Raw genomic sequence first — 229,565 nt, 5'->3', positions numbered from 1 at the left:
CGGAAAATACTGGTATTCCGACGTCACATAGGCAACTCCAAGCGTCCCCCTCGCGCCCGGCAGGGTGGGAGGCATAGCGTTGTGGTCATGGATGAAGCGCACCTCGGCCGTCGGGCGACGCGGGGCACACGGGCGAAGATCGCACTGGGAATCGGAACCGGACTCCTCCTCGCGGGCGCCATCGCCATCGGTGGGGCGACCGGCGCGGTCGGAGCACTCACGAGCCACCTGCCGACGACGGCGAGCACTGCTGCGCCGGTGGGGTCGGTGCTCTCCGCATCAGCAGGCCGCGAACCGGTTGTGGTGGCGATCGGCGACTCCATCATGGACGGCCACGGCACCAAGGCGGACCAGGCGTGGCCCGTCCTCATCGGACAGAAGAACGACTGGTCCCTCACGAACCTCTCGTCGGACGGGTCCGGATTCCTCCAGCTGGGCGATGCCGGCGACACCTTCGCAACGCAGGTCCAGAAGGCGGTCGCGCTCAACCCGTCGATCGTCATCATCTCGGCCAGCAGCAACGACCTCGGCCAGGACGACGCTGCACTCAGCACAACGACGATGCAGACCATGGTCGCGTTGCGGACGGCGCTCCCCTACGCCCAGATCATCGCCCTGAGCGCGTTCTGGGGCGATACGACCCCACCGGCGGAGCTGGACCCGATCGATGCGGACCTCCAGGCGGCCGCGCAGACCGTCGGGGCTCGGTACATCGACATCGGGCAGCCGCTCAGCGGTCGCCCGGACCTCATGCAGGGTGACGACGTCCACCCGACCGCCGAGGGCCTCAGCGTCCTGGCGAGCGCCATCGACGCCGACATCGAGGCTCCGCCGACGGGCTCCTGAGCGGGGCGTCCAGCGCTCCCTGAGCGCCCGCCTCAACGTTCACCCCTAGAAACGACGGAAGCCCCTCCCGAGGGAGGGGCTTCACGAAGCAGTGCGGAGACGAGGGGATTTGAACCCCTGGTCCCCTTACGAGGACTCCACCTTAGCAGGGTGGTGCACTAGGCCGAACTATGCGACGTCTCCAAGCGTCCGCGGACGGACGCACGTGGACCATCATAACCGGAGAATCCGTCGTGCACGAATCGTGGATCACACACCGACAGGAGTCGATCATTGGTCGTCGAGCGTGCGACCCTTCGAACACGTCCGCTGATCGGCGGTCTGCCCCTGCACCGAGGTCGGGAGCACAACGGCGCCCCCGGCGACGACACCGGCCGATGCGTCGGTGGACGCGGCCGCGTCGCCGGCGCCGTTCTCGGCGGTCGCACCGTCGGCTCCAGCAGGCGGCGCGGCCACCTCGCCTTCCACCGGGGTCTGAGCACCGCTCGACGCGGTCACGGAACCCGTCCCGGTGTTGCCGGTGAGCTTGATCGGCTGATCGGCCTTCAACGCATCGAAGAGCGCAGTGGCGGCGGAGGTGATCGGTTCGACCCCGCCCTCCACCGGCGCGTTCGGGTACTGCACGAACGCGATGTTCGCGAGGTCGACGTCCTTGAGGGTCAGCCCGATCGCCGCGATCGTGTCGATGCTCGTCAGACTCTCCGACAGCTGCATGCTCTTCGCCGCAGCCTTCGCGAGCGAGTACACCGTCCCAGGGTTCGTGAGCGTCTCGGCGCTCTTGACCTTCTGCATCATCGCCGACAGGAACACCTGCTGGTTGCTGATCCGGCTGAGGTCGCTGCCGTCACCGACACCGTGCCGCGTCCGCAGGAACTGCAGCGCCGCGAACCCTTCCAAGGAGTGCTCACCGGCCGACAGGAACGTCCCGGTGTGTTCATCCTCGATCGGATCGGCGACGCACACGGTGACACCGCCCAGCGCACTCGACATCGACATCACACCACTGAACTGGACCTCGGCCGCGAACGGGATCTCCAGACCCGTCAGCTCCGAAACGGTGAGCGCCGTGCAGGCGAGCCCGCCGTAGCCGAGCGAGGTGTTGATCTTCTGACGCGACATCGCGTTGAACGAACCGCCCTCAGGATCCGGGCAGGACGGGATGGCGACGAACATGTCCCGCGGGAAGCTCACGACCGTCGCATTGCTGTGGTCCTCGGAGATGTGCAGCAGCATCGTGACGTCGTTGAGGACGCCCGTCTCGTCCTCACCACCGAAGATCGGGTCCTGACCGGCACGGGAGTCGCTGCCGACGATGAGCAGGTTCACGCCGCCCGGATACGCGCCGATGGCCGGCAGCGGCTCCCCAGGAGTCGTATCGACGAGAGCGACGCCCGGCTTCACGCTCGCAGCGACGTCCCACACGGCGACACCGCCGACGATGGCACCGCTCACGAGGACGACGGCCAGAGCCGACGCCACGATCTTGGCCGCGTTGGCCCACGGGTTGGTCTTCTTCAACCGTCCGTGTCGGGCCACGGTCGTGATCTTCGTCTGCGGTTTCGAGCGTGGGGTCTCGCTCATACACACCTTTCGTTCTGCTCACCTCGGTGAACATGATGCGGAGGGCGTGGGATTCGAACCCACGAGACATTTCTGCCCACCAGTTTTCAAGACTGGCTCCATCGGCCGCTCGGACAGCCCTCCTGATGTTCACGGCACCGGATTCCGGGGATCGGTGCGCACGACAACGCTCGATTCTATCCGATCATGCACTCATTCCTCCCACAGCTTCCTTGACACTGTGGTCCTGCACGCAATTGGCCCCCGATCGACAATGATCGGGGGCCAATCGACTCAGTACGACACGCGCTCAACTCTTGCGACGAACGCCGCCACCACTATTCATCACGCCAGACGTTGAGAAGCAGATAGTTGAGATACCCCGCGACGCCCCTATATGTATCCGGCCCAGGGATCCCGTCTTGCGGGCCGTCATACCCACCACGCATTTTCGCGATGCACTGCAGCGCCCACCCCCCGCTCCCCACTGATCCGTCGTAAGGTCCTGAGAAGCATTGTGGAAACAACCGATTCGTGTTTCCCTGCACCCCACGCCAGCTGTTGTAGCCGAGATCGCCGTCGATGGCGCCTGCGTACGCGTACGGACCTTCGCTCGCAAAACACTGCAAGAGCTTCCAGAAGTTCGAACCAGGCACACCGTCGTATGCCGTCGAAGTGGTCGACAGCGATGAACACGCAGCGGACGCAAACGGTACCGAATCACTCGGCTCGGTCTCCGCCTTAGCGGCTGTCGGCAGGTTCCCCACAGCTGGCGACACTCCGACTGCCGCTTCACCGACAGGCACTGCGGTCGCACTCGCCGCCGACCCGACGCTCAACGACGCCGCAAACAACATCACGGCACCAGACTTGAAATAGGTTTTCATAGCTTTGCCCTTCCGATTGATTGAGCGAGCGATCTTCCATCATCCCGATCGATGAACTCGCCCATAAATTATGAAATATATTACACTGAAGGCACTGAATTTACCAGAAGTGCTGCTGATCCATGCGACAACTCTGCCCCGATGCGCCTCACATTGTGCCGTCAATCAGGACGCGTCAGAGGCACTAATACCTGACGACTAGCCGGCCACCGGGAGTCGTCATGCGCAATACGATTTCCGGATGATCGGATCGAGTCGACTCGGAGAGAGCGGCGAAGTTAAGACTCGACCAATGTTGGATGCAAGCAAGGCATGTCGCATCGACGAGGGGCGCGTCGGACCAATATCGCGAATCGATTACTGATTCTCGAGTGGGCGACCTGCCGTGCATGTCGCCTGCGCTGCACTCTGGCCCGTCACACTTGCTGGGAGGTCAACGACGCCGGGGGAAGTTGCTGACGGGTCTGCGGACGGATCCGCCGGGGTGGCGGGTTCGCTCGCCGCATCGGTCGACGTGGGCGGGGCGTTGGGGTCCGTGACGACGTACTTGCCCGTGGCCGTGAGGTTGATCGCCTGATCGTTCTGCAGCGCCTGCCAGATGAGCGACGCGTCGTCGGTCGCTACAACGCCATCACCGGACTGATCCGTGGGGATCTGCACGAACGACACCCGATCGAGCGGAATATCCTTGAGCGCCGACGCGATCGACACCATCGTGTCGATGTTCGCGAGGCTCTCGGAGAGCGTCACGTTCTTGAGCGCCGCCCGGGCGATGGAGTACAGCTTCACCGGGTTCGAGAGCGTCTCGCCGCTCTTCAGGGTGCGCACGAGCGAGGACAGGAAGATCTGCTGGTTGCTGATGCGGCTGAGGTCGCTGCCGTCGCCGACACCGTGGCGGGAGCGCAGGAACGCGAGCGCCGTGCTGCCGGAGAGTTCGTGGGTGCCGACATCGAGCTGGATGCCGCTCCACGCGTCATCGAGGGGCTCGGTGATGCACACCGGGACGCCGCCGACCGCGTTGGACATCGAGATGACGCCGTCGAAGCCGATCTGCGCTGCGAACGGGATCTTGAGCCCGGTGATGCCCTCGACCGTCGACACGGCGCAGGCGAGGCCGCCGTCCTTGCCGCCGTACGTGAGCGCCGTGTTCATCTTGTCGCGGCCGTCGCCGCCGTTCGCACACTCGGCGATGTGCACGTACATGTCACGGGGGAAGCTCACGACCGACGCGCTGGAGTGGTCCGCGGAGATGTGCATGAGGATCGTGACGTCGTTGAGGTTCTCGTCGCGTTCGCCATAGGCCGCGTTGCCGTCGCCGGAGTCGCTGCCGACGAGGAGCAGGTTGACGCCGCCCTCGATGGCGCCGATGTTGGGCGGCGGAGCACCAGGGGTCTCACCGGCGAGGTGCGCGGTCGGTTTGACGCTCTTCGCGAGATCGACGGCTGCGACACCGGCGACGGCCGTCGCACTCACGGCGACGACAGCGACCGCCGCGACCAGGAACTTCCCGATGGTGGCGAGGGGGCTCGACTTCCGCTGACGCCCGTGACGGACGGCGGCGCGTGCTTCTGACGCGTCGGCGCTGCGGGGCATCGGTCTCGCTTCCTGTTCGGGTGCCGAACCGTCGGGATCACGGGCTCGGAAGGGCGCGCCGAGGTGCAGACGCGGAGGTATTTGGTCGATCCTACGCAGAAATGCTCATGAGTAGCTGGGAGAGGCCGTCCTCGGTGACACTCCCGGTCACTTCGGAGGCGATCTCCCGCACTTCGTCCGGCGCCTGCCCCATCGCGACACCGCGTCCTTCGACGCCAGCCCACTGCAGCATGTCGATGTCGTTGCGGCCGTCGCCGACCGCGATCACCTGGGACCGGTCCACGTCGAGCCACTCCCGAACGTGTTCGAGCGCCGTCGCCTTGTTGACGCCCTTCGGCGCGATGTCGAGCCACGCCGTCCAGCCGATCGCGTAGCTGACCTGCTGGAGGCCCATCTGCTCGACGATGCGCAGGAAGTCGGCCTCATCGTGACTCGGCGACACCACGACGACGCGGGTGACGGGGCTCGTCACGAGGTCTTCGAACGGCACCTCCTCTGCACGGTCGAGGTTCCAGTCGGTCATGCCGGCCGTGTACCGGCGGAAACCGTCCGGGTACTCGACCATGTAGCTGCCCTCCGCGAGGTGGCTGCGGATGGTGAGGAGCACTTCGGTGGGGTCGAACGTCTCGGTGAAGAACCGCTCGTATCCGCCCTCCTCGGCCTCGTTGCGCTTGAGGACGAGGGCGCCGTTCGCGCACACGACGTACTCGGGGGTCAGCCCGAGGTCCTCGAGCACCGGGCGGGTGGTCTCCCAGCTGCGACCCGTCGCGAGGGTGACGATGTGGCCGAGCGCTGCCACCCGACGGATCTCGTCGACGACGGACAGGCTGAGGGTTCCGTCCTCGTGGAGGACCGTCCCGTCGACGTCGAGGGCGATGAACAGGCGCGTCGCACCCGTCCCCTGCCCTGCGGCGAATGCGGACGACGATGCGGCGTGCGTGTCACTCATCGGATCGGCTCAGCCACCTCGAGGCCGCCCAGGTACGGGCGGAGCACCTCTGGGATGACGACGCTGCCGTCCTCCCGCTGGTGGGTCTCGAGGATCGCGACGAGCCAACGCGTGGTGGCGAGCGTCCCGTTCAGCGTCGCGACCGGCGCCGTCTTGCCCGACTCGGTGCGGTAGCGCGTGTCGAGTCGACGGGCCTGGTACGTGGTGCAGTTCGACGTGCTCGTGAGCTCCCGGTACGCGCCCTGCGTCGGCACCCAGGCTTCGACGTCGTACTTGCGCGCCGCGCTCGATCCGAGATCGCCGGCGGCCGTGTCGATGACCCGGTAGCTGAGTCCGAGCGACTGCAGCATCGACTCCTGGTAGGACAGCAGGCGCAGGTGCTCGGCCTCGGCGTCCTCCGGCTTGATGTAGACGAACATCTCGAGCTTGTTGAACTGGTGCACCCGGATGATGCCGCGGGTGTCGCGGCCGTACGATCCGGCTTCCTTGCGGTAGCAGGTGGACCAGCCGGCGTAGCGGAGCGCGCCGCCCTCCAGGTCCAGGATCTCGTCGGAGTGGTACCCGGCGAGCGCGACCTCGCTCGTGCCGGTGAGGTACAGGTCCTCACCCTCGATGCGGTACACCTCGTCATCGTGCTGGCCCAGGAAGCCCGTGCCGGCCATGATCTCCGGGCGCACGAGCGTCGGGGTGATGAGCGGGATGAAACCCTCTGCGAGCGCCTTGTCGAGCGCGTAGTTCATCAGCGCGAGCTCGAGGCGGGCGCCGATGCCGCGCAGGAAGTAGAAGCGCGAACCGCTCACCTTGGTGCCGCGGGCCATGTCGATGCCGCCGTTGAGCTCACCGAGTTCGAGGTGGTCGCGCGGGGTGAAGTCGAAGGTGGGGCGCTCGCCGACCTCGCGGAGGGTGACGAAGTCGTCCTCCCCGCCCTCGGGCACACCGTCGATGACGGGGTTCTGGATGGCGCCGGCGATCTCCGCGAAGCGGGCTTCGGCCTCGGTCGACGCAGCCTGGGCCGCCTTGACACGCCCGGCGAGCTCCTGCACCTGGGCGACGAGTGCCGCCTTCTCGTCCTTCGGCGCCTTCGCGACCTGCTTGCCGAACGCGTTCTGCTCCGCGCGCAGCTCTTCGAAGGTCGTGATGGCTGCACGGCGGGCCGCATCGGCTTCGAGCGCCTGGTCGACGAGTTCGACGGAGGACCCCCTGGCCGCCTGCGAGCGTCGGATCACGTCTGGCTGTTCACGGAGGAGTACTGGATCGATCACCCGGCAAGTCTAGCCATCCGACACGGCAACCGGCCCCGGCTGCCGTACCGTGTACCCATGACCGACGCGAAGCACGCCGCCCTCGTCTACAACCCGGTGAAGGTGGATGCCACCAAGCTGCGCAGCGCAGTCGAGGCCGCCGCGCAAGAAGCAGGCTGGGCCGCACCGCGCTTCTACGAGACGAGTGTCGAGGATCCGGGTGTCGGGCAGGGGCAGCGCGCCGTGGAGGATGGCGCTGCCGTTGTGCTGGCCGCCGGTGGTGACGGAACCGTGCGTGCGGTCGCCCAGGGGCTCCGCGCATCGGGCGTCCCGATCGCCGTTGTGCCGTCCGGGACCGGCAACCTCCTCGCCCGCAACCTCAAGCTGCCGCTCAACGACGTCGCGGAGTCGATCCGCGTCGCCTACCACGGTGAGACGAAGCCGGTCGACATCGGCGTCGTCACGATCGTGCGCGAGGACGGGTCCGAAGAGGAGCAGTGCTTCGTCGTGATGGCGGGGATGGGCATCGACGCGATGATGATCTCCAGCACCAACCCGGACCTCAAGAAGACCGTCGGCTGGCTGGCGTACGTCGAGTCCGGCTTGCGCTCGATCATCAAGTCCGAGCCGTTCCGGCTGCACTACCAGCTGCAAGGACATCGGCAGCACTCGATCCGGGTCAGCTCGATCCTCGTCGGCAATTGCGGCACGCTGCAGGGCGGCATCGAATTGATGCCGGACGCGGTCATCGACGACGGGATCCTCGACATCGCGGTGCTGCAGCCGAAGGGGGCGCTCGGGTGGTTGCTCGTGTGGCGGAAGGTGAGCTGGGAGAACCGGGTGCTGCGGAAGTCGAGCGTCGGGCGTCGGCTCATCAAGGCGACGGGGTCGCGCGGCAAGGGCAACACGGTCACGTACCTGCGTTCGGAGCAGGTGACGTTGAAGGTCGACGAGCCGCATGACATCGAGCTCGATGGCGACGGGTTCGGTGTGGCGCTGGAGGCCCGGTTCGACGCGCACGAGGGCGGTCTGCACGTGAAGTTGCCCGCCTGACGCAGTGAGCGCGGGTGACGCCTATGCCGGCGCGACGTGCTCCGCGAGCAGCTCGCCGAGCACGGGACCGAACTTGAATCCGTGCCCGGAGAACCCGGTCGCGTAGACGATCGGTCCGTGGTGGGCGATGACGAACTCCTCGTCCGGGCTCGTGTCGTAGACGCAGCTGATGGGTGCTGGGGACGATGCGACGAGCCCTGGGATCCACTCGGCCACGTACTCGACGAGGTCCGCGAGACGTCCGGGTTCCGCCGCGAAATCGCGCGCATCCGGGTCGACGACGGGACCGGTCCCGTGGAGCCCGACCTTGACGCCCTCCCCCGGCGTGAGCAGCCCGTAGACGCCGGGGACGCCGCCGGAGCCGACCCCGCTGCCGCTGCGGTAGTGAACGAAGCTCGGCCACGCGGCATCGGCATCGGTCGCGGTCCGGTCACTGTCGCTGCCCGGACCGCCATCGACGATCGGGAAGTGCGCCGGCTGCTCCTGTGTGACGACGATCTCCGGGAGCGGCGTCCCCGCATCGGCGAGCAGTCGGCCGACGAGTTCCGGGACCCACGATCCGGCCGCGACGACGAGTGTGCGAGCGGTGATGTCGCCCTCGGGTGTGCTGATCACTGCCTGCCCGTCCTCGATGCGGACATCGGACACGCGCACACAGAAGCGGAGTTCTGCACCGGCTGCCGTCGCGAGGTCGAGGAGGGCCTCGATGGCGTCGGCCGACGCGATGCGGCCGGCGCTCGCGTGGTGGAGGACCTCGCGGTCGAAGCGGAATCCCGGCCAGCGGGCGGCCGCATCGTCCGGGGTCAGCCGTTCGTAGGCGATCCCGTTGCGGTCGAAGGCGGCGGCGATGTCCGCGATGACGGCGGGATCGCCGTGGTCGACGGCGCCGTTGAGCGTGAGCAAGGGCCGCCCCGATGCCGTCTCCAGCGTCCGCCATGCGGCGAGCGCCCTCGTCGTGAGCTGCACGTGGTGGTCATCGGTGTAGCCCTGGCGGAAGATGCGGGTCGCACCGTGTGAGGATCCGCGGTCATGTCCGCGTTCGAAGCGTTCGAGCAGCAGGACGTCCCGTCCGGCTTCGGCGAGCGTCCGCGCTGTCGCCGCCCCGACGATCCCGGCCCCGACGACAACGACGTCCCGCACACTCGCACCCATCCGACCATCCTCCCGCTTCAGCCCGCGAACTGTCACTCCTGGCTGGTCTGACGCTCCTGAACCAGCCACAACCGTCAGCTCGCGAGCTGGCAGTTCTGGCTGTCATAACGACGTCAGACCGACCACTACCGACAGCTCGCGAGCTGGCAGTCGTGGTCGGTCTGACGGGTGTCCATCCAGCCACGAGTGACAGCTCGCGAGCTGGACGGGAAGGGGCTGGACTAGATGACGCCCTGGGCGAGCATCGCGTCGGCGACCTTCACGAACGCCGCAGCGTTGGCGCCGACGACGTAGTCGCCGGGAGCGCCGTAGCGGTCAGCAGCCTCGTACGCCGCGTTGTGCACGCCGCTCATGATCGCGCGCAGACGCGACTCGCTGTCGTCGAAGGACCACCGCTGACGCGCAGCGTTCTGGCTCATCTCGAGCGCGGACGTCGCGACACCGCCGGCGTTCGCCGCCTTGCCTGGCCCGAACAGCACACCGGCGTCCTGGAAGACACGGACGGCCCCCGGGGTCGACGGCATGTTCGCGCCCTCAGCGACGGCTTCGACACCGTTCTTCACGAGGGTGATCGCATCCTGCTCGTTGAGCTCGTTCTGCGTCGCGCTCGGGATCGCGATCTGGCCGGGCACGTCCCACACGCGGCCGCCGGCCACAAAACGCGAACCGGGCTTGCGCTCGGCGTACACGGAGATGCGCCCGCGCTCGACCTCCTTGATCTGCTTGAGCAGGTCGAGGTCGATGCCGTCCTCGTCGACGATGTAGCCCGACGAGTCCGAAGCGGTGACGGCGGTTCCGCCGAGCTGGTGGATCTTCTCGATCGCGTACGTCGCGACGTTGCCGGAGCCGGAGACGATGGCGCGGCGGCCTTCGATCGCACGGCCGCTGACCGCGAGCATCTCGTCGACGAAGAAGACGGCGCCGTAGCCCGTCGCCTCGGTGCGGACCTCTGCGCCACCCCAGCCGACACCCTTGCCGGTGAACATGCCGGACTCGTGGCGGTTGGTGATCTTGCGGTACTGGCCGAACAGGAAGCCGACCTCGCGCGCACCGACGCCGATGTCGCCGGCCGGAACGTCGGTGTGCTCGCCCAGGTGGCGGTACAGCTCGCTCATGAAGCTCTGGCAGAAGCGCATGACCTCTGCGTCGGAGCGGCCGTGCGGGTCGAAGTCGCTGCCGCCTTTGCCGCCGCCGATGCCCTGCGCTGTGAGCGCGTTCTTGAAGATCTGCTCGAAGCCGAGGAACTTGATGATCGACAGGTTCACACTCGGGTGGAACCGCAGACCGCCCTTGTACGGGCCGAGGGCCGAGTTGAACTGGACGCGGAAGCCGCGGTTGACGTGCACACGGTTCTGGTCGTCGGTCCACGGCACCCGGAAGATGATCTGGCGCTCTGGCTCGACGATGCGGTCGAGGATGCCGGCTTCGACGTACTCGGGGTGTTCGCGCAGCACAGGCGAGATCGATTCGAGGACTTCGTGGAGCGCCTGGTGGAATTCGGGTTCACCAGCGTTGCGGCGGAGCGCAGCCTCGTAGATGGAGTGGATCGGGTCTTGGAGCGTGGTGGTGCCAGTCACGTGGAGCTTTCTCGTCGAACAGCGCGGATCCACGCCCCGCGACGACGGGTGGTCACGGACAGGGAGGTGTTCACCGGGCTGGTGGGAGGTTCATGGCCGTCGTGCGGCCATCCGCCAGACTGTCAGGCGAACCGTCGCGCCGTCAATACGACAGATGATGTACAACTCCGATGCACGGGCGCGCAGAGCGACCTCGGATGGCGGGCGGATCGCACCCGCGGCACCCGCCGATCGCACGCTGATCAGCCGTCGAGCAACCCGCGCAACCAGTCCCTGGCCTCGATGAAGACCTGATCGTTGTACCGCGAGTGGTACGCGACAGCCGTCCGATCGGCACGCGGATACGATCCGAGGAAGATCACGTTGGGGCTGAAACGCCGCAACCCGAGCAGCGCATCGGCGACCCGTTCGTCGTGGATGTGCCCCTCGGCATCGATCACGAACCGGTAGCGGCCGAGGGCGTCTCCGATGGGACGCGACTCGATGAGGCTCAGGTTCACACCACGCGTGGAGAACTGCTCGAGCAGGCCGAGGAGCGACCCGGCCTCATCGTTCGGCAGTTCGACGATCAGACTCGTCTTGTCCGCCCCGGTGCGCTCCGGCACGCCCGACGACCGGCTCACGAGCACGAACCTCGTCACCGCATTCGGGTTGTCGCCGATGTCCCGGGCGAGCACCTCGAGGTCGTAGTGGTCCACGATGCCTGGCGGCGCGATCGCCGCATCGGCCGTCGACGTCCCGTCGAGCAGGGTCGATGCCGCCGCGACGTTGCTCGACGCCGGAATGTGCCCGTGCGCCGGCAGCTGCGAGTCCATCCAGTTGTGGCACTGCGCGTACGCGACCGGATGCGCGTTCACGACGCGCACGTCCTCGAGCTTCGTCCCGGGACGCGCCACGAGGACGAAGTTCACCGGGACCAGGTATTCGCCGATGATCCGAACGCCCGGCATGGTCGCCAGGGCATCCTGCGCGACCGACACGCCGCCCTCGATGGAGTTCTCGATCGCGATCACCGCGGCCGTGCTCCGACCGTCGATGACGTCCGCGAGCGCCTCGCCGACGTTGTTCACCGGCCGCCAGATCTGCCCCTCGGCCTCCGCGACCTGCTTGAGCGCAGCCTCCGTAAACGTGCCGCTCGGACCCAGGTAGCTGTACGTGCGACGGGGTTCGGGTGCGGTTGGCGCTGACATGCTCCGAGCGTAGCGGGAACCGCGCGTCGACACCGGCGTGCCGCTCTCAGGGGTCATCAGGCTCCCATTCGGGTCACATTCGGCCCCTCGACAGGAGATTCTTACGGAAAACCTTGCTGAACAACCCGTCTGGAGCTATTCAAAACACCCCAATACCCGGCATCATTGCTATAAGGGTGTATTGAGCGCAGTCGCTCGTGTGGGGATGCGAGTCGGAACGCCGTATTCGCACCCGGTTCCCACACCACAGGCCACGACCGAACGTGGCCTGCGAACAGGTACCGCCTCAGCAACCGACCCGACGAGCTGCGACAGGATGGGAGTCACGTGACGAGTGTCCTCATCGACGCCCCATCACCGCTCTCAACGCGATCGACCGGAGGCGGTGTTCAGGGTGCCGATCGGCGCTCTCCCGTCGCTGGGTTCCTCTCTCGCGCAAAATCCGTGCGGTCGACCGTCTACGGGTTCTTCGGCGATGTCCGCGGGATGCGCGGGACGGGGGCCGATGTCGTCACCTCGGGCGCCGCATCGAGTGCGTTCGGGCCTGCGGCGGCTGTCGCATCGGCTGCCGGCGCCGCCCTCCGCCCCGGCCTCGCCGCAGCGCCCAGCAGGAGGCGGTCGATCACCGGCAGAGCAGGAGCCGTCAAGCTCCTGCTCGTCGCAACAGCATTGACGGCCGTGGTCTCCGGTCAGATCCTGGCCACCGCGAACCTCCCCCAACTGACCGCCTCGGCGCTCACGACCATCGTCCACGGCGCGACCGCCATCGAATCCGGCTCGGTGACCAGCGCGGCATCGGGTGCCGCGACCGGCGGCTCTTCCGCGACCGGCGCATCGCCATCGACCGTCACCGTCCCCGACATGACCGGTGCCGCATTCGCCGCGGCGTACGCCGGCAACATCGGCGCCGCGATCACCACGCTCAGCTCGATGACCGCCGTGCAGGTCGCGACGGTGTGGCACGGCCTGCCCGAGACCGAACGCCAGCAGCTGCTCATCGCTCACCCCGAGGTCATCGGAAACCTCGAGGGCGTCGACTACAGCGACCGCTCCGCGGCCAACACGTCCCGCCTGCCCGAACTGGTCCGAGGCGCAGAGGCGGGCCTCGCCGCGCTGACGGCGGACTCGTCGCACACGGTTTCGCAGGATGTGCAGGCCGCAGCGATCGCCGCAGCGACCCTGCGACTCGATGCGCTCAAGGTGCTCGAGGAGCGGTACGCGCGCGGCGGGGGCGCTGCTGGCACCGATGCCGGGAGCACCGGCGTGCGGAACGATCTCGACACGGCAAGCCTCGCGAGCGTCAGCGGTGCAGCGGCTGCCCAGGGCGCCATGGGTGCTGGGGGCGCAGTCCTGACCTCCGCCGCTGCCGGATCGACCCAGGGTGCAGCGGCGACCACCTCGATGGTCACCATCACCCCGCCGCAGCAGGAGCACCTCATCACGCTCGACGCCTCCCAGACCGGGCAGCCCCGCATCGCCGTCGCGGTCGGCGATGTCGACACCGCCGAATACGTGACCGTGTTCGTGCCGGGGATGAACAGCAGCGCGCTCGAACTCGGCGACTACCTCCGCGGTGTGAAGCGCATCCAGGCGGCATCGCCGTCGAGCGCCGTTGTGCTGTGGATCGGCAGCAAGAGCCCGAGTGCGCTCGAGGTCATGTCCAACGAGCGGGCCGAGCAGGGCGCGCCGCTGCTCGCCGCGATGCTCGGCGGGTACAACGCGTTCCGCGAGGCGGCAGGTGTCGCGTCGCACTTGACCGTCGTCGCGCACTCGTACGGGACGGCGACCGCCGCACTCGCGCTTGCGTCGGCGGATTTCAACGTGGAGTCGTTCGTGATGATCGGTTCAGCCGGCATCCCGACATCGGTGCGGATCGGCGACCTGCACGTTCCGACGAACAAGGTGTTCGCATCGCAGGCCAGTGCCGACGCCCTCGCGAACCTCGGGCAGATGCTGTCCGGCCGCGCCAACCCCGCCGCAGCAGGCTGGGGTGCGACGGTCTTCGGATCCGACGGCATCACCCTCGGCGACGGCGACTCGCTCGCGGCGGTCGAGGGGCACAACGCGGTCGGTTCCAGCACGACCGATGACCGCGGCAAGTACCTGGGTCCCGGTTCGGAGACGCTGTACTCCATCCAGAAGATCGTCGTCGGGCAGACGTCCGCGGTGCCCGACGACCACAGCTATGCCGCCGGCCCGTCCGGCCCGTCGTCGACGTCCACGGTCACCGCGTCCGCCAAGTAGGCGGCGTCCTCGCCGCGCCCTCGCCGTGCCCCGCGCCTCGCCGCGCCCCGCGCCTCGCCGCGCCCCACGTCCTCGCCGCGTCCCGCGCCTCGCGCCCTCACCGCGCCCCGCACAACGCCCCGCCTTCCCGACCAGTCCTGCCGGCAACTTCTGTTCAGAATTCCGGAACTTCAGCGCCGTTTGCGACCCCTCGCGGCGCAAACACGGCGTGTCGAGCCGTTTCGGCTCCGAAGTTCCGGAATTGCGAACAGTGCACAGGCGGCGAGAACCCCTCCCCACACGGCCAGAGTCCTGCCAGACTGAGAGCATGAACGATCGTGCGGGAACCCCAGCGACAGCAGCAGACCTCATCGATGTGCAGGAGCTCATCGACGCGTACTACACGCTCCACCCGGACGTCTCCATTCCGGAGCAGCGGGTCGTGTTCGGCACCTCCGGGCACCGCGGATCCTCGCTCAACACCGCGTTCAACCAGGACCACATCGCCGCCACCACGCAGGCGATCGTCGAGTACCGTGCCGCCCAGGGCATCACCGGGCCGCTCTTCATCGGCTCCGACACGCACGCACTGAGCGGCCCGGCGCAGACGACCGCGCTCGAAGTGCTCGTCGCCAACGGCGTGCGGGTCCTCGTCGACGAGTTCGACGACTTCGTCCCGACTCCCGCACTCAGCCACGCCATCCTGAAGTACAACTCGGAGGGCAACGGCGACGAGGCCGACGGCATCGTCGTCACCCCCAGCCACAACCCGCCGGCCGACGGCGGTTTCAAATACAACCCGCCTCACGGTGGCCCAGCCGACTCAGATGCCACGTCATGGATCGCGAACCGCGCCAACGAACTCATCGCGGGCGGCCTCACCGACGTGAAGATGGCAGAGCCCTCCGCGGTCGAGACCTACGACTTCCGCGGCAACTACGTCGAGGACCTGCGTCACATCATCAACCTCGACGCCATCAAGCGCAGTGGCATCCGCATCGGTGCCGACCCCCTCGGCGGCGCGAGCGTGCACTACTGGCAGGCCATCGCCGACCGGTACGAGATCGACCTCACGGTCGTCAACCCGCACGTCGACCCTGCGTGGGGCTTTATGACGCTCGACTGGGACGGCAAGATCCGGATGGATCCGTCGTCGCCCTCCGCGATGGCCGCGCTCGTCGCCCGCCGCGACGAGTTCGACCTGCTCACGGGCAACGACGCCGATGCCGACCGTCACGGCATCGTCACCCCGGATGCCGGCCTCATGAACCCGAACCACTACCTGGCCGTCGCCATCGACTACCTGTACGCCAACCGTCCTGGCTGGCGTGAGGACGCGGCCGTCGGTAAGACGCTCGTCTCCTCCTCGGTCATCGACCGTGTCGCCGACTCGCTCGGCCGCCGCCTCTGGGAGGTGCCGGTCGGCTTCAAGTGGTTCGTTCCTGGCCTCGTCGACGGTTCCGTCGGCTTCGGTGGTGAGGAGAGCGCCGGCGCGAGCTTCCTCCGCTTCGACGGCACGGTGTGGACGACCGACAAGGACGGCATCCTGCTGTGCCTGCTGGCGGCCGAGATCCTCGCGGTGACCGGCAAGACCCCATCGGTCCTCTACCGCGAGCTGACGGAACGCTTCGGTGACCCCGTCTATGAGCGCGTCGATGCGGCGGCGTCCAAGGAGCAGAAGGCTCGCCTCGGGAAGCTCGACGGCGATGCGATCACGGCGACCGAGCTCGCGGGTGAGCCGATCATCGCGAAGCTCAGCCACGCCCCGGGCAACGATGCGGCCATCGGCGGTGTGAAGGTCGTGACGGAGAACGCGTGGTTCGCCGCACGTCCGTCCGGCACGGAGGACGTCTACAAGATCTACGCCGAGTCGTTCGTCGGCGCGGACCACCTCGCGCAGGTGCAGGCGGAGGCAAAACTCATCGTCGACGCCGCCCTCGGCGCCTAGCCACCCCTGCCCTTCCGGAATTCAGGAACTTCTGCAGAATTCAGGACGATTCCGGCCGACGCGCCGAGCAATCGTCCTGAATTCCGTCAGGGTTCCTGAATTCTGCAAGGCCAACGGCATTCTGCTGGGCCAGCGATGGGGGTCAGTAGCCGGGGGCGGCCGGCAGACCGAAGAACTCCTCGAGGGTCGTGACGCCCGTGTTGTGCATCTCCGTCGAGAGCGAAACGCCGATGTAGCGGAAGTGCCACGGTTCGTACGTGAAACCGGTCACCTCGACCTTGTCGGCCGGATACCGCAACAGGAAACCGAACCGCCACGCGTTGTCGACGAGCCACTTGCCCTCCGGCGTCTCCCCGAAGCACGCGCTCAACGAGCAGTTGCCGCTCTCCGCACCGATGTCCATCGCCCAGCCGCTCTGATGTTCGCTGTATCCCGGGCGGGCGGTGTCGCCATCGGCGAAGGTCTGACCGTTGGCCGCGACATCGTCGTTGTACACCTGCACCTGCGACGAGTAGCTCCGGTACGCGCTGTTCGAGGCGAGCGACAGCCCGGCCTCCGATGACGCAGCGGCGAACATCTTCGTGACCGCGTCGGCGGCCTCCGCCCGCATCATCGGCGCCCAAGTGTGCGGAACGGGCACATCGACGAGGTCCGGCGGCGTGTAGTCGACGGGGTTCAGTGGACGCTGCTTGTTGAGCACGACCCACGGGCTCGTCGGGTCGTCGAGCGAGAACGCCGTCTTGTCGAACGCGGGCGGCGGAGGAGGCGTCGTCTCACTCGGCGTCGGCGTTGGCGTCGGGGTCGGCGTCTTCGTCGCCGTTGCGCTGGGCGTCTTCGTGGCGGCGACCGTGCTCCGGCCCGTCGCACCGACGACGTTCACGACCAGGATGACGAGCAGCACGGCGAGGACGCCGGCGATGACGGCGAGCGCGATGATGCGATTGCGACGGACACGCGGCGAGACGCGTCTGCGATGCGTTTGCGGATGGTTGTCGGTCACGGGAGAAGCCTACCCACCGTCCCTGGGCGTGACGGCGATGACCGGCCGCGCCCTACCCGCCACCGCACTGCTCTGCCACACTCGTTGCATGGGGGATGCCACCGACGACACGCACACCGATGACGCGAGCCGTCGCCCGGACAGTGGCATCAGCGACACCAGCAGCATCAGCGACAGCGACAACCGCCCCGAAGCCGCCCACCCCCACAAGCCACGTCCCCGCCCCCGCCCCCGCTTCATCATCGGCAGCATCTTCCTCGCCATCGGCGTCGCCGTCTCCGTCGTCACCTCGGTGACCCCGTGGCCGTCGGCGATGCTCATCCGCGCCGTGTTCGAGCAGGGCGGCAAGGCGACGGCCGCCGAAATGGACCGGCACGTCCCCGCGAGCGCTGCGACAGACCTCACCGAGCATCGCGACGTCGTCTACGGCGATGCCGGCAGCGACACCTCGCTCGACGTGTTCACGCCCAAGAGCGGCACGACACCCCTCGCGACGGTCGTGTGGATCCACGGCGGCGCCTGGATCTCCGGGCAGAAGGAGGATGTCGATCCGTACCTCCGCATCCTGGCCGGCAACGGGTACACGACGATCGGCGTGAACTACACGATCGCCCCGGAAGCGGAGTATCCGACGGCCGTCACCCAGCTGAACGACGCCCTCGGCTTCATCACGGAGCATGCTGCCGAGTGGAACGTGGACCCCGGCCGCATCGTGCTCGCCGGCGACTCGGCCGGCGCCCAACTCGCCAGCCAGCTCGCCGTCCTCACCACGAACCCTGACTACGCGCATCTCATCGGCATCGCCCCGAAGCTGCGCCCTGAACAGCTCGTCGGCACGATCCTGAACTGCGGCGTCTACGACCTCCAACGCATGGCGGACCTGAACGGGATCGCCGCATGGGGCTTCAAGATCGCGCTGTGGGGGTACACGGGCACGAAGGACTGGTCGTCCACCTACGCCGGCGCGACGATGTCGACCCGCGACTTCGTGACATCGGCCTTCCCTCCCACGTTCATCTCCGGCGGCAACGGCGACGACCTCACCTGGATCGAATCGGTGCCGATGAGCGCGAGTCTCAAGGCGGCAGGGGTGGAGGTGACGGAGCTGTTCTGGCCGGCGAATCACGAGCCGCAACTCCCGCACGAGTACCAGTTCCACCTGGACCTGCCCGATGCGCAGACCGCGCTCACGCGGACGCTCGCGTTCCTGAAGACGACCACGGGAAACTGACGGCAAAAAGCCAACGGATGTTGGTTGCAAACGACATTACGTCGGGTGTAAGTTTGCACACTACGCAAAAAACACATCGTTGTGGCGCCGACGAGTGTAGGCGCCCCGAGCCTGAACGAGACCACATGTCAAGCAGCTCCACCTCGCCGGCACCGGCGAACTCGCCGGTCCTCAGCCACCGGCAGATCCTCTTCATCATCTTCGGCCTCATGGCCGGGATGTTCCTCTCCGCACTCGACCAGACCATCGTCGGCACGTCCATGCGGACGATCGCCGACGACCTCGACGGCATGAGCCTCCAGGCCTGGGTGACCACGGCCTACCTCATCACCTCCACGGTCTCGACCCCGATCTACGGCAAGCTGTCCGACATCTTCGGCCGGCGCCCGTTGTTCCTCATCGCGATCACGATCTTCCTCATCGGTTCGCTCCTCGCCGGCATGTCCGGTTCGATGTACGAACTCGCGATCTTCCGCGCCATCCAGGGCCTCGGCGCCGGTGGCCTCATGGCACTGCCGCTCACGATCATGGGTGACATGCTCGCCCCGCGCGAGCGCGCCAAGTACCAGGGCTACTTCCTCGCCGTCTTCGGCGTCTCCAGCGTCATCGGCCCGCTCGTCGGCGGCCTGTTCGCCGGCAGCCCGGAGATCCTCTTCATCACCGGCTGGCGCTGGGTGTTCCTCATCAACCTGCCCATCGGCGTCATCGCGCTCGCGATCGTGCTCAAGTTCCTGCACATCCCGCACACGAAGCGCGCCGTCCGCATCGACTGGTGGGGTGCTGCGACCGTCATCCTCGCCGTCGTCCCGCTGCTCCTCGTGGCCGAACAGGGCCGCATCTGGGGCTGGGGTTCGATCGGTTCGCTCGTCTGCTACGCGATCGGCGCGGTCGGCATCGTCCTCTTCATCGTCGCCGAGAAGCTCATGGGCGATGACGCGCTCATCCCGCTCAAGCTCTTCAAGAACTCGACGTTCCGTGTGGCGACCATCCTCGGTGTCCTCGTCGGCTTCGGCATGTTCGGCGCCATGATGACGGTCCCGCTGTTCCTGCAGCTCGTCGAAGGCGCGACGCCGACCGAGTCCGGTCTGCTGATGCTCCCGATGATCCTCGGCCTCATGATCTCCTCGATCGTGAGCGGTCAGATCATCGCACGCACCGGTCGGTACAAGGCGTTCCCGATCATCGGCACGTTCCTCATGATGTGCGGCTTCTTCTACTTCACGTTCGCGTCGATCGACAAGCCCGTGTGGTGGATGATGTTCGGCATGCTGTTCGTGGGCCTCGGCCTCGGCCAGCTCATGCAGACGCTCACGATCGCGAGCCAGAACTCGGTCGAGGCGCGAGACATCGGCGTGGCAACGTCGGCGTCGACCTTCTTCCGTCAGATCGGTGGAACCCTGGGCACGGCCGTGATCTTCTCGGTCCTCTACACCCGGATCCCCGACACGATCGCGGCGGCGTTCAAGGACAACGTGCTGCTCGAGAACATGAAGAAGGCCCTCGCGGACCCGGCAGTGCTCGCCGACAAGGCGAACTCGGGCATCCTCGACCTCTTGAAGACGGTCCAGAGCGGCAGCGGTTCGGCCGGTGACGCCCTCGACGGCGACACCTCGTTCCTCGTCGGCGCGAACCACAACCTCACGGCGCCGTTCCTCACCGGGTTCTCGAACGCAACGGTCTCCGTGTTCTGGGTGAGCTTCGCGGTCGTCACGGTCGCGTTCATCCTGAGCTTCTTCCTCAAGGCGCCTCCGCTGCGTGCGAAGTCGGCGCTGCAGGAGCGCTCGGACCAGCTCGCGGACGAGTCGCGACTGGCGTCGATCGAGAACGATGCCGTCACGGACGGCTCGGACTTCGCGATCGCCGCGCAGCACGCCGCCGACCTCACGGGTTCGCCCGTCTCGCCGGACACGGCGAGCAACCAGGTGATCAGGCCGGACGACAAGTAGTCGGCCGGGTCACCGGTCACGATGCCGTCGTCACCTTCGGGTGGCGGCGGCATCGTGCGTTGCGGGCGCGCCTGGTATCGTCCGAGCTGACACGTGACGAAACCGAGCAGTGAGACAGGCCGATGACGATCCCTTCCCTCCCGAGCACCACGCAGAGCACCACGCAGAGCACCGCACCAGACGCGAGCGGCGGGCACCCCCGCATCGTGCTCCCGCCGTTCATCTGGGGGTCGGCGACCGCAGCAGCCCAGGTCGAAGGCGCGGCCCACGAGGACGGCAAGGAGGACTCGATCTGGGACGCGTTCGCCCGCGTGCCTGGCGCCGTCGCCAACGGTGACGATCTGGAGGTCGCCGTCGACCACTACCACCGCACGTCGGAGGACGTCGCGATCATGCGTGGACTCGGCATCGACGCGTACCGGTTCTCGACGAGCTGGGCGCGCATCAAGCCGGGCGACCGCGAGGTCAACCAGGCCGGTCTCGACTTCTACAGCCGTCTCGTCGACCAGCTCCTCGAGGCCGGCATCCTGCCCTGGCTGACCCTCTACCACTGGGATCTCCCGCAGGCGCTCGAGGAGCGCGGCGGCTGGGCGAACCGCGAGACCGCGCACCGCTTCGTCGACTACGCGGAGGCGACGTACGCGGCCCTCGGCGACCGGGTGACGCACTGGACGACGTTCAACGAGCCGTTCTGCTCCTCACTCCTCGGCTACCAGGTCGGTGTGCACGCACCGGGACGCCGCGACCCGCGCGCCGCCCTCGCCGCCATCCACCACCAGCACCTCGCCCACGGCCTCGCCACCACGCGGCTCCGTGAGCTGGGCGCCGAGCACATCGGCATCACCCTCAATCTCACCAACGCGGTCCCGGCGAACCCGGAGGACCCGATCGACCTCGATGCCGCACGCCGGCTCGACGGACTCGCCAACCGCATCTTCATCGAACCGATCATCCTCGGCTCGTACCCGGCCGATGTGCTCGACGACGTCGCCGGGTACGGACTCGACGACGTCGTGCAGCCGGGCGATCTCGAACGCATCGCCGCCCCCATCGACTTCCTCGGCGTCAACCACTACCACGACGACAGCGTGAGCGGACATCCGGACGACACCGGTTCCGACGGGCACTCCGGCGCGACAGACCGCGAACTCTCCTCCCCCTGGATCGGGTCCGAGCACCTCTCCTTCCCGAGCCGCGGCCTCCCCCGCACGGCGATGGACTGGGAGGTCCACCCGGCCGGTCTGCGCACGCTGCTCGTTCGCCTCGGGCGCGAGTACCCCCGGCTGCCGGCGCTGTACGTGACCGAGAACGGCGCCGCCTACGAGGACGTCGTCGAGGCGGACGGCTCCATCCACGACGTCGACCGCACGGCCTACATCCAGCAGCACATCGACCAGGTGGAACTCGCGATCGCCGACGGCGCCGACGTCCGCGGGTACTTCGTGTGGTCGCTGCTCGACAACTTCGAATGGTCCTGGGGGTACGACAAACGGTTCGGCATCGTGCGCGTCGACTACGACACGCTGGAGCGCACGGTCAAGGACAGCGGGCTGGCGTACGCGGAGCGGATCCGGGCGTCGCGGGTGTCGCAGGCTGGGATCGCAGCGGATGGGGTCGGGACGTCAGCAGACTGATCGCCCGGGCGGCTGACGTCAACCGAGGTCGGAACAGCCCACTGGCGCGGAGAATGGACACATGGACGTGAACGAGGGCGATGCGGGCGGCCCGACGGATGCTGACGGGTCGGTCGCAGGCCACGGACTTCCGCTCGGCGCACTCCCCGACGCGGCGATCCCCGACCTCGCCCCGCACGGCGTCGCACCGACGCTCGAAGTCGTCGCGGCCCGCGCCGGGGTCTCCCGTGCGACCGTCTCGCGTGTCGTCAACGGGTCGACGAAGGTCACGCCGGAGGTCGTCAAAGCCGTCAACGACGCGATCGCCGCCCTCGATTACGTGCCGAACCGGGCGGCGCGGTCCCTCGCGTCGCGTCGGACGCAGTCGATCGCTCTCGTTGTGCCCGAGTCCACGTCCCGGGTGTTCGCGGATCCGTTCTTCGCGGCGGTGACCCAGGGGGTCGCACTCGAACTCGCGGCGACCGACTACACGCTCAACCTCCTCATGGCGTCGGAGGCGTCACCGGAGAAGACGCGGCGTTATCTGCTGGGCGGCAACGTCGACGGTGCGCTCGTCGTCTCGCATCACCGTGGCGACCACTCCTACACGCAGCTCGGGCAGCATCTGCCGATCGTGTTCGCGGGCCGGCCCATCGGCCGCGATGTCGAGAGCATCTACGTCGACGTCGACAACGTCGCCGGCGGACGGATGGCCACTGCCCACCTCCTCGATTCCGGCCGTAGCCGCATCGCGACCATCGCCGGCAGGCAGGACATGCCGGCCGGCATCGATCGACTCCTCGGATGGCGGCAGGCGATGGAGGCCGCCGGGCTGGGCGGGAGCGATGGTGGGACCCGCGATCCTCGCGCCAGCACTGTGGACGGCTCGGGCGACCTCCGCGCGAACCGCGGCCCGGGCGGAGGCCCGGACGGCTCGGACGACCCGCTCGATCAGCTCGTCGAGTACGGCGACTTCTCGCCGTTCGAAGGCGCGGCGGCGATGCGGCGGCTGCTCGATCGGGGCGTGCCGATCGATGGCGTGTTCGCGGCGAACGACCAGATGGCGGCCGGCGCGATCTCAGTCCTGCGTGAAGCCGGCCTCCGTGTGCCGGAGGACGTCGGCGTGATCGGCTTCGATGACGATTCGTTCGGTGCGACGGCGTCGCCGCCGTTGACGACGATCGATCAGTCCCCGGTCGAGCTGGGCGCCACGATGGCGGCGCTGCTCGTGCGGCTCATCGCCGGTGAGACGGTCCCCCGCATCACGATCCTCCCCACCCGTCTGGTCCCCCGAGCCTCCGTCTGACCGCCCCGCCTCTGCCCGCGAACTGTCACTCGTGGCGGTTCTGGCCCGGCCAGACCAGCCACAACTGCCTGCTCGCGAGCTGTCACTTGTGGCCGGAATGGCGATGCTGAAAGCAGCCACAAGTGACAGTTCGCGGGCTGAAGGCGGGTCAGGAGGCGGGAGCGATGGGGATGGGCGCGACCGGGGCGGGCTCGGCCTCCGGCGGCATCAGCCGATCCGTCATGACCGCGATGGCCTGCGGGTTCTCGTCGACGAGCAGATACCGCCGGCCGAGCGCCCGGGCGACGGCACCGGTGGTCCCGCTCCCGGCGAAGAAGTCGAGCACCCAGTCCCCCTTGCGGGACGATGCCTGCACGATGCGACGCAGGATCCCCTCCGGCTTCTGCGTCGGGTACCCGGTCTTCTCCCGACCTGTCGGGGACACGATCGTGTGCCACCAGACATCGGTCGGCAGCTTGCCGCGTTCCGCTTTCTCCGGCGTCACGAGCCCCGGCGCCATGTACGGTTCCCGATCGACCGTCTCCGAGTCGAAGTAGTAGCTCGACGGATCCTTCACGTAGACGAGGATCGTGTCGTGCTTCGTCGGCCAGCGACGCTTCGCCTTGGCGCCGTAGTCGTAGGACCAGATGATCTCGTTGAGGAACGACTCCCGACCGAAGAGCGCGTCCAGGAGGACCTTCGCGTAGTGTGCCTCGCGGTAGTCGAGGTGCAGGTAGAGCGTGCCGTCGTTCTTGAGGACCCGCCAGGCCTCGACCAGCCGCGGCTCCAGGAACCCCCAGTAGTCGTCGAACGCGTCGTCGAAGCGCCGCAGATCACCACGGATCCGCTCGTACGGCTGCCCCTTGAAGCCCGTCACCCGGCCGGTGCCGGGGGTCGAGCGGACCGATGTCGACGCGTGGCGTCGCTGCGTCCGACCCGTATTGAAGGGTGGATCGATGTAGATGAGGGTGAAGGATTCGTCCGGGAGCCGTTCGAGCACTCGCAGATTGTCGTCCTCGAGGACGAGGTCGGGGCCGTCGGCCGACCACGGGGCAGCATCCGGCTGCTCGGCGCTGCTCGTCTGGGACATTCCCTCATTCTCTCAGAGGACGTACGCTGGGGAGATGTCGACCGAATTCGCGCACGAACCAGACGCGCAGCGGTACACCATGCGCATCGACGGAACGCTCGTCAGCGTCCTCGACTACCGCATCAACGGCGACGCGATCTCGTTCCACCACACCTTCACAACGCCGCCGTTCCGCGGTCACGGCTACGCCGGCGAGCTCGTGACGTGGGCGGTCGACGAGGTCGAGCGGACCACGTCGCTCAAGGTCGTGCCGATGTGCTGGTACGTCGGCCAGTGGTTCGACGAGCATCCCGAGCGCGCCAACCTCCTGAAGTAGCCCGCGAACTGGCAGTCGTGGCGGCTTTCAGCACGCCAGAAAAGCCACGGCTGACAGCTCGCGAGCCGAGGGCAGGCCGGAGGACCGGACCGTCAGGCCAGACGGCCGACGAGGACCTTGATCGACTGCTGGGCCGCACGACGGACCTCACGGTCAGGGTCGCGCAACAGCCCGTCGAGGACCGGACGCGCAGCCTCGTCGCCGACGGCGCCGAGCGCACGGGCGCCGGCGGCACGCACGCGCTCGTGTTCGTCGGTCGTCAGCGGGACGAGCGCAGCGACATCGCCGATCCCCCGCGCGACGCACACACGCGCAGCCATCTCGCGCACACGCCACGCCCGGTTCGAAAGTGCGGCGACGACCGATGGCGCCACCTTGTCGTCCCACACGTAGAGCAGCGCGCGGGTGCCCCACAGCTCGGGCCAGTAGAGCGCAGGGGCGCCCTCGAGGATGCCCTCCGCGTGCGGACCGCCGACGGTGCGCAGGAAGTCCTCACCCTCGTAGTTGCCTTCGAGGAGGGAGCGGGCGCGATCCGCGACGGCGGACTCGCTCGTGGCGGCGACCGCCTGCTGCAGTCGTTCCTCGATGGATGCTGCCGGGCCGGATTCAGGTGCGATGTTGTGTGCCATGAGTGACCCCAGCCTAGCCGTGCATCACCGATCGGTCATCGGCCGTCCACCCACCCGTCAATCCGCGCGGCTACCCTGTGGCAGCATGAGCCAGCTCGTGACCCACTACACACCGCCGCCGTCGCTCGAGGACGTCACCGGCTACTCGGTCGTCGACGAGGACGATGACGACCCCGTCCTGCTCACCAGCGACGGCACCTACATCGACACCTGGCGTGAGGGCTACCCGTATTCGGAGCGACTGTCGCGCGAGGAGTACGAGGGCGACAAGCGCCTCCTCCAGATCGAACTGCTGAAGCTGCAGAACTGGATCAAAGCGACCGACCGACGCCTCGTCATCGTCTTCGAGGGTCGCGATGCGGCTGGCAAGGGCGGCACGATCAAGCGGTTCACGGAGCACCTGAACCCGCGTGGCGCGCGGGTCGTCGCCCTGGAGAAGCCGAGCGCCCGTGAGGAGACGCAGTGGTACTTCCAGCGGTACGTGCAGCATCTGCCGTCCGCCGGTGAGATGGTCCTCTTCGATCGTTCCTGGTACAACCGAGCCGGTGTCGAGCGGGTCATGGGATTCTGCACGCCGGACCAGTACGACGAGTTCATCCGTCAGGCGCCCGCGTTCGAGCGGATGCTCGTGGGTGACGGCATCGACCTCGTGAAGTTCTGGTTCTCGGTGTCGGCCGACGAGCAGCGCACGCGTTTCGCGATCCGTCAGGTGGATCCGGTGCGGCAGTGGAAGCTGTCGCCGATGGACCTCGCATCGCTCGACAAGTGGGGCGATTACACACGGGCGAAGGAGGCGATGCTGGAGGCCACCGACACGGCCGATGCCCCGTGGACCGTCGTCAAGAGCAACGACAAGAAGCGCGCGAGGCTTGAGGCGATGCGGCACGTCCTGCACCACTTCGACTACGCCAACAAGGACCACTCGATCGTCGGCACGCCCGACGCCAACATCGTCGGCCCAGCCGCCTCCGTCTACGAGCGCGGCGAACGCTTCGTCTAGCCCTTCCCCTCATCCCGCGAGGGGTCGCATATGGCTAGTTCCGGACACGTCCAACTAGCCATATGCGACCCCTCGCGGGCTGAGATGGGGGTGGGTTAGGGGACTCGGGTGAGCCAGGCGTCGGTGGCGAATTTGGAGGCGACGAGGGACTCGGCGGCCTCGTACTCGGCTGGGGTGATCTCGCCGGGGGTTGCGCCGTAGAGGGAGACGAACGTCGCCTTCATCCGGTCGATGATCTCGGCCCGCGACAGCCCGGTCTGACTGCGCAGCGGATCGACGCGCTTCGCCGCCGACGTCGTGCCCTTGTCGCTCAACTTCTCACGGCCGATGCGGAGCACCTTCGCCATGAGTTCGCCGTCCATGTCGTAGCTCATCGTCACGTGGTGGAGGACCGCGCCATTGCCGAGGCGCTTCTGCGCCGCCCCGCCGATCTTGCCCGACGGGCTCGTGATGTCGTTGAGCGGCTGATACGTGGCCTCGATGCCGAGCGAACGCAACGCCTGCAGCACCCAGTCGTCGAGGAACGCGTACGAATCCGCGAACGTCATCCCGCTCACGAGCTCCGCCGGGACGTAGAGGGAATACGTGATGATGGCGCCCTTCGCCATGAGCATCGCGCCACCACCTGAGACACGGCGGACGACATCGAAACCGAACTTCTCGGCGTTCTCCAGGTCGACCTCGTTCTTGAGCGACTGGAAACTGCCGATGACGACGGCGGACTCGTCCCACTCCCAGATGCGGAGCGTCGGCCCGCGACGGCCCTCGCCGACCTCATTCGTGAGCACCTCATCGAGCGCGAGGTGCAGGCGAGGGGGCACTGCCTCCGAGTGGATGATGCTCCAGTCGTAGTCTCGCCAGGTGGTCGCCTTCGACAGCGAACGGCGGATCGCCGTAGCGACGGCCTCAGGCGAGAAGCCGAGCAGGACGGCGCCCTCCGGCAGCGACCCGCGGATGGCGGCGGCGATGGCGGCGGCATCGGTCGTGGCAGGCAGCCCGTTCACTGCAGCGTCGATGTCGGCGAGCGCGTCATCGGGTTCCAGGAAGAAGTCCCCGGCCAGACGGAAGTTCGCGATCCGATCCTCAACGATGTCCAGGTCGACGACGACGAGCTTGCCACCAGGAACCTTGTACTCACCATGCATGATCCCAGCCTAGGGTCCTGCGGCGTCGTGCGGTCCCTGAACGACGTCCCGCGGTCCCTGAAGCTTCATCCCGCGGTCCCTGAACGTGATTCCGCGGTCCCCGAGCTTCATCCCGCGGTCCCTGAACGTGATTCCGCGGTCCCCGAGCTTCATCCCGCGGTCCCTGAGCTTGTCGAAGGGTGGACGTTTGCGGCACGGGCCCTTCGACAAGCTCAGGGACCGGGCGGGCGGGGGTCAGACGCGGGCGTCGAGCCAGGCGACGACGTCGGCGAGCACCTCGTCACGATTGAGCTCGTTGAAGATCTCGTGCCTGGCCTCCGGGTAGATCTTCAACGTCACGTCGGACAGGTGCGAACGGTTCACGTACGCGTCCCGCAGCTTCGTCATGCCGCGGGTGCCGCCGAGGGAGTCGTCGGAGCCCCCGATGATGAGCACCGGCAGGTCGCGCGGCATCCGCTTGGGCGGGCGCCCGAGGAAGGCGAGCGCCTGCAACGGCGTCCACGCCGGCGTGACGCCGATGTCGAAGTTCCGCTCGTCAGCGGTGAAGGCCGCCCAGGCGGCGGGGTCGCGACTCAGCCATTCGAGGCCGGTCGCATCGGTCGACTTCCAGCGCTTGTTGAGGTCGCCCGTGTTGATGACCCCCGGCATCGCGAGGGACGAGCCGGAGAGGATCGCGAGGTCGTAGATGGTGTACCTGGCGATGACCTTCTGCCCCATGAGCGACCCCCAGCTGTGTGCGAGCAGCACCAGCGGGGTGTCGGGGAAGCGTGCGCGCAGCGTCTTGCCGACGGCGACGAGCGAGTCGATCGCACCCCACGTGGTCCGGGGCCCGAGCTTGCCGAGACCGAGATGCTCGGCGCCGGTTCGGCCATGACCCCGGTGGTCGTCAGCGACGACCGTGTAGCCGGCCGCATTCAGCGCAGCGGCGACGTGGCCGTACCGCAGCGCATGCTCACCGACACCGTGCGCGATGTGCACCACCGCCTTCGCGTCGGGCACCTCCCACACGTAGTAGTAGACGGTGACGCCGTCAGCGTCGACGATCGAGTGGGTCGTGTACACGGCTTCGTCGCCGGTGGGTGCTGCTGGCTGCTCGCTCACACGCCCAGACTAGCCATCCGGCAGCGTGCGAGCGACAGGGACGCCGCGCCGGACTCCCGCCCGATCCTCCGTCTCAGGAAGAGCCGACCGTCGGCCGCACTCGGCGGTCGACAGGCAGCTCTTCCTGAAAACGGTGGGTGAACGGAGCACTCGCAACACGCGTCGGCCCCGCTCGTCACGCGTCACGCGCTACGCAGCACGTCGGCGACGCAGCACCATCAGCCCCAACCCGGACGCGACCGCGAGAGCCGCGATCCCAACCGCACCCGCGATGTTCGCACCCGTGTTCGCGAGGCCGGGAGCCTTCGGATCGGGAACGACCGGCGCAGTGGTCGGATTCGGTGTCGGGCTCGGCGTCGGCTCGGGTGTGCCGGCGCTGACCGTCCAAGTAAACGTGGCCGAGCCGGACTCGCCCGAGAGCGCCGTCGCGGTCGCCGTCACCTCATGGACGCCTTCGGCAGTGAGCGATCCTGAGATCGCGCCACTCGCCGCATCGATCGACAGGCCGTCAGGCAGACCGGCAGCCGAGTAGCTCAACGCGGACCCGTCCGATGCGGACGCGACGACGGGCAGTTCGACGGTGTCGCCGACGAGATTCGACTGGTCGGGGATCGCATCGACCAGCACGATGATCCGCACGGGCAGGGCCGTCACCGTCCAGGTGAACGTCGTGGAGGCGGACTCCCCGGTGGGAGCGGTCGCCGTCGCGGTGACCGCGGACACGCCCGCCTCGGTGGGGGCGCCCGTGATCAGGCCGGTCGCGGCGTCGATCGCAAGGCCCGCCGGCAGTCCAGACACGGAATGCGTCAGCGCGGAACCGTCGGACGCCGACGCTTGGACCTGCACCTCGACGGTGTCGTCGACGACATGCGACTGGTCGTCGATGTCGTTCACCACGACCACAACAGGGCCACCGGGGAGATCGATCAGCGCCGGCGCCGTCGTCACCGAGCCGAGTCCGTTCGAGAACACGGCACGATAGGCATCGCCATCGGTGACATGGGCGGCTGCGACGACGAGCGTGCGCTCGGTCGCGCCGTCGACATCTGCCCAGTCCGACGATCCGGCGGCACGCTTCTGCCACAGCACCGTCGGCGTCTCATCGCCGGTCGCATCGGCGGTGAACGTCACGTCGACGCCCGGTTCGACCGTCTGCGACTACGGATCGACCGTCACAACAGGCGGCGTCCCGAAGGTGAATGCGTCCGCGTACGTGTTCCGATGGCTGTCGGACCAGGTGACCTCCACATCGACCACACCCGAAGCGTGCGGCGGCGTGACCGCGTCGAGGACACCATCCACCGGCTGTTCGAACGACGCCGCTGGAACACCGTCGAACGTCACACTCGCCACGTTCGCGACACCGTAGGAGTGCAACGGTACGGGGACCTTCGAGTCGAGTCCGATGCGCGATTCCAGACCCCACCCCAAAATGGTGTCCGGCGCGGTGAACGCGAGGAAGAAGGCGCCGCCGACGATGACGTGGTCCACAGCGTCGACGTCGATCCGGCCGGGGACGTTCGTGGAGGCTTCGCTCCCGTTGCCGAGTCGACCGTTCCGCCCGTAGCCCCAGGTGTAGACCGAACCGTCGGCGGTGATGGCGGCGGAGGTGCGGTAGTGATTTGTGATGTCGAGGAGGTCGACGCCGTCGGGCACGACCAGTTCGACCGGTTGCTCGTTCCGCCCGTTCAAGCCGTTCGGCCCGAGCAGCCCGTCCGTGTTGTTGCCCCAGCCGTACCAGGCGCCATCCGATCCCTTCGCGTAGGAGACGTCCCCTCCCGCGGCGACAGGCCCCGGGAACGTCACGCCGTCCGGGACGGTCATCGGGATCGGCAGCCGAGAGGGGTTCGGATTGCCGATCTCCCCGTAGTTGTTCTGACCCCACGCGTAGACCGCTCCCGATTCGAGGGAGGCGATGGCGTGGCTCGTGGAGATGCCGAATGAGGTGACGGCTTCAGGCAACAGCACACGCATCGGTGCCCAGACGACAATTGCGTCCTCCCCGACTCCGAGCTGCCCTTCGCCATTGACCCCCCACGCCCACAACTCCCCGGTGTCGGTGAGCGCGAAGGACAGCTGGGTCTGAGCCGCCACCGACACGAATCGAACGCCGTCCGGTGCGGCCACCGGTACCGGAGCGGGTCGCCTGGCACCGACTTCGTATCCGACTCCGAGCTGGCCCGACCAGCCCCGACCCCAGGACCACAGCTTCCCATCCTGGTCGATGGCGACGGTGTGGAAAGCCCCGCTCGCCATCGAGGTGAACCTCGTGCCCTCGGGAATCGAAACAGCGACAGGCACGTCCGAGTCCTCGAACTTCCCGTTCCCGAGGGAGCCGTCCGTTCCGTTCCCGAAGGCCGAGGCCGTGCCATCCTCGAACAGGATGACCGACGCCAGGCCGGCGGTGATCTGCTTGATCACCTTCTGCGGGTTGCTGGCATCGACCTGCACGGTCGTCCCGCCAGCGGTCGGTCCGGTGTCGGGGGCCACGGGTCCCGTAACAACGGCACCGACGGCACCGGCCGCAGATGAGGGTATGACGAGTGCCGCGAGGACGGCGGCGACGATGGACGCGGCGGTCCACCTGGATCGATGTGTACGCACGAGAAGGGCTCCTTGTGAGTTGGGGAGATGAGCGATTGGGCACTGGCCCGAGTCCGGTCCGGATCGATCGACGGACAGACGAACGCGCATGTTGGACGTGAGATATATTACCAGGTTTTATGGGCGTTGTGATGCTTCTCTGCCTCATCTGATTGATTAGCATCGCTAATGAGCTAAGCTAAGGATTTGTGGCGAAAGCGAACAAGACGATCGCGGAGCAGTCATCGGACCTCCGCATGGGCACCTTCCGATTGGCGAGGCGCCTGCGCGCCGAGAAATCGGTCGACGACCTGAGCGATCCCCAGTTCTCCGTCCTCGGCGGCCTGTACACCCACGGCCCCAACACGCTCGGCGCCCTCGCCGAACGCGATCGGGTCTCAGCCCCATCGATGAACCGCACCGTCAACTGCCTCGAAGAATCCGGCTACGTCACCCGCGAAACCGACGAGACCGACCGCCGCAAAGTCACCATCGCCCTCACCGAAGCCGGCCACGCAACCGTCACGGAAACCGTCCGCAAACGCGACGCGTGGATCACTCAACAACTCCGCGCCCTCACGCCAGATGAACGCGAAACCCTCGCAGCCGCCGCAATCATCATGCGGAGGCTCGCAACACAGTAGTCAGTCCCCACCCATCCGCCGTCCGACCGCCGACAGGCTCTCAGACCATCCCAGGAGGCACACCACCCAGTGAGTGCGATGTTCCGTTCCCTGTCCAGTACCAACTACCGCATCTGGTTCATCGGCGCGCTCGTCTCGAACGTCGGCGCGTGGATGCAGGCCACCACCCAGAACTGGGTCGTCCTCACCGATCTGACGCACAACGATGCCGTCGCGGTGGGCGCCACGATGGCCCTGCAGTTCGGCCCCCAGCTCGTCCTCGTGCCGATCACCGGCCTCATCGCGGACCGATTCGACAAGCGCAAGATCCTCATCGCCACCCAGTCGAGCCTCATGCTCCTGGCGTTGGCGCTCGGCGCGCTGCTCATCTTCGGCCACGCCCAGTTGTGGCACATGTACCTGTTCGCGCTCGCGCTCGGCATCGTGAACGCCGTCGACGGCCCGGCCCGCCAGACCTTCGTCTCCGAACTCGTCGACGAGCACAACATGTCGAACGCCGTCGCCCTCAACTCCGCCTCCTTCAACGCGGCGCGGATGATCGGGCCGGCCATCGCCGGTCTCCTGATCGTCGCCATCGGATCCGGTTGGGTCTTCATCGCGAACGGATTCACCTTCCTCGCCACGATCGGCGCCCTGCTCCTCCTGCGGACGAGCCAATTGCGGCGGGTGCCGCGCGCCGCGAGGACCAGGGGGCAGTTCGTGGAGGGCTTCAGGTACGTCCGCGGGCGTCCCGACCTCATGGTCGTCTTTGTGATCGTGTTCATCATGGGCGCGTTCGGGATGAACTTCCCGATCTTCGCGTCGACCATGGCCGTCGAGTTCGGGAAGGGCGCCGGCGAGTACGGGATCCTGTCCTCGGTCCTCGCGATCGGCTCACTCACAGGCGCATTGCTCGCGGCGCAGCGTGCGAAGGCGCGCATGCGCATGGTGGTCGGAGCATCCGGGCTGTTCGGGGTCGCTGCACTGACCGCGGCGTTTATGCCGACGTACTGGTCGTTCGCCTTCGTGCTGGTGTTCGTCGGCTTCTCCACGGTCACGATGCTCACGACCGCCAACGGACTCGTGCAGACGAGCACAGAACCGGCCGTGCGCGGACGGGTGATGGCGCTCTACATGGCGATCCTGATGGGCGGCACACCGATCGGGGCGCCCATCGTCGGCTGGGTCGCCGACACGTTCGGCCCCAGATGGGCGCTCGGCGTCGGCGCGCTCGCTGGCTTCACGGCGTGTGCGATCGGGTTGATCTACGGTGTCAGCCGGCACAGTCTGCGCCTGCAGGTAGCGCCGGAGTCGCGCTGGCGTCTGCAGTTCGTGCACGACGGCGTCGCCCGCCCGGTCGTGCCGGAGGACTTCTCCGAGCAGATCGCGCTGACCTCGCCCATCCCGTTGCCGAAGCGGCAGGTGCCGACGATTGCGGCGCGTGGGTCGAGGCGGCAACGTTCGAAGGATCAGAGCCCGAGTCCCGCCCCGGCCGAAGCCTCGAGGCGATAATCCGCCCGTCCTTATTATGGTCTAGCGGCCTAAACCATAATAAGGACGCGTCATCTCCGGGGATATGCGGAGCGCCCTCATCGCCGGGATTCGATACCGCCCAGGATGAAACCGACGACGGCATTTTGTAGGCCTATTTTCGTGGTACCTTTATCCATGGCGGTTCGGTGGGCAGACAGCGCAAGCAAGCACGGGATTATATATCGGCACCTCGTGAAAACAGGAGAAACAACATGACGGACTACAACGAACTCGCGCGGCGAGCAGAGCGCGGTGAACTTCCCACTCGAGGCAAGACGCTTCGCGGTCCCGATGCGGCAGCGTCCGCGCAACAGCTCCTGATGGAAGCCACGGGTGCGGGCTCCCTGGAATCGGCGGTCACCATAGCTCGCGGGCGCCCGCGTCTCGAATCGTCCGCCCCGTCAGCTGTGACCTGGAAGGTTCGCACAACTGCGACTCTGGACAGCGCAGCGCGCGAAGCGGCGAAAGCGCGCGGCGTCTCTGTGTCGCAGCTCGTACGAGATGCGGTCGCATCTTACGTCCACGCAGCCGGCTAACCAACGGACGCGAGCCGCGGCAATCGCCATCAGGAGGCGATGGAGAAACCCGGAACACTGCAGGGTTTCGAAGTGTAAGCGCGTCGCAATCAACCCGGCGGTCGTGTCACAGACACGTGTCAGACCGCGCGAGCGCGACGCCGCTCGACGAGCCACCACACGAGACGCCAGCCGAGGAAGAAGACCGCGAGGACGAGGGTCGTCACGATGACGAAGCTCAGCTGGACACCCTGACCCGACACCGTGCGCAGGAGCATCCCTCCGGCGACGGTCACGATCCAGACGATGAGACCCGTCCAACGGATCTGCGCCGGACGGTTCCGACCGAGCACCAGCGCGAGCACATGCCCGACGCCGAGCGCAGCCGCGAACGGCCACAGCGTGTTCAGCAGACCGAGGATACCCTCGCCGTGGCTGGCACGCCCGATGAGGACGAACACGATGACCGCGACCAGGTCGGCGACGATCGGCAGCACCAGCACGGTGACGGGCGCGCGCCCTGCCTGCTGCGGTGCCGCAGCACCCGTGTCGCTGGTCGATTCGGCTGCAGATCCGGTCATGCGCTCAGCCTACGCGTCGAGTCGCGCCCCGAGCTGATGACGCGACCACGCCTCATCGTCCAGCAATTGGAGGAGCGAGGGGAACCGCGATGCGAGGTCCTCCCGCCGCAGGACGACACCGCGACGGTTGCCGTAGTCGGTGTCGCTGATGAGGCCGGCCTCGCGCAGGACGCGGAAGTGGTGGGTGAGCGTCGACTTCGCCACCGGGAGGCAGAAGGACGCACAACTGCGCTCGCCCGAGACGTTCTCCCGGATGAGTTCCATGATCACCTTCAGCCGCATGGGCTCGGCGAGGGCCGCGAAGATGCGGCCGAGATCGAGATCGGCGACGTCCGGCTGGTCGCGTTCGCCCGTCATGGTCAACTCCTTCTGAGGTACGACTTGCATCGAACCTTGGTTTCTGGTCTACTTCTTCATACAGGTACAATATACACCGTACCTTCGATGCACATCGACCCTCGCGATGCCGCCACCGACGCCGCCATCCACAGCCTCGATTCGCTCACCCCACGAATCACCCTCCACCCGGAAGGCCACCATGCTCGACCTCGAAGCCCTCCTCCCACCGGCCCCCACCCGTCCCGACTGGTCCAACGGCCTGCTGAGCGCAACGCCGGACACCGTCACGAGCCACGCGCCCGCAACGAGCGAACTCCCAGCCGGAGTGCACCAGATCGGCCCGGCCGGCGCACGTTCGCACCTCCTCGTCGTCCCCGACGAGCTCCCGGACGGCCCCGTTCCACTCGTCGTCCTCCTGCACGGCGCAAGCTCGGACCCCGCCCACGTCCTGCCGATCCTGCAACAGGAAGCGGAGGACGCCGGCATCGTGATCCTCGCGCCGAAGTCCACCGGCCCCACCTGGGATGCCGTGCGCACCGGATTCGGTCCGGACATCGAACTCCTCGACACCCTGCTCGACGAGACGTTCGAGCACCTGCCGATCGACCCGCAGCGCATCGCGATCGCCGGCTTCTCGGACGGAGCGACCGCTGCGCTGTCGATCGGACTCGCCAACGGAGAGCTGTTCAGCTCGATCCTGGCGTTCTCGCCGGGTTTCGTCGTCGGCTCGCAGCGCTTCGGCGAACCGGCGGTCTTCGTCTCGCACGGCACCGCCGATTCCGTCCTCCCGATCGACCGCGCCAGCCGTCGCATCGTCCCCCAGCTGGAGCGCGTCGGATACGAGCCGGAATACGTCGAGTTCGACGGCTACCACGAGGTCCCGGCGGACGTCGCGGCTCGCGCGCTCGCCCGCGTCTGACCATCCCCGTCTGCCGAGGGGTCGCAAATGGTGGGTGTGACAGGGCTCACACCCACCATTTGCGACCCCTCGGCGGAAGTGAGTGAGGGAGGGAGGGAGGGAGGAGCATCACGCCTCGCGCGTGATCTCCACGGTCACGAACAGCTTCGACTTGTAGGAGCCGGCGTACACACCGCGCAGCGGCGAGACGTCGCCGTAGTCGCGGCCCCGACCGATGAGGACGTGCCGCTCGCCGATGTCGATCTGGTTGGTCGGGTCGAACCCGCGCCAAGCGCCGCAGAACCACTCCACCCACGCATGCGACTCCCCCACGACCGTCTCACCGATCGGCGCAGACGGCTTCGGGTGCAGATAGCCGGACACATACCTGGCCGGAATGCCGACCGAACGCAACGCCCCCAGCACGATGTGCGTGATGTCCTGGCAGACGCCCTTGCGGTTCGCCCACGCCTCAGCGGCCGTCGAGTACACACTCGTCACACCCTGGACGTAGGACATCTGCCTGCCGACCTCGCGCGCGATCTCGAGTGCGGCATCGCACGGGTTCTCGAACCGATCCGCGATCTCACGCGCGAGTACCAGTAGGTCCTCCGGCGGGGTCGTCCGACGCGTCTGCCCCAGGTGCTCGACGCGCGTGACCGACTCGCGTGCGGCATCGGCCAACTCACTCCAGCCCATGTCGTGCACCGCGTGCTCCCGCGGCTGCACCTCCACGAGACTCGTCGCGGTGAGTGACAACTGGTCATGCGGCGTGAGCACCTCGAAGGCGCTCACGTTCATCCCCCAGTAGTCGGTGTACGTGCTCTGCGACGCCCCCGGCTGGATGTCGATGTGCGAATACAGCACCCGCTGGTGCTCCGTCGTCACGGGCAGCATCCGCGCCTCGTTGTACGACGCGTTGACCTTGCCGGCGTACGAGAAGCCGGTGCGGTGTCTGATGTGGAGTCTGGTCACGAGTGCTCTCCGATCCAACTGGGGACGGCATGTGTTGGGAAGTAGCGTTCCCGGACGGCCTCCGAGACCTGGCTGGTGACCGTCTGGACCGCATCCATCCTGGCCGGCAGATCGATGAGGGTGTCCTGGATGGGCCGGTACTCCAGATCGCTGCGGATCTGACCGAGCAGGCGTTGGGCCGAATCGACGACGCCGACACGGCCGCGCCTCGGCTCCAGCTCGCGCATGCACTCCTCAGCACGACTGATCGAGAACATGACCGACCTCGGGAACAACTGATCGAGCAGGAGGAACTCGGCGGCGTTCTTCGCACTCGGCATGCCGCGGTACGTCCGCAGGTACGCCTCGTACGCGCCGCACGAGCGCAGGATCGTCGTCCAGGACGGACCGCTCGCCTCGGTGAGCGAACGCGTCGCGAGGAGCCTGGCCGTCATGTCGGCCCGCTCCAGGCTGCGCCCCAACATAAAGAACCGCCAGGCGTCGTCCCGGCTCGTCGCCGAATCCACGATGCCGACGGCGAGCGCCGCCCGCTCGCGCACCCAACCGAAGAACTCGTGCACCTTGTCGCTCGCGACCCGGCGCGGCATACGTGCCCTGGTCGTGTTCAGGCACTCCCACAGTTCCGTGGAAACGATCTCGCGCGCGCGACGCGCGTTCTCGCGGGCGGCACCCAAGGAGTAGGCGATCGACGCGGGATGCGTCCGGTCCACGGCGAGCTGCGCGAGGATGTCCTCACGGGTCAGCTCGACGCCCTCCGGAGCCTCGCTCCCCATCACCGAGAGCAGTGAGCGGCACGCGGTGTCCTCATCGATCCACGGGTCCTCCAGGAGGAGCTGCAGGTGGACGTCGAGGATGCGCGCGGTGCCGTCGCTCCGCTCGATGTAGCGGCCGATCCAGAAGAGGCTCTCGGCGATGCGACTCAGCATGGTCCTCCCTCCGGTTCGTGTGGTTCGATGACGGCCGCCTGGTGCTGGCGCGACTGCTGCTGTTGCTCCTGCTGTTCCTGCTGTTCGCGGTCCTGCTGCTGTTGCTCCTGTTGCTCCTGGGCCCCTGGCGGGCCGTCGTGCGGCGAATGGTCGGGAGCCGTCCCGAGGTCCACGGGCGCCGGCTGGCTCTCCCCGGCGGCCTGCTCGGCGACGAGGCCCTGGATGTCGTGCGGCGACACGGGAGGCGATGCCGGATCGAACGCGCGCCCGACGACCCAGGTGTCCTTCGACCCGCCGCCCTGGCTCGAATTCACCACGAGCTGCCCCTCGGGGAGCGCAACGCGGGTCAGACCGCCCGGCAGCACCCAGACGTCGTTGCCGTCGTTGACCGCGAACGGACGAAGGTCAGCGTGGCGGGGCCGCATACCGTCCTCGACGAGCGTCGGGATGGTCGACAGCATCACGACCGGCTGCGCGATCCACCCGCGCGGGTCCGCCTGCAACCGCACCTTGAGGTCGGCGAGTTCCTGCTTGGACGCATCCGGACCGACGACGAGGCCCTTGCCGCCCGAGCCGTCGACGGGCTTCACGACGAGCTCGTCGAGCCGGTCCAGCACCTCCTCCAGCGCGAGCGGATCCTCGAGTCGCCAGGTGTCGACGTTCGGCAGGATCGCGTCCTCACCCAGGTAGTACCGGATGAGGTCGGGCATGTAGGTGTAGACGAGTTTGTCGTCGGCGACGCCGTTGCCGACCGCGTTCGCGATCGTCACGTTCCCGAGGCGCGCCGCGAGCATGAGCCCCGGTGAGCCGAGCATCGAATCAGCACGGAACGCCAGCGGGTCGAGGAACTCGTCGTCGACCCGGCGGTAGATGACGTCCACACGGCTCGGACCGGACGTCGTCCGCATGTAGACCTTGCCGCCGGAGCAGAAGAGGTCTCGTCCCTCGACGAGTTCGACACCCATCAGACGCGCGAGCAGCGTGTGCTCGAAGTACGCGGAGTTGTACACGCCGGGCGTCAACACCACGACATTGGGGTCCTCGATGCCCGGAGGGGCACTCGCCCGCAGAGCCTGGAGCAACTTGTTGGGGTAGTCGCCAACCGGACGCACCCGCATCGACACGAACAGCTCTGGCAGGGTCTGCGCCATCACCCGACGGTTGGAGATGACGTAGCTCACGCCGGACGGCACGCGCACGTTGTCCTCAAGCACCCGCATCTGCCCGTGCTCGTCACGGATGAGGTCGATGCCGGACACCTGGATGCGCACGCCGTTGGCGCTCGGGATCCCGTACGCCTGGCGGTGGAAGTGGGAGGACGATGAGATGAGCTTGGCCGGGATCACCCCGTCACGGACCGCGAGCTGCGGCCCGTAGACATCTGCCAGGAACGCTTCGAGCGCCTTCACGCGCTGCTTGATCCCTGCCTCGATGTCGGTCCACTCGCGCTGCTCGATCACCCGTGGGACGGCATCGAGCGGGAAGGGTCGCTCTTCGCCGGCGAAGTCGAAGGTGACGCCCTGGGCGAGGTAGGAGCTGGCGAGGGATTCCGTGCGACCGCGGAGCTCGTCCTGGGTCATCGCGGCGAGCGCCGTATAGATCTCGCGGTACGCCCGACGGGCGCTCGACCCGCCGGCATGCTCGGTCGCTTCGCCGAACATCTCGTCCCAGGCGGGTACGCCGCCGGCCGTCTTGCGCGGCGCCAAGGTCCCGCCGTATCCATTGAACAGATCGCCCATGGCCGGAGCATACCCGGCACGTGTTGCGACCGTGTTTCGCGCCACGTCCCATCGCGTCATCCATCGTTCACCATTCGTCCATCTCCCCCGCTTTCTGCTGCCGAGGGGTCGCAAATGGCGGGTGCGACGGCGCTACACCCGCCATTTGCGACCCCTCGACAGCAGGCGAGGCGGGGCTAGAGGGCGATGGCTCGGAAGAGGACGGAGCGGTCGGGGTCGAGGGACGGGGCCTCGACGCCGAGGGCGGTGAGGACCCGGCCGGGGAGGGTGACGCCGGAGCTCAGCCAGGACGGCTGGCCGTCGTGCGAGATGGGCAGGCCGGGCTCGACGAGGGTGACCCGGTAGCTGCGATCGGGGTCGAGGCCCGGCAGCGTCACCCGCCCGGGAGGCCAGGTGGACGGACGCTCGGTCACGCTGAACGCGTAGAGCGCCTCGCTCCGATCCGCGGCGACGACACCCTCCAAGCGCAGGGCCGGCGTCGAGAGGTCTGCGTGCACCACGCGCCCGCTGTGCAGCAGCGCACGATGCTCCAGATGGAACGCGATCCACCGGCCGATGTGCGCCTTCGCCTCCTCAGGCTCCTCCAGCAGGTTGATCTCCAACCCGAAATGCCCCCACAGCGACTTCTCCGCCCGGTAGTCGAGCGGATGCACGCGGTGCGTCGTGTGCGACTCCTCGGCACCGAGGTGTGTGCCCTGCAGCTCCGGCGGCACCAGCAGCCCCGTCCACCGCTGGACCTCAAGCCGCTCGTGCGGGTCGTTGCAGTCGCTCGGCCACACCCGGTCCGTGTGTTCGAGGACGCCGAGGTCGATACGACCGCCGCCGCTCGCACACGACTCGATCTCGAGTCCTGGATGCTCCGCCTTGAGCGCGGCCATCAACCGGTAGGCGGCGAGCGTCTGCTCGCGGACCCCCGGCCGACCCGTCGGCGTGTGGCCAGCATCGATCAGGTACCGGTTGTGGTCCCACTTGATGTACGCGATGCCGAGCCGGCCGACGAGCTCCGTCATCTGGTCGTGCACGTGCGCCCATGCTTCCGGATGACCGAGGTCGAGGACGTGCTGATGCCGGGAGGGCAGGCCGATGCCGTGGCCGGCGTCGAAGATCCACTCCGGGTGGGCGCGGGCGAGCTCCGAGTCGACGTTGATCATCTCCGGCTCGAACCACAGTCCGAAGTCCATCCCCAGCTCCCGCACGCGATCCGCGAGCGGTTCGAGCCCGTCCGGCCACACGGCTCCGTCGACGCTCCAGTCGCCGAGCGAGGAGGTGTCGTCCCGCCGACCGGTGAACCAGCCGTCATCGATCACGAACCGCTCGATCCCGAGCGCCGCCGCCTCCACCGCCAACCGGCTGAGCGTGTCGAAGTCGTGGTCGAAGTACACGGCCTCCCAGGTGTTCATGATCGTGGGCCTGGGCGATGAGGGGTGCGACGGCCGCGAGCGCAGGTGATCGTGGAACCGTCCGGCGAGTTCGTCCAGTCCGTCGCCCCACGACCCGTACACCCAGGGCGTCGTGTAGTCGTCGCCTGCCGCGAGCACGACCTCGGCCGGCAGCAGGAGCTCGCCGGCGGCCAAGCGGCGGTCGCCGGTTGGCATCCGCTCCGCCGCGAGCACCTGGTTCCCGCTCCACGCGAGATGGACGGCCCAGACCAGGCCGGAGCGGAAGCCGAACCCGGCCTCACCGGCCGCGAGCAGCAGGGTGTGTTCGAGGCCCGGCTTGCCTCCACGCGAGGACCTGACCCACTCGCCGACGTGGAAGGGCCGACGCTGCGGGACGCGCTCGAGCGCCCATCGCCCGGTGAGGTCGAGGACCTCCGTGGCGGCCGAGGGGACGGGGAACGCGAGTTCGAGGCCGTCGAGCCGGTACTCGGCGCCGTCCGCCTCGGCGTTCGCGAGGGTCGCCCGCTGGCGGACGAGACCGGACGCCAGCACCTCGATGTCGATCGCGAGCGTCAACCCGTAGGCGGCGTCGACCGCCTCAGCGCGGAGCGTCGCGCTGCCGTCGGCGTGCTCGGACGGCAGGACGACCGTGTACCGCGCCTCGGCGAACAACGACGCCCACCGTGTGCCATCGCTGCTGCCCTGCAGACCGGGCCGGCCTATCCACCCCTCCGCCAGCTGCGGCACCACGGGGACCGGCTGCGGATACGTCACCGGGCTGTCGCCGATGTCTGGCAGGCCGGACCGGACCAGATCGGCGAGCACGGCATCGTCCAGGTCCCCGAGATCGAGACCCCAGTGGACGATGCGCGGCAACCGACCACCATCCGTCGCGACGACGACGCTCGTGCCGCCGGCTCGCAGGTGGACGACGGTCGGGGACGGCCGGGTGGCAGCGGCAGGGGTCGTGCTGCTGGAGTCGGTGGTCACGGGTGCTCTCCTCGGTGCGGGGTCGGTGGGGGGTGATTCGGTGAGGGTGGTGCGTGCGGGGTGATTCGGTGCGGTTGGTTCGGTTCGTTCGGTGCCGGATCGACGTCGGCGCAGACGCCCGCGGGTCGGCGGACGATGCGCTCACGCACGGCCCGCCGACCCGACCGGCGTTATCCGCCGAGGATCTGCTTGCTCGCGTCGTCCATCTCGGCGAACACCTTGTCGTCACGCTCACCGGCGAAGAACGCCTGGAACATCGGCGTGATCGTCGACCCGAGCTCCTGGCCGCTGCGGAACATCGGCGTGGTGAACAGGGTGCCCTGCTCGAACTGGTCCGTGTACGGCTTCACGTCGATGCCCTGTTCGAGCATGGACTTCGCGGTCACGTCCATCGACGCCTGAATCGACGGGAAGAAGGTGCCGTCGACGCCGGCAGCGCTCTGGCACGCCTCCGAGCCCATGTAGGAGACCCACTTCCACGCATTCTCCGTGCGGGGGCTGCCCTTCCAGATCGAGTTCGCGTTCGAGTTGGTGAGCGATGAGCGCTTGCCGTCCTCACCGAGGACCGACGGGGCGATGGCGACCTTCATGTCCTTGAGCGCGTTGAAGGACGGCGCGTACCAGGACCCGCCGACGACCATGGCGACCTTCCCGGAGCCGAGCTGCTCGACGGCGCCCTGCGTGAAGTCGCCCTCGTGCGGCGACAGGCCGCGGTCCGCGAGGCCTCGGAAGTAGTTCATCGCGGCGACGAACTCCGGTGCGGAGTAGTCGAACGTCTCCGGCCAGTTCTTCCCGGCGCCGAGCGTCCAGCCGGTCGTCGAGAGGAACGACGCCCAGCTGTCCTGACCGTTCAGACCGTTGGTGCCGATGGTGCCGGTGCCGTAGACGGCCACCTTCGTCTTGTCGAAGCCCGTCTCGTCGCCGCGCACGCCGTTCGCGTCGACCGTGAGGTGCGCGACGACCTTGTCGAAGGTTCCGCCGTCCTTCGGGTTCCACGTCATCGTGTCGACGTCGTTCGCGGTGAGGCCGGCAGCCGCCAGCTGGTCTGCGTTGTAGAAGAAGCCCATCGTGGCCCAGTCCATCGGGATGCCGTAGAGCTTGTCGTCGGAGTACGTCCAGGAGTCGATGCCGGTGCCGATCGCGTCGATGTCGAACTTGGTGCTCGTGATGAGGTCGTCGAGGGGCAGCAGCTGACCCTGGTCCACGTACTCGGGGTAGAAGCTCGTGTTGTTCTGGAACGCGTCCGGCGCCGTGCCCGCCACGAAGCCCGTGGTGATCTTCGTCCAGTAGTCGTCCCACGCATACTGCGAGATGTCGACCTTGATACCGGGGTTCTCCTTCTCGAACCCGTCGATGCACTTGCCGTACGACACGGCCTGCTTGTCGTCCCACGTCCACCACTGGACGGCGCCGGACGCGTCGGAGGACGATCCTGCGCCTCCTCCGGAACAGGCGGCGAGGGGGATGGCGACGGCTGCGCCGACGACGATCGCGAGGACTCTCTTGCGGTTCATTCGATCTCCTTTGATTGAACACGAGCAGGGTGGGATGGGGTGGTGCGGTGCTGATGATGGTGCGTGATGGGAGGTGAAGTGGGGCGAGGTGAAATGGGGTGGGATGAAGTGGGGTCAGGTCAGCGGATGCCCGTGAACCCGAGCGAGTTGACGATGCGTTTGCCGAACACCATGAACAGCAGCAGCATCGGCAGGGCGGCGAGGAGCGAGGCCGCCATGAGCCCCGCCCAGTCGGGTGCGACCTGCGGCGACGACTGCTTGAACACGGCGAGCGCGAGCGTCAACGGTTGGACGTTCCGGTCGCCGGCGATGAGCAGCGGCCAGAAGTAGTCGTTCCAGTAGTTGATGAACCCGAGGATCGTGAGCGTCACGATGGGTCCGGATGCGGTGGGCATGACCACCTGGAAGAGGATGCGGATCTTGCTCGCACCATCGATCACCGCCGCCTCCTCGATCTCCCGGTTGAGTCCGAGGAAGAACTGTCTGAGGAAGAAGATGTTGAACGCGCTGAAGAACGCGCCGGGGAGGATCAGCCCGGCGAAGCTGTTCATGAGCCCCAGGTCCTTGATGAGGACGAAGTTGGGCAGCAGGGTGAGGATCGCCGGCAGCATCAGCGCCGTGAAGAGGATACCGAACACGATGTCGCGGCCCTTCCACTGCAACCGCGAGAACGAGTAGGCGGCGAGGGCGGCGAAGAACACCTGGCAGAACGTCGCGATCCCCGCGTACAGGACGGAGTTGCGGAGGTAGATGCCGAGGTCGAGCGCCGCGCCGGAGCCGCCCTCCGCCCGCGCGTCCTCGACCGATGCCAACCCGAGCGCCCGCAGGAACGGCCCGAAGGTGAAGTCCACCGGCAGGAGCGACGTGGGGTGGGTCGTGAGGGCGTGGTTGTTGGAGAGCGCCGTGCGGAGCATCCAGTAGAACGGGAAGATCGTGATCACGAGGATGACGATGAGGTACAGCCACGCGAGCATCCGGCCGGGCGACGGGAGTCGTCTGGTGCGGCGGCGCGGGATGCGGGAGGTCGCCTGGGATCCGGTGTCGGCCTGCGCCGAGCGCCCGGCGGCGGAGCCCTGGGCTGCGGCGCCCTGCGCGGTGATCGTGTCGTTGGTCATGGCGCGCTCCTAGTTCGTGTCCGACTGCGATGCCCGCATCAGGCGCATCTGGGTGAACGAGATGATCATGAGCATCGCAAACAGGGCGAGCGACATCGTTGCCGCGTAGCCGAAGTCGAACTGTCCGAACGCCTTGTCGTAGATGTACATCTGCAGGACGTTCGACGCGTTGGCCGGACCGCCCTTCGTGGTGACCTGCACGATGTCGAAGACCTGGAACGCACTGATGAGCGTCAGGATCGTGACCATCGCCATGATCGGCCGCAGCAGCGGGAGGGTGATCCGGCGGAACATCTGCATCTCGTTCGCGCCGTCCATCCGCGCCGCCTCGTAGACGTGGTCCGGGATGGTCTGGAGGCCGGCGAAGATGAGGATCGTCGTGTACCCCATCGACTTCCACACCGTGATGACGGCGAGCGAGGGGATGACCCAGGCCCGGTCGCTCAGGAACTTGACCGTCTCCCCCGTGAGGCTGTTGAGCCACAGGTTGACGATGCCGAGCTGGGAGTCGAGCATCCAGGACCAGACGACACCGGCGACGACGCTGGAGATGAGGAACGGCAGGATGATGAGGCCGCGGATGACCGTCGACTTCGTCACCCGGTGCAGGATGACGGCGGTCGCGAGGGAGACGGCGAGACCGATCACCACCGCGAGGACCACGAAGTGCAGGGTGGTCAGGAGCGAGTTCCAGAACACCTTGTCCGCGAACATCTTCTCGTAGTTCGCGAAGCCGACCCAGGTGGGCGGGGTGAGTACACGGAAGTTCGTGAAGCTCAGGTAGATGCCGCGGAGCGTCGGGTAGAGCGCGAAGACGAGGAAACCGGCGATCGCCGGCACGACGAGGAGCCAGCCGAGCTTCCAGTCGTTGCGGTTCGCGGCCGAGAGGGGGCTCGACGCCCGCTCGCCGCGCTTGGCCTTGCCGCGCGGGGCCGGCGGGGTGCCGACCCCTGGGGTACCGGCCCCTGGCGGCGGTGCGGCGTCCGCACCACCTCTGCCTGGATGATCGGTCATCGTGCTCATGGCGCCTCCTTGCGCTTGCTGTCGATGTGCTGGTGAGGGTGCAGCTCAGTCCGCGGTGAGCGATTCGAGTTGCGTCCGCAACAGGGCGATGTGCGCGTCCTGGGTCTGCTGCAGGTCCTCGACGAAGAGGAGCATGGTCGGCAGCGAGGTCGCGAAGTAGTCGATCACGGGGACCGTGTCGTCGAGTTCGGCGACGTGGGCCGTGAGCCCGGCGATGAGCTCGGCTGCGAGGTCCTCCCGGCCGAGCCTGCGCCACGCGAGCACCGACCAGTACGTGCGCTCCGAATACGCCATCGGGGCCATGCGCTGGAAGTCGCCTCGCACCGTCGCGGCCTGCGTCCACGCCTCGATCGCCTCTGCGCCCTGCCCGGCGGCATCGTACGCATCGCCGAGAGTGAGCCACAGTTCGGCGGAGTTGGCGAGGTCGTGCCGCGCCTCCCCGAGGGAGATCGGTGCGTTGAACGCGCTGCGAACGGCCTCGACCGCGGCAGCCGGCTCCCCCGCTGCGAGGTGATCCCGCGCGATCGACAGCTGTGCGAGATCCCACGCCGCGAGCACAACCCCTTCGCCGCCCTCCCAGGGCTGGAATGCTCGGGAACTCAGCAGTTCGACGGCGGCCAGCCGGTCGGCCGGGGTGCCGGCGATGACGAGCAGCGTCGCGAACTCGGTGGTCAGGTCGTCGCGCCGGGCGACGAGCTCCGGCATCGATCGCAGCCGTTCCAGACGCTGCTGCGGGGCGGTGCCCGTGCGCTTCAACAGCTGGTCGTACTCGTACTGGAGCTTCGCGTCCCCCGCATCGGAATCGAGTGCGTTGCGGTAGCAGCGGACGGCCTCGTCGGCGTCTCCTGCCACATTGAACGCGGCGATGCCGAGGTTCCGCCAGACGAGCGCGTCACGCGGCGCGAGAGCCACTGCGCGCTGCCACACGTCAACGGCGTCCGCGTAGCGGCGCTGGGCGTACAGCCAGTGGCCGGAGAGCGCGAGGGCACGCGCATCGTCCGGTTCGAGGGCGATGACCGATGCGAGCAGGTCGATGTCGTCCAGACGGCCGGGCAGGGCGTTCGTCGCGTCGACGCGGCGTGCGCGGGACCGTGCCGCAGCGGCATCGTCCGGTCGGCCGAGGGACAGCAGGACGTCCGAGCGGTAGTACTCGATGAACGGGGCGGCGTTGTTGCCGCCGGCGCTCGCCGCCGTGCGCGGGATCGAGGCGGCGAGGTCGAGCACCCGGAGTGCCTCGGTGTGCTCGCCGATCGCACGGTACTCGAGCGCGAGGTCGACGAGCGCCTGCGGGTCGTCCGTGAGCGTCAGACCGGCGAGGTCTCGCGCCCAGGCGTCGAGCGGGTCGAGGGCGAGCGTGTCGGCGAGCTGCACCTCAGCGTCCTCCCGGCGGCCGGAACGGCGCAACAGGACCGTCCGGATGCCGCGGGCCTGGATGTGGTCGACGTCCAGACGGAGCACCTGCTCGATGAGGGTGAGCGCCCCGGTCGTGTCGCCGTCCGCGGCAGCGATCCGGGCGAGCGCGAGCTTCGCCGGGACACGCCAGGCGGAGTTCCACGCGGACTTCGCGAAGCGGTCCGTCGCCTCGCCGATGCGGCCGAGACGCTGCAGGACGAGTCCGAGGCGGTAGTGCGCCTCGCCGTCCGAGGGGTTCGGGTTCCGCGAGATGCTCCGTGCGACGGCGGCTTCGAGCAGCTCGAGGGCTTCGTCGTAGCGACCGGCCCGATACAGCCTGGCGCCGAGCGCCGTGTTGGAGCGCAGGTCGCCGGGGTCGCGGCGGAGGGCCTCACGCCAGTACGGCTCCGGGGAGCGCGTCGCGTGGCGGAACTGCTCCAGGTGCGCGCCCGTCAGGTAGAGCTCGTCGGACGATGCGATGTCGGCCGGTTCCGCCGGCTCGCTCGCCGGGTCCGGCAGGGCTGCGGTCGAACCGTCGTCCTCACGTCGCGGCTGCCAGCGGAGGAGCGTCTCGCCGTTGTGCTCGACGACGAGGGCGAGAGCGTGTTCGCTCTCCTGCTCATCGGCGAACCCGACAAGGCTGACGGTGTCCTGCAACGTCCGGCCGGGGCCGAGGTCGGCTGTAGCCTCCCACAGGATCGTGTCGTCCGCGGCGTTGCGGATGGTGATGCGTGCGCCGTCGCGGACCGACGTCGTCACAACGCCGACGGACATCGTGAGCGGTGCTGGGCGCTCGGGGTGGGCCGCCTGCGCGCCCGCCGGGACCCGCTCGAAGTGCACCGCGACATCGAGCGTCGACTGCTGCACCGTCCCGATGCCCTGGATCGGGAACCAGAACTGGCTGAACGTCTTCGTCTCCCCCGGGGTGAGGAAGGAGAAGTCCGGCTGGTTGTCCGTGTAGACGCCGGCCATGAGTTCGACATACGCGCCGTCGCCATCGGTCAGGTTGCGGTCCCACGCCCAGCCGAAGGGCGCGTTGCCCCACGTCCACTGCTTCTTCCCCGGGGAGATGTGGTGGTCGGCCCAGTGCACGAACCCGGCCTGACGGCCGTGGTCGTACCCGCCGAAGAAGTCGTCCTGCGTGCCCAAGCACATGTACGACGTCGGCACGGGGATGTTGCGGTACCAGTCGATGCGGTCTGCGTCCGGCCGCTCCGGGGTCACGCGGGAGGGGTAGTCGATGCCGTAGTACTCGCCGGTGGCGCGTGGGAAGGCGCTCATCGCCCGCTTGGCGTGGTCTGCGACGGCGTGAACGTCCGTGGGGAAGAACGACTGGTAGGTGTCGTCGACCCGGGCGGCGACGTTCGCCCACCAGAGGAACGTCTGCGTGTCATCGGTGCGGTTGAAGAGACGGACGCGGGCCTCGACGACGGCCTTGTCCGGGTGCAGGCGAATGCCGTGCATGCCCTTCATCCGGGTGAACGGGTCGAGGTCGGAGCACCACACGGTGACGGCGCCGTCGTCCTCGAACTCGATGTACGAGTCCGTCGGGAGCATCGTGGCCGGGCGGTGGTGCTGCGGCCAGTTGAACTCCACACCGCCGGAGATCCACGGTCCGAGGACGCCGACGAGCGCCGGCTTGATGACGTTGTTGCGGTAGAAGAAGTCGTAGCCGTTGGTCTTGTCGTACGCGATGTGGATGCGGCCACCGAGCTCCGGCAGGATGACGAGGCGGATCCACTCGTTCTCGATGTGGATCGCATCCCAGGTGTGCGGCTGTTTCGTCTGACTGATGCGCTCGAAGAACGGCATCGGGAAGACCTGGCCGGACGAGCCCTGGTAGACGCGCTTCTCCAGGAACGCCGGGAAGCGGTCGGGGGCCTCGGGCAGGTAGCTGTCGATGACGAGCGGTTCGCGCCAGGCGGCGACCTGGCGCGACTGCTGCGATGCCGGGATGGGCGGGAGCTGGATCTCGGAGGGTGCGGGAGTGGTCGCCTCGATGGGCTGAGCCGCTGGCGTGGGACGGGTGTCGGACGCCGTGCTGTTCGTGGACTCTTCGGTGAGCATGCGGCAACACTATGGTCGGCCGAGCGGGTCCGGGAATATCAGTTCTCACGACAAATATGGACAAAACACTGATTCCGTGGCTCACTGGACCCATGTACCTCAAAGAAGGCTTCCCCGGGCAACGTCTGCAGGTGATGCCGCAGCCGCTCGTCCGGGTCGTGTTGTCCCGCCCTGTCACGAGTCGACTCGTGGTGACCGACTGCGGCGTGTTCCCCCGCGCCATCGCGCACCGTCGCAGCCGACCACAGGGCAGCCGGCAGGCCATCGTGATCCTGTGCACGGAGGGATCTGGGTGGTGCCGTGTCGGGGGCGACGACACGATCCACCCCATCGGGGCCGGCCAGGTGCTCGTCATCGAACCCGGCGTGCCGCACGAGTATGGATCGAACCCCGATGCGCCATGGACCATCTGGTGGATGCACGTCGCCGGGTCGGATGTGCCGGAACTCCTCGACGCGATGCGGGTCTCGCCGACCAGGCCGGTGCTTCGTGTGCGTGACGTTTACCGGTCGACGGCGCTCATCGACGAGGCGCTGACGCGGATGGAGACCGACGAATCGGTGCCGACGCTGTTGGCAGCGGCGGGGGCGGCGTGGCATCTGCTCGCGATGCTCGCGGCCGACCAGGTCGACTCGCCGCAGCGGGAGGATCCCATCCGTCAGGCGCTCGCGTATCTGCAGGAGCGCATCGGCACCCGCACGAGCGTTGCGGAGTTGGCGTCGCTCGCCGGGCTCAGCCCCTCGCACTTCGCCGCACTGTTCACGCAGGCGACCGGCCACGGGGTGCTCGCGTACCAGAACAGCCTCAAGATGTCGCGGGCGCGCGACCTGCTCGATACGACGGGGCTCGCCGTTTCGGACGTGGCGCGCGCCATTGGCTACACCGACGCCCTCTACTTCTCCCGCCAGTTCCACAAGCACCACGGCGCCTCCCCGACCGCCTACCGCAAGCAGGCGAAGGGCTGACGTGCGCGCCGCCGCGACGGGTGTTGACTCGACCCGAACCGACACGCAGACTGGACGACATCGCGCCCGATCCTCGGGACGGAAAGGCCGGTCAGCGGTATGGACGATTTGACCTGGATCCTGATCGCGATCGTTTCACTCGCGGTCGCCGGGTACCTCGCGCTCATCGCGAGCGCCATTGTGAGCGTCATCCGAAGCGCTGAGCTGGCACTCGTGTCGCGCGCAGCCTGGCTAGCGGCGATCATCGCGTTCCCCGTCCTCGGCACGATCGCCTGGTACGGGATCGGCTACCGAACACACGAGGTCGAGCGAGCGCTCGGCATCCGTCCCGTCTGAGCTCCGTCGACCGTCTGCCGTCCTCCGGCTACCGCCCTCAGCACGAACCCTCCGTTGCCGTACGAGACGTCGCCGCGCGAGGGGTCGCCTCGCGAGCGCAACGGAGGGTTCGCGGCTCGGACTACGCGGTGGCGGGCTCCGTCGCAGACGCGTTGGAGAGCGCTGCGATCTCGTCTGCCGACAGGTCGAGCGTCGCGGAGGCGATGAGGTCGGCCAGCTGCGTGAGCGACGTCGCGCTCGCGATCGGGGCGACGACCGTCGGCTGCTCACGGAGCCACGCGAGCGACACCGATGCGAGCGATGCGCCGTGCGCTGCAGCGACCTCGTCGAGGACCGACAGGACACGGCGTCCGCGGTCGTCGAGGTACGCGCCGGCACCCTCCGCACGCGGGCTGTTGACGGTCACGCCATCGCGGTACTTGCCCGTCAGGAAGCCCTTCGCGAGCGAGAAGTACGGGACGACGGCGAGCGACTCCCGCTCCGCGATCGTCGCCAGCTCACCCTCGAAGTCGCGCTCGACGAGGTTGTAGTGCGGCTGCAGGGCGACCGCGCGGTGCAGGCCCTTCGCATCGGTGATCTCGAACCACTCCGCGATGCGTGCTGCCGAGTAGTTGGAGATCGCGATGTTGCGCACCTTGCCGGCGTCGACGAGCGCGGAGAGCGCCGTGACGGACTCTTCGAGCGAGACGGTCTCGTCGTCGAAGTGGGCGTAGTAGAGGTCGATGTGGTCGGTGCCGAGACGCTGCAGGGAAGCATCGGCCGCCGCTGCGATGTTGGCGGCGGAGAGTCCGGAGAAGGCCGGGTGAGTGCTCACCTTGGTGGCGATGACGACGTCGTCACGGTTGCCGCGTGCAGCGACCCACTCGCCGATGATCGTCTCGGACTCGCCGCCCGTGTGCCCCGGGACCCAGTGCGAGTAGCCGTCTGCCGTGTCGATGAAGTTGCCTCCGCCGGCCGTGAACGCATCGAGGATCTCGAACGATGCGTCGCGATCGGCCGTCCAACCGAAGTTGTTGCCGCCGAGGGCGAGCGGGAAGACGGACAGGTCCGAGGTGCCGAGGGCGGTGCGTGGTGCTGACATGGATGTTCCTCCAGAGCGTGCGTGCGAATCCTTGCACTGAAGCCAAGCACACGCGGTTGTGGGCTATTCCTGTGTGACGGTGAACGTCGCGAAACCTGTGTGCCGGCTGTCGAAATCCTCGCCGAGGGGAGGCAGAACGTCCTCCCCCGCGAGCCCGGAGGACAACTTGCCTCCCCTCGCGGGGTTCGCTGCTTATGCTGAACGCATGCCACGTACCCGGCTCTACCGCAACGGCGAACTCCAACGTGAGGGCTTCGACGTCAGCGAGGTCTCCGACCTCATCACCGACCACGCCAACACCGTATGGGTCGATTTCGACTCCCCGACCGCCGACGATTTGGCGACGATCGTCGAGGAGCTCTCACTGCATCCGCTGGCCGTCGAGGACGCGATCGCGGCGCACCAGCGCGCCAAGTTGGACCGGTACGAGTCGCACCTCTTCCTGAGCGCCTACGCCATCAGCCTGCCGGAGGATCCGACGGACCTCCGACCGCAGACGGAGGACGACCGTCATGAGGCGGGCAGACGCGGCAGCCAGAGCTCCGGGAGCGCCATCGGCAGCTCCGGCCACCGGTACGGAAGAGCCACCGGCACAGCCGACGACGACGCCGACACCGGCGCGATCCGCTCCCGCGGCCCAGGGCGTCTCATCAAGCACGAGATCAACGCGTTCATCACGAGGAACGCGCTCGTCACCGTCCGCAAGAACGGCGACTTCGACATGACGAAGGTCCTCGAACGCTGGGATGCACGCCCGGAGCTCACCGCATCCGGTGTCGGCGCGCTCGTCTGGGGCCTGCTCGACGCCATCGTCGACTCGCATTTCGACACGGTGCAGGAACTCGACGAACGGGTCGACGCACTGGAGGAGGCCGTGTTCGAGGACCGGCCCGACGTCATCGAGATCCAACGCGACGCGTACACGATGCACAAGCACCTCGTCACCCTGCGCCGCTTCGCCCTGCCGATGCGCGAGGTCACGACCGAGTTCATGCGGGTCACACTGCGCATCGGCCACGACGCGGAACTGCAGCCGTACCTGCAGGACGTGTACGACCACACCCTCCGCGTCTCGGACTGGACGGATTCGCTGCGCGACCTCGTGTCGACCATCATCGACACCAACCTCACCGCCCAGGGCAACCGCATGAACCTCGTGATGAAGAAGGTCACGAGTTGGGCGGCGATCATCGCGGTCCCGACCCTCGTCACGGGCTTCTACGGCATGAACGTCCGGTACCCGCTCATCAACACCGAGGCCGGCTTCTGGGTGTCGATCGCGTTGATGGTGGCCGCGTCGGGGATCCTCTACTGGCAGTTCAAGCGCAACGACTGGCTCTGAGGCGCGCGCCCGCCCCGGTCCCTGAGCTTGTCGAAGGGCGCCCTTCGACAAGCTCAGGGACCGGGCTCGGACGCTCAGGGACCGGGCCAACCCCCGGTGAACGACAGGCGTACGCCGTGTCTAGAAACGTGGGGGAGAATAGAGGTATGACAGACGCGAGCCCCGTGACGCCCGCCGAGCCTGGGGAGCCGGAGGAGACCGTCGCGACCCAGCAGGTCGGCATCCGCCGGTCGCCGCGTTACTGGCGGCTGATGGTCCTCGGCGCAGCCGCCGGTGTCCTCGCCGCGCTCATCCTCACGGTCTCGTTCCCCAAGAACCCCGACTTCTCCCAACTCCAGGTCTTCGGCTTCCTGCTGCTCGTCTGCGGAATCGTCGGCGTCGCCATCGCGTGCCTCATCGGACTCCTGATGGAGCGCATCGTCGGACGGAAGATCATCGTCGTGACAGCGGATAGAGTTGACGTGCGTCCAGCCCCTGCAGCCCCCACCGGTGCGGCAGCGGCCTCAGAATCTCCCGCGGCCGCCGTTCCCACCGGACACGACGCGGAGTCAGAATCCCCCTCACCGACCGCAGAACGCTAGGGCCGTCATGACTTCATCCACCAGCTACCGGGAAGCGGGCGTCGACACGGCCGCAGGCGACCTCGCCGTCGAACTGATGAAGTCGGCGATCACCGACACGCACGGTCCGGAGGTGTTCGGCGGGTTCGGCGGATTCGCCGGTCTGTTCGATGCGTCGGCGTTGAAGTCCTTCGACCGCCCGCTGCTCGCGACGTCGACCGACGGCGTCGGCACGAAGGTCGCGATCGCGCAGGCGATCGACAAGCACGACACCATCGGCCAGGACCTCGTCGGCATGGTCGTCGACGACATCGTCGTGGTCGGCGCGAAGCCGTTGTTCATGACGGACTACATCGCGTGCGGCAAGGTGCACCCCGAGCGCATCGCGGCCATCGTCGCCGGCATCGCCCGCGCCTGCTCCGAGACGGGCACGGCGCTCGTCGGCGGCGAGACCGCAGAGCACCCCGGCCTCCTCGGCCCGGACGACTACGACGTCGCCGGCGCGGCCACCGGCGCGGTGGAAGCCGATGCGATCCTCGGTGAGCACCGTGTTGAAGACGGCGATGTCGTCCTCGCGCTCGCGTCCTCCGGCCTCCACTCCAATGGCTTCTCGCTCGTGCGCCACATCCTCAGCACCAAGGGAATCGGCTTCACCGACCACAGCGACGACTTCGGCGGCCTCGTCGGCGAAGCGCTCCTCGAACCCACCCGCCTGTACACGGCCCCGCTGCTGCGTGTCATCAGCGACCCGGCCGTCGCGGGCGGCGTCCACTCGCTCAGCCACGTCACGGGCGGCGGCATCGCCGCGAACCTCGCCCGCGTCCTCCCGCAGGGCTCCTGGGTCGAGGTGGACCGCTCCACCTGGAGCCCGTCGCCCGTCTTCCGTGTGCTGAGCGACATCGCCGGGTCCACGCTCGAATCGAGCGAGGGCACCTGGAACCTCGGCATCGGCTTCTTCGCCGTGGTGTCGAAGGCATCAGCCGCAGCGGTCACCGCCGCGCTCGAAGCCGACGGCATCCCCACCTGGGAGGCCGGAACGGTGCACATCGGCGCGCGCGACCTCACCGGATTCGAGCAGGGTGCCAAGGGGGTCGACGGCGGCGCCGTCCGTCTCGTCGGCGACTACCGTGCGTGACCTGCTCCCCGCCACCGTTCCCGTGATGCCGACCACCGGCATCGCGTCCGTCACCCCCTAGCTCGACCCAGCTCGACCCACAAGGAGCCCCCACGCATGTGCGGCATCGTCGGCATCGTCTCGACTGAACCGGCCAACCAGCAGGTGTACGACAGCCTGCTCCTCCTCCAGCACCGCGGACAGGACTCCACGGGCATCGCGACGGTGGACGGCAACACGTTCCACATGGTGAAGGCCAAGGGCCAGGTGCGCGAGGCGTTCCGCACGCGCGACATGCGGTCGCTGCTCGGCAACATGGGCCTCGGACACGTCCGCTACGCCACGCACGGCGACGCGACGAACGAGAAGGAAGCCCAGCCGTTCTACGTGAACGCGCCTTACGGCATCATCCTCGTCCACAACGGCAATCTCACGAACACGCGTGAGCTGAGCGACGACCTGTTCCACGTCGACCGCCGCCACGTCAACTCCACGAGCGACACGGAGCTCCTGCTCAACGTCCTCGCAACGGAGCTGCAGAGCCAGGTCTCAGGGCTCGACCTCGACCCGGACCAGGTGTTCGCGGCCGTCGAGCAGGTCCACGAGCGCGTCGAAGGGTCCTACGCCGCCATCGCGCTCATCGCCGGTCACGGCCTGCTCGCGTTCCGCGACCCGTTCGGCATCCGTCCGCTCATCCTCGGCCGCCGTCGCGCCGGGATGGTCGGCGATGACTGGGTGGTCGCATCGGAGTCGCTCGTCCTCGAAGCGTCCGGCTACGACATCGTGCGCGAGATCGCTCCGGGAGAGGCCGTGTTCATCACGGCCAACGGCGAGCTGTACTCGCGTCAGTGCGCGAAGAACCCGCGTCTGGTGCCGTGCTCGTTCGAGTACGTCTACCTGGCCCGCCCGGACTCGGTCATGAACGGCATCTCGGTGTACGAGGCTCGTCTGCGTCTCGGCAACCGTCTGGCCGACACGATCGCCCAGTACACGCCGATGGGCGACATCGATGTGGTCATGCCCATCCCGGACTCCTCCCGGCCGGCAGCGATGCAGGTCGCGCAGAAGCTCGGCATCGAGTACCGCGAGGGCTTCTACAAGAACCGCTACGTCGGCCGCACGTTCATCATGCCGGGCCAGGCGCAGCGCAAGAAGAGCGTCCGCCAGAAGCTCAACGCGATGGGCTCGGAGTTCAAGGGCAAGAACATCCTCATCGTCGACGACTCGATCGTGCGCGGCACGACCTCGAAGGAGATCGTCGACATGGCGCGTCTCGCCGGGGCCAACAAGGTGACGTTCACGTCCGCCGCACCGCCCGTCCGGTACCCGCACGTGTACGGCATCAACATGCCGTCGCGGCAGGAGCTCGTTGCGCACGGGAAGAAGATCCCGGACATCGCGCGCGAGCTGGGTGCCGACAACCTCATCTACCAGGAGATCGCCGACATGAAGGCCGCGATCATCGAGGGCTCCAACGTCACCGACCTGGAGATGAGCTGCTTCACGGGCGAGTACGTGACCGGAACGGTCACCCCCGAGTACCTCGACTGGGTCGAGCGCTCCCAGTTCTCCTAGTCCCCACCCTGCTTCTTCTGCCGAGGGGTCGCAAACTGCGGGTTGGCGTCGCCAGCACCCACACGTTGTGACCCCTCGGCAGAAGCGGGGGAGGGTTAGTCGGAGGTTGGCTTGGGAGCCGGGGCCTTGGCGGCGGACTTCGTGGCCGCCGACCTCGTGGAGGTCGCCGGCTTCGCGGCTGCCGCGGACTTCGTCGCGGGAGCCTTGGCGGTGGTGGCGGGCTTTGCCGTCGACTTCGTCGCGGCGCCGGCCGACTTGGCCGTTGCCGACTTGGCCGTCGAAGGCGTCGCCGACTTGGCCGAGAGGGATGCCGATGCCGATGTCGATGCGGCGCCGGTCTTCGCAGCAGGCTTCCGTGGGGCGCGGGTGGGCTTTGCGGGCGGCTCGGCAGCATCCGCGACCGCAGCGGCGGCGGGTGCCGTGGACGACGCGGCGGTCGCCTCCGGCGTCTGACGATCGAGCTTCGCAGCCGTCTCGTCAGCGGCGGCGGCGATCGTGACCTCGTCGCGGTCCGCATCGCTCAGCGTCGCCGAGGCATCCGAGATGTCCGCGGCCTCCGGCGATGCCGACGCCCCAACAGGTGCGACCGAAGTCACGACCTCGGTCGGAGTGTCATCCGCGGCGGACGGGGTCACGACGGCCGGGTACTGCTGCGTCGGGTGGGATGCCGCGCCAGGCGCGTCGAATCCGAGCTGCTCGAACGAGCCCGTCTGGTTCTGCTCGCCGTAGCCCTGCGTGTACGCGGCGGGCGGCTGCGGGACGTCGCCGTATCCCTGCGCTGCCGCGTATCCCTGAGCGGCGTAACCCTGCGTCGTGTAGCCCTGACCGGCGTATCCCTGGCCTGCGTAGCCCTGCTGCTGGTACGCGGCGGGGTCGTAGCCTGGCTGGGGCTGACCGGGCTGAGGCTGGCCCGGCTGGGGCTGGCCGCCCTGTGCCGCATACCCGGCCTGCTGGGCGCGCTGGCCCGCAAGACGCGCGACCTCGGCATCGATGGCGTCCTCGGTGATGTGACGCGACGGACCGTACGCGTCGAGGCCGAGGAAGAGCGCGCCGATGCCCATGCCGAAGATGGGCCAGATCGGCCAGAAATACCCGTAGTAGCCCGAGAGTACCCAGATGACGACGAGGAGCAGTGAAACGGCTCCCCAGATGCCCAGGAACTGTTTGAAGTCGTGCTGTGCCTTCAGGCGCTTCTTCGCTGCGGCGCGGAGTTCTTCGTTGTCCATCCAACCAGGCTAGCCCCAGGGGACAGCGAACACCATGTGGATGCGGCAACGCCGGATACGACGGAAACCGAGAAGCTCACCACGCGGGGCTGGAACCGAGGCTATGCGCCTTTGGCTTCGCCGTCCGCGTACTTGTCCGAGTATTCCGCCCACTTGGCGATCTCGTCGTCGTATTGTTCGTCGCTGGAGTGCCCTGTCAGCTCGCGCTCAAGCGCGTTGTAGTTGACATCAGGGCTGAACGACTTGAGCTCACGTGCGATCTTCGTGTGCTTTGCCTTCTGACGGCCACGACCCATGCGAGACCCCCTCATGATTTTCTGACCGGGCGCGCTCGCGGGCGCCCGAGGCTTTCGCCTACCAGGGAACGATAAAGACTAACCTCGAGCTTACCACGGCGGCGGTCGCCCGAGCGCTGCCCCACCACTGTGCCGCCATTCCGCTCCTCGCGGGTGGGTGACCGGCATCGCGGCGGTCTGAGAAGTGCGTGAAATCCGCTTTCCAGAGGGGGCTGCACCTGTCAGGATGGAAGCCGGTGGAGGTGCATCATGTCGGACCGGACGTCTCAACAGGTGATCGTGGTCGGAGTCACGCCCGGCCAGCCGGATGCGGTCCTCACGGAGGCGGTCGGCTTCGCCGTCGCGTTCCGTGCACGACTCGTCCTCGCGAACGTCGACGCGAGCAGATTCGTCGTTGTGGAGAATGTGGACGGCACGGTGACCTCGTTGCCGTTCGACGCGGATCTGCACGACTTCCGGCCGGAACCGATCGATCCGGGGCTGCAGGCGAATGCCGCACGCATCCTCGATCCGACCGGGATCGAGTGGGAGTTCTCGCAGCTCGCCGGGGATCCTGCGCGGTCCATCGGCAAACTGGCGCAGTCGCTCGATGCGCGGGCCATCATCGTGGGAACGCGTGAGCGCGGCATCCGCAAGGGCATCCTCGAATTCTTCAACGGGTCGGTGGCTGCGTCGCTCGCGCATCGCCAGCCCAGGCCGGTGATCGTGATACCGCTCTCGCCCGCAGCCCCGGACGAGCCGCTGTGGCATCCGGACGACCTCCCCGGCGCTGATCGGTGACGCCCGGCGCGCATCGTCCGATGCATCTGCGGCCCGCCGCCATCGCCCTCGTCGCCGTCGGGGGAGTCCTCGGCACGGCCGCTCGTGAGGGGCTGTCGCTCGCGATCCCGCCGGTCGCGGGTGTGCCGGTCGCGATCTTCGGGATCAACATCGTGGGTGCGTTTGTGCTCGGTGTGCTGCTCGAATCGTTGCTGATACGAGGCCCTGACGAGGGAGCGCGACGCAATGTCCGTCTGTTCGTGGGGACGGGAGTCCTCGGCGGGTTCACGACGTACAGTGCGCTCGCGACGGACACCGACCTCCTGATCCGGGCCGGTGCCGTCTGGACGGCCATCGGATACGCGCTCGCGACCGTTGTGGTCGGCGGGCTGGCGAGCCTGTTGGGCATCTGGCTGGCCGGCAGGTTCGGGCGGCGTGCGGGCTCCGGGGGCGCTGAGGCGGCTCCTGCGGCCCCCACGGCCGGCTCAGGGGCCGGCGCAGGGGCCGGCTCGTGACGCCCCTGCTGTTCGTCGCCGTGGCGCTGGCCGGTGGCGTCGGGTCCGCGGCGTGCCTGCTCATCGACGGCCTGATCCGCACCAGATGGGCGAGCAGCTTCCCGTGGGGGACGACGGTCATCAACCTGACCGGGTCGTTCCTCCTGGGGCTCGTCACCGGGCTGGCGATGGCGCATGTGCTCGACGACGCGTGGAAGGTTGTCATCGGGACGGGGCTGCTCGGTGGATACACGACGTTCAGTACGGCGAGCGTCGAGACCGTTCGGCTGTTGCGCGCAGGGCGGCTGCGGGCCGGTCTCGCGAACGGCCTCGGGATGCTCGCCGGCGCGGTGCTGGCATCGGCGCTCGGGGTGTGGCTCGGGCTGCTGTTCTGAGGCGCACCCCTGAGCAGCAGCTGCGGGTGTGGTTCCTGAGGGTGCGGCCTAGCGGCTCCGGCCGGATTCCACACGACGGTTGTGCTGCACGTTGATGATGATCGGGACGCCGATCACCACGATCGGGAAGAAGATCGACGCCACGCCGAGGCCTGGCCAGACGAGCACGGTGCCGAACAGGGCGAGGCCGACCGACAGTGCTCGGAGGATGATGCCGCCGATGGGGATGACCTTGGGACGGCCGTACCAGAGCGGCACGACGGAGTCCGGGTTGGCCTGGACGGTGCGCGTCATCGCGAACGCGCCGATCACGAGTCCGACGAAGACGGCCATCAGTCCGTAGGTGAGCATGCTCCCAGTCTGCCGCCCTGTTCGCAATTCCGGAATTCCAGCGCCGGAACCGGCGGATTTCGCCTGTTTCGGGGCGAAACCGCCGTTCCGGGGCCGAGAGTTCCGGAATTGCGAACAGTGGTGAGGGGTGAGGGTGGGGGGGGTGCGCGATGCGGGGAGCTAGCCGACCGCGAGCGTCCAGTTGCCGTCGGCTCCGATGGACACGACGGACGGACCGGCGCTCAGCGGGACCGTACCGGAGTAGGCGCCGATCTCGTTGACGAGCAGACCGTAGCTGAACGCCTTGCTCGTCTCCTCCGAGACGAAGAAGTTCCGCGATCCGTCGTGCGTCGCCGTGAGCTTGGAGGCAGGGCCTGCATACAGGAACACGGCGTCGCCGGCACCAGCCTCGGCGAGCGAGGGGGCGGAGGAGATCGGCGCGATGGTGATGGACCAGTTGCCGTCGGCCGTCACCTGCAGGGTCGTGCCCTCGGAGAAGGAGTTGAAGCCGTACACGTTCGACCCGGCGTAGGCGCCGATCGTGTTGACGAGGAGCTCACCGGTCGACTCGTTGGAGGCGTCGAGCACGGAGATGGCGAAGTTGCGTTCGCCGTCGTGGCTCGCCGTCACGATGCCCGCCTTCACGCCGGCCGGGAGTGTAACGAGGTTGTCGCCGGTCCCGGTCTGCACGATCGGCTCGAAGGCGCCGAACGTCTTGTCGGCCCAGCCCTGCACGTCGACACCGTCGGCCGGCTTCTCAGCGGCGGGAGCCGCATCGTCGTCGGTGGTCACCTCGACGATCCCGGTCGAGGACCCTGCGCCGTCGATGGTCGAGCCGATGTTCGCCGCAGCGTTGATGCCCGAGATGATCGAGCTGAGGACGATGACGGCCGCCGTGACGATCCACGCGACCTTCTTGTTCGCGTCGTAGCCGTTGAGCTTGCGCCCCTGCTTGTCGCGTTGGGCGCCCGTGAGCACGAGGATGAGGTCGATGAGCCACCACACGCCGAAGCCGCCGAAGGTGATGAGCTTGACGATGCCCGTGCCGACCTTGCCGAGGTAGAACCGGTCGATGCCGAAGCCGCCGAGGAGCCAGGACAGCAGCCAGGTGGTGACGAACGACTTGTTCGAGATGTCACCGGTCGCCGCCTGCGGCGCGTACGGGTTCGGGTTGTAGCCGCCCGGTGCGCCGGGGGCGCCGTAGCCGGGAGCGGGCGGAACGGCGTAGCCCTGGGGCGGGTACGGCGGGTTGGGCTGGTACGCCGGCGCGGGCTGCTGCGGCTGGAACACCGGTGCAGGCGGCTGCAGGGGCTGCTGCGGGTACGCCTGCGTGGGCTGCTGCGGTGCGACAGGAGGCAGCGGGGGCGTCAGCTGCGGTTCGCCTGCCGGCGGCTGGATCGGGTTGTCGGGATTGTCGGTCATCTGGAGGCTCCTAGGGTGCTGTGAGGTCGTGCGACTGCTGCGCACGCGAGGCGCGCGTCGGCGAGCCATCGGTGATGGCGTGCTGACGGCATCGCGCACGGCAACGGAACGATGCGGCGGGCCAGGGCCGACCGACGGCGCGCTGCTGTGTGCGCATCGACGGGTGGCGTTCCTGGTCGCGCGTCGTCCGCCTCAAGCGTAGGGCAATACCCAGTTGAGCGCCCGATTGTTTCCGGGCGTGATCACGGCCTACCGGTGCGGCTTGCGCTCCACCGGGTTCACCTGGTGCGCACCGTGCGGGCCGTGGCCCTGCTTCGCCGGGCGCACGAATTCGCCACGACGCTCCTGACCCGGCAGCGGCCGCGACCGGCGGCCGTAGATCAGCTCCGAGGAATCGAGCAGCCACGGCACGAGCGCAACGGTCACACCGTGCACGAGCATGATCTGCTGGCGGATGCGGCTGGCGCGACGGTTGTGGAGCAGCGACTCCCACCAGTGGCCGACGATGTACTGCGGCATGTAGACCGTCACGACCTCTGCGCCGTGCTTGGCGCGGTGCGCCTTGATGTACTTCGCGAGCGGCGTCGCGAACTCCCGGTAGGGCGACTCCAGGATCGTGAGCGGAACGTGGATGTTCTGCTCGATCCACTGCTCTTCGAGGTGCTTGGTGGCTTCCGGGTCGACCGAGATGTGCACGGCTTCGAGGCTGTCGTGCTTCGCGGCGATGGCGTAGTCGAGTGCCTTGAGGATCGGCTTCTGCATCTTGCCCACCAGGACGATCGCGTGGTCGCCCTGGGCGCCGAACGTCGTGGTCGGGTCGACCTCGACCTCCTTCTCGACGTCGCGGTAGTACCGGTTGACGCCCAGCATCAGCAGGAAGAGGATCGGCATGAGCACGAACACGAGCCACGCGCCGTGGGTGAACTTCGTGATCGTGACGACGATGAGGACGCTCGCCGTGAGCAGCGCGCCGAAGCCGTTGATGAGTAGGCCCCGCCAGACCGCTCCTCGGTCGTCGCAGCCGCCCTGCAGCATCCGCCACCAGTGTTTGACCATGCCGGTCTGCCCGAGGGTGAAGGAGACGAACACGCCGATGATGTACAGCTGGATCAGCTGCGTCAGGTTGGCCTGGTAGACGATCAGGATGGCGCACGCCGCGAGGGCGAGCACGATCATGCCGTTGGAGAACACCAGACGGTCGCCGCGGGTGTTCATCGACTTCGGTGCGTAGGAGTCGCGGGCGAGGACCGCGCCGAGCAGCGGGAAGCCGTTGAACGCCGTGTTGGCCGCGAGGAGCAGCACACACGCCGTGCCCGCCTGGATGAGGAAGAACGGGATGCTGTTCGCGCCGAACACGGCTGTCGCGACCTGGGCCATGAGGCTCGGCTGCGGGGTCGATGCGCAGTTCTGGAACCCGATGAGATGGCAGGGGTCCTCCGCGTAGTGGACCTGCGAGATGAGCGCCAGGGCGGTGAGGCCGGCGAACAAGACGATCGCGGTGCCGCCCATCAGCACGAGCGTGCTCTGCGCGTTCTTGATCTTGGGGCGACGGAAGGCCGGGACGCCGTTGGACACGGCCTCGACGCCGGTCAGGGCAGAACACCCGCTCGAGAACGCGCGCAGCAGCAGGAGGATGAAGGCCGCCTGCGTGAGGCTCTCGCCGTGGACCTGGAACGCGGCACTCGATGCGACGGGCGCGTCACCGAGGAAGGTGCGGATGAGGCCGGCCACGATCATCACGAGGACGCTACCGATGAAGAAGTAGGTGGGGATCGCGAACGCCTTGCTCGACTCGCGGACGCCGCGGAGGTTCACGGCCATCAGCACCAGGACGAAGCCGACGGCGATCTCGACGCGCCACGGGTTGAGGCCGGGGATCGCGGAAATGATGTTGTCGACACCGGAGGCGACGGAGACGGCGACCGTGAGGACGTAGTCGACGAGGAGGGCCGATGCGACGATGAGGCCGGCGCGTTCGCCGAGGTTCTTGTGGGCGACCTCGTAGTCACCGCCACCAGATGGATAGGCCTTGATGAGCTGGCGGTAGCTGGCGACGACGACGATGAGCAGCACGATGACGCACGCGGCGACCCACGGTGCGAAGCTCAGGAACGCGAGCCCGCCGAGGGTGAGGATCATCAGCAGCTCTTGTGGGGCGTAGGCGACGCTGGAGAGCGCGTCACTCGCGAAGATCGGGAGCGCGAGACGCTTGGGCAGCAATTGCCCTTCCAGTTTTTCGGTCGGCAGAGGCTCTCCGATCAACCAGCGTTTGGCGGATCTGGGCTCTGTACCGGGTTCTCGACCCTCACTTGTCACGAGCGGCGATATTACTCCTTCGTGCACGGGAGTCAAGCGGGACACCGGTGGCGGACCACAAGCGTGATCTGGCGACATCCAGACATCGCTGATCCGATACCGATCCCACGCCCAGGTGGCGCTCGGGTGATGGAGCACAATACCCTGGTCCAGGCCCACCCGAGGGACCGCTGACGATCTGACCGATTCCACAGAAAAGGACCTTCCGTGAAGCACACCCTCCCGACCCTGTCCACGCTCGTCGCACGCTCGACCGGTTCGAGCAGGAGCACCCGCTCCGCCCGCCAGTCCGGCCCGCTGATGGCTGCGGCCCTCGCCGTCGGTGTGCTCTCGCTCACCGGTTGCAGCGCCATCGACCAGTTCGTGTCGGAGAACCTGCCCCGCCCGGCCGAGACCCGCGACGCCGGCTCCGGCGAGATCGTCGGCGGAGGCAAGACGGACGTCTTCACCCTGCGCGTCGGCGACTGCCTGAGTGACGCGAAACTGTCGGACACCGTGTCGGATGTGCCGACGGTGCCGTGCGCCGACGCCCACGACTCCGAGGTCTACGCCGACTTCACGCTGCCGGAGGGCGACTACCCGGCCGATGCGTCGGATCTCGCCGACCAGGGCTGCTACGACCGCTTCCCGGAGTTCGCCGGCATCGCATACGAGGACTCGACGCTCGACTTCAGCAACTACATCCCCACCGAGGACGGCTGGCGCGAACTCAACGACCGCACCGTGACGTGCGTCATCTACGACGTCGGACAGGTGCAGGGCACGCTCAAGGGCGCGGCGCGCTGAGCGTCACCGGTCCCTGAGGGCCCCTCCGGTCCCTGAGCTTGTCGAAGGGGAGTCAGCGTGACGTTGGCCCTTCGACAGGCTCAGGGACCGGGCGGACCGGACCGCGCCGACATCACCGCAGGACGTCTCGCAACGACTCCCGGACGGCCGCGAGCTCGGTGCGCAGCCGCGTCGCCGTCTCATCCGTCAGCGCCCCGCCCTTCGCGACGTAGCCCCGCAACTCCGTGCGGACGCCCTGTCGGAAGTCGTTCAGCACCACGTCGATCCCGTGCAGCGCGAGCCGGCTCGTGGTCCGCGGGTCGTCGCCCGTCGGCGTCGACGTCGTGGTCGCCGTGTACGGGGCCTTCGGCGCCTGCTTGGCATCGCGAGCTGCTGATGCGAGATCGGCCCGGAGGCTCTTCATCGCGGCCGTGACGCCGCTGCGGACCTCGTCGGCGAGCAGCCTGACGGAGTCCGTCAGCTGGTTCTCGATGCTGCCGAGCTCCGACTCGCGCGCCGCCAGTTCCGCCCGGCCGGCGTCGGTGATCTCGTAGACCGTCTTCCGCCCGTCGGTCGTCTTGGTGACGAGTCCTTCTTCTTCGAGCTTCGCGAGGCGCGGGTAGATGGTGCCGGCGCTCGGGCTGTAGGTGCCCCCGCTGCGGTCGGTGAGCGCCTGGATGAGTTCGTATCCGTGCTTGGGGGATTCTGCGAGGAGGCTCAGCAGGTACAGGCGCAGGCTGCCGTGCGCGAAGACGGGGGTCATGCGCCCGCCTCCTGCCCTGCGGAACCTGCATCGCTCGGGGAGCCTGCGTCGGTCGCGGAGGTCGTCCCGGTGCGACGCAGCACGGTGATCGCCCCGGAGACGGTGTTCGCCCGCACCTCTGCGAAGGCTCCGGAGAGCTCGCCGGTGTGAGAGGAGTAGCCCCTCCCGTGGATGCCCTTGATGGTGGAGCCGTCGATCGAGAGCGTGCCGGAGACGGTGTTGGCGGTGAATCGGGACGACAGGCCGTCGTCGAGTCTGACGGTGATGGAGCCGCTCACGGTGTTGAGTTCGAGCGAGTCGCACGCGCCGTGCACGTCGAGCAGGATGTCGGATGCGACGCCGTCGACCGATGCGCGGGTGATGCGCCCTGAGCCGGTGACGTCGCCGGAGACGGTGTGCGCGTTCAGTCGTCCGTTGTGGTTCTGCACGGTGATCTCGCCGTTGACGGAGTTCACGTCGAGGTCCCCTGTGACGTCGTCGATGACGAGGTCGCCCGAGACGGTGTTGGCCTTCGCGTCCGCCGTGATGCCGGAGATGAGGCCGGTCGCGGTGATGACGCCGACGTTCAGCAGGATGTCGCGCGGCACGAGCACGCTGACCTCGGCGGTGGCGCGGTTCGAACCGAAGTTCTTGAACACGTCGATGAAGTTGTCCCAGCGCAGCTGCGGGTGGTCGATCTCGACCTGGTCGCCGTCGGTGGAGATCTTGAGGTCCTTGCCGGTGACGCTGTTCACCTCGATGCGGATGCCCGGTTCGTCGTGGCCGATGATGTCGATCTGGCCGCCGATGAGGCCGACCTTGAGTCGGCGAATCAGGTCGAGGTCGATGACGCGGGTCTCGCCGGGGGCGATGATCCATTTCTCCTGTGCCATGGTGGCAGTCCTTTCGGGAACACGCGATATATCGCGTCGTGATGAATAACACGATATATCGCGTTTCTGGATCCCGCAACATCTTTGTGCGGAACTCGCTTGAGGTTGACGCAACGTCAAGGTTTAGCGTTGGACTCGACGGGCCGACTCGACGGGCCGACGCAGATGGGCCGAGACGGAAAGGGGAGCGCCATGGAATGGCCGATCCAGGAGGTCGCGAAACACGCGGGCACCACCAGTCGCACGCTGCGCCACTGCGGCGCGATCGGACTGCTGCCGGCGACCCGCGTCGGTCCGAACGGGTACCGCTACTACGACGAGGCGGCGCTCGTCCGGCTGCAACGCATCCTGCTCCTGCGGGATCTCGGACTCGGACTCCCCGCCATCGCCGAGGCACTCGCGGCGGACGACCGCGCCGAACGACGCACAACGGACTCCCTCCGCACCCACCTCGAGTGGTTGCGGCGGGAACAGGACCGACTCGAGCTCCAGATCGCGTCGGTCGAGGGCACCATCAACGCATTGGAAGGAGGGCGACCCCTCATGGCTGAGCACATGTTCGACGGGTTCGACCACACGAAGTATCAGGCCGAGGTCGAGACGCGATGGGGGAGCCGGGCGTATGCCGACGGCGACCGCTGGTGGCGCGGGATGGATGAGGAGGGGCGTCGGGCGTGGACGGAACGCCTGGCCCGCCTGAACGCGGACTGGGTCGATGCGGCCTCCCGAGGCATCGACCCGGCCGGGGACGAGGCCCAGCGGCTCGCGCGCAGGCACGTCGAGTGGCTGCGGAGTATCCCGGGGACGCCCGCAGAGGACGAGGGGTCGCTGGCCGCGTACGTCACGGGTCTCGGCGAGATGTACGTCGCGGATGAGCGGTTCGCTGCGAACTACGGCGGGGTGGACGGCGCGCGGTTCGTGCGCGATGCGCTGCTCGCCTCCGTGGGGAGCGCCGAGTAGCGCCTGAACCGCAGAACGACCGGCCGCCCAGAAGGTCGACCGGTCGTTCTGCGATGTCGGCGTCGCCTGAGACGACGTCGACGACCGCTCCTGGCTACTGGTTGCGGAACGTCGTGATGAAGTTCTGCCTCGTCGGCTCGTAGAGGGCGTGGATGAGGTCACCGGTGCGTGCGGCGTCTCCGGCCTGTGCCGCCTCGTTGATGCCCGTGATCTGCGACACCATGTCCTCGACGGCGGTGAGGCCCTCGCGCGGGGTCAGGAAGCGCAGCAGCTGCAGTGAGAGGGACTCGACGGTCTCGACGAGGACCCGGTTCGGCGTGGCGCGCTCGAAGGCGAGGAAGAAGTCGCGGATGGCCGGGCCGAGGGCGCCAAGGTCGTTGCGCTCGTGCGCGTCGACCGCGTTGTCGGCGAACGTCTGCAACGCCGTCCGATCCGCTTCGGTCAGCGAGCCGACGACCTGGCGTGCCGCGTACTCGTGCAGGACGCCGGAGACGAACAGCGCCTCGTTGATGGCACGGAAGTCGAGCGGTGCGACGCGTGTGTACTTGTGTGGGACGAGCTCGACGACGCCGTCCTCCGCGAGCTTGTTGAGCGCCTCGCGGACCGGTGTGCGCGAAGCGCCGAGCCAGGTGGTGAGCGCCTCGTCGTGCAGCTGTTCGCCCGGTTCGAGGGTGCCGTCGAGGACGGCGTTCAGGATCGTGTCGTAGATCTCATCGCGCAGCAGGCGGCGGGTGAGGTTCGTCGGCGTGTTGGTCGGCATCAGTTGTCCTCGCCTTTCGGTGCTGCGGTGTCTGCCGCGATGAGCTGTTCCGACAGTTCCCGCAGGCTCGTGCCGAAGTAGGCGGTCACGGCATCGGCCGCGCCGTCGGCGTCGCCGGACAGGGCGCGATCGATGAGGTCGCGCAGGTGTCCGAATCCGACCGGGACGTTGAGCAGCTCGCCCGAGGCGTTGATCGTGCGCTGCAGGTGCGGGGCGAACTTCTCCGGCAGGCGGAGGAGGAGCTTGTTGTCGTAGCGGTCGAGGAACACCTGGAAGATGTCGCTGATCGCCTGCGTGCGCTTCGGGGTGATCGGTGCGTCCTCGTCGGCGAGGACCGTGTCGCGGAAGCGCTTGAGGGTCGCGGCGTCCTCTGCGGTCAGGAGGGGCACGGTCTCGCGGACGGCTGCGGCGTCGAGTGCGCCGAGGACCTCGAGGATCTGACCGAAGTGGCGCGGGTCGATCGCGGAGACGCGCGTGAGCTTCTGGGGGAGGACGTCGACGAAGCCGGCGTTGGCGAGGCGGTTGAGCGACTCGCGGATGGGGGTCCGCGATGCGCCGAGCCACGCTTCCAGTTCTTTGTCGAGAAGTACCTTCCCCGGTTCGAGCTCGCCGGTGACGATGGCTTCGAGGATGCGGTCGTGGACTTGGTCGCGGAGGAGCTTGCGCGGTGCCTGCGCTGGCGTCGTCGGGATGGGCATACGGCGATCTTAACCGCCAAACGGTGTGAATATCTAATATTCGCTTCGGTGTGGCGAACGAAATGGTTAGATTCGATTCTGACGCGTGTGATCGGATGACGCCGGGCGTTGCCCGGTGTGTCCGGATCGGCCTAGAGTGGGCTGATCATCAAGAACTCCACGCGTGAGGCGGCCGGATGCCCATCCCGAATCAGAGGCCCATTCAGCCACGCCTGTCGTTGCGGGAGGTGGCGCAGTCCCAGATCCGTGACGCCATCCTGAACGGCACGTTCCAGCCGGGCGAACTCCTGAACGACAACGACCTCCAGCGGTGGCTCGGTGTCTCGCGCACGCCGATCCGCGAGGCGCTCAACGACCTGGCGCGGGTCGGGCTCGTGCAGATGGTGCCGCAGCGGTACACCCGGGTCGCCGTCCCCGTCCCGGAGGAGCGGCTTGCGATCCTGCAGACGCTCGGCGCGATCCTCGGCGGTGTCGCGCGGGTGTCGGTCGGCACCCTCGACGCCGCTCAGCGAGCCGGGATGTCCCAGGCGATCGACGTCGTCCTCGATGCGGTGTCCGCGCGGGATACCGAGGCGTTCGGGCGTGAGAACTGGGCGCTCATGATGTGGTTCGTCAAAGCCTGCCCGAACCCCGTGCTCGCGGCAGCCGCCCGGGACCTGGTCGACGGGCTCGGCTACCGACTCGCGATCTCACGTACGAGTGAGACCACGCGCTGGGAGCAGCTGGAGGTCGAATTCCCGAGACTGCGCGATGCGGTGCAGCGCGGCGACGCCGTGGCGGCGGAACTGGCCATTGAAGCGCTCTTCCGGCTGGCGGACGGTCAGCAGGGCGACGGTCGGTAGAGGAACAGCCGGCGAGTGGACGATCCAGTGCCGGTGCGGTCCTGAACCGCGAGCCGCGCTGTGCATGTGGTGAGGGGGCGAGCGCCCATTTCTCGCCCCCTCGGGTGTTGTCGATAACAACGTGACCATTCAAATGGATGACGCGTGAGCTGAGCGTTAAGAGTTCGCATTCGCGAACCTCCTCCGTGGGTGTGCGCGGCCGACGGGTACGCTGCGCGAGTGTGTGCGAGCGCCCTGTGAGGTCTCGAAACTTCCCCACCAACAACGACAGTCGCTGATATACTTCGTACGCAAAACATCAACGTCTGAAAAAGAGGCCGCATGCCCGTGCCAACGTCGATCGCCGATGTCCGCCGCCAATCCCTCCGTGAGATCGCCGAGTTCCGGATTCGGGAGGCGATCCTGGACGGCACCTTCGAGCCGGGCGAGACGCTGCACGATCAGGAGCTGCAGGACTGGCTCGGCGTCTCCCGGACGCCCATCAGGGACGCGCTCAACGATCTGTCGCGCGTCGGCCTCGTCGAGACGGCGCCCCAGCGCTACACGAGGGTCGCCCGTCCGACCCCTGATGCGCAGCCAGCCCTGTCGGAGGCCACCGGCGCGCTGCTGTGCGCGGTGCTCCGGTTGACGGTCGTCACCATCGACGGCGAGGCGCGCGAAGCGGTCCTCACAACACTCGACGATGCCGCGGCAGCGCTCGAGGCCGCAGATCCCGTCGCGTACGGGCGAGCCGTCCGCGGGTTCGTGGAGCGCATCGTCGACGCCTGCCCGAACGAAGTGCTCGTGGACGCCGTCCGCGACATCGCAGCCGGACTCGCGTTCCGATTGACGATCTCGCTCACCGTCCAGGCATCGTCGCTGGCCGTGATCGCCGGGGCCTACCCGCTGCTGCGGGCGGCGGTCGCTGCCGGCGATGCGGAGGCGGCCGCCCGGGCGGCGGCGATCGTCTTCACCGGCTGATCGGCTTCGGCTGACGCGAAACGCTGACGCGAAACGCTGACGCTGCTGTTACACGGCCCTTGCTTTGCTGGGGCCGATGCCCGTCGTCCGACGGTGCTCACACGGGGGCACAACACGGACGGAGGTGCCGGGCGCATGGAGCGGATCGGTTGGAATGCGGGCGGCGACGGCAGCGTCGGCAGCGGCGGCGGTGTCAGCGGGCATCGCCCCGTCCCGCGAGAGCGCCTCGTCATCCCCGGACTCGTGAACGCGCACACCCACGCCGCGATGGCGGTGCTCCGGGGTCTGGGGGACGGCCTGCCGCTCGACGACTGGCTCGGCGTTGTGCAGGCGGCCGAAGCCAGACTCACACACGACGACCTCTACTGGAGTCTGCAACTCGGCCTGTGCGAACTCATCCGCAACGGCACCAGCTGCTTCGCCGACATGTTCTTCTGGGACGAGCGGCTCATCGATTCGGTGATCGAAGCAGGCCTCCGCGTCTCCGCGGCACCGGCCGTGTTCGGACTCGACATGGTGGGCTGGCCGCTCGCGGGAGGCCGGACTGCCGGTGCGCAGATCGCGCACACGGAATCGCTCGCCTCGACCTATGCCGGCGAGCCGCTCGTGCAGATCATGTACGGGCCGCACGCGCCGTACACCTGCGGGGAGACGGTCCTCCGGCGCATCGGTGCGCGTGCGGCGGAGACGGGACTCGGCGTCCACACCCACCTGTCCGAAACCAAGCACGAGGTCACCGAGAGCCTCGCCAGATGCGGCCTTACCCCGGTGCAGGCTGCGGCGGAGGCCGGCCTCCTCAACGCTCGCACCCTCATCGCGCACGGGACCTGGCTCACGCCGGCGGACATCGAACTCGTGGCGGAGGCCGGAGCGAGCGTCGCTCACTGCCCGCAGAGCAATCTCAAGCTCGGCTCCGGCATCGCTCCAGTGGTCGAGATGGTCGACGCCGGCGTCCGGGTCGCCATCGGTACGGACGGTCCGGCCAGCAACGACGCGCTCGACATGCTGCGGGAGATGCGACTCGCCGCGTCGCTGCAACGCGGGGCGAGCTGCGACGCCGGTGCGCTCGCTGCGGACGAGGTGCTCGGGATGGCGACGGCGAACGGTTCGTCGGCGCTCGGATTCGACGTCACGGGGCCGGGCGGCGCCCCGGCCGACTATGCGGTGCTCGACGCTTCCGGTGCGCGCGCCGCGTCATGGTCGGGCGCAGGAGGTTTCATCGCGTGGTCCGCTGTCGGCCACGACGTGACGGATCTGGTGGTGGGCGGCCGTGCGCTGTTGCGGGATCGGGAACTGCTCACGATCGACGAGGAGCGGGTGCTCTTCGAGATCGACCGGATCAGGCGTCGTCTCGGGGTGGGGGAATCCGCCGCCTGAAGATCGGGATCAGGCACCCGGAATCCGTGTCGATCGCGTGCTGGGATGCGTCGAGTCAGTGCCTCAATCCCGGTCATAGCCTTTAAAGAATATTAAATTCCTCGTATATGTCTTGGCAAGTGGTCAGAAGTTCATCATCATGGGATTCCAGCGTTAAAGGAGCACCACGCCATGCCGATCCCCCTGACCCCCATCGCCTTCCGCCACGAGACCCTGTGCGACCGGGTCTACCGCATCATCGAGACGTCGATCTTGAGTGGCGAATTCCAGCCGGGTCAGCGATTGCATGAGTCCACGCTCGAAGCGATGGTGCGGGCCTCGCGGACGCCGGTGCGCGAAGCGCTGCGCAGGCTCGACCGGGTCGGTCTGGTCGAGGTCCGGCCGCAGTCCGAGACGAGGGTGCGTCCCCTCGACCTGCCCTACTTCCGCGAGCTCATGGCCGTCGCGCGGCACATCTACGCCGACCTCGTGCGGACCACAACACCGCGGCTCGACCAGACCGACCTCGCCAAGCTCGTCGAACTGCGCGAGGACATCCAGTCCGGGGCGGCCGGCGGGCGCATCAACCCGTTCCGCCACCTCCTCGACGTCTTCCTCGACCGCCGCGACAGTGACGTCCTCCGCCAGATCGTCTCCGAGATCCGGATCCACGTCCGCTGGCTGGTCGGCCTGAACTCGCGCCACGCAGAGGTGCTGGACTTCGACACCGAGCGGATGGACCGCCTCATCGTGGCGTGCGAGGACGGGTCGGGCCAGGACGCGGAAGCGATCATCCTCGACTACTTCGACGAGGTGGTCGAACTGTTCCTGCGGTCGATCGGGGCGGGCGCCGCACCGGCGCCCTCCGCATCGAGAGCGCCGGTGCCAGGCGCTGCAGGGCAGGAGTCCGACACCGACGCCGCCGAGGACGGCAGGCGGGTCCTGCTGCGGGACAACGTGTACGAGGTCATCCTCCAGGCGATCACCGACGGCACCTTCGTCCCGGGCGAACGGCTCGTGGACCGGGAGCTCATGGAGTGGCTCGGCGTCTCGAGGACGCCCCTGCGCGAGGCGCTCGCCGAGTTGCAGTCGATCGGGCTCGTCGAGATCCATCACGGGCGAGGCACCACGGTCGCAGAACTGGACGACGCCAGGACCTCAGAGGCCATCTCGGCCTGCGCGCTCTTCTTCGGGCTCGCCCTCGCCCTGCACGTGCAGTCCATCGACGCGGCCTCCGTCGCATCGGTGCGGACCAAGCTGCAGGCGATCGAATCGGCCGTCGCGGCCGAGGACGCGGCGGCCGCGGTGGTCGCGAGGGACGAATTCCTCTTCTCGTTCGCCGACGTCGCCGGCAACCGGCCGCTGCGCCGCATCCTCAGGATGCTCTCCCCGATGAGCCGCCGTCCGCACGGGATCGGCGTGGTGCCGGAGGGGGCCGACCTGCTGGCGCTGTGCGTCTCCATCGCCGAGGCCGGTGAGAACGGCGACGTCGTCGCAGCGGAGCAGCTCATCCATCGGCTCCTCGTCCCCACCCAGATTCCGCGCAGCTCGCTCGGTGTGGTGTCCGTGTCGTCCGCGGTCGATGCACCCCGGCTGGGGTCGGACTTCCAATACGACGACGACGGTCAACGGTTCTCCTTCGTCTATCAGGGGCACTGCGCCAGTTGGGCGCTCTGCAGCCCCATGGTCGTCGGCAGCCTCATCCCGGCGTTCTCCGCCGACCGTGTCGAATGGGGGTATGCGCTCGGCAAGGAGGAGTTCCGGTTGGCTGCTGAACCGTCCCAGTGGGAGTCCGCGGTCCGCGAACTCATCGCCGCGTATCTCGGTAGATCCTCCGGCCGCGCCCAGCAGCAGATCGTCCTGGGGCAGTCCGCGTGATGCGGTGCCGAAGGATGGCGGCGGGCTTCTCGCTCCTCGCGATGCTCGTGGGTTCGGTCGCCGTCGCGGCCGCGAATCCGGCGCCGGCTGTGGCCGCAGAGTATCCGAGCTGGGAGGACGTCCTCGCCGCGCGGTCGAACCAGGCCGCTGCGGATGCGAAGGCGGTCGAGCTCCGCGAGCACCTCGCCGGGCTCGAGACGAGGGCAGCTGCGACGGCGACCGCTGCGCAGGCGAAGGGCGCCGAACTGCAAGAGGCGCAGGACCTGTTCGACGAGGCGTTCCGACGCGGGGCGTCGCTGGACGACCAGGCCGGCGAGCGGCGGGAGGCCGCTGCGGCAGCGGTCAAGCGGGCGGGACTGCTCGCATCACAACTGGGAAGGAGCGGTGGCACGGACTTCGGAACACGACTGTTCCTCTCCGAACCGTCCGACGACCTGCTCGGCGCGCTCGGCTCCATCCAGAAACTCGCTGAACGCTACGCCGACGTCTCCGCCAAGGCCGACGCTGCCACAAGGACTGCCGATGCGGTGGCCGAGCAAGCGGACATCGCGAGCACCGAACGCGAACGGCTCCGCGGACTCGCGGCCGACGCGCTCGCCCAGGCGAGGGAAGCGGCCGCAGCCGATCAGGCCGCACTCGAATCCGTACGCGCGGAGGCCCTGGAGCTGAACGCGAAGCTGGCCGCGCTCACTGACGGCGCCGCGAAGACGGCGGCGGAGTATCAAGCGGGCCTGGCAGCGGAAGCCGCATCCGGCGGCGGATCAAGCGGCGGCGGTGGAGGTGGCGGAGGTGGCGGAGGCGGACTCCCCGGCGGCTCCGTCGGACCACAGGGCTGGGCCGTCCCGGCGAGCGGACCGATCACGGACCACTACGGCCCCCGCCAACCCATCTGCGGGCCGGACGGGTGCAGCGGGCCGTTCCACAGCGGCACCGACATCGGGACGGGCTGCGGCGCCCCCATCTATGCCGCTGCCGCCGGCCGCGTCGACTACGCGGGCTGGATGGGCACCTACGGCAACTTCGTCCTCCTCGCCCACAGCGGCGGCGTCGACACCGGGTACGCGCACATCCGCTCGGGCGGGATCGTCGTCGGGGACGGGCAGCAGGTGTCTGCCGGGCAGCTGATCGCCTGGTCCGGCACGACCGGGGCGTCGAACGGTTGCCACCTGCATTTCGAGGTCCGCCTGGGCGGCGGCAAGACCGATCCGGTGCCCTTTATGCGAGAACGGGAAGCGCCGCTCGGATAGTCGGCTCGTGCGACAAAGCGCCGCTCGGACAGTCGGCACTACCGCTCGGCTAGACCGCCTCGTGAGGCGTGTCGATGGCCGGAGCCCCGGCGTGCATCGCGCCGTAGACGCGCTCTGCGAAGTCGGTGAGGGCGTCGGCGCACGTCTGCAGCCTGGCCTCAGCAGCGACCGCCTCCGGCAGTTCGAGGATGTCGCGCTTCTTGAGATCGCGGAACCAGGTCCGGAGGCGGGTGAGGCTCTGCTCCTCCTCTTCGAGCTCGCCGAAGGTGAACTTCTCCTTCTCGATCTCTCGTGCGATCTCGGCCTCGAACTTGTCGCAGTCCGCCTGGAACTCGTTCCACTCGTCGACGCGGGCGCTGGTGAATGCGTCACTGATGAGGCGAGTCGACGCTGCATCCCGCGGTGAGGCGTCGATCACGGCGAAGACGCCACCGCCGGTGTGGCAGAGCTCTGCGGCCCGGTCCAGCGTCGGTTGGAACGCCGGTCCGGAGGGGATCGCCCAGGTGCCGGGTGAGACCGGAACGGCCCCGCCCTTACGGAGCTCGCGCCACACGCCGACGCGGTGCTTCGAAGGTTCCTTGGGGAGTTGGATGAGGATGAGGGTCCAGTTGATCTGCTTGGTCACAATTTCGAATGTAACAGCGGTTACATCCTGGGTCAAGTGACGGTGGCTCGGCGGGCGAACGTCATCACGTGCGGCGGACGTCTACGCGGGACGGGCGGGCGGGAAGGTCACCGTGACGGTGAGCCCGCCGCTGCGGTTGGGCCGGATGACGAGGGTGCCGCTGTGCACCTGCACGATGTTGCTCGCGAGGGCGAGGCCGAGTCCCATGCCGGCGGAGACCCGATCCCGCTGCGGCGTGCGCGCCCTGGTTCGGAAGAACGGCTCGGTCAGCCGGGCGGCATCGGCAGCCGACACGATCGGTCCCGTGTTGCTCACGCGCACGAGATTCCCACCCGGCGCGCTCACGACATCGACGTGGGCCCGCCCGCCCGCGTGATTGTGACGGATCGCGTTCTGCAGCAGATTGGTGACGAGTCGGTCGATGAGGACAGGATCGCCGTCGGATAGCACGCCGATCTCCGACTTCGTCGTGACCGAGACCCACGTCGTCCGGGCCTCCGATGCGAGCCGAGTGGTGGCCTGCGCCACCGCGGTCCGGAGATCGACGGGGGAGGCGTCGAGGCCCTGCTGCGTGCTCTCCGCGAGCTCCAGGAGTGCTTCGACGGTACGGATGCTGCGATCGTTCGCATCGGTCAGGCGATCGACGAGGCACTCGACGTCGACTCCCGCTGGATCGTCCCGCGCCACCCGGAGGAGCATCTTCGCGGTTGCGAGCGGTGTGCGCAGCTCATGAGAGGCGTGCGCCGCGAACCGCTCCCGCGCGATGGACGACGCCTCCAACGGTGCCACGAGTCGTCCGATCAGCAACCAGCCGAGGACCGCGCTCAGCGCGACGAGCGCGCTGAGTGCGGCGACACATCCCCAGCAGTCGGCCGCGGACGGCACGTCATCGTCGATCGCGAAGCAGAGGAGGAGCAATGCGCAACCGATGGTGGCGACGATCGCGGCGAACGCGGTAGTCCCGCGCGCACGGACGGAACGCGGCGCGCGCAGCGGCTGACGGACATGGAGCGACGTGTGTCCGGTCATCGGAGGTCCCCTTCCTCCGACATGGTCTCCGGTGCGATGCGGTAGCCGACGCCAGGGACCGTTTCGATCACCCAGGGCTCCCCGAGGCGTTTGCGGAGTGTGGAGACCGTGACCCGGGTCGTGTTGCTGAACGGATTGACGTTGCGATCCCAGGCCTTCTCCAGCAAGATCTCGGCGCTCACCACGCCGCCACCGGCCCTGAGGAGCACCTCCAGCACGGCGAACTCCTTGCGGGCCAGGCGGACGGGCTCTCCGTTGCGGCGCACCTCGTGCCGGAACGGGTCGAGTGTGATGCCGTGCATCTCGAGAACGGGCGGCAACGGTGCGCTCGTCCGCCGCGCGAGTGCGTGGAGTCGAGCGATCAGCTCGTCAAACTCGAACGGCTTCGCGAGGTAGTCGTCCGCGCCGAGGCCGAACCCCGAGACCTTCTGTTCCAGCCGGCCGGCCGCGGTCAGCATGAGTACCCGCGTGGCAGCGCCGGAGGCTGCGATCAGCCGGCAGACGTCGTCGCCGTGGGTGCCGGGGATGTCGCGGTCGAGGATGACCGCGTCGTAGTCGTTGACGCTGATCAGATCGAGTGCGTCGTCACCGTCGTGTGCGACGTCCGCCGCGATGGCCACCCGATCGAGGCCGTCCCTGATCGCCTCAGCGAGGTAGACCTCGTCGTCGACGATCAGGACGCGCATGGACGGGTGGCTCTCCTCTGCTGGCGCCGGGCGATGCTGCCCGGTGAGACTCAGCACGCAGGCTGACGCCATGACATATCGGAGACTCAAACATCTCCATTGAAGCAGAAGGGGCGCGAGAAGTCACCTGGGAACCGGGGGAGAAGTGGCCTCTTCGGCGGATTCGAGCGGCTCGGGCTTCGTCCGCTCCGGCACGCGGAACAGCGGGATCGTCCACCCGCAGATCGGGCCGATCAGGACGGCGAACAGCACGGTGCCCACGCCGACGTTGCCGCCGAGCAGCCAGCCGATCCCGAGGACGGTGACCTCCACCATCGTGCGCCCGACCCAGATGGGCCAACCGGTGCGCTTGTGGATGCCCGTCATCAGGCCGTCCCGTGGCCCGGCGCCGAAGCGGGCGCCGATGTAGAGGCCGGAGGCCGTGCCGAGGAGGAGCAGTCCGCCGGCGAAGAGGAGGAGCCGCCCCCAGAACGGCAGATCCGCCGGGATGAGCCACAGGCCGAGATCCGCAGCCGGCCCAACGAGGAGGACGTTGCACAGGGTGCCGATGCCCGGCTTCTGCCTGAGTGGGATCCACGCGAGCAGCACCACCGCGCCGATCACGACCGCCGCCAGACCGAAGCTGATCCCGGTCTTCATCGCAACGCCCTGACCGAACACATCCCAGGGCGCGATGCCGATCCCGGCGCGCACGATCATCGCGATGGCGATGCCGTACAGGAGCATGCCGGTGAAGAGCTGGATGATGCGACGGGTCATGGTCGTCAATCCAATTCCAGGATTGGCTTTTGCGCCAGAGTCCAATCTGGCTATCGTGGCTCCATGGCATCCATCACGCTCAGCGCCAGATCGCTCACCGCCCTCCTCGGAGAGTGGAAGAGTGCAGCCCCCGTGTACCGCGGACTCGCCGATCGCATCCGACTGCTCGTCCTCGACGGCCGCATCCCCGTCGGCACCCGCCTGCCGGCCGAACGCGAGCTCGCGGACCGCCTCGCGCTCAGCCGGACGACCGTGACCGCGGCCTACCGCGAGCTCCGCGACGCCGGATACCTCCGCAGCACCCGCGGCTCCGGCAGCGTCACCCTCCTGCCCGGATCGCCGACGGCGCTCGCCGCCGTGCCACAGGGTGGCTTCCTCGACTTCAGCAAGGCCGCCGTCCCGCCGTGCCCGGAGGTCATCGATGCCGCGGTCGCAGCAGCCGCAGAACTGCCCAGGTACATGCACGACTGGGACTACGACCTCGTCGGCATGCCCGGCCTCCGCCAGGCGATCGCAGACCGGTACACGGCGAGAGGGCTCCCGACGGACGCCGACGAGATCATGATCACGGTCGGTGCGCAACACGCGATCGCACTGATCGCCAGGACCATGCTGAGCCGCGGCGACCGGGTGCTCGTCGAGATGCCGAGCTACCCGCACGCCTACGAAGCGCTCCGCGGAGCCGGCGCCAGGCTCGGAGCGGCGACCGTGTCGTCCGAGACCGGCTGGGACCCGCGGGAGATCGAGCAGTGGTTCGCACGCACGAGCCCGGCACTCGCCTACCTCATGCCGGACTTCCACAACCCGACCGGCGCCTCGATGCCGCTCGACACCCGCGAACGCGTCGCCAGGGCTGCCGAACGCCACGGCACCGTGCTCGTGATCGACGAGACGACCGCGGAGCTCAACATCGACAGGCCGGAGTCGTACCCGCCGTTCGTCGCCACAGCGACGGCTGCGTGCGGGAGGTCCGCCGCTGCATCGATCATCACGATCGGCTCCGTGGGCAAGACCGTGTGGGGAGGTCTGCGCATCGGCTGGATCCGGGCCGATCGCGGCATCATCCGGAAGCTCGTCTCCACGAGGTCGATGGGCGACCTCGGCACACCCATCCTCGACCAGCTGACGGTCGCGGAACTCATGCCGGTGATGGACGGCATCGTCGAGCGCCGAGGACGACAGCTGGGCGCGACCAGGGATCGACTCGTCGACCTCCTGCACGACCGGCTGCCGGAGTGGAGCGTGCCGCGCGTGAACGGCGGCATCGCGACCTGGGTGAACCTGGGGGAGGCCGCATCGTCGCAGCTCGCGCTCGCCGCCCGGAGCCACGGACTCGTGATCGTGGCCGGTCCGAGGTTCGGGATCGACGGCGCGTTCGAGCGGTACCTCCGGATCCCGATCAGCTATCCGTGGGGCGACACGGAGCGCGCTGTCGACCTGCTGGCCGCGGCGTGGGGGTCTGCGTCGTTCGGTGCGGTGCCGACGTCGGCGTATCTCGACGACGTGGTGTGAGGCGTCGGGCCCTTCGACAGGCTCAGGGACCGGAGGCCCTTCGACGGGCTCAGGGACCGGGGGCGGAAGGCAAGCGTCGAAAACCCGGGTTGATCAGCTGGCTGATGTCATAATTGCACCGTCCGCAACTCCTCGTCACCACAGAAAGCGGTCCCGTGCACTTCCTCTCCGTCTTGAGCATGAAGAACCGTGCGCTGATCGCGCTCGTCACCATCGTCGTCGCGGTGTTCGGCGGACTCGCCGTGTCCGGCCTCAAGCAGGAGCTCGTGCCGTCGGTCCAGTTCCCGCAGCTCGCGATCGTGACGAGCTACCCTGGCGCCGCCCCCGAAGTCGTCAACGACGACGTGTCGACGCCCATGGAGACCGCAATCCAGGGCGTGCCGGGGCTCGAATCCACAAGCGCGACCTCGAGCACCAACTCGTCGCTCGTGAGCGCGACGTTCACCTACGGGACCGACCTCGCAACGGCCGAGCAGAAGATCAACCAGGCGATCAACCGCATCAAGTCGACCCTGCCGAGCGACCTCGACCCGCAGGTGGTCAGCGGCAGCATCGACGACCTGCCCGTCATCCAGATCGCCGTCACGGGCGGCGGCTCCTCCGATGCGCTCGCGACGCTGCTGAAGAACTCCGTCGTCCCGGACATCAAGGACGTCTCCGGCGTCCGCGATGCGGCGATCGTCGGCGACATCGGCAAGCGCATCAGCATCACGCCAGACCCGGAGAAGCTCGCGGCGATCGGCAAGACGAGCCAGGTCGTCTCCACAACGCTCCAGCAGAACGGTGTGCTCCTGCCGGCCGGCAGCATCACCGAGAACAACCAGACGCTGTCCGTGCAGACCGGCTCGAAGCTCGGCTCCGTCGACGACATCAAGGCCCTGCCCATCGCGGGTGCGGCCAATGCGTCGGGTGGAGTCGTGACACTCGGCGACGTCGCGGACATCGCGCTCACCGACGACCCGATCACCTCCATCTCCCGCGTCGACGGCAAGCCCGCCCTCACGGTCGCCGTGACGAAACTGCCGTCCGCGAACACGGTCGAGGTGTCGCAGGGCGTCCGCGCACTGCTGCCTGACCTCGAGAAGACCATCGGCTCCGACGCGAAGCTGACCGTCGTGTTCGACCAGGCCCCGTACATCGAGCAGTCGATCGAGTCGCTCACGACCGAGGGCCTGCTCGGCCTCGTGTTCGCGGTGCTCATCATCCTCGTGTTCCTGCTCGACGTGCGGGCCACGATCGTCACCGCGATCTCGATCCCGACCTCGGTGCTCATCACCTTCATCGGCCTGCAGGTCGCCGAGTACTCCCTCAACATCCTGACGCTCGGTGCGCTCACAATCGCCATCGGTCGTGTTGTGGACGACTCCATCGTCGTGATCGAGAACATCAAGAGACACCTGTCGTTCGGAGAGAATCGGACGGGCGCAGAACGCGCGGAGTCCATCTTGAGCGCCGTCCGCGAGGTCGCAGGCGCCATCACCGCGTCGACCGCCACGACCGTCGCCGTGTTCCTGCCCATCGCATTCGTCGGCGACATGACCGGCGAGCTGTTCCGACCGTTCGCGCTGACCGTGACGATCGCCCTGCTCGCCTCGCTGCTCGTGGCGCTCACGATCGTGCCGGTGCTCGCGTACTGGTTCCTCCGGGCACCGAAGAAGCGGGCTGAGACGGCTGCGGCTGCGGCCGACGCGACCGCCGCTGTGGAAGCTGAACCGGCCGAGGCGGGGACCAGCCGCCGCGCCCGCCGCAACAGCAGCGTGCAGGACGAGGACGACCTCGAGAAGCCCTCCCGCCTCCAGCGCGGCTACCTGCCGATCATCCACTGGACGCTGCGCCACTCCTTCGTGACGATCCTGCTCGCGCTGCTCGTCCTCGGCGGCACGCTCGCGCTCACGCCGTTTATGAAGACGAACTTCCTCGGCAGTTCCGGCCAGAACACGCTCTCCGTCACCCAGACGCTCAAGGTGGGTGCCAGCCTCGAAGCGCAGGACAACGCCGCATCGCAGGTCGAGGCGAAACTGCGCTCCATCTCCGGCATCGAGACCGTCCAGCTCTCCATCGGTTCGAGCGGCAGCTCCCTGCGGGACGCCTTCGTCGGCGGTGGCAGCGGATCCATCACCTACTCGATCACGACGGACGAGAACGTCGACCAGACGGCACTGCAGAAGCGGGTGCGGACGGATCTCGCCGGCATTCCGGACGCAGGTGAGATCGAGGTCACCGCATCGTCCGGCTTCGGCGGGTCGAGCGACATCGAGGTCGACATCACCTCGCCGCGACAGGCCGACCTGCAGACCGCATCCGACACCATCCAGAAGGCCGTCGAGAAGCTCAAGGGCATCGACCAGGTGTCGAGCAACCTGAGCGCCTCGCGTCCGTACATCCAGATCAAGGTCAACCGCGACGAAGCCGCGAAGGCCGGGTACACGGAGGTCGCCCTCGGCAGTTTCGTCTCGCAGCTGATGCAGCCGACGACCGCCGGGACCATCGCGATCGACGACACCACCCTCACGATCTACGTCGACACGCAGAACCCGCCGACGACCATCGCGGACCTCGCGGCGGCCACCGTGCCGACCGTGGCCGGCCCGCTGCGTCTCGACCAGCTGGCGACGGTGTCGCAGGTCGACGGTCCGGCGAGCATTACCACCGTCAAGGGGCTCCGCTCCGCGACGATCAGCGCGACGCCGGCGAGCGACAACCTGTCCGCCGCGAGCGGTGAGGTCCAGGCCGCGGTCGACCAGGCCAAGCTGCCGGCCGGAACGGTCGCGACCCTCGGCGGCGTGACCTCCGACCAGTCGAACGCGTTCAGCCAGCTCGGACTCGCGATGCTCGCGGCGATCCTGATCGTCTACATCATCATGGTGGCCACGTTCCGCTCGCTGCGACAGCCGATCCTGCTGCTCGTGTCCGTGCCGTTCGCGGCGACGGGCGCCATCGGTCTGCAGGTGCTGACCGGTGTGCCGCTCGGGGTGCCGTCGCTCATCGGTGTGCTGATGCTCATCGGCATCGTCGTGACGAACGCCATCGTGCTCGTCGATCTCGTCAACCAGTACCGACGTCGAGGGATGGACGTCATCACGGCCGTCGAGCACGGTGCGGCCAGACGACTCCGTCCGATCCTGATGACGGCGCTCGCAACGATCTTCGCGCTCACACCCATGGCCCTCGGGGTCACGGGGCACGGCGGGTTCATCTCGCAGCCGCTCGCGATCGTCGTGATCGGCGGGCTCGTGTCCTCCACGATCCTCACGCTCGTGGTGCTGCCGACGCTGTACAACCTCGTCGAGGGCGCCAAGGAGCGTCGGGCGGCGAAGCGCGCTGCGAAGGCTGCTGGGGCTGGGGCTGGGGCTGATGCTGATGTTGCGGTGGCCGAGGTCGAGGCTGCTCCCGCTGTGGCGGAGCTGGTCGGAGCCGGTGTCGGTGCTGGTGTCGGTGCCGCTGGTGTGAGTGCCCTTGGCGGTGCCGCGGCGGCTGCTGACGCTGATGCGGGTGCCGGTGCTGCCGATGGACCCGACAATGCCGTGGTGAACGATGCCGGGGTGATCGATGCCCCGGTGAACGAGGTCGCGGGAGACTTCGCCGACAGCGCCGAAGGCCCCGACGTCGAACTGCCGACTACCGCCCCTGACGGGTCCGTGCTCGCGCCGCCGACGGCTGCGACCGGGGCGATCGACGTGGTCGAGCCGGGCGAACCCGGCGAGCCCGCTGCGGTGTTGCCACCGACGACCGAGCTCGGGTCCGTCGAGGGCCCGGACGTCGAGCGTTCGCTCGACGACGCTCCGGCCGAGTTCACGGACACGGCGAGCATCGAGGTCGTCGAGGACGTGGCTGCTGGGACCGAGTCGCAGGACGAGATCGTGAGCGACGCCCACAGCTTCGAGGGCGGCGGAGACGAGCATCACGGGACGCACGTCGCTGCCGGTGAGTCGCAGCCGACGACTCAGGCGATCGACGTCGTCAACCTCACGGACGCGGAAGCGGACGAGCCTGAGCACCACGGCCTGCACGGGGCCGAGCCGGTCGACGGTGAAGCGGTTGCCGATGAGTCGCCCGTGAGTGAGGCAGCCACCGGTGAGGCCCCCACGGATGACGCCACCACGGGTGACGGTGCCACGGGCGACGCCACCACGGATCGCCCGGCGCCGAAGAAGCCCGGCTCCCGTCGAGCCCAGTGGCCCTAACCCGGTGATCCCGCCGGTCCGATCCACCTGATGCTGGATCGGACCGGTGGGACGGTCCTGCGTCGGCGAGTGGGGTCGAGCCGCTCAGCGCAGGGTGCCGACGGCCGCGACGGCTGCGGTGACGACCTCGCCCGACTGGACGAGCGCGGCGACCGCCTCGATCTCCGGGGACAGATGACGGTCCGGACCCGGGCCGTCGACGACCGTGCGGACGAGTGCGTGCACGGCCCCTGTCGCGGAACCAGGCACCAGCGGCGCGCGCAGATCGATCGCGCGGGTGGCGGTCATGACCTCGATCGCGAGGACACGACCGAGCCCGTCGACGGCGCGACGAAGTTTGCGGGCGGCGGCCCATCCCATCGACACGTGGTCCTCCTGCATGGCGGAGGATGGGATCGAATCGACCGATGCGGGGGACGCCAGCCGCTTCAGCTCGCTCACGATGCCGGCGGCGGTGTACTGCGCGATCATGAGGCCGGAATCCACCCCGACCTCATGGGCGAGGAACGGCGGTAGGCCCTGACTGCGCGCGGGATCGAGGAAGCGGTCCGTCCGCCGCTCCGACATGCTCGCGACGTCCGCCGCCACGATCGCGAGGAAGTCGAGCACATAGGCGAGCGGCGCACCATGGAAGTTGCCGTTCGATTCGACGCGGCCGTCGGGGGTGAGCACCGGGTTGTCGATGGCGCTCGCCAGTTCGCGGCCCGCGACCGTCTCGGCATGCGCGACCGTGTCCCGCGCCGCGCCGTGCACCTGCGGGGCGCACCGCATCGAGTAGGCGTCCTGGACGCGTGTGCACGAGTCGTCGCGGTGGCTCGCCATGATGGGCGACCCGGCGAGGACGGCGCGCAGGTTGGCCGCGCTCTCTGCTTGGCCCGCCTGTGGGCGCAGCGCCTGCAGATCGGCCGCGAACACGGCGTCGGTGCCGAGCAGCGACTCGATGCTGAGCCCGGCCGCGATGTCGGCCGTCGTGAGGAGCAGACGCAGGTCGTGGATCGCGATGGCGAGCATCCCGAGCATCCCGTCGGTGCCGTTGATGAGCGCCAGGCCCTCCTTCTCGGCCAGGACGATGGGGGTGATGCCGGCCGCTTCGAGGGCCTGCGCCGCCGGGACGAGCGAGCCCGCCGCATCGCGCACCTCGCCCTCTCCCATCGCCGCGAGGGCGCAGTGCGCGAGGGGCGCCAGGTCGCCGGAGCAGCCGAGCGACCCGTACTCGCGGACGACCGGCGTGATGCGGGCGTTGAGGATGGCGGCGTAGGTCTGGGCGATCTCGACCCGGACCCCCGTGCGCCCGGTGAGCAGCGTCGACAGGCGCAGCAGCATCAGGGCGCGGACGACCTCCCGCTCGACCTCGGCGCCCGACCCGGCGGCGTGCGATCGGACGAGACTCGCCTGCAGTTGCGCTCGGCGCTCCGGAGCGATGAAGGTGGTCGCGAGCGCGCCGAAGCCCGTGGAGATGCCGTAGTGCGGCTGCGGGTCTGCCGCCAGATCGTCGACGACCTGGCGTGACGCGGCAACGGCGTCGAGTGCAGCCTGGTCGAGGCGGATCGGCGCGAGACCGCGTGCGACGGCGACGACGTCCGCGATGCTCACGGGGCCGATGCCGACCGTGACGGTGGGTGGCGTGGCGGGGGTCGGCGGTGTGGCGGGGCCGGCTGGGCTGTCGGAACTGTCGGGGGTGCCGGTCGTGTCCGGCTGCGTCGAGGTCATGTTCTGATCCCACACCGTTCGCCGTCCGGATCCACCCGGCGTACACTCGTCTGCGTCTGGGATCCCAGACTGAGCGAGGTGTCCCGCACGGCTGTGTGCGGACGCGGACGCGCGTGCGGATGCGTGCGGGTGCGGATGCGGATGCGGGAACACGATGACGGGAGTGCGGCGATGAGTCAGGTGCCGGCCGCGGACGCCACACTCCGCATCCTCACGTTCCTCGCATCGCAGCGTGGTCCGGTGCCCGCCGCGGTCATCGCCGGCGCGCTCGACCTGCCCCGTTCGACCGTGTACCACCTGCTCGGCGTGCTGCAGGAGCGCGGGTTCGTCGTGCACCTGCCAGAGGCGAAGCGCTACGGCCTCGGCGTCGCGGCGTTCGAGCTGGCCGGCGGCTTCGCCAGGCAGGAGCCGTTGAGCCTCCTCGGGCGTCCGCTGCTCGCGGACCTCGTCGACCGGCTGGGCGAGAGCGCGCACCTCGCCGTCCTCCACGGACGTGACGTCCTCTACATCGTGGAGGAGCGCGCTCCGCGGCGTCCGCACCTCGTGACCGATGTCGGCGTCCGCTTGCCCGCGCACCTCACCGCGAGCGGATGTGCGATCCTCGCGGCGCTGCCCAAGGGGCAGTTGCGGGCGCTGTATCCCGATGCCGCATCGTTCGTCGATCGCACGGGGAGCGGCCCGAAACGGTACAGCGAGTTGCGTCGGATGCTCGACCGGACGGCTGCTGACGGCTTCTCGCGCGAGGACGGCGGGATCACGGCCGGCCTGTCGTCGGTCGGCGTCGCGGTGCGCGACCACCTCGGGTGGCCGGCTGCGGCCTTCGCGGTGACCTTCGCATCGTCCTCGCGCATCGACGAGGTGGCCGTCGCCGCCGAGGTCGCAAAAGCAGCCGCCGAGCTCTCGCGTCGCATCCGCGGCCGGTGAGGCGGGGCGGTGCGGCGGGGTGCGGCGCCAGAGACTCTCGCTTGTGGAGAACTCGCACGAGGACTAGCCTTTTCGTAATACGTTTCTCGAATGGACGTTCATGACTCGGCGCGGAAGCACGGTACTCATCCTGACGATGCGATCAGGGCGGCCACCAGCTGTTTGCTTCGTGTCGATCTGGACGACGACAGCCCCGCTCGGCAGCTGAGACTGGGGTTCGACAGATGCGGACGATTCCTGGAAGTCGTGGTGCTGACCTTCGACGACGGAACGGAACTCGTCATCCATGCCATGCCCGCCAGAAAGCGCTACCTTGCTCTTCTCCCATAACGAAAGGAATCACCGATGAATGACACCGGACGCACGATCGACGGAAATCCGATCGATGATGCTCAGATCGTGCAGTGGGCTGCGGAAGCCGAAGCCGGCTACGACGTTCAGGAGCTCGTCAAACGCGGGCGCCCTCGTATGGGCAGCGACATCGCGAAAGTGGTGCCGGTGCGGCTCGATCCGGAGCTGAATGCGGCGCTCGATCTCCGTGCGGTCCAGGACTCGACGTCGCGCAGCGCTGTCGTGCGTGAAGCGCTTCGTGCCTGGCTTCGTGGAGCGTGACCGCTATTCGGTCGAACGCAGGATGAGGGACAGCAGCGCCTCGGCGTAGGCGTCCTCCGAGGTCTTGGCTGAGTAACGGTGGGGGATACCGTCCGTGACGGTCACGACATCGAAGCGGGCGTCGCCGAACAGTGCGTCGCTCGCCGCCTCGAGGAGCAGATCCGCGTCGCCGACCGGGGCGCTGACCGTGTCGCCGGCCGAATGCATCGCCAGTTCCCGCGCATCGGTCCCGAAATCGAGCCGGGGCGGCGGCTCAGGAGACGGGGCGGCGATGATCGTCGGGTCGAGGTCCGAGCGGTCCGTCTGGCCGACGTCGACGCGTTCCAACGCGCGGAAGGACGAACCCAGCCGCTCGCGCAACTGCGCCTCCGACGGGAGCCACAGGGTGTCGACCTCGTCGACCGAATCGAGCGCCCACTCCGTCGTCCCGTTGAAGCCGAAACTGCGACCGCCAGGGTGCTCGTGCACCTCGATGGTCATCTCGCTCACCGTGAACACCTCGCCGCGGAACTCGCCGCGGTCGATCTGGAAGCGGTCGCCCGGGGCGGGCTGCCACCTGAGGCCGGCGGTGCGGAGTGCGCGGGCGAGCTCGGTCGAGATCATGCTCCCAGTATTGCGGCACCGACCGATCCTGACCAGGCATCCGGCCGGGTGTGCAGGGATGACGCAGGGTCGGGAGCAGGGTCGGGGGCGGGGGCAGGGGCAGGGGCAGGGGCAGGGGCAGGGCGCCGGGTCGCGGCGCAGGGTCAGGAAGCGGAGGACGAGCGACGCGGCGCCTGCAACCACGGCTGCAACACGCGCGTGACGAACGGGAGGAGCCAGTAGGTCATGATCGGCGTGAGGATGAGCGTCGACACGAGGACGTGCAGGAAGACGCCGAGCGGCTCCCAGCCGGGCACGACGTAGGTGACGAGCAGCGTGAAGACCAGGTTGAGCGGGAAGAAGCCCAGCCAGATCGTGATCGCCTGCTTCCACCGCGGCGGTGCGGACGGGATGGGCGGAGCGGCATCGGTCTCGTCGATCTGCGCCCCGCCGACGTGCAGGATGCCCTCCGGGGCATCGAACCAGCCCTCGATGCCGGTGCGCTTCTCCACCCGGGACTGCTCCATAAACGCCTCACCGCTCTGGAGCCACCATGCGCGCTCCGAGGAGTGCTCCCAGGCGGCGAGCGTCGCCTCATCGGTGAATCGGTAGAGCATGTACCAGAGGTCGCTGTGCTCGCCGGAGCGGATCCAGCCGGAGCCGAGGAATCCGGGGTATTTGTTGGCGAGGTTGATGCCGGCCTGCACCCAGATGGTGGCCTCGGAGATGCGCGCGGGGTTCACCCGGCGTTCGATCGAGACGGTGATGGGATCGTGTTCCATCCCTCAAGTACACCGCATCCCGCGGCGGTCGCCGCATCCGCTGGCGTATGCGGTACCCGTCGGCGTATGCCGCATCCATCGCCGTATGCCGCATCCATCGCCTCCCACCACCCGGGCATGTTCGCAATTCCGGAACTCTGAGGCGAATATCGCCGATTCTGCGCGATTCCAGTCACATGAGCCACTCCTGTCACACGTTCTCCGGAATTGTGCGCAGTAGGCTCTGGGCATGGCGACCCCTGACTTCGTCCTCGCGTTGCGCGAGCACATCGGCAACGCACCGCTCTGGCTCACCGGGACGACAGCTGTCGTGCTGCGCGGTCTCGACACGGGCCGGCCGGAGGTGCTCCTCGTGCGCCGCTCGGACAACGGCGCCTGGACGCCGGTGACCGGCATCATCGATCCGGGGGAGGAGCCGGCGGTTGCCGCCGAACGCGAGGTGCTCGAGGAGACGTCGATCACCGCGGTCGCTGAGCGGCTCGCCATCGTGCAGGTCCTCCCGCCGAACGTCTACGACAACGGCGACGTCACGCAGTACATCGACATCACGTTCCGCTGCCGCTACGTCTCGGGCGAGCCGTACCCTGCCGATGGCGAGAACACCGAGACCGGCTGGTACCCGCTGGACGCGCTCCCCGAGATGGCCGATGCGATGAGGCTGCGCATCGAGGCCGCCGCCTCCGACGAGCGCGAGGCGCGCTTCAACCGCTGAGCGGGCGTCGCGCTGCAACCGCTGAGCGGGCGGCTGCCGGTTCAGAATTCAGGAACTTCTGCGCAATTCAGGACGTTCTGGCTCCCCTCGGAGCCGGAACGCGAATTCCCGCACCAGAGTTCCTGAATTCTGAACAGAACCGGGAGCGACCGGGATCAGACGGATGCCGGAACGCCGGCCGACGGGACGCGAGCCGCAGCGATCGCATCCGCCGCCCGCACGAGCGCGAGGTGCGAGAGCGCCTGCGGAGTGTTGCCCACCTGGCGATCGTTCTGCACGTCGTACTCCTCCGACAGCAGTCCGAGGTCGTTGCTGAACGACACGAGCCGATCCATCAGCCCGCGCGCGTCATCGACCCGACCCGAACGCGCATACTGCTCGACCAGCCAGAACGAGCACGCGAGGAACGGATGCTCGTCACCGGGCAGTCCATCCACTCCGCTCGTCGTCCGGTAGCGCAGGAGCAGCCCGTCGCGCAGGAGATCCTCCTCAAGCGCTGCGACCGTGCCGATCATCCGCGGATCGTCGTGCGCGACGTACCCGATCTGCGCCAGCTGCAGGAGGGAAGCATCGACCTCCGTGGTGCCGTAGTGCTGCACGTAGGTGCCACGATCGTGGTCGTACCCCTGCTCCTCGATCTCCTCGCGGATGCGGTCGCGCAGTGCCGCCCAGCGATCGGCCGGACCTGCGAGACCGTGGTCCCGGACCGCCCGCACGCCGCAATCGAGCGCGGCCCACAGCATCGCCCTCGAGTGGGTGAAGTGCTGCAACTCCCCGCGCACCTCCCAGATCCCGTGGTCGAGGCGCTGCCACTGCTCCTCGACGACGCCGAGGAGCGCGCGCTGCAGGCTCCACGAGAACTCGTCCTCCCTGACGCCGATGTCACGGGCCTGCGCGAGCGCGAGCATCACCGCTCCGAAGATGTCGCCCTGGTACTGCGTGTACGCGCCGTTGCCGATGCGCACGGGGGCGGCTCCGTCGTATCCGGGCAGGCTCGTGAGCTCGACCTCCGCGAGATAGCGCTCGCCGGAGAGGCCGTACATGATCTGGACATCGTTGGGATCGCCGGCGATGGCGCGCAGCAACCAGTTGCGCCAGCCGTGCGCCTCGCCCTTGAACCCGTGGTTCATAAGCGCTTCCAGGGTGAGGGACGCATCGCGCAACCACACGTACCGGTAATCCCAGTTGCGCACGCCGCCGAACGACTCCGGCAGGCTCGTGGTCGCCGCTGCGACGATCCCGCCGGTGTCCTCGTGGGTGAGCGCGCGGAGGACGAGGAGCGAGCGGGTGACGGGTTCGGCGTACTCCGTCGGCGGTTCGCAGCTGTCGGCCCAGGAACGCCACCAGCGGACGGTCGAGTCGATGCGGGCGTCGACGTCGAACGGCTCAGGGGCGTCGCGGTGCGCCGGATACCAGGTGAGGGTGAGGTCGATCGTCTCACCGGCCGCGACGGTGAACTCGGCGCTGTGCGCATGATTCTGAGCGGTCAGGTGCGGTCCGCGGACGACGACTGCGTCCGGTCCTGCGACGGCGATGATCCCGTGTCCGTTCTTCGTCTGTCTGACCCAGGGCACCGCCGTCGCGTATCCGAATCGGAGACGGAGGTCCTCGGTCATTGTGACGGTGCCGCTGATGCCGCGCACCCGGCGGATGACATCGGCCCGACGATCGCCGTGCGGCATCAGATCGGTGACCTCGACCACCCCGTCCGTGGTCCTCCAGCGGGTGACGAGGACGAAGGTGTCCTCGAGGTACTCGCGAGTCGTTCGGGCGTCCGGATCCGTTGGACGGACCGACCAGCGGCCGTGATCCTCGGTGCCGAGCAGGGCGCCGAACATCGACGCCGAGTCGAATCTGGGCAGGCACAACCAGTCGATGCTGCCGGTGCGGGAGACCAGCGCCGCCGTGTGGCAGTCGCCGATCATGGCGTAGTCCTCGATGGGGCTTGGCATGTCCCCATGCTGCCACGCGGGCCTGAGGGCGGGCCAAGGACGTGCACAATTCCGGAACTTTTCCAGAATTCAGGACGATTCGGGGCGAAAAGCGGCGAAATCGTCCTGAATTGCGTGAGAGTTCCGGAATTGTGCACGGGGAGGAGGGGAGGAGGGGAGGAGGGGAGGAGGCGCGGGAGCGGCGGCGCAGCGGCGCAGCGGCGGGGCGACTCCGACGGCGATCGACAGGACGGCCGTGACTTCTGGGGCGACATCGGGTAACGTAGTCAGGTCGGCTCTAGACACCGCGTTGTGTACCGCGGAAAGGGTTTGTAAGTCTGGTGGGCCGGTTTCCCAACGAACACGTTGGTGAATTTCACACATTGTGAACGGTCCCGGCCATTGATCGCCCGGGTATGAGCATGCCGCAACATCATCCGTGTTGTGTCGTCATGCGTGTTGTTCATGCAAACGAGATAACCCGGAAAGCACCATGCCCAAGAACAAGAAACCAGCCGGCGGACGTCCGGCCAAGAACTTCGACCCGCGTTACGGCGAGAACAAGAAGCCGTACGCAGCTCGCACCGGCGGCCCGCAGGCCGGCAGCAAGAGCCCCGGCCACCGCGGCTACCGCCCGGAAGACGCCAACGCCCCCAAGAAGTCGCGCTGGAACGCCGACGAGCGCGCAGACCGCGCCGCCCGCACCGACGCGTCCGACGGCGGCTCGCGCTACGATCGCAACGACCGCCCGTCCTCGGGTGGCTACCAGGGTCGCAACGACCGCAACGATCGTCCGTCGACTGGCGGATACCAGGGTCGTTCGAACGATCGTCCCTCGTACAACCGTGGTGGCGATGACCGTCCGGCACGTTCCTACGACCGCCCCGCAACCGGTGGCTACCAGGGTCGCAACGACCGCAACGATCGTCCGTCGTCCGGTGGGTACCAGGGTCGTTCGAATGACCGTCCGTCGTACAACCGCGGTGGCGATGACCGTCCGGCTCGTTCGTACGATCGTCCGTCCTCTGGTGGCTACCAGGGTCGCAACGACCGCAACGATCGTCCGTCGACCGGTGGGTACCAGGGTCGTTCGAACGACCGTCCTGCGTACAACCGCGGTGGCGATGACCGTCCTGCACGTTCCTACGACCGCCCCGCAACTGGTGGGTACCAGGGCCGTTCGAACGATCGCGATGACCGTCCGGCACGTTCCTACGACCGTCCGGCGACCGGCGGTTACCAGGGCCGTAACGACCGTAACGACCGTCCTGCGTACAACCGTGGCGGCGACGACCGTCCCGCACGTTCCTACGACCGCCCGGCATCGGGTGGATACCAGGGCCGTTCCAACGACCGTGACGACCGTCCGGCACGCAGCAACGACCGTCCGTCCTACGGGCGCCCTTCGACAGGCTCAGGGACCGGTGCGGACCGTCCCGCTCGCTCCTACGGCGGCGACCCCCGTCAGGCGAACCGCACCGACCGCCCGGCCCGTTCGTACGATGACCGTCCGGCGCGTTCGTACGACGACCGTCCGGCCCGTTCGTACGATGACCGCCCCAAGCGCTCCTACGACGACCGTCCGGCACGCAGCTTCGACGGCGCCGGTGCAGGCAACGGCCGCAGCAGCGACTTCTACCCGAAGAAGGACGACGGCGCACGCTTCGTCCCGCAGGACGACGTGGTGCTCGAGCGCCTCGAGGCCGACGCGATCGAGGCGAAGGACGTCGAAGGCGTGACCTTCGAGGCCCTCGGCCTCGGCGGCAACATCGTCCGCGCCCTCGAAGAACTCGGCGCATCCAGCCCGTTCCCGATCCAGGCGGCGACGATCCCCGATGTCATCGCGGGTCGCGACGTCCTCGGCCGCGGCCGCACGGGCTCCGGCAAGACGATCGCCTTCGGCGCTCCGCTCGTCGAGAAGCTCATGGAGAACGGCGGCGGCAAGAACCGCAAGCCGGGCCGCAAGCCCCGTGCGCTCATCCTCGCTCCGACGCGTGAGCTGGCGCTGCAGATCGACCGCACCGTGCAGCCCATCGCACGCGCCGTCGGCCTCTTCACCACGCAGATCTACGGCGGCGTCCCGCAGGGCCGTCAGGTCGGTGCGCTGCAGCGCGGCGTCGACATCATCGTCGGCACGCCCGGCCGCATCGAGGACCTCATCGAGCAGGGGCGTCTCGACCTCTCGCAGGTCACTGTGACCGTCCTCGACGAGGCCGACCACATGTGCGACCTCGGCTTCCTCGAGCCCGTCCAGCGCATCCTGCGCCGCACGGCTCCCGACGGCCAGAAGCTGCTGTTCTCGGCAACGCTCGACAAGGGTGTCGCCACCCTCGTCAAGGAGTTCCTCCCGAACCCCTCGGTCCACGAAGTCGCCGGTGAAGACCAGGCGTCCTCGACGATCGACCACCGCGTCCTCGTGGTGGAGCACAAGGGCAAGGACCAGCTCATCGAGCAGCTCGTCGACCGCAGCGAGAAGACCCTCGTCTTCGCTCGCACCCGTGCGTACGCCGACCGACTGACCGAGCAGCTCGAGGACGCCGGCATCCCCGCCGTCTCCCTCCACGGCGACCTCAACCAGGCGCGCCGCACGCGCAACCTGGAGAAGCTCACCTCCGGCCGTGTCAACGTCCTCGTCGCAACCGATGTCGCGGCCCGCGGCATCCACGTCGACGACATCACCCTCGTGGTGCAGGCCGACGCCCCGGACGAGTACAAGACGTACCTGCACCGCGCCGGCCGTACGGGTCGTGCGGGCAAGGTCGGTCGTGTCGTCACGATCATCCCGCGCGCACGTCAGCGTCGGATGACCGAGCTGCTCGACCGTGCCGAGATCGAGGCGTCGTTCGTCAACGCCGCTCCCGGCGACGCCGTCGTCGGTGAGATCTCCGCGTCCGCCAACTAGGTTCCGCCTGAAAGCCCGTCCCGACACCGTCGGGGCGGGCTTTCGTGTCCCCGCCCGTCCCCCGCTCCCGACCCAGCCGCTTCTGCCGAGGGGTCGCAAACTGCGGGTGTCTCCGCGTCAGACCCGCACATTGCGACCCCTCGGCAGAGGCCGCGGAGGGCTAGGGGCGGAAGGACTGGCGCTCGTCCTCGCGCGGGGCGTGGACGAGCGGATCGGCGACGCCGTCGAAGACGCGGACGGGGCGCGTCGCGTCCCAGGACGGCCAGCCCGGCGCGCCGTCCCTGGCGAACGTGACCCAGGCGGAGTGCATCGATGTCGCGAGCGATTGCGGCGCATCGGCTCCAGCGAGCGAGACGGAATCCGGGACCGCGAGGCCGTCGAACACGAACCCCAACTCGACGGCGTGCGCGGCACCGAGGTCCTGCACCGGACTGCGCCAAGCGAACTCGTACATCCAGGTCCGTCCACCCGCGGCGGTGCGGGCATCGGCCAGACGGTTGGCGGGGACCCGCAGGAGCAGGTCGGTCGCCAGTGCGCCGAGGATCTCGCCGGACGATGCGCCGGGCCGGTTCCGCCGATACAGCCGTACGGCCCGGGCGGAGATCTTGAACTTCAGCCGAGCGACGAGCACGTGGAGTCTCGTGAAGGTGCTGAGGAGGCCGGTGGGCAAGAACCACAGCCGGTACTCTTCGGTCGTCGTCCCGATCAGGATCGGGATGCGGCCCGCGATGCCTGCGGTCACCGCATCGATGGGGTTCCTCGGGAACAGGTCGTCGTCGAACGCGATCGAGAACCCGGCCCCACCCGTGATCGGCGTCGATCCGGCGGTGACCCGCTGCATCGATGCGACGAGTTCTGCGGGCGCGACGGCGGCGAAGGCGTCGCGCGTCGCTTCGATCTGGAGATCCTTCGCCATCAGGCGGGTGATGCGGCCGGTCCGCTCGCGGGTGTCGCCGCTCAGCGGCCCGCTCATCACGATGGCCTGCTGCATCACGTCGCCCGCCTGGGGGTGCGAGGCGAGCGCCGCCGTGAGCGCACCTCCGGCCGACTGCCCGAACACGGTCACCCGTCGCGGATCGCCGCCGAAGCGCTCGATCTCAGCCTGCACCCAGCGCAACGCCGCCATCTGGTCCGCCAGCCCGAGGTTGAGCGGCGCGCCATCCAGCACCGAGAATCCCTCGGCGCCCAGGCGGTAGTTGGCAGCCACATACACGATGCCGTCCCTCGCGAACGGAGTCCCGTCGTAGGCGGCGAGGGCATTCGAACCGTGGGCGAGCGAGCCGCCATGGATCCACACCATGACCGGCAACAGCTCGCTCGTGCGATCGGCGGGGGTCCACACGTTGAGGTTGAGGATCTCGTCGCCAGGAACCTCGACCGTTGGGAGCAGATCCTCGAGGCCGCCGCCGTACGGGGCTTGTGGTGCGGTCGGGCCGTAGCTGGAGGCATCGCGAATCCCGAGCCACGGCTCGACGGGCTGCGGGGACCGGAACCGGTTCTCGCCGAACGGTGCGGCGGCGTACGGGATACCGAGGAAACGATCGATGCCGTCTGCCGAGGTCCCCTGCAGGGTCCCGCTCGCGATGGACACCGTCGGACGGACCTCAGTCTCGCTGCTCATGCCCCCACCCTATCGATCGGCCCCGTCGGCCTGCCCGCGAGCTGTCAGTTGTGGCTGGATAGCCGCACCGGATGCCCGCCACAACCGACAGCTCGCGAGCAGGCAGTTGTGGCGGTTTGGCAAGCCGGATAGCCGCCACGACTGACAGTTCGCGGGCAGGGTGGGGGAGGAAAGCTAGACGCGGGCGATACGCAGGGCCTCGATGACGAGGGCGTGATCGGTCGCCTGGGTGAGACCGCTCACCGCGACGACGCCGACGAGCTCATCGCCGACGTGGATGGGGAACGCCCCGCCGTGGGCCGCGTGCAGCTCCGGATCCAGGCCGGATTCGACGGCGAAGTCGCGCCCGTCGAGCCGGAACCGCGCTCCGACGTACCAGCTCGCGTGATCGAAGATCCGCACGGTGCGCGCCTTGCGCATGATCCAGTCGTCGTTCTCGGCGCTCGACCCAGGAAGCCCGGCCTGGAACGCACGCTGCTCACCGAGCAGGACGGCGATCGACACCGGATGCTGACGTTCCTGCGCGAGGGCGACGAGCACGTTTCCGAGCTTCCACGCATCCGTGTGGTCGAACGAGTCGAACCGGAGCTCAGCCTCCTGCTCGGTGATCGCGGCGATGATCGCTTCGTCGGTGTGGGGGATGGCTGGAGGCTGCGTCGCCTCGGCTCCCTGAGTTGCTGCATCGGACATCTGCACATCATGGCATGTGTGCGAGCTGCCCTGCGCGCATAACTCCTTCAATCTGTCGCGGCCGATCTGCAGACCTGCGAGATTCCGCGGCGCGATGAATGGCGGCCTTCAATTTGAAGTAGTTATGCGCGATGGATGGGGCGGTGGGGGAGGCGAGAGGAGAAGAGAGGAAGGAAGCGGAGAGCGGAGAGCGGAGAGCGGAGAGGAGGGAGGAGGGAGAGGAGAATGGTGGGATGCTGATTCGTCCGTTCGCCCTATCAGACCTGTCCACCGTTGTTGCTCTGTGGGCGGATGCCGGGTTGACGAGGCCCTGGAACGATCCGATCAAGGACATCGAACGGAAGTTGACGACGCAACCGGAACTGTTCCTTGTCGGGGAGCACGACGGGGCGGTGATCGCGACGGTCATGATCGGGTACGACGGGCACCGCGGTTGGGTGCACTACCTCGCCGTGGCCGAATCGCGGCGGGGTGAGCGACTGGGACAGGCGCTCATGGCTGAGGCCGAACGGCTGCTCACGGAGCGGGGATGCCCGAAGATCAACCTCATGGTGCGCTCCGGAAACGAACGGGTGATCGGGTTCTACGAGTCGATCGGCTACGGCACCGACGAGGTCGCCGTGCTCAGCAAGCGTCTGATCCCGGACGTCTGATTTCGGACGCCTGATCCCCGGACGATTCGTTACGGACAGCTGATCCCGGACGACAGATCCCGGACGTCTGATCTGTGGTTCGGTCAGAACAGCGTCGGTTGCACCTGCAAGCCGGTCATCGGCGCGCCGCTCCTCGCGAGGTCGGCGAAGCGGACACCGGCCGGGGCGCCGATCGGACCACCGGCGGGACCGCCCGTCCGAATGCTGACGCGCTCGCCTTCATCGTTGCGCATCATGCCGATGGCGCTCGACCGGACACCGCCGGTTGCCGGATCCTCTCGCCCGCGTTCCATCCCGTGCGCCCGGATGAGCGGACGGATGCGGGCCGCGAGCCACTTGCGGTACTCCTTCGGTGCGTAGGTGCCCGTCCGGTAGAGGTCCTCGTACTTCTCGACGAGTTCTGGATGGGCGCCGGCCAGCCAGTGCATGAACCAGGGCTTCACGCCGCCCTTGAGGTGCAGTGCGGAGAAGAGGACGGAGGTGGCTCCGGCTTTCGCGATGCGTTCGAGCGCGTGGTCGAGGTGGGCACTCGTGTCGGTGAGATACGGCAGGATCGGCATCATAAGGACGCTCACGTCGAACCCATGTTCGCGGGCCGCAGTGACGGTGGCGAGGCGCGCGGTGGCCGTGGGTGTGCCCGGTTCGACGGAGTGCTGCAGTTCGTCGTCGAAGATGGCGATCGACATCGCAAGATCCACGGGAACCTGCCCAGCCGCATCCGCGAGCAACGGGAGGTCTCGGCGGAGCAGCGTGCCCTTCGTCAGGATGGAGAACGGCGTCCCCGACTCCGCGAGCGCGGTGATGATGCCGGGCATCAAACGGTACTTCCCCTCCGCGCGCTGGTAGGGATCGGTGTTCGTCCCGAGGGCGACGGGATGCTTGCCCCAGCTCGGCTTCCGGAGCTCGCCTTCGAGCACCTCGGCGACATTGACCTTGACGACGACCTGCGTGTCGAAATCGCGACCGCCGTCCATGTCCAAGTAGGTGTGCGTCGGTCGGGCGAAGCAGTACGTGCAGGCGTGCGAGCAGCCCCGGTACGGATTGATGGTCCAGCCGAAGGGCATGACCGATTGGCCGGGAACCTTGTTGAGCGCGGACTTGGCGAGGACCTCATGGAACGTCACGCCGGCGAACTCCGGCGTCTGCACGCTCCGCACGAGGTTGTTGAGCTTGGCGAGTCCTGGCAGGGCCGACGGTTCCTCGACCCCAAGCTCTTGACCGCTCCATCTCATCCCCCTATTAGAACATACGTTCGAGTCTTTTGGGTGCTGCGTCTTCGTCGCGTTCCGGACGGCCCGACGCATGGGAGAAGGAAGACCGCGCGAGAGAAGGTGGATTCGCCGCGGAACCGCCTTCTCTCGTGCGGCCTTCCTTCTCCTGTGCGGGCCCGCCGAGTGGTGACTACTGGAGCACGATCGCGGCCTCCTCGTTGTTGAGGACGACGACCGGGGTGACGGCAGGGTGGCCGGCCGCGCGGATCTTCGTGAGGTCGAAGCGCAACAGCGGCGTCCCGGCCGTGACGACGTCGCCGGAGGCGACGAGGTTCTCGAAGCCGTCGCCGCGCATCTCGACGGTGTCGATGCCGACGTGGATGAGCAGTTCCGTTCCGTCAGCCAGCACGAGGGCCACGGCGTGCCCGGTCTCGAAGACATGGCCGACGGTTCCATCGGCCGGTGCGACGACCGTGTCGCCGGAGGGCTCGATCGCGATGCCCGGCCCCATGATCCCCGTGCCGAACGTCGCATCCGGCACCTCGGAGAGCGGGACGACCTCGCCGGCGAGCGGCTGCCGCAGGACGATGGTTGTGAGTGGTGGCGTGAGAGTCGACGTGCCTGACCCGGCCGCGGTGCCCGACCCGACCTCGGCACCTGCCTCGATGGCGGTCCCCGACCCGCCCTCGACCGGAACGCTCGCGGTCCCGGCGATGATGCGCTCCATCGCGTCCTTCACGAACTGGACGTTGAGTCCGTATACGACCTGCACGGAGGTGCCACCCGGCTTCATCGTTCCGGCTGCGCCAGCGCGCTTGAGTGCTGCGTCGTCCACGAGGGCGACGTCCGCCACCTCCATGCGCAGCCGTGTCGCGCAATTGTCGAGTTCGACGATGTTCGCTGGCCCGCCGAGCGCGTCCAGGAACCTGCCGGCGGTCGCGAGATACGCATCGTCGGTTCCGGCGGTCGAAGCGGTTCCGTCGGACCCGTCGACGAGGTCGTCGTCCTCCCGGCCCGGCGTCTTGAGTCGCCAGCGGAGGATGACGAAGCGGAACACTAAGAAGTAGATCAGGAACCAGCCGACGCCCATGATCGGGATGATCCACGGGTTTTCCGCAAGCGGATTGGCCCAGTTGAGCACGAGGTCGATGAATCCGCCGGAGAATCCAAAGCCCATCCGCACCGGGAGGATGGCGCTGATGGCGAGGGAGATCCCCATGAACACGGCATGGATGAGATAGAGCCAGGGTGCGAGGAACATGAACGCGAACTCGAGCGGTTCCGTCACACCGACGAAGAACGAGGACACCGCGGAGGACAACAGGATGCCGTAGACGATCTTCTTGCGCTTGGTCTTGGCGGTCACGTACATCGCCAATGCGGCGCCGGGCAGTCCGAACATCATGATCGGGAAGAAGCCCGTCATGTACTGTCCGGTGACGCCGTACACGCCCGTGTCGTTGAGGAAGTTGGTGAGGTCGTTGATGCCGGCCACGTCGAACCAGAACACCGAGTTCAGCGCGTGATGCAGGCCGAGTGGGATGAGCATCCGATTCATAAAGCCGTAGATGCCGGCACCGAGCGGCCCGAGCGTCACGATGAACTCGCCGAACCCGACGAGCCCGCCGTAGACGATGGGCCAGACGACGTAGAGCACAAGCGCGACGACGAGCGAGACGCCAGCGGTGACGATGGCCACAGACCGCTTCCCGGAGAAGAACGACAAAGCATCCGGCAGCTTCGTGTCCTTGAACCGGTTGTAGCAGAACGCCCCGATGAGGCCGCAGAGGATGCCGATGAAGGCGTTCTGGATGCTCGAGAACGCCGGATCCGCCGCCGAAGCCTCGACGCCGCGGAAGAGGGCGACCGTCTCCGGCTTCAACAGCGTCGTGACGGTGAGCCAGGAGACGAGACCCGCGAGTGCCGAGGTGCCGTCGGTCTTCCTGGCCATACCGATCGAGATGCCGATCGCGAAGAGCAGCGGCATGTTGTCGAGCAGCGCCCCACCTGCTGCGGCGAGGAACGTCGTGACGACGTTGTCGCCGCCTGCTGCCGACTTGATCCAATAGCTGACGCCGACCAGGATGGCGGCGACCGGCAGGACGGCGACGGGCAGCATGATCGATCTGCCGAGTCGTTGGAAGAATTTCACGGGGCCTCCTCAAGGCTCACAATGAAACAACCTTATGTTGTGGAATACCGGAATCGACAATTCAAGCCGATTGTGGAGAGAACGTCCGGATGATCGGGCGTGTGGAATGCTGTGGCGGGGACGACGAAGACGGGTGAAAGATCGATGCGGCAGCCGGACATACGAGGGTGTGGGCATCCCCGTGAATCCTGAGCAACCAGCAGACGACGACGCAGACGACAACTCGGCGGACGACTCCGTCTTCGACCGGATCGTCGCCGAGGTCCTCGAACCGCTCCGGCGGTTCCTCGCCAGACGCACCGACGCGCACACCGCGGACGAAGTCCTCAACGAGACGCTCGTTGTGCTCTGGCGGCGCAGCGCGGTCGTCCCCGTCGATGCGGCGATCCCGTGGGCCATCGGCATCGCGAGACGCCAGTTGCAGAATGCGGAGCGCGGCGCACGGCGTCGGGATCGGCTCGTCGCGCGCATCGCGATCGTGGATCCCCCGCAGGAGCGGGTCTCGGGTCCAGGGGAGGAATCGGCCGAGACGGACCGGACGGACATGGTCGGAGAGGCGCTGCGACGACTCCGACCCTCCGACGCCGAGATCCTGCGCCTCTGGGCGTGGGACGAGCTCACGATCGGTGAGATCGCGACCGTGCTCGGAGCCAGCGCCAACGCCGTCTCGATCCGGCTCCACCGTGCGAAGGCCCGCCTTCGCGAGCGGCTCGGAAAGCTCGAAAACGGTTCCGGACATGTATCGGCAGCGGCACACGAGCCGCGGACGACGCAGACGCGGACGACGCAGACGCAGACGACGCAGACGACGGAGACGACGGAGAAGGGAGCGCAGCGATGACGAACCGGGATGGGAACCAGCACCAGCACCAAGACGGCCACAACCGCCACAACCGCCACTCGGACGCGGACCAGGACGACCTGGCACAGCGGCTGCGAACCGCAGACCCGGCGGCGTCGCTCCACCCCTTGTCGCGCGAAGCGACCGACCGACTGAAGGAAACCATTGTGAAGAGCGCCACCAGCACCAGTTCGACCCCCGCCACTGCCGCACGGCGACCCCGCCCTCGCACCCGCACCCTCGTCGCAGCGGGCGCCGGGCTGCTCGTCGCAGCCGGCATCGTCGTCGCGGTCGTGGTGTCCTCGAGCCCAGGCGCCACCCACCTCACGGCCGGGACCTCCGGCATCGCGGCGAAATGCATCGCGCCCGACGCCGAACGCGTGGGGGCGGCGACGCTGGCCTTCCAAGCGACGGTCACGTCGATCGACGACGGCACCGTCACGATGCACGTGACGGAGCGCTTCGCGGGGGAGACATCGGACACGGTGACCGTCGCCCAGGCCGGCGACGAGCAGATCAGCGACGGCGGTCCGCTGCACTACGAGACAGGCGAGCGGTACCTCATCGCAGCGACCGACGGCCAGATCCTCAGCTGCGGGCTGAGCGGCATCGCATCGCCAGAACTGCACGACGTCTACACACAGGCGTTCGGGCAGCCGAAAGCCGGCTGACGCCGACTCAGTCCGGGAGCCCTGCGACCGACGCCCCGCCGGCCAGCGACCACCACAGCAGCCCGATCGTCACGAGCCAGAACAGCGCGAGGAACACCCAGTCGCGCGTGCGGAACGGGATGAGCGTGCGCTCCGTGCGCTCGGGATGGGCGCCGAACGCCCGCGAATCCATCGCGAGCGCGACCCGCTCAGCATGCCGGATCGCCCCGGCGAGCAACGGTACGATGTACCCCGCGTAGCGCCGCACCCCGGCGACGGGACCCCGGCCACCCGCCATGCCGCGGACCCGGTGCGCCGACCGGATGACCTCCAGTTCATGCCCGAACCGCGGCACAAAACGATACGCCGCAAGCGCCGTGTAGCCGATGCGATACGGCACGTGCAGCTGCTGGATCATCGACCGGATGAAGTCGGGCCCCGTTGTGGTGAACCCGCCGATGAACGCCAGCACGAGCAGACTCGCGAGCCGGAGCGCTGTCGCAAGACCCACGAGGAGCGCGCCGAGGTAGAACCGGTAGTCGCCGATCTGGAACAGGAGGACCGAACGGTCGACGTGCGCTGCATCGGTCCACAGGCCGAAACTGAATGACATCACGGCGACGACGACCGGCAGGCCGACGAACACGAGAAGCATCATCCGCCTCGTGAGACTCGCCCCGACGAGCAGGATCACCAGACCGAGCGCGATGAACAGCAACGGCGTGCGGATGTCACGCAGGAAGACGAGCGCGAGCATCGCGGGGAGGGGGGCTGCGAGTTTCGAGAGCGGGTTCAGCCGGTAGAGGAAGCGGATGGGCGGGTGCGGGAGCGGGCGGGCGTAGGGGTCCGTGAGGGTCTGGTTGGCGGTCATGCTGGACCAGGGGATGCGGGGTCGGGCCCTTCGACAGGCTCAGGGACCGAGGGCCCTTCGACAGGCTCAGGGACCGAGGGCCCTTCGACAGGCTCAGGGACCGGGGGTGCCGCGACAGGCTCAGGGACCGGGTGGGGCCCGACGGGAGCAGGGGCCGATGGGAGGTCCTGGAGGCGCGAGACGGCTCGCCACCGCGGGTCGGTGACGCCCCGCATCGCCCTGGCGAGCGGCGGCAGCCGGAGACCGGCGCGCGCGATCAGCTCGTCATCGGCGAGGATGTCGGCCGTGCGCCCGTAGGCGAGCAGCCTGCCGTCGTCGAGGACGGCGACGTGGGACGCATCGTCGGCGACGAGCTGCATGTCGTGCGTCACGACGATGACGGTCGTGCCCTGCCGGTTGAGCTCGGCGAGGAGGGCGAGCAGCTCCACCGCGCGCTCGCGGTCCTGCCCGAACGTCGGCTCGTCGAGCGCGAGCACCGGTGCACCGGCGATGAGCGCCGTGCCCACCGACAGCCGCCGCTTCTGCCCGCCGGAGAGGAGGAAGGGGTGCACATCCCGCAACGATTCGAGACCGAACCGGGTGAGCATCGCATCGACTCGCCGCTCGACCTCCGCCTCGTCGACGCCCCGGATCCGCAGGCCGTGCGCCAACTCGTGATGCACGGTGTGCGTGATGAACTGGTGCTCAGGATTCTGGAAGACGAATCCGATGGCGCCGGCCAGGGCCCGCACATCGCTCCGGCCGGGATCGAGGTCGCCGACCGAGATGCGTCCCCGCGGCGGCGCGACGACCCCGGCGATCGCCTGGACGAGTGTCGTCTTGCCCGCACCGTTCGTGCCGATGACCGCGACGAAATCGCCGCGGGCGATGTCGAGGGAGACGTCGTGCAGGATCTCGCGTCGTCCGCGGGTGACGGAGAGGTTGCGGACGGAGACGGCTGGGGTGGGGGTGGGCCCTTCGACAAGCTCAGGGACCGGGGTTTGGGTCGGGACTGGGGAGGGCCCTTCGACGGGCTCAGGGACCGGCGGCGGGGTTGTGGGGGTGGGCCCTTCGACGGGCTCAGGGACCGGGACCGGGACCGGGAGGGTGGGCTGTGGCAGGGACGGCTGCGCGTTCAGGGCGGCCGTGAGTTCTGCAGGGGTGAGCGGCAGCGGATCCAGCGCGATGCCGGCATCACGCAACCGCAGTCCGGCGAGCGTCGCGACCGGCACCCACACCCCCATCGCGAGGAGATCGTCGAGGTGCCCGAGCAGGACCTCCCTCGTCGGGCCGTCGAAGACGAGCCTGCCGGAGCGGTCGAGGACCACGACCCGGTCCACGAGATCGATGGCCGCATCGAGGTTGTGCTCGACGAGCAGGATGGCGTGCCGCCGCTCGCGCACGAGATCACCGAGCACGGCGTAGACCTCGTCGATCCCGGCCGGGTCGAGGTTCGCCGTCGGCTCGTCCAGCACGAACAGTCGACTGCCCATCGCAAGTGCACACGCGATCGCGAGTCGTTGCCGGCCGCCGCCCGACAACCGGTCCGGGTTCTCCGTCCGGCGCTCCCACAGCCCCACCTGCCGCAGGGCGCGTTCCGCTCGGGCGAGCACCTCGTCGACCGGCAGCAACTGGTTCTCCGGCCCGAAGCACACCTCGTCGAGGAGCGTGCCCGTCACGATCTGCGAATCCGGGTCCTGGAACACCATCGACACATGTTCGCTGAGCGTTGCGACAGGGGTGCCGGCGGTATCGAGTCCACCCGTCGTGACCGTGCCGGCGAGCTCGGCCGGGACGGCGTGCGGGATGAGGCCGTTGACCGCGAGTGCGAGCGTCGACTTCCCGGACCCGCTCGGCCCGAGCAGCAGCACGACCTCGCCGTCCGCGATCTCGAACGACACACCGTCCGGCGTCCACACGGTCCGTTCGTCGTGACGGATCCGCACGTCGACGATGGACGTCGCGATGGCGCGTGGCGGCTGGGGATCGGTCATCTGGGGTGGCGGACGCTGCTGGTGAGCAGAACGCTCCTGCTCAGCGGGCGCCGGCCGCCGGGCTGGCGTCGTCGGTCGAGCCCGCCTGCGGTGCGGAAGCGGCCGAGCCCGCGGCTGCGGCCGTCGGGGCCGTCGTGGCCCGTCGACGGTCGACCGGCAAGCTCAACGAGCGGCCGACCCCGGCCCGCCCGAGTGCCGCCGCGACGCCGCGGCCGATCGCCGTGAACGCGATCGGGCTCAACACGAACAGGGCGATGTAGACGATCTGCGCCGCCGGAGCGAAGTGGTTGATGCCGAGCACGATGAGCACGCTGCCACCGAAGACGAGACCCGCGATACCGGCGGCCAGGTAGAAGACCCACGGCTTCCAGTTGCGGAAGCGGGTGACGGCGAACGGGAGCTCCTGCAGGAGGCCGATGGCGAGGCCGGTGCCGAAGTACCGGAAGAACCACTGCGGGCTGAACGCCGCGGACACGAGCCCGGCGGTGACGCCGGTGATGAGTGCGACGCCCGCGCGGCGCAGGAGCGCCTGCGAGACGACGCCGGGCAGGAAGTACACGCCGATGATGATGCCGTAGAGCACGGGCGCCGTCGCGGAGATGGCGCCACCGACATAGCCGCTCACGACGAAGACGAGACCGCCGCCGACACCGATCGCGGCGCAGGTGAGCAGAAGCCTGGTGCTCAGTCGGTTCATGGTGCTCCGTTCGGACGGTTTTGGCGGTGAGGCCAGCCTATCCTTTGCGGCGCGAGACGTATCCTGCAAACGTCCTGTACGAGGCGGATGCGCAGGCGGTGCGCGCCCGCCGGAGTCGCCCGGCGCCGGTCAGAGCGCCCTGCGCCTCGGCGTCAACCGCACATTCGGCAGCGGGGGAGCCGGGATGCGGTCCGCCCCGTGCCCGGCAACGGTCCCGAATCGCTCCGCCCCTCGCTCCCAGTCCTCGCGCGCACTCGCGATCTCCTCGTGGCTTCTGGCGACGAAATTCCACCACATCACGAGCTCCTCGCCGAACGGCACCCCGCCGAGCAGGATGAATCGTGCCCCGGCGAGCGAGTCGAATTCGATGTGATCGCGCCCGGTCCCGAGGTAGAGGAGCGGTCCGGATTCGAGCTCGGTCCCGCCGACGGTGACGCTGCCGGAGAGGACGAGGACGCCGTGTTCGAAGTCGGGATCGACGGGGACCGAGACCCGTGCGTCGGGCCGGAGCGTCACATCGGCCCCGAGGAGCGGCGTGTGCACGAGCGCCGGGGAATCGACGTCACCGAGCGCGCCGACGAGGACGGTCGCCCGAAGCCCGCCGGCCTCGTAGACGGGGAGTTCCGTGTGCTGCTCGAACGCCGGATCCGTGTCCGCGACATCGCGGGGCAGCGCGACCCAGAGTTGGAGGCCGTGCATCGGCGCCGTCTGCTCGCCGAGCGAGAACTCCGAGTGGGAGACGCCGTATCCGCTCGTCATGATGTTGAGCTCGCCCGGCCGCACCGTGACATCGCTGCCGACGCTGTCCCGATGGCGGATGTCGCCTTCGAGCGGCCAGGTGACGGTTTGGAGGCCGGTGTGCGGGTGCGGGAGGACGCGCATCACGGCGTCGTCCTCGTCGAAGCGGTCGAGGAAACACCATGCGCCGATCATCGGCAGTTCTCGTTGGGGGAGCGTCCGGTGGACCTTCAGCCCGCGCACACCGCCGAGCGGGACCTCGCGGGACTGCAGGAGACGCGTCCCTGCGGTGTCGTCGCTCGCGTGGCAGAGCTCCGTCTCCGAGCCGGCGTCGAGGCGGGTCATCGCGCGGCCTCCGCCGGCCAGTCGACGTGGTCCTCGAAGCTCGGATGCTTCCGCAGATACGACTGCACGAACGGGCAGTAGGGGACGATCGTGAGGCCGCGGGACACGACGTCCTCAAGCGAAGCCTCCGCGAGAACACCGCCGAGACCGCGGCCGCCGAAGGCCGGATCGATCTCCGTGTGGGTGAAGAGCACCTGGCCCGGACGCAGCTTGTAGCCGCAGATCCCGGCCCTGACGTCGCCGATCCAGATCTCGTACTCGTTCGTCGTGTCGTTGCGGCTCACCCGAGGTTCCGGCTGGTCGTCGTCCTGGTCGCTCATCGGTGTCCCTCCCCTGCCTTCAGGGTAGTTCCGTCGGGGTGCGGATGCACCTCTTGTGTTGTCGATCGTGTCGTGATGCTGCACCGATCGTGCGCTGGTCGTGCGTCGATCGGATGTCGATACCCGGTTTGGCGGCGTGGAGGCGGGACTCGGACGCCCGAACCCGCTTGTCTGGAGGGCACCGGCGCCGAACCAGGCGACGCGAACGACGACAGGACGGACACCCGATGGGCCTCTTCGACTGGATCAAGCGCGGCAAGCGGACGACGCCGGCGGCCGATCGCGCCGAGCAGGCCGGCCGCGCTGAACAGACCGACCGAGCCGACGAGTCCGCCGCGTCGGCGTCCGCCGCGGCGCGCGAATCGGTCGAACGGGGCGCAGCAGCCGCTCGCGGCGCTTCCGCCGCACCGACCGGCCAACGCGCGCCGATGTGGGGCGACCGCGTCGGCGTCGTCGCCACACGGAGTGTGCAGATCCTCGCGATCGTCGCCGTCGCATCGATCATCGTGTTCGCGATGACGCAGCTCTCGCTCGTGATAATCCCGCTCGTCCTCGCGCTCATCCTCGCCTCGGCGATCCACCCGCTCGTGCGCTTCATGCGGGTCAAGGGCGTGCCGTCGATCCTCGCGACCTGGATCGCGCTGCTCGCGCTCATCGTCATCCTCGGCGGCGTCGGCTGGCTCATCGTGTGGGCCGTCCGGAGCCAGTGGAACGACCTCGTGTCCTCAGCGGCCGACGGCATCGATGCGCTGCAGGACTACGTGCAGCACCTCCCGTTCTCGATCAGCAGCGACCAGATCGACGACGCAAAGGACTGGGCGGTCGGGTTCCTGACGAGCAGTCAGTTCGGGAGCGGCGCGCTCGCCGGAGTGTCAGCGACCGCGAGCTTCATCACCGGTCTGTTCCTCATGGTCGTCGTCCTGTTCTTCTTCCTCAAGGACGGCCCGAAGATCTGGGAGTTCCTCCTGCGTCCCTTCACGGGTGCGAGCTACGAACGCGCTCGCCGCATCGGCGACAAGACCGTCGACGTCCTCGGCGGGTACGTGCGCGGCACGGCGACCGTCGCCGCGGTCGACGCCGTCGGCATCGGGATCGCGTTGGCGATCATCGGCGTTCCCCTGGCGCTGCCGCTCGCCGTGGTCGTGTTCCTGACGGCGTTCATCCCGCTCGTCGGTGCGACGGCCGCCGGGATCCTCGCCGCGCTCGTCGCCCTCGTCGCGAACGGGCCGGTCGCAGCACTGGTGGTCATCATCGTCGTTATCGCCGTGAACCAATTGGAGGGCAACTTCCTGCAGCCCGTCGTGATGGCGCGATCGCTCAAACTGCATGCGCTCGTTGTGCTGCTCGCGTTGACGGCCGGCACGATCCTCGGCGGAATCGTCGGCGCGGTCCTGTCCGTGCCGATCGCTGCCGTCGCCTGGGGCATCGTGTCCGTGTGGAACGGCCCGAACGATCCTGCGGAGCCCGCGAGGCAGAAGCGGCCGGAGACCGTCTGATCCGCGCCGGGTCACGCGACGAATCGATACACTCGACGCGATGAGCACACATCTCGAAGAGCGATTCGATTCTCTGGTGTCCGAGGTGGTCACGACGACGTTGAAGCCACTCGGATACCGCAAGAAACAACTCGTTTGGACACGAGCGACCGACGCGGCGGTGCACCGGATCGTGCTCCAGCGCAGTCAGGGCAACACGGCGAACCACCTGCGCTTCTACGTGGAGCTGTCGGCGTTCGTCCCCGCATTCGCCCGCGCGATCGGTCACACGGTGCCCGCAGATCCGACCAAGGCCACCCCGCCGTATACGCGTCGGTTCGAGTCCGTCGCGCACTGGCCGTCTCAGTGGGTCGACCTCGAGGAGTGGGAGGACGCCGACCTCAATCCGGCTCTTGAGACGGCACTGCGCCGAGTCGATGCGCATCTCGCCGAGATCGTCACCGCCGATGCGCTCGCTGACGCGTTGCGCACGCGAGGCCCGTTGAACGTCGACCTGTTCGCGTGGTCACTCGTCACCGGCGACACAGCGGCGGTCGACGGGCAGATCGCCGCTGCCCGCGCCCAGTTCGGGGCGGAGGACCGGTGGCCGCGACTGTTCGCGCAGTTCGAACGGACAGCGGCCCGCCACGGCGTGGTGCTGGACGCCATCGCCTGAGGGGCGCCGCGTCAGGAGCTTGGCGACGTCGAAGCATTCAGCCCGGCGCCGTGGCTAGCTAGTCGACGAAGGGTTTCGGGTCGCGGCCCGGCCATTCCCAGATCACGCCGACCTGGCTCTCGAGGGAGAAGAACCAGCGGCCGTCGTCCATGCCATCGTCGTTCGTTGGGAACGCTTGGCGGATGATGTCGACTTGTTCGTCGGGCGTGCCCGTGACGAGAGACGCGTCGGACCACCACAGCAGTCGCATCTGTCCATGTTCGAGGAAATGAGTCAGCGCCCATAGAAACCCCTCTCGCCGTTCGGAGAATGATTCGAGTTTGTGTGGAAGATATGAGTATCCAAATGGTTGTTTGAAGTACAGCCACACCGAGTCGAGCTCCTGCCACTCAGCTCCTTCCGCGATGTACAAGAGCTGCTCAGCTGAAAGCGGCGGATTCTGGAAGTTCATTCGAGTTTGATCTCCAACTCTTTGGGTCGACACTCGTCCGAGGGTGCGTTGTCGAGCGTCGGAGCCCGGTCGCTGAGCTTGTCGAAGCGTTCAGCCCGGCATCGTGGCTAGTCGACGAAGGGTTTGGGGTCTCGGCCCGGCCATTCCCAGAGGACTCCGACCTGGCTCGCGTCGGTCAAGAACCAGACCCCATCGTCCAGGTCCTCGTCGTTATAGGGGAACGCTCGCCGGATGATGTCGACTTGTTCTTCGGGTGTCCCCGTGACGAGTGACTTGTCGGACCACCGCAGCAAGCGGATGTGCCCGTTCTCAAGAAAACGGGTCAGCGCCCAGAGGAATCCTTCTCGACGTTCTTCGAATGAAACGAGGTCGTGGCTGATACTGCGATATTCGATGGGCACACCGAACTCTTGCCAAACGGAGTCAAGCTCCTGCCATTCACTTCCTCCGGCGATTTCCTCGAGCTGCTGACTTGTAAGCACTGATCCTGAATGCTTCATTCGAGCTTGATCTCCAGTCTGTTCTTCGGAAAACCTTGTGAGGTGAAGTCGTGGTTGATGATGTCGATGGTCCATCGTGACACTCCGGATGTCGATTTTGAGCGGAGGTTGACCTTGCTGCCGTCGTCGAGCTTGACGTTCCACACTTGTGGATCACTCGTTGGGGTGAGTTCTTTGCCTCCGGCGAATTCGGTGGCGATGCGTCGTGCTTCGGTGGCGAGTTCAGCGTCGGGGATGTCAGCGGTGTCGTAGAGCCGTGTCGAACCCGTCTTGTTGGGGGTCGAGAGCACTTCTTTCCCGCCGACGCTCAACGGCGCTGCCGCGTCGCCCTTCGCGAAGAGCCGCTCGATGCGATCGATGGGGAGGGTGCCGGTGACGGGGATCGGCGCGGGGATCTTCGGGATGTCGTCGAGGCCGCGGGCGGTAGCGCCGGCGATGGGGCCGAGCCTGCCGGCACCCGAGCCCGCGGTGCCGGCGAGTCCGCCGCCTCCAGCGAGCAGGCCTGCGCCCGAGAATGCGAAGCGTCCGACGACGCGGCCAGGATGTTCAGACCAGTCGTAGAGGCCGAAGAGTTCATCGACGATGGCCCCGGCTGTGCCGAACGGATCACTCGCGAGGGCTCCGGCCGTTGCAGCGAACCCGCTACCGACCTCCTGGAGGTGTTCCCACTCGGCGGCAGGGCCTTCGGCGACGAGCCGGATGAGATGACTGACGGGGGAGAACTCCCAGACCCCGGCGAGTGTGTCCCATCCGGAGAGCAGGAATCCCTCGACGAACTCCCCCGGGAAGACCGCGACCTTGCCGGCGACGTCCCAGAACCCCTCCCAGAACGGCTGCTCAGGCGCCGAGGCCGCCCAGGCGCGGATCGCTTCGGCGGCGTCGTCACCGGCAACGACGAGATATCGCCTCGCCGATTCGAGGTCGGCTTCCGCCTCCGCGCGGGCGCGGGCGCCTGGGTCGAACGGAAGCACGGGGATGATCGCGCCGATGAATGCCGCCGGGTTCGCATCGACGGCGCACTGATGCTGCGCCTGATGGTCCACCATCGCCTGCTCGGTCAGCCACTCGCCCTGCTTCCACCGGCCGATCGCCTCGTCCACTGTTGCCCGGCAACGGTTGAACGCGCTGCGGTAGTCGTCGAGGGTCGTGTGGGCGCGCGCCATTGCCGCGCTCGCATCGACCCAGGCCTGAGGCATGCCGGAGAACTCCGTCCGGAAGTCATCCGCAGCTGGACCGGTCCATTCGCCGACCGTGATCCTCCCGAGCGCCTCCGCGACCGCGGAACACTCCTGCATCGTCTGCTCGAATGCTTCGAGTCCGCGGTCGATCGCTCCAAGGTCCCCGGGGAGCAGCGCGTCAGGGGCGAGGGTGTCTGCGAGGCCGGGGGCGCCACCCCACCACCCGGTCACCGGCCACCACCGCGCGGCGCGGAACCGCCCGGCGCAGGACCGCCCAGTGGCGGCCCGACCCGCCACGGTGACGGCTCCCGCGGCGGCGCGGTGAGCATCGACCCGACCGCGTCATCCAACCGGTTGTACTCCGCAGCGGCACCGGCGAGTGATGCGCCGACGGTGCGGACGTCCTCGACGAGTTCCGATGCGCCCGTCTCCCACCTCGACCGGAACGTCGCGAGCGCATCGGCGAGACCTGCGTGTCCGAGCTGCTCTGACCCGGTGGGGAGATCGGAGAGACCGGTCGCGATCTTCCACGTTCCGAGTTCGGCGGCCACCGCGGCGGCGTCGGCGAGAACGGACGCGTCGACCGTGAACCGGCTCACGCGGCACCTTCGGCACGCTGAACGATCACTCCATGGAGCCCTCCGCCGGACCCCTGCTCGATTCCGATGAGTCGCGGCCCTGCCTGCCCCCTGGTCAGGATCGACGGGGCGGCCCCTTCTGCCCGGAGGTCCACCGCCAACTGATGCGCGCACCCCGGTTCGAGCATCAGCACCCGCGGCAACACCGGGAGCGCCAGCAGTTCCGCACCGGTCAGCTCGACCCAGCTCACATCCCGCCGGATGAACGCACCCAACCGTTCCGGACTGGACGCTGCGACGCCCATCCACCGGCCGTCGGAGGACCGCAGGAGCGCCATCCCCTGATACGGCGGCGCCGGCATCACAACACGGCACCCGGAGAACGCCTCCCAGAACTCCGGCACCGTGACCAGGCCGCCCAGCACAGCCAGACACAAGAGCTCGAGCGGAGCGACCGATGGCGGTGATGAGACGGGCGCTTCGATGGATGACACCGGGTCGATCCGGAACGGCGATCCCGCCCCAGTCCTCGACGCTTCAGACACACGACCCCCCGTTCCACTGTTGGCCATTAAACATATACACATATGGCATATTCATGAACCGACAGGTGTTGCCGTGGTCGGGTGTCGCGCGGGACGCCTGCTGGACGACGACGCCTGTCGCACGCCTCAGGGGGCGCCGCGCCAGTAGCATGGCGATGTGGACATCCACGACCTGATCGGGCTCATCCTCGAGGTCTTCACCTGGATCGGCTTCGGCTGCGCCGCCGTGGTGCTCGTTATCCTCCTCATCGTCCGTGCCGCCGACGGCACCTGGGTCGAGACGCACGCGGTCATCGTCGACGGGACGGTGGCGGAAGATGGCTCGGCCACGCGTGAGGTCAGATGGATGACCGAGGGCAGCGAACTCTTCTCGCGGCCCGTCACCGACGAGGAGTACGCGGCGCTCCGGAACCCGGACGAGGCCGTCGTCTTCTACTCGGACCGGAAACCCTCGAACGCGCGATTCCGACGCCGCGCCGACCGCACGCGGGCCCTCCGCCTGCTGTTCTCGATCACGGCCGGGGTCGGCGCAGTGTCCTTCATCGCCGGCATCGTGCTGCTGTTCATCCCCTCGTGAAGCGCTCGCCGCATCGCAAGAACCGCCCAACCGTCGGGTAGCCTGAGAGCACACGTCGAGTCAGGTCCGGAGGGCAGCATGAGCGAACGGTGGGCACGAGTCGCCCGCGGGTCCGCCGCTGCCGCATTCGCGACCTTCGCCGCCGCGCTCTCGCACACGATCGGCGGGGCCATCGCCCCGTCCGGGTTCGTCCTCGTGGTCGGCTTCACCTTCGCCGTGCTCGTCTGCATCGCCCTCGCCGGCCGTCGGGTGAACCGCGCCGGCATCGCCCTGTCCGTCCTGATCAGTCAGCTCGGCTACCACGGCCTGTTCAGCATCTCGCCCGGATCGACGTCCGCGTCGGTCGTGTCCTCCGGCATCGTCCAGGGCGCGCACCACCACGGCGGGGTCATCCAGATGCAGGTCGTCCACGGTGCCGGCGCATCTGCGGCCCACGTCCACGGGTCGACGGGCATGTGGTTCGCCCACATCGGCGCCGCCGTCGTGACGATCGCCGCGATCCTCTTCGCGGAGCGCTGGATGCGCGCGGCAGTCGCCGCCCTCCGCGTCCGCGTCCTGCCGGCGCTCGCGATGTCCGCTCCAGCACTCATCCCATCGCCCCGCTCCGTCCGCTGGGCGCGCACCAACTCGCGCCCCCGCCGGATGGGCGTCATCCTGCTCCACCTGCGACACCGGGGACCCCCGATGCTGTCCGCAGCCGTCTGACGGCCAGCGCACCAACAGCACCACATTCCCCTTTTCCCGTCCCTCGGGGCCGCACGATGCCGCCTCCCGACGGACCATGTCGACAGGAACGACCACAGATGAACACCAACACGTCCAACAACGCCGTCCCCGCTTCCGCTGCGCCCGCCGCCTCAGGCCGTTCTGCACGCGCCGGCAAGATCCGCAACGGCGCGATCGCCTTCGCCGCACTCGGGGGCGGAGCGCTGCTCGCCGTCGGCGCGCCGCTCGCCGCGAGCGCTCACGTGAGCGTCGACCCGTCCAGCGGCGCTGCCGGTTCCTACGCCGTCCTGACCTTCGCGGTTGGCCACGGCTGCGAGGGCTCGCCCACCACGAGCCTCACCTTCCAGATCCCGGAGGAGATCAACGCGGTCACCCCGACGGTGGACGCCAACTGGGACATCGCCAAGAACCTGGTCCCGCTCGCGAAGCCCGTGACCGATGCGCACGGCAACCAGCTCGCCGAGCGCGTCGGCACCGTCGTCTACACGGCGAAGACCCCGCTCGCCGACGGCTACCGCGACACCGTCTCGTTCCAGGTCCAGCTGCCGGCCGACGCCGCGAACACCTCGCTCGTGTTCCCGGTGACGCAGACGTGCGAGGTCGGACAGACGGTGTGGGACCAGGTCGCGAAGAAGGGGCAGGACCCGGAGTCGCTCGAATCGCCCGCACCGACGGTCGCCGTCGGACCGGCGGCAGCGGCCTCCGGACACGGACACGGCGATGACGACGGTGACGGCGATGGCGACTCCGCCACCCCCGCAGCGCACGACGACGCTGCGACGTCCACCGGAGCATCGGTCGACGTCCTCGGTCGGGTCCTCGGCATCGCTGGGCTCGCGCTCGGCGCCGTCGGCATCGTCGTCGCCGTATCCGCCCGCCGTGGACGCGGTGCGGCGGCTGGAGCCGGCGCTGGTGCATCGGGTGGCACCTCCGGCACGAGTACGACCTCTGGCACGACCGACTCCGACAACACGAACAAGGGCGGCGAATGACTGTGACGCAGCGATTCCGGACGGCGGTCGTCGCGATGGCGGCCGCCCTCATCGCCGTTCCCGTGGTCGCGGGGATCGTCGTCGGCGGGGTGGCCGCACCTGCCTCCGCGCACAACACGATCCTGTCGACCACCCCGGAGAAGGACAGCACGGTCACCGAGCAGCCCGGGCAGATCGTCATCACCACGAATGACAATCTGCTCGACCTCGGCGAAGCCGGCAACGCGAACCAGATCCAGGTGAGCGGGCCAGGGACGGAGAAGCTCTACTACGGAACTGCGTGCGCCGCCGTCAACGGTCCGGCGCTCGTGATGCCCGTGCAGTTCGGGCAGCCGGGCGTGTACACGGTGACGTGGCAGCTCGTGTCGACCGACGGGCACCCGCTGTCCGGCAGCTACACGTTCACGTGGGCGCCGGCCGTCGGGCAGGAGCTCGCGACGGGTGTTTCGACGCCGCCGTGTGCCAAGGCCGGAGCCGTTGTGGAGCCGGCGCCCGCTGCGAGCGATGAGCCGTCGTCCTCCGCCTCCGCGTCTTCGGCGCCGAGCGGTGACGTCTGGTGGATCGTCGGTGCGATCGCGATCGTGGTGCTGGCAGGCATCGCGCTCCTGTTCGTGACGCGTCGCAAGGCGTAGTCGTCCGTCGTCCGTTCGTCTTCCCCCAAGCTCGCGAACTGTCACTCGTGGCTGGAATAGGCCGCCCAGAACCGCCACTGCTGACAGCTCGCGAGCTGTCAGCAGTGGCTGCTCTGGCACTCCGAGAACAGCCACGAGTGACAGTTCGCGGGCAGGGTCGGGGATGGCGGGGGAGGCCGGCAGGACCGCAGGACAGAGCAGAACAGCAGAACGCCCGCCATCCAGAAGGATGACGGGCGTTCTGCGTGAAGCGGATGCGATTACTGAGGCATCAGGACCGAGTCGATGAGGTAGACGGTCGCGTTGGCGGTGTGGACGCCACCGCAGATGACCTTCGCACCGTTGACGGTGATGTCGTCTCCGCTGCCCTTGATGTCGAGCGTTCCACCCTCGACCGTGGTCTTGGTGCCGTCGATGGCATCAGGAGCGATCTGGCCGGGGACCACGTGGTACGTGAGGATCTTCGACAGAGTCGCCGCGCCCTCAGGCGTCTTCAGGGAGTCGATCGTCGCTGCATCGATCTTCTTGAAGGCGTCGTCCACCGGTGCGAAGACCGTGAACTCGGAGCCGTTGAGCGTGTCGACGAGGTTGACGTCGGGGTTCAGCTTGCCGGACACCGCAGCCACCAGCGTGGTGAGGAGCGGGTTGTTCGACGCTGCGACGGCGACCGGGTCGGTCGACATGCCGACGACGGAACCGGGGCCGGACGGCACCTGAGCTGCGTATGCGGCGCAACCGGGGCCGACGAGGTCGGCTGCCGGGTCGGCCGTCATGGCCGGGGCGGACGACTCAGAGGTCTTCGGGGCGCTGGTTGCGGCGCTGTCGGAGCTGGAGCCGCTCGAACATGCTGCGAGTCCGAACGTGGCGATCGCTGCAATCGCGAGTGCTGCAACGGTGTGCCGTTTGTTGATGCGCATGTGATTCTCCTTTGATGAATGAAGCTGTGGTGGTGCGGTGGTGAACTGTGAGGCGATGATTCGTTGCCTCCGTGGTGCTTCGGGATGTTTCCCGGGAGGCGACCCTCACAGACACCTTCGGAGCCCCACACCTGCCGGTTTGGAATTCGTCGGAATTCATTCCCGATTTGTGCAGAATCCCTGCGAACACGCGGAATCCCGGTTCGCAATTCAGGAGTGCCCGGGCGTGTCGACCCGCATTCGGGTGCTTGCAGGCGACACGCCGAGGGCGCTCCTGAATTGCGAACAGGGCGGGTACGCGAAACGCCGCGGCGGGCGAGGAGATCGCCGCCGCGGCGTTCGGTGTGGGTCCGGGCTGGTTGGGACGGGGCAGTGCAGGACCGTCGGAGTCGACGGGGAGCTGGTCGTGTCAGGCCGCCCCGGCGAAGTCCACGCCACAGCTCACCACTTGGAGAGCTTCACCACAGGGTCGCCCTTCTCGAACGTGATCGTTCCCGACACCCGGAACGGATCGGTGTCCGACTTGGGGCCGCCGCTGAATGAACTGAGCGAGTTGTAGGTCACCGTCGCCTGCCCGTCCGCTTCCGACCGCATCGTCCAGCTCGATGAATACGGTTCGTACTCGATCGTGATGGTGGGTTGTGCACCGATCGTCCACGAGACGTCGCTCACCTCGCTGAATGCGAACGACTGGAACGGGCAACCCGTCGGCCGCAACACCGCCTGAGCCGCGCATGCGGCGAGGAGCTCGCCGACCTGCTGATCGACCTCTGCGGACAGTTCCTTCGTCGGCGTCAGCTCGATCTTGCCGATCGCGAGGCCGCTCACGTCCGCGCGAACAGTGCCCGTTGTTCCGCTGAACCACTCGGAGTCCTTGGGGATGCGCACCTCATAGTCGCCGGGGAAGAGCGGGAGTTCCACGGTTCCGAATTCGTCGCGGGTCACATCATCGAGGTCGACAGCTGCGCCGTTGACCTCGATCTCGTCGATGCTCGTCGGTACCGTGAGCAGCATCTTCGGGAGTTGCGGGTTGTCGAGTCGCCATTGGTCGAAGACGAGCCAGCTCTTCCCGGTGGAGGACAGGTAGTAGACGGAGTCGTGCGTCTCGCCATCCTGGTCGATGTCCACGATGACCTGGGCGCTTCCGTTCGTGACCGTGGAGGACACGATCGTGTAGCCCGTGATCCCGGATTCAGTCGCCCGCAGGATCTCATCCGTCAGCAGGACCCGATCCGAGCGCCTGGCGTTGACATCGGCGCTGTCCAGGGCGGCGCTCGCCTCGCCGGCGATGACATCGTCGAGGTACGCACTGACGCGTTGCTGAGGACTGAAGACCTGCGCGTTGACGATGCTGAGAGTGACGGCTGCGATGGCGATGACCGCGAGCGACCCTCCGGCGATCACAACCGCCGTGATGAGCCGCTTCTTCTTCTCAGATGACATCGGCAGGATGACGGGCGCTGCGTCATCGGTCCGGGGGGGCAGGCTGGAGTGGCGGGACCTCGCCGGTCGATCGGAGCGGACCGGCGGCGTTAGCCGCCTCCGCGTGCGCGGTTGGGACGCTCGCGGCTGGATTCGACGGTGTTGCGTCTGGTGCAGAAGTCATGGCGGTGGGTGTCGTTTCGTTGAGGGGGAGCGCGTCGGCGACCGGCGCCGGGATGCTGTTGACCGGGACGGAGCGCCCGAAGGACGCGAGCATCGACGTCATCCGGGGAGGAAGCGCGCTCGCGATGGTCGGTGCGATGAACCTGGCCGACGCCTCGACGGCGACGCCGATCACGGCGAACACGAGGAACGTCCACGGTGCGGCACCGATGGTCGTCAGTGAGGTGGTCTGCGATCCGAACGATGAATCGAAGAGGCCCGCTACTCGTGACGGAGCGAGTTGACCGGTGATGCTCCCGAAGACGGACACGGCGACACCGAGCCCGGCGAAGACACCAACGGTGACGAACCAGCTCGGCACCGTCGTCGCCGAGATCGGTCGGCGGAGCATCAGCAGGAGGCTCGATGAGACGACCAGGACCACGAGCAGGATGAGGGCGAGAACGCTCACCCAGGGCGACGCGGACGTCGGCAACCAGGTGGTTGTGTTGCCGGTGAGGACCGAGGCGGGTGTGATGCCGACGGTGACGGCGGAGAAGTTCAGCAGTGCGAAGCCGGCGAAGGCGGCCGTTGGACCCCAGAGCACGGCCGAGATGAGTGCGTTCGGCGGCGTACCGCTGCTGAGCGCCGCGAGGCTGCCGACGACCGTGACGACGAAGATTCCGACGACCGCATAGACCGACGCCGCGGTGACGGTCGGCCAGAACGCGCGCATCATCGATCCACCCGCTGCAGAGAGCGGGCGCCCGGTCGCCCGGCCGGCGACGACCGTCCGTGCGAGGAACGGGACGAGTGTTCCGATGAGCAGCGAACCGATCACGAGGGTGAAGGAGGCGGTTGTCGCGCCGACGGTGAACCCGCCGGGTGACACGACCGCTCGCGCGACCGCGGTCGAGATGAGGAGCGCCATCGCGAGCACGAGACCGGTCAGCGCGCTTGAGATCCATCGCGCGCGGACAGTCGACGGCGCGCGTCGCTCGTCGACCACCGCTGCGCAGAACAGGGCGGCGGTGAGCGTCGCGGTGAGACCGGCAGGCATCCAGAATGCGGACAATCCGAAGACCGCATCGGTGCCCAGTCCGTCCATGACGGCCGCGACGGTGGCGATGCCGCCGACGGCAGCTCCGAGCAGCTGCACGGGGGCCGTGACGAGGAGCGAGAGATCGGGGATCGGCGTGTCCATGGTCAAGCAGGTGACCATCGTCGCGAGGAAGGCGATGGCGAAGGTCGTGCCGATGGCGATGGCCGCGATGATCGCGGCCGGGCCGCTGCGCGCGGCGAGGATCGCCACGAATGGTGAGCGCTGCCGTGGCGGAGTTTGCGGAGGGCCGGCGGGCGGGGGCTGGGCGGGCATGTCTTGGGGCGGCAGGTGCTGGGGCGGTGGCTGGTGCTGCATCGGCGCTGGCGGCTCGGGCCGCTGCATCGGATCGTCGTGACTCAAATCTCCCCCAAAGAACGGTGTGGTCGTGGCGTAGCCAACTGAGCGTACCAGGAGGTTTGATGAGCAGTGCGGTACCCGATACGCGTGCGTCCACATGCGGTGTTCACAACTCAGGAGGGCCCCGGCGTGTCGCCCGGAAAACCGCGTCGTACGGCCCGACGCGCCGCACGTCTCCTGAATTGCGAACAGAACACCGTCCAAACGGATCGGGCCTCCGCGCCGAACACCACATCAGCCGGAGCCAGCGAAACGCAGCCCCGGTGCACCCGCCGGGTCGGCGTCACGCCATCGGCATCGCGGCACCACAGACGGAGGACACAGTGCTCACCCTCGCCATCATCGGGTTCCTGGGGGGACTCATCACGGGCATCTCGCCGTGCATCCTCCCCGTGCTCCCAGTCATCTTCTTCTCCGGAGGCGCCCAGAGCGCCCGCGGGGACAAGACCAACCTGTCCAAGCGTGCGCAACGGAAGGCCGACCGGAACGGTGCAGCCGCTGCCGATGCGGCGGGAGTCGCAGCAGCAGGCGCCGCCGGATCGACAGCGGGCACGACCTCGGCAGCAGTCGGCGGAGGCACGGCGACCGCCGTCGCGACCGCGACCGATGCAGCAGGTTCGACCGGCTCGGCCGCGTCGAGCAGTTCGACCGCTGCCGCAGAACCCCAGCTGGCCTCGCGCTGGCGCCCCTACCTCGTGATCCTCGGCCTCGTGGTCAGCTTCAGCCTCTTCACACTCGTCGGGTCCCTCATCCTCGCGCTGCTCGGACTGCCGCAGGACGTGCTCCGTTACGCGGGCATCATCGTGCTCCTGCTCATCGGCGCCGGCCTCATCTTCCCTGCCTTCGAGCACATCCTGGAGAAGCCGTTCTCCTGGATCCCGCAGCGCAACGTCGGCACGGAAGGCAGCGGATTCCTGCTCGGCGTCGGCCTCGGCGCCGTGTACGTACCGTGCGCTGGTCCCGTGCTCGCGGCGATCACGGTCGCCGGCTCCACCGGCCGCATCGGTCCGGAGACGATCGTCCTGACCGTCACGTTCGCGCTCGGCGCCGCCATCCCGCTGCTCATCTTCGCGCTCGCCGGCCGACGTGTCGCAGAACGCGTCCGCACCTTCCGCAAGCACCAGCGCGGCATCCGCATGACGGGCGGCATCCTCATGGTGGCCCTCGCCATCGGCCTCGTCTTCAACCTCCCCGCGGCGCTCCAGCGCCTGCTGCCCGACTACACGGCCGGCATCCAGGAGCAGTTCAACTCCTCCGAGCAGGTCTCGAAGGCACTCGACCTCGGCGGGCTCGTGAACAACGAGAACAAGGACCTCAGCAAGTGCACGAACGGTTCGCCGACCCTGCAGAGCTGTGGAACGGCACCGAGCCTCACGGGCATCACGGAGTGGTTCAACACGCCCGGCAACGAGGTGATCGACCTCAAGTCCCTCAAGGGCAAGGTCGTCCTGATCGACTTCTGGGCGTACTCCTGCATCAACTGCCAGCGGTCGCTGCCCCACATCACCGCTTGGTACAACACGTACAAGAAGGACGGGCTGGAAGTCATCGGCGTGCACTCCCCGGAGTACGCGTTCGAGAAGGAACCCGCCAATGTGAAGGCCGGGGCCGAGGGATTCGGGATCAAGTACCCCGTCGCCATCGACAACTCCCTCTCCACCTGGACCAACTACCGCAACCGCTACTGGCCGGCGCACTACCTGATCGATGCATCGGGGACGGTCCGCCAGGTGCAGTTCGGTGAGGGCGGATACGCGACCACCGAGCAGCTCATCCGTCAGCTGCTGGACGATGCGAAGCCGGGCACGAACCTGCCGGCGGCGACCGAGATCGCCGACGACACCCCGACAGCCGGGACGACGACACCGGAGACGTACCTCGGAACCACGAAGGTCGTGAACTACTCCGGCGCTGAGAAGTACTCCGCCGCGACGAAGGACTTCACCCTCCCGAAGAGCCAGGCGAAGGACTCCTTCGCACTCGACGGGGCGTGGGATCTGCAGACGCAGTACGTCACACCGACCGATGACACGGCCAAGATCAGGCTCGAATACACCGGCAACGAGGTCCGGATGGTCCTCGCAGGGACGGGCACGGTGAACTACACGGTCAACGGCAAGGCGCAGAAGCCGATCGAGGTGTCGGGCACGCCGAACTCCTACGAGCTGTTGAAGACGAAGTCGAGCGGCTCCGGGACGATCGAGGTCACCCTGCCGAAGGGGCTGCAGGCCTACTCGTTCACCTTCGGGTAGAGCTGGACGCCTCCGTTCTGGGGCTGAGCAGTGGGCCGGTTGCAGAGTGCAGCCGGCCCACAGCTCGTTCTTCCGACTCAGAGAGCTCCGAACGCGGAGCATTTCGGGCGCGTGGGGCGTGGCAAGCTGGGGCGATGACCGATGTGACCCTTGCCGAACTCGTCGACCGGGTAGAACGGCTCGCAGCTGAGCGGCCGGGCGGACGGGTGATCGTCGGGATCGTCGGCGCCCCCGGTTCCGGGAAGTCGACGCTCGCGGAACTGCTCGTCGCTACCCTGCGGGACCGAACCGGCGTGGACGATGCCGTCGCCCTCGTGCCGATGGACGGATTCCACCTCGCGCAGGTGCAGCTGGATGCGCTCGGTCGCAGTGATCGGAAGGGGGCGCCGGACACCTTCGACGCCGCCGGGTTCACGGCGCTGCTGCGACGGATCCGCGACGGAGGGCTGCCTGGACGTCCCGACGTGTACGCGCCGCGCTTCGAACGGTCGATCGAGGAACCGATCGCGGGGAGCGTGCGGATCGGCGCAGACGCCCGCATCGTGATCGTGGAGGGGAACTACCTCCTGCTCGACCGGGACGGATGGAGCGATGCCGCGGCCCTGCTCGACGAGGCCTGGTTCCTCCGGGTGCCGCAGGAGGTGCGCATCGGACGGCTCGTCGCACGACACCGGCTGTTCGGGCGGTCAGAGGCCGATGCGCAGGCGTGGGCCGCCGAGGTCGACGAACCGAATGCGCGACTCATCGAGGCGAGCGCCGGTCGGGCCGATCTCGTGGTGGAGATCGCCGATCCGCTCGGGTGACGCAGAGCTGCACCGAACACGGTCTCGTGGGCGTACACATCCGGGCTTCCTCCACAGGCGCAGGACCCGCCGATGCCTTCCACAGCTTCTCCGGAACGGCCAGCCCTGTCAGCTCCGCCAGATACGATCGACGCATGAGTTGGAGCGCCGAACCGCAGTGGATCCCGAGTGACGAGGACGCCCCGTTCGACGACGCTCCACCCTTCGACGACATCCCGTACGATGACGTCCCGCCGGACTTCGCGGAGGCGCCGTTCCCAGATGGGGCATTCGCGCAGCGCGGCGGCCCGGGAATCGGCGCACCCGGTCGAAGTGGCTCCCCGACGCGGGTAGCGGCACCCGTTCGTGCGGCCGGTCAGAAATTCGCGACGGCGGCCGAGGCGCTCCACACCGTCTTCGGGTACGACTCGTTCCGAGGCGAGCAGCAGCAGATCATCGAGCAACTCGCCGGCGGTGGCGACGCGGTCGTGCTCATGCCCACCGGTGGCGGCAAGAGCCTCTGCTACCAGATCCCCGCGCTCCTGCGTGAGGGCACCGGCATCGTGGTGTCTCCGCTCATCGCACTCATGCAGGATCAGGTCGATGCGCTGCTCGCGGTCGGCGTCCGGGCTGCGTTCCTCAACTCCACCCAGGATCCGGCGGAACGGGACCGCGTCGAGCGGGCGTACCTGTCCGGGGAACTCGACCTCCTCTACGTCGCCCCGGAGCGGCTGAGTTCCGAGGCGACGCGCCGTTTCCTCGAACAGGGCACCATCGCCCTCTTCGCCATCGACGAAGCCCACTGCGTGTCGCAGTGGGGGCACGACTTCCGGCCCGACTACCTGCAGCTGGGCGAGCTCGCCGAACGCTGGCCGGACGTGCCGCGCATCGCCCTGACCGCCACGGCGACCGATGCGACGCACCGCGAGATCACCGAACGCCTCCACCTCGACACGGCGAAGCACTTCGTGTCGAGCTTCGACCGACCGAACATCCAGTACCGGATCGTGCCGAAGAACGAGGTGCGCAAGCAGCTCGTCGCCTTCATCAAGGAGCAGCCGGTCGGCACCGCCGGCATCGTCTACGCCCTCAGCCGCAAGACGGTCGAGGCTACGGCGCAACTGCTGCAGAGCAACGGGATCGACGCCGTTCCGTATCACGCGGGTCTCGACGCCAGGGTTCGCGCCGCGGCGCAGTCGAGATTCCTGCGTGAGGACGGTGTTGTGGTCGTCGCGACGATCGCGTTCGGCATGGGCATCGACAAGCCGGATGTGCGCTTCGTGGCGCACATCGACCTCCCCAAGAGCGTCGAGGGCTACTACCAGGAGACCGGGCGTGCCGGTCGAGACGGAGAACCGTCCGTCACGTGGCTCGCCTACGGGCTGCAGGACGTCGTGCAGCAACGGCGCATGATCGCGGAGTCCGCCGGCGACCTCGCGCACCAGCGCAACATGAGCGCGCACCTCGACGCCATGCTCGCGCTGTGCGAGACCGTCGACTGCCGTCGCGTCAACCTGCTCCGCTACTTCGGGCAGGCGTCGGAACGATGCGGCAACTGCGACACCTGCCTCGAACCGCCCGTCACCTGGGACGGCACCATCCCGGCGCAGAAGCTGCTCTCCACCGTCGTGCGGTTGAAGCGGGAGCGCAACCAGTCGTTCGGCGCCGGGCAGATCATCGACATCCTGCGTGGCAAGCGCACGGACCGGGTCGCTCAGCAGCGCCACGACGAACTGGCAACCTTCGGCATCGGCGAGGACCTGAGCGAGCAGGAGTGGCGAGGCGTCGTCCGTCAACTGTTGGCGCGCGACCTGCTGGCAACGCAGGGCGAGTACGGCACACTTGGGCTCACCGAGGCCAGCGCAGAGGTGCTGAGCGGTGCGAGACCGGTCGCGATGCGTCGTGAGCCGGAGCGTGCTGCGAGGTCCTCGTCGTCCCGTTCGTCGCGGTCGGGCGGTTCGTCAGCCAACGCGGCGCTCGAGCCGGCTGCCGCGGAACTGTTCGAGCGGCTGCGTGCGTGGCGTGCCGCGACGGCCAAGGAGCTGGGCGTGCCCGCGTACATCGTGTTCGGTGATGCGACGCTGCGCGAGGTCGCGACGACGAAGCCCGCGTCGCTCGCGGAGCTCGACGGCATCACGGGTATCGGTGCGAAGAAGCTGGAGTCGTACGGCGAGGCGCTTATCGAGGCAGTTGCGGCGCACGTCGGCGGTTGAGTCGTTCGGGGTGTGGCGTCGGCTGTGCCGGGGTGGACCCTTCGACAGGCTCAGGGACCGGGGCCCTTCGACAGGCTCAGGGACCGGTGGGGTGGTCACTGAGCTTGTCGAAGTGCCCGAAGCGAACGGCCTCCGGCTAGGGTTGCCGCATGACCGCTGATGATCGACGGCCCACCGTGACACTCGGATACGCGGAGTTCGCGCCAGCCGCCGCCGGTCATCCCGCAGGCGGCCCTGATCAGCCGTCCACGATCGTCTTCCTGCCCGGCGCCGGCGTCACCAGACGCATGTGGGACCGCCAGATCGCGGACCTCCCCGAGTACCACCGCATCGCCATCGACTCCCCGGGGTCCGGCCGGAGTTTCGCGCTGCCGTGGGAATCGCTCGACGCGACGGCGGCGCTCGTCGCCGAGCTGATCGAGCGGCTCGCGATCGGCGGTCGGGCGCACATCGTCGGCCTGTCGATGGGCGCCGACGTCGGGCTCCGCCTGCTCGCGACACGGCCGGAACTCGTCCGTTCCGCCGTGTTGACGGGCATGGTCGCGATTCCGGTGAACCGGACGATCAGATGGATGCAGTGGGCGTTCGCGCCGCTCGCAGGTACCGCGTTGTTCCACCGGTTGTCCGCCGGAGCGCTCAACCTGCGTGGCGGCGCCCGCGACGAGTACCTGGCGGAGAGCCCGCCCATGCGGACGGATGACTACCGTCGCATCGTCGAGGAGATCTTCTCGGGGGTGTCGTTGCGGGGACTGGAGAGCGTGGACGTGCCGACGCTCGTCCTCGCAGGGGCAAAGGAACCGCGCGTCGCGCGCCGCTCGACGACGGTGATCGCGTCGGTCATGCCCGGAGCAGTCGCGGCGGTGGCGCCAGGGGTCGGGCACATGTGGAACATCGACGATCCTGAGCTGTTCGGGCGGACGGTGCGTTTGTGGGTGCGGGATCGGGTGGTGGCGTCCGGGGTGATGGTGGGCTGAGGCTTGGGGTGGGCCCTTCGACAAGCTCAGGGACCGGGGGCCTTCGACGGGCTCAGGGACCGGGTGGCCGGTCCCTGAGCTTGTCGAAGGGCAAACGGATGTGGGGTAAGTCCAATCACGCAACCCGACGCCCGAGACGCTCTTGTGCGATACCCACAGACTCTTCGCGCGTTTCCTGTGACACACCTACCATGAGGGTGGATTTCATTGGCGAAAGGCAGGGATGCACAGATGGTCGACACGGCGGTCAGGACGAGCGCAGCGGTTTCGGGAGCAGTGGACGTCGCCCCCTCGGATGCGCGCATCGATGTGGACGCGCTCGCGAAGCAGCTCCTCGGCACATGGCCTGAGGCCCGCCTCGCTTCCCGTGCACTGTCCGCGAAGCCTGAGATGCAGCGCATCGAGGGGCAGACCCTCGACGAGCATCGCGCCAGGGTCTTCGATCAGTTGAAGCTGCTCGTCGAGAACGGCCAGGTGCACCGTGCCTTCCCGAAGCGTCTCGGTGGCGGCGACGACCACGGCGGCAACATCGCGGGGTTCGAGGAACTCGTCCTCGCCGACCCGTCCCTGCAGATCAAGTCCGGTGTGCAGTGGGGCCTCTTCGGCGCCGCGATCCTCCACCTCGGCACGGCTCCGCACCACGACGCGTTCCTGCCCGGCGCGATGAACCTCGACATCCCGGGCGCATTCGCGATGACGGAGACCGGGCACGGATCCGATGTCGCCTCCATCGCGACGACCGCGACGTACGACCCCGACACGCAGGAGTTCGTCATCAACACGCCGTTCCGTGCAGCGTGGAAGGACTACCTCGGCAATGCGGCCGTCCATGGCAAGGCTGCAACGCTGTTCGCGCAGCTCGTCACGAACGGCGTGAACCACGGCGTGCACTGCTTCTACGTGCCGATCCGCGGCGAGGACGGCGAGTTCCTGCCTGGCATCGGCGGTGAGGACGACGGTCTCAAGGGCGGCCTGAACGGCATCGACAACGGTCGTCTGCACTTCACCGACGTCCGGATCCCGCGCACCAATCTGCTGAACCGGTACGGCGACGTGGCCGAGGACGGCACGTACTCCTCGCCCATCGCGAGCCCCGGTCGGCGGTTCTTCACGATGCTCGGCACGCTCGTGCAGGGACGGGTGTCGCTCGACGGCGCATCGACGGCCGCTTCTGCGCTGGGATTGCAGATCGCGATCACCTACGGTTCGCAGCGTCGGCAGTTCAACGCGGCGAGCGACCTCGAGGAGGAGGTCATCCTCGACTACCAGCGCCACCAGCGACGGCTGCTGCCCCGCCTGGCGACGACGTACGCGCAGATCTTCGCGCACGATCGACTGCTGGTGAAGTTCGACGAGGTGTTCAGCGGCAAGGCCGACAGCGACGACGACCGCCAGGACCTCGAAACGCTCGCGGCCGCGCTCAAGCCGCTGTCGACCTGGCACGCGCTCGACACGCTGCAGGAGGCACGTGAAGCCTGTGGCGGCGCCGGCTTCCTGGCGGAGAACCGCCTCACCGGGCTGCGGGCGGACCTCGACGTCTACGCGACGTTCGAGGGCGACAACAACGTCCTGCTGCAGCTCGTCGCGAAGCGGCTGCTCACCGACTACAGCCGCAAGTTCGCGAAGGCGGACGCCGGTGCGATGGCGCGGTACGTCGTCGAGCAGGCGACCGATCGGGCGGTCAACAGCAGCGGACTGCGGAGCCTGGCACAGACGGTCAAGGACTTCGGGTCGACGGCGCGTTCCGTCAGCCAGTTGCGTGAGACGAACGTTCAGCGGGAACTGCTCACCGAGCGCGTCGAGACGATGATCGCCGATGTCGCAGCCAAGCTCCGCGGGGCGAACAAGCTCTCGAAGCAGGCGGCGGCGGACCTCTTCAACGCGCACCAGAACGAACTCATCGAGGCCGCCAGGGCGCACGCCGAACTGCTGCAGTGGGAGGCGTTCACCGATGGCCTGGAGCAGGTGCAGGACGCCGGCACGAAGCAGGTGCTCGTGTGGTTGCACGACCTGTTCGGGCTGTCGCTCATCGAGAAGCACCTCGCCTGGTACCTCATCAACGGCCGACTGTCGCCGCAGCGCGGGCAGGCCGTGAGCGCGTACGTCGATCGGCTCATCGCCCGGTTGCGGCCGCACGCGCTCGACCTGGTGGAGGCGTTCGGCTACTCGCAGGAGCACCTGCGGGCGCCCATCGCATCCGGTGCTGAGGCCGAGCGGCAGCAAGAGGCTGCAGACTACTTCGCAGCCCTGCGCGCCTCCGGGAACGCACCCGTCGACGAGAAGTCGCTGCCGAAGAAGTCGCGCTAGCCGCTCCATCCGCCGCCGACAAGCCCGCGAGCTGCCAGTCGTGGCTGGTTCGGCAGGCCGGTTACCAGCCACGAGTGACAGTTCGCGGGCTGAAAGGGAGGGGTGGGCTGGGGACGGGCGGAGCGATAGGGTGCGAGGGTGACGTTCAACGACGATGCCGACATCAGTGGCAACAAGGTCAAACGCCGCGGACGCACCACGGGTCTCGCGGTCGGTGGCGGCGCCGTCGGGCTCATCGCCATCGCGCTCATCTCCCAATTGCTCGGGGTCGACCTGACCGGGATCCTCGGCGGCGGGAACAGCACGCAGCAGATCGGCGAGGAGACGAACCTCTCCGCAGAGTGCAAGACCGGCGCAGACGCCAACGCGAACGTCGACTGCCGGATGGGCGGGGCATACGAATCCCTCGACGCGTACTGGGCGGCAGAACTCCCGACACTCGGCGCGAGCTACACCTCGCCGTCCGGATTCATCATCTTCGAGGGGCAGACGAACACGGCGTGCGGGGCGGCATCGAGCGCCACCGGCCCGTTCTACTGCCCGCCGGACGCGACGATCTACATCGACACGAGCTTCTACGACGAACTCCGCAACCGCTTCGGATCATCCGGCGGACCGCTCGCCGAGCTGTACGTCGTCGCCCACGAGTGGGGCCACCACATCCAACAGATCACCGGGATCATGGACCGGGCCAACCGTCAGGGCACGGGGCCCGCGTCCGACTCGGTGCGGATCGAGGTGCAGGCTGACTGCTTCGCGGGGGCATGGGTGGCCGCTGCGTCGGACACGAGCGACGAGCGGGGCGTCCGGTTCCTCAAACCGGTCACGCAGGCGCAGATCCGCGATGCGCTGAGTGCGGCGGCCGCCGTCGGTGACGACCGCATCCAGCAGGCGTCCGGCGGACAGGTGCATCCGGAATCGTGGACGCACGGGTCGAGCGAACAACGGCAGAAGTGGTTCATGGCCGGGTACAACGGCGGGCCGGGGGCGTGCGACACGTTCTCGGTTCCGGCGTCGCAGTTCTGAGGGGGCCTTCGACGGGCTTAGGGGGCGGGCCCTTCGACAGGCTCAGGGACCGGGGCGACCGCGGGTCGTTCCGCGCAATCGCGCGGGCGCACGCCAAGCTTGACGTGCACGTCGCCGACGCCCGACGTCGGTGCTGAAGAGGATGGGACCCGCAATGGCCGAGCTGTACCCCGAGATCGAACCGTACGAGACGGGCATGCTCGACGTCGGCGACGGCCAGGAGCTCTACTGGGAGACCTCGGGCAACCCGGACGGCAAGCCCGTCGTGTTCCTCCACGGCGGCCCCGGCGGCGCCACGAGCCCCGTGCACCGCCGCCTCTTCAACCCCAAGCGGTACCGCATCGTGCTCGTCGACCAGCGCGGCTGCGGCAAGAGCACCCCGCACGCGAGCGCGCCGGAAGCCGACCTCAGTACCAACACGACCTGGCACCTCGTCGCCGACCTCGAAACCCTGCGGAAGTCGCTCGGCATCAAGAAGTGGCAGGTGTTCGGCGGATCGTGGGGGAGCACCCTCGCACTCGCCTACGCGGAGAAGCACCCGAAGCGCGTCACCGAACTCGTCCTGCGCGGCATCTTCACCCTGCGCCCGGCCGAACTCGACTGGTTCTACGAGGGCGGGGCATCGGCACTGTTCCCCGACCTGTGGGAGGGCTTCCTCGCGCCGATCCCGGTGGCAGAGCGTCGCCGTCTCATCGAGGCGTACCATCGCAGGCTCTTCGACGCAGACCCGGCCGTGCACGAGCCGGCGGCTCTCGCCTGGTCGACCTGGGAGTCGTCGACCATCACGCTCCTGCCCCAGCCGGAGACCGTCGCGAAATTCACCGACCCGAAGTTCGCGGTCGCGTTCGCGCGCATCGAGAACCACTACTTCACGAACGGCGGCTGGTTCGAGCCCGAGCAGTTGATCCGCGATGCCGGCACGCTCGCCGACATCCCCGGCGTCATCGTCCAGGGCAGATACGACGCGTGCACGCCAGCATTCACCGCGTGGGATCTGCACAAGGCGTGGCCGGAAGCCGAGCTGACGATCGTGCCGGACGCCGGGCACGCGTTCGACGAGCCCGGCATCCTGTCCGCACTCATCGACGCGACGGATCGGTTCTCGAAGCGGTAGCACCGGACAGCGGGCGCAGCGGCCGGCGGCGGGGCGCGTCCGCCGGTGTCAGGCCTGGGCCGCGAGCTGGTACTCGGTCTGCTCTTCGAGCAGGACCAGTGCACGACGCAGCGCCGTGCTCGACGTGCTCATCGTGTACGGGAAGTACACGACCTCGACGCCGACCTTCGCGAACTCGGCTTCGAGCCGGTTGCCCTCGGTCGTCCCACGCCAGTCGTCACCCTTGAAGAAGATGTCGAAGCGGAGCGCTTCCCACGCCTGCAACTTGTCGTCCCAGGTCTCCTCGACGGCCTCGTCGACGAAACCGATGTTCCGGACGATCTCCAGGCGCTCGGAGAGCGGGATGACCGGGGTGATGCGCTTGCGGGTGCGCAGCAGCTCATCCGAGACGACGCCCGCGATGAGGTAGTCGCACGCGCTCTTGGCATGCTTCAGGATGTTGAGGTGCCCGACGTGGAAGAGGTCGAAGGCGCCAGCGGCGTACCCGACGCGGCCGGCTCCGTCTCGTCCGATCATGCGCGTCACCCCTCATCGACGATCGCGGCATCGACGATCCCGTCGAGCCGCTTTTGAGCCTATGGGGGTGGCATCGCGGTGCCGAGTCCACTTTCGAGTGGCACCCGGACGGGGGATGACGGTGAAATCGTGCTCGATGCGAGACGCTCAGCTCGAGAAGACGGCGCTCCGCACCACGCGGCCATCGGTGACGGCATCACCGAGTGAGCGGCCGACGAGCCCCTGCCTGGCGAACTCCTGGAGGAGCTGCGCCGTGAGCGCGCCACGGTCGAGCACAGGCTCCGGTCCGTCGTCGACGCCGTCTGCCGGGCCGGCGAACGCGTCGTGCGCGAGCAGGATGGAACCGTTCGAGCAATGTCGGACGGCGTGCGCGACGCGTTCGTGCTCACTCACGTCGCGGGCGTCCCACGTCGTCGCAGTCCAGAGGACGACGTCCAGCCCCGTCCGTCTGACCGCACGCCAGGTGCCGAATCGTTGGGCGCCGTACGGCGGCCGGAACCAGCGGACCGACCGCCCGGCGACGTCCTCCAACTCGTGCTTCGCATCGAGGGTGCGCTGCTGCACCTGCGCCGCGCTGTATCCGGTCAGCCGTTGGTGGTCGACACCGTGCAAGGCGACCTCGTGGCCGCCGGCGAGGATGTCCGCCAGCACCTCCGGGTGTCGCCGAACACGACTGAGCAGGACGAAGAACGTGGCGGTCGCATCAGCGGCGGCTAGCGATGCGAGCACACCGGCTGTGCCGACCGGTTCCGGGCCGTCGTCGTAGGTGAGCACAACGGTCGGGATGGTCGTCTCCACCTCGACGATCGAACCGATCATCGGGAGTGACCGCTTCAGCCGGTCCTTCATCCCCTGCGAGCCGGTCATCCGAGACCCCCGTCGCCCTGGTGCGTCGTGCGGGCCGGTTCTGCTTCCGGACGGACGTATTCCTGGAAGACGACCCCGAAGGCTCCGACGAACATCCCCCCACCGCGACTGACCGCCCGTGCGCCGCGCACACGGTGGTGCAGTGAACCGGTGACGATGCCGAACACCGCGCGCATCGCGCCGAGGACCGCCCGAGCGAGACCGCCGAAGGCAGCCGCCAGCCGCACCCTGGCGCGCTCCGCCGTGGTCGCGGCGAATGCACGCTCGATCGTGATGCGGGTGTTGCCGTGGCTCCACGCCCGCTGCATGGCCCAGCGTCGGGTCGCGCGGTCGCGGTCGACGAAATCGTGGGTCACGGATTCGTTGCACCAGACGATGCGGCCGCCGCGGTGGGTGACCTGCTTGCTGAAGAGTGTGTCCTCGCCTCCTCCCAGGCCGAGCTCGGTCGCGAACCGCACACCGAGCCGTTGCACCTGGCCGAGGTCGAGGAGAAGGTTTCCCGCTGCGGCCTCATCGATCTCGGTCCCGGTGGGCAGCTGTCGCCTCGTGAAGAATCCGCCGGCGACGACCCAGGGATCTGTGCCATCCGGCAGATGGGACTGGACCCGTCCCATCACGGCGGCCGGCGTCGTCGCCAGCCACGTCTCCACGAGCGGGATGAGCCAGTCGTCGCCCGGTTCCTCGTCGTCGTCGATGAAGACGAGGAGTTCCGCCGGTTGCGCCTCGTCCAACGCGCGGTTCCGTGCCGCGGCGATGCCGGGGGTCGACTCGACGACGTAGCGCACCGTTGCGAACCCTCCGACGACATCCGCAGCTGAGGCCGCCGGGTCGTTGTCGACGACGAGCACCTCCGTCCGGGTGACGCCGAGTCGGGCGTCCAGCAGCCGTGTCGTCTGTTCGAGCACCTTCGGCAGGCTCGCCGCCAGGTCCTCCGGCCTGCGGAACGTCAGAATCCCGACGACGAGGCTCAGCTCGCCGGAAGCTGCCTGTCGCCCGTCCGAATGGTCGAGGTTCATCGGCGCCGCCCGTCGATCGCCGCGCGGTAGGCGCTCACGTGCCGGGAGGCGCCGAGCCCCCAGTCGCGATCCACGAACCTCGGGCGGGCACGGTGCCCGTCGGCCGCCTGGACGGAGGCCATCGTCGCGGTGAGCGTCGGCGCATCGAGTTCCCCGGCGAAGCGGTGCACCCAGTCGTGACCGACCTCATCTGCGAGCGCCCGGTTCACGGCGTTGTCCGGGACGAGCACCGGTCGATCGAGCGACAGCGCGGCGAGCGCGCTCCCCGAATTGTGCATAAACCGATACGGCAGGACGACGAGCTCAGACGAGGTCGCGATGTCGACGAGCTCTGCATCGGGCAGGAAATGGAGGTCGAGGAGGATCCGCTCGTCGCCGTCGGAGAGCGCTTCGAGCGCGGACGCGAGGTCTGGCGACGACGGCTTGCCTCCCACTCGGAGCGACAGCGATGCGGACTCGGAGCGGGTCGAGGTGAAGGCCTCGATGAGGGTCTCGACGCCCTTGTACCTGCGGATGAGCCCGAAGTACCCGAACCGGCCCTCGGCCCGCTCGGCACGCGGATATGACGCGAACCAGTCCCGGTAGTCGCCGTGCGGGATCAGCGTGAACGGTTGGGACGGCGGCAGCTCCGTCGAGGAGTTGAGCGTGATCCGATGGGTGGTCAGCCGGTCGAACCGGCGCAGGAGCGCGCGCTCGATGCCGGAGATCCCACTCGGAAGCTCGACGTTGTGCACGGTCCGCACGACCGGCGTGCGCGTGACGAACAGCCGGAGCAGCAGGACGAGGGTGAGGCACTGCCGCACGAACTTCTTGAGCGGGCCGTTGCCGTTCACGAGGATCTCCGGCCAGTGGATGTGGAACACGTCGTACCGGCCGAGCAGCGCGGTCTTCCACGTGAAGTTGAGCACGGTCACACCCGGCACGGCGCGGAGGTGTTCCGCGAGCATCACGAGATACGGGTTCGTCGTCGGGCGCGGCACCGGGAACTGCTGCAGCACCGTGAGACGGGCGTCCATCGTGTCGTCCTCCTCCGTCGGGCCCGCGCATCCACTGCGGCCCGATCACGCGGACGGATTCGGGTCGCTCCGCGGTGTGAGCCATTCTGGCACGATGCCGCGCTCGCCGGATCTCGGAGACGGCAGTACACTCGGCAACACGCGCAGGCGACGCACCGATCCGACCCGAGATCATCGACGTGTGCGGGGGACAGCGAAGGACGACGACGTGAGCGAGCCACACAACCGGTCATCGGCACCGGACACCGCACCGGCAGGGTCTGCGGCATCCGCGGACAGCCGCCGTCCACCGGCATGGGTCATCATCGTCGGCGCCTTGGTCGCAGCGGTCCTCGCGGTCGGCATCATCGTCGGCGTCACCGGGACGGGTCTCGGCACCGGGGTGAAGAACCCGCCGCCCGTCATCGGCACCCCCGTCGCGAGCCCGCCGGTGACCGATCCGGCCGAGGCGTTGCCCGTGCGTGACCCGGTGAAACCGGACGCGCCCGTCGAGATCGTCCCAGGGGTGACGGTCTCACTCAGCCCGTTCGAAGCCGTCGAAGGTGAGGCGAAGGTCCCCGGGGAGATCGCAGGGCCCTCCATCCGGTTCACGGTCACGATCGACAACGGGTCGAAAGACGTCGCCGATCTCACCCAGACGGTCGTCAACGTCACCTACGGCGACGGCCAGACCCCGGCGCTGCCGCTCACGGAGCCCGGGTCCAAGGCGTTCCCCGCGAGCGTCGCCGCCGGCGAGCAGGCGAGCGGCACCTTCGTGTACACGGTCCCGAAGGACCAGCGCGGTGTGGTGACGGTGACCGTCGACTACCTCGCAGGAGTCCCGGCCGCGGTCTTCACGGGCTCGGCCGAGGGCTGACAAACAGCCCGGACATCGTGCTCTCGATGCACTGACGCGTCCCGCGAATCGGACCTGTTTTGGGGGTCTGTTGCCCCTTCCAGTGGGGACGACGGCCGCTCTATGCTTCGGATGCGGGGGCACGCCTGTACCTCTCCGGTCATCACGGATCCGAAGCGTGGCGACGGTATGGAACGGCTGCACGGCGGCTCTCGCAACCCGAAACCCGCCTCCCAGCGAAACCCGAGAACCCGTGTCCAGATTGTTGCGATCCCAGAAGCGGACGAGCGCCACGACGCCGTCACGCACCCTCCACGCACGTCAGCCGTTCGCGCTGGTCCTGATCGGGGCGCTCTTCGCCGCGTTCATCACCACGGTCGGCCTGGCTCAACCCGCGCTCGCCGATACCGTGCCCCAGGGGGCAGGCGAGCCGTCGACGGTGTCGGCCGACGCCCTCCCGACCGTGCAGATCGACGGTGTCGTCTGGTCGCAGGTCGTCTCGGGCAACACGGTCTACGTCGCAGGCAACTTCACCAACGCGCGCCCGGCCGGCAACGCGCCCGGCGTCGGCAACGTGGCCAGGACCTATCTCCTCGCGTACAACCTGACGACCGGCGTCCTCATCAACTCCTTCGCACCGACGATCAACGCGCAGGTCAAGAACCTCGCGGTATCGCCGGACGGGACGAAGCTCTACGCGGTCGGCAACTTCACCACGGTCAACGGGCAGAACCGGTACCGGATCGCCGCATTCGACACAGCGACGGGCAACCTCACGTCGTTCGCCCCCACGCTCAACTACATCGGCTTCAGTGTCGCCGCAACCAACACCACGGTGTACGTCGGCGGCGGATTCACCAACGCGAACGGCGCGGCCCGCATCGGCGCCGCAGCGTTCTCGGCATCCAACGGCGGGCTCCTGCCCTGGGCTCCGAACGCCCCAGGCGGTCCGATCCGCGGCCTCGTCATCTCGCCCGACCAATCGAAGATCGTCATCGGCGGCGCATTCACGAGCGTCAACGGCAGCTCGAACCCCGGGTACGGCTTGGCAGCGGTGGACGCCACCGCAGGCGCGCTCCTGCCGTGGAACGTCAACAACCTGATCCGCAACGGCGGCGATGAGGCAGCCATCTACTCGCTCGCCTCCGACGGCGACAGCGTCTACGGTTCCGGCTACGTCTACGGCAGCGGAGGCAACCTCGAAGGCGCCTTCCGCGCCGGCTGGGCCAACGGCGACATGAACTGGGTCGAGGACTGCCACGGCGACACGTACTCCGTCGCACCGCAGGGGGACTCCGTCTACGTGGCCGGGCACCCGCACTACTGCGGCAACATCGGTGGATTCCCGCAGACGAACCCGTGGACCTTCCACAACGCCATCGCGTTCTCCAAGCAGGCCACCGGCACGGCGACCACCGACCCGATGGGCTACTACAACTTCGCAGGCAACCCCACCCCCACGCTCCTCAACTGGTTCCCGGACTTCACGCCCGGATCGTTCACCGGAGCGAACCAGGGTCCGTGGAGCGTCGCCGCGAACAGCCAGTACGTCGTCTACGGCGGCGAGTTCACGCAGGTGAACAACAAGGCGCAGCAGGGCCTCGTCCGCTTCGCGGTCAAGCCCATCGCCCCCAACCTCGAAGGTCCGATGGTGAAGGGCGGCGACTACAAGATCAACGTCGTGTCGCTCGCGGCCGGGACGGTGCGCGTCGCCTGGAAGACGAATCACGACCGTGACAACGAACTGCTGAAGTACGAGCTCATCCGCAACAACCAGACGGGTTCGCCGATCTACACCAAGAGCGTGCGATCGACGTTCTGGAAGATCAGCAACCTCAGCTACACCGACTCAGGGCTCACCCCTGGCCAGACCTACAACTACCGGGTGAAGGTCACCGATCCGCTCGGGAACTCCACCATCAGCGACAACGTGCCGGTGACCGTGGCTGCGACCGGATCGACGTCGCCGTACTCGCAGGCCGTGCTGGCTTCCAACCCGACCTCCTACTGGCCGCTCGGCGAAGCGAGCGGGACCACCGCGTACGACTGGGCGACGGGCGACGACCTGACCCTGACCGCGAACACCACCCGCGGAACCGCTGGAGCCATCATCGGCTCTCCCGCAACGTCGACCACGTTCGCCGGCACCTCGAACAGCGGGGCATCGACGACGACACCGCAGGCTGGGCCGAACACGTTCACCGCAGAGACGTGGATCAAGACGACCACAACGAGCGGTGGCAAGATCCTCGGATTCGGCAACGCGACCACCGGCAACTCCGGCAGCTACGACCGCATGATCTACATGACGAACGACGGCCGGCTCGAGTTCGGCGTCTACCCGGGCGGCACCCGGACGGTGTCCTCGACGACGTCGTTCAACGACGGTTCGTGGCACCACGTCGTCGCGACGCTCGGCAGCAACGGCATGCAGCTGTTCGTCGACGGGAAGAAGATCTCCGCGAGAACGGACGTCACGAACGGCCAGGACTACACGGGCTACTGGCGGATCGGCGGCGACAACCTGAGTGGTTGGCCGGACAGCCCGTCGAGCTTCGCCTTCGCAGGGGCGATCGACGACACGGCGATCTACCCGACTGTCCTCAGCCGTGACGACATCATCGCCCACTACGTCGCGTCCGGTCGCGTCTCGCCGATCCCGGCAGCGCCTGCCGACGCATACGGCGCCTCCGTCTACAACCTCGACCCGACCGCATACTGGCGGCTCAACGAGACCAGCGGATCCGCTGCGGCCGACGCCGGGAAGAACGGCAACCCGGGCGTCTACACCTCCAATGTCGTCCAGGGCGGATCCGGTGCACTCGTCGGCGTCGTCGGCGACAAGGCTCCGACGTTCGGTCAGAACGGCGCAGGCGTCGCGAGCAGCACGACGTTCAACAACCCGACGTCGTACGCACTCGAAGCCTGGTTCAAGACCACGACCCACTCCGGCGGGAAGATCGTCGGGTTCGGCTCCAACCAGACAGGCACGTCGAGCAGCTACGACCGCCACATCTACATGGAGAACGACGGGCGACTGACGTTCGGCACGTACACGGGCCAGACGAACACGATCTCCTCGAGCGGCACGTTCAACGACGGCGCCTGGCACCAGGTCGTCGCGATGCAGTCCAGCGGCGGTATGAAGCTGTACGTCGACGGCGTGCTCCAGGGCACCAACCCGCAGACGAGCGCGCAGAACTACACCGGCTACTGGCGAGTGGGCGGCGACACCACCTGGGGCGGCACGGCGTCGACCTTCACCGGCAAGATCGACGAGGTCGCGATCTACAGCGCACCGTTGACCGACGCTCAGGTGCAGCAGCACTACTCGCTCGGCAAGGGCCAGGTGCCGAACGTCGCACCGACAGCAGGCTTCACGATCACGAACACCGATCTGACGGGTCACTTCGATGCGTCGAGTTCCGTCGACTCGGACGGCACCATCGCGTCCTACGCCTGGGACTTCGGCGACGGATCGACGGGCACCGGCATCACAGCGGACCACGCCTACGCAGCAGGCGGCACGTACACCGTCACGCTCACGGTGACGGACAACCAGGGAGCGACCGGGACCTTGCAGCACCCGATCACGGTCGTTGCGCCCAACGTGCTTCCGACAGCATCGTTCACGGCAACACCGATGAACCTCAGCGTCCAGTTCGACGCTTCGGCCTCGGTCGACTCTGACGGGACGATCGCGTCCTACGCCTGGGACTTCGGCGACGGCGCAACGGGGACAGGGGTCAACCCGGTCCACGTCTACGCGACGGCCGGCACCTTCCCGGTCGCGCTGACGGTCACGGACAACCGTGGAGGCATCGGACAGGTCACGCACCAGGTCGTGACGACCGTCCCGGTCAACACGCCTCCGGTCGCGGCGTTCACGCCGACGGCCAGCGGACTGACCCTCACGGTCGACGCTTCGGCATCGAGCGATGCGGAAGGACCGATCGCGTCGTACGCCTGGAACTTCGGTGACGGAGGAACCGGCAGCGGAGTGACCGCCGCGCACAACTACGCGGCATCCGGAACCTACGCGGTCGTCCTGACGGTCACCGACGGCGGCGGAGCCTCGACGAGCCTCAGCCAGAACGTCACCGTCACCGCGCCGCCCGCCGCGACGATCCAGGCGAAGGACACCTTCGCCAGGTCGGTCGCGAACGGCTGGGGGACCGCCGACGTCGGTGGCCCGTGGGCGGTCGACACCGCATCCGCATACTCCGTCGCGAGCGGCAGTGGACTCATCTCCACGCCGGTCGGCGTGACCAGGACGGTCAAGCTCAGTCCGACGCCGGCGACCGACACCGAGGTGCAGGCGAGGGTGTCGTTCGACAAGTCCTCGACGGGCGGCGGCAACTACGCGTCGATCATGGGTCGTGTCGTGGGTGCGGACAACTACGCAGCCCGCGTCTGGATCCGTAACAACCAGGGTGTCCAGTTGCAGCTCATGAACGGCAACACGACGCTCAAGGCCGCCAACATCGACGGGCTCACCTACCTGCCTGGCACACAGTTGCAGGTGCGGTTCCAAGCGGTCGGGACCTCTCCGACGCAGCTCAAGGCGAAGGTCTGGGCCATCGGTTCGACCGAGCCTGCCGCGTGGCAGCTCACGGCGACCGACACGCAGGCCTCCCTGCAGGTCGCCGGAACGATCATGCTCCGGTCCTACATCTCGGGGACGTCGACCGACGGAACCGTCGTGACCCGATTCGGCAACCTGCTGGCACAGCCGTCCTCGACCGCGACGACGCCGCCGGCGAACGTGCCCCCGACGGCCGCATTCGTGCAGTCAGCGGCCGGACTCACGCTCTCGGTGGACGGTTCCACCTCGAGTGATCCGGAAGGCCCCATCGCCTCCTACGTGTGGGACTTCGGTGACGGCGCGACGGCTGCCGGCGCGACGGCGACGCACACCTACGCGGCAGCTGGCGCCTACACGGTGAAGCTGACCGTGACGGACGGCGCCGGTGCGACCGGGACGGCGACGAAGACGGCGACGGTCACGGCCCCGCCGCCCAACGTGCCGCCGACCTCGGTGTTCACGGCATCCGCGAGCGACCTGGCGGTCTCGGTCGACGCATCCGGTTCTGCAGACTCCGACGGGACGATCGCTTCGTACGCCTGGGACTTCGGGGACGGGGCGACCGGAACGGGTGTGACGGCTTCGCACACCTACGCTGCAGCCGGGCCGTACACGATCACGCTCACGGTGACCGACAACGTCGGCGCAGCGACGGCTTCGACGCAGCAGATCACGGTCACGGCCCCCGTCACGCCTCCCGTGACACCGCCGGCGACGGTCATCGCCGGTGACGCGTTCGAGCGGACCGCGGCGAACGGCTGGGGGCCCGCCGACGTCGGCGGCGCCTGGACGCCGACGGCAAGTCCGTCGTCGTTCTCCGTCTCCGGAGGCAAGGGCGTTGTCACCGCTCCGGTCGGCCAGACCCGGGCCGCCCTCCTGAACGGCATCAGCGTCACCGATGCCGACGTACAGGCGACGCTGTCCTTCGACCAGGGGCCGACCGGCGGCGGGAACTACGCCTCGGTCATCGGTCGCCAGGTCGGCTCCGCAAGCTATGCGGCGCGGATCTGGATCCGGTCGAACAGCGGTGTCCAACTGCAGCTCATGCAGGGCGGGACGACGCTCAAGGCGGTCAACATCGATGGGATCACCTACACCCCGGGGCAGGCGCTGCACGTCCGGCTGCAGGTCAAGGGCGTCTCACCGACGACGGTTCAGGCCAAGGTCTGGGCAGACGGCGGCACCGAACCGACCGCCTGGCAGCTGACGACGACCGATGCAACCGCTGCGTTGCAGGTCGCCGGGGCGGTCGGACTCGGCAACTACGTCTCCGGCACGGCGACCAACGGACCGATCACCGTCCGGTTCGACGACTTCTCGGTCAAGCCGTCCGCCTGATCGGACAGTGCAACGCTTCGGCCCGCCGCCCTTCCCTGGGCGGCGGGCCGAACTGCGTTCCAGGGTGTCGCTCCGCCCAGGCCGCGGCCTCGCGCGCCGAAGCGCCGGCACGCCCTTCCGGGCGCCGCACGGTGGAACGGACGCTCAGCGGCCTCTGGAGGCTGCACGCGACAGCCTGAGGCCGTCCCGCACGCCGGCGAAGCCAGCACGGAGCGGAGCCGTGCTCGTGAGCAGTTGTCGACGCCCGCCCTGGAGCAACACGCCCCACGCCACGGGGATCGCGGACCTCCGCCAGCGTCTCACGTCTGCCGGAGACAGGTGACGGGCGGCGAAGACCAGCCTGTTCCTGATGTTGAAGTAGTAGTAGGTCGACGATTTCGCCCGGGCCGAGGCGGCATCGGAACGGTCGTGCGTTCCGCCTTCGTCGTGGATGGCGGTGGCGTCCTCGACGCGTTCCAGGGCACCGCCCGACGCGACGACTCGATGGGAGAGGTCGACGTCCTCCCAATACAGGAAGTAGTCGTCGAGGAACCCGCCGACACGTTCCCAGAGCTCGACGCTGAGCAGCAGGCAGGCACCCGTGAGCCAGGGCTCGATCTCCGCACCCGGGAAGTCCGCTCGTCGTTTGCGGGACCGGATGCGGCCGTCGGACAGGTAGAGGTCCGCTCCGTCGAACCACACGGTCCCGTCTGGACGGAGGATGCGCGGCGCGAACAGCGTGAGCGGTGCCGCGACGGCGCGAACCGCGAGCCGTTCGATGGACTCCGGGGAGATGGACGCGTCGGGGTTGAGCAGGAGGATCAGGTCGAGACCGGCCTCCATCGCCGCAGCGACGCCCAGGTTCATCCCCGCCCCGAACCCGAGGTTCGCCTCCGGCAGGACGCTGAGCCAGCCGTTCGCAGCGGCCAGGGCCGTCACCTCGGTCCGGGCGGCGTCGGTGGAGAAATTGTCGACGACCACGACCGTGATCTCCGGCGCCGACACCTGCAACGGCGCGAGGTTCGCCCTGAGCAGCGCCGGGGATCCGTAGTTCACCACGATCACGGCCGTGCGCGAGAGCAGCGTCACGAGCCCACACCGAATCTCGACGGAGCCTGCGCACGTCGACCGTGTTCGTGCACGTCCTGCGCTGGAGCAGGAGCCTGCTTCGTTGTCTTCAGCACGAGGGCGAGGCCGAGGAACAGCATAAGCGACGGCACCGAGCTGTAGATCGGGCTGAACAGCAGATCCCAGCAGGTGCGCACGCCGAGGTAGATGACGATCGCGCTGCCGGTGCGGTGGGCGATGCCGTGGCCGAGGCCGTAGATCGTGAGCCACGCGATGAGCGCTGCGAGGGCCAGACCGACGAGCCCGAACCGGACCCACAGGTCGCCCGTGATCGAATGCACCTCGAAGCCCAGACCGAACATGAAGTTCTCGACGTACCCGTTGTTCGGGTCGTAGCCGATCGAGGCCATGCCGCTCTTAGCTACTAGCACGTCGTTGAGGGAGGCGAGCGTCCCGCTCCCGTAGCCGATCGGTTGATGCGCGAACAGCGCAGCCGTCGCGGCCAGCTCAGGTCGTCCACCGAGGAGGATCGATCCGGACTGGTCGAGCTGCGAGATCGTCCGCTGCTGGGTCGCCTCGCCGAAGAGCCCGTCCAGGAGGAGCGCCTGTCCGACGTTGAACACGACCGCGGCGGCGATCCCGATGCCGATGATGACGCGTGCGGTCGACGCGCGCCTCGTCGACCGGGAGGAGCGCATCTGCCAGGCGATGAGGAATCCGGTGAGCAGCAGGATGGCGAAGAGGGAACGCGAGTCGTTCAGGACGGAGACGATCGCGAGGGCGCCGACGACCAGGAGTTCCACCCAGCGACGTCGCGTCGAGAGGGCGAGCCCCAGGGCGATCACGGTGAGCGGCATCGAGTACTCGAACTTCCACGGGTTCTGGTTGTAGCTCATGCCGCCCGGGCCGTCGATGATCGCCCGGACGAACAGGCCCACCCCGTAGATCATTGCGATCTGCGCCGGTGTGAGCACGGTCCGGGTCCACAGGATCGCGCCGATCGACACCGCCGGTCCGAGGATCACGATCGACTGCGCGATCAGGATGCCCTGGCTGGTCATGTGGTTCTCCGCCACGGCCTGGGTGAGCCAGATGCCGGACGCCGCAGCGCCGAACGTCAACGCGATGAGCCATCCGGCCCCTCGGTATCGCCGAACCTGCGCGGCCCAGAGGGGCAGGAGCAGGATCGCGAGACCGAAGCCGACGGTGAAGCCCTGCCACACCTGGATGCGCATGCCGAGGATCAGCAGGAACAGGGCGGCGACGATGGTGTGCGCCGTCGCCATACGTGCCGAAGCGGGGCGCTCCAGCGGCGCTTCGGGTTCGAGTCGTTCGATCGTGGAGGAATGCTCAACTCGTCGCATCGACGTCCGCCTCCTCCCGCGCGAGCGCCCGCCGTTTCGCGAGGTCGCGCTGAACGTACCAGAGGTTCGGGACGACCTGGCAGATCGCGACGGAGACGGCGGAGCCGATGATGGGGCCGGCCGCGCCGAACACCGGGATCAACAGCCAGGACAGGCCCAGGTTGAGCGGAACCATGCACAGGATGGGGAGCACCTGGAACTGCAGTCCCCGCTGGTCCGTCATGTACATGCCGACGGGGTACTTCGCGGCCTGCAGCGCGACGAACACGATGTAGGGGATGAGGATCGGGAAGCCGAGTGTGATCTTGCCACCGGAGACGAAGCCGGCGATCCACGGCGAGATGAGCGCGAGGATGAGCGCGAGCGCGAGACCGCCGCCGAGGAACCACAGCGTCGGCACGAGCGGTGATTCGACCCGTTTCGCCGATCTGGCCTTCGCATAGATGGGCCAGAGGGCGAGGCCGGCGGCGCCGATCGTCTGGATCACGAGCCCGAACAGCTGGGTGGCGAGGTTGTACTGTGCGAGTTCCGGACCGTCCGTGAGGTGGCTGAGGAGCAGCCGGTCGGTCTGCATGGCGATCGGCAGTGCGATCATCTGGACGACCATCGGCCACGCGAGCGCGAACGCCGGCACACCAGGCGCGCTGCGAAGCCTCGGGACCTCTTTCATCGCCAGCCAGACCTGCGGTCGGATGGATCGGGCCGACAGCCACAGGCACACGGCGGCGACGATGCCGCTCGCGACGTAGGACAGCACCGAGACGTACGGGCCGGCATCGACGTCCGCGACGACGAACAGCCAGACCCCGAGGAAGATGACGGGCGCCGCGATGGCCTGCGTTGCGACCTGCGTGCTGGTCTTGCCGACGCCGATGAGGATGCGCTGGCCGACGGTGAGCGGCAGTACGAAGCCGAACGTGGCGAGGCAGAGGAATGCCGCGATGCTCCCGCCGTCCGGCATGAGACCGTTGCCGAGGATCGCCGGCCACAGCCCGAGGACGGTGATGAGGACCGCGACGAGCATGATGATCGCGCCGGAGACCGTGAGGATGCGGAAGGCGGTGACGATCGACCGCCTGACCTGGAGGTCCCGCTTGGGGTCGTCGGAGCCGGCGATCGCGTTGATGACGACGGCGGCGATGCCGAGGTCCGCGAACGGCAGCAGGGCGGGGATGCTCGTGAGCAGTCCGTACTGGGCGTAGGCGGGGGCGCCGAAGTGTTCGATGATCATGCGGCTCGTGAAGATGCCGAGGATGCCCGACAGCCCCATCACGACGATCTTCGCAACGGCCGTCTGACTGACTGACGCCCAGATGCCGCCCGTGCGTCTGCGGCTCATCGGGCACCGGCCGTCGTGGCGAACATGCGCGCGTCCGCCGCGAGGCGTCCGTCGGTGTCCGGGAGATCGTCGAGCACGTCCTGCGATCTGGTCGTGCTCGCGAGCGTTGTGCCGATGGCGTCCGCGAGCTCCTGGGCGCTGAGGTCGGGGTCGACGACGGTGTGCCCGTGGTCGGCGAGCCAAGCGGCGATCCCGGTCTCGCTCGTGGTGACGACGAGGCAACCCGAGGCGAGGGCCTCGACGATGGGCAGACCGACCTGCTCCCGCCATGCGGGTCGCGGCTGCGACGGCAGGACCAGCACGCGGCTCCCGGCGAGGACGTCGAAGATCACCGATCGGGCCGGATCGATGTGCACCGTCACGCTCGGGTCCGCCGCTGCGAGCGTCGTCGCGAGCGGTTCGAGGGCGCCCGTCCCGAGGATCACCAGTCGCGCTCCCGGGTGAGCGGCCGCGAGGAGGGGCCATGCCTCGGCGAGGAGCGGGAACCCCTTGCGGTCGCTGAGCGCACCGAGGAACACGACCTGGTGCTGGTCTCGCTCGACACCGGTCCTGGACGGGAACGGCGCCGGGAGGGCTTCGACGACCGCTGCGTCGAGCCCCGGGCGTGAGGAGAGCGCGCTCTCGTAGAGCGACTTCGCGCCGTGCGTGCCGTACACGATGCGGTCGAGTCGCCGCCAGACGCGTTCGGCGCACCATCGTTGCACCCGGCGCTTTGCACGGGAGCGGAGTCGTGCGGGTCGGAACCCGGACGGGTCGAGGTTCTCGATCGCGTAGGAGACGACGAGGGGGCGCGTTCCGCCGAACAGCGTGCCGGCGCCGAGCGACCAGAGCGTCAGCAGCGTCGCGGGTGCCGCAGACAGTTGGAGGGGTTCGTTCACCTCGATCGTGGTCACGCCGGAGCGTGCGAGCAGACGTGCTGCGGCGACGGGGCCGGCCTTGACGAGTTCGACCTCCGGCGCGACGGACGGATCGAAATCGTAGCGTTCGGTCCGGTAGACGATGCTCGCGGGCGCGAGCTCACGGGCGCGCTCGAGATGAGCGGTCCTGATCACTTCGTACAGCCGCACCCTCTGGTGGGTGAGGCGTGCGGTGGATGACATCGTTCGGGTTCCCTCTGGCGTTTGGGTTGCATTGGGGCGGGCTGTGTCCGGATGGTCAGCGGACGGGGACCGATTTCGAGGGCTTCTTCCCGGCCGGTGCTGCGGCCTTGGCGTCGGTGTCGACGGGTGGAACCGCGCGCCGCTCGAACTCCTCAGCAGGGTGGATTCCGGGCGCCGGGTGATTGTCGTAGCGGTAGTACGAACTGGATTCGTCCTGCTTGACGCCGTTGAGCACGATGCCGACGGTGCGCGCGTTCGCGGACTCGAGGGTTTCGAGTGCACGCTGCAACTGCTGCCGTCTTGTGCGCTTGTATCTGGCGACGACGATCGCGCCGTCGGTCATGTGCGTGAGCCACAGCGGGTCGGTGACGGGGATGGCCGGCGCGGTGTCGATCACGACGAAGTCGTATTCGGATTTCGCGAGCTCCACGAGCCGGAGCATCGAGTCGGATGCGAGCAGCTGGCTCGGGTTCGGTGGCACGGTGCCTGCCGCGAGGACGTCGAGGTTCGCCCGGCCCCAGGACTGCACGGCCTCCTCGAGGGTGATGTCGCCGAGGAGCACGCTCGTCAGACCGACCTCGCCTTCGATCTGCGTGTATTCGGCGATCGATGGGCGGCGGAGGTCTGCGTCGATGAGGAGCACACGCGGAACCCGTTCCGTCATCGAGAGTGCGAGTCCGAGGGCGACCGTGCTCTTGCCCTCGCCCGGCAGCGCCGAGGTGACGACGACGGAGGAGATCGTCTCGTCGACGTCGGCGAAGGCGAGATTGGTCGCCAGCCCGCGGAACGCCTCCGAGATGATGCCGTTCGGGTTCCGCATCATGGCCTGGGTCGCGAGCTCGCCCTTGCGGGGGCGCCCGACGGTGCTGAGCACGGGGGTCTCGGTGAGGTGCTGGACTTCTCTGGAGGAGCGCAGCCGCGTATCGAGCAGTTCCTTGCCGAACGCGCAGACGATTCCGAGGAGGAGGCCGCCGAGCGCACCGCCGGCGGTGAGGAGCTTCGTGTCAGGGGCGAAGGCGAACGCGGGGAGCTTGGCCGGGGCGATGACGGTGAGCGTCACGGCCGGCTGGTCCTCGGTGTTCTTGGGGGAGATGTCTGCCACGGCGCTGCGCAGCGATTCTGCGACGGCCCCGGCGATGCTCTGCGCCTGCTTCGGGTCGTTCGACACCGCCGCGATCTCGATGATGACGGTGTTGATCGGCGCGTCGGCGGTCACCGTTCGTGCCAGCTCCTGCACGGACATGTCGAGGCCGAGCTTCGTGATGACCGGCTGCAGCACGATGGGCGAGGACGCCAGGATGGCGTAGGACTGCACGAGGTTCTGGACGTAGGTGGAGCCCTGGACGAGCTCGGACGTGGAGTTGCCGCTCGCCGTCGCGACGAACACGCTCGTGTTCGACCGGTACTGCGGCGCGACGGTCTGCGCGTAGGCGAACGCCCCGATTGCCCCGATCACTGCGAGCCCGACGATCAGGATCCATTGTTTTCGCAGTGTCGCGATGTAGTCGCCCAGATCCATTCGTGGCCCCCTTGCAGTGATGACACCCAACACCTCAGGATACCCGCGGATTTCCCGGTCCAACGGGGTTTTCCCGCCCCAGTGCGGGGGGTATACACGGGTGTGATGACCCCCGGAGGGCAGGGTGGCGGGGTGCGGACCGGGTACACTCGTGCCAGCGTGGGACCGGTTCCTGCTTCCGTAATCGAAGGGCGTCATGGCGCGACTACTCGTGGTGTGCAAAGCCAACATCTGCCGTTCGCCGCTCATCGAACACCTCCTCCGCGTCCGGCTCGCCGGGATCGCCGGGTTCGAGGACATCAGAGTCGTGAGCGCCGGCGTCGACGTGACGAGCGGACACCGTATGTGCGAACTGGCGGCGGCCGAGATCGGCAACCAGGCCGCGACAGCCCCGCATCGCGCCAGAGGCGTCACGCAGGCGATGCTCGATTCGGCCTCGCTCGTCCTGACCGCGGGGCGCGCGGAGCGCTCCGCACTCGCGAAGCTGTCGCCAGAGTCCCGCACACGGGTCTTCACACTCAAAGAAGCAGTCGCTCTGGCAGGGACCGCGGACCAGCCCCTCGCCGAACAGCGGACGACGGATGGCGGGGCGGACCGCCTGGCCGACATCGCGACGCACCTGAACGCACGACGCGGGTTGCTCCTCCTGCCGACGCATGAACACGCCTCGACCTCGTGGTGGCCGTTCACGAAGAAGCCGACCGACCCGCTGGAGATCCCCGACGGGCACAATCTCGGCGACCGCGCGCATCGAGCGACCATCCGCAGCGCACACCAGGCCGTCGATCAGTTCGTGACGCTGCTCGAACGCCCCCGCTCGTAGCCGGAACGCCCTTCGGCGCTGTCTTCGGCGCTGTCTTCAGCGCTGCGCTCGGGCGACCGCCCCTGCACTGAGGTCCTCGGCGACCGACACGATGCGTCGCCGATACGTCTCGATCGAATGACGGGCCCGCGCGAGGTGCTCGTCGTTGAGTGCGGCGTTGCTCATCACGCCCCACTCGTTCGACACGGTCTCCAGTGCGTTCGCGAGGCTGACCGCATCGCTCGGCGGAACGAACTGCGCCGACGCGTAGCCTGCCGCGGCCTCGCGGAGACCGGAGGTGTCGCTCACGATGACCGGTCGCGCCGCGAGGATCCCTTCGACGGCCGTGTTGCCGAACGGTTCGTCGAGGCGAGAAGGCACAACGAGCACGTCACCCGATGCGAGCAGCGCCCACGGGGCGTCCTGGAAACCGTGCAGGACGATCCGATCGTCGAGGCCGAGGTGGGAGACGAGTTCACGCAGTTCGGTCTCGAACCATTCGTAGCCGGGGAACACCGCGCCGACCACGTCGAGATGCGCGTCGACGCCGCGCTTCGAGAGCTCGCCGATCGCGGCGATCGCGACGTCGGGTCCCTTGCGCGGCGAGAGGCGTCCGACGTACACGACACGCAGCCCGTCGGTGAGCACCGGCCGGGGGGACACCACGGCGTCCGGCCCGACGACGCCGTTGTAGACGACGGTTGTGCGACCCTCGAGCCGCGCGAACGCCGAACGCAGGACCCCGACGCTGTACCGGCTGTTCGCGACGAGACGGTCGGCGAACAGGAGCGGGAACGAGAGCGCCCTGGTCACGAGTCTGCTCGCCGACCCCTCCGCCTCGTGCACGTGCACGACGGAGGGGATGCGGCCGAGCTTCGCGATGAGCGTCCACAGCGGGATCGTGATCGTGTTCGTCCAGATCAGGGTCGGCCGGACCTCGCGGACGAGGCGGCGGCCCGCCCGCAGACCGGTCACCGTGTGCCCGATGAGGGTGAACAGTCCCCGCGGCGAGAGCAGGCTCTTGCGCAGCACGAGGGACGGGGTGAAGACGACCCGCGCACCGTGCGCCTCCAGCATCGGCACGAGCGGGCCATCGGCCGGCAGGGTGACGGTCACCGGGGCGCCTGTCGCGCTGAGCGCGGCGACCGTCTCCAGGAACACCCGGTCCGACCCGTACAGGTCGGCGCTCGGGTGTGCCAGCAGAAACGCGGGCGGCCTGGCGTCCATCGTGTCAACCACGGAGGCTGGGCACCCGATCCAGCTTGTCCATGTCCCTGAACCACTTCACGGACGCCAACAGCAGGTGTCCGGCGTTCGCCACGAACATCAACGTGTACACGGCGAAGAACACCATCGGCGCTCCGAGGAGCAGGAAGACCATGCAGAGGAAGCCGTAGTCGGTCGGGATGACGAGGAGGGCGCGCAGCGGTGTGCTCTTCCCGGCGTTCTCGGGCGCCTTGTAGCCGTAGGCGTGCTTCAGCTGGTCGTTGAGGATCATCGCGAAGAAGGACACGGCTGCGACGACGCAGTAGGCCATCGGGATGAGCAGCAGCGCCGGGCTTGGCAGCTCGAACGAGCGGTACGCGGTGATGAGCACCGCGAGGTGCAGCGTGGAGATCTTGGTCGCGTCGATGACGTGGTCGAGCCACTCGCCGGATGCGGAGCCGCCTCCGCGCAGACGCGCGACCTGACCGTCGGCCGAGTCGAACGCGTAGCCGAGCGCGAGCGTGAACCACACGGCCACGCCGACCCACCACACGGGCGGGAGCAGGATGAGCATCGCGATGCCGGAGAAGGTGAAGACGGCGCTGATCGCGGTGACCGCGTTCGGCGTGAGGCCCACCTTGTATGCGCCGGCCGCGAGGTAGCGGCCGACCTTGCGGTTGACGTAGATCGAGTACGCCGGAGCGCCCTGTGCGCGCTTCTTCTGTGCGCCGGCCAGGCGCGCGACGATGTCGGAGTAGGCCTCACCGATAGGGGGTGCGGCGGTTCTGGTGTCGGCAGTGATTCGGGTCATGCCAGTCCTCGGATGTGATCGGTGGTGCGGTTCGGGTTGGGGTGGTGCACTGGATTCGGGGTCCAGTCGGCATCTGTGCGGGTGAAGCGTCCGGTGCCTCGGATGGTGTCGCCGCCGGCGAGCCGTAGGGCCAGCTCCTCGTATCCGGTTGCGACGTCCTCCCAGCGGTAGACGGCTGCTGCACGGGTTTGCAGCGCGCCGCCGATCCGACGGGTGGTCTCTGGGTCCTCCTCCGCCTGGTCGACGTGGGTCGCGACATCGGCGGGGGAGGAGAAGTACGAGCCGTCTGCGCCGACGACCTCGTGGTTGAACACGGCGTCGAATGCGATGACAGCGGTGCCGGCGCCCATCGCGCGGAGGAGCGACGGGTTGGTGCCGCCCACCGAGTGGCCGTGCAGGTAGGTGAGCGCGTTCGCGTAGAGCTGGTCGAGGAGTTCCTGGTCCCAGACGCCGCCGAGCAGGTGCACGCGCGGGTCGGCAGCGGCGAGGTCGGCGATGCGCTGGCTGTATTCGGCGCCGTACGGTGCTGAGCCGACGACGAGCAGCGGGTGCTTCGCATCGCTGCGGCTGTACCCCTCCACGATGAGGTGGACGTGGTTCTCCGGCTCGAACCGGGCGACGGCGATGTGGAACTTCCCCGCCTCGACGCCGACGGACGCGAGGAGGTCGGTGCGCGGGTGTTCGAGGATCTTCGCGCCGTAGGTGAGGAGCTCGGTGGGGACGCCGAACTGGTCCTCGTAGTAGTCGACGATGCCGACGGCGTCGGAGATGAGCGCGTCAGCCGTGTGGACGGCCTGCTGCTCAGCCCAGCGGTAGTAGCGCTTGCCTGCGCCGGACCATTTGCCGCGCATCCATTCGAGCCCGTCGACGTGCACGGCCACCGGGACGCCCTTCGCCCGGATGAACGGGACGAACGGCGAGTTCGCAGCGTTGAACACGAACGCGGCGTCGTGACGCTTCGTCACGGCGAGGTGCAGGGCGGACAGTGCCGTGTGGGACAGCGTCTCCGCCTGCTTCAGACGCAGCGCCGGAAGGTGGACGAGGTCCATCCCGAGGTGCGTCGACGGCTGCTCGCCGCCCAGCGTGCTGCGGCAGTACACGGTGACCTGGTGTCCGCGCTCGACGAGGCGGCTGCCGATCTCCTCGACGGCGGTCTCGAAGCCCCCGTACGCGGCGGGGACGCCGCGCGTGCCGATCATGGCGATGCGCAGCGAGCCGTCCGGCCGGGTGCCGTGCGCGACGCTCCGGGCGCTCATGCTGCGCGCCGGACGTCGGAGGTGGGGGCAAGTCGGGTCATGCCTGGGTTCTGTCTTCTCGGGTCGTATCCGCTCAGTCCCCGTGCAGGCATCCGGTCGACTCTCGGGGAATCGGTCGGGGAGCAGCTGCTGGTCCGGGCGATGGTTCGACGCAGGGTGCGTCGTCTGGTTGGTGCGACCGTCCCGGACGGGTACCGGGTCGTGTCGTGTCGCTGGCCGGTGCGTGCGGTCCGTTCGGGTGTGCTCGGATTCGCACGGCCTGCCAGTTCGGGTTGACGATCGTCAGCGTAGCCGAGCGTTTCAGCGGCCGGAAGGGCGCTTGTCCTCTTTTTGGCGGACAGGGGAGAGTGCTTCCGGAATCTTGAGCCAAGGGTGCGGGAATCTTGTGCTGAACCAGCGGTTTCCCCCCGTGTCGCAGCCTTCACGCCCCCGGCTGCGCCATCCATCAGTACGCTCCGACCGGCCGCAGGACGACCTTGACCGTCTGCCACAGGATCATCAGATCGCCCGTGATGGACCAGTTCTCCACGTAGTAGAGGTCCAGCCGCACGCTCTCCTCCCAGCTGAGGTCGCTCCGCCCGCTGACCTGCCACATGCCGGTCAGACCCGGCTTGATGTGCAGGCGCCGGTGTGCGTCCGGCTCGTACTCGTCCACCTCGCTCGCGAGCGGCGGGCGGGGTCCGACGAGGCTCATCTCACCGGTGAGCACGTTCCACAGCTGCGGGAACTCGTCGAGCGAGAACTTGCGGAGGATCTTGCCGATGCGGGTGACGCGCGGGTCGTCCTTCATCTTGAACAGGGTGCCGTTGCCGTCGCTCTCCGCGCGGAGCGCCGGGAGCGCCGCCTCAGCGTCGACGATCATCGAACGGAACTTGTACATCCGGAAGCGCTCGCCGTTCCTGCCGACGCGCTCTTGCGAGAACAGGGCGGGCCCCGGGCTGTCGAGCTTCACGAGCAGGGCGATGACGGCGAGCAGCGGGGAGACGAGGACGAGGCCGATGCTCGTGAGCGTGACGTCGAGCGCCCGCTTCATGATGTGGTGGCCGCCCTCGAACTGCGGGATCTCCACGTGGATGAGCGGCAGCCCCTCAACGGGACGGAAGTGGATGCGCGGGCCGGCGACATCGGTCAGTCGCGCCGCGAGGACGAGCTCGGTGGCCGATCCCTCCAGATCCCAGCCGAGGCGCTTGACGTAGTCGCTGCCGCCGTCGACGGGGCCGGCGATGATGACGGCGTCCGCGCTGAGGTTCGCTGCGGCCTGGGCGATGCCATCCATGTGCGACACGATGGGCACCTGCCGGCGGCCGGAGCGGATGGCGTGCGGCAGGTGCTCGTCGACGACGGAGGCCCCGACGATGTCGTAGCTCACGCTGTGACGCGCGGTGATCTGCTGGATGACGTACTCGACGTCATCGCGCTTGCCGACGACGACCGCACGCGAGAGGTATGCGCCCGCACGGCGCTGCGCGACGAGCCATTTCCGCCACAACCACCGGTTCACCAGCAGCGCGAGGGTCCCGATCGGGAGGGCGAGGATGAAGAAGCCGCGCGCCACGTCGACCTTGAGGATGAGGAAGGAGATCGCGAGGATCCCGAACGCGAACGCGCTCGAATTCACGATGCGGCGGTACTCCGTCGAGCCGCTGCCGAAGATGCGCGTGTCGCGTGAGCGGGTCGTGGTGAGGAACGTCAGCCACACGAGGACGATGAGCACCGAGGTGCCGAGGTAGCGCTGCTGCGCCGCCTCGCTGAGTTCGCCGTCGATCCCGAAGCGGAACGCGAACGCCGCGGTGACCGAGCCGACGACGATCGCCGCGTCGGTCGCGAACAACCGCATCCGATACCGCAGGGCCCACTCACGCTGCGTGAGCGATTTGACGGACGGGGCGGAGGCGACGGGCGCCGCCGCCGTGAACGTCGGCTGCTTGCGGCGGCCGATCGTGATCGGGCCGGCCAGGGTGAACTTGTCGTCGACTTCGGTGGTCACGATGCTGCACCCCTTCCATCGGCGGCGTCTGGCGCGGTGCATACGGGTGCAGCGCTGGTGGTTCGGGCGGCGTTTCGGGTCGCGATGGGGGCATGCAGGGTGTTCATGCGCTGCCATCGGGGGAACCGACGGCGATTCGGGTGCGTCGTCATTGGGTGCTGTCCAGAGTGTTGCGGGTCGTATTTCGGGATACGGGGCGAGCGTTCGGATCGCTCGGGGGAGAGCGTCCGGATTCGGGTGCCGGACAGCACGTCGGGCGGCGGCGAAACCTCGCGGTCGCCGTACGTCCCCCATGAATGTCCTTCGAGTTTAGGGAGCGGGTGCTGCGACTGTTTCCCCCACTCTTGGGGGCATTCAGCCCCCAGTTCTGGGGGTCAAGCATGATTTCGGTGACGGAAATCGTCGTTTCGGGGCGATTCGCGATGGTTTCCGTCGTGGGACGTTCAGCGGGTTCCATCGCGTTCGGCTGCGCCGCCGTCCAGGCGGCCGCAAGAGCTGTTGAGGACTACATTGGTGGCATGGATGCAGCAGCGTGGACGCAGGGCAAGACGCCCGCCGACCCCGCTGAACCCGCTGCAGCGCGCCGCTTCGAGGACGGCGGCCGCGATCCGATGGCCGAGTGGCCGACTGGCAGGCTCCTGTCCACGGCATCCAGGCTCGTGGAACACGCCTGGTTGCGTGCGCTTGAGCGTCTCGGTGTGACCCACGCCGGCCTCATCGTGCTGCACCTGCTCGAAGCAGGGCCGGCCAGTCAGAAGGAGCTCGCCAGGAGGGCTCGCGTGCAGAACCAGACCATGTCGAGGACGCTCGACCGGCTCGAACGCGACGGCCACGTCCTGCGCGTCGCCGACCCGCACGACCGCCGTCGTCACGTCGTCACGAGGACCGATGCCGGAACGCTCGTCTGGAAGACCGCTGACCGGCTCGAGGCCGACGTCTTCCCCGATGTCGCTGATCAGGGTGCGCTGCGGGCGCTGCTGCTCGACATCATCCGCTCGGGGGAGTCGGCCAGATGGGCCGGAGAGGGCGCAGAGCAGGAGCCCGCCGAGGACTGAGCCTGCGGCGCTCCGAAGCCACAGCGCCCCCTTTTGCGGGCTGCTGCCCCGGCCGTCCCATCGGTACACTCGGAATCCGGCACTGCGCGACCCGAAACGCGCACGCGCGCCGTAGCACCAGGCGGCGCCGAATCTCCGACCACCGATGAGAGGCGGAACCATGCCATCCGCCCCACCGCGCTACGACGGGGTCCAAGCACTCCGCTTCGTCGCGGCGGCCGTGGTGGTCGTCACCCACTCGATGTTCTACACGCAGGAGCGCCTCGACCAGGGCGCCGCGATCTGGCACGGTGGAGAAGCCGGCGTCGACATCTTCTTCGTCATCAGCGGATTCGTGATGATGATCGCGTCGGGCATGCGGCAGCACGAGCCGGGCGACTGGAAGTACTTCTCCATGCGGCGCATCGTCCGCATCGTCCCGATGTTCTGGATCGCGTTGACGGTCAAGATCGCGACCATGCTCGTCCTGCCGGCGGCGGTCCTGCACGCGCAGCTCACGCCGTCGACCGTGGTGTTCTCCTACCTGTTCATCCCGAACCGGAACAGTGAGGGCCGTGTCGAGCCGCTGCTCGGCGTCGGCTGGACGTTGACCTTCGAGATGATGTTCTACCTGATCTTCGCCATCGCACTGTTCGTGCGTGTCAGGCCCGTCGTGTTCGCGGGGCTCGTCCTGGTAGGGCTCGCCGTCGGCAGCATCTTCCGCCCACCGGGCGACTGGCCGGCCTGGGCCGTCTACTTCGACCCGATCGTGCTCTACTTCCTCGTCGGGATGCTCATCGCGCTCGTCGTGACGAAGCCAGCCTTCCGGCGCTTGCGCTACCCGGTCTTCGGAGCACTGGTGGCGATCCTCGTCGTCGTGGCCCTCCTGCCGGGCGCTGACCTGTCGCTCGACCGCGGTTCACCCGTCCGGATGCTCGGCGTCGCAGCGATCGTGTACGGCGTCGTCCTGCTCGAGCCGATCCTCACAGGGCGCATCCCGAGGCAGGTCCTGTTCCTCGGAGACGCCTCGTACTCCCTGTATCTCTTCCACCCGCTCATCGCACCGATCGTCCCCGTCGTCCTCGCACGGTTGGGGATCATCTCCGCACCCCTGTCGATCGTCCTCGCGGTGGCAGTCGCGATCATCGGCGGTGCGCTCGTCTACCGATGGATCGAGCGTCCGATCACCGGGCAACTGCGACGGCGGCTGCCCTACATGACCAAACCGAAAGCCAAGCCGCAGCCGGTCTCCGCGCACTGAGGAACCGCTCGCACGGCTTCGCGTTGCACTCCGGCGATCGGACGGGCAGGGTTGAGAGATGGAACCGTCCAGGGGGAATCAGGAACCGCGTCCGACATCGCCGCAGCAGGCGGGCGTGCCTCAGGCGCCACAGCACGGGGTGCCGCAGTACGGGGTGCCACAGCACGGGGCGCCTGGCGGCATCGCGCCCGCCGGGCCGACCCCAGCGCAGGCCCAGGCGCAGTGGGAGGCGGCCGCCAGACGGGCAGGGCGGGAGGCGCTGCGCGCTGAACGCGCCGAGGCGCAACGCCAGTGGGTGGAGCGCACCGGGTCCACCTTCGAGTGGCGACCCGTCCTCGTCTTCCTCATCATCGCCTTCGCGCTCGCGTGGCTCGTCTGCCTCCCGCTCTACATGAACGAGGGGCTCGCCAACCCGTGGTTCGGACTCATCGCCGTGTGCATGATGGCGACGCCGGCCATCGCAGCCCTCGTGGTCGTCGGCTTCGTGCGGCGGCCGCCGTCGATCCCCAGAGAGCTCGGCCTCTGGCCGCTCGGTCGTGCGCCGCGGTTCCTGTCCTCCATCGGCTTGGCCGTCCTGGTACCGGTCGCCCTCATCCTCGTCGCGCTGCCGATCGGCGCGCTCCTCGGCGTGTATCCGGCCGACTTCGTCCACTTCTCGGCCTTCCAAGCGGTCATCGACGCGCAATTGGCGGCGAGCGGCGTCGCGTCGCTGCCCATCCCCATCGGCCTGCTCGTGCTCGCGCAGCTGCTCAACGTCGTGATCGGCGCGGTCATCAACACGGTGCCTGCGCTCGGTGAAGAACTCGGCTGGCGCGGGTACCTCCTGCCCAAGCTGCTGCCGCTCGGCAACGTGCGCGCCATCCTCATCTCCGGTGTCGTCTGGGGCCTGTGGCATGCGCCGCTCATCCTGCTGGGCTACAACTACCCCTATGCGCCGGGCTGGGCCGGTGTGCTCATGATGTGCGGCATGTGCATCGTCGTCGGCGGCGTGTTCGGCTGGCTCCGCCTCCGGTCGGCCTCCGTGTGGCCGGCGGCTCTGGCGCACGGGGCGTTCAACGCGGCGGCCGGGTTCTCGCTCGTGTTCGCGCAGGCGGGCGAACGCATCGACACGGTCAACGCGACCATCCTCGGCTGGTCCGGATGGATCGTCCCGGCTGCTGTGGTGGTGTGGCTCGTCGCGACCGGGCGGTTCTCGGCCGGGCCGCCGGTCGTCGCTGCGGTGGCCGGCGGGTCTGTTGGGCCTGTTGGGCCTGGTGGCCCTAGCGGGCCTGGTGCTCCCGGTGGCCCTGCTGTGCCCGGCGCCGGCGGTCCGACCGTCTGATGGGAACACGAATGCCCCACTGCACTGCAGCGGGGCATTCGGAATCCGGTGTTCGCCGTCCGGATGATCCGGGTCGGCGATCGATCAGCGCTTCTTGACGTTGGAGATGGCGTCGCCGTCTCCACCCGTCGAGTGCTTGGCGCGCTTGTCGGCGCGCTTCTCCTTGAGCGACTTGGCCGGTGCCTGTTTTGCGGAACTCTTCTTCGGGGATTTGTCTGCCATGGCCGTGTCTCCTTCAGTGAGCCGCGATGACTCTGTGGCCTCAGGGTAGGCCCCGCGGCGCGATTCACGGCCGGCGACGGCGGTATTGGGTCGAAACTCTCTGGTTGCGACCGAAATCGGGGAGCCGGTGTCCAGAATCGCCGATGTCACCCGTTCGAGGGGTGAAGGAGTGGTGTAATGAGGCTGAAGTGGCTAGTGTTGTCAAAGTTTCTATTGTGACTGATGTGAATCATCAGGGACGACGACCCGCCGCGGACGCAACAATCGTGTCGCGGCGACGAGGACAGGCACGGAGAATCATGCGAGACGAGCGTTCGCCCCACCACGACGGAGCCGAGAGCGCCACGAGCGCGTTCGGCCGCGCGTCGGAACCCGTTCGCCGACACCGTCGCATCGGACGACGCGGTTGGGTGTCCATGTTCATCGCGGCCGGCGTCGTCGCCGGATCGCTCACCTTCGGTGCTGCCCCCGCGATGGCTGCCCCGTCGTACCCCAGCTGGGACGACATCGAGGCGGCCAAGTCCAACGAGGCAGCCAAGCAGGCAGAGATCGCGAACGTCGCATCGCTCATCTCCTCGCTGCAGGCCACCTCGGACGCCGCGTTCCGCACCGCTCAGATCTCCGCGGAGGCGTACCGTCAGGCGCAGGTCGCCGTCGACGAGGCCACCGCCCGTGAGGCAGCGCTGCGCACGCAGGCGGATGCCGCGGCGGCCAAGGCGAAGATCTCGAAGCAGCGTGCCGGCGCCATCGTCGCGCAGCTCACCCGCTCAGGGTCGGGCGACTCCTCGCTCGACCTCGTGCTCGGCGCCGACCAGAGCGGCGACCTCCTCGGGCGACTGTCCTCGATGGACAAGCTGAGCGAGCGCAACTCCAAGTCCTACACCGAGGCCGTGACCGACCAGAACCAGGCCACGGCGCTCACCGATCAGGCCGGCGTCGCCAAGACCGAGCGGGAACGCCTCGAAGGCGAGGCGAAGAGCAAGTACGACGACGCGCAGGCAGCATCGGCTGCCGCTGATGCAGCGGTCGCCGCCGAGCAGAAGCAGTCCGACGAGCTCTTCGCGCAGCTCGCATCCCTCAAGAACACGACCGCTCAGGCCGAGCGGGACTACGCACTCGGTGAGGCCGCCCGCCAGGCGGCTGCCGCCAACCCCGGCGGAGGCAACTCCGGTGGCGGTTCCGGCGGGGGCAACTCTGGTGGCGGCAACTCCGGTGGCGGCAACTCCGGCGGTGGATCTGGTGGAGGCAATTCCGGCGGAGGCTCTGGCGGCGGAGGCGGCGGAACGGTCACCCCACCACCACCGGACGGGAACGCGGTCGAGAACGCGATCGCCTTCGCGATGTCGCAGGTCGGCAAAGGCTACCAGCTCGGCGGAGCCGGTCCGAACGTGTGGGACTGCTCAGGTCTGACGCGCGCGGCGTACGGGAGTGGCATCGGCACGCACTCGGCCACCAACCAGTACTACACGATGCAGGCGCAGGGACGTCTCGTGCCGTTCAGCCAGCGTCAGCGCGGCGACCTCATCTTCTGGAGCGACGGCCCAGGCGACTACTACCACGTTGCCATCTACCTCGGCAACGGACGCATCGTGGAGGCCGCGAACGAGCGGTCCGGCGTCCGCGAGTACTACATCTGGGGCATGGGCGACGTCGCGTCCTACGTCGGGCGCCCGACGGGCTGATCCGACACGGCGTCGGTGCAGTGTCGGACGGTCCCGATAGGGTCGGTCCGGCCCATGAGCGAACCGTGGAGCCACTGACTCCAGGGAGCTGCGCATGGGCGCCATGAACGAACTGATCGACGCAGCGGCGGTCGACGGACTGCGTCGTCGACTCGAAGCGCTGGGCGCGCCCGCGGCTGCGTCCATCTCGTGGACGGAGCTCGCGGCATCGGTCGACCGTCTCGACGACCTCAATCTCCGGGCCAGGAGCGACCTCGTGAGCGCCGCGCTCATCGCGGACCTGCAGGCGGCCGGGAGTGCCGATGCCGAGGCGTGGGCCGGCATCGTCCGGTCGCTCCTGCTCGATGAGACGTTCCGGGGCTGGACGATCTGGCCCGTCTCGGAGACGGTCACGACGCTCTCGCTCGCCGACGGCTCGGTCGAGGCCTTCGACGACGGTCTCCGCCTCCTCGGCGAACTCACGCCGAGGCTGACCTGCGAGTTCGCGATCAGACGCTTCCTCGAAGCCGACCTCGATCGTGCTCTCGGCATCGTCCAGGGGTGGACGAGCGACCAGGACGAGCACGTCCGCAGGCTCGCGAGCGAGGGCACGCGCGCGTTCCTGCCGTGGGCGATCCGGGTGCGGTCGTTGCTCGCACATCCGGAGGCGACCATCCCCGTGCTCGATGCGCTCGTCCACGACGAGAGCGAGTACGTGCGGCGGTCGGTCGCGAACCACCTCAACGATCTGAGTCGTGAGCACGCCCCACTCGTTGTCGAGACGGCTGCTCGATGGCTCTCTGCGCCGGATGCCAACACCCGGTCGCTCGTGCGCCACGGTCTTCGCACCCTCGTGAAGCGCGCCGACCCGGCTGCGCTCGCGCTGCTCGGCTTCGAGCCGGTCGTCGTCGAGGTCTCGGACCTGCGTCTGGGCGATGCGACGGTCGTGCTGCCCGGAGAACTCGACTTCGCGTTCAGCATCACGAACGCCGGTCGGTCGGCGGCCAAGCTCGCGATCGATTTCGCGGTGAGCTACGTCAAGAGCAATGGGACGCTCGCCGAGAAGGTGTTCAAGCTCACCACGGTCGAACTCGCGGCCGGAGAGTCGACGACCGTACGGAAACGTCACGGCTTCCGGCAGATGACGACGAGGGTGCACTACGCCGGTACCCACGCCGTCGAGGTGCAGGTCAACGGTGAACGGTACGCCCGTACCGAGTTCGAGGTGCTCCTTGAGCCGATCCCCGCATCGCGCTGACGGACGGCGAAGAGGGCTCAGCGAGGACGAGGGCGGACGCACATGGGAGCGTCCGCCCTCGAGCGAATCCCCGGACGCTGACGGTATTCGGGCTGTCGCCGGTACCTGAGGAGCGCCATCGCCCGGGATGTTGAGGTTTCGCGAGACCGACCATACCGACCCCCGCCCGCCCGCACAGGGGCTTGAGATGGTCCCGCCCGCAGTGTACGGCCGGCTCACGGTCTCGCTCACCATCCCGCTCACGGTCTCGCTCACCATCCCGCTCACCGTCTCGCTCACCAGCCCGCGGCATCGCGCATAACTCCTTCGATCCGTCGCGGCCCGGAGCGCTCGACCGCGGAATTCCGCGGGTTCTCGACGTCACCGCTGACGAATTGAAGGAGTTGTGCGCGAAGGAACGGGACGACGGTCGTAGGATCGAATGCCGATGAGGCGACCGGACGTCGGAAGGACAGCGTGCGTACAGCGATCCTCGGCGGTGTGCTCCTCGTCATCGGCGCCGCAGCCGTCATCACCGGCATCCTGCCACCGGCCGACGCCGCCGCGATCGGCGAACGCGTCTGGCCGATCCTGTTGTTCGTCGTGGCGATCACGATCGTCACCGAACTCGCCTCGGACGCCGGGCTCTTCACCCTCGTCGCCGAACAGACCGCGAAATGGGGCAGAGGGCGCCGCTGGTTCCTCTGGCTGCTCGTGCTCGCCCTCGCCGTCGGAAGCACGATCTTCCTCTCGCTCGACACGACGGCCGTCCTCCTGACGCCCGTCGTGGTGCTGCTTGCGCGTCACGTCGGGGTGCCGCCGATCCCGTTCGCCCTCACCACTGTGTGGATGGCGAACACCGCGTCGCTCCTGCTGCCGGTATCGAACCTCACCAACCTGCTCGCGGAGCACGCGATCGGCGACCTCTCGCCGGCGGACTTCGCCGGGCTTATGGCTGCGCCCGCGGTTGTGGCGGTCATCGTGCCGGCCGGGATCCTGTTCCTCGTGTTCCGGAGGGACCTTGTGGGGAGGTACGCCCTTCGACAGGCTCAGGGACCGGGTGGGGCCCTTCGACAGGCTCAGGGACCGGGTGGGGCCCTTCGACAAGCTCAGGGACCGGGTGGGGAGGCTCAGGGACCGGCGGCCTCGGACCGGGTGCTGGTTGTTGCGAGCGGTGCCGTCATCGTGTGTCTGCTGCCGCTGCTCGTGTCAGGGCTCCCGGTCTGGATCCCGGCGAGCGTGGCGGCCGTCGTCCTCGGCGTGGTCTTCGCCGTGCGGCGACCGGCGACGCTCAGCTTCAGCCTCCTGCCGTGGCAACTCGTCATCCTGGCGTCCGGCCTGTTCCTCGTGGTCGAGGCTGCGCACTCGCTCGGCCTCGGCACGCTCCTGACCGCCGTCGCCGGAACGGGCACTGGCCTGCCCGAGCTGCTGCGCCTCGCCGGCGTCGGCGCCCTCACCGCGAACGTGGCCGACAACCTGCCGGCGTACCTCGCGCTCGAACCCGTCGCAGGCGACCCGGTCCGCTTCGCCGCGCTCCTCATCGGCGTCAACGCCGGGCCGCTCATCACACCGTGGGCGTCGCTCGCCACCCTGCTGTGGCATGAGCGGCTGCGCTCGCTCAACGTGCGGTTCGGCTGGGGCAGGTACATGCTGCTCGGCCTCATCGCCGCGCCGCTGACCGTGGCGGCGGCGACGGTTGCGCTCTGGGTCGCGCACCACTGACGGCCACAGCCCAGCCCAGCCCAGCCCAGACCAGCCCAGCGCACCGCTGCGCCGCCTGAGGCAAGGTGAACCGCACCGCAGCAGGCCAGAACGCGTGAAATCCACCTTCTCTCGCGCGGTTCTCCTTGTGTCGTGCGGCGCAGCATCGCGCATCGTTTTGCACATCGTGCCGAGAGGTGTATGGTCGTCCACGCAGCACCTTGTTAGGCGAGGTTCCTGCACGAATACAGGCCACTGATCTGACGACGTCGAGAGACGCCCAAGATCAGGACAGGTTTCCCCGGCTTAAGGGGTCACCCCAAGTGGCTTCCCACCGGAGACGGTGGGATCACGTCGTGCAGTGCCGAAGCTCTTACGTGGAGGTGTGGCGAATCCGCTGAAGGCTCCACCGTCCGTATCCCACGGACCGTGCCGCCGTGCCCGGACGCCGCTGGCTGCGTGCGGCGCTCGCCGCGGATGCGGAACACGACCGGAGGAGGTGGCCCCAGTGGACGACGGACATTCTCGATTGCCCTACAGCCACGACACCACGGGTCGCGCTCCGAAGCGCACCGCCTGATCCAGTGCAGGACACCGTCCGATACGACGGCTGATCCGGCAGGACCGGCGGTGACCGCAGAGCCCACCGGCCCCGCAGCGTCGTGGCGCGCGCCAACCGCGCACCCCTGACGCATTCGATCCGGCCAGGCCGGGACATCGATGACGCCCGCTTCCGCATCGGAGGCAGGGCTGTTCGGTGTGCCCGCAGCGCGCCCGAATCACAGTTTTCGGAGAAGACCATGAACACCATTCGCTCCCTGACAGGCCTCGAGACGGACCTGTCGACCCTCACCCAAGGACCACCGGGCACGGCACCCCGCCCGAACAAGAACGCTGGCAAGAACTCCGGCAAGAACACCGGCAGGAACCGCACCAAGAAGCGTGCAGGCACCGACACGAACACCCTGCTCGACCAGTCCCAGCGCGCCCTCCTGCGGAACGCCGCGACCGCTCCCGTTGCAGACACGGTACGCCGGTTCGGCGTCGGCCGTGACGGCGCAGACCTCATCGGCCTGACCCCGGACACGGTCGAGAAGCGACTCGACGAGTACGGCGAGAACGTCGTCGGACACCACAAGCCGGCCCCGGCCATCATCCAGTTCCTGATGGCGTTCACGAACCCGTTCATCCTCATCCTGCTGTTCCTCGTCACGATCATCTACTTCACCGACGTCGTGTTCGCCGACCCGGCGGACGGCCCCTCCTACGAGGGCGTCATCACGATCGGCACGATGGTGCTGATCAGCGTGATCCTGCGGTTCTGGCAGGAGTACAGCACGGGGCGCTCCGCCGAGGCGCTGCTCGCGATGGTGCGCACGACCGCTGCGATCACCCGCTCGCACGCCGGGGTCCCGGTGACGCGGGAGCTCCCCATCGAGCAGGTCGTCCCTGGCGACGTCGTGCAGCTGGCGGCCGGCGACATGATCCCGGCCGACGTGCTCATCGTGCGGGCCAAGGACCTGCAGATCAACCAGGCGATGCTCACGGGCGAGTCCCTGCCTTCGGAGAAGTCCGCGCAGGTGCAGACCGCGCTCGCGGACACCGACCTCCTCGGCGCGACGAACCTCGGGTTCATGGGGACGTCGGTCGTCAGCGGTTCGGGGACGGCGATCATCCTCGCGACCGGGCAGAACACCTACTTCGGGTCGATGTCCGCTTCGATCGTCGGGAAGCGTCCGGAGACGAGCTTCGACATCGGCATCCGCAAGGTCAGCATCCTGCTCATCCAGTTCATGGTGGTCATGGTGTCGATCGTGTTCATCGTCAACGGGCTCACGAAGGACTGGGGCTCGGCGTTCCTGTTCGGGGTCTCCGTCGCCGTCGGGCTGACCCCGGAGATGCTGCCGCTCATCGTCACCGCGAACCTCGCGAAGGGCGCGCGGTTCATGGCGAAGCGGAAGGTCGTCGTCAAGCGGCTGAACTCCATCCAGAACTTCGGTGCGATGGACGTGCTCTGCACGGACAAGACGGGCACGCTCACCGAGGACCGCATCGTCCTGGAGCGGCACATCAACGTCTTCGGTCGCTCCAGCGAGACCACGCTGGGCCTCGCCGCCGCCAACGCGCACTTCCAGACGGGGCTCCGCAACCTGCTCGACCAGGCCGTGCTCGACGTCGCAGGGCCGGGGGAGCTGGAGCGGATCACCGCCGAGTACACCCTGATCGACGAGATGCCGTTCGACTTCGTGCGCCGCCGGATGTCGGTCGTGCTCGACGACGGGCTGTCGCACCTCATCGTGACCAAGGGCGCCGTGGAAGAGGTGCTCGCGCTGTGCACGACCGAGCAGGTCAAGCTCGGCGCGGCCGGACGGACGGCCCCGCTCACCCCCGAGCGGCTGCGGGAGATCACCGATCTCGTCGCGGAGGAGAACCGGATGGGACTGCGGGTGCTCGCGGTCGCGACCCGGTCGATCGCCGCCGAGATGCAGGACGGTGCTGACGGCACGCTGGGCGCGGCGGGCACGGACGGCATCGACCCGAACGTCTACAGCACCGCCGACGAGACCGAGATGACCCTCGTCGGGTTCCTCTCCTTCCTCGACCCGCCCAAGGCATCGGCCAAGGACGCGATCGCCTCACTCGAGCGCCACGGCACCCAGGTGAAGGTCATCACGGGAGACAACGAACTCGTCGCGGCGACCGTCTGCCGGACCGTCGGCATCGACGTCGGGGAGATCGTCCTCGGCTCGCAGATCGACGAGCTGAACGACGAGGAGCTGACCGCCCTCGCCCTCCGCAGCACCGTCTTCGCGAAGATGGACCCGCTGCAGAAGGCGCGGATCGTCGAAGCGATGCGCGACGGCGGCCAGACCGTCGGATTCCTCGGCGATGGGATCAACGATGCGGCTGCGCTCCGTGCAGCCGACGTGGGCATCTCCGTGGACACGGCTGTCGACATCGCGAAGGAGTCGGCAGACATCATCCTGCTGGAGAAGGACCTCACCGTCCTCGAAGGCGGCGTGGTGGAGGGGCGTCGCACCTTCGCCAACACGATGAAGTACATCAAGATGACGGCGTCGTCGAACTTCGGCAACATGTTCTCCGTCCTCGTGGCGAGCGCGATGCTGCCGTTCCTGCCGATGATCCCGCTCGTTGTGCTCGTGCAGAACTTGACCTACGACCTGTCGATGCTCACCCTCCCGTGGGACAAGGTCGACAAGGAGTACCTGAAGAAGCCGCGCAAGTGGGAGTCGAAGTCGCTCGCCAGGTTCATGGTCTTCATCGGGCCGATCTCGTCGATCTTCGACATCTCGACGTTCGCGCTGATGTGGTTCGTCTTCGGGGCGAACTCGCCTGAGCACGCCGCACTGTTCCAGTCCGGCTGGTTCATCGAGTCGATCATCTCGCAGACCCTCATCGTGCACATGCTGCGCACGGAAAAGATCCCGTTCATCCAGTCGCGGGCGAGCCTGCCCGTCATGCTGGCGACGGGTGCCGTGTGCCTGTTCGGTCTGGTGCTCCCCTTCACGGGGCTCGGTGCGTCGTTCGGCCTCGTGCCGCTGCCGTGGACGTACTTCCCGTTCCTCCTGCTGACGCTCGCGGTGTACTGCGCGCTGACGCAGTTCATCAAGGTGAAGTTCATCAAGAAGTACGGCAGCTGGCTGTAAGCCGCACCGGCGGTGGGCCGGTGGGCCGGTGGGCCGGTGGGCCGCTGCGGTCGGTGGGGCGTCGCGGGTGCGGCGCCCCACCGACCGGTGTGTTGGATCGGCCCGGCTCCTGGTCGTCCGGTCGTGTCCGGCATCGCCTCACTCACGCACATTCATCAGTTTTCGACCCCTGGGAAGGGCATCATCATGGACATCCTCGACATGCTGCTCCGCGTCGGACTCGGCCTGCTCCTCGGAGCGGCGATCGGGTTCGAGCGTCAATGGCGGGCTCGCACGGCCGGCCTCCGCACCAACGCACTGGTCAGCCTCGGCGCGACTCTGTTCGTCCTGCTCGGCGCCTACAGCTTCGGCGGCGGCGACCCGACGAGAGTGGCCGCGCAGGTCGTGTCCGGCATCGGCTTCCTCGGCGCCGGCGTCATCATGAAGCGCGGGCCGGCGATCTCCGGACTCAACACGGCTGCGACCCTGTGGGCCTCCGCGGCGGTCGGGTGCCTCGCCGGGGCTGGGTCGTATGTGATCGCGATCGCGGGGACGGCGGCGATCATCCTCGCGAACACCTTCCTCCGGCCGATGGGGCGCCTCCTGGACCGCGGGGCGTCGAGCGTCGGGCGTGAGATCCCGCCGGTGTCGTACGAATTCACGGTGCGATGCCCGGAGGACGCGGAGGCGACGGTGCGCGCACTCGTCTTCGACGCCGTGCACCGGGACGAGTTCACGGTGCAGTCGGTGACGTCGACTGACACGGACGGCGGGGTCGTCATCGTCGCGACGCTCACTTCTGCGAGCCGCGACGACCGTGCGCTCGAGCGCGCCATCGAGCGTGTGGTGCACGAGCCTGCGGTGACCGCGGTGCAGTGGTCCGCGCAGAACCTGGAGGTCGCCGACTGATCGTGGTGCGTGCGTGCGTGCGTGGTCCGTTCGCAATTCAGGAGCGCCCCCGGCGTGTTGCGCCCCCTCGGCCGGTTGCGGGGCGACACGCCGGAGGCGCGCCTGAGTTGTGGACGGACGACGCGGGGACGGCGTCGGATGAGGTGCCCAGGCGACCCCGATACGGTTGACGCGATCCTGCCCGACTCACGAAAGAGCCGCACATGACCGTTGTCTCCCTCATCCGTTCCACCGAGTTGTCCGATGCGGCGCAGTACGCGTACGCCGCAACCGCACCGGCCGGCAGTCGGTACATCTTCCTCGCGGGGTCCTGCCCGCTGAACGCCGACGGATCCACGGCGGGTGTGGGCGATGTCGCGGCGCAAGCGCGCAAGTGCATCGAGAACCTGCACCTCGCGCTGGCCGCCGCCGGGGCGCGCATCGATGATGTCATCAGCACGCGGGTGCTGGTCGCGTCGGCGAAGCAGGCCGACCTCGTGGAGGCGTGGAACGTCGTCCGCGATGCGTTCGGCGACCACGATGCGCCGTCGACCCTGCTCGGGGTCGCCGCGCTCGGCTACGACGATCAGCTCGTCGAGATCGAGGCGACGGCCGCCGTCCAGGACTGAGCGTCCGCGACCGGACGTTCACAGTTCACAACTGACCGTTCACAACTCAGGAGCGGCCCCGGTGTGTCGCGACCCCTCGGCGGGTTGCGGGGCGACACGCCGAGGGCTCGCCTGAATTGCGAACGGACCGGAACAGAGCGGAACGGAACGGACGAGTCGGCTAGCGCTGCCATGCTGATCGTTCCTGTCGCTTATCTCCTCAGCTTGTCTGAGGAGTTGTTCTCGTCTATCGTGGCGTCCATGCTGCTGCACGGTCGACTTCTTCGCCGCCGCAACAGGGCCTGATCAGACCGGCTCCCTGTTGTGGAGTCGATGCACGCCGCCGGTCGATCATCATCGAACGAAAGCGCCAAGCATGATCATGAACTCCACGACCCAACCCGCCTGGAACACCCAACGCCCCTCCGGGATGCCGTCGCACCGGTACCGCAACGTCTTCGACCGCGTCGAGATCCCGCTCGCCACCCGCACCTGGCCGACCGCGCGCATCGAGACCGCCCCGCTGTGGGTCCCCGTCGACCTCCGCGATGGCAACCAGGCACTCGCCGAACCGATGAGCCCCGATCGCAAACGTCGATTCTTCGAGCTCATGGTGCGGATGGGGTACAGCGAGATCGAGGTCGGGTACCCGTCGGCATCGCAGACGGATTACGACTTCGTCAGGCTGATCGCGGACACCGACATCGCACCGGAGTACGTGACGATCGTGGTGTTCACGCCGGCGCGGGCGGACCTCATCGCGCGCACGATCGAGTCGATCCGTGGCATCCGCAACCCGGTCGTCATCCACATGTATGCGGCGACGGCGCCGGCGTGGCGCAGCCTGGTGCTCGGGAAGACGCGCGATGAACTCACCCGGCTCATCGTCGACGGCGGCGAGGCCATCCTCCGCGGCACCGCTGCGATGTCGAACGTGCGCTTCCAGTTCTCCCCGGAGGTCTTCAACCTGACCGAACCGGATTACGTCCTCGGGCTGTGCGACCGGATGACGACGCTGTGGGACGCCAGCGCCGACCGGCCCGTCATTCTCAACCTCCCCGCGACGGTCGAGATCGCGACCCCGAACGTGTACGCCGACCAGATCGAGTACATGAGCACCAATCTCGTCCGCCGTGACGGCGTCATCCTCTCCGTCCACCCGCACAACGACCGTGGGACAGGGATCGCCTGCGCCGAGCTCGCCGTCCTCGCCGGCGCGCAGCGGGTGGAAGGGTGCATCTTCGGGAACGGGGAGCGGACCGGGAACGTCGACATCGCGACTCTGGCCCTCAACCTGCACGCCCAGGGCGTCGACCCGATGATCGACTTCTCGGATATCGACGGCATCCGCCGGGTGGTGGAGGACTGCACGCGGATGCCGATCCACGACCGGCATCCCTACGTCGGCGACCTCGTCTACACGGCGTTCTCCGGGACGCATCAGGACGCCATCAAGAAGGGGTTCGCGGCACACCGTGCTGCAGCGGATGCCGCCGGCGTCTCGGAGCGGGAGCACCCCTGGGAGGTGCCGTACCTGCCCATCGACCCGGCCGATGTCGGGCGCGGGTATGACGCGGTGATCCGGGTGAACAGTCAGTCCGGCAAGGGCGGGATCGCGTATCTGCTGCACTCCGCGTCCGGGCTGGATCTGCCGAGGCGGTTGCAGATCGATTTCTCCAAGCGGGTGCAGGCGCACACCGACGGGTCGGGGGAGGAGGTCGGGGCCGAACAGTTGATGACGTTGTTCCGCTCGGCGTACATCGAGGATCCCGATGCCGAGGCCGGTTCGGATGGTGCCAACGACAGCGCATCGACCCGAGCGGGCCTGCGCCTCATCGAATGGGCCTCGGTTCGCGATGCTGCGGGGATCGAGACGACGACGCTCACGCTCGAAGCCGATGGAGCCCGCTCCGTGCACGTGCATACCGGGGTCGGTCCTGTCGACGCGCTCGTTGCCGCAGTCTCCTCCCTCGGGCGCGGCGTCGATGTCCTCGGACTCACGCAGCAGTCCCTGGATGAGGGGAGCTCGAGCAGGGCGGCCTCGTTCCTCGAGTTCCGCTCGGAGGGCTCCGTCGGCTGGGCGGTCGGCATCGACGAATCCGTCCTGCAGGCCTCTCTCGCAGCGGTGATCCGGGCGGCGAATGTCGCCGCCTCGCCCGCCGCACCACTCGTCACTCAGCCCGCCACCCCGCTCGTCACTGCGAGCTGAGGGCGTCCGGCACCGACACAGAACGGCCCCTCCGTGGAGGGGCCGTTCTGCTGCTGGTGACGCAGGGAGTGACTAGGCCTGCTTGCGACGGGCCTTCGAACCGAGGGCCATCGCGGCGGTTCCACCGATGAGGAGGATGGCGCCACCGATGAGCAGCGGCGTCGTGTTGGCGCCGGTGTTCGAGAGCTTCTTCACGGCGGCGGTGGTCGCCGTCGGGGTCGGCGACGGGGACTCGACGGGTGCGACGGCGTTGAACCGGTAGGTGGTCCCCTCGAAGGAGATCGTCTGGACGGTGTCGGAGATGCCGTCGGCTGCGAGCACACCGAACGCGAGGATGTCGAAGCTGCCGAGGGCCGCGGTGATCTCCTCGACCGAGTACGGCGTGTTCGCGAGGATGACCTGCGGGTCGGCTGCCAGGCGCGGCTTCACTGCCGAAGCGAGTTTGACGGTGAAACCGCTCGTCGCGGCGGCGGGTTCAGACGGTACGTCGGTCTCGTCCGTGGCCGGAGCCTCGGGCTTGTCGGTCGGAGCGAGCTCGTCGTCGCCAGCCGGCGGAGTCGCCTTCTGCTGAAGATCCTGCGGCTCGAACGTTTCGGTCGGCGTCGGGGTCGGCGTCGGCGTGGACGGAGCCTCCGGCGTGATGTCGCGGCTCGACACCCAGTCGCCCGAGAGGCCCTCGACACCGGGGACGGCGGGACGCAGCGTGGTGAAGCCCGTTCCCGCGGCACCGTCGGTGCCGTCGCTTCCCGCGTTCGCGAAGATCGGGAGCTGGTAGTGGACGGCGTCGTTCGTGGACGTGAAGTCGACGCCAGCGACGATGTCTGCGAAGCTCTGCGAGGTGCCGTCGACGTGCAGGACCTGGGGCAGGCCGTTGATGATCTGCGACTTGCCGGTCAGGTTGAGGCCGGCGTCGGTGATCGTCGCGTGTGCCGCGGGAGTCTCGTACCCCTCGTGCCAGCCGGTGTACGGCGTCGCGGTCTGGGCGAGCTGGTCCGCCGTGACCTTGACCTCGGCGTTCGGTGCGGAGAATGCCGGTCCGGCGAGGGCGAGGGTGGAACCGGCGACGAGGGCGACGCCTCCGGTGATGGCCGCGATCCGGCCCGCTGTTGTTGTGCGCACGAGTGTCTGCTTTCGTTCGGGAAGGTGCGGAGGCATCGGGTGCCCGCCCGCAGATGCTCTCCATCCTGGCGGGCGCATCGCCACTTGTCCACCAAATGACGGTTAAATGTGAGGTGATCGACTCGTTCTTCTCGTGGCCCTCGGTTCACCCGTTCCAGGTGACACATCCGCTCCCGCGGCTGAGTAGCCTGAGCGCACCGCGAGGGGGTGCCATGGGCGATCTGATCCTGAACCTGCTCCCGCTCGCGCTCGGCGTGGTGCTGAGCCCGCTCGCCATCATGGCGCTCGTCGCCGTGCTCCTCTCCCACAACGCCCGCGCGAACGGCGTGATGTTCCTCATCGGCTGGGCGCTCGCGGTGCTCGTCGCACTGGTCGTCAGCTTTGCCGTGTTCACGGCGCTCGCCGTGCACGAGCGCTCCGCCCCGCCGATCTGGGTGCCGATCGTGCGGATCATCCTCGCGCTCGTCCTGATCCTCGGCGCGGTGTTCGTGTACCGGCGGGGACGGACGGAGAAGGAGCGGATGGCGTCCGCGACGACGCCGAGCGAGGTCGTCGCGGCGGCACCGCAGCTTCCCGGCTGGCTGCACGCGGTCGAGTCGTTCTCCCCGTTCCGGTCGCTGCTGCTCGGGTTCGGCATCTTCATCCTGAACCCGGTCGACGCGTCGTGCGCGATCCTCGCGGCGCTCGAACTGCGGCTCGGCGGTCTGCCGTTCGGCCAGACGCTCGCGGTCGCCATCGGCTTCGCCGTGCTCGGGATCCTGCCGATCGCCGTGCCGGTCGTCTTCACACTCGTCCGCGGAGCAGCAGCCCAGCCGATGCTCGACCGCACGCGCACGTGGATCGCGGGGCACACGAACGTGCTCAACGCGGCGCTGCTGCTCGTCATCGCCGTCCTGCAATTGCAGAAGGGGCTGTCGGCCCTGCTGGCGTGACGGGTCCCCGATACTGTGGATCGAGAGCGGGAGCTGTGGGAGCTGCAGAAGCAGCAGGCTCCGGACGAGCGGGGCGGAGGGCGCCGGAGCGCGGTGCAGCGGTCCGGTGACGGGAACGACAGCGCGGAGGTGAGGGACCATGACCGATTCGGAGCTCGGGGGCGCCGGCCCGTCCGGCACGCAGCACCCGTCCGCCCACGGCAGGAGGCAGGCCTCCGATGCTCCGGCGCGTCGCCGTTGGGAGTCGTGGACGGAGTGGCCGCTCGTCATCGCGTCGGGGGCCTTCCTCTTCGCCTACTCCTGGACGGTCCTCGACCGGACGACGCCCCCGGCGTTGCAGACGGCGCTGTCCGCCTGTCTGGTGATCGTGTGGGCGGCGTTCACCGCGGACTACGTGATCCGTCTCGCGCTCACCCCGAAGCACGGCCGGCGCGCGTTCGTCCGGGGCAGCCGCATCGACCTGCTGTCGGTCTTCGTCCCGATCGCTCGCCCGTTCCGTCTGCTCACCCACCTGCGCCGCCTGCCGTGGTTCGGCGGACACGGCGGATCGCCCATCCGGTCGCGGGTCATCGTGTACGCATTGAGCTACGCGGTCATGTACGTCTACGTCATCTCGCTCGCCGTCCTCGCGGCCGAGCGGGATGCGCCGAAGGCCACGATCGTCAGCTTCGGCGATGCGGTGTGGTGGGCGTGCGTCACACTCGCGACCGTCGGGTACGGTGACTTCGCACCGGTGACGGTCGTTGGCCGGGTGCTCGCGGTGGTGCTCATGGCGGGCGGCGTGGCGATCATCGGGACGGCCAGCGCGACGGTCGTCTCATATCTGTCGGAGCGCATCGCCGCATCGCACGCGGAACACGCCAGGCAGCACCCGGAGGAGTTCCCGACGGGTCAGGACACGCAGCGCCGTCCGGGCGGTTCAGTGCACTGATGCGAGTGCCGCTGCGACCGATGGGAACACCCGCGACGACGCGACGGCACCCTGCCACCAGCTCGTGCGCACCGCCATCGCCTCCGCCGCCTCCGGCAGTCCGGCCAGGAGCAGCGTCGCCCCGCCGGTGGCGCTCTCGTGGTCGAATTCGGCGAGGCTGTCGAGGACCGTCAGCGAGGTGAGCCCGAGGATCGACAGGTCGAGCACGATCGTGTGCGTGCCGTCGACCCGCTGCAGTTCCGCGGTGGCCGCGGCGAGGGTGCCGCGCACGTTCGCCGTATAGAGAGGTACGTCGAGTCGGATGACGAGGACGCCGTCGCGCGGCCGTTCGGACGTGATGCGCGGACGGTCGAGCTCCCGCAGCACCAGGATGAGCGTCAGGACGACGCCTGCGCCGACCGCCGGCAGCAGCCCGGCGACCAGTCCGATCACGGCCGTGACGATCGCGATCCAGAACTCGACCCGGCTGATGCGCGCGAGGCGCAGGAGGCCGCGGACGTCGATGAGGCCGACGACGGCCACGAAGACCATGGCGGCGAGGGTCGCCTGCGGGAGCAGACCGAGCACCGGCGCGAGCACAACCGCCACGACGATCGCGAGGACGGCCGTGACGAGCGTCGCGAGCTGCGAGGTGGCCCCGGCCCGCTGGTTCACGGCGCTCTGTGAGAACCCGCCGGCCGCCGGGAGACTGTTGCAGACGGAGCCGAGGAGGTTGGCCGCGCCGGTGGCGAAGAGCTCACGGTCGCTGTCGATGGGCGGGTCTCCCGCCGCTCGCAGCGCTCTGGCGACGGAGGCGGATTCCAGGAACGCCATGATCGCGATCGCGAGCGCGCCCGGGATGAGCGATGGGAGGTCGCCGAACCGCGGCAGGCTCGGCATCGGCAGGCCCGTCGGCACCGGCGGGATGAGTGCGACGCCGAGCGCCGGGAGCGCGGTGAAAGCGGCGAGCAGGATGCCGGCGGCGACGACCACGAGCTGCCCTGGCACCCTCGGCAGGAACCTGCGCAGCAGGAACAACGCGAGGATGCTGCCGACCGAGAGGCAGAGCGTCGCGACGTTGGTGCCGGGGGCGGCTCGCACGATCGCGTTGATCGTGCGGATGAAACCCGAGCCCGTCGCATCGATGCTCACCCCGAGCAGCTTGGGCACCTGCCCGAGTGCGACGGTCGCCCCCAGCCCTACTTTCAAGCCGATGAGCGTCGCCTGATTGATGTTCTCGACGAGCGCTCCCAGTCGGAACAGCCTGGCGATGATCAGGAAGACGCCGACGAGCATCGTGAGGGTCACGAGGTCGCCCTTCGACGCGTCGAGTTCCGATGCGACGCCGGCAGTGACGAGGGTCGTGGCCGTGAGCGTCGCGATCGTGGACGTCGTCGAGACGCTCATCGCACGCGAGCCGCCGAGGAGGGCATAGACGATCATCGGCACCATGCACGTGTACAGGCCGATTTCGACCGGCAGGTTCGCGATGGTCGCGTACGCCATGGCCTGCGGGATGACGACCGCTCCGGCCGTGACGCCGGCGGCGACGTCCGGCAGTACCCGCTTGCGGTCGTAGCCGATGAGCGTCGGGAGGAGGAAGCGTTCCGGCCGGGCCGGGCGGTGGGCGCGTCTGGGACCACCGGAACCAGCCGGCCTGCCCGGACCACCGGAGCCACCAGAACGACCCGGACGATGTGTGGGGGAACTCATCATCCGGGCCGAGTCTGTGCAGCGGGTGTTCGGGGTCCGCGAGTGTGTCGGGCCGGCTCCGCCTAGACGGCCGGGCCTGCGCCCGTCGTCTTCGAGAGTGCGTGCGCCTTGAGCGACGCGTACTCCTCCGGCGTGATGGACCCGCCGTCGAGCAGCGCCTTCGCCTTCGCGATCTCATCCGACGGGCTCGCGCCCGCGACCTCGCGGATGTATCCCTCCGTGGCCGACTGCGCCTGCTTCGCTGACCGCTCGCTGCGCTCCGCCATGCCGCGTCCGCGGGCGATGAGATACACGAGCACCGTCAGGAACGGCACGAACACGAGGAACAGGATCCACAGCGCCTTCCACCAGCCGTTGAGCTTGTGGTCGCGGAAGAGGTCCGCGATGACGGCGAACAACGCGAACAGATAGGAGATGAACGCGAAGCTCCAGAAGAAGATCCAGATGATGTTCCAGAAGCTGTCCCAGAAACTCATGGTGTGTCCTTTCGAGGTGGGTGGTGCGGTCGGAGTCGAGGCTGGTGATGTCGGTCGTAGGGCGGGCGGTGCGCGTGGAGCAGGCGAGCGCCCTGGTGGTCACTGGTGTCGGAGCGCCGCCTGCAGGTGGTCCTCCGGGTCGATGAGGTGGCTGTGGTCGTCGAGGCCGAGTTCGACCTCCGCCCAGGAGATGGTCCCCGTGAAGTGCCCGCCCCACGCGGCGTATCCCTCGTAGGCCGGCATCCCGGTGTCCTCACCCGTGTCCATGCCCTCGTCGAAGGAGAAGTAGAGGGGGTGGGTGCGTTCGATGCGCCCGGTGCCTGCCTGGTCCCCGTCGATGAAGAGGGTGACGTCGCCGCCCCGGCCGATCCCGCCGCCGTCGTAGGCGAACTCGACGCGCACCTGGTGCGTGCCCGAGCCGATCTGGCGGTCGGACAGGGTCGTGGTCCGGACGAGTCCGCAGAAGTTGTAGTGGTAGCCGAGGGCGCCGTCCTGGGCGAAGAAGGACCAGCCGCCCGTGCGCCCGCCCTGTGCGACGATCGCGCCGGCCACCTGCCCGTCGCCCGGCACCACGATCTCCGCGGTCACCGAGTACGACCGGTTCTTGACGTTGAGCGTGACGTTCTCGCCCAGCCGGATCATGCCCGGGTAGAGCTTGAGCGTCGTCCCGGTCACGAGCGTGGGCCGGCCGGCGAGCACGGGGTTCATCCGTTCTGCTGCGCGGTCGTCCATCGGGAAGACGTTGTGCCTCGCCGCCTCGATGAGGAACAGCTGTTGCATTTCGGCGAGTTTCGCCGGTTGCTCGCTCGCGAGGTTGTGCGCCTGCGTCCAGTCGGTCCTGGTGTCGTACAGCTCCCACACATCGGCGGAGAAGTCGGGGGCCTTGGAGACGACGTCCCATGGTGTGCGGTGCTTCGTCTGCGCCGTCCACCCCTGGTGGTAGATGCCGCGATTGCCCATGAGCTCGAAGTACTGCGTCGTGTGGCGCTCGTCCGCTTCGGCGTCGGTGAAGCTGTACGCCATCGAGACGCCGTGCATCGGGATCTGGGTGACGCCGTTCACGGTGTGGGGCTCCGCCAGGCCCGCGACGTCGAGGACGGTCGGGGCGACATCGATCACGTGATGCCACTGGTGGCGGGTCTCACCGTGCGCCTGGATCTTCGCCGGCCAGTGCACGATGGTGCCGTTCCGGGTGCCGCCGTAGTGCGATGCGACCTGCTTCGTCCACTGGTACGGCGTGCACATGGCGTGCGCCCAGGCCGCCGCGTAGTGGTTGTACGCCTCCGGACCGCCCACCTCATCGAGGTGCGCATCCCAGAAGGCGACGTCCTCGAAGTCAGCTCCGCCGTTGGATGCAGTCGTGAGCATATACGCCCCGTTGATGCCGCCTTCGGCAGAAGCCCCGTTGTCGCCGATGATGTAGTAGACGAGCGTCTCATCGAGGATGCCCTGTTCTTCGAGCGTGTCGACGACCCGGCCGGTGTGGAAGTCCGCGTACTCCAGGAAGGCCGCGTAGACCTCCATCTGGCGGGCGAGGATCGGCTTCTGGTCCGCAGGCACGTCGTTCCAGGCGGGCAGTCCGTCCGGCCGGCCGGTCAGTTCGGAGTCCGGGGCGATGACACCCAGTTCGACCTGCTTCGCGAAGGTCTGCTCGCGCTGCGCATCCCACCCGTGGTCGAACTTCCCCGCATACTTCGCGATCCACTCCTTCGGGACGTGGTGCGGGGCGTGGGTGGCTCCCGGGGCGAAGTAGATGAAGAACGGCTTGTCCGGGGTGAGGTTCTTCTGCTGCCTGATGTAGTCGATGGCCTTGTCCGCGAGGTCCGGCATGAGGTGGTAGTCCGGGTCGTGGGGCGGCTCGATGGCGGTCACGCCGTCGACGAGGGCCGGCGTGTACTGGTTGGTCTCGCCGCCGATGAACCCGTAGAACCGCTCGAATCCGCTGAACGCCGGCCAGTGGTCGAATGGGCCGGTCGGGCCGGTCTCCCACACGGGCACCTCATGGCACTTGCCGAACTGGGCCGTGTTGTAGCCGTTCTGGCGGAGGATCTCCGGCAGCGGGACGGCCGAGTTCGGTCGGGTGGAGCGGTAGCCGGGCGCCGGCGTCGCCGTCTCGGTGATGTGCCCCATCCCCACCGAGTGGTGGTTGCGGCCGGAGAGGAGTGCCGCCCGCGTCGGGGAGCAGAGCGCCGTCGTGTGGAAGCGCGTGTACTTCAGGCCCCCGGCCGCGAGACGTTCGGCCGTCGGCGTGTGGATGGGCCCGCCGAATGCGCTCGACGCACCGAACCCGACATCGTCCAGCAGGATCACGAGGATGTTCGGCGCCGTCGCGGGCGGGCGGGCGACGACGATGGGCGGGAACGGCTCCTCCAGGTGCTTCGCGTCTGCGGAGATCGGTCCCTGGTAGCCCCGGTCTGGGACGGGGAGGACACTCCCCGGTCGTTCCTCGGTCATGGTGTCGTCCCCTCAGTCGCCTGGTCGTCAGCCTGGTCGGGCGCCTGCCGCCGCGCCTCATCCCGTCCGGGTGAGGTCTGGGCCGATGCGACCGGTGCGGTCGTGAGTGCGACGACGGCGGCGCGATTGGTCGCGTACACGTCGATCCCGAGCAGCCCGAGTTCCGTGAGCTGGCGTTGCAGGTCCCGTCTCGCCCGGCTGAGATGCAGGGTCACGCCGGCGGATCGGACCGCATCGGCCGCCGTCCGGAAGCTCTTTGCACCCGTCACGTCGATGTCCGTGATCGCCTCGCAGTCGAGCACGAGATGCCGGACGTCGTGCGCCTTTCCTGCGGCGAGCACCTCCGTCACCCGGTCGGTGAAGACGGATGAGTTCGCGAAGAACAGCGGGGCCGCGAACCGCAGGACCACTACGCCGGGTGCGGTCGTCGCCGTGTCGGCGCCGCCGGCCACTGCGGCATCGGTCGGCGAGTCGTTGAGGGTCAGGACGTCGACGGGCGGGTTCGCCGCACGCCTGGCGAGGTTGATGAGTGAGAGGAAGAACGCGATGAGGATGCCGACGATGGGCCCGAGCAGCAGCGCACCGAGGAAGCACACCGCGCCGACCGCGAATTCGAACTTCCGTTCCCGCCACAGCCGCGCGAAATCGCCGATGCCGAGGAGCGGGACCACGGCGACGGCGACGATCGCGCCGATGGCCGGCGACGGGACGTGCTCCAGCAGCGCCGTGCCGAACATCACCAGCAGGAGGGTGCCGATCGCGGCGACGATCGTCGGGACCTGCGTGCGCGACCCGGCCTGATCCATCGCGGCCGTCCTGGAGGTGGAGGAGCCGATGGTGAACCCGCCGGTTGCGCCGGAGGCGAGGTTCGCGGCGCCGAACGCGAGCAGGTCGCGGTTGGGGTTCGTGGTGTAGCCGTGCTTCTGCCCGTACCGTTTCGCGACGAGCAGGCCCTCCGCCATCGCCACGAGGGTGAGGGCCGCCGCACTCGGCGCGAGCTGCAGCCAGGTGCCCCAGGACAACTGCGGCCAGGTGAGGACCGGCGGCCCGGAGTCGATCTTCCCGAGCACCTTCACCCCGGCCTGCTCGACGCCGGAGACGACGACGAAGATCGTGCTCACCACGAGCACGATGAGCGCCCACGGCACCCGTTTCGCGATGATGCGCCCGCCGATCAGGATCGCGACCGCAGCTGCGGCGATGACGAGCGACCACAGATTGGTCTTCACGAGTCCGCTGAGGAGTTCACCGGCTTTGGCGAGGAATTCATCGCCGCTGTTGATCGAGATGCCGAGCATCTTCGCCGCCTGGCTCACGAGGATGTCGAGGGCGAGGCCGCCGACGAAGCCGACGAGGATCGGCTCGGAGAGGAAGTTCGCGAGGAAGCCGAGTTTGAACAGGGCGCAGAGCCCGAAGAACCCGGCGCCGATGATCGCCTGCGCGAGGGCGAGCTGGAGGTAGTCGTGGCCGCCGGCCGCCGCGAGTCCGCCGAGCGACGAGGCCACGAGCGCCGCCGCCGCGGCATCGGGGGAGGCCACCATCTGCCTCGTGGAGGCCACGAGGGCGTACACGATGCCGGGGAGGATGAGCGAGTACAGGCCGGCCGTCGGCGGCAACCCCGCGATCTGGGCGTAGCCGATGTTGAGCGGCACCGCGATCGCGAGCAGCGTGACGCCGGCGAGGGCCTCCCGCCCGAGGTTCCGGACATGCAGCCCGGGGAGGATCTTGATCATCCGTTCGTCCGTCCCGTCCTCGGCCTCGTCGTTCGTGTGTGCGTCAGTCGACCACGGCGCTCCGGGCGGTCGCCTCACCCGATCGAGGCGACATCGTGCTGCCGTGAATCACCCGCACTGGGCGACGCCGGGGGCGGGCATCGGGCGGACGCTGGTGGTGGACGATCACCGACCACTGAAAGCAGGAACCATGTCACCTTCCATCACCGGGCCGGTCGAAGTGCTCGCCTGGCATTTCCCGAGTGCGGAGGACGCCCTCGTCGGCGCCGGCGCGCTCGAAGCACTGCAGGACGACTCGTCCATCAGGGTCGTCGATCTCATCATCGGGACGCAGGAGGACGGCGAGCTCGCGTTCATCGAGCTCGGCGCGGACGGCTCGGAGTCGCTCGCGCTCATCTCGGTGCCGGAGGACACCCGTGGGCTCATCGCGCACGAGGACGTCGACGGGATCGCCGCAGAACTGGAGCTCGACGAGGGCGGATCGGTGCTCGTGGTCGCAGTCGAGCACGTCTGGGCCGAGGCGTTGAGCGATGCGATCGCGGACGCCGGCGGCTCGGTCCGCTTCGATGAGTTCGTCCCGGCGGCGGCGATCGACGAGGTCCTCGTCGCCGCGACAGAAGGAGGTCTGTGATGTTGCTGCGACGATTCGGACGACCGGGGCTCCTCGGGCTCGCCGCACGGACGGCGGTCGTCGCCGGGACGGCCGCGGTCACCGCTGGGGCCATCAACCGGCACGCGCAGAACCGCGCCGTGGAGCAGTCGGAGGCGGAGGCGTACGAGCAGGAGGGGGCGCAGCAGGGGTATGCGCAGCAGCAGGCCGCGCCCCCAGAGGCTGCACCCCTGCAAGCCGCGCCACCGCAACCTCCTGCGCCGGCCGGGGAACCGTCGATGGTGGACGAACTGCAACGGCTCGCGACCCTGCACCAGCAGGGAGCGATCACCGATGAGGAGTTCGCCGCGGCGAAGCAGCGCCTGCTCGGGTGAGCGCCGGGCCGGGACGCTCCGGGGGACAGGATCTCCTCACCCGAAACGGGTGAGGCTGAACCAACATTTGTTGAATACTTCTGCTTGGCCCGCAGAATCACTAGCATCGGCGGTAGCGCGTGCGTTCCGTCGTGGGAGCGCAACCCGACACGCTCAGCTGAGAGGCGGGTCGCTGTGCCGATGCAACCGCTCCATGAGTCGAACCGGTCGTCCCCGGAGTCGGAACGACCTGCCCGTGCGTCATCGCTCGGTCACCCGGGTGCGCTCGCGCCGCCCAGACCGGCGGCTCTCGTCCGCCGCCGTGAGCGATTGCGATTGCCGACGGACCGCTCATCGGTCGTCCAGGTCCTCGCCGCGGCAGGGGCCGGCAAATCGACGCTGCTCTCGATCTGGGCGGACGACCTCCGCCAGGCGGGGGAGCGCGTCCTCTGGGTCGGCCTCACCGCCCACGAGACGGCGTCCCTGCCACTCGAAGCCCTCATCGCGGAGTCGCTGCGGCTGACCGACGAGACCGGGGAACCGGTCGACGGCGGCGGTCTCCCCGGCATCGGCGAAGCGACCGTGTTCATCGACGACATCCATCATCTGTGGGGATCGGCCGACGCCGAGTGGCTCGTGAGACTCGTCGTCAACCGCGCCCCTGGGCTCCGCATCGTGCTCGCCGGGCGGTACGCGCCAGTGTCGCTCGTGCGCATCGGGCTCGTCGCCGACATCGTCGAACTGCGTTCCGGCGACCTCGCGTTCACCCAGCGGGAGATCGCGGACTTCCTCGCGGTCAGGGGCGTTCACCTGAGCGATGCGGACCTCGCCCTCACAGCCAGGCGCACGGAGGGGTGGGCCGCTGCGTTGTCGCTGCTCGCCGGCTGGTTGCGCAACGTCGGCGGGGAGACCCGGCTGCCCGAGCAGTTCCTGAGCGACCACCGCGCCATCGGCGACTATCTCGTCAACGAGGTCCTCGACCAGCTGGAGCCGGATCGGCGGCGGTTCCTCCTCATCGCCTCGGTCGTGGACTCGCTGTCGGTGCCGCTCGCGGTGCACCTGACCGGCCGGGAGGACTCCGGGGACATCCTCGACGGGCTCGAACGGCACACGGCGCTGCTCTCTCACACGACCGACGGCGAACCGCGGTACACGTTCCACACGACCCTGCTCACCTATCTCCGCGCTGAACTGCGTCGCCGCGACTTCGGCGGGATGCAGCGCGCACAGCGGGACGCCGCCGACTGGTACCGGCAGACCGGCCGCGCGGACATCGCCCTGGAACTGCTGCTCGCAGCCGACTCGTCCGACAACGCCGGGGCGATCGCTGCGCTTGCGACGCTGATCGAGGCGGAGGGCGCACGGCTCGTCTTCCACGGCAGCGGGGTGCTCGTGCAGCGTGCGCTCGATCGGATCCACGACGCCGGGTTCGAGACCGCGACGACCCACGTCCTCGCGGCGCTCGCCGTCGCTCCGTACCTTCCTGATCCGTCGCGCGTCGCGTTCCACCTCACCGCGGCAGCGGCGGGGATCGATGACGCGCCGGCGGCGATCGGTGCGCTGCATGCCGCGCTCGCGATCCTGCACACGACGATGCCGGTGGATGCCGGGACGGATGCGGCCGGGGCCGCCGCTGCGAGCCGGACGCTCGTGCCGCTCGCGAGCATCGAGGTCCTCGACGCGCGGCTGGCCGAGGCATCGACCGAGGCAGGGCCGGGTGAGACGGCCGGGGGCAGCGGGCAGGGCGCATCCAGTGCATTCGGCGCGGCGTCGGCCGTCGATGCCTCGACCGGTGGCGATGCCGCCCTCGACGCCTTCGAGGTCGCGCTGTTCGCAGCGATCGCCAGGTCCCGCATCTCCGCCGTGCGGGGCGACGACGCCGCGGCACTCCGAACGCTCAACACGGCCATCGCCTCTGCGACCGCGTCCGGGTGCACCTGGTTGCGCATCGTGCTGCGGGATGCGGCCGTCGACGCCGCATCGCGCAGCGGCAGGTGGACGGAGGCGCACGACCACGAGGACCGGCTCGCGGAACTTGCGGCGAGCGTCAACGGGCGCGGGCTCGGCGATGTCGTGACGGGGCGCATCCAGTTCGCGATCGCCTCCACCGCGTTCTCGCGATGCGAACCCTACGACTTCCATCGGCTCGACGAGGTGCTGGGCGGCGGGAGCGCCATCGTGGACCCGGCGCTCGTGGTGCCGGCGTCCGTGCTCCGGCTGCTAGTCGGCGTCGACGACGGGACGCGGCAACGGGAGGCGTTCGACGAGCTCGATGTGCTCCTGCACAGCCGGGGGCAGTCGCATCCGGCCGCCGTCGCAGCAGCATCGCACCGCTACATCGACCTGGCATTGCGCGTCCACGACCGGTACCGCGGGGTGCGCAGCGTTGAACTCGTTGCCTCGGTGCTCGGGCCGGAGAGCCTCGAAGCCGCCGTCGGCGCCGCGATGCTCGCGAGCTCGGTCGGGCGGCAGGCGCACGCGGAGGAGATGCTGAGCACCATCCTCGACGACCGGGAGGCGACACCCGTCGTCTGGCACAGTTCGACCCCGGTGTTCGCCTGGTTGCTGCTCGCGGAGTGGGCGGAGCGCGGTGGGCGCAGCACGATCGCCGATGGTCGGCTGCTCAGGGCGCTGGACGCCGCGGAGCGGTTGCGGCTGCGTCGGCCGTTCGTCGCGCTGCACGGCGCCGGCGCCGCGATGCTCGAACCGCGGCTCGGTCGCTTCGGGGTGCTGGAGTCGTTCGCGGTGTCGGTCGTCGAGGCCTCGCGTCGATTGCGCCCGGCGGTCGCCGTGCACCGGCCGAGCGATGTCGCAGCCGGGTTCACGCCGAAGGAGCGCGAGATCCTGCGGGAGCTGCCGAGACACCAGAGCGTCGGCGACATCGCGCTCAAGCAGCGGCTGAGCCCCAACACCGTGAAGACGCACATGCGCTCCATCTATCAGAAGCTCGGGGCGACCGGTCGGACGGAAGCGGTCGAGCTCGCCATCGCGCAGGGCCTGCTGTAGCTCCTGTCGGCTCCCGACGGCTCCTGACGGCTCCCGACGGCTCCTGTCAGCACCTGTCGGCTCCGCCTCGTCTCGCCCGGAACGGACGATGCCCGCGCGAGAGCTGAGGGTCAGTCTGGGACCACTGGATCGGCGACTGCCGGGAGGTGGGCATGAGCACGCGATACGAGATCAGGATTCCGTGTGCACTGTCGGACACGATCCGGGCCGCATTCCCCGAGATGGACGCCGTGGCGCTCGGCCCCGCGACGACGGTGCTCGCCGGGCCGGTGCGGGATCAGGCGGAGTTGCACGGGCTCGTCGCGCGTCTGGCCGATCTCGGCATCGACATCACGGAGATCCGGACTCAGCCGTGAGCGGTCGTGAGGGAAGGTCGGCCGTGAGCGGCGTCGCTCCACACGGCAGAATGGCGGTGACCGTCGCGCACAAGGAGCCTCACCATGCCTGATCTCTCGTCACTCTTCTCCGCCGGCAGCGTCACGTGGGCGAATGCCCTCATCGCGGTGCTCATCGTGGTGGCGGCGTTCATCCTGTCGCACTTCGCGAAGAAGGGCGTCAACGCGCTGAGTGCGCGTGTCCCCGGTCTGCATCCGGAGGTCATCTCGTTGACGGCGCGGATCGTGAAGTACGCGGTCATCCTGTTCGGCATCGGACTCGCGTTGGCGATGCTCGGCGCGAACGTGCAGCCGGTGCTCGCAGCCGTCATCATCATCGCCGCGATCGGGGTCATCGCGGTTCGGGGCGTCGCGACGAACTTCGGTGCTGCCGTCATCATCCAGGCGAGGCGGTCGATCCACATCGGCCAGTGGATCGAGGTCGTCGGCATCCTGGGGCAGGTCCAGGAGATGAACAGTCGTTCCGTCGTTGTGGTGACGCGCGATGGGCGGACCGTGCACCTGCCGAACGCGACGGTGCTCGACAACCCGATGATCAACCATTCGGAGAGCGGGGCGACGCGCACGGCGCTCGAGGTTCGGGTGGCCGGGGTCGACGATCTGCTCACGGTGCGCGGGGTCATCGTCGGGGCCGCGGGTCATGCGCCTGGTGTGCTGTCCGATCGTGGTGTCGACGTGTCTGTGCGGTCGGTGTCGCCGGAGGGTGCGACGTTTGAGTTGCGGGTCTGGCATGCGCCGCTCGCGGATGTCGGCGTCGCGTCGGAGGTGGTGACGGCCGTTTCGGAGGCGTTGCGCGGCATCGGGGTGCGGTCGACGGTGGTCGGCTCGGTTCCGACGTTGCCGCTGACGCCGCCGCCCGCGCTCTGAGGCGAGGTCGGGTTCGGCGCCGAGGGCGACGCTGGAGCGGAACCGGAAGCTGCGGCCGCTGCTGCGGCGATTGCTGCTGCCGCAGCCGCTCCGGCCGCCATCGCACCCTCCTGCATCCGCCGGTTGCGCGCGATCGTGAGGAACGAGGTGGTGATGTGCGAGATGCCGAGGAGCACCCCGACCACGAGTGCGGCCCACGCGATGGGCGACCCGTTCACGGCGGACCGCACCTGGAGGGCGGCGAGGATGAACCAGAGGACGCCGAGACCGAAGCCGAGCAGCGGACTCGCCGTGAGCTGCCACCACGGCTGCTTCGGGGAATCGGTCATGTTCCGATGCTCTCGTGGACGGCCGACACCCGCAAGGGGGTCGTGTACAGAGACGTGCATCCCAGGCGGGCGCTTCGTGTGCACGTGTCCCACCGCCGCTTGCCGATGAGAACATATCTTCCTATAATTTCGACATGAGACGACGACCAGGAACCCTGTTTCCACTCGAGTTCGACATCCTCGACGTCGGTCTGGCGTTGCAGGACGAGGACGACACGTTCTACGGGTTCTCCCTCGCGCGTCGCCTGTCTGACACCGAACATGCGCTCACCGCGCACGGCACCCTGTACAAGGCGCTGTCCCGGATGACGCAGGCCGGACTGCTCCAGGCGAGCTGGGAGGATCACGCCCTCGCCGAGGCCGATGGCCGGCCGAGGCGACGGCTCTATCGGGTGACGGGGGGCGGCGAGTTGGCGAGGGATCGCGAGCGCGCTCGCCTCCTCGTCGAGCAGCGCGCCGCCAAGACCTGCGCCGCAGACGGCCGTGCGGTCGAGGTGGGCCTGGCATGAGCGCGATGCGGAGTGCCGGCTACCGCCGCGTCGTCCGGCAAGTGCTCGCGTGGTGCCGCTGGTACACGCGCGACCTCGCACCGGATGTCATCGACGATCGGCTGGCGGAGATCGGCTCGGACCTGTACGAGCACGGGGCGTGGGCGGACGGGGAGGGACAGTCGGCCGCACGGGTGTCCCGCGACATCTTCTGGCGCATGGTGCGCGGGATCCCCGCCGACCTGTCGTGGCGGGCGCGCCACGTGCGTGCGGCGTCTGCCGCCGATCCGGCCGGTGCGATCGTGCGGCGCGTCGGGGGAGCGCTCGCGATGCTGGTTGCAGCGTCGGGTGCGGCGATCACGGTGTTCGGCGTGGCCATGCTCGGGAGGATCGCCATCGCGCTGGTGACCGACGCGCTGCCCGGTGCGCGACTGCCCGGAGCGGCGTTCGCGGTGCTCGCGGCGGCGACGCTGGTCGCGGTCGTGGGATGTGCGCTCGCGGGCCGCCGTGCCGTGCGTCACATGGGGGCGCTGCTCCTCGCGATCGCGGCCCCGCTCATCAGCTCGTCGGGTGCGGCGCTCATCTCCCTCGTGAGTGTGACCGGCGGCTCGATCGTCAGCCGCCTGTCGATGCAGGCGGCGAGCGCTGGCATCGCTCAGGTGTTGGGCATCGGCCTCGGCATGGGGGTCGGGCTGTGCCTGCTCGGGGCGGCGACGTGGTGGTGGCCGCGCCACGCCGACGTTCGGAGTCGCCCGGTGGGGGCACGATGACGGGCGTCCGCTCGCGAGGCGGGGTGGCGTCGCGCCTGACACGGCGGCATCGAGCGGGTCTTGCGATCGTCGTCGTCGGGGTTGTGCTCGTCGGCGGAGTGGTCGCCTCGGCCGTCGTACTGGCGGCGGGGAGTGAGCAGTCGTCGAGTGCCGGGATCGATCCGAGTGGGCCGTTGCCCTGGGCGACGCCGATCGTTGAGGGCGCCGATGCCAACCCCGACGCGGAACTCGGCTCGCGATCGCCTGGCACAGTCGACTACAGCAGGACACCGCCGGGGTGGTTCGATGCGCGGACCCCTCCGGCGACGCTGCGCGCGGCCGCTGATCCGGAGTCGGTGTCCTGGAACCTCCTGCATCAGATCGTCGCCGTCTGCATGGCGCGACAGGGGTTCTGGTACAGCTGGACCGACGACTGGTCCCTCGAACTGCCGGGCGACCGGGGTGGGCGGCTGGCGTCGGATGCGAATCTCCCGGACGGCGATGCGGCGAGGGCCGCCCTGTACGGCGCGTCTCCCGCCGGGGCAGGCAGCCGGTGGCAGGACGGCGGCTGCCGCGGATACGCGGTGCACACGATGGGCAACGACGACGCGAACTGAGGGTCTGCACCCGGTCTGATCGATGCGGTTGCCCCGTGCGGAAATTTATGGGAAGGTATCTTCCTATTGGAGCCCACGCGATCCGGCCGGGCTCCACGACGAGGGAGAAGTTGATATGAAGCACTGGAAGATCGTCGCCGCCCCACTCGCGGCTCTTGTGGTCGCGGGGTCGATCGCCGCCGCCGGAGCGATGGCGACGGCCGCGCCGGCGTCCACGTCCGAGGTGGCGCCTGAGGTCACGGCGTCGTCCGCGCCGTCGACGGCTGCGCCCGTCGCGGAGCGGCCCGCGCTCGAGACTGCCGCGACATCATCCGCCGAGGGGATCGATGCGTTCTACTTCGACCCCACCGAGCGGCTCGGCGTCGCGCAGCGGATCGCGGACGGGACGTTCGCCCCGACCGATGCTGAACGCGATGCCGCGCGTGCGGTGGCCGGCACGTACCAGCTCTACGTCGACACGATGCGGTCCTGCCTGGCGGGGAAGGGGCTCGGGTATGCGGGCTCGGACATCGACATCGCGAAGCGGCCATTCGCCGACGATGTGCAGTACGGGATGCCGTCCGGCCTGAACGCCGATCAGCAGCACGAGTGGATGGTGGCGGCGCGGGGATTCGACTCCTCTCGGACCGACCTGAGTGACGGCAGCTGGGACGGTGCCTGCATCACCGTCGCCAGCGCCGCTGCCGACCTGGGGCACTGACCCCTCCTGAGTGCCCTGAATGCCGCAGGTTTCTGCGGCGCTGAACGCCCCGCCTTGCTAGGAAGGCGGGGCGTTTTGTGGTGCGCAAATCGTGCGTGACACCACAATTCCCAAAAATGACACCACGAGTGCTTGACATGACACCACGGTGGTGTCACGATGGTGCACATGGAACTTGGGAGCTACGTCACCGACCTGCAGCGACAGCTGGTGGACACTGCGTCGAACGGCGCAGAAGAGACTCGCGCCGTCGCAGAACGCCTCGCAGCCGGCCTCGACGCCGCGACGAGACTCGTCCTGCTGGACGCACTGTCGGCGGCTGCGGGGGAGATCACCCGCGACCTCGCTCCAGGCGCCGTCGACGTCCGTCTCCGCGGGCGGGAGGTCGAGTTCGTCGTCACCCAGGCGAGCACGGAACCCGATGCCGATGAGCGCTCGGCCTCACCCGTCGAGATCGACGACGTGAGCACGTCCCGCACCACGCTCCGCCTTCCGGACGCCCTCAAGGCGCGAGTCGACGATGCGGCCGCGGCCGACGGACTGTCGGTCAACACCTGGCTCGTCCGCGCGGTCGCGGACGCGCTCCAACCCAGACAACGACGATCAGCGCAGCGCACGCTGCGAACCGGCGACAACTTCGCCGGCTGGGCGCGATAGCCCGCCGGCTCCACCCACCGGGCGGCCATCCGCCGCCGCATCACGTCCAGCCCGCCAGCGCGCAGGGCCGGTCGACCATGCCTTGAACCCACACAGAAAGGGAGGCGTCAGCATGCCTGCATTCAGCACCCCGACCCCCATCGATCTCGCCATCAATCTGCCATCCGGCGCGATCGAGGTCGTCGCGAGCGATCGCTCCGACACCGTCGTCACGGTCGCACCGACCAACCAGGGCAAGGCCGTGGACCGCCGAGGCGCGGAGGAGACGAGAGTCGATTTCGACGGCTCACGGCTGACGGTCACCGCTCCGCGTCCTCGTGTCAGCTGGTTCGGCCCGAGCGAGTCGATCGACATCCGCGTCGAGCTTCCGACCGGATCGCGTCTCACCGCCGAGATCTCGGCGGGCAATCTGCGAGCGGAGGGACGCTTGGGCGCCACCCGCATCAAGAGCTCGACCGGCGCCGTGGACGTCGAGGACACAGGTGACCTGTGGTTGCGGGCTTCGCACGGCAACGCGACCGTCGGCATCGCGGACGGCGGGGTCGAGATCACGGCCGACCACGGGCAGATCCGCATCGCCGCGGTTGCTGGCGACGCGCTCCTCAAGGCATCGCACGGCAGCATCCAGCTGGGGGAGTGCGGAGGCGACCTCGACGCCAAACTCTCCTACGGCGACCTGGACGTCGTGAGGGCGCTCGCCTCCGTGACCGCGAAGACCGCCTACGGCAGCATCCAGCTCCGCGAGGTGTCCGGCGGATCGATCCAGGTCGAGAGCGGATACGGGCAGGTCGCGATCGGCGTCCGCGATGGCGTCCCGGCCTGGCTCGACCTGTCCTCCAAAGAAGGCCACGTGCGCAACCGGCTCGCCGGCGACTCCGCTCCGGATGCGTCGGAACAGTCCGTCGCCGTGCACGCCAGGACCCAGTTCGGTGACATCACCGTCGAGCGCGCTCGGTGAGTCCGAGCGAACGCATCGACAGCAGCAGCATCGACAGCAGCTTCAGCAGTATCTCCATCTCAATTTCCATCTTCATCAGAAAGGAACGGGACCCATGACCACATCAGCGATCGACGTCCGCGGACTCCGGAAGTCGTACGGCGGCACAACGGTGCTCGACGGCGTCGACCTCGCAGTCGCCCCAGGCACGGTGACCGCCCTGCTCGGCCCGAACGGGGCCGGCAAGACGACGACAGTGCACATCCTCAGCACGCTCGTGCGCCCGGACGGCGGCACGGCGCTCGTGAACGGCAGCGACGTCGTCCACGATCCAGGGGCGGTGCGGGCGATGATCGGCCTCACCGGCCAGTTCTCGGCCGTCGACGGGCTCCTCACCGGCGAGGAGAACCTCCTGCTCATGGGGCGCCTGCGCCACCTGGGGGCCAAACGGGCGCGGACGAGGACCGCGGAACTGCTCGAACAGTTCGACCTCGTCGAGGCTGCCCGCAAACCGCTCGCCACCTACTCGGGCGGGATGAAACGCCGCCTCGATCTCGCGATGACACTCGTCGCGACTCCGAGCGTGATCTTCCTCGACGAACCGACCACCGGCCTCGACCCGCGCAGCCGCCACACGATGTGGGAGATCGTGCGCAGTCTCGTCGCCGACGGCACGACCGTCCTCCTCACCACGCAGTACCTCGATGAGGCCGATGAACTCGCGGATCGCATCGCGGTCCTCGACGGCGGCCGCATCGTCGCTGACGGCACACCGGACGAGCTCAAGCGGCTCGTGCCGGGTGGGCACCTGCGGTTGCGATTCGGTGATGCGGCGACTCTCGACATCGCATCCAGACTGCTCGACGGTTCGATCCGCGATGACGCAGACCTGGCGCTGACGGTGCCGAGCGACGGCGGCGTCGGTTCGCTGCGGGCCGTCCTCGACCGCCTCGACCAGGCGCAGCTGGAGGTCGACGACCTCAGCATCCACACTCCGGACCTCGACGACGTGTTCTTCGCGCTCACCGGCGCGACGACAGGTGCTGGTGTAGGTGCAGGTGCGGATGCCGGTGCGGCCGGGTCCGCCGACATCGAGTCGGTGGACGCTCCGGCTGCCGCACACGCTCACACCAGTACGAAGGGAACGCGCTCATGACCACCGCATTCGCCGCTCAGGGACCGACCGTTCCGGTCGTCCCGCTCGCCCGCCGCTCCCACGTCGTCGCCGACGCGATCACGATGCTGCGCCGCAACCTCCTGCACATGATCCGCTACCCGGGGTTGTCGGTCTTCACCATCCTCGGACCCGTCGTCATCCTGTTGCTGTTCGTGTTCGTCTTCGGCGGCACGCTCGGCGCCGGACTCCCCGGCGTCGATCCGGCGGGCGGCTTGCAGGCGTACGTCGCGTACGTGATGCCCGGCATCCTCGCGATCACGATCGCCGGGACGGCCGGAGGCACGGCGACCACCGTGTCGATGGACATGACGGAGGGCATCACCGCCCGGTTCCGCACGATGGCGATCTCGCGCGCATCGGTCCTCGCCGGCCATGTGCTCGGCAACACGATCCAGGGGCTGATCGCAGTCGCGCTGGTGCTCGGCGTCGGCGTCCTGATCGGTTTCCGTCCGACGGCCGGTCCGCTGGAGTGGTTGGGCGTCGTCGGCATCGTCACGTTCATCGCGTTCGCGATCAGCTGGCTCGGGGTCGCGATGGGGATGCAGGCGAAGTCGGTCGAGACGGCGAGCAACCTCCCGCTCATCCTCACCTTCCTGCCGTTCCTCGGCAGCGGGTTCGTGCCGACGGATTCGATGCCGGCCGGCCTGCAGTGGTTCGCAGAGGTGCAGCCGTTCACGCCGTTCATCGAGACGATCCGCGGGCTGCTCCTCGGCACGCCGCTCGGCTGGAACGCCGTGTTCGCCATTATCTGGTGCGTCGTCATCTCGCTCGCGGGCTACGTCTGGTCGATGGTCATCTACGAGCGCAAGTCGGTGCGCTAGTCGCGCTCGGCGCTCCGCTCCCGCACCGCACCGCACCACAGAAGGTGAACCGCCCCGCAGAAGGACACTCCGGTGTTCACCGTCCTTCTGCGGGGCGGTTCACCTGTTCTCGTGCAGACTTCCGCGCGGAGCCGGGCCGGTGCGGCGCCGACAGCGAGCGAGCGATCAGCGGTGTGAGGTCTGCGGACCGAGGACGTCCGTCGGCTCGCCCGCGGCATCGCCCTTCAGCTCGACGAAGATCGTGTGCGTCGGGGTGTCGCCGATGTTCTCGCCGCTGTGGCGTTGGGCCGGCAGCCAGACGGCCTGTCCTGCCGGCAACTCGACCTCGAACTCGCGGCCGCCCGAGCGCAGCTTGCGCGTGAATCCGGACAGCGAGACCATCACGCTGTTCGGATGATCGTGCGGTGTCGATCTCGCGCCGGGATCGTCGAGGTACTCGAGGACGCGGACGAACTCGTTCTCCCAGAGCAGGCGGTACAGCTGCGGGTTGGTGAGCGTCGGGTCGTCGGTGACCATGTGCTTGACCGTACGCCCCGCGGACGAGCGCCTCAAGGGGATGTTCGTGGGCCGTCGACGTGAGCGGCTCGGGCGGAAGGCGCAGCAGACGGAGCTGAGTCCTTCTGCAGTGCGGGTCAATCCGCGATGGTGCGCCAGAGCTGGACCCAGCCGTCGGGAATCGCTGCAACGACAGCGGCGGCCGCGGTGGCGTAGTCCTTCCCCTCCGCCTCGATGGTTCGGGTCTCGGTGGGTCGGTAGGTTCCCGTGCCGACGAGGTTGCCGTCGACGCGCCCGCCGGCCACGAGGATCTGCGTGAGTTCGTGTCCCTCCGGGATCTGGCGGAGGATGTCTGCTCGGAGTTCGTCGACGCCGATGCCCTGGCCGGTGGCCTCGAGGGTGACGTCCGGGCGGATGATGGCCGTGGCTCGCATCGTTTCAGCCTACGAGCAACCCCCGACGTCCCGCCACCATGAGAGCCCGCCGCTCCGCGCCGCGCATCGCTTTGTCGTCGTCCCGCCCGTTCCATCGCCGCACCGCAGAAGGGGAACCGCGCGAGAGAAGGACGTCCGGGCGCGAAGCGACCTTCTCTCGCGCGGTTTGCCTACTCCCGTGCAAGGCCGCCTGACATGTTTTGGCCAACAATCGTTGCCCATCGGTTATCCAGTTGGTTGACTCACTCGATAAAATGAGTGTTTTGCACTCAGCACAAGGGAATCCACATGAGCATCAAGAAATTCATCTGCGTCGGCGCCGTCATCGCGACTCTGGCACTGGCCGGATGTTCGTCGACGTCGAAGGGCGCGACGCCTGCCGTCGAGGAGAAGGCCACCACCAACACCGTGACGTACGAGGTCACGAGCGATGGCGCGACGGGCAGCGTCACGTACATGACGTTCAACAACGGTGGTGTCGGCCAGGAGCAGGCCAACGATGCGCCGCTGCCGTTCACGAAGGAGATCGCACTTGAGGACGAGGGCGCCTTTGCGACCAGCATCTTCTCGCTGACCGCGCAGGCGGCAGAGGGCGCGACGACGATCTCCTGCAAGATCACGGCCAACGGCGAGGTCGTCGCCGAGCAGACGTCGACCGGCGAATACGCCGTCGTCGCGTGCTCGGGCAGCAGCAAGTAGTTCACGTGTGAGGCGCCCCGTCGGTCCGATTCGGATCGGCGGGGCGTTTCTGCGTGCGCGGCAGAAGGGGAACCGCGCGAGAGAAGGACGTTCGCGCGCGAAGCGGCCTTCTCTCGCGCGGTTTGCCTTCTCTGGTGCAGGCGCTGCGGCGCGGCACACGGCACGGGCCCACGACCCGGGCGTTAAATGAAGAAACCCCCACAATGTAGAAGCTATGCGGGGGTTCCAGTGGCTCCGACGGGCGTCGATCCCGTGACCTCACAATTTTCAGTCGTGCGCTCTACCAACTGAGCTACAGAGCCGAGAGCAGACGTTCTCGAGGAACTTCATGTCTCAAAAAGCAGAAGCCCTCCCTTGCGAGAGGGCTTCTGACCTTTTGCGACCCTGACGGGACTTGAACCCGCGACCTCCGCCGTGACAGGGCGGCACGCTAACCAACTGCGCTACAGGGCCTCGATATTGATTTTTCTATTGTAGTAGTTGAGTGACCCCAACGGGATTCGAACCCGTGCTGCCGCCGTGAAAGGGCGGTGTCCTAGGCCACTAAACGATGGGGCCGTGAAGCAATGAACTTCAACTACCGAGGGATAAGCATACGTGGTGCTTTCAAGGAATCACAAATCGAGGCCGCGAGAACGTGCATCCCGGGTGTGTCGCGCGGTGGAAACGGAGGATGATCGATGGTGGGCGGATGTTGCGACTCCGGCAGAATCAGCCGTCGAAACGGCCGTTCCGGCGGTACATTCGCCCGGTACGAATTACGTATCGCGCGCTGGACGGGCCTCACGACTCGCTCAGGCGCACCCTTCAAATGACCCCCGTTTGGGGATACTGTGAATGGTGTTGTGATCGTGACCGATGTGACTGATGTGAAACTGGGATGGGCCGTAACCTCATGACGAACAGACTGCAGGGCGCACCGAAGCGCGAACGCGGCACGACGATCGCCGCGGGCAAACGACGCTGGCAGTCGCGTTTCGCGGCATTGGCCGTGCTCGCCATCACCGTCGTCGGCGCCGTGAGCATCGCCGCTCCGGCATCGGCAGCCGACTACCCCAGCTGGGACGACGTCCAGGCAGCCAAGGGCAACGAAGCCGCGAAGGCCGCTGAAGTCACCAACATCACCAACCTGATCAAGACGCTCCAGGTCGAACTGCAGGCGGCACAGGACGAGGCCCAGAAGCGTGGAACCGAGTTCCAGGCAGCTGAGGAGGCGTTCTTCGAAGCCGACCAGCGCGCCTCGGCGATCCAGGCGCAGGCGGACGCGAAGACGACCGAAGCAGAGACCGCGACGAAGCAGGCGGGCCGTGTCGCGTCACAGCTGTACCGCTCCGGCGGAGCCGACCTCAGCCTCAGCCTCCTCCTCGACGAGAAGACGACGGGCGCATCGGATCTGCTCGCGAAGCTCGGCAACATGAACAAGGTCGCGCAGCACAGCAACGGCGTGTACGAGCAGGCGATCGCCGCGAGCAACACGGCGAAGGCGCTCGGCACCCAGGCCGGTCTCGCCCGCGATGAGCGTGAAGTGCTGCGCCAGGCTGCCCAGGCGGCGATGCAGGCAGCTCAGGAGGCCGCGACGGCCGCTGCTGACAAGCTCAAGCAGAACCAGGACCTCATCGTCACCCTCGATGCGCAGCTGAAGTCGCTGCAGGACACCTCTGCGAAGACGGTTGCTGCCTACCAAGTCGGCGTCGAGGAGAAGAAGAAGGCGGAGGCGGCTGCCGCTGCAGCTCGGGGAGGCGCGGCCGATGGCGGCCAGCTGAGCAGCCAGGGCTGGGCCATCCCGGCGTTCGGCAACATCACGGGCACGTTCGGCAACCGCGATCCGATCTCCACGGGCGGCGGAACGTCGAGCTCCTCGCACCGTGGAACCGACATCGGCGCCAGCTGCGGCAGCAACATCTACGCCGCCACGGGCGGAACGGTCACGTATGCGGGCTGGTACGGCACGTACGGCAACTTCATCCTGATCGACCACGGTTCAGGCGTCAGCACGGGGTACGCGCACATCGTCAACGGCGGCTACGAGGTCGCTGAGGGCTACCAGGTCAGCGCCGGCCAGGTCATCGCGCACGTCGGCACCACCGGCGCATCGACCGGCTGCCACCTCCACTTCGAGGTCCGGATCAACGGCACGGCCATCAACGCCCAGCCGTTCATGGCGGACCGCGGCGCCCCGCTCGGCTAGTCCCTGCGGCAGCACGCCCACCCGGATAATACGAAGAGGGCGGTACCCGATGGGTACCGCCCTCTGGCGTTTCCGGTAACGATGCGATGCCGCCGCCGCGGCGGAGTCGCATCATCGGCCCGGTCTCAGCCTCGGCTGCGACCGGGCGTCAGACTCAGTGGCCTTCTGCCTTGAGCTTCGCGAAGCCGGCCTGGACGATCTTCTCGGCCTCTGCCGCATCGCCCCAACCGTCGATGCGAGCCCACTTGCCCGGCTCGGTGTCCTTGTAGTGCACGAAGAAGTGCTCGATCTCGGCGCGCGTGGCCTCCGGGATGTCGTTGAGGTCCTGGATGTGCGACCAGCGCGGGTCCTTGTACTGGACGGCGACGATCTTGTCGTCCCCGCCGCCGTCGTCGGTCATGCGCAGGACGCCGACGGGACGCACCTTGATGCCAACGCCCGGGAAGGTGGGGAAGTCGAGGAGGACGAGGACGTCGACGGGGTCGCCGTCTTCGCCGAGTGTGTTCTCGAAGAAGCCGTAGTCCGCGGGGTACACGAAGCTCGTGAAGAGCACGCGGTCGAGGAAGACGCGACCGGTCTCGTGGTCGATCTCGTACTTGTTGCGGCTGCCCCGCGGGATTTCGATGACGGCGTCGTACTCGGCCATAGCTGCCTGCTCCTCGGAGAGTTGAATGCTGGGATGACGGCCGGACTCCGGCCAGCACCCACCATAACCGATGCGGTTCCCGCGTCCCTGAGCCGCGCTGCGAGAGCGGGAACCGCGCCGACATGCGGCGAAACGTCGGTGAAGCGTGTCCCGGACGACAGGATGCCTCCCCTCTGCGGATGTTGCGAGCGGGAGCGCGGCCGGTGCAATAGCGTTGCAGCGTGAACGATGTCCGACCGCCGCTGCATCCGTCCGTCGCCGCCGTGCGGAAGGCGGTTCGCGATGCGCTCGCGACGCTTGCACCGAGCAGCACCGGAACGGCGAGCGGAACGGGGAACATCACAGCGGCTGCGGCGACCGACGCAGGGGAGCCGCAGCAACCGCAGCAGGCGGACGTCCTCGTCGCCCTGAGCGGCGGCGCCGATTCTCTCGCCCTCGCCGCCGCGACCGCCTTCGAAGCTCCGAAGCTCGGTCTGACCGCCGGGGCGATCATCGTCGACCATGGCCTGCAAGCCGGCTCGGCCGATGCGGCGGCCACGGCGGCGGCGCAGGCGGCCGAGCTGGGGCTGGCTCCCGTCATCGTGACGGCCGTCTCGGTCGACCTGGACGGCGAGGGCGGGCCTGAGGCCGCAGCCCGCGACGCCCGGTTCGCCGCATTCGACGCCGCCCGCCGCACGACCGGCGCCCGTGCGATCCTCCTCGGCCACACCCTCGACGACCAGGCGGAGAGCGTCCTGCTCGGCCTCGCCCGCGGTTCGGGGGCGACGAGCTTGCAGGGCATGCCCGTCTGGAACGACCACCTCGGACGGCCGATGCTCGGCCTCCGCCGCCGCGCAACCGTCGAGTCCTGCGCGGCCCAGGGTCTCGACCCGTGGACCGATCCGCAGAACGCGGACCCCTCCTACGCCCGCGTCCGGGTGCGTGAGACGGTCCTGCCGACGCTCGAACGGGAGATCGGCCCCGGCATCGCAGAAGCCCTCGCCCGTACGGCCGATGCCCTCCGGGAGGACGCCGATGCGTTCGAGGAGATGATCGAGGAGATGATCGAGGAGATCGTCGAGCACGCGGAGGCCGGCATCGCCGTGAGCGTCGGCGCCCTCGCGGCGAACCCGGCCGCGCTTCGGCAGCGCATCATCCGCTACGTCGTTCAGAGCGAGTTCGGGGTGTCGCTCACGCGGGTGCAGACGATCGAGGTCGCGCGGCTCGTGACCGAGTGGCACGGACAAGGCCCGATCGACCTCCCCGGCCTGACCGCAACACGCGACGGCGGGCTCATCGTGTTCTCCGCCCGCTGACCAGCCGGTCATCGCCGGATTCCGTCACGGGGCACTCCATCGGTCGCATACGATTGGACGATGGAGCAGAGCGACATCTCGAACGACCTCACCACGATCCTCGTCACCGAGCAGCAGATCCGGGAGAAGCTCGCTGAGCTGGCCCGCCGCATCGAGGTGGACTACGCGGGCAAGGACCTGCTCCTCGTCGGTGTGCTGAAGGGCGCGGTCATGGTCATGGCCGACCTCGCACGTGAGCTGCGCATCCCGCTGTCGATGGACTGGATGGCGGTCAGCTCGTACGGTGCCGGCACGAAGTCGAGCGGTGTGGTCCAGATCCGCAAGGACCTCGACTCCGACCTCACCGACCGTCACGTGCTCATCGTCGAGGACATCATCGACTCGGGGCTCACGCTCTCCTGGCTGCTCGACAACTTCGCTTCCCGCGGCGCAGCATCCATCGAGGTGTGCGCGCTCCTCCGCAAGCCCGAGGCCGCAAAGGTCCAGATCGACTGCACCTACGTCGGCTTCGACATCCCCAACGACTTCGTGGTGGGCTACGGCCTCGACTTCAACGAGAAGTACCGCAACCTCCGCGACGTCGGCGTCCTCGCCCCGCACGTCTACGCCTGACATCCTCCGTTTCCGGAGGAGACGGACGTCGGACGCGTCGTGCAACCGGCATCCGCCGCTTCCGGAAAACAGCGGAGAAGCAGGCGCGGGGAACACTCGTTACGCCCACGGCAAACACGCAGACCGCATCCAGCGGTGAGGCGGTAGCCTGGTCAAATCGTTGCGGCTCCGCCCAACGACCGGTCCTGCAGAAAGGGAACGGGCCAGTCCCGGCCTCATCATGAACGTCAAGCGCCTCTTCAAGGGTCCCATCCCTTACCTGATCATCGCCGCCCTGGTCTTCTGGATCGGCATCAGTCTGATGAGCATGAACGGGTTCCGGGAGGTCTCCACTCAGGAGGGCCTCGCCTTCCTCGACAAGGGCCTCGTCAAGGAAGCCGTCATCACCGACGGCGACCAGCGGGTCGACCTCACGCTCACCAAGCCCGATGACAAGTTCGGCTCGCAGGTGCAGTTCTACTACGTGAACGCACGTGCGGCGGATGTCATCCAGGCCGTCGACTCCGCCAACCCCTCCGGCGGCTACAACGACAAGGTGCCCCAGCCCAGCTGGTTCCTGTCCATGCTCGGCCTCCTGCTCCCGCTGCTCCTGATCGGCGTGTTCTTCTGGCTCATGCTCTCCGGCATGCAGGGCGGCGGCAACAAGGTCATGCAGTTCGGCAAGTCGAAGGCGAAGCTCGTCTCCAAGGAGTCGCCGAAGGTCACGTTCGAGGACGTCGCCGGCGCCGACGAGGCCATCGAAGAGCTCGAGGAGATCAAGGACTTCCTCAAGGAGCCCGCCAAGTTCCAGGCCGTGGGCGCTCGCATCCCCAAGGGTGTGCTGCTGTACGGCCCTCCCGGAACGGGCAAGACGCTCCTCGCACGCGCCGTCGCGGGCGAGGCCGGCGTCCCCTTCTACTCGATCTCCGGTTCGGACTTCGTCGAGATGTTCGTCGGTGTCGGTGCAAGCCGTGTCCGCGACCTCTTCGCACAGGCCAAAGAGAACTCCCCGGCCATCATCTTCGTCGACGAGATCGATGCGGTCGGTCGCCACCGCGGCGCCGGCATGGGCGGCGGACACGATGAGCGCGAGCAGACGCTCAACCAGCTGCTCGTCGAGATGGACGGCTTCGACGTCAAGACGAACGTCATCCTCATCGCCGCGACCAACCGCCCGGACATCCTGGACCCTGCGCTCCTGCGTCCCGGCCGGTTCGACCGCCAGATCGGCGTCGACGCCCCCGACCTCGCCGGCCGCAAGAAGATCCTCGAAGTGCACGGCAAGGGCAAGCCGTTGGCTGCCAGCGTCGACCTCGAGGTCGTCGCCCGCAAGTCGCCCGGCTTCACCGGTGCCGATCTCGCGAACGTGCTCAACGAGGCCGCGCTGCTCACGGCGCGCTCCAACGCGCAGCTCATCGACAACCGCGCTCTCGACGAGGCCATCGACCGCGTCATCGCCGGCCCGCAGCGTCGGACCCGCGTGATGCGCGAGCAGGAGAAGCTCATCACGGCGTACCACGAGGGTGGACACGCCCTGGCGGCCGCCGCGATGAACAACACCGACCCCGTCACGAAGGTCACGATCCTGCCGCGCGGCCGTGCCCTCGGGTACACGATGGTGCTCCCGCTGGAGGACAAGTACTCGGTCACGCGCAACGAACTCCTCGACCAGCTCACCTACGCCATGGGCGGACGTGTCGCTGAAGAACTCGTCTTCCACGACCCGACCACTGGTGCGTCGAACGACATCGAGAAGGCGACGGGCATCGCTCGCAAGATGGTCACCGAGTACGGCATGACGACCGACGTCGGCGCCGTGAAGCTCGGCCAGTCCTCGGGCGAGATGTTCCTCGGCCGCGACATGGGACACCAGCGCGACTACTCCGAGCGGATCGCCGAGCGCGTCGACGCCCAGGTGCGCGACCTCATCGAGGCCGCTCACGACGAGGCGTGGCAGGTCATCACGGCCAACCGCGCCGTCCTCGACCGCCTCGCTGCCGAGCTGATGGAGAAGGAGACCCTCGACCACGTCCAGCTGGCCGAGATCTTCAAGGACGTCAAGAAGCTGCCGCCGCGTCCCGTGTGGTTGTCGAGCAAGAACCGTCCGGTCGGCGACGGATCGGCAGTCGGTTCGAAGGCGTTCACCGCCCCGATCGACGCCGGTGCTGCCGACGGCGGCATCAGCTCGACGCCGGAACCGGAAGCTCCCGTCAAGCCGAAGCGCACCCGCGCGACCAAGCCACGACCCGCCACCGCGTAAGCCGCCATGGCAGGTATTGATCGGGGGCGGATCGAAGCGGCAGTCCTGGAGATCCTCGCCGCAATCGGCGAGGATCCCGGCCGCGACGGTCTGGAGAAGACGCCGTCGCGTGTCGCGGACGCCTACTCCGAGTTCTTCGCCGGCGTGGGGGAGGACGCTGGAGCGCACCTCCAGCGGACGATCCCGGTCGGTGACGGCACCTCGGGCGACGGTGACGCCGGCGACGGCGCCGCCGGATCTCAGGGCGAGCGCACGAGCGAGGCCGTGCTGATGCGCGACATCACCTTCCGTTCGGTGTGCGAGCACCACCTGCTCCCGTTCATCGGCACCGCGCACATCGCGTACCTGCCTGCGGAGAAGGTCATCGGTCTCGGGGCGCTGCCGCGGGTGGTCGAGACGCTCGCCGCCCGGCCGCAGGTCCAGGAACGGCTCACAGAGCAGATCGCCGACGCGATCAACGACGGCCTCGAACCGCGTGGTGTGCTCGTCGTCCTCGACGCGGTGCACGGCTGCGTGACCACACGCGGTCCCCGTCAGACGTCCAGCTCGACGGTCACGGTCGCGAGCCGTGGCGCGCTGCGCGAACCGATCGCGCGTGCGGAGATCTTCGCAATGCTGGGGGCCACGACGGACCCTCGGCCGGCCGAACACCCAGAACCCGGACGGTGAGCAGATGACGTGGCTCACCGACGCTGTGGTCGGAGCTGGTTCGCCCGGGTCACGGCTGCAGATCATGGGTGTCGTCAACGTGACACCCGATTCGTTCAGCGACGGCGGTCGCTACCTCGACGTCGACGACGCGATCGCGCACGGCTTCGAGATGGTCGCCGACGGCGCGGACATCGTCGACATCGGCGGGGAGTCGACGAGGCCGGGCGCAGCCCGCGTCGCCACGACTCAGGAGCTCGCACGGGTGATCCCGGTGATCGAGGCGCTCTCCGCGGCCGGGGTCCGTGTGAGCATCGACACCATGAACGCGGACACGGCGCGCGCGGCCGTCGCTGCCGGCGCAGCCATCCTCAACGACGTCTCCGGCGGCCTCGCGGATGAGCGGATGGCCGGCGTCGCGGCCGAGAGCGGCCTGCCGTACATCGTGAGCCACTGGCGGGGACACTCGGACAAGATGTCGAGCCGCGCGCAGTACACCGACGCGGCCCACGACGTCGCCGGCGAGGTCGGCGCGCGCGTCGACGCGCTCCTGGCGCAGGGCGTGCTGCCGTCGCAGATCGTCGTCGATCCGGGGCTCGGGTTCTCGAAGAACGCCGATCACAACTGGCGGATCCTCGCCCGCCTGCACGAGCTCGAAGCGCTCGGGTTCCCGGTGCTCGTCGGTGCCTCCCGCAAGCGGTTCCTCGGGGCGCTGCTGCCGGAGGACGCGCCGATGGAGTCCCGCGATCTGCCGACCGCCGTTGTGAGCGTCCTCGCCGCCCAAGCAGGAGCCTGGGGCGTTCGCGTCCATGACGTCGCGAGCACGCGCCTCGCGCTCGACACGCTCGCGGCATGGCAGGGTGGTTCCGATGACTGATTCGATCACCCTCACCGGCCTCCGCGCGTTCGCCCACCACGGCGTCTTCGACTTCGAACGTGAAAACGGACAGGAGTTCGTCATCGACGTCTCCGTGTCCCTCGACCTCCGCGCGGCATCGGACGGAGACGACCTCCGTGCGACGCTGCACTACGGCGAGCTGGCGGAAGCCGTCGTCGGCGCCGTCGAGCGGGACCCGGTCGACCTCATCGAGACGGTCGCCGAGCGCATCGCGTCCCTCGTCCTCGAACACGAACGCGCGGATGCGGTCACGGTCACCGTGCACAAGCCGACGGCGCCCATCACGGTGCCGTTCGCGGACGTCGCCGTGACGATCACCCGGACGAGAGCGGACGCCTGATGGTCTCGCGCACGCCCATCCACGACCCGAACCGGCGCCTCCCGGTGCCGCGCGGCGGGGCCGAGACGACCGCCGTCGTCGCGTTCGGCGCGAACCTGGGGGAGCGGAAGCAGACCATCCTGGGAGCCGCAGAACAGTTGCGGCGTGCGCCAGGCATCGCATCGGTCGTCCTCTCGCCGCTCGTCTCGAGCGCTGCCGTGAAGCTGGACGGCGTGGACGAGGACGCGCCCGCGTACCTCAACGGCGTCGCGATCGTGCGAACCACACTCGAACCGCACGATCTGCTGGACGCCCTGCACTTCGTCGAGAACACCAACGGTCGTATCCGTGAGGAACGATGGGGGGATCGCACGCTCGATCTCGACATCGTCGTCTACGGCGACGCGGCGATCGACGACGCCACGCTCACCGTGCCGCACCCGCGCGCGGCGGAACGCGCGTTCGTCGTCGTGCCGTGGCTGCAGCTGGATCCTGACGCCGTGATCCCCGGCCTCGGTCGCATCGACGCCCTGCCGGCCGCGACCGACGGAACGGTGGAACTCGTGACGGACGAGGACGCACGATGAACCGCACCTCGGCGACTCCGCTCATCATCCTCGGCGCCGTCGGCGTCGTCGGCGGGTTCCTCGGCGAGGTCGCGACGGTCTCGGGCGGACGCCCCTCGATCATCCCGCCGGTGACCCTCGCGATCTCCCTCATCGCCATCGCGATCATCCTCATCGCCATCTCCCTGCCCATCCGCCGGGCGACGACCGGCAGGACGAAGCGCCGCATCGACCCGTTCCGCGCTCTGCGGATCGCCGCGCTCGCGAAGGCGTCGAGCCTCGCGGGGTCGCTCGTCTTCGGCGCCTCGGTCGGCGTGCTGCTGTTCCTGCTGACCCGCCCGATCGTTCCGGCGGTAGGCTCGTTCTGGCTGGTCATCGCGTCCATCGTGGGATCAGCCGCGCTCGTTGCCGCCGCTCTGGTGGCCGAGTGGTTCTGCACCGTGCCGAAGGATGATGACGATGACGCACCAGGAGCCCCAGCCAGTTCCGCCCACCACTGAACCGGCCGGGCAGGCCGAGTTCGCCGGTCGGGCGCCGGTCGCCGGGACCCCCGCCACCTCCGCAGCGCCTGCTGCCGCCGCACCTGCTGCTGCGGCAACGCCTGCTGCCGCCGCTGCTGAAGCTCCGCTCCCGCGCAGCGGCAGACGACTCGATCTGCCGGGCGTCGAATGGCGGCGGGTGAGCTCCAAGTTCATCGCGGTCGAGTTCATCTCGGCGGCCGCGACGATCCTCATCCTCACTGCCGTCGCCGTGTTCGTCGCCCTCGTGTGGGGCCTCGTCTGGGTGTGGCTGCCGTACGGCGTCGTCGCGATTGTCCTCGTCATCACCGCGGCATTTATCCCGCGTCGTGTGCGGGCGATCGGCTACCAGCTCCGTGCCGACGACCTGCTCTTCAGACGCGGCATCATGTGGCAGCGGTTCGTCGCCGTGCCCTACGGCCGGATGCAGCTCATCGACATCAACCGCGGCCCGCTCTCCCGGGCGTTCGGCCTCGCCGACCTCAAGTTCGTGACGGCGTCCGCGTCGACCGGCGTCGTCATCAACGGCCTCACCGACGCCGATGCCGAAGCCCTGCGCGACCACCTCGTCGCCGTCGCAGAGAGCCGACGGACGGGCCTGTGAGCGACCCCATCGTCGCGAGGGTCGCTGGGCAGAGCCTCGTCGACGGCCAGTGGCACCGCCTGCACCCGGCGACCCCGCTGCTGCGCGGCGGCATCGCGTTCATCGCTATCCTGGGCATCGTCATCGCGAACCTCCGCGAGCGGATCATCGAACTGTTCCTGCCGCAGCCGGGTCGCGCGCCGGGGGACCCCATCGACTACGTGATCTCCCACGGGTGGGTCGGCTGGGGGCTGCTCGCGCTGGCCGGGGGGCTCATCATCGTGATCGGCCTGTTCTACCTGTCTTGGCGGATGCACACCTTCCGGGTCACGAACGAGGCCGTCGAGGTGCGCAGCGGTGTGCTGTTCCGCACGCACCGAAAGGCCAAGCTGGACCGCATCCAGGGCGTCTCGATCGAGAAGCCGGTGCTCGCACGCATCGTCGGCGCCGCCAGGATCAATGTCAGCGTCGCCGGGCAGGACGCCAACGTCAAGCTCGAATACCTCTACGGCAGCGATGCCGACGGCTTGCGTCGCGACGTGCTGACCCTCGCGAGCGGAGTGAAGCTCGCCGAGCGGAGTGCTGCGGCCGGTGGTGTGAACACTGGCGCGAACACTGCCGCGAACGCCGGCGTCGTCGCCGGGCCGGGTGCGGAGACCTGGGCGCCCGGCGCTCCTGGCGTCCCCGGCGGACCCGGCGTGCCAGGTGCGCCCGTCGGTCCAGGTACCGCCGGTCTTCCAGGCGGACCGGGAGCTCCCGTGCAGCCGGAGAGCCGCAGCGCGGCCGCCACCGCGGCGGTCTCGCGGTTCGTCACGGACCGGGTGGACGACTTCATCTCGCCGGAGCTCGATCCGGACGCAGCGCCGCCCGAATCGGTGGTGAAGATGTCGCTCGGCCGTCTCATCGGCTCGGTTGTGCTCAGCTGGTACACCTGGGTCGTCATCGTCGTGGCGATCGTCGCCGCCGTGTTCGTCAGCCGTGGCACCTACTTCCCGCTGTTCTTCGCCGTGCCGATGGTGCTCGGTCTCGTCGGGTACTACTGGACTGGTGTGACCAAGGCTGCCAGGTACAGCATCGCAGCGACCCCGGCGGGCGTCCGGGTCGGCTTCGGGCTGTTCTCGACCACCAACGAGACGATCCCGCCCGGCCGGATCCACGCCATCCAGGTCAGCCAGTCGATCATCTGGCGGCCGTTCGGCTGGTGGCAGGTGCGCATCAACAAGGCCGGGCTCTCGCTCGAACAGGCCGCGCGCGGATCGTCCACCAACACCGTGCTCCCGGTCGGATCGCTCGAGGACGCCGCGAAGGTCGTCGAGCTGATGCTCGCGGGGCGCATCGACGGCAGCGCATGGGGGCCACTCAATTCGGCACTCCTCACGCGTGACGGCCTCGGATTCGTGTCCTCGCCGAAGCGGTCATTCTGGATCAACCCACTCGCCTGGCGCCGCACCGGCTACGCCCTGCGCGACGGGCTGTTGCTGTTCCGCAAGGGCGTCATCTGGCGCAAGCTCGACATCCTGCCGCTCGCTCGTCTGCAGAGCATCCGCATCGAGCAGGGCCCGCTGCTGCGGGTCCTCGATATCGCGACGGCCACCGCGCACACCGTCCCTGGGGCGATCGTCGCCGAACTGCCCGGTGTCGCGCGCGAGGAGGCGATCCGCCTGTTCGAGGCGACCGCCGCCGGCATCGTCGCGGCCCAGTCCGGCGATCGCAGCCACCGCTGGGCGAGTCTCGACGAGGAGGTGTCGGCCGAGGAAGCAGCGGTCACGGCGCCGTACGCGGATCTGGTGGGCGGGGCCGTCGTCGACGAGTCGGCGCTGGACGAGCGAACGGCGGCGATGGGGTTGGCCGGTGCGGTGAACGAGTCTGCGGCACCGGAGGCCCCGGTCGTGCAGGAGCCCCCGGCATCGCAGGAGTCCCCCGAGTCCCCGGACTACCCGGCATCGTCCGGTGGCGGGAGGCACGCGTGAGCATGGATGCGCGGAGCGCGAGGCTCGGGGTCGGGATCATCGGGTCCGGTCGGGTCGGTCCGGTGCTCGGAGCGGCTCTCGCCGGCGCCGGTCACGCGATCGTGGGCATCACGGCGGTCTCGGAGGACAGCCGGGATCGGGCGGAGGCATTGCTGCCCGGGGTGCCAGTGCTGGAGACGCCGGAGGTCGTCGAGCGCAGTGAACTCGTCATCATCGCGGTGCCCGATGCCGAGATCGAGCAGCTCGTCGCCGGTCTCGCGGCGCTCGGCGCCTGGCAGCCGGGGCAGCTCGTCGCGCACACGGCGGCGGTGTTCGGCACGGCTGTGCTCGCGCCGGCGATGGCTGCCGGGGTGATCCCGCTCGCGTTGCACCCGGCGATGTCGTTCTCCGGCACGAGTCTCGATCTGAGCCGTCTGCACGGCGCGTACTTCGCGGTGACGGCGCCAGGTCCCGTCCAACCGATTGGTCAGGCGCTCGTCGTCGAGATGGGGGCTGAGCCGGTCATCGTGTCAGAGGCCGACCGTCCGGCGTATGCGGAGGCGATCGACACGGCGTCCACGTTCTCCCGTGCCGTCGTGCAGCAGGCGACGGGTCTGCTCGGCGGCATCGGCGTCGAGAATCCCGGGAGCTTCCTGTCCTCGCTCGTGCGTTCGACGGTCGATGACGCCCTGCGGGCCACCTCGGCTCCCACCGACGACCTCGACCTGCTCTGACCCGTCCGTCCCTCTTGTGCCGTGACGCCGCACGACTGTTGACGGCGCATCGATCGCGCCAGCATACTGGTGACCACCTCATGTGGAGAGATTCGAATGTCGGGAATTCCAGATGACCATGCAGATCGTGCGGATTATCGCTCTGATCTGGGTCGTTGTGCTTCCGCACGCGGTCGTGGAGCGCTGGGTGGTGTCGCCGTCAGTGCAGGATTCGGGTGTGGTGGACGTCCTGCAGGTGTTGCTCATCTGGGCGGTGTTGCGGTTGGTTCGCAACCATCGCGCCCCCGGAGGGCGGTGGCCGTGGTGGCGACTCACGCACAGCGCTCCGACGAGTGCCGTGGGGTTCGGGATCTGCGTGCTCGCCGTGTGTGTCGCCGCGCACTATGCCGCAACGTGGGGAGCCTGGCCAAAATCTCCTGCCGCAATCATCGCGATGTCTGTGCTCGCCGCGCTGTTCGCGCACTCCTGGATGCAGCTGGCATTCGGCCGTGCTCCCCATCGGGACCTGCCTGAATAGTCGTCTCCGCAGCCGACCCGAGCACATCCGGGCGCCACCATCGCGCATAACTCCTTCAAATTGAGCCGGTCTGAGAATTCACCCGCGGTTTTCCGCGGATTTCTCGTGGGCGACTGGCGAATTGAAGGAGTTATGCGCGATGGATGCCGGGGGGGGTGTGCCGGGGGAAGGTGGGGGATGTGGTTGGAGCGGGGTGGGACGGAGCTGGGCGAGGCAGAACGGAGCAGGACCGGGCGGGGGAGGACCGGGCAGGACTGGGGAGGACCGGCAGCACGGCTCCGGGACGGAGGTCAGCTGGTGGGGGCGATACGGCGCCGGACGAAGGTGTCGAGGGCGTAGACGCCCGGGCCGGTGAGCGCGAGGACGAGGGCACCGACCGCGAGGAGCAGGACCAGCTCGACACCGCCGTCGGCCGCGAAGAAACCGGACGACAGGTGCACGAGGAACAGTGCGACGGCCATGTCGACGGCGAGCATCACACCGACGATCCTCGTGGCGAGGCCGAGGATGAGGAACGCGCCACCGACGAGTTCGAGCGTCGCGACGACGATCGCCGCCACCTCCGGCAACGGAACACCCATGTCGGCGAAGCTCGCCTGCGTGCCCGGGATCGTGAAGACGAAGAACTTCTGGGCGCCGTGGGCGAGGAACGTCACACCGAGGACGATGCGCAGCACGAGGAGGCCGATGTTCGTTCCCCGGTCGGTGAGACGGGAGATGGCCGATGGGGTGGTCGTCGTCATGGCGTGCCTTTCGGTCGGTGAACAGCGTTGTCGCGTACCCCGAATGGGGGTCACAGTCCTTCGATCACAACAGGACCGGTGACGAACCGCAGTCCTCCATCTGGTTCTTCCCAGGTCTTTCGCAGGGGAACCGGCAGTTTGAACGACGGCTGTCCGGCAGAGGTGCCGCACGTTCCGCGAGTCGCGGGCGACCCGGGCCGGAGGGCAGTGACATCGCGTCCTGGTCATCCCCGATAAACTCTGATGACCGCACGAGGAGAAGACCCACAGCATGACTGAGCAAACGGACACGCCGAACGCCGCAGAGCCCAACGAGCCGACGAACGCAGCCACTGCTGCAGCCGAACTCGCCGAAGCAGCCGAAATCACCGAGCAGAAGGCCGTCCGTCTCGCCAAGCGTCAGCGTCTCATCGACGAAGCCGGCTCCGCAGCCGGTGGCGCATACCCCGTCACGCTGCCCATCACGGACACCATCCCGGCCCTCCGCGAGCGCTTCGACACCCTCGAAGCCGACCAGACCACGGGCGTCACGGTCGGCGTCGCCGGGCGCGTCGTCCACAACCGCAACACGGGCAAGCTGTGCTTCGCGAGCCTGCAGTCGGGCGACGGCAGCCGCATCCAGGCCATGGTCAGCCTCGCGAGCGTCGGTGAGGAGTCCCTCGCAGCGTGGAAGGACCTCGTCGACCTCGGCGACCACGTCTTCGTCGCCGGCGAAGTCATCTCCAGCCGCCGCGGAGAACTGTCGATCATGGTGACCGAGTGGCAGATCGCCGCGAAGTCGATCCTCCCGCTCCCCAACCTGCACAACGAGCTGAGCGAGGAGACGCGGGTCCGCAGCCGCTACCTCGACCTCATCGCCCGCGAACAGGCACGCCTCAACGTCATCAACCGTGCCAAGACCGTCGCGAGCCTCCGCAGCACCTTCACGGCGCGCTCGTTCATCGAGGTCGAGACGCCGATGCTGCAGGTCATGCACGGCGGAGCATCTGCCCGTCCGTTCGTCACCCACTCCAACGCGTTCGACACCGAGCTGTACCTGCGCATCGCGCCGGAGCTGTACCTCAAGCGCGCCGTCGTCGGCGGCATCGACCACGTCTACGAGATCAACCGCAACTTCCGCAACGAGGGCGCTGACTCCACGCACAGCCCCGAGTTCGCGATGCTCGAAGCGTACGAGGCGTACGGCGACTACAACACGATGGCGGAGCTCACGCAGACCCTCATCCAGGAGGCGGCACTCGCGGTCAGCGGCAGCCACGTCGTCACCTGGGCGGACGGCACCGAGTTCGACCTCGGCGGCGAGTGGGACCGCATCTCGATGTTCGAGAGCCTCTCGGCGGCCGCCGGATTCGAGATCACGCCGCAGACCCCCATCGAGGAACTGCAGGCGCTCGCCGCACGCGAGGGCGTCGAGGTGCCGCACCCCATCCACGGCAAGTACGTGGAGGAACTGTGGGAGCACTTCGTGAAGGGCGACCTCGTGCGCCCAACCTTCGTGATGGATTTCCCGGTCGACACGAGCCCGCTCGTCCGCGCGCACCGCTCCATCGACGGCGCCGTGGAGAAGTGGGACCTGTACATCCGCGGGTTCGAACTCGCCACCGGCTACTCCGAGCTCGTCGACCCCGTCGTGCAGCGCGAGCGCTTCATCGAGCAGGCGAAGCTCGCAGCCCAGGGTGACGTCGAGGCCATGCGCCTCGACGAGGAGTTCCTGCGTGCGCTCGAGTTCGGCATGCCGCCGTCGGGTGGCATGGGCATGGGCATCGACCGCCTGCTGATGGCGCTCACGGGCCTCGGCATCCGCGAGACCATCCTCTTCCCGCTCGTCAAGTAGCGGTCCAACTCCAACGAACACGGACGGTCAGGCGCGACGATGAGCATGATGGACCCGAACGGCGCGAAAGAGCCGAAGAAGTCGACGTCCCCCACGATGGCCCGCATCGCGATCTGGGTCATCGTGGGCGGTGTCGGCCTGTACCTGATCATCAGCGGAGTGTGGGGCGTCATCGCGAACGGCAGCTGACCGGGTCCATGCTGCGAACAGCGACGCCCGGGCCATGCACAGCGTGATCCGGGGTATCCTGGAGAGGTTATGGACAACTACTGGTTGAACGCGCTCTGGTCCCTTGCGCCGACGGTGCTCGTCGGCGTCATCTTCTGGGTGATCATGCGCTCCATCATCCGGTCCGACCGCAACGAGCGTGCGGCCTACGCTCGCGTCGAGGCTGAAGAGCGGGCCCGCCTCGGGCTGCCGCCGGCAAACGCCGCTGCGACTCGCGAGAACTGATCTGATTCCGGTGCCGTCCGGCGGTCGTTGATCGCTAGGCTGAGGCGTACCCGCACGCCGAGCGAATGGCCGACATGACGATCGAATTCACCTGGTCTTGGATCGGCGTCGCGCTGTTCGCGGTCGATTTCATCATCCGTGTTGTGGCGGTCATCGTCGTCCCGCGCAACCGCCGCCCGACGGCCGGCATGGCGTGGCTGCTCGCGATCTTCCTCATCCCGTACCTCGGTGTCATCGCGTTCCTGCTGATCGGCAATCCGAAGCTGCCGCGGAAGCGTCGCAAGAAGCAGTACAACATCAACGTCTACATCCGGCAGACGACCCGCGACCTCGTGCGCGCGAACCTCACCTCCGACGCGCCGGCCTGGTTCCGCTCCGTCGTGCAGCTGAACCGCAACCTCGGCTCGATGCCCCTGCAGGGCGGCAACTCGGCGACGCTCATCGGCGGGTACCAGGATTCGCTCGATGCGATGACGGAGGAGATCGGGCGGGCGAAGCGGTACGTGCACGTCGAGTTCTACATCCTCACGTGCGACCAGACCACCTACCCGCTGTTCGACGCGCTCGAGGCGGCCATCGGTCGTGGGGTGCAGGTGCGCGTGCTGCTCGACCACTTCGCCAGCTGGCGGACCAGGGACTACAAGCAGACGCTCGCCCGGTTGACGGCGATGGGCGCCGACTGGCACCTCATGCTGCCGTTGCAGCCGCTCAAGGGGAAGTTCCAGCGGCCGGACCTGCGCAACCACCGCAAGATGCTCATCGTCGATGGGACGATCGCCTACATGGGGTCGCAGAACATCATCGACCGCAGCTATAACAAGAGCGGCAACATCAAGCGCGGGCTCAAGTGGAAAGAGCTCATGACCAGGGTCGAAGGACCGGGTGTGAGCGGCATCAACGCGATCTTCCTGAGTGACTGGTACAGCGAGACCGATGAGGTGCTGTCCACCGAGGTGGGGGTGCTGGACGCGTTGCCGGCTGGCGAACTGGAGTGCCAGGTCGTGCCGAGCGGTCCCGGGTTCGACGGGGAGAACAACCTCAAGCTGTTCCTCGCGCTCATCTTCGCTGCGCAGAAGCGCATTGTCATCACGAGTCCGTACTTCGTGCCGGACGAGTCCTTGCTCGCCGCGGTGACGACGGCGGTGCAGCGCGGTGTCCCCGTCGACCTGTTCGTGTCCGAGATCGGTGACCAGGCGATGGTGTGGCACGCGCAGCGCTCCTACTACGAGGCGCTGTTGCGGGCCGGCGTGCGGATCTTTCAGTACCCGGCGCCGTACATCCTGCACGCGAAGCACTTCACGATCGACGACGATGTCGCCGTCATCGGGTCGAGCAACATGGACATGCGATCGTTCGGTCTGAACCTCGAGGTGTCGTTGCTCGTGCGCGGTCGGGAGTTCGTGGCGGAGATGCGCGGGGTGGAGGACGGCTATCGGTCGATCAGCAAGGAGCTGACGCTCGCCGAGTGGTTGAAGCAGCCGCTGCGCTCCACTGTGCTCGACAACATCGCCCGGTTGACGTCCGCGCTGCAGTAGCAGCGGACGAGCGTTGTCCGCCCCGGGCGGGACCGGACGGGGTGCGGCGAGACCGTAGGCTGGACGGGTGAAACGTTGGGGGATCGGGGTGCTGCTCGCGGGCGTCATCGTGGTCTCGGCGACCGGATGTGGCATCTTCGACGCTGCCAGGCTCGCATCGGGCGGCCTCCAGTCCTACCTCGACCGGTCGAAGTCGGTCGACCACGCGCACGTCGTCTACGAGCCGGCCGCGGAGCATCGGACGGGCACGGTCCGGGCGGACGTCACGATGCGCGACGGCGCGCCCCCCGCCTCCGTCCGGGCCGTCGCCCACGAGGCGCTCGAACGGATGTCGGAGAAGGAGTTGGCCGATGTCTTCGGCGGGCTCCGCATCGCGGCGTCGGATGGCGCGTGGGCGGTGGCCGTGGCATCGCGTGGGGTGCTCACGCAGACAGGCCGCGTCGATGAGGCGATCGACGCCGTGCTCGCGGAGGACGAACTCCCCGGCGCCGTCGAGATCACGCTCGGGACGCCGTCCGGCCCGGCGTGGACCGGTGTCAGACGGAGCGTCACGGCGGATGAGCCCGTCGAGAACCCGGCCGCGCTGTTCGCGCAGACCGCCGCCATGACCCTGCCGTCCTCCACGATCGACGACGTGGTCCTCTCCGTCGCCACGCTTCCACCGGCCGGCGGCACGCGTTCGTCGATCACCCTGCTCGGCTCGGAGGGCGGACGGTTCTCCACCGAGGTCGCGGCAGCCGTGGACGCGGTGCTGGAGACGCGGAGCCTGCTCGGCCCGGACGACGCCGCAGACATCCGGGTGCTCTGGAAGCCGGGCACCCCGTTGCTGACGGTGTCGATCGAGGTGCGGGCGGCCGATCAGTCGGCGTCGCCGGCCGCAGCCATCGACACTGCTGTGCGCGCCGCCCTCACGGCCTCCGGGGTGCCGTTCGCGGTGGATCTCCGATGACGAGGCGTCACCCGCCCGTGCCGTTCGCCCTGCGGCAGGCGCTGCCAGACGACGTCGACTGGATGGCGGAGCTCCGCGCGGAGGTGATGGCGGACGATCTGCGCAGACTCGGCCGGTTCGATCCGGTTCGTGTGCGGGAGCGATTCCGCGCCGGTTTCGATGCGGCCCACACCTGGGTCGTGCTCGTCGACGGCACCGAGGTCGGCCTCATCGCGGCGCGCCCTGCCGATGACGGCACCTGGATCGAGCACTTCTACCTGGCCCGCGACGTCCAGGGCGCCGGCCTCGGCGGTGCGGTCCTCACGGAGGTGCTCGGCCGCCCGGACGGTCCACGCCCGTTCCGTCTCAACGTGCTGCAGGGATCGCCGGCCCGCCGCCTTTACGAGCGCCACGGCTTCGTCCTCGACCACGAGGACCCCGTCGACGTCTTCCTCGTCCGCCCGTAGCCGTCGGCGGACGAGTGCGGCCGAGTACGGACGAGAGCAGAACAGCGCAACTGGGGCCGACCTCCGAATGTCCGCAGAATCGACCCGCCACACGACCAGCGGCCCTCCCTATACTGGGGGCAAGTCAGGCCATCGAAGACGTCGCCTGCTCCTGGTCGACGTTCCGTCTGACGCGAATGAAGGAGGCATCTGTGCACCACACCGATATTCCGACCCGTGCCGACGTCGTCGCCCTCGCGACCGCTCGAGAACCCTGGAGCGTGTCCATCTACGTGGAAACCACGTCAGGACAGACCGACCCGGATCACGTCCGCATCGACCTGAAGAACCAGGTCAAGACCGCCACCGAACAAATGACGGCCGGCGGTGCCGACAAGCAGACCATCGCCACCTTCACCCAGGCGGTGGACGACCTCCTCGAAGATCGCGACTTCCTCCGATATCTCTCATCCAGCCTCGCCGTGTTCATCAGGGGCGGCGAGACCCGCTACTTCCGGGTGCCGAACATCCTCGGCTCCTGCGTCGAGGTGTCCGACCGGTACTACATCAAGCCGCTCATGCGGGCGCTCACCTTCCCGCAGTCGGCGTACGTGCTCGCCCTCGCGCAGAGCGGCGTCCGTCTCGTCGCCGTCTCGCGCGACCTGCCGGCCACGAGCATCGAGGTCGAGGGCATCCCCGCCGATGTCGCGGAGGCGGCCGGCGTCGACTCCATCCGGGGCCGCGGATCCAGCGGCCGAAGCCCGCAGGGGCGCATCCAGGGCTCGGAGGGGCAGAAGGTGCGGATGCAGGAGTACGCGCTCGCGATCGACAAGGCCATCGCCCCGGTCCTCGCCGGGTCGAAGGAACCGCTCATCATCGCCGGCGCAGAGCCGATGACGTCGATCTACCGCGGCGTCAGCAGCTACCAGCACGTTGTGAAGGCGGAGATCTCCGGTAATCAGGAGGGCCGCTCGGACGAGCAACTCGCAGAGGCCGCCCGTCCCATCCTCGACGAGTTGTACGCGAACAAGCTCAAGGGGCTGTGCGAGCAGTTCGGGACGAGCGCGTCCAACGGGCACGCGGTCACCGACCTCGGCGACGTCGCCAGGGCTGCGACCGCGAAGGCCGTCGATACGCTCTTCGTCGACATCGACCAGAGCGTGCCTGGCACGATCGACGAGGAGACGGGCGTCGTGACCCTCGACGACACCGCCGATGCGTCCAACTACGGCGTGATCGACGAGATCCTGCGCCGCTCGCTGCTCGCCGACGCGAAGATCCTCGCCGTCCGGGCAGAGGAGGTGCCGGGCGGAGGGGCGCTCGCCGCGACGGTGCGCTTCCCGGTCTAGCGCCGCATCGCACCCACGATCGCGCCGCCACGACGGCAGCGATCGCAGCACCATCACGGAGGGGTCCGGCCACGAGGCCGGGCCCCTCCCGTCACGCCTACGGCGAACAAGGGCATACAGCGGCCGCACCATCGTTACTCTCGATGTAACGGCATCTACCCTGCCCGGTGCCGGAGGAGTGTGATCATGTTCGAGAGATTTACCGACCGTGCGCGTCGAGTCGTCGTCCTGGCCCAGGAAGAGGCCAAGATGCTCAACCACAACTACATCGGAACCGAGCACATCCTGCTTGGTCTGATTCACGAGGGTGAAGGTGTCGCCGCCAAGGCGCTCGAATCCCTCGGGATCTCGCTCGACGCCGTGCGCGAGCAGGTCACCGACATCATCGGGACCGGCCAGCAGCAGCCGACGGGACACATCCCGTTCACGCCGCGTGCCAAGAAGGTCCTTGAGCTGAGCCTGCGCGAGGCGCTGCAGCTCGGCCACAACTACATCGGCACGGAGCACATCCTCCTCGGCCTCATCCGCGAGGGCGAGGGCGTCGCAGCCCAGGTGCTCGTGAAGCTCGGCGCAGACCTCAACCGGGTGCGCCAGCAGGTCATCCAGCTCCTGTCCGGCTACCAGGGCAAGGAAGCCGCGCCCGTCGGCGCCAACCAGAGCGAGCAGCAGGCTCAGGGCGGTTCGCAGATCCTCGACCAGTTCGGTCGCAACCTCACGCAGGCTGCGCGCGACAACAAGCTGGACCCGGTCATCGGTCGCGACAAGGAGATGGAGCGGGTCATGCAGATCCTCTCGCGTCGCTCCAAGAACAACCCCGTCCTCATCGGTGAGCCAGGTGTCGGCAAGACGGCCGTCGTCGAGGGCCTCGCCCAGGCGATCGTCAAGGGCGATGTCCCGGAGACCCTCAAGGACAAGCAGCTGTACTCGCTCGACCTGGGTTCGCTCATCGCCGGCAGCCGCTACCGCGGTGACTTCGAGGAACGCCTCAAGAAGGTCACCAAGGAGATCCGGACGCGTGGCGACATCATCGTCTTCATCGACGAGATCCACACGCTCGTGGGTGCCGGTGCCGCTGAGGGTGCCATCGACGCAGCTTCGATCCTGAAGCCGCTCCTCGCCCGCGGTGAGCTCCAGACCATCGGCGCCACCACGCTCGACGAGTACCGCAAGCACTTCGAGAAGGATGCTGCGCTCGAGCGCCGCTTCCAGCCGATCCAGGTGCAGGAGCCGTCGCTTCCGCACACGATCAACATCCTCAAGGGTCTGCGCGACCGCTACGAAGCCCACCACAAGGTGTCCATCACCGACGGTGCGCTCGTCTCGGCTGCCAACCTCGCCGACCGCTACATCTCCGACCGCTTCCTCCCGGACAAGGCCATCGACCTGATCGACGAGGCCGGCGCACGCCTGCGTCTGTCGATCCTGTCCAGCCCGCCGGAGCTCCGCGAATTCGACGACAAGATCGCCAAGGTCCGCGAGGCCAAGGAGACGGCGATCGAGGAGCAGGACTTCGAGAAGGCCGCATCCCTCCGCGACGAGGAGAAGAACCTCCTCGGCGAGCGTCTCCGCCTGGAGAAGCAGTGGAGGTCCGGCGACGTCAAGACGACGGCCGAGGTCGATGAAGGACTCATCGCCGAGGTGCTCGCCCAGGCCACCGGCATCCCCGTCTTCAAGCTCACGGAAGAGGAGTCCTCGAGGCTCGTCTTTATGGAGAAGGCGCTGCACCAGCGGGTCATCGGTCAGGAGGAGGCCATCGCGGCGCTCTCCAAGACGATCCGCCGCACGCGCGCAGGCCTCAAGGACCCGAAGCGTCCGTCCGGTTCGTTCATCTTCGCCGGCCCCACGGGTGTCGGAAAGACGGAGCTGGCCAAGGCGCTCGCCGAGTTCCTCTTCGACGACGAGAGCGCGATGATCTCGCTCGACATGTCGGAGTACGGCGAGAAGCACACGGTCTCGCGTCTGTTCGGCGCCCCTCCCGGATTCGTCGGCTTCGAAGAGGGCGGCCAGCTCACGGAGAAGGTCCGTCGCAAGCCGTTCAGCGTGGTGCTGTTCGACGAGATCGAGAAGGCACACCCGGACATCTTCAACTCGCTCCTTCAGATCCTGGAAGAGGGGCGGTTGACCGATGGTCAGGGTCGCGTCGTCGACTTCAAGAACACCGTCATCATCATGACCACCAACCTGGGTGCACGCGACATCGCGGGCGGCCCGGTCGGCTTCCAGATCGAGGGCAACGCCTCGACCGGATACGACATCATGCGCGGCAAGGTGAACGAGGAGCTGAAGAAGCACTTCAAGCCCGAGTTCCTGAACCGTGTCGACGACATCATCGTGTTCCCGCAGCTGTCGAAGCCGGAACTCCTGCAGATCGTGGACCTGTTCGCGAAGCGTCTGTCGGAGCGTCTGCTCGACCGCGACATGACGATCGAGCTGACCCTCGCGGCAAAGGAGCGCCTCATCGAGGTCGGCTTCGACCCGACACTGGGCGCCCGTCCGCTGCGTCGTGCGATCCAGCGCGAGGTCGAGGACCAGCTCAGCGAGCGGATCCTGCAGGGCGAGCTCAACGCCGGCGACCACGTGCACGTGGACTTCGCGAACGGCGCGTTCGTCTTCACGACGTCCTCGCGCGGTGAGACCGTCGGCGCCGGTGTGAACGCGCAGGCGGCGCTCGGTACCGGTGCGGTGACGCCGGACCTCGCGATCACGAGCGACTAGCAGTCGGCTGTACTGCGAAGGCCCCCACTCTGCGGAGTGGGGGCCTTCGTCGTGTGTGGCGGTCGTGCCCCCGGTCAGTGAGCTTGGGCCCCGGTCACTGAGCGCGGGCCCCGGTCACTGAGCTTGAGCCCCGGTCACTGAGCTTGTCGAAGTGGCCCTTCGACAGGCTCAGGGACCGGACGGCACAGGCTCAGGGACCGGCGGTGGGGCCCTTCGACAGGCTCAGGGACCGGACGCGGGACGGCGTCAGGCCAGACGGTCGAGGTAGCGCAGGATGATGCCCTCGCGGAGCGCCCACGGGGAGACGTCGAGCTCGCGGACGCCGAAGGCCGCCATCGCCTCGGACAGGACGATGCCGCCGGCCACGATCTGGAACGTGCGGTCCGCCGTGATGCCGGGCAGGGCCGGACGGGAATCAGCCGGGATGCGTGCGAGACGCGGCACCCAGTCATCGAGCTGGCTGCGGCGGAGGAGGCTGCGGTCCGTGCCGCCGACGCCATCGGCGACCGACCCGGCGAGCCTCGCGAGCGAGCGGATCGTCTTGGACGAGCCGACGACGTGCTGCGCCTGCGGGAGGTCGGCGAAGTGCGTGAGCCCCTCACGGAGGACCTCGCGAGCGTAGGCGCGGAGATTGTCCTGCTGCGGCGCCGTCGGCGGGTCGTTGTGCAGGAACCCGACGGTCGACCGGCCGGCGCCGAGGGGGAGCGAGATCGCGACGTCCGGGTACTCGTCGCCACCGGCCGCGACCTCGAGCGAACCGCCGCCGATGTCGAGCAGGAGGATGCGATCGGCGGACCAGCCGTACCAGCGGCGCACCGCGAGGAAGGTGAGTTTGGCCTCGTCCTCACCGGACAACACCTGCAGCGCGATCCCCGTCTGCTCCTCGATGAGGGCGAGCACTTCCGGTCCGTTCTTCGCCTCGCGGATGGCGGAGGTCGCCATCGAGAGCAGTTCGTCGAGTCCGCTCTCGCGGGCGATCTTCGCGGCTCCGCCGATCGCATCGAGGATCGCCTGCACACCCTCGTCGCTGATCGATCCGTCATCCGTCAGGTACCGCATGAGCCGCAGGACGGACTTGTGCGACGACTCCGGGATGGGGCGGGCGCCTGGGTGGGCGTCGACGATGAGCAGGTGGACGGTGTTCGAACCGACGTCGAGGACTCCGAGGCGCATGAGTGAAACAGTAGTGGTTCCTGGACGGCCCCAAGGACCGCGGTCGACGAGCATAACTCCTTCGATGTGGCCGCCGCCGGATGCGCGGCCGCGGATTTCCGGGGGTCGGCCGCAGCGGACGTCAAAATTGAAGGAGTTGTGCTCGATGTCTGGGCGGCAGGTTTGGACGGACGGACAGACGGACGGACGGACGGGGGCGGGCTGGACGGACGGACGGACGGGGCGGGCTGGACGGAGCGGATGGATGGATGGGGGGCGGGCTGGACGGAGCGGCTGGACGTGCGGAGAGGGGACGGGTCTAGGATCTGACCATGACGGTCGACACGCTCGTGATCCTCGGAGCCGGAGGCGACCTCACGTCGCGTCTGCTGCTCCCCGGACTGTCCTCGCTCCTCGCCAGCCCCCGCGGCTCCGACATCCGCCTCATCGGCGTGGATCGGGATCCGCTCTCGGACGAACGATGGCGCGCGAAGGTGGCGAAGGCGTTCTCCGGGACGCCGTCGAAGCTCGGCACAAGCGTCGCGGAGCGTTCGACGTACGTCCAGGGGGACGCGAGCAGCGCTGACGACCTGGCCAGGGTCATCGGTGCCGCTGAGGGCCGGGTGTCGTTGTACTTCGCCCTCCCGCCGGCAGTCGCATTGCTCGCGTGCAAGGCCCTGCGGAAGATCGAGCTGCCCGCCGGCATCACGCTCGCGCTCGAGAAGCCGTTCGGCACCGACCTCGCCTCAGCCCGATCGCTCAACCGCCTCCTGCAGCACCTCGTGCCAGAGGAGCAGGTGTTCCGGGTCGACCACTTCCTCGGCAAGTCGACCGTGCTCAACCTGCTGGGCTTGCGCTTTGCGAATCGCATCTTCGAACCGCTGTTGTCCGCCGACAACGTCGAGCGCGTCGACATCACCTTCGACGAGCAGCTCGCGCTCGAAGGGCGCGCGGGGTACTACGACCGCGCGGGTGCGCTCATCGACATGATCCAGAGTCATCTGCTGCTCGTGCTCGCGTTCGCCGCGATGGAGCCGCCCGCGAGTGTCGGCGCCGAGGATCTGCGCGGCGGTATGGCGCAGGCGTTGCGCGCGACCAGGCCGTTGGACCGCGATGGCACATCGAGCAGGCGTGCGCGATACGGCGCGGGGAAGATCGGACGGCGGAGTCTCCCGGCGTACGTGGACGAGGCAGGCGTCGACCCTGAGCGAGAGACGGAGACGCTCGCGGAGTTGACGCTCGCGGTGGACAACTGGCGATGGGCCGGCGTCCCGTTCACGCTCCGCTCCGGCAAGGCCCTGCACCACACGACGCAGAGCATCGTCTTCACGTTCAAGGAGGTCCCGCACCTGCCGACCGGCCTGCACGGACCCAAGCAGCCGGCGCGGCTGCGCATCGGGCTGAACCCCTCGTCGCTCGATCTCGACCTCATGGTCAACGGCGAGGACGATCCGTTCAAGCTCGATCCCATCGTGCTGCACGCGGAGCTGGAGCCGGGGGCGTTGAGTGCGTACGGCGAGGTGCTCGCGTCGCTGCTGGAGGGCGACACGACGCTGTCCGTGCGGGGCGACGTCGCCGAGGAGTGCTGGCGCATCGTGTCGCCCGTCCTCGCGGCGTGGCGCAAGGGCCTCGTCCCCATCGACACGTACCCCGCCGGCTCCGACGGCCCCGCCGCCTGGCGCTGAGCGCGGCGCTGAGCGCGGGTCTGTGCCGCGAGCGCTACCCCGGTGCGGGGCGCGCTCACGGCGCGGACGCGCGCGTGCGCGAGCGCATCGCGCTGCGGCGTCACTCCACGGGATTAGAATCGGTTCGTTCGGCGCGCTGCCGGGCGTTGAGAGGAACAGCACACGATGGTCGACTACACGGTCCGCCGCGCTCGCACGAGCGATGTCCGCCACATCCAGGCGCTTGTGGAACCGCTCGTCCAGGAGCGCATCCTCCTCGGCAAGGACGACGTCGTGTTCTACGAGGCCGTGCAGGAGTTCCGCGTCGCTGAGACGAGCGACGGCGAGATCATCGGCTGCGGTGCGCTGCACGTCATCTGGGAGGACCTCGGTGAGATCCGCACGCTCGCGGCCGGTCGATCCGTGCGCGGCACAGGTGTCGGTCACGCCATCGTCGCCCGTCTGGAAGCCGATGCGCTCGAGCTCGGTCTGCGACGTCTGTTCTGCCTGACCTTCGAGGTCGACTTCTTCACGAAGCACGGCTATCAGCCCATCGGCGAGGACGTCGTGCCGCCCGAGGTGTATGCGCAGCTCGTGCGGTCCTCCGACGAGGGTGTCGCCGAGTTCCTGGAGCTCGCGAGGGTCAAACCGAATACGCTCGGCAACACCCGGATGTTGAAACAGCTTTCAAGCTGAACTTGAGACTTGGAGCGGTCGATGCCTCGTGGCATCGACCGCTTTTTTGTGCGCCCGACCGGGGAATTCAGGGCGAATTGACGGTTCCTCCACAGGGTGGTCCCAGCGGCGGGGTTTACTGCTCGTTCACATTCGGGGTGGTCTTACGTCACGTATCTCCATTAGCTTGTGAGGCACTGTCCCCATTTCCACCCCTGGACGGGGGACACGACCTTTCCTGCGCGGCATCGCGCGGGTGCTTGCACATCACAGAACTGATACTCGAATCGGAGCCTCATGTCCTTGTCCCAACAGCCGAAACGCATCCGGCGTTTCGCTCGCCTGACGGCGTTCGCGGCCCTCGCCGGGCTCGTCGTAGCACCGCTCGCCGCTCTGCCGGCCGCGGCAGCAACCGACGGCAGCGATGTCGTCATCAACGAGGTGTACGCCTCCGGCGGCAACAATGGTGCCGTCTACAACCGCAAGTTCATCGAACTGCACAACCCCTCCTCCGCGCCCGTCAACGTCGACGGATGGTCGGTCCAGTACCGCAGCGCATCGGGTGCGGGGGCGACGAACAACTTCGTCGCGCTCACCGGGACCATCCCGGCCGGTGGGTTCTATCTCGTCGCCGGAGCGCAGGGCGCGAACGGCACCGCACTCCCCGCCCCCGATGCCATCGGAAACATCAATCCAGCCGCAGCCGCAGGAACGCTTGCGCTGCTGCGCACCACGACCCCGGTCACACTCCCGGTCGGCGACTCGTCGGCGAATGCGGACGTGGTGGACCTGGTCGGCTACGGCACCTCGAACACCTTCGAGTCGTCTCCCGCCCCTGCTCCGAGCGCAGCGAAGTCCCTCGTCCGCACGAACTTCGCCGACACCAACGTCAACGGCGCCGATTTCACGCTGACCGACACGCTCACCCCGCAGAACAGCTCGTCGCCGCTTGAACTGCCAAGCACGACGCCTGAGCCGACGCCGACTCCCACACCGACCCCGACAGAGACGTCCACGCCTGGCGACCCGACGATCACGGCGATCGCCGACATCCAGGGCACGGGTGACACCAGCCCGCTCGTCGGCCAGACCGTCACGACGAACGGCTTCGTCACCGCGAGCTTCCCGGAGGGCGGCTTCAACGGCTACTACCTGCAGACGGCCGGCACCGGCGGCGCGCTGGACTTGACCACGCACGTCGCATCGGACGGCATCTTCATCTACTCGCCGAAGACCGTCGGCCAGGTCGCGGTCGGCCAGTACCTGCAGATCACCGGCAAGGTCGCTGAGTTCTACGGACTCACGCAGCTGACCGTCGACGACACGGCTGCCGTCAAGCAGCTCGACGCCACCGGCGTCGCAGCGCCGATCCCCGCTGCCGTCGAGTTCCCGGACAAGAACGCACAGCGCGAGAGCCTCGAGGGCATGCTCCTCGCTCCAGCCGGCGCGTACACAGTGAGCGACAACTACCGCACGAACCAGTACGGCGAGATCACCCTCGCAGCATCAGACAAGCCGTTCCTAACGCCAACGGTCGCCGGCAAGCCCGGCACCCCGGCCCACCAGGCCGAGGTCGACCGCGTCGCGAAGCAGAAGGTCGTCCTCGACGACGGCGCAACGACGGACTTCCTCAAAGCCGCCAACACGGGTAGCCCGTTGCCGTACATCTCGAACACCGACCCCGTCCGCATCGGCGCGGCCGTCACGTTCACGAAGCCCGTCGTCTTCGACTTCCGCAACGACAACTGGAAGTTCCAGCCCACGCAGGCGCTGACCCCGGCCAACGCGGCCGATGTCCAGCCCGCGACGTTCGCCGACACCCGCACCGCTGCTCCGGCAGAGGTCGGCGGCGACGTCAAGCTCGGCACCTTCAACGTGCTGAACTACTTCCCCACCACCGGAGCCGACCGCACCGGCTGCACGTTCTACACGGACCGTGCCGGCAAGCCGACGACCGTCAACAAGTCCGACGCAGCAGGCTGCGGCGTACGCGGAGCCGCCGACAAGGTCAACTTCGAGCGTCAGCAGGCGAAGATCGTCGAGGCGATCAACGCGCTCGGCGCCGACGTCGTCTCCCTCGAGGAGATCGAGAACTCCGCCAAGGTCGGCAAGGACCGTGACGACGCGCTCGGAAAGCTCGTCGCAGCGCTCAACGTCAAGGCCGGAGCGGGCACCTGGTCCTTCGTCCCGTCGCCGTCCAAGCTGCCGGCGATCGGCGACGAGGACCTCATCCGCACGGGCTTCATCTACAAGTCCGCGAAGGTCGAGACCGTCGGCGAGACGCACATCCTCATCGGTTCGAAGGCGTTCGACAACGCCCGCGAACCCGACGCGCAGGCGTTCAAGCCCAAGGGCGGCACTGCCGACACCACGTTCCTCGTGATCTCCAACCACTTCAAGTCGAAGAGCACCGGACCGACCGCGACGGGCGACAACGCCGACACCGGACAGGGCGCCTTCACCGGCGATCGGACACGTCAGGCGAAGGCGCTCGTGGAGTTCTCCACGGGCCTCCAGAAGGACCTCGGCACCACCAAGGTCTTCCTCGTCGGCGACTTCAACTCCTACGACGCCGAAGACCCCATCGACGTCATCCGTGACGCCGGGTACACGAGCCTCGAAGGCGCGACGGGCAAGTACACGTACGCGTTCAACGGGGCCGTCGGCTCCCTCGACCACGTCTTCGCGTCCGCTGACGCCAAGGCCGTCGTAACGGGCTCCGACGTGTGGAACATCAACTCCGTCGAGTCGATCGCCCTCGAGTACTCGCGCTTCAACGCGAACGTCACCGACTTCTACCAGCCGGACGCCTACCGTTCGAGCGACCACGACCCCGTCGTCGTCGGACTCGGTTTCCAGGCCAAGGATGCAACGGTCAACCTGCTGAACATCAACGACTTCCATGGTCGGATCGACGCGAACACCAACAAGTTCGCCGGAACCGTCGAGCAGCTGAAGGCGCAGTTCGGACCAGACCAGACGGCGTTCATCTCCGCCGGTGACAACATCGGCGCATCGCTGTTCGCATCCTCGTCGCAGAAGGACCAGCCGACGATCGATGTGCTCAACGCGCTCGGCCTCAAGGCTTCCGCCGTCGGCAACCACGAGTTCGACCAGGGCTACCGAGACCTCGTCGACCGCGTGGTCGACGGTGGCAAGAACGCCAAGTTCGCCTACCTGGGCGCGAACGTCTACGAGAAGGGCACGAAGAAGCCGGCTCTCCCCGAATACGCGATCATCGACGTCGACGGCCTCAAGGTCGCCGTCATCGGTGCCGTGACCGGTGAGACCCCGACGCTCGTCTCACCAGGCGGCATCAAGGATCTCGAATTCGGCGACCCCGTCGAAGCCGTGAACCGTGTTGCGGCGGCGCTCACGGACGGCGACCCGTCGAACGGTGAAGCCGACGTCATCGTGGCCGAGTACCACGACGGCGCAGGAGCAGGCACGCCGGACGGCGCGACGCTCGAGCAGGAGATCGCGGCCGGCGGTTCGTTCGCCGACATCGTCACCAAGACGAGCCCGGCGGTCGCCGCGATCTACACCGGTCACACCCACAAGCAGTACGCGTGGGACGCACCGGTTCCAGGAGAGCCCGGCAAGACCCGTCCGATCCTGCAGACCGGCAGCTACGGCGAGTTCATCGGTCAGATCACGCTGACCGTCGACCGTTCGACGCACGAGGTCACGGCCTACGAGGCGAAGAACGTCGCCAGGACGAAGGTCGACGATGCGACGCTCATCGCGACGTACCCGGCGGTCGCGAAGGTCGCCGACATCGTCAAGGACGCCCTCGCAAAGGCCGCAGAGCTGGGCAATAAGGTCGTCGCGAAGGCTGACGCCGACATCACCCGCGCGTTCAACAACGGTGAGAAGGACGACCGCGGCTCGGAGTCGACGCTCGGCGGCCTCGTCGCCGACTCGCTCCTCGCATCGCTGTCCAGCAGCGACCGCGGCGGCGCCGAGATCGGTGTTGTCAACCCCGGTGGCATGCGTGAAGAACTCAAGAAGGGCGACATCACGTACGCGCAGGCGAACGCCGTCCTGCCGTTCCTCAACAACCTCTGGACCACGTCGCTCACGGGTGCGCAGTTCAAGACGGTGCTCGAGCAGCAGTGGCAGCGCGATGCGAAGGGTGAGATCCCCTCGCGTCCGTATCTGCAGCTCGGGTTGTCGAAGAACGTGCAGTACACCTTCGACCCGACCCGTGCCGAGGGCGACCGCATCACAGGCATCCAGGTCAACGGCCAGCCGATCGACCCGGCGCGCAGCTACCGCATCGGTTCGTTCAGCTTCCTCCTCCAGGGCGGCGACAACTTCCGTGAGTTCGCGAAGGGTGCAGGCACGAAGGACTCCGGTCTTGTCGACAGCGACGCGTGGATCAGCTACCTGAGCGAGAAGTCGCCGGTGAAGCCGAGCTTCGAGCGACGCAGCGTGCAGGTCAGCGGTGTCCCGACGGCGCCGATCACGCCTGGCACGACGGTCACCTTCGATGTCGCGAAGCTCGACCTGACGTCGACCGGCAGCCCCGTGAACGCGACCCTCGGGATCGAGCTCAACGGCAAGGCCGTCGGAACGGTCCCGGTCACCAAGGGTGTTGCGACGGTGTCCTTCACGATGCCGAAGGCCGCAGCAGGCGCTGCGACCATCCGCGTGACTGGTCTCGAGTCCGGCACCACGGCCGTCGTCCCCGTTACGGTTGCGGAGCTGCCTGCTCCGACGCCCGTGTCCGATGACGCGCTCACCCCGGACCTCGAGAACAAGGTCACGTCGCCGACCGACCTCATCCGCGGCAAGTCCGCGACCGTCGGTGCTGGCGCGGACCGCGCCGGATCGCTCGTGAGCGTCTGGCTGCACTCCGAGCCGCTCCTGCTGAGCGACGGCCTCGTGCAGGTCGACGCCGCCGGCAACGTCGAGGTGCAGGTTCCGGCCGATGCGCCGCTCGGCGCACACCGCCTCGTGGTGCAGGCTGCCGACGGCTCCGTCATCGGCTGGCAGAACGTCACCGTGAAGGACGCGGTCGTCACGCCCGGCGATGGCAACGGCGGCAACGGCGGTGCCGGAAACGGTGCGGGCGGGAACACCGGCGGCAAGCCGGGCTCCGGCAACCTGAGCTCGACCGGTGTCGAGATCTGGGCCGGCGTCGGATTCGCCGCCCTGCTGCTCGCAGCGGGTGTCGCGACGATGCTCGTGCGTCGCTCGCGTCAGAGCGCCGCTGCCGGTGCTTCGGTTTCGGGGTCTTCTGTCTCCGGGTCCGCTGTCTCTGGTCCGTCGATCGGTGACGAGGGCGGCACCAACTAGTCACCACCTGTACGGCAAGTGAGGGGTCGTCGCCGAAAGGCGGCGGCCCCTCGTCGTGCGTCCGGCGAGCCGATCGGGTCGTGCGCCGAAGCGCGTTTACCCTGGAGGCATGTCGTCGAGCCAGCCTCCTGTGCGGCGGCCGTCCGCGGCCGTCTTCCGGCGTCGACGGCTCGCGGCTCTGCTGGGAGTCGTCGCGGTCATCGTCATCATCGTGCTGCTGCTTATTCGCCCGGGTTCTGGTTCCGAGATCGCCGCGTTGTCCTCGACGCCGAAACCGACCCCCACCGCGCCTGCCGCCACCACAACGGACCAGGCCACTGCGCCGCCTGCGATCTCGGATGCCCCGACGGGCGATCCGTCGACCGCTGTCGCCTGCGCTGCCGACAACATTCGCGTCGAGGCCATCACCGACGCCACGAGCTATGCCGCCGGTGTCGAGCCCAAGCTCTCGCTGAGCATCACGAACACGGGGACCGCGCCGTGCACGATGAACGCAGGGACGAGTCAGCAGGTGTTCACCGTGTTGAGCGGCGACGAGGTCTACTGGAAGTCGACCGATTGCCAGACGGCGCCGACCGACCAGGACGTCCTGCTGGAGCCGGGCAAGACCGTCGCCTCAAACCCGGCGATCACGTGGGACCGGACCCGCTCTGCGCCGGACACCTGCAGCGGTACGCGCGATCCGGTTCCCGCCGGTGGCGCCTCGTACCACTTGAAGACGTCGATCGGCGGTTTCGAGTCGAAGTCGTCTGCGCAGTTCCTGCTGAACTGACGGTCCTCGACGCTCCGTCGGGTTCGCTCCGGGCCGGTGTTCGCCGAACCGTCGCCTGCGGTCGAACTGCGACAATGGACGTATGGCGAAGAAGAAGCCCGAGTTCCGGTCGGAGTCCCTTGCGAAGGCGCTCGAAGCGAGCGACATGGCGGCCGTCGCGTATGCGCTGCGTCACGATCGGTTCGTCGTTCCGCTTATGAAGGCTGCTTCGCGCGACAACCCGAACGATCCGGGCGAGGTGTGGATGTTCCGCCAGCCGGAGACCGCTCGTCTCGCATTGCTGATCTTCTCCGACGCGAAGAACAAGCCGGCCGCGCTGCCCCCGTTCGTCGGTCTGCAGAACGGTGCGTGGTTGAAGAGCTTCCTGCGCACCTACGGTGACGACATCGAGACGGTGCTGTTCGACGTCGCGGGCCCGAATTCATTGCAGGCTGACCCGGCTGAGCTGTTGCGTGTGTTGGAGCTCGAGGTGGCGGGGGATTAGCCGCGCTGGCGCTGCTGCTGGCGCTATTGCTGGCTCTTGCCGCAGTGGCCGTGCCGCCCCGCACAAGGACAACCGCGCGAGAGAAGGACGTTTCGCGCGTTTCTCGCCTTGTGTGGCGCGGTTCTCCTTCTGCCGTGCGGCGCTGGTCGGCGGGAAGGCGTCCGGCCGGGCGATGCGCGCGGGCGTGCGATGCGGGTGCACGAGGGCGAAGCGCACGCGCGAGGCCGGCGAGCGAGCCTGCGGTCAGAAGGACGCGTCGAGCTCGCGGTCCATGGCGGAGCTGGCGGCGATCGTGGTGCGTCGCAGGGCTTCCCGCAGGTGGCCGACTTCTGCGTCGAGGATGGTGTCGTAGCCGAGTCGTTTGGCCTCTGAACCCCGCTGCTTGGAGGCTGCGACGGGACGGACCTCGCCCGCGAGACTGATCTCGCCGTAGGCGGCGAGGGTGTGCGGGACGGAGGAGTCTCCGGCGGCGGAGGCGATGGCGACGGCGATGGCGAGGTCGGCTGCCGGCTCGATCAGGCGGACGCCGCCGACCGTGGAGACGTACACGTCTTTGTCGCCGAGGGGGATGCCGATGCGGCGTTCGAGCACGGCGAGCAGCATGGCCACGCGTGATGAGTCGACACCGTTGGTGACGCGGCGGGGATTGGGGGCGCTGCTCTTGACGACGAGTGCCTGGATCTCGACGGGGAGGGCGCGGCGTCCCTCCATGGCGACGGTCACGCAAGTGCCGGAGACGGCCATGCCGCGGCTGAGGAAGAGCCCGCTCGGGTCGGCGACTTCCGCGATGCCGTCGCCGGTCATCTCGAAGCAGCCCACCTCGTCGGTGGGGCCGAACCGGTTCTTGAGCGCGCGGACGAAGCGGAGCGCGGTCTGGCGGTCGCCTTCGAACTGGCAGACGACATCGACGAGGTGTTCGAGAAGGCGGGGACCTGCAATGGACCCGTCCTTCGTGACGTGGCCGACGAGGAGCACGGGCAGGTTGCGCTCCTTGGCGACGCGGATGAGCGATGCCGCGACCTCACGCACCTGGCTGGGCTGGCCGGCCAGACCGTCAGACAGGTGGGACGACACCGTTTGCACGGAGTCGACGATGAGCAGCTTGGGCCTCACCTGTTCGATGTGGCCGAGGATCGTGGCGAGGTCGGTCTCGGCCGCGAGGTACAGCTCCTCGTGCAGCGCGCCGGTGCGGCCCGCCCGGAGCCGGACCTGGCTGACGGATTCTTCTGCGCTGACGTAAAGCACCCGGGATCCGGTCTTGGCGGCGCGCGATGCGACCTCCAGCAGCAGCGTCGACTTGCCGACACCCGGCTCGCCGGAGAGCAGCACCGCGGCACCTGGGACGATGCCGCCGCCGAGCACCCGGTCGAACTCCGCGATGCCGCTCGGCCAGCGCGGGGCATCCTGAGCGTTGGCCTCCGTGATGGGGCGGGCGGAGCGGTCCTCGCTGATCTGCACGGGCACGAGGTTGCGGAGGATGCCGGTCTGGGCGGCAGCCTCGACCACGGTTCCCCACTGCTGGCACTCGCCGCAGCGGCCCGCCCACTTCGCCGTCGTCCAGCCGCACTCTGAGCAGCGGAACGCGGGAGTGGAGGATGCCTTGGCCATGATCGCAAGCCTACGGCGACCCGGCGACATCGCGGCCGGGGCGGGCGAATCGGTGGAGAACTCGTTGGCGGGTTCGTCTGTGGAGTGCGCGAGGCCCTCAATTCGCGTCGTGCTCCGTCATCCATTACACTCGATCCCGGTACCGTGTCCGAGCGGCCGAAGGTGCAACTCTCGAAAAGTTGTGTGCGTGAAAGCGCACCGTGGGTTCAAATCCCACCGGTACCGCCACAGAACCCCCCGCAGATCCCGAGCAATCGAGATGTGCGGGGGTTTCGTCGTTCACAGGCAGAAGCTGTTCCGGCGGTGCTTCGGGTGTGCTGCCCGGTGCGCCACTGCGTGCGTCCAGCCCAGCGGCACTTCGCGCTTGAGTATGCCGGGCCCGAGTCGCGAATGGGCGAGAGCTCGACTCTCGCGAGCGCGCGCACGGAGGCAATGGCACGATAACGTGCCAGAATCGCCACAAACTGGCACGAAAACCGTTCAGCGATGTCCAGAACGGCGGGGTTGATCAAAGGACTCCGAGGTCGGCATTTTCTGGGTTGATTAGCGCGACGCTTTCGCGCCGTTCCGTCTTGATGTAGCCGTCATATGAGTGCTCATGGATTGAGTTTCGGCGTTGATCTGGCACGCTGCGTGGGTGTCGCCTCTGGTTGCAGCCTCACCGGTGTGGATGTGTTCCGTTGCCCGTAAGGCGCGGCTTTGAGGGGCGATGAAGGTCATGTACACCGCTGGGAGCTCGTCGCTAGACTCGTCACATGGCCAGGGCACTCACGTTTGAGCGCGACGCAATCGCGACGGTGTGTCGCGCCCACGGCGTTTCGCGGCTCCAAGTGTTTGGATCGGCCGTTACCGGGCAATTCGACCCGGTCCGAAGCGATATCGACTTCTTCGTCGATTTCGGTCCGGAGGTAGTTGACCGTTTCGATGCGTATTTCGGGTTGAAAGAGGACCTCGAACAGTTACTGGATCGGCCGGTGGACCTCGTCGTATCCACCGCGGTTGCTAATCCCTACTTTGCGCGAGCCGCGCTGTCCTCGGTGGAAGAACTCTATGCAGCCTGAATCAGCGGCGCTGCTCTGGGATGTGCAGAACGCTGCGTCCCACATCGCATCATTCATAGATGGCTTGACAGCGGAGGCGTATGCTGCGGACGATTTGCGTCGGTCGGCGGTTGAGCGGCAGCTCCTCATCATTGGAGAGGCGTTGAACAAGTTGCGCAAGGTCGACCCAAATGTGGCTGAGCAGATTCCGGATCTGTCACGGATTATCGGTCTTCGAAACGTGCTCGCTCACGGTTATGCAGTCGTCGATGACGCAGTCGTGTGGCAAGCCGCAACCACGCGAGTCCCCGAGCTGCTCGGCTCTGCACGGTCGCTGCTCGCTGCGTCGTAGGCGAGCGAACTACGCCTCCGACGCCCCCACGGACGCACCGGCCAGCTGCGCCGCGAGCAGCGCCTCGTAGGCGAGCTTCGCCTCGGCGTGGACCTCGCGGCCTTTGGCCGTGATGCCGACGAACAGGGAACGACGGTCGTAGGTGCACTCGCTGCGCTCGACCATGCCGGCCTTCTGCAGGCGGTCGACGACGCGGGAGAGCGCGCTCTGGGTCATGGGCGTCTCATCGACGAGGTCGCGCATGGTGCAGTCCTCGCCCTGGGCGACGGCGACGAGATCGAGCACCTCGAACTCGCTGAGGCCGAGCTTGAAGCCGTCCTGCAGCGCACGGTCCAGCATGCCAGCGGTCGCGAGGTAGACGCGCTGCATCTCGCGCCAGGTGTCGATTGCTCCTGTTTCCGTCACAACTTCGAGTGTACGCGTGGTTTCCAGATGAAGACCCCTTCATTTTATGATTTTGCATAGTATGCGCATGCATTACATTCCGTGTCATATAGTTATCCGGTGTCTACCTCCACCATCCCCACCATCACCCCTACCCCTGAGGCCCAAGCATCGGCCAAATGGGGCAAGGCTGCATGGTTGTTGCTCATCGTCGTCTGCGTCGTGGTCGCCCTCGACGGCCTCGACGTCTCCATGGTCGGCGTCGCTCTCCCCTCCATCGGAACCGAACTCGGCCTCGAGACCACGACCCTCCAGTGGATCGTCTCAGGCTACGTCCTCGGCTACGGCAGCCTCCTGCTGCTCGGCGGCCGCCTTGCCGACCTCCTCGGTCGCCGCAAACTCCTCCTCATCGCACTCGCCGTCTTCGCCGTCGCCTCCCTCGCCGGCGGCCTCTCCAGCGACCCGACGATGCTCATCGCCACCCGCTTCATCAAGGGTGTCGCCGCCGCATTCACGGCACCTGCCGCGTTCTCGCTCATCACGACCAACTTCGCGGAGGGCCCTGCCCGCAACCGCGCGATCTCGATCTTCACGATCTTCGCCGCGAGCGGCTTCTCGCTCGGCCTCATCGTCGGCGGTCTGATGACCTCGCTCAGCTGGCGCTGGACGTTCCTCTTCTCCGTCCCGTTCGCGCTCGCCGCGATGATCCTCGGCTTCTTCTTCATCCCGAAGGACGGTCGATCCAAGACCGGCGGCCACGATTTCTGGGGCGCGGTGACACTCGCCATCGGCATGCTGGGCCTCGTCTACACCGTGGTCTCTGCACCAGCCGTCGGCTGGGGATCGCTGCAGACCATCGGCGGACTCGTCCTCTCGGCACTGGTCCTCGGTGCCTTCGTCCTCATCGAGCTGCGGGTGAAGCACCCGCTCATCCGCTTCGGCATCCTCCGCGAAGGCGGCGTGTGGCGGGCCAACGTGAGCGCGATCGCGCTGTTCGGATCGTACGTCGCGTTCCAGTTCATCCTCACGCTCTACCTGCAGGACATCCTCGGCTGGTCGCCGCTCGCGATGGCGCTCGCGCTCCTTCCCACTGGCATCGTGGTGCTGGCGAGTGCGCCGTTCGCCGACCGACTCATCGACCGCTTCGGTTCCAAACGACTGATTCCGATCGCCCTCGGAGCGCTCGCGATCGGCTACCTGCTGTTCCTGCGCATCGGCACGACCCCCAACTACGTCCTCGACATCCTGCCGTCCGTGCTCCTGCTCGGCGTCGGGTTCGGCATCGGCTTCCCGTCGGTGCAGGTGCAGGCGACCGCCGGCATCCACGACGATGAACAGGGACTCGCAGCCGGACTCGTGCAGACGAGCTCACAGGTCGGCGGGGCGCTTGCGCTCGCTGTAGCCGCCGCGCTCATCGCCGGTGCCGCTCCCGAACCGCACGCGACCTCCGCCGCGATGCTCGACCAGTTCCGACCGGCGCTGTTCCTGAGCGCGGGGATCGCCGTCGTCGGGTTCGCGGTCGCCGCGTGGCCGCGTGGGCGGAACCGTGCCGTGCGCCGGGCGCAGGCGTCGGTGACGGAAGCGTAGGCGCCGCAAGCGTAGACGTCAGCAGCGGGCCTGCTCCTCCTGATCACGATCGGGGAGCAGGCCCGCTGCCATGATGGACGCATGATCACCGAACACGCGCTGCTCCCCGTCATCGCCGGCCAGGAGGCCGAGTTCGAAGCGGCGTTCGCCGAGGCGCGCGGGATCATCTCCGCGATGCCCGGCTTCCGCACCCTGTCCCTCTCCCGCTCGGCGGAGACCCCGAACACCTACCTGCTGCTCGTCGAGTGGGACACGATCGAGGACCACACGGTTGGCTTCCGCGGATCGGCCGAGTATCAGCAGTGGCGTGCGCTCCTGCACCGCTTCTACGAACCGTTCCCCGTTGTGGAGCACTTCACGCGCGTGCTGTAACGGAGCCGCGCGGGATCCGCGCACTACGTCATACGATGAACCGTGTCAGCTGAGCGCCCCGCCCGCCGTCCCGCTCCGGTGCGGACCGCCGTCATCGCGGCCGCAGTGCTGCTCCGGCGGTCCCTCGGCACCGTGATCGTGACGGTGCTCACCGTGCAGGGCGTCCTCGTCTGGGGCGCGATGCCGGTGCTCGCGACGCTGATGCGCACCGTCCTGACCGCGGCGGGCATCGACGGGATCAACCAGACCAGCGTCATCGCGATCCTCCGTGAGCCGATCGCGCTCCTCGCCCTCATCGGGTTCGCGATCGTCGCCGTCCTCTTCATCGTGCTCGAGCTGGCGGTGTTCTCGATCATCGCGCACCTGCGATTCGACGGCGTCACACCGAGCTTCGGGACGATTGCGCGCGGCCTCGGACGCACGGGCCGGAAGCTGCTCAGCTGGCAGGCGATCGTGCTGGCAGCGTACGTCGTGGTCCTGCTCCCGCTGTCCAACGTCGGCGTGACCTCAGTCTTGACGATCCACATCGCGATCCCCGCCTTCGTCAGCGGCGAACTCACCAAGACCACGGCCGGCACGATTATCTACTGGGCGGCCCTGGCCGTGATCGCCTATGCGGCGCTTCGATTTGTGCTCACGATGGCGC

General features: G+C 68.2%; 196 protein-coding genes, 6 tRNA genes, 1 pseudogene and 1 riboswitch (1 of these 204 only partly in view). Of the genes and pseudogenes, 113 read left to right on the top strand and 90 right to left on the bottom strand.

Annotated elements, in window-relative coordinates:
• The first annotated feature begins 87 nt into the window (after positions 1-87).
• Entirely contained in the window at positions 88-846 is a 759-nt protein-coding gene (locus ACL9RL_RS04345) for an SGNH/GDSL hydrolase family protein (RefSeq protein ID WP_422778984.1), read from the top strand.
• Positions 847-940: 94 nt separating this feature from the next.
• On the opposite strand, the gene ACL9RL_RS04340 is transcribed toward ACL9RL_RS04345, so the two are convergent.
• From ACL9RL_RS04340 to serS, 6 genes are all read right to left on the bottom strand, one after another.
• Positions 941-1,029: transfer RNA gene (locus ACL9RL_RS04340), tRNA-Ser, on the bottom strand.
• An 87-nt stretch (positions 1,030-1,116) separates the two neighbouring features.
• Positions 1,117-2,427, bottom strand: a complete 1,311-nt coding sequence (locus tag ACL9RL_RS04335; RefSeq protein ID WP_422778983.1) for an LCP family protein — start codon at positions 2,425-2,427, stop codon at positions 1,117-1,119.
• Positions 2,428-2,465: 38 nt separating this feature from the next.
• Positions 2,466-2,550, bottom strand: a tRNA-Ser gene (locus ACL9RL_RS04330).
• 1,100 nt (positions 2,551-3,650) lie between these two features.
• Complete coding sequence (locus ACL9RL_RS04325; protein WP_422778982.1) at positions 3,651-4,886, bottom strand: LCP family protein; 1,236 nt, start codon at positions 4,884-4,886, stop codon at positions 3,651-3,653.
• A 91-nt stretch (positions 4,887-4,977) separates the two neighbouring features.
• Positions 4,978-5,835 (bottom strand): HAD family hydrolase, encoded by an 858-nt coding sequence (locus ACL9RL_RS04320; protein WP_422778981.1) that lies wholly within the window; start codon positions 5,833-5,835, stop codon positions 4,978-4,980.
• Complete coding sequence (gene serS, locus ACL9RL_RS04315; RefSeq protein WP_422778980.1) at positions 5,832-7,097, bottom strand: serine--tRNA ligase; 1,266 nt, start codon at positions 7,095-7,097, stop codon at positions 5,832-5,834. Before serS ends, ACL9RL_RS04320 begins: the two co-directional genes overlap by 4 nt.
• A 57-nt stretch (positions 7,098-7,154) precedes the next feature.
• Between serS and ACL9RL_RS04310 the strand changes: the two genes are divergently transcribed.
• Positions 7,155-8,129 carry a diacylglycerol/lipid kinase family protein gene (locus tag ACL9RL_RS04310; RefSeq protein WP_422778979.1) on the top strand — a complete coding sequence of 325 codons (975 nt, stop codon included), beginning with the start codon at positions 7,155-7,157 and terminating at the stop codon, positions 8,127-8,129.
• Positions 8,130-8,150: 21 nt separating this feature from the next.
• Here the strand turns inward: ACL9RL_RS04310 and ACL9RL_RS04305 are convergent, their stop codons facing one another.
• From ACL9RL_RS04305 to pheA, 3 genes are all read right to left on the bottom strand, one after another.
• Complete coding sequence (locus ACL9RL_RS04305; RefSeq protein ID WP_422778978.1) at positions 8,151-9,281, bottom strand: FAD-dependent oxidoreductase; 1,131 nt, start codon at positions 9,279-9,281, stop codon at positions 8,151-8,153.
• 221 nt (positions 9,282-9,502) lie between these two features.
• Complete coding sequence (gene gdhA / locus ACL9RL_RS04300) at positions 9,503-10,828, bottom strand: NADP-specific glutamate dehydrogenase (RefSeq protein WP_422779213.1); 1,326 nt, start codon at positions 10,826-10,828, stop codon at positions 9,503-9,505.
• A gap of 272 nt (positions 10,829-11,100) precedes the next feature.
• Positions 11,101-12,048 carry a prephenate dehydratase gene (pheA, locus tag ACL9RL_RS04295; protein ID WP_422778977.1) on the bottom strand — a complete coding sequence of 316 codons (948 nt, stop codon included), beginning with the start codon at positions 12,046-12,048 and terminating at the stop codon, positions 11,101-11,103.
• A gap of 327 nt (positions 12,049-12,375) precedes the next feature.
• Here pheA and ACL9RL_RS04290 point away from each other — a divergent pair, with 327 nt between their 5' ends.
• Positions 12,376-14,292, top strand: a complete 1,917-nt coding sequence (locus ACL9RL_RS04290; RefSeq protein WP_422778976.1) for an alpha/beta hydrolase — start codon at positions 12,376-12,378, stop codon at positions 14,290-14,292.
• Positions 14,293-14,599: 307 nt separating this feature from the next.
• Positions 14,600-16,219 (top strand): phosphoglucomutase (alpha-D-glucose-1,6-bisphosphate-dependent), encoded by a 1,620-nt coding sequence (pgm, locus tag ACL9RL_RS04285; protein ID WP_422778975.1) that lies wholly within the window; start codon positions 14,600-14,602, stop codon positions 16,217-16,219.
• A 142-nt stretch (positions 16,220-16,361) separates the two neighbouring features.
• Here pgm and ACL9RL_RS04280 read toward each other — a convergent pair whose 3' ends face one another.
• Entirely contained in the window at positions 16,362-17,219 is an 858-nt protein-coding gene (locus ACL9RL_RS04280) for a M15 family metallopeptidase (protein ID WP_422778974.1), read from the bottom strand.
• A gap of 88 nt (positions 17,220-17,307) precedes the next feature.
• On the opposite strand from ACL9RL_RS04280, the gene ACL9RL_RS04275 reads away from it, so the two are divergent.
• The 4 genes from ACL9RL_RS04275 (at position 17,308) to ACL9RL_RS04260 (ending at position 23,315) form a co-directional block, all read left to right on the top strand.
• Positions 17,308-18,450 carry an alpha/beta hydrolase gene (locus tag ACL9RL_RS04275; protein ID WP_422778973.1) on the top strand — a complete coding sequence of 381 codons (1,143 nt, stop codon included), beginning with the start codon at positions 17,308-17,310 and terminating at the stop codon, positions 18,448-18,450.
• 125 nt (positions 18,451-18,575) lie between these two features.
• Positions 18,576-20,396, top strand: coding sequence for an MDR family MFS transporter (locus ACL9RL_RS04270; protein WP_422778972.1), 1,821 nt, complete (start codon positions 18,576-18,578; stop codon positions 20,394-20,396).
• A 122-nt stretch (positions 20,397-20,518) separates the two neighbouring features.
• Positions 20,519-22,030: a GH1 family beta-glucosidase gene (locus ACL9RL_RS04265; protein WP_422778971.1), complete on the top strand. Its 1,512-nt coding sequence runs from the start codon at positions 20,519-20,521 to the stop codon at positions 22,028-22,030.
• Between the two features lie 61 nt (positions 22,031-22,091).
• Positions 22,092-23,315, top strand: coding sequence for a LacI family DNA-binding transcriptional regulator (locus tag ACL9RL_RS04260; RefSeq protein WP_422778970.1), 1,224 nt, complete (start codon positions 22,092-22,094; stop codon positions 23,313-23,315).
• Between the two features lie 148 nt (positions 23,316-23,463).
• Here the strand turns inward: ACL9RL_RS04260 and ACL9RL_RS04255 are convergent, their stop codons facing one another.
• Positions 23,464-24,384: a DNA-methyltransferase gene (locus ACL9RL_RS04255; protein WP_422778969.1), complete on the bottom strand. Its 921-nt coding sequence runs from the start codon at positions 24,382-24,384 to the stop codon at positions 23,464-23,466.
• Between ACL9RL_RS04255 and ACL9RL_RS04250 the strand changes: the two genes are divergently transcribed.
• Positions 24,302-24,700, top strand: a complete 399-nt coding sequence (locus ACL9RL_RS04250) for a GNAT family N-acetyltransferase (RefSeq protein ID WP_422778968.1) — start codon at positions 24,302-24,304, stop codon at positions 24,698-24,700. The two genes, ACL9RL_RS04255 and ACL9RL_RS04250, sit on opposite strands and share 83 nt — an antisense overlap.
• 92 nt (positions 24,701-24,792) lie before the next feature.
• On the opposite strand, the gene ACL9RL_RS04245 is transcribed toward ACL9RL_RS04250, so the two are convergent.
• Positions 24,793-25,329: a HEAT repeat domain-containing protein gene (locus ACL9RL_RS04245; protein WP_422778967.1), complete on the bottom strand. Its 537-nt coding sequence runs from the start codon at positions 25,327-25,329 to the stop codon at positions 24,793-24,795.
• A gap of 85 nt (positions 25,330-25,414) precedes the next feature.
• On the opposite strand from ACL9RL_RS04245, the gene ppk2 reads away from it, so the two are divergent.
• The gene (ppk2, locus tag ACL9RL_RS04240) at positions 25,415-26,329 is read left to right on the top strand and encodes a polyphosphate kinase 2 (RefSeq protein WP_422778966.1); all 915 of its coding nucleotides are present in this window, start codon (positions 25,415-25,417) and stop codon (positions 26,327-26,329) included.
• Positions 26,330-26,424: 95 nt separating this feature from the next.
• Here ppk2 and ACL9RL_RS04235 read toward each other — a convergent pair whose 3' ends face one another.
• The 4 genes from ACL9RL_RS04235 to ACL9RL_RS04220 form a co-directional block, all read right to left on the bottom strand.
• Entirely contained in the window at positions 26,425-27,474 is a 1,050-nt protein-coding gene (locus tag ACL9RL_RS04235; RefSeq protein ID WP_422778965.1) for a lipoate--protein ligase family protein, read from the bottom strand.
• A gap of 234 nt (positions 27,475-27,708) precedes the next feature.
• Positions 27,709-28,575 (bottom strand): alpha/beta hydrolase, encoded by an 867-nt coding sequence (locus ACL9RL_RS04230; protein ID WP_422778964.1) that lies wholly within the window; start codon positions 28,573-28,575, stop codon positions 27,709-27,711.
• Between the two features lie 189 nt (positions 28,576-28,764).
• Positions 28,765-29,706 carry a putative Ig domain-containing protein gene (locus ACL9RL_RS04225; protein ID WP_422778963.1) on the bottom strand — a complete coding sequence of 314 codons (942 nt, stop codon included), beginning with the start codon at positions 29,704-29,706 and terminating at the stop codon, positions 28,765-28,767.
• A gap of 27 nt (positions 29,707-29,733) precedes the next feature.
• Positions 29,734-31,179: an RCC1 domain-containing protein gene (locus ACL9RL_RS04220; protein WP_422778962.1), complete on the bottom strand. Its 1,446-nt coding sequence runs from the start codon at positions 31,177-31,179 to the stop codon at positions 29,734-29,736.
• Between the two features lie 188 nt (positions 31,180-31,367).
• On the opposite strand from ACL9RL_RS04220, the gene ACL9RL_RS04215 reads away from it, so the two are divergent.
• Complete coding sequence (locus ACL9RL_RS04215; protein ID WP_422778961.1) at positions 31,368-31,802, top strand: MarR family winged helix-turn-helix transcriptional regulator; 435 nt, start codon at positions 31,368-31,370, stop codon at positions 31,800-31,802.
• 78 nt (positions 31,803-31,880) lie between these two features.
• Complete coding sequence (locus ACL9RL_RS04210; protein WP_422778960.1) at positions 31,881-33,293, top strand: MFS transporter; 1,413 nt, start codon at positions 31,881-31,883, stop codon at positions 33,291-33,293.
• A 676-nt stretch (positions 33,294-33,969) separates the two neighbouring features.
• Here the strand turns inward: ACL9RL_RS04210 and ACL9RL_RS04205 are convergent.
• Together ACL9RL_RS04205 and ACL9RL_RS04200 are read right to left on the bottom strand one after the other, a co-directional pair.
• Complete coding sequence (locus ACL9RL_RS04205) at positions 33,970-34,410, bottom strand: DUF3054 domain-containing protein (RefSeq protein WP_422778959.1); 441 nt, start codon at positions 34,408-34,410, stop codon at positions 33,970-33,972.
• Between the two features lie 9 nt (positions 34,411-34,419).
• Positions 34,420-34,767, bottom strand: coding sequence for an ArsR/SmtB family transcription factor (locus ACL9RL_RS04200; RefSeq protein ID WP_422778958.1), 348 nt, complete (start codon positions 34,765-34,767; stop codon positions 34,420-34,422).
• Between the two features lie 181 nt (positions 34,768-34,948).
• Here ACL9RL_RS04200 and ACL9RL_RS04195 point away from each other — a divergent pair, with 181 nt between their 5' ends.
• The gene (locus ACL9RL_RS04195; RefSeq protein ID WP_422778957.1) at positions 34,949-35,668 is read left to right on the top strand and encodes an alpha/beta hydrolase; all 720 of its coding nucleotides are present in this window, start codon (positions 34,949-34,951) and stop codon (positions 35,666-35,668) included.
• 108 nt (positions 35,669-35,776) lie between these two features.
• Here ACL9RL_RS04195 and ACL9RL_RS04190 read toward each other — a convergent pair whose 3' ends face one another.
• The 8 genes from ACL9RL_RS04190 to ACL9RL_RS04155 all read right to left on the bottom strand — a co-directional run bounded on the left by ACL9RL_RS04190 (position 35,777) and on the right by ACL9RL_RS04155 (position 48,767).
• Positions 35,777-36,622 (bottom strand): transglutaminase family protein, encoded by an 846-nt coding sequence (locus tag ACL9RL_RS04190; protein WP_422778956.1) that lies wholly within the window; start codon positions 36,620-36,622, stop codon positions 35,777-35,779.
• Complete coding sequence (locus ACL9RL_RS04185; RefSeq protein ID WP_422778955.1) at positions 36,619-37,548, bottom strand: alpha-E domain-containing protein; 930 nt, start codon at positions 37,546-37,548, stop codon at positions 36,619-36,621. The genes ACL9RL_RS04190 and ACL9RL_RS04185 overlap by 4 nt, the downstream gene beginning before the upstream one ends.
• Positions 37,542-39,287: a circularly permuted type 2 ATP-grasp protein gene (locus tag ACL9RL_RS04180; RefSeq protein WP_422778954.1), complete on the bottom strand. Its 1,746-nt coding sequence runs from the start codon at positions 39,285-39,287 to the stop codon at positions 37,542-37,544. The genes ACL9RL_RS04185 and ACL9RL_RS04180 overlap by 7 nt, the downstream gene beginning before the upstream one ends.
• 176 nt (positions 39,288-39,463) lie before the next feature.
• Complete coding sequence (locus tag ACL9RL_RS04175) at positions 39,464-41,656, bottom strand: alpha-galactosidase (RefSeq protein WP_422778953.1); 2,193 nt, start codon at positions 41,654-41,656, stop codon at positions 39,464-39,466.
• A 170-nt stretch (positions 41,657-41,826) separates the two neighbouring features.
• Positions 41,827-43,170: an ABC transporter substrate-binding protein gene (locus ACL9RL_RS04170; protein ID WP_422778952.1), complete on the bottom strand. Its 1,344-nt coding sequence runs from the start codon at positions 43,168-43,170 to the stop codon at positions 41,827-41,829.
• A gap of 119 nt (positions 43,171-43,289) precedes the next feature.
• The gene (locus ACL9RL_RS04165) at positions 43,290-44,285 is read right to left on the bottom strand and encodes a carbohydrate ABC transporter permease (protein WP_422778951.1); all 996 of its coding nucleotides are present in this window, start codon (positions 44,283-44,285) and stop codon (positions 43,290-43,292) included.
• 9 nt (positions 44,286-44,294) lie between these two features.
• Positions 44,295-45,308 (bottom strand): carbohydrate ABC transporter permease, encoded by a 1,014-nt coding sequence (locus tag ACL9RL_RS04160; protein WP_422778950.1) that lies wholly within the window; start codon positions 45,306-45,308, stop codon positions 44,295-44,297.
• Positions 45,309-45,353: 45 nt separating this feature from the next.
• Complete coding sequence (locus tag ACL9RL_RS04155; RefSeq protein ID WP_422778949.1) at positions 45,354-48,767, bottom strand: DUF5107 domain-containing protein; 3,414 nt, start codon at positions 48,765-48,767, stop codon at positions 45,354-45,356.
• 92 nt (positions 48,768-48,859) lie between these two features.
• Here ACL9RL_RS04155 and ACL9RL_RS04150 point away from each other — a divergent pair, with 92 nt between their 5' ends.
• Together ACL9RL_RS04150 and ACL9RL_RS04145 are read left to right on the top strand one after the other, a co-directional pair.
• Entirely contained in the window at positions 48,860-49,732 is an 873-nt protein-coding gene (locus ACL9RL_RS04150) for a helix-turn-helix domain-containing protein (RefSeq protein ID WP_422778948.1), read from the top strand.
• Positions 49,733-49,831: 99 nt separating this feature from the next.
• On the top strand, positions 49,832-50,068 hold the full coding sequence (locus ACL9RL_RS04145) for a PLDc N-terminal domain-containing protein (protein WP_422778947.1): 237 nt from the start codon (positions 49,832-49,834) through the stop codon (positions 50,066-50,068).
• A gap of 121 nt (positions 50,069-50,189) precedes the next feature.
• On the opposite strand, the gene ACL9RL_RS04140 is transcribed toward ACL9RL_RS04145, so the two are convergent.
• The gene (locus ACL9RL_RS04140; protein WP_422778946.1) at positions 50,190-51,149 is read right to left on the bottom strand and encodes an aldo/keto reductase; all 960 of its coding nucleotides are present in this window, start codon (positions 51,147-51,149) and stop codon (positions 50,190-50,192) included.
• 205 nt (positions 51,150-51,354) lie between these two features.
• Between ACL9RL_RS04140 and ACL9RL_RS04135 the strand changes: the two genes are divergently transcribed.
• The 4 genes from ACL9RL_RS04135 to purF all read left to right on the top strand — a co-directional run bounded on the left by ACL9RL_RS04135 (position 51,355) and on the right by purF (position 55,740).
• On the top strand, positions 51,355-52,491 hold the full coding sequence (locus ACL9RL_RS04135; RefSeq protein ID WP_422778945.1) for a magnesium transporter CorA family protein: 1,137 nt from the start codon (positions 51,355-51,357) through the stop codon (positions 52,489-52,491).
• A gap of 146 nt (positions 52,492-52,637) precedes the next feature.
• The gene (locus tag ACL9RL_RS04130) at positions 52,638-53,072 is read left to right on the top strand and encodes a hypothetical protein (RefSeq protein WP_422778944.1); all 435 of its coding nucleotides are present in this window, start codon (positions 52,638-52,640) and stop codon (positions 53,070-53,072) included.
• A gap of 7 nt (positions 53,073-53,079) precedes the next feature.
• On the top strand, positions 53,080-54,186 hold the full coding sequence (gene purM, locus ACL9RL_RS04125; protein WP_422778943.1) for a phosphoribosylformylglycinamidine cyclo-ligase: 1,107 nt from the start codon (positions 53,080-53,082) through the stop codon (positions 54,184-54,186).
• 96 nt (positions 54,187-54,282) lie between these two features.
• A complete protein-coding gene (purF, locus tag ACL9RL_RS04120; RefSeq protein ID WP_422778942.1) occupies positions 54,283-55,740 on the top strand; it encodes an amidophosphoribosyltransferase in 1,458 nt (485 codons plus the stop codon).
• A gap of 95 nt (positions 55,741-55,835) precedes the next feature.
• On the opposite strand, the gene ACL9RL_RS04115 is transcribed toward purF, so the two are convergent.
• Positions 55,836-56,966, bottom strand: a complete 1,131-nt coding sequence (locus ACL9RL_RS04115; protein ID WP_422778941.1) for a 2TM domain-containing protein — start codon at positions 56,964-56,966, stop codon at positions 55,836-55,838.
• Between the two features lie 101 nt (positions 56,967-57,067).
• Positions 57,068-57,262, bottom strand: a complete 195-nt coding sequence (locus ACL9RL_RS04110; RefSeq protein WP_422778940.1) for a DUF3073 domain-containing protein — start codon at positions 57,260-57,262, stop codon at positions 57,068-57,070.
• Positions 57,263-57,511: 249 nt separating this feature from the next.
• On the opposite strand from ACL9RL_RS04110, the gene ACL9RL_RS04105 reads away from it, so the two are divergent.
• The 3 genes from ACL9RL_RS04105 to crcB are packed head-to-tail and all read left to right on the top strand — an operon-like array spanning position 57,512 to position 58,910.
• Positions 57,512-58,042 (top strand): universal stress protein, encoded by a 531-nt coding sequence (locus ACL9RL_RS04105; RefSeq protein ID WP_422778939.1) that lies wholly within the window; start codon positions 57,512-57,514, stop codon positions 58,040-58,042.
• A 20-nt stretch (positions 58,043-58,062) separates the two neighbouring features.
• Positions 58,063-58,536: a fluoride efflux transporter FluC gene (locus ACL9RL_RS04100; RefSeq protein WP_422778938.1), complete on the top strand. Its 474-nt coding sequence runs from the start codon at positions 58,063-58,065 to the stop codon at positions 58,534-58,536.
• Positions 58,533-58,910, top strand: a complete 378-nt coding sequence (crcB, locus tag ACL9RL_RS04095) for a fluoride efflux transporter CrcB (protein WP_422778937.1) — start codon at positions 58,533-58,535, stop codon at positions 58,908-58,910. Before ACL9RL_RS04100 ends, crcB begins: the two co-directional genes overlap by 4 nt.
• 48 nt (positions 58,911-58,958) lie before the next feature.
• Here the strand turns inward: crcB and ACL9RL_RS04090 are convergent, their stop codons facing one another.
• The 3 genes from ACL9RL_RS04090 to ACL9RL_RS04080 form a co-directional block, all read right to left on the bottom strand.
• Positions 58,959-59,261 carry a hypothetical protein gene (locus ACL9RL_RS04090; protein ID WP_422778936.1) on the bottom strand — a complete coding sequence of 101 codons (303 nt, stop codon included), beginning with the start codon at positions 59,259-59,261 and terminating at the stop codon, positions 58,959-58,961.
• Positions 59,262-59,420: 159 nt separating this feature from the next.
• A complete protein-coding gene (locus ACL9RL_RS04085) occupies positions 59,421-60,662 on the bottom strand; it encodes a TM2 domain-containing protein (RefSeq protein ID WP_422778935.1) in 1,242 nt (413 codons plus the stop codon).
• Positions 60,663-60,911: 249 nt separating this feature from the next.
• The gene (locus ACL9RL_RS04080; protein WP_422779212.1) at positions 60,912-62,990 is read right to left on the bottom strand and encodes an APC family permease; all 2,079 of its coding nucleotides are present in this window, start codon (positions 62,988-62,990) and stop codon (positions 60,912-60,914) included.
• Between the two features lie 195 nt (positions 62,991-63,185).
• On the opposite strand from ACL9RL_RS04080, the gene ACL9RL_RS04075 reads away from it, so the two are divergent.
• Positions 63,186-63,764 carry a septum formation family protein gene (locus ACL9RL_RS04075; protein ID WP_422778934.1) on the top strand — a complete coding sequence of 193 codons (579 nt, stop codon included), beginning with the start codon at positions 63,186-63,188 and terminating at the stop codon, positions 63,762-63,764.
• Positions 63,765-63,876: 112 nt separating this feature from the next.
• Here the strand turns inward: ACL9RL_RS04075 and ACL9RL_RS04070 are convergent, their stop codons facing one another.
• Together ACL9RL_RS04070 and ACL9RL_RS04065 are read right to left on the bottom strand one after the other, a co-directional pair.
• Positions 63,877-64,506 (bottom strand): PadR family transcriptional regulator, encoded by a 630-nt coding sequence (locus ACL9RL_RS04070; protein WP_422778933.1) that lies wholly within the window; start codon positions 64,504-64,506, stop codon positions 63,877-63,879.
• A complete protein-coding gene (locus tag ACL9RL_RS04065; RefSeq protein WP_422778932.1) occupies positions 64,503-65,378 on the bottom strand; it encodes a DUF4097 family beta strand repeat-containing protein in 876 nt (291 codons plus the stop codon). The genes ACL9RL_RS04070 and ACL9RL_RS04065 overlap by 4 nt, the downstream gene beginning before the upstream one ends.
• A gap of 192 nt (positions 65,379-65,570) precedes the next feature.
• Here ACL9RL_RS04065 and ACL9RL_RS04060 point away from each other — a divergent pair, with 192 nt between their 5' ends.
• On the top strand, positions 65,571-66,338 hold the full coding sequence (locus tag ACL9RL_RS04060; RefSeq protein ID WP_422778931.1) for a MerR family transcriptional regulator: 768 nt from the start codon (positions 65,571-65,573) through the stop codon (positions 66,336-66,338).
• 94 nt (positions 66,339-66,432) lie between these two features.
• Here ACL9RL_RS04060 and ACL9RL_RS04055 read toward each other — a convergent pair whose 3' ends face one another.
• Both ACL9RL_RS04055 and ACL9RL_RS04050 read right to left on the bottom strand, forming a co-directional pair.
• Entirely contained in the window at positions 66,433-67,098 is a 666-nt protein-coding gene (locus ACL9RL_RS04055) for a GntR family transcriptional regulator (protein WP_422778930.1), read from the bottom strand.
• On the bottom strand, positions 67,098-67,796 hold the full coding sequence (locus ACL9RL_RS04050) for a GntR family transcriptional regulator (RefSeq protein WP_422778929.1): 699 nt from the start codon (positions 67,794-67,796) through the stop codon (positions 67,098-67,100). The genes ACL9RL_RS04055 and ACL9RL_RS04050 overlap by 1 nt, the downstream gene beginning before the upstream one ends.
• Positions 67,797-67,972: 176 nt before the next feature.
• Here ACL9RL_RS04050 and ACL9RL_RS04045 point away from each other — a divergent pair, with 176 nt between their 5' ends.
• From ACL9RL_RS04045 to ACL9RL_RS04025, 5 genes are all read left to right on the top strand, one after another.
• Positions 67,973-68,638, top strand: a complete 666-nt coding sequence (locus tag ACL9RL_RS04045) for a GntR family transcriptional regulator (protein ID WP_422778928.1) — start codon at positions 67,973-67,975, stop codon at positions 68,636-68,638.
• Between the two features lie 321 nt (positions 68,639-68,959).
• Complete coding sequence (locus ACL9RL_RS04040; RefSeq protein WP_422778927.1) at positions 68,960-69,598, top strand: GntR family transcriptional regulator; 639 nt, start codon at positions 68,960-68,962, stop codon at positions 69,596-69,598.
• Positions 69,599-69,733: 135 nt separating this feature from the next.
• Entirely contained in the window at positions 69,734-70,975 is a 1,242-nt protein-coding gene (locus tag ACL9RL_RS04035; RefSeq protein WP_422778926.1) for an amidohydrolase, read from the top strand.
• Positions 70,976-71,146: 171 nt separating this feature from the next.
• Positions 71,147-72,832: a GntR family transcriptional regulator gene (locus tag ACL9RL_RS04030; RefSeq protein ID WP_422778925.1), complete on the top strand. Its 1,686-nt coding sequence runs from the start codon at positions 71,147-71,149 to the stop codon at positions 72,830-72,832.
• A gap of 14 nt (positions 72,833-72,846) precedes the next feature.
• The gene (locus ACL9RL_RS04025; protein WP_422778924.1) at positions 72,847-74,079 is read left to right on the top strand and encodes a M23 family metallopeptidase; all 1,233 of its coding nucleotides are present in this window, start codon (positions 72,847-72,849) and stop codon (positions 74,077-74,079) included.
• 49 nt (positions 74,080-74,128) lie between these two features.
• On the opposite strand, the gene ACL9RL_RS04020 is transcribed toward ACL9RL_RS04025, so the two are convergent.
• The 4 genes from ACL9RL_RS04020 to ACL9RL_RS04005 all read right to left on the bottom strand — a co-directional run bounded on the left by ACL9RL_RS04020 (position 74,129) and on the right by ACL9RL_RS04005 (position 77,178).
• On the bottom strand, positions 74,129-74,704 hold the full coding sequence (locus tag ACL9RL_RS04020) for a Chromate resistance protein ChrB (protein WP_422778923.1): 576 nt from the start codon (positions 74,702-74,704) through the stop codon (positions 74,129-74,131).
• Positions 74,705-74,785: 81 nt separating this feature from the next.
• Complete coding sequence (locus ACL9RL_RS04015) at positions 74,786-75,733, bottom strand: sensor histidine kinase (protein ID WP_422778922.1); 948 nt, start codon at positions 75,731-75,733, stop codon at positions 74,786-74,788.
• The gene (locus ACL9RL_RS04010; protein ID WP_422779211.1) at positions 75,730-76,419 is read right to left on the bottom strand and encodes a response regulator transcription factor; all 690 of its coding nucleotides are present in this window, start codon (positions 76,417-76,419) and stop codon (positions 75,730-75,732) included. Before ACL9RL_RS04010 ends, ACL9RL_RS04015 begins: the two co-directional genes overlap by 4 nt.
• Positions 76,420-76,542: 123 nt before the next feature.
• Positions 76,543-77,178: a YczE/YyaS/YitT family protein gene (locus ACL9RL_RS04005; RefSeq protein WP_422778921.1), complete on the bottom strand. Its 636-nt coding sequence runs from the start codon at positions 77,176-77,178 to the stop codon at positions 76,543-76,545.
• 63 nt (positions 77,179-77,241) lie between these two features.
• Here ACL9RL_RS04005 and ACL9RL_RS04000 point away from each other — a divergent pair, with 63 nt between their 5' ends.
• Both ACL9RL_RS04000 and ACL9RL_RS03995 read left to right on the top strand, forming a co-directional pair.
• A complete protein-coding gene (locus tag ACL9RL_RS04000; RefSeq protein ID WP_422778920.1) occupies positions 77,242-78,690 on the top strand; it encodes a PLP-dependent aminotransferase family protein in 1,449 nt (482 codons plus the stop codon).
• Positions 78,691-78,845: 155 nt separating this feature from the next.
• On the top strand, positions 78,846-82,874 hold the full coding sequence (locus ACL9RL_RS03995; RefSeq protein WP_422778919.1) for an efflux RND transporter permease subunit: 4,029 nt from the start codon (positions 78,846-78,848) through the stop codon (positions 82,872-82,874).
• A gap of 84 nt (positions 82,875-82,958) precedes the next feature.
• Here ACL9RL_RS03995 and hutH read toward each other — a convergent pair whose 3' ends face one another.
• The gene (hutH, locus tag ACL9RL_RS03990; RefSeq protein ID WP_422778918.1) at positions 82,959-84,584 is read right to left on the bottom strand and encodes a histidine ammonia-lyase; all 1,626 of its coding nucleotides are present in this window, start codon (positions 84,582-84,584) and stop codon (positions 82,959-82,961) included.
• A gap of 171 nt (positions 84,585-84,755) precedes the next feature.
• Between hutH and ACL9RL_RS03985 the strand changes: the two genes are divergently transcribed.
• The 3 genes from ACL9RL_RS03985 (at position 84,756) to ACL9RL_RS03975 (ending at position 86,120) form a co-directional block, all read left to right on the top strand.
• Positions 84,756-85,508, top strand: coding sequence for an IclR family transcriptional regulator (locus tag ACL9RL_RS03985; protein WP_422778917.1), 753 nt, complete (start codon positions 84,756-84,758; stop codon positions 85,506-85,508).
• Positions 85,509-85,598: 90 nt separating this feature from the next.
• Positions 85,599-85,838: a toxin gene (locus tag ACL9RL_RS03980; RefSeq protein ID WP_422778916.1), complete on the top strand. Its 240-nt coding sequence runs from the start codon at positions 85,599-85,601 to the stop codon at positions 85,836-85,838.
• 15 nt (positions 85,839-85,853) lie between these two features.
• Positions 85,854-86,120 carry a ribbon-helix-helix protein, CopG family gene (locus tag ACL9RL_RS03975; protein ID WP_422778915.1) on the top strand — a complete coding sequence of 89 codons (267 nt, stop codon included), beginning with the start codon at positions 85,854-85,856 and terminating at the stop codon, positions 86,118-86,120.
• Between the two features lie 315 nt (positions 86,121-86,435).
• Here ACL9RL_RS03975 and ACL9RL_RS03970 read toward each other — a convergent pair.
• A pseudogene (locus tag ACL9RL_RS03970) lies at positions 86,436-86,723 on the bottom strand (pilus assembly protein CpaE); the annotation flags it as partial.
• Between the two features lie 143 nt (positions 86,724-86,866).
• The gene (locus ACL9RL_RS03965; RefSeq protein ID WP_422778914.1) at positions 86,867-87,484 is read right to left on the bottom strand and encodes an antibiotic biosynthesis monooxygenase; all 618 of its coding nucleotides are present in this window, start codon (positions 87,482-87,484) and stop codon (positions 86,867-86,869) included.
• A gap of 229 nt (positions 87,485-87,713) precedes the next feature.
• Here ACL9RL_RS03965 and ACL9RL_RS03960 point away from each other — a divergent pair, with 229 nt between their 5' ends.
• Entirely contained in the window at positions 87,714-88,196 is a 483-nt protein-coding gene (locus tag ACL9RL_RS03960) for an NUDIX hydrolase (protein ID WP_422778913.1), read from the top strand.
• A gap of 155 nt (positions 88,197-88,351) precedes the next feature.
• On the opposite strand, the gene ACL9RL_RS03955 is transcribed toward ACL9RL_RS03960, so the two are convergent.
• Positions 88,352-90,214 carry a glycoside hydrolase family 15 protein gene (locus ACL9RL_RS03955; protein ID WP_422779210.1) on the bottom strand — a complete coding sequence of 621 codons (1,863 nt, stop codon included), beginning with the start codon at positions 90,212-90,214 and terminating at the stop codon, positions 88,352-88,354.
• A 406-nt stretch (positions 90,215-90,620) separates the two neighbouring features.
• On the opposite strand from ACL9RL_RS03955, the gene ACL9RL_RS03950 reads away from it, so the two are divergent.
• Positions 90,621-93,029 (top strand): DEAD/DEAH box helicase, encoded by a 2,409-nt coding sequence (locus tag ACL9RL_RS03950; RefSeq protein ID WP_422778912.1) that lies wholly within the window; start codon positions 90,621-90,623, stop codon positions 93,027-93,029.
• A 160-nt stretch (positions 93,030-93,189) separates the two neighbouring features.
• On the opposite strand, the gene ACL9RL_RS03945 is transcribed toward ACL9RL_RS03950, so the two are convergent.
• Together ACL9RL_RS03945 and ACL9RL_RS03940 are read right to left on the bottom strand one after the other, a co-directional pair.
• Positions 93,190-94,650 carry a carboxylesterase/lipase family protein gene (locus ACL9RL_RS03945; protein WP_422778911.1) on the bottom strand — a complete coding sequence of 487 codons (1,461 nt, stop codon included), beginning with the start codon at positions 94,648-94,650 and terminating at the stop codon, positions 93,190-93,192.
• Positions 94,651-94,824: 174 nt separating this feature from the next.
• Positions 94,825-95,340: a heme-degrading domain-containing protein gene (locus tag ACL9RL_RS03940; RefSeq protein ID WP_422778910.1), complete on the bottom strand. Its 516-nt coding sequence runs from the start codon at positions 95,338-95,340 to the stop codon at positions 94,825-94,827.
• Between the two features lie 233 nt (positions 95,341-95,573).
• Between ACL9RL_RS03940 and ACL9RL_RS03935 the strand changes: the two genes are divergently transcribed.
• On the top strand, positions 95,574-95,993 hold the full coding sequence (locus ACL9RL_RS03935; protein WP_422778909.1) for a GNAT family acetyltransferase: 420 nt from the start codon (positions 95,574-95,576) through the stop codon (positions 95,991-95,993).
• A gap of 83 nt (positions 95,994-96,076) precedes the next feature.
• On the opposite strand, the gene ACL9RL_RS03930 is transcribed toward ACL9RL_RS03935, so the two are convergent.
• Together ACL9RL_RS03930 and nagE are read right to left on the bottom strand one after the other, a co-directional pair.
• Positions 96,077-97,225: an Rv2578c family radical SAM protein gene (locus tag ACL9RL_RS03930; protein WP_422778908.1), complete on the bottom strand. Its 1,149-nt coding sequence runs from the start codon at positions 97,223-97,225 to the stop codon at positions 96,077-96,079.
• A 169-nt stretch (positions 97,226-97,394) separates the two neighbouring features.
• A complete protein-coding gene (nagE, locus tag ACL9RL_RS03925) occupies positions 97,395-99,356 on the bottom strand; it encodes an N-acetylglucosamine-specific PTS transporter subunit IIBC (protein WP_422778907.1) in 1,962 nt (653 codons plus the stop codon).
• Between the two features lie 181 nt (positions 99,357-99,537).
• Between nagE and ACL9RL_RS03920 the strand changes: the two genes are divergently transcribed.
• Both ACL9RL_RS03920 and ACL9RL_RS03915 read left to right on the top strand, forming a co-directional pair.
• On the top strand, positions 99,538-100,197 hold the full coding sequence (locus ACL9RL_RS03920) for an RNA polymerase sigma factor (protein ID WP_422778906.1): 660 nt from the start codon (positions 99,538-99,540) through the stop codon (positions 100,195-100,197).
• The gene (locus tag ACL9RL_RS03915; RefSeq protein WP_422778905.1) at positions 100,194-100,868 is read left to right on the top strand and encodes a hypothetical protein; all 675 of its coding nucleotides are present in this window, start codon (positions 100,194-100,196) and stop codon (positions 100,866-100,868) included. Before ACL9RL_RS03920 ends, ACL9RL_RS03915 begins: the two co-directional genes overlap by 4 nt.
• Positions 100,869-100,875: 7 nt before the next feature.
• Here ACL9RL_RS03915 and ACL9RL_RS03910 read toward each other — a convergent pair whose 3' ends face one another.
• The 5 genes from ACL9RL_RS03910 to ACL9RL_RS03890 all read right to left on the bottom strand — a co-directional run bounded on the left by ACL9RL_RS03910 (position 100,876) and on the right by ACL9RL_RS03890 (position 105,791).
• Positions 100,876-101,718 carry an energy-coupling factor transporter transmembrane component T gene (locus tag ACL9RL_RS03910; protein WP_422778904.1) on the bottom strand — a complete coding sequence of 281 codons (843 nt, stop codon included), beginning with the start codon at positions 101,716-101,718 and terminating at the stop codon, positions 100,876-100,878.
• Positions 101,715-103,691: an ABC transporter ATP-binding protein gene (locus ACL9RL_RS03905; RefSeq protein WP_422778903.1), complete on the bottom strand. Its 1,977-nt coding sequence runs from the start codon at positions 103,689-103,691 to the stop codon at positions 101,715-101,717. The genes ACL9RL_RS03910 and ACL9RL_RS03905 overlap by 4 nt, the downstream gene beginning before the upstream one ends.
• A 40-nt stretch (positions 103,692-103,731) precedes the next feature.
• Positions 103,732-104,388 (bottom strand): ECF transporter S component, encoded by a 657-nt coding sequence (locus ACL9RL_RS03900; protein WP_422778902.1) that lies wholly within the window; start codon positions 104,386-104,388, stop codon positions 103,732-103,734.
• A 129-nt stretch (positions 104,389-104,517) separates the two neighbouring features.
• Positions 104,518-105,471, bottom strand: coding sequence for a pirin family protein (locus tag ACL9RL_RS03895; protein ID WP_422778901.1), 954 nt, complete (start codon positions 105,469-105,471; stop codon positions 104,518-104,520).
• Positions 105,468-105,791, bottom strand: a complete 324-nt coding sequence (locus ACL9RL_RS03890; RefSeq protein ID WP_422778900.1) for a GNAT family N-acetyltransferase — start codon at positions 105,789-105,791, stop codon at positions 105,468-105,470. Before ACL9RL_RS03890 ends, ACL9RL_RS03895 begins: the two co-directional genes overlap by 4 nt.
• Positions 105,792-106,018: 227 nt before the next feature.
• Between ACL9RL_RS03890 and ACL9RL_RS03885 the strand changes: the two genes are divergently transcribed.
• Positions 106,019-107,287 carry an AI-2E family transporter gene (locus tag ACL9RL_RS03885; protein WP_422778899.1) on the top strand — a complete coding sequence of 423 codons (1,269 nt, stop codon included), beginning with the start codon at positions 106,019-106,021 and terminating at the stop codon, positions 107,285-107,287.
• 40 nt (positions 107,288-107,327) lie between these two features.
• Positions 107,328-107,942 (top strand): DUF4304 domain-containing protein, encoded by a 615-nt coding sequence (locus ACL9RL_RS03880; protein WP_422778898.1) that lies wholly within the window; start codon positions 107,328-107,330, stop codon positions 107,940-107,942.
• 58 nt (positions 107,943-108,000) lie between these two features.
• Here the strand turns inward: ACL9RL_RS03880 and ACL9RL_RS03875 are convergent, their stop codons facing one another.
• From ACL9RL_RS03875 to ACL9RL_RS03855, 5 genes are all read right to left on the bottom strand, one after another.
• A complete protein-coding gene (locus tag ACL9RL_RS03875; protein WP_422778897.1) occupies positions 108,001-108,393 on the bottom strand; it encodes a hypothetical protein in 393 nt (130 codons plus the stop codon).
• A gap of 107 nt (positions 108,394-108,500) precedes the next feature.
• Positions 108,501-108,893 (bottom strand): DUF596 domain-containing protein, encoded by a 393-nt coding sequence (locus ACL9RL_RS03870; protein WP_422778896.1) that lies wholly within the window; start codon positions 108,891-108,893, stop codon positions 108,501-108,503.
• Positions 108,890-110,302, bottom strand: coding sequence for a putative T7SS-secreted protein (locus tag ACL9RL_RS03865; RefSeq protein WP_422778895.1), 1,413 nt, complete (start codon positions 110,300-110,302; stop codon positions 108,890-108,892). Before ACL9RL_RS03865 ends, ACL9RL_RS03870 begins: the two co-directional genes overlap by 4 nt.
• Complete coding sequence (locus ACL9RL_RS03860) at positions 110,299-110,670, bottom strand: hypothetical protein (RefSeq protein ID WP_422778894.1); 372 nt, start codon at positions 110,668-110,670, stop codon at positions 110,299-110,301. Before ACL9RL_RS03860 ends, ACL9RL_RS03865 begins: the two co-directional genes overlap by 4 nt.
• On the bottom strand, positions 110,667-111,143 hold the full coding sequence (locus ACL9RL_RS03855; protein WP_422778893.1) for a hypothetical protein: 477 nt from the start codon (positions 111,141-111,143) through the stop codon (positions 110,667-110,669). Before ACL9RL_RS03855 ends, ACL9RL_RS03860 begins: the two co-directional genes overlap by 4 nt.
• Positions 111,144-111,351: 208 nt before the next feature.
• Here ACL9RL_RS03855 and ACL9RL_RS03850 point away from each other — a divergent pair, with 208 nt between their 5' ends.
• The 4 genes from ACL9RL_RS03850 (at position 111,352) to ACL9RL_RS03835 (ending at position 114,121) form a co-directional block, all read left to right on the top strand.
• The gene (locus tag ACL9RL_RS03850) at positions 111,352-111,771 is read left to right on the top strand and encodes a hypothetical protein (RefSeq protein WP_422778892.1); all 420 of its coding nucleotides are present in this window, start codon (positions 111,352-111,354) and stop codon (positions 111,769-111,771) included.
• Positions 111,772-111,849: 78 nt separating this feature from the next.
• Positions 111,850-112,476: a hypothetical protein gene (locus ACL9RL_RS03845; RefSeq protein WP_422778891.1), complete on the top strand. Its 627-nt coding sequence runs from the start codon at positions 111,850-111,852 to the stop codon at positions 112,474-112,476.
• Between the two features lie 98 nt (positions 112,477-112,574).
• Positions 112,575-113,489: a YcnI family protein gene (locus tag ACL9RL_RS03840; RefSeq protein WP_422778890.1), complete on the top strand. Its 915-nt coding sequence runs from the start codon at positions 112,575-112,577 to the stop codon at positions 113,487-113,489.
• Positions 113,486-114,121, top strand: a complete 636-nt coding sequence (locus ACL9RL_RS03835; protein ID WP_422778889.1) for a copper resistance CopC family protein — start codon at positions 113,486-113,488, stop codon at positions 114,119-114,121. Before ACL9RL_RS03840 ends, ACL9RL_RS03835 begins: the two co-directional genes overlap by 4 nt.
• Positions 114,122-114,381: 260 nt before the next feature.
• Here ACL9RL_RS03835 and ACL9RL_RS03830 read toward each other — a convergent pair whose 3' ends face one another.
• From ACL9RL_RS03830 to ACL9RL_RS03820, 3 genes are all read right to left on the bottom strand, one after another.
• On the bottom strand, positions 114,382-115,038 hold the full coding sequence (locus ACL9RL_RS03830) for a fasciclin domain-containing protein (RefSeq protein WP_422778888.1): 657 nt from the start codon (positions 115,036-115,038) through the stop codon (positions 114,382-114,384).
• Positions 115,039-115,479: 441 nt separating this feature from the next.
• Positions 115,480-116,481 (bottom strand): hypothetical protein, encoded by a 1,002-nt coding sequence (locus ACL9RL_RS03825; protein WP_422778887.1) that lies wholly within the window; start codon positions 116,479-116,481, stop codon positions 115,480-115,482.
• Positions 116,482-116,503: 22 nt separating this feature from the next.
• Positions 116,504-117,934 (bottom strand): hypothetical protein, encoded by a 1,431-nt coding sequence (locus tag ACL9RL_RS03820; RefSeq protein ID WP_422778886.1) that lies wholly within the window; start codon positions 117,932-117,934, stop codon positions 116,504-116,506.
• Positions 117,935-118,404: 470 nt separating this feature from the next.
• Between ACL9RL_RS03820 and ACL9RL_RS03815 the strand changes: the two genes are divergently transcribed.
• The 7 genes from ACL9RL_RS03815 to pip all read left to right on the top strand — a co-directional run bounded on the left by ACL9RL_RS03815 (position 118,405) and on the right by pip (position 128,749).
• The gene (locus tag ACL9RL_RS03815; protein ID WP_422779209.1) at positions 118,405-120,333 is read left to right on the top strand and encodes a cytochrome c biogenesis protein DipZ; all 1,929 of its coding nucleotides are present in this window, start codon (positions 118,405-118,407) and stop codon (positions 120,331-120,333) included.
• Positions 120,334-120,467: 134 nt separating this feature from the next.
• Positions 120,468-121,136, top strand: a complete 669-nt coding sequence (locus ACL9RL_RS03810) for a nucleoside/nucleotide kinase family protein (protein WP_422778885.1) — start codon at positions 120,468-120,470, stop codon at positions 121,134-121,136.
• 134 nt (positions 121,137-121,270) lie between these two features.
• Complete coding sequence (gene recQ / locus ACL9RL_RS03805; RefSeq protein ID WP_422778884.1) at positions 121,271-123,328, top strand: DNA helicase RecQ; 2,058 nt, start codon at positions 121,271-121,273, stop codon at positions 123,326-123,328.
• Between the two features lie 149 nt (positions 123,329-123,477).
• Positions 123,478-124,302, top strand: a complete 825-nt coding sequence (locus ACL9RL_RS03800; protein WP_422778883.1) for an alpha/beta fold hydrolase — start codon at positions 123,478-123,480, stop codon at positions 124,300-124,302.
• Positions 124,303-124,533: 231 nt separating this feature from the next.
• Entirely contained in the window at positions 124,534-126,609 is a 2,076-nt protein-coding gene (locus ACL9RL_RS03795; protein WP_422778882.1) for an acyl-CoA dehydrogenase, read from the top strand.
• 138 nt (positions 126,610-126,747) lie between these two features.
• Positions 126,748-127,635, top strand: coding sequence for a KPN_02809 family neutral zinc metallopeptidase (gene ypfJ / locus ACL9RL_RS03790; RefSeq protein ID WP_422778881.1), 888 nt, complete (start codon positions 126,748-126,750; stop codon positions 127,633-127,635).
• A 154-nt stretch (positions 127,636-127,789) separates the two neighbouring features.
• Positions 127,790-128,749 carry a prolyl aminopeptidase gene (gene pip / locus ACL9RL_RS03785; protein ID WP_422778880.1) on the top strand — a complete coding sequence of 320 codons (960 nt, stop codon included), beginning with the start codon at positions 127,790-127,792 and terminating at the stop codon, positions 128,747-128,749.
• Positions 128,750-128,797: 48 nt separating this feature from the next.
• Here pip and ACL9RL_RS03780 read toward each other — a convergent pair whose 3' ends face one another.
• From ACL9RL_RS03780 to ACL9RL_RS03765, 4 genes are all read right to left on the bottom strand, one after another.
• The gene (locus tag ACL9RL_RS03780; protein ID WP_422778879.1) at positions 128,798-129,265 is read right to left on the bottom strand and encodes an adenylyltransferase/cytidyltransferase family protein; all 468 of its coding nucleotides are present in this window, start codon (positions 129,263-129,265) and stop codon (positions 128,798-128,800) included.
• Positions 129,266-129,412: 147 nt separating this feature from the next.
• Complete coding sequence (locus tag ACL9RL_RS03775) at positions 129,413-130,132, bottom strand: polysaccharide deacetylase family protein (protein ID WP_422778878.1); 720 nt, start codon at positions 130,130-130,132, stop codon at positions 129,413-129,415.
• Positions 130,129-131,148 carry a glycosyltransferase family 2 protein gene (locus tag ACL9RL_RS03770; protein WP_422778877.1) on the bottom strand — a complete coding sequence of 340 codons (1,020 nt, stop codon included), beginning with the start codon at positions 131,146-131,148 and terminating at the stop codon, positions 130,129-130,131. The genes ACL9RL_RS03775 and ACL9RL_RS03770 overlap by 4 nt, the downstream gene beginning before the upstream one ends.
• Complete coding sequence (locus tag ACL9RL_RS03765) at positions 131,145-132,164, bottom strand: glycosyl transferase (protein WP_422778876.1); 1,020 nt, start codon at positions 132,162-132,164, stop codon at positions 131,145-131,147. Before ACL9RL_RS03765 ends, ACL9RL_RS03770 begins: the two co-directional genes overlap by 4 nt.
• Before the next feature lie 208 nt (positions 132,165-132,372).
• On the opposite strand from ACL9RL_RS03765, the gene ACL9RL_RS03760 reads away from it, so the two are divergent.
• Together ACL9RL_RS03760 and ACL9RL_RS03755 are read left to right on the top strand one after the other, a co-directional pair.
• Positions 132,373-133,020 (top strand): hypothetical protein, encoded by a 648-nt coding sequence (locus tag ACL9RL_RS03760; RefSeq protein WP_422778875.1) that lies wholly within the window; start codon positions 132,373-132,375, stop codon positions 133,018-133,020.
• A gap of 232 nt (positions 133,021-133,252) precedes the next feature.
• Positions 133,253-138,922 (top strand): PKD domain-containing protein, encoded by a 5,670-nt coding sequence (locus ACL9RL_RS03755; RefSeq protein WP_422778874.1) that lies wholly within the window; start codon positions 133,253-133,255, stop codon positions 138,920-138,922.
• Positions 138,923-139,066: 144 nt separating this feature from the next.
• Here the strand turns inward: ACL9RL_RS03755 and ACL9RL_RS03750 are convergent, their stop codons facing one another.
• The 5 genes from ACL9RL_RS03750 to ACL9RL_RS03730 are packed head-to-tail and all read right to left on the bottom strand — an operon-like array spanning position 139,067 to position 145,291.
• Positions 139,067-139,990 carry a glycosyltransferase family 2 protein gene (locus ACL9RL_RS03750; protein ID WP_422778873.1) on the bottom strand — a complete coding sequence of 308 codons (924 nt, stop codon included), beginning with the start codon at positions 139,988-139,990 and terminating at the stop codon, positions 139,067-139,069.
• Positions 139,987-141,333 carry a hypothetical protein gene (locus ACL9RL_RS03745; protein ID WP_422778872.1) on the bottom strand — a complete coding sequence of 449 codons (1,347 nt, stop codon included), beginning with the start codon at positions 141,331-141,333 and terminating at the stop codon, positions 139,987-139,989. Before ACL9RL_RS03745 ends, ACL9RL_RS03750 begins: the two co-directional genes overlap by 4 nt.
• A complete protein-coding gene (locus ACL9RL_RS03740; RefSeq protein WP_422778871.1) occupies positions 141,320-142,672 on the bottom strand; it encodes a lipopolysaccharide biosynthesis protein in 1,353 nt (450 codons plus the stop codon). The genes ACL9RL_RS03745 and ACL9RL_RS03740 overlap by 14 nt, the downstream gene beginning before the upstream one ends.
• Positions 142,669-143,772 (bottom strand): glycosyltransferase family 4 protein, encoded by a 1,104-nt coding sequence (locus tag ACL9RL_RS03735; RefSeq protein WP_422778870.1) that lies wholly within the window; start codon positions 143,770-143,772, stop codon positions 142,669-142,671. Before ACL9RL_RS03735 ends, ACL9RL_RS03740 begins: the two co-directional genes overlap by 4 nt.
• Before the next feature lie 55 nt (positions 143,773-143,827).
• Positions 143,828-145,291, bottom strand: a complete 1,464-nt coding sequence (locus tag ACL9RL_RS03730) for a polysaccharide biosynthesis tyrosine autokinase (protein ID WP_422778869.1) — start codon at positions 145,289-145,291, stop codon at positions 143,828-143,830.
• Positions 145,292-145,487: 196 nt separating this feature from the next.
• On the opposite strand from ACL9RL_RS03730, the gene ACL9RL_RS03725 reads away from it, so the two are divergent.
• Positions 145,488-146,114: a hypothetical protein gene (locus ACL9RL_RS03725; protein WP_422778868.1), complete on the top strand. Its 627-nt coding sequence runs from the start codon at positions 145,488-145,490 to the stop codon at positions 146,112-146,114.
• A gap of 36 nt (positions 146,115-146,150) precedes the next feature.
• Here ACL9RL_RS03725 and ACL9RL_RS03720 read toward each other — a convergent pair whose 3' ends face one another.
• The 4 genes from ACL9RL_RS03720 to ACL9RL_RS03705 all read right to left on the bottom strand — a co-directional run bounded on the left by ACL9RL_RS03720 (position 146,151) and on the right by ACL9RL_RS03705 (position 151,353).
• Positions 146,151-147,320 carry a glycosyltransferase gene (locus ACL9RL_RS03720; RefSeq protein ID WP_422778867.1) on the bottom strand — a complete coding sequence of 390 codons (1,170 nt, stop codon included), beginning with the start codon at positions 147,318-147,320 and terminating at the stop codon, positions 146,151-146,153.
• 4 nt (positions 147,321-147,324) lie between these two features.
• Complete coding sequence (locus tag ACL9RL_RS03715; protein WP_422778866.1) at positions 147,325-148,110, bottom strand: CDP-alcohol phosphatidyltransferase family protein; 786 nt, start codon at positions 148,108-148,110, stop codon at positions 147,325-147,327.
• The gene (locus ACL9RL_RS03710) at positions 148,107-149,366 is read right to left on the bottom strand and encodes a DUF1972 domain-containing protein (RefSeq protein ID WP_422778865.1); all 1,260 of its coding nucleotides are present in this window, start codon (positions 149,364-149,366) and stop codon (positions 148,107-148,109) included. Before ACL9RL_RS03710 ends, ACL9RL_RS03715 begins: the two co-directional genes overlap by 4 nt.
• Positions 149,367-149,811: 445 nt before the next feature.
• A complete protein-coding gene (locus ACL9RL_RS03705; protein ID WP_422778864.1) occupies positions 149,812-151,353 on the bottom strand; it encodes a sugar transferase in 1,542 nt (513 codons plus the stop codon).
• A gap of 518 nt (positions 151,354-151,871) precedes the next feature.
• Between ACL9RL_RS03705 and ACL9RL_RS03700 the strand changes: the two genes are divergently transcribed.
• From ACL9RL_RS03700 to ACL9RL_RS03690, 3 genes are all read left to right on the top strand, one after another.
• Positions 151,872-152,408 (top strand): MarR family winged helix-turn-helix transcriptional regulator, encoded by a 537-nt coding sequence (locus tag ACL9RL_RS03700; protein WP_422778863.1) that lies wholly within the window; start codon positions 151,872-151,874, stop codon positions 152,406-152,408.
• 160 nt (positions 152,409-152,568) lie between these two features.
• Positions 152,569-153,648, top strand: a complete 1,080-nt coding sequence (locus ACL9RL_RS03695) for an acyltransferase family protein (protein WP_422778862.1) — start codon at positions 152,569-152,571, stop codon at positions 153,646-153,648.
• Between the two features lie 58 nt (positions 153,649-153,706).
• The gene (locus ACL9RL_RS03690) at positions 153,707-154,969 is read left to right on the top strand and encodes a CPBP family intramembrane glutamic endopeptidase (RefSeq protein ID WP_422778861.1); all 1,263 of its coding nucleotides are present in this window, start codon (positions 153,707-153,709) and stop codon (positions 154,967-154,969) included.
• An 84-nt stretch (positions 154,970-155,053) separates the two neighbouring features.
• Here ACL9RL_RS03690 and ACL9RL_RS03685 read toward each other — a convergent pair whose 3' ends face one another.
• Complete coding sequence (locus ACL9RL_RS03685) at positions 155,054-155,191, bottom strand: hypothetical protein (protein WP_422778860.1); 138 nt, start codon at positions 155,189-155,191, stop codon at positions 155,054-155,056.
• A gap of 299 nt (positions 155,192-155,490) precedes the next feature.
• Here ACL9RL_RS03685 and ACL9RL_RS03680 point away from each other — a divergent pair, with 299 nt between their 5' ends.
• The 7 genes from ACL9RL_RS03680 to ACL9RL_RS03650 all read left to right on the top strand — a co-directional run bounded on the left by ACL9RL_RS03680 (position 155,491) and on the right by ACL9RL_RS03650 (position 167,142).
• Positions 155,491-156,873 carry a C40 family peptidase gene (locus ACL9RL_RS03680; RefSeq protein ID WP_422778859.1) on the top strand — a complete coding sequence of 461 codons (1,383 nt, stop codon included), beginning with the start codon at positions 155,491-155,493 and terminating at the stop codon, positions 156,871-156,873.
• A gap of 94 nt (positions 156,874-156,967) precedes the next feature.
• Positions 156,968-158,110 carry a DNA alkylation repair protein gene (locus ACL9RL_RS03675; protein ID WP_422778858.1) on the top strand — a complete coding sequence of 381 codons (1,143 nt, stop codon included), beginning with the start codon at positions 156,968-156,970 and terminating at the stop codon, positions 158,108-158,110.
• 456 nt (positions 158,111-158,566) lie between these two features.
• Positions 158,567-159,811 (top strand): SLC13 family permease, encoded by a 1,245-nt coding sequence (locus ACL9RL_RS03670; protein WP_422778857.1) that lies wholly within the window; start codon positions 158,567-158,569, stop codon positions 159,809-159,811.
• A 192-nt stretch (positions 159,812-160,003) separates the two neighbouring features.
• Positions 160,004-160,180, top strand: a riboswitch (M-box (ykoK) riboswitch).
• A 410-nt stretch (positions 160,181-160,590) separates the two neighbouring features.
• A complete protein-coding gene (gene mgtA / locus ACL9RL_RS03665) occupies positions 160,591-163,458 on the top strand; it encodes a magnesium-translocating P-type ATPase (RefSeq protein ID WP_422778856.1) in 2,868 nt (955 codons plus the stop codon).
• 186 nt (positions 163,459-163,644) lie between these two features.
• Positions 163,645-164,346: an MgtC/SapB family protein gene (locus tag ACL9RL_RS03660; RefSeq protein ID WP_422778855.1), complete on the top strand. Its 702-nt coding sequence runs from the start codon at positions 163,645-163,647 to the stop codon at positions 164,344-164,346.
• A gap of 203 nt (positions 164,347-164,549) precedes the next feature.
• The gene (locus tag ACL9RL_RS03655) at positions 164,550-164,954 is read left to right on the top strand and encodes a RidA family protein (RefSeq protein ID WP_422778854.1); all 405 of its coding nucleotides are present in this window, start codon (positions 164,550-164,552) and stop codon (positions 164,952-164,954) included.
• Between the two features lie 361 nt (positions 164,955-165,315).
• Complete coding sequence (locus ACL9RL_RS03650) at positions 165,316-167,142, top strand: 2-isopropylmalate synthase (protein WP_422778853.1); 1,827 nt, start codon at positions 165,316-165,318, stop codon at positions 167,140-167,142.
• 72 nt (positions 167,143-167,214) lie between these two features.
• Here ACL9RL_RS03650 and ACL9RL_RS03645 read toward each other — a convergent pair whose 3' ends face one another.
• Positions 167,215-168,261 carry a hypothetical protein gene (locus tag ACL9RL_RS03645; RefSeq protein ID WP_422778852.1) on the bottom strand — a complete coding sequence of 349 codons (1,047 nt, stop codon included), beginning with the start codon at positions 168,259-168,261 and terminating at the stop codon, positions 167,215-167,217.
• A 212-nt stretch (positions 168,262-168,473) separates the two neighbouring features.
• Between ACL9RL_RS03645 and ACL9RL_RS03640 the strand changes: the two genes are divergently transcribed.
• Both ACL9RL_RS03640 and ACL9RL_RS03635 read left to right on the top strand, forming a co-directional pair.
• On the top strand, positions 168,474-169,193 hold the full coding sequence (locus ACL9RL_RS03640) for a GAP family protein (RefSeq protein ID WP_422778851.1): 720 nt from the start codon (positions 168,474-168,476) through the stop codon (positions 169,191-169,193).
• Between the two features lie 139 nt (positions 169,194-169,332).
• Entirely contained in the window at positions 169,333-170,124 is a 792-nt protein-coding gene (locus ACL9RL_RS03635) for a potassium channel family protein (protein ID WP_422778850.1), read from the top strand.
• On the opposite strand, the gene ACL9RL_RS03630 is transcribed toward ACL9RL_RS03635, so the two are convergent.
• The 4 genes from ACL9RL_RS03630 to ACL9RL_RS03615 all read right to left on the bottom strand — a co-directional run bounded on the left by ACL9RL_RS03630 (position 170,113) and on the right by ACL9RL_RS03615 (position 176,479).
• The gene (locus tag ACL9RL_RS03630; protein ID WP_422778849.1) at positions 170,113-171,819 is read right to left on the bottom strand and encodes a SulP family inorganic anion transporter; all 1,707 of its coding nucleotides are present in this window, start codon (positions 171,817-171,819) and stop codon (positions 170,113-170,115) included. The two genes, ACL9RL_RS03635 and ACL9RL_RS03630, sit on opposite strands and share 12 nt — an antisense overlap.
• A 59-nt stretch (positions 171,820-171,878) precedes the next feature.
• Positions 171,879-172,292 (bottom strand): PLDc N-terminal domain-containing protein, encoded by a 414-nt coding sequence (locus ACL9RL_RS03625; protein WP_422778848.1) that lies wholly within the window; start codon positions 172,290-172,292, stop codon positions 171,879-171,881.
• Between the two features lie 99 nt (positions 172,293-172,391).
• Positions 172,392-174,746, bottom strand: a complete 2,355-nt coding sequence (locus tag ACL9RL_RS03620) for an arylsulfatase (protein ID WP_422778847.1) — start codon at positions 174,744-174,746, stop codon at positions 172,392-172,394.
• Entirely contained in the window at positions 174,743-176,479 is a 1,737-nt protein-coding gene (locus ACL9RL_RS03615; RefSeq protein ID WP_422778846.1) for a SulP family inorganic anion transporter, read from the bottom strand. The genes ACL9RL_RS03620 and ACL9RL_RS03615 overlap by 4 nt, the downstream gene beginning before the upstream one ends.
• A gap of 190 nt (positions 176,480-176,669) precedes the next feature.
• On the opposite strand from ACL9RL_RS03615, the gene ACL9RL_RS03610 reads away from it, so the two are divergent.
• From ACL9RL_RS03610 to ACL9RL_RS03550, 13 genes are all read left to right on the top strand, one after another.
• Complete coding sequence (locus ACL9RL_RS03610; protein WP_422778845.1) at positions 176,670-177,110, top strand: DUF6325 family protein; 441 nt, start codon at positions 176,670-176,672, stop codon at positions 177,108-177,110.
• Positions 177,110-177,463, top strand: a complete 354-nt coding sequence (locus ACL9RL_RS03605; RefSeq protein WP_422778844.1) for an SHOCT domain-containing protein — start codon at positions 177,110-177,112, stop codon at positions 177,461-177,463. Before ACL9RL_RS03610 ends, ACL9RL_RS03605 begins: the two co-directional genes overlap by 1 nt.
• Positions 177,464-177,643: 180 nt before the next feature.
• On the top strand, positions 177,644-180,448 hold the full coding sequence (locus tag ACL9RL_RS03600; protein ID WP_422778843.1) for a LuxR C-terminal-related transcriptional regulator: 2,805 nt from the start codon (positions 177,644-177,646) through the stop codon (positions 180,446-180,448).
• Between the two features lie 152 nt (positions 180,449-180,600).
• Positions 180,601-180,804, top strand: a complete 204-nt coding sequence (locus ACL9RL_RS03595; protein ID WP_422778842.1) for a hypothetical protein — start codon at positions 180,601-180,603, stop codon at positions 180,802-180,804.
• Between the two features lie 84 nt (positions 180,805-180,888).
• A complete protein-coding gene (locus tag ACL9RL_RS03590) occupies positions 180,889-181,710 on the top strand; it encodes a mechanosensitive ion channel family protein (protein WP_422778841.1) in 822 nt (273 codons plus the stop codon).
• 463 nt (positions 181,711-182,173) lie between these two features.
• Positions 182,174-182,548 (top strand): PadR family transcriptional regulator, encoded by a 375-nt coding sequence (locus ACL9RL_RS03585; protein ID WP_422778840.1) that lies wholly within the window; start codon positions 182,174-182,176, stop codon positions 182,546-182,548.
• Positions 182,545-183,297, top strand: coding sequence for a hypothetical protein (locus ACL9RL_RS03580; RefSeq protein ID WP_422778839.1), 753 nt, complete (start codon positions 182,545-182,547; stop codon positions 183,295-183,297). The genes ACL9RL_RS03585 and ACL9RL_RS03580 overlap by 4 nt, the downstream gene beginning before the upstream one ends.
• Positions 183,294-183,893 carry a hypothetical protein gene (locus ACL9RL_RS03575; RefSeq protein ID WP_422778838.1) on the top strand — a complete coding sequence of 200 codons (600 nt, stop codon included), beginning with the start codon at positions 183,294-183,296 and terminating at the stop codon, positions 183,891-183,893. Before ACL9RL_RS03580 ends, ACL9RL_RS03575 begins: the two co-directional genes overlap by 4 nt.
• 115 nt (positions 183,894-184,008) lie before the next feature.
• Entirely contained in the window at positions 184,009-184,593 is a 585-nt protein-coding gene (locus ACL9RL_RS03570; RefSeq protein WP_422778837.1) for a hypothetical protein, read from the top strand.
• A 168-nt stretch (positions 184,594-184,761) separates the two neighbouring features.
• A complete protein-coding gene (locus tag ACL9RL_RS03565) occupies positions 184,762-185,250 on the top strand; it encodes a histidine kinase (RefSeq protein ID WP_422778836.1) in 489 nt (162 codons plus the stop codon).
• A gap of 112 nt (positions 185,251-185,362) precedes the next feature.
• Positions 185,363-186,208, top strand: coding sequence for a DUF4097 family beta strand repeat-containing protein (locus ACL9RL_RS03560; protein WP_422778835.1), 846 nt, complete (start codon positions 185,363-185,365; stop codon positions 186,206-186,208).
• A 94-nt stretch (positions 186,209-186,302) separates the two neighbouring features.
• Positions 186,303-187,343 (top strand): ATP-binding cassette domain-containing protein, encoded by a 1,041-nt coding sequence (locus ACL9RL_RS03555; protein WP_422778834.1) that lies wholly within the window; start codon positions 186,303-186,305, stop codon positions 187,341-187,343.
• A complete protein-coding gene (locus ACL9RL_RS03550; protein WP_422778833.1) occupies positions 187,340-188,185 on the top strand; it encodes an ABC transporter permease in 846 nt (281 codons plus the stop codon). The genes ACL9RL_RS03555 and ACL9RL_RS03550 overlap by 4 nt, the downstream gene beginning before the upstream one ends.
• A gap of 165 nt (positions 188,186-188,350) precedes the next feature.
• Here the strand turns inward: ACL9RL_RS03550 and ACL9RL_RS03545 are convergent, their stop codons facing one another.
• Both ACL9RL_RS03545 and ACL9RL_RS03540 read right to left on the bottom strand, forming a co-directional pair.
• On the bottom strand, positions 188,351-188,701 hold the full coding sequence (locus tag ACL9RL_RS03545) for a cupin domain-containing protein (RefSeq protein ID WP_422778832.1): 351 nt from the start codon (positions 188,699-188,701) through the stop codon (positions 188,351-188,353).
• A gap of 116 nt (positions 188,702-188,817) precedes the next feature.
• Positions 188,818-189,114 carry a hypothetical protein gene (locus ACL9RL_RS03540; RefSeq protein WP_422778831.1) on the bottom strand — a complete coding sequence of 99 codons (297 nt, stop codon included), beginning with the start codon at positions 189,112-189,114 and terminating at the stop codon, positions 188,818-188,820.
• 288 nt (positions 189,115-189,402) lie between these two features.
• On the opposite strand from ACL9RL_RS03540, the gene ACL9RL_RS03535 reads away from it, so the two are divergent.
• On the top strand, positions 189,403-189,813 hold the full coding sequence (locus ACL9RL_RS03535; protein ID WP_422778830.1) for an MmpS family transport accessory protein: 411 nt from the start codon (positions 189,403-189,405) through the stop codon (positions 189,811-189,813).
• Positions 189,814-190,042: 229 nt separating this feature from the next.
• Here ACL9RL_RS03535 and ACL9RL_RS03530 read toward each other — a convergent pair.
• The 3 genes from ACL9RL_RS03530 to ACL9RL_RS03520 form a co-directional block, all read right to left on the bottom strand.
• Positions 190,043-190,115 (bottom strand) — tRNA-Phe (locus ACL9RL_RS03530).
• A 77-nt stretch (positions 190,116-190,192) separates the two neighbouring features.
• Positions 190,193-190,266: transfer RNA gene (locus ACL9RL_RS03525), tRNA-Asp, on the bottom strand.
• Positions 190,267-190,298: 32 nt separating this feature from the next.
• Positions 190,299-190,371 (bottom strand) — tRNA-Glu (locus ACL9RL_RS03520).
• A gap of 337 nt (positions 190,372-190,708) precedes the next feature.
• Between ACL9RL_RS03520 and ACL9RL_RS03515 the strand changes: the two genes are divergently transcribed.
• A complete protein-coding gene (locus ACL9RL_RS03515) occupies positions 190,709-192,001 on the top strand; it encodes a M23 family metallopeptidase (protein WP_422778829.1) in 1,293 nt (430 codons plus the stop codon).
• Positions 192,002-192,155: 154 nt separating this feature from the next.
• Here the strand turns inward: ACL9RL_RS03515 and ACL9RL_RS03510 are convergent, their stop codons facing one another.
• Positions 192,156-192,647 carry an inorganic diphosphatase gene (locus tag ACL9RL_RS03510; protein WP_422778828.1) on the bottom strand — a complete coding sequence of 164 codons (492 nt, stop codon included), beginning with the start codon at positions 192,645-192,647 and terminating at the stop codon, positions 192,156-192,158.
• 221 nt (positions 192,648-192,868) lie between these two features.
• Between ACL9RL_RS03510 and tilS the strand changes: the two genes are divergently transcribed.
• The 12 genes from tilS to ACL9RL_RS03450 all read left to right on the top strand — a co-directional run bounded on the left by tilS (position 192,869) and on the right by ACL9RL_RS03450 (position 203,525).
• Positions 192,869-193,942: a tRNA lysidine(34) synthetase TilS gene (tilS, locus tag ACL9RL_RS03505; RefSeq protein WP_422778827.1), complete on the top strand. Its 1,074-nt coding sequence runs from the start codon at positions 192,869-192,871 to the stop codon at positions 193,940-193,942.
• Between the two features lie 60 nt (positions 193,943-194,002).
• A complete protein-coding gene (gene hpt / locus ACL9RL_RS03500; RefSeq protein ID WP_422778826.1) occupies positions 194,003-194,554 on the top strand; it encodes a hypoxanthine phosphoribosyltransferase in 552 nt (183 codons plus the stop codon).
• A gap of 220 nt (positions 194,555-194,774) precedes the next feature.
• On the top strand, positions 194,775-196,793 hold the full coding sequence (gene ftsH / locus ACL9RL_RS03495) for an ATP-dependent zinc metalloprotease FtsH (RefSeq protein ID WP_422778825.1): 2,019 nt from the start codon (positions 194,775-194,777) through the stop codon (positions 196,791-196,793).
• Between the two features lie 6 nt (positions 196,794-196,799).
• A complete protein-coding gene (folE, locus tag ACL9RL_RS03490) occupies positions 196,800-197,462 on the top strand; it encodes a GTP cyclohydrolase I (protein ID WP_422778824.1) in 663 nt (220 codons plus the stop codon).
• 4 nt (positions 197,463-197,466) lie between these two features.
• Positions 197,467-198,318 (top strand): dihydropteroate synthase, encoded by an 852-nt coding sequence (folP, locus tag ACL9RL_RS03485; protein ID WP_422778823.1) that lies wholly within the window; start codon positions 197,467-197,469, stop codon positions 198,316-198,318.
• Positions 198,311-198,679 carry a dihydroneopterin aldolase gene (folB, locus tag ACL9RL_RS03480; protein ID WP_422778822.1) on the top strand — a complete coding sequence of 123 codons (369 nt, stop codon included), beginning with the start codon at positions 198,311-198,313 and terminating at the stop codon, positions 198,677-198,679. The genes folP and folB overlap by 8 nt, the downstream gene beginning before the upstream one ends.
• Positions 198,679-199,245 carry a 2-amino-4-hydroxy-6-hydroxymethyldihydropteridine diphosphokinase gene (gene folK / locus ACL9RL_RS03475; protein ID WP_422778821.1) on the top strand — a complete coding sequence of 189 codons (567 nt, stop codon included), beginning with the start codon at positions 198,679-198,681 and terminating at the stop codon, positions 199,243-199,245. The genes folB and folK overlap by 1 nt, the downstream gene beginning before the upstream one ends.
• Positions 199,242-199,724, top strand: a complete 483-nt coding sequence (locus tag ACL9RL_RS03470; RefSeq protein WP_422778820.1) for a DUF3180 family protein — start codon at positions 199,242-199,244, stop codon at positions 199,722-199,724. The genes folK and ACL9RL_RS03470 overlap by 4 nt, the downstream gene beginning before the upstream one ends.
• 178 nt (positions 199,725-199,902) lie before the next feature.
• Complete coding sequence (locus ACL9RL_RS03465) at positions 199,903-200,346, top strand: PH domain-containing protein (RefSeq protein WP_422779208.1); 444 nt, start codon at positions 199,903-199,905, stop codon at positions 200,344-200,346.
• The gene (locus ACL9RL_RS03460; protein WP_422778819.1) at positions 200,343-202,295 is read left to right on the top strand and encodes a PH domain-containing protein; all 1,953 of its coding nucleotides are present in this window, start codon (positions 200,343-200,345) and stop codon (positions 202,293-202,295) included. Before ACL9RL_RS03465 ends, ACL9RL_RS03460 begins: the two co-directional genes overlap by 4 nt.
• Before the next feature lie 2 nt (positions 202,296-202,297).
• Positions 202,298-203,008, top strand: coding sequence for a Rossmann-like and DUF2520 domain-containing protein (locus ACL9RL_RS03455; protein ID WP_422779207.1), 711 nt, complete (start codon positions 202,298-202,300; stop codon positions 203,006-203,008).
• A 112-nt stretch (positions 203,009-203,120) separates the two neighbouring features.
• A complete protein-coding gene (locus ACL9RL_RS03450) occupies positions 203,121-203,525 on the top strand; it encodes a hypothetical protein (RefSeq protein WP_422778818.1) in 405 nt (134 codons plus the stop codon).
• 290 nt (positions 203,526-203,815) lie between these two features.
• Here the strand turns inward: ACL9RL_RS03450 and ACL9RL_RS03445 are convergent, their stop codons facing one another.
• The gene (locus ACL9RL_RS03445; protein ID WP_422778817.1) at positions 203,816-204,268 is read right to left on the bottom strand and encodes a DoxX family protein; all 453 of its coding nucleotides are present in this window, start codon (positions 204,266-204,268) and stop codon (positions 203,816-203,818) included.
• A gap of 271 nt (positions 204,269-204,539) precedes the next feature.
• Here ACL9RL_RS03445 and lysS point away from each other — a divergent pair, with 271 nt between their 5' ends.
• From lysS to ACL9RL_RS03405, 8 genes are all read left to right on the top strand, one after another.
• Positions 204,540-206,102, top strand: a complete 1,563-nt coding sequence (gene lysS, locus ACL9RL_RS03440; protein ID WP_422778816.1) for a lysine--tRNA ligase — start codon at positions 204,540-204,542, stop codon at positions 206,100-206,102.
• A gap of 39 nt (positions 206,103-206,141) precedes the next feature.
• Entirely contained in the window at positions 206,142-206,291 is a 150-nt protein-coding gene (locus ACL9RL_RS03435; protein WP_422778815.1) for a hypothetical protein, read from the top strand.
• Between the two features lie 69 nt (positions 206,292-206,360).
• A complete protein-coding gene (locus ACL9RL_RS03430; RefSeq protein WP_422778814.1) occupies positions 206,361-206,555 on the top strand; it encodes a hypothetical protein in 195 nt (64 codons plus the stop codon).
• Between the two features lie 65 nt (positions 206,556-206,620).
• Complete coding sequence (gene cls / locus ACL9RL_RS03425; RefSeq protein WP_422778813.1) at positions 206,621-208,090, top strand: cardiolipin synthase; 1,470 nt, start codon at positions 206,621-206,623, stop codon at positions 208,088-208,090.
• 67 nt (positions 208,091-208,157) lie between these two features.
• Positions 208,158-209,039, top strand: a complete 882-nt coding sequence (locus ACL9RL_RS03420) for a hypothetical protein (protein ID WP_422778812.1) — start codon at positions 208,158-208,160, stop codon at positions 209,037-209,039.
• On the top strand, positions 209,036-209,485 hold the full coding sequence (locus tag ACL9RL_RS03415; RefSeq protein ID WP_422778811.1) for a GNAT family N-acetyltransferase: 450 nt from the start codon (positions 209,036-209,038) through the stop codon (positions 209,483-209,485). Before ACL9RL_RS03420 ends, ACL9RL_RS03415 begins: the two co-directional genes overlap by 4 nt.
• Before the next feature lie 191 nt (positions 209,486-209,676).
• The gene (locus tag ACL9RL_RS03410) at positions 209,677-210,813 is read left to right on the top strand and encodes a hypothetical protein (protein ID WP_422778810.1); all 1,137 of its coding nucleotides are present in this window, start codon (positions 209,677-209,679) and stop codon (positions 210,811-210,813) included.
• A gap of 186 nt (positions 210,814-210,999) precedes the next feature.
• Positions 211,000-213,528: an ATP-dependent Clp protease ATP-binding subunit gene (locus ACL9RL_RS03405; RefSeq protein WP_422778809.1), complete on the top strand. Its 2,529-nt coding sequence runs from the start codon at positions 211,000-211,002 to the stop codon at positions 213,526-213,528.
• Positions 213,529-213,774: 246 nt separating this feature from the next.
• Here the strand turns inward: ACL9RL_RS03405 and ACL9RL_RS03400 are convergent, their stop codons facing one another.
• Positions 213,775-214,701: a Ppx/GppA phosphatase family protein gene (locus ACL9RL_RS03400; RefSeq protein WP_422778808.1), complete on the bottom strand. Its 927-nt coding sequence runs from the start codon at positions 214,699-214,701 to the stop codon at positions 213,775-213,777.
• A gap of 311 nt (positions 214,702-215,012) precedes the next feature.
• On the opposite strand from ACL9RL_RS03400, the gene ACL9RL_RS03395 reads away from it, so the two are divergent.
• The 5 genes from ACL9RL_RS03395 to ACL9RL_RS03375 all read left to right on the top strand — a co-directional run bounded on the left by ACL9RL_RS03395 (position 215,013) and on the right by ACL9RL_RS03375 (position 223,576).
• Positions 215,013-216,365 (top strand): glucose-6-phosphate dehydrogenase, encoded by a 1,353-nt coding sequence (locus ACL9RL_RS03395; protein ID WP_422778807.1) that lies wholly within the window; start codon positions 215,013-215,015, stop codon positions 216,363-216,365.
• 165 nt (positions 216,366-216,530) lie between these two features.
• Positions 216,531-217,040, top strand: coding sequence for an amino-acid N-acetyltransferase (locus ACL9RL_RS03390; RefSeq protein ID WP_422778806.1), 510 nt, complete (start codon positions 216,531-216,533; stop codon positions 217,038-217,040).
• 276 nt (positions 217,041-217,316) lie between these two features.
• Positions 217,317-222,320 (top strand): ExeM/NucH family extracellular endonuclease, encoded by a 5,004-nt coding sequence (locus ACL9RL_RS03385; RefSeq protein ID WP_422778805.1) that lies wholly within the window; start codon positions 217,317-217,319, stop codon positions 222,318-222,320.
• 109 nt (positions 222,321-222,429) lie between these two features.
• Positions 222,430-223,092 carry a hypothetical protein gene (locus ACL9RL_RS03380; RefSeq protein WP_422778804.1) on the top strand — a complete coding sequence of 221 codons (663 nt, stop codon included), beginning with the start codon at positions 222,430-222,432 and terminating at the stop codon, positions 223,090-223,092.
• Positions 223,093-223,174: 82 nt separating this feature from the next.
• Positions 223,175-223,576, top strand: a complete 402-nt coding sequence (locus ACL9RL_RS03375) for a dehydrogenase (RefSeq protein ID WP_422778803.1) — start codon at positions 223,175-223,177, stop codon at positions 223,574-223,576.
• Between the two features lie 243 nt (positions 223,577-223,819).
• On the opposite strand, the gene radA is transcribed toward ACL9RL_RS03375, so the two are convergent.
• Entirely contained in the window at positions 223,820-225,184 is a 1,365-nt protein-coding gene (gene radA / locus ACL9RL_RS03370) for a DNA repair protein RadA (RefSeq protein WP_422778802.1), read from the bottom strand.
• Between the two features lie 138 nt (positions 225,185-225,322).
• On the opposite strand from radA, the gene ACL9RL_RS03365 reads away from it, so the two are divergent.
• The 3 genes from ACL9RL_RS03365 (at position 225,323) to ACL9RL_RS03355 (ending at position 226,576) form a co-directional block, all read left to right on the top strand.
• Positions 225,323-225,412: transfer RNA gene (locus ACL9RL_RS03365), tRNA-Ser, on the top strand.
• Positions 225,413-225,939: 527 nt separating this feature from the next.
• The gene (locus tag ACL9RL_RS03360) at positions 225,940-226,245 is read left to right on the top strand and encodes a nucleotidyltransferase family protein (RefSeq protein ID WP_422778801.1); all 306 of its coding nucleotides are present in this window, start codon (positions 225,940-225,942) and stop codon (positions 226,243-226,245) included.
• Positions 226,235-226,576, top strand: a complete 342-nt coding sequence (locus ACL9RL_RS03355) for a DUF86 domain-containing protein (protein WP_422778800.1) — start codon at positions 226,235-226,237, stop codon at positions 226,574-226,576. Before ACL9RL_RS03360 ends, ACL9RL_RS03355 begins: the two co-directional genes overlap by 11 nt.
• A gap of 9 nt (positions 226,577-226,585) precedes the next feature.
• On the opposite strand, the gene ACL9RL_RS03350 is transcribed toward ACL9RL_RS03355, so the two are convergent.
• Positions 226,586-226,981, bottom strand: a complete 396-nt coding sequence (locus tag ACL9RL_RS03350) for a MarR family winged helix-turn-helix transcriptional regulator (protein ID WP_422778799.1) — start codon at positions 226,979-226,981, stop codon at positions 226,586-226,588.
• A 99-nt stretch (positions 226,982-227,080) separates the two neighbouring features.
• Here ACL9RL_RS03350 and ACL9RL_RS03345 point away from each other — a divergent pair, with 99 nt between their 5' ends.
• The 3 genes from ACL9RL_RS03345 to ACL9RL_RS03335 all read left to right on the top strand — a co-directional run.
• The gene (locus tag ACL9RL_RS03345) at positions 227,081-228,547 is read left to right on the top strand and encodes an MFS transporter (protein WP_422778798.1); all 1,467 of its coding nucleotides are present in this window, start codon (positions 227,081-227,083) and stop codon (positions 228,545-228,547) included.
• Positions 228,548-228,628: 81 nt separating this feature from the next.
• Entirely contained in the window at positions 228,629-228,919 is a 291-nt protein-coding gene (locus tag ACL9RL_RS03340) for an antibiotic biosynthesis monooxygenase family protein (RefSeq protein WP_422778797.1), read from the top strand.
• A 42-nt stretch (positions 228,920-228,961) separates the two neighbouring features.
• Positions 228,962-229,565, top strand: the 5' portion of a protein-coding gene (locus tag ACL9RL_RS03335) for a glycerophosphodiester phosphodiesterase family protein (protein ID WP_422778796.1). The gene runs 1,268 nt beyond the window's last position; the window shows 604 of its 1,872 coding nt (coding positions 1-604); its start codon is at positions 228,962-228,964; its stop codon lies beyond the right edge, outside the window.

It is taken from the genome of Plantibacter sp. Mn2098, from assembly GCF_049319745.1.
Lineage (GTDB): Bacteria > Actinomycetota > Actinomycetes > Actinomycetales > Microbacteriaceae > Plantibacter.
Note: the sequence above shows the minus strand (reverse complement) of the source record. Positions and strands in the feature narration are given on the sequence as shown.

Excerpts from the sequence above, each read along its gene's own strand:
- ACL9RL_RS04345 (WP_422778984.1), top strand. The coding sequence starts at position 88 with ATGGATGAAGCGCACCTCGGCCGTCGGGCGACGCGGGGCACACGGGCG.
- ACL9RL_RS04335 (WP_422778983.1), bottom strand. The coding sequence starts at position 2,427 with ATGAGCGAGACCCCACGCTCGAAACCGCAGACGAAGATCACGACCGTG.
- ACL9RL_RS04325 (WP_422778982.1), bottom strand. The coding sequence starts at position 4,886 with ATGCCCCGCAGCGCCGACGCGTCAGAAGCACGCGCCGCCGTCCGTCAC.
- ACL9RL_RS04320 (WP_422778981.1), bottom strand. The coding sequence starts at position 5,835 with ATGAGTGACACGCACGCCGCATCGTCGTCCGCATTCGCCGCAGGGCAG.
- ACL9RL_RS04310 (WP_422778979.1), top strand. The coding sequence starts at position 7,155 with ATGACCGACGCGAAGCACGCCGCCCTCGTCTACAACCCGGTGAAGGTG.
- ACL9RL_RS04305 (WP_422778978.1), bottom strand. The coding sequence starts at position 9,281 with ATGGGTGCGAGTGTGCGGGACGTCGTTGTCGTCGGGGCCGGGATCGTC.
- pheA (WP_422778977.1), bottom strand. The coding sequence starts at position 12,048 with ATGTCAGCGCCAACCGCACCCGAACCCCGTCGCACGTACAGCTACCTG.
- pgm (WP_422778975.1), top strand. The coding sequence starts at position 14,600 with ATGAACGATCGTGCGGGAACCCCAGCGACAGCAGCAGACCTCATCGAT.
- ACL9RL_RS04275 (WP_422778973.1), top strand. The coding sequence starts at position 17,308 with ATGGGGGATGCCACCGACGACACGCACACCGATGACGCGAGCCGTCGC.
- ACL9RL_RS04270 (WP_422778972.1), top strand. The coding sequence starts at position 18,576 with ATGTCAAGCAGCTCCACCTCGCCGGCACCGGCGAACTCGCCGGTCCTC.
- ACL9RL_RS04265 (WP_422778971.1), top strand. The coding sequence starts at position 20,519 with ATGACGATCCCTTCCCTCCCGAGCACCACGCAGAGCACCACGCAGAGC.
- ACL9RL_RS04260 (WP_422778970.1), top strand. The coding sequence starts at position 22,092 with ATGGACGTGAACGAGGGCGATGCGGGCGGCCCGACGGATGCTGACGGG.
- ACL9RL_RS04255 (WP_422778969.1), bottom strand. The coding sequence starts at position 24,384 with ATGTCCCAGACGAGCAGCGCCGAGCAGCCGGATGCTGCCCCGTGGTCG.
- ACL9RL_RS04245 (WP_422778967.1), bottom strand. The coding sequence starts at position 25,329 with ATGGCACACAACATCGCACCTGAATCCGGCCCGGCAGCATCCATCGAG.
- ppk2 (WP_422778966.1), top strand. The coding sequence starts at position 25,415 with ATGAGCCAGCTCGTGACCCACTACACACCGCCGCCGTCGCTCGAGGAC.
- ACL9RL_RS04235 (WP_422778965.1), bottom strand. The coding sequence starts at position 27,474 with ATGCATGGTGAGTACAAGGTTCCTGGTGGCAAGCTCGTCGTCGTCGAC.
- ACL9RL_RS04210 (WP_422778960.1), top strand. The coding sequence starts at position 31,881 with ATGTTCCGTTCCCTGTCCAGTACCAACTACCGCATCTGGTTCATCGGC.
- ACL9RL_RS04205 (WP_422778959.1), bottom strand. The coding sequence starts at position 34,410 with ATGACCGGATCTGCAGCCGAATCGACCAGCGACACGGGTGCTGCGGCA.
- ACL9RL_RS04200 (WP_422778958.1), bottom strand. The coding sequence starts at position 34,767 with ATGACGGGCGAACGCGACCAGCCGGACGTCGCCGATCTCGATCTCGGC.
- ACL9RL_RS04195 (WP_422778957.1), top strand. The coding sequence starts at position 34,949 with ATGCTCGACCTCGAAGCCCTCCTCCCACCGGCCCCCACCCGTCCCGAC.
- ACL9RL_RS04185 (WP_422778955.1), bottom strand. The coding sequence starts at position 37,548 with ATGCTGAGTCGCATCGCCGAGAGCCTCTTCTGGATCGGCCGCTACATC.
- ACL9RL_RS04180 (WP_422778954.1), bottom strand. The coding sequence starts at position 39,287 with ATGGGCGATCTGTTCAATGGATACGGCGGGACCTTGGCGCCGCGCAAG.
- ACL9RL_RS04170 (WP_422778952.1), bottom strand. The coding sequence starts at position 43,170 with ATGAACCGCAAGAGAGTCCTCGCGATCGTCGTCGGCGCAGCCGTCGCC.
- ACL9RL_RS04165 (WP_422778951.1), bottom strand. The coding sequence starts at position 44,285 with ATGACCAACGACACGATCACCGCGCAGGGCGCCGCAGCCCAGGGCTCC.
- ACL9RL_RS04160 (WP_422778950.1), bottom strand. The coding sequence starts at position 45,308 with ATGAGCACGATGACCGATCATCCAGGCAGAGGTGGTGCGGACGCCGCA.
- ACL9RL_RS04155 (WP_422778949.1), bottom strand. The coding sequence starts at position 48,767 with ATGCTCACCGAAGAGTCCACGAACAGCACGGCGTCCGACACCCGTCCC.
- ACL9RL_RS04150 (WP_422778948.1), top strand. The coding sequence starts at position 48,860 with ATGTACCTCAAAGAAGGCTTCCCCGGGCAACGTCTGCAGGTGATGCCG.
- ACL9RL_RS04145 (WP_422778947.1), top strand. The coding sequence starts at position 49,832 with ATGGACGATTTGACCTGGATCCTGATCGCGATCGTTTCACTCGCGGTC.
- ACL9RL_RS04140 (WP_422778946.1), bottom strand. The coding sequence starts at position 51,149 with ATGTCAGCACCACGCACCGCCCTCGGCACCTCGGACCTGTCCGTCTTC.
- ACL9RL_RS04135 (WP_422778945.1), top strand. The coding sequence starts at position 51,355 with ATGCCACGTACCCGGCTCTACCGCAACGGCGAACTCCAACGTGAGGGC.
- ACL9RL_RS04130 (WP_422778944.1), top strand. The coding sequence starts at position 52,638 with ATGACAGACGCGAGCCCCGTGACGCCCGCCGAGCCTGGGGAGCCGGAG.
- purM (WP_422778943.1), top strand. The coding sequence starts at position 53,080 with ATGACTTCATCCACCAGCTACCGGGAAGCGGGCGTCGACACGGCCGCA.
- purF (WP_422778942.1), top strand. The coding sequence starts at position 54,283 with ATGTGCGGCATCGTCGGCATCGTCTCGACTGAACCGGCCAACCAGCAG.
- ACL9RL_RS04115 (WP_422778941.1), bottom strand. The coding sequence starts at position 56,966 with ATGGACAACGAAGAACTCCGCGCCGCAGCGAAGAAGCGCCTGAAGGCA.
- ACL9RL_RS04110 (WP_422778940.1), bottom strand. The coding sequence starts at position 57,262 with ATGGGTCGTGGCCGTCAGAAGGCAAAGCACACGAAGATCGCACGTGAG.
- ACL9RL_RS04105 (WP_422778939.1), top strand. The coding sequence starts at position 57,512 with ATGTCGGACCGGACGTCTCAACAGGTGATCGTGGTCGGAGTCACGCCC.
- ACL9RL_RS04100 (WP_422778938.1), top strand. The coding sequence starts at position 58,063 with ATGCATCTGCGGCCCGCCGCCATCGCCCTCGTCGCCGTCGGGGGAGTC.
- ACL9RL_RS04090 (WP_422778936.1), bottom strand. The coding sequence starts at position 59,261 with ATGCTCACCTACGGACTGATGGCCGTCTTCGTCGGACTCGTGATCGGC.
- ACL9RL_RS04085 (WP_422778935.1), bottom strand. The coding sequence starts at position 60,662 with ATGACCGACAATCCCGACAACCCGATCCAGCCGCCGGCAGGCGAACCG.
- ACL9RL_RS04070 (WP_422778933.1), bottom strand. The coding sequence starts at position 64,506 with ATGACCCCCGTCTTCGCGCACGGCAGCCTGCGCCTGTACCTGCTGAGC.
- ACL9RL_RS04065 (WP_422778932.1), bottom strand. The coding sequence starts at position 65,378 with ATGGCACAGGAGAAATGGATCATCGCCCCCGGCGAGACCCGCGTCATC.
- ACL9RL_RS04060 (WP_422778931.1), top strand. The coding sequence starts at position 65,571 with ATGGAATGGCCGATCCAGGAGGTCGCGAAACACGCGGGCACCACCAGT.
- ACL9RL_RS04055 (WP_422778930.1), bottom strand. The coding sequence starts at position 67,098 with ATGCCGACCAACACGCCGACGAACCTCACCCGCCGCCTGCTGCGCGAT.
- ACL9RL_RS04050 (WP_422778929.1), bottom strand. The coding sequence starts at position 67,796 with ATGCCCATCCCGACGACGCCAGCGCAGGCACCGCGCAAGCTCCTCCGC.
- ACL9RL_RS04045 (WP_422778928.1), top strand. The coding sequence starts at position 67,973 with ATGCCCATCCCGAATCAGAGGCCCATTCAGCCACGCCTGTCGTTGCGG.
- ACL9RL_RS04040 (WP_422778927.1), top strand. The coding sequence starts at position 68,960 with ATGCCCGTGCCAACGTCGATCGCCGATGTCCGCCGCCAATCCCTCCGT.
- ACL9RL_RS04035 (WP_422778926.1), top strand. The coding sequence starts at position 69,734 with ATGGAGCGGATCGGTTGGAATGCGGGCGGCGACGGCAGCGTCGGCAGC.
- ACL9RL_RS04030 (WP_422778925.1), top strand. The coding sequence starts at position 71,147 with ATGCCGATCCCCCTGACCCCCATCGCCTTCCGCCACGAGACCCTGTGC.
- ACL9RL_RS04025 (WP_422778924.1), top strand. The coding sequence starts at position 72,847 with ATGGCGGCGGGCTTCTCGCTCCTCGCGATGCTCGTGGGTTCGGTCGCC.
- ACL9RL_RS04015 (WP_422778922.1), bottom strand. The coding sequence starts at position 75,733 with ATGACCGGACACACGTCGCTCCATGTCCGTCAGCCGCTGCGCGCGCCG.
- ACL9RL_RS04010 (WP_422779211.1), bottom strand. The coding sequence starts at position 76,419 with ATGCGCGTCCTGATCGTCGACGACGAGGTCTACCTCGCTGAGGCGATC.
- ACL9RL_RS04005 (WP_422778921.1), bottom strand. The coding sequence starts at position 77,178 with ATGACCCGTCGCATCATCCAGCTCTTCACCGGCATGCTCCTGTACGGC.
- ACL9RL_RS04000 (WP_422778920.1), top strand. The coding sequence starts at position 77,242 with ATGGCATCCATCACGCTCAGCGCCAGATCGCTCACCGCCCTCCTCGGA.
- hutH (WP_422778918.1), bottom strand. The coding sequence starts at position 84,584 with ATGACCTCGACGCAGCCGGACACGACCGGCACCCCCGACAGTTCCGAC.
- ACL9RL_RS03985 (WP_422778917.1), top strand. The coding sequence starts at position 84,756 with ATGAGTCAGGTGCCGGCCGCGGACGCCACACTCCGCATCCTCACGTTC.
- ACL9RL_RS03980 (WP_422778916.1), top strand. The coding sequence starts at position 85,599 with ATGGACGTTCATGACTCGGCGCGGAAGCACGGTACTCATCCTGACGAT.
- ACL9RL_RS03975 (WP_422778915.1), top strand. The coding sequence starts at position 85,854 with ATGAATGACACCGGACGCACGATCGACGGAAATCCGATCGATGATGCT.
- ACL9RL_RS03965 (WP_422778914.1), bottom strand. The coding sequence starts at position 87,484 with ATGGAACACGATCCCATCACCGTCTCGATCGAACGCCGGGTGAACCCC.
- ACL9RL_RS03960 (WP_422778913.1), top strand. The coding sequence starts at position 87,714 with ATGGCGACCCCTGACTTCGTCCTCGCGTTGCGCGAGCACATCGGCAAC.
- ACL9RL_RS03950 (WP_422778912.1), top strand. The coding sequence starts at position 90,621 with ATGCCCAAGAACAAGAAACCAGCCGGCGGACGTCCGGCCAAGAACTTC.
- ACL9RL_RS03945 (WP_422778911.1), bottom strand. The coding sequence starts at position 94,650 with ATGAGCAGCGAGACTGAGGTCCGTCCGACGGTGTCCATCGCGAGCGGG.
- ACL9RL_RS03940 (WP_422778910.1), bottom strand. The coding sequence starts at position 95,340 with ATGTCCGATGCAGCAACTCAGGGAGCCGAGGCGACGCAGCCTCCAGCC.
- ACL9RL_RS03935 (WP_422778909.1), top strand. The coding sequence starts at position 95,574 with ATGCTGATTCGTCCGTTCGCCCTATCAGACCTGTCCACCGTTGTTGCT.
- ACL9RL_RS03930 (WP_422778908.1), bottom strand. The coding sequence starts at position 97,225 with ATGAGATGGAGCGGTCAAGAGCTTGGGGTCGAGGAACCGTCGGCCCTG.
- ACL9RL_RS03915 (WP_422778905.1), top strand. The coding sequence starts at position 100,194 with ATGACGAACCGGGATGGGAACCAGCACCAGCACCAAGACGGCCACAAC.
- ACL9RL_RS03910 (WP_422778904.1), bottom strand. The coding sequence starts at position 101,718 with ATGACCGCCAACCAGACCCTCACGGACCCCTACGCCCGCCCGCTCCCG.
- ACL9RL_RS03905 (WP_422778903.1), bottom strand. The coding sequence starts at position 103,691 with ATGACCGATCCCCAGCCGCCACGCGCCATCGCGACGTCCATCGTCGAC.
- ACL9RL_RS03900 (WP_422778902.1), bottom strand. The coding sequence starts at position 104,388 with ATGAACCGACTGAGCACCAGGCTTCTGCTCACCTGCGCCGCGATCGGT.
- ACL9RL_RS03895 (WP_422778901.1), bottom strand. The coding sequence starts at position 105,471 with ATGACCCGCCTCGACGCCGGCTCGGAGACGGAGCTCTGCCACGCGAGC.
- ACL9RL_RS03890 (WP_422778900.1), bottom strand. The coding sequence starts at position 105,791 with ATGAGCGACCAGGACGACGACCAGCCGGAACCTCGGGTGAGCCGCAAC.
- ACL9RL_RS03885 (WP_422778899.1), top strand. The coding sequence starts at position 106,019 with ATGGGCCTCTTCGACTGGATCAAGCGCGGCAAGCGGACGACGCCGGCG.
- ACL9RL_RS03880 (WP_422778898.1), top strand. The coding sequence starts at position 107,328 with ATGAGCACACATCTCGAAGAGCGATTCGATTCTCTGGTGTCCGAGGTG.
- ACL9RL_RS03875 (WP_422778897.1), bottom strand. The coding sequence starts at position 108,393 with ATGAACTTCCAGAATCCGCCGCTTTCAGCTGAGCAGCTCTTGTACATC.
- ACL9RL_RS03870 (WP_422778896.1), bottom strand. The coding sequence starts at position 108,893 with ATGAAGCATTCAGGATCAGTGCTTACAAGTCAGCAGCTCGAGGAAATC.
- ACL9RL_RS03845 (WP_422778891.1), top strand. The coding sequence starts at position 111,850 with ATGAGCGAACGGTGGGCACGAGTCGCCCGCGGGTCCGCCGCTGCCGCA.
- ACL9RL_RS03840 (WP_422778890.1), top strand. The coding sequence starts at position 112,575 with ATGAACACCAACACGTCCAACAACGCCGTCCCCGCTTCCGCTGCGCCC.
- ACL9RL_RS03835 (WP_422778889.1), top strand. The coding sequence starts at position 113,486 with ATGACTGTGACGCAGCGATTCCGGACGGCGGTCGTCGCGATGGCGGCC.
- ACL9RL_RS03830 (WP_422778888.1), bottom strand. The coding sequence starts at position 115,038 with ATGCGCATCAACAAACGGCACACCGTTGCAGCACTCGCGATTGCAGCG.
- ACL9RL_RS03825 (WP_422778887.1), bottom strand. The coding sequence starts at position 116,481 with ATGTCATCTGAGAAGAAGAAGCGGCTCATCACGGCGGTTGTGATCGCC.
- ACL9RL_RS03810 (WP_422778885.1), top strand. The coding sequence starts at position 120,468 with ATGACCGATGTGACCCTTGCCGAACTCGTCGACCGGGTAGAACGGCTC.
- recQ (WP_422778884.1), top strand. The coding sequence starts at position 121,271 with ATGAGTTGGAGCGCCGAACCGCAGTGGATCCCGAGTGACGAGGACGCC.
- ACL9RL_RS03800 (WP_422778883.1), top strand. The coding sequence starts at position 123,478 with ATGACCGCTGATGATCGACGGCCCACCGTGACACTCGGATACGCGGAG.
- ACL9RL_RS03795 (WP_422778882.1), top strand. The coding sequence starts at position 124,534 with ATGGTCGACACGGCGGTCAGGACGAGCGCAGCGGTTTCGGGAGCAGTG.
- pip (WP_422778880.1), top strand. The coding sequence starts at position 127,790 with ATGGCCGAGCTGTACCCCGAGATCGAACCGTACGAGACGGGCATGCTC.
- ACL9RL_RS03780 (WP_422778879.1), bottom strand. The coding sequence starts at position 129,265 with ATGATCGGACGAGACGGAGCCGGCCGCGTCGGGTACGCCGCTGGCGCC.
- ACL9RL_RS03775 (WP_422778878.1), bottom strand. The coding sequence starts at position 130,132 with ATGACCGGCTCGCAGGGGATGAAGGACCGGCTGAAGCGGTCACTCCCG.
- ACL9RL_RS03770 (WP_422778877.1), bottom strand. The coding sequence starts at position 131,148 with ATGAACCTCGACCATTCGGACGGGCGACAGGCAGCTTCCGGCGAGCTG.
- ACL9RL_RS03765 (WP_422778876.1), bottom strand. The coding sequence starts at position 132,164 with ATGGACGCCCGTCTCACGGTGCTGCAGCAGTTCCCGGTGCCGCGCCCG.
- ACL9RL_RS03745 (WP_422778872.1), bottom strand. The coding sequence starts at position 141,333 with ATGCGACGAGTTGAGCATTCCTCCACGATCGAACGACTCGAACCCGAA.
- ACL9RL_RS03740 (WP_422778871.1), bottom strand. The coding sequence starts at position 142,672 with ATGAGCCGCAGACGCACGGGCGGCATCTGGGCGTCAGTCAGTCAGACG.
- ACL9RL_RS03735 (WP_422778870.1), bottom strand. The coding sequence starts at position 143,772 with ATGTCATCCACCGCACGCCTCACCCACCAGAGGGTGCGGCTGTACGAA.
- ACL9RL_RS03730 (WP_422778869.1), bottom strand. The coding sequence starts at position 145,291 with ATGGATCTGGGCGACTACATCGCGACACTGCGAAAACAATGGATCCTG.
- ACL9RL_RS03725 (WP_422778868.1), top strand. The coding sequence starts at position 145,488 with ATGGCGCGACTACTCGTGGTGTGCAAAGCCAACATCTGCCGTTCGCCG.
- ACL9RL_RS03720 (WP_422778867.1), bottom strand. The coding sequence starts at position 147,320 with ATGGACGCCAGGCCGCCCGCGTTTCTGCTGGCACACCCGAGCGCCGAC.
- ACL9RL_RS03715 (WP_422778866.1), bottom strand. The coding sequence starts at position 148,110 with ATGACCCGAATCACTGCCGACACCAGAACCGCCGCACCCCCTATCGGT.
- ACL9RL_RS03710 (WP_422778865.1), bottom strand. The coding sequence starts at position 149,366 with ATGAGCGCCCGGAGCGTCGCGCACGGCACCCGGCCGGACGGCTCGCTG.
- ACL9RL_RS03700 (WP_422778863.1), top strand. The coding sequence starts at position 151,872 with ATGGATGCAGCAGCGTGGACGCAGGGCAAGACGCCCGCCGACCCCGCT.
- ACL9RL_RS03695 (WP_422778862.1), top strand. The coding sequence starts at position 152,569 with ATGCCATCCGCCCCACCGCGCTACGACGGGGTCCAAGCACTCCGCTTC.
- ACL9RL_RS03690 (WP_422778861.1), top strand. The coding sequence starts at position 153,707 with ATGGAACCGTCCAGGGGGAATCAGGAACCGCGTCCGACATCGCCGCAG.
- ACL9RL_RS03685 (WP_422778860.1), bottom strand. The coding sequence starts at position 155,191 with ATGGCAGACAAATCCCCGAAGAAGAGTTCCGCAAAACAGGCACCGGCC.
- ACL9RL_RS03680 (WP_422778859.1), top strand. The coding sequence starts at position 155,491 with ATGCGAGACGAGCGTTCGCCCCACCACGACGGAGCCGAGAGCGCCACG.
- ACL9RL_RS03675 (WP_422778858.1), top strand. The coding sequence starts at position 156,968 with ATGGGCGCCATGAACGAACTGATCGACGCAGCGGCGGTCGACGGACTG.
- mgtA (WP_422778856.1), top strand. The coding sequence starts at position 160,591 with ATGAACACCATTCGCTCCCTGACAGGCCTCGAGACGGACCTGTCGACC.
- ACL9RL_RS03660 (WP_422778855.1), top strand. The coding sequence starts at position 163,645 with ATGGACATCCTCGACATGCTGCTCCGCGTCGGACTCGGCCTGCTCCTC.
- ACL9RL_RS03655 (WP_422778854.1), top strand. The coding sequence starts at position 164,550 with ATGACCGTTGTCTCCCTCATCCGTTCCACCGAGTTGTCCGATGCGGCG.
- ACL9RL_RS03650 (WP_422778853.1), top strand. The coding sequence starts at position 165,316 with ATGAACTCCACGACCCAACCCGCCTGGAACACCCAACGCCCCTCCGGG.
- ACL9RL_RS03640 (WP_422778851.1), top strand. The coding sequence starts at position 168,474 with ATGGGCGATCTGATCCTGAACCTGCTCCCGCTCGCGCTCGGCGTGGTG.
- ACL9RL_RS03635 (WP_422778850.1), top strand. The coding sequence starts at position 169,333 with ATGACCGATTCGGAGCTCGGGGGCGCCGGCCCGTCCGGCACGCAGCAC.
- ACL9RL_RS03630 (WP_422778849.1), bottom strand. The coding sequence starts at position 171,819 with ATGATGAGTTCCCCCACACATCGTCCGGGTCGTTCTGGTGGCTCCGGT.
- ACL9RL_RS03625 (WP_422778848.1), bottom strand. The coding sequence starts at position 172,292 with ATGAGTTTCTGGGACAGCTTCTGGAACATCATCTGGATCTTCTTCTGG.
- ACL9RL_RS03620 (WP_422778847.1), bottom strand. The coding sequence starts at position 174,746 with ATGACCGAGGAACGACCGGGGAGTGTCCTCCCCGTCCCAGACCGGGGC.
- ACL9RL_RS03615 (WP_422778846.1), bottom strand. The coding sequence starts at position 176,479 with ATGATCAAGATCCTCCCCGGGCTGCATGTCCGGAACCTCGGGCGGGAG.
- ACL9RL_RS03610 (WP_422778845.1), top strand. The coding sequence starts at position 176,670 with ATGTCACCTTCCATCACCGGGCCGGTCGAAGTGCTCGCCTGGCATTTC.
- ACL9RL_RS03605 (WP_422778844.1), top strand. The coding sequence starts at position 177,110 with ATGTTGCTGCGACGATTCGGACGACCGGGGCTCCTCGGGCTCGCCGCA.
- ACL9RL_RS03600 (WP_422778843.1), top strand. The coding sequence starts at position 177,644 with ATGCAACCGCTCCATGAGTCGAACCGGTCGTCCCCGGAGTCGGAACGA.
- ACL9RL_RS03595 (WP_422778842.1), top strand. The coding sequence starts at position 180,601 with ATGAGCACGCGATACGAGATCAGGATTCCGTGTGCACTGTCGGACACG.
- ACL9RL_RS03590 (WP_422778841.1), top strand. The coding sequence starts at position 180,889 with ATGCCTGATCTCTCGTCACTCTTCTCCGCCGGCAGCGTCACGTGGGCG.
- ACL9RL_RS03585 (WP_422778840.1), top strand. The coding sequence starts at position 182,174 with ATGAGACGACGACCAGGAACCCTGTTTCCACTCGAGTTCGACATCCTC.
- ACL9RL_RS03580 (WP_422778839.1), top strand. The coding sequence starts at position 182,545 with ATGAGCGCGATGCGGAGTGCCGGCTACCGCCGCGTCGTCCGGCAAGTG.
- ACL9RL_RS03575 (WP_422778838.1), top strand. The coding sequence starts at position 183,294 with ATGACGGGCGTCCGCTCGCGAGGCGGGGTGGCGTCGCGCCTGACACGG.
- ACL9RL_RS03570 (WP_422778837.1), top strand. The coding sequence starts at position 184,009 with ATGAAGCACTGGAAGATCGTCGCCGCCCCACTCGCGGCTCTTGTGGTC.
- ACL9RL_RS03565 (WP_422778836.1), top strand. The coding sequence starts at position 184,762 with ATGGAACTTGGGAGCTACGTCACCGACCTGCAGCGACAGCTGGTGGAC.
- ACL9RL_RS03560 (WP_422778835.1), top strand. The coding sequence starts at position 185,363 with ATGCCTGCATTCAGCACCCCGACCCCCATCGATCTCGCCATCAATCTG.
- ACL9RL_RS03555 (WP_422778834.1), top strand. The coding sequence starts at position 186,303 with ATGACCACATCAGCGATCGACGTCCGCGGACTCCGGAAGTCGTACGGC.
- ACL9RL_RS03550 (WP_422778833.1), top strand. The coding sequence starts at position 187,340 with ATGACCACCGCATTCGCCGCTCAGGGACCGACCGTTCCGGTCGTCCCG.
- ACL9RL_RS03545 (WP_422778832.1), bottom strand. The coding sequence starts at position 188,701 with ATGGTCACCGACGACCCGACGCTCACCAACCCGCAGCTGTACCGCCTG.
- ACL9RL_RS03540 (WP_422778831.1), bottom strand. The coding sequence starts at position 189,114 with ATGCGAGCCACGGCCATCATCCGCCCGGACGTCACCCTCGAGGCCACC.
- ACL9RL_RS03535 (WP_422778830.1), top strand. The coding sequence starts at position 189,403 with ATGAGCATCAAGAAATTCATCTGCGTCGGCGCCGTCATCGCGACTCTG.
- ACL9RL_RS03515 (WP_422778829.1), top strand. The coding sequence starts at position 190,709 with ATGACGAACAGACTGCAGGGCGCACCGAAGCGCGAACGCGGCACGACG.
- ACL9RL_RS03510 (WP_422778828.1), bottom strand. The coding sequence starts at position 192,647 with ATGGCCGAGTACGACGCCGTCATCGAAATCCCGCGGGGCAGCCGCAAC.
- hpt (WP_422778826.1), top strand. The coding sequence starts at position 194,003 with ATGGAGCAGAGCGACATCTCGAACGACCTCACCACGATCCTCGTCACC.
- ftsH (WP_422778825.1), top strand. The coding sequence starts at position 194,775 with ATGAACGTCAAGCGCCTCTTCAAGGGTCCCATCCCTTACCTGATCATC.
- folE (WP_422778824.1), top strand. The coding sequence starts at position 196,800 with ATGGCAGGTATTGATCGGGGGCGGATCGAAGCGGCAGTCCTGGAGATC.
- folP (WP_422778823.1), top strand. The coding sequence starts at position 197,467 with ATGACGTGGCTCACCGACGCTGTGGTCGGAGCTGGTTCGCCCGGGTCA.
- folB (WP_422778822.1), top strand. The coding sequence starts at position 198,311 with ATGACTGATTCGATCACCCTCACCGGCCTCCGCGCGTTCGCCCACCAC.
- folK (WP_422778821.1), top strand. The coding sequence starts at position 198,679 with ATGGTCTCGCGCACGCCCATCCACGACCCGAACCGGCGCCTCCCGGTG.
- ACL9RL_RS03470 (WP_422778820.1), top strand. The coding sequence starts at position 199,242 with ATGAACCGCACCTCGGCGACTCCGCTCATCATCCTCGGCGCCGTCGGC.
- ACL9RL_RS03455 (WP_422779207.1), top strand. The coding sequence starts at position 202,298 with ATGGATGCGCGGAGCGCGAGGCTCGGGGTCGGGATCATCGGGTCCGGT.
- ACL9RL_RS03450 (WP_422778818.1), top strand. The coding sequence starts at position 203,121 with ATGACCATGCAGATCGTGCGGATTATCGCTCTGATCTGGGTCGTTGTG.
- ACL9RL_RS03445 (WP_422778817.1), bottom strand. The coding sequence starts at position 204,268 with ATGACGACGACCACCCCATCGGCCATCTCCCGTCTCACCGACCGGGGA.
- lysS (WP_422778816.1), top strand. The coding sequence starts at position 204,540 with ATGACTGAGCAAACGGACACGCCGAACGCCGCAGAGCCCAACGAGCCG.
- ACL9RL_RS03435 (WP_422778815.1), top strand. The coding sequence starts at position 206,142 with ATGAGCATGATGGACCCGAACGGCGCGAAAGAGCCGAAGAAGTCGACG.
- ACL9RL_RS03430 (WP_422778814.1), top strand. The coding sequence starts at position 206,361 with ATGGACAACTACTGGTTGAACGCGCTCTGGTCCCTTGCGCCGACGGTG.
- cls (WP_422778813.1), top strand. The coding sequence starts at position 206,621 with ATGGCCGACATGACGATCGAATTCACCTGGTCTTGGATCGGCGTCGCG.
- ACL9RL_RS03415 (WP_422778811.1), top strand. The coding sequence starts at position 209,036 with ATGACGAGGCGTCACCCGCCCGTGCCGTTCGCCCTGCGGCAGGCGCTG.
- ACL9RL_RS03405 (WP_422778809.1), top strand. The coding sequence starts at position 211,000 with ATGTTCGAGAGATTTACCGACCGTGCGCGTCGAGTCGTCGTCCTGGCC.
- ACL9RL_RS03400 (WP_422778808.1), bottom strand. The coding sequence starts at position 214,701 with ATGCGCCTCGGAGTCCTCGACGTCGGTTCGAACACCGTCCACCTGCTC.
- ACL9RL_RS03395 (WP_422778807.1), top strand. The coding sequence starts at position 215,013 with ATGACGGTCGACACGCTCGTGATCCTCGGAGCCGGAGGCGACCTCACG.
- ACL9RL_RS03390 (WP_422778806.1), top strand. The coding sequence starts at position 216,531 with ATGGTCGACTACACGGTCCGCCGCGCTCGCACGAGCGATGTCCGCCAC.
- ACL9RL_RS03385 (WP_422778805.1), top strand. The coding sequence starts at position 217,317 with ATGTCCTTGTCCCAACAGCCGAAACGCATCCGGCGTTTCGCTCGCCTG.
- ACL9RL_RS03380 (WP_422778804.1), top strand. The coding sequence starts at position 222,430 with ATGTCGTCGAGCCAGCCTCCTGTGCGGCGGCCGTCCGCGGCCGTCTTC.
- ACL9RL_RS03375 (WP_422778803.1), top strand. The coding sequence starts at position 223,175 with ATGGCGAAGAAGAAGCCCGAGTTCCGGTCGGAGTCCCTTGCGAAGGCG.
- radA (WP_422778802.1), bottom strand. The coding sequence starts at position 225,184 with ATGGCCAAGGCATCCTCCACTCCCGCGTTCCGCTGCTCAGAGTGCGGC.
- ACL9RL_RS03360 (WP_422778801.1), top strand. The coding sequence starts at position 225,940 with ATGGCCAGGGCACTCACGTTTGAGCGCGACGCAATCGCGACGGTGTGT.
- ACL9RL_RS03355 (WP_422778800.1), top strand. The coding sequence starts at position 226,235 with ATGCAGCCTGAATCAGCGGCGCTGCTCTGGGATGTGCAGAACGCTGCG.
- ACL9RL_RS03340 (WP_422778797.1), top strand. The coding sequence starts at position 228,629 with ATGATCACCGAACACGCGCTGCTCCCCGTCATCGCCGGCCAGGAGGCC.